This is a genomic window from Phaeobacter sp. PT47_59 (genome assembly GCF_028890025.1).
Classification (GTDB): domain Bacteria; phylum Pseudomonadota; class Alphaproteobacteria; order Rhodobacterales; family Rhodobacteraceae; genus Phycobacter.
The window spans coordinates 1-212,404 of sequence record NZ_JARCJL010000006.1; the positions used below are offsets into that span (position 1 = coordinate 1).

Below are 212,404 nucleotides of genomic sequence, written 5' to 3' on the forward strand. Positions count from 1 at the left end.
GGCGATTCGAACGCCCGACCCTAACCTTGGCAAGGTTATGCTCTACCCCTGAGCTACGCCCGCGCTGCCATTCGGTGAGCGGTGAGATATTCATTCTGCCGCAGCGCTGCAAGTGAAAAAATACCCGGCAATGGATTTTTCCATAGATTTCTGCGACGGAACCTCGGCCCTCCTGCGTTCATTCAGCAAAGACGAACAAGACCGGGAGGCACGTCCCCGTATGAAACCCCGCAGGAAACCACTCGACTATGCCCGTATCGGCGCCTTGATCGCGGCGATTGTTCTGGCCAAGGCTCTGATGCCCGATGCCACTGGTGACGCGCCCAGCAGGCAGGCCGGACCGCTCCTGTCGCAGCCTGCGCCGGTCTATGTGAAGACCATCCGCGACGTCCTCACTGACCCGCTGTCCGAAGCCGCTCCGTGGTCTGACGTCTGACGCCCAGGCGGCGCATCACAGCAACGCATGTGCCAGAAGGCCAAGGCCCGCCGCCAGCACCATCACCAGGTTCAGCACGATGCCCAGCTGCCGCAGGATCAGGATCTGCGGGCGTCGGGTGAAACCGATCGCATGCATCAGGCGCCCGCCAATCAGCATCGCCCCAAGGGCATGCAGGGCCAGCGTCGGCGCCCCCTGATTTTCCACCGCGGCCATCAGGATCAGCCCGATCGGAACGTATTCGACAAAGTTCCCCTGCGCGCGGATGGCGACCAGAACGGCACGATTGTCGCCATCCCCGATCGAGACCTTGTGCTTGATCCGCTGCCTGCTGACCCCCAGCGTCAGGTAGACAAACATCAGCGCCGCAGCGCCCGCATAAAGAGACGTGATTGCAAACATCGGCATTTCCTCCCGGTTTTCCCGCCAAATCCAATAAGTTCGTTTTTGGAACTTAATGGATAGCAAGCTTTCGACGCATTGAAACCCGCAACGGGTGCAAGTTCCTGCAACGTCATGCGGGATTGGAGAAGGCAAAAAAGGGCGCCGCTCTGGTTTGGAGGGCGCCCTTTCATGGTGGTTTTGGGGTTGGAGCTTATTCCAGCTCGATCAAGAGATCCTTGGCATCGATCTGGCCACCGGCGTGCACATGCAGGGCCTTCACCACCGCGTCGCGTTCGGCGTGGAGGCCGGTTTCCATCTTCATCGCCTCGATGGTCAGCAGCAGATCGCCTTCGTGCACTTGCTGGCCCACCTGCACCGCGACCGAGGCGACGACGCCCGGCATCGGCGCGCCGATGTGGTCGGGGTTTCCGACCTCGGCCTTGGGGCGCGCGGCGGTGGTGGATTTCACCAGCCGGTTCGGCACCCGGATCACCCGGGGCTGGCCGTTCAGTTCGAAGAAGACCTTCACCTCGCCGTTTTCATCCGTCTCGCCGATGGCCTGCAGGCGGATCTCCAGCGTCTTGCCGGGGTCGATCTCGGCCGAGATCTCCTCGCCCGGTTCCATCCCGTAGAAGAAGGTCCGCGTCGGCAGGGTGCGTACCGGGCCGTATTCGCGGTGACGGCCCATGTAATCGAGGAAGACCTTGGGATACATCAGGTAGCCGTTCAGATCCTCGTCATCGACCGTCTTGCCTTCCAGCTGCTGCGACAGCTCGGTGCGGGTCGCTTCCAGGTCCACCGGCTCCAGATGCTTGCCGGGGCGTTCCAGGTTGGGTTTCTCGCCCTTCAGAACCTTGTCCACGATACCAGCGGGGAAGCCGCCCGGGGGCTGGCCCAGATTGCCGCGCATCATGTCCACGACAGAATCCGGGAAGGAGACCTCGGTTGCGGGGTCCTCCACCTCGGCGCGGGTCAGGCCCTGGCTGACCATCATCAGCGCCATGTCGCCAACCACCTTGGAGGAGGGCGTCACCTTCACGATGTCACCGAACATCTGGTTCACATCGGCATAGGTATGGGCGACCTCGTGCCAGCGCTCCTCCAGCCCCAGAGAGCGCGCCTGCGCCTTGAGGTTGGTGAACTGGCCGCCCGGCATCTCGTGCAGGTAGACCTCGGATGCGGGGGCCTGCAGGCCGGCCTCGAAGGCGGCGTATTGCGCGCGCACCTGTTCCCAGTAATCGCTGATCTCGCGGATCGAGGCGATGTCGAGCCCGGTGTCGCGGTCGGTATTGCGCAGCCCTTCGACGATCGAGCCGAGGCAGGGCTGCGAGGTGCCGCCCGAGAAGGCGTCCATCGCCGCATCCACCGCATCGACGCCCGCATCGGCCGCGGCCAGGATGGTGGCGCCGGCGATGCCGCTGGTGTCATGAGTGTGGAAGTGGACCGGCAGGCCGACCTCTTCCTTCAGCGCCTTCACCAGTTGGCGCGCGGCGGCGGGTTTCAGAAGACCGGCCATGTCCTTCAGGCCCAGGATATGGGCGCCTGCGGCCTCCAGGTCCTTGGCCATGCCGACATAGTACTTGAGGTCATACTTGGCGCGGTTCGGGTCCAGGATGTCGCCGGTGTAGCAGATGGTGCCTTCGCAGATCTTGCCGCTCTCGACCACCGCATCCATGGCGACGCGCATGTTCTCGACCCAGTTCAGGCTGTCAAAGACGCGGAACACATCGACGCCGGTGGTGGCGGCCTGTTTCACGAAGGACTGCACCACATTGTCGGGGTAGTTGGTATAGCCGACCCCGTTGGAGGCGCGCAGCAGCATCTGGGTCATCAGGTTCGGCATCGCCACGCGCAGGTCGCGCAGGCGCTGCCAGGGGCATTCCTGCAGGAAGCGATAGGCCACGTCAAAAGTGGCACCGCCCCAGCATTCGACCGAGAACAGCTGGCTGAGGTTCTGCGCATAGGCGGGCGCCACCTTGATCATGTCGAGGCTGCGCATGCGGGTCGCCAAGAGCGACTGGTGCCCGTCGCGCATGGTGGTGTCGGTCAGCAAGAGCTGGCGCTGCGCCTTCATCCAGTCGGCCACCGCCTGCGCGCCCTTCTGCTCCAGAAGGTTGCGGGTGCCATAGGGCAGGGTGCCCGGCTCCACCCTGGGGGCGCGCGGATCCTTCAGGTCGGCTTTCGGCTCCGGGCGGCCTTCGGTCTCGGGGTGCCCGTTGACGCTGATATCGGCGATATAGGTCAGTACCTTGGTGCCGCGGTCCTGGCGCTTGGCGAACTGGAACAGCTCGGGCGTCTCGTCGATGAACTTGGTGGTGTATTCATTGCTGAGAAAGGTCGGGTGCTTCAGCAGGTTCTCGACAAAGGCGATATTGGTGGAGACGCCGCGCACCCGGAATTCGCGCAGGGCGCGGTCCATGCGGGCAATCGCCTTTTCCGGGGTCGGCGCCCAGGCGGTGACCTTGGTCAAGAGGCTGTCGTAATAGCGGGTGATCACCCCGCCCGCATAGGCCGTGCCGCCATCCAGGCGAATGCCCATGCCGGTGGCCGAGCGGTAGGCGGTGATACGGCCATAGTCGGGGATGAAGTTGTTGAGCGGATCCTCGGTGGTGACCCGGGTCTGCAGCGCATGACCGTTGAGACGGATCTCGGATTGATCCGCCTTGCCGGTCGCCTCGGCCAGGGTCTTGCCCTCGGCGATCAGGATCTGCGCCTGAACGATGTCGATGCCGGTGACTTCCTCGGTGACGGTGTGCTCCACCTGCACGCGGGGGTTCACCTCGATGAAGTAGAAGTTGCCAGTCTCCATATCCATCAGGAATTCGACGGTGCCCGCGCATTCGTAGTTCACATGCTGGCAGATCCGGCGACCCAGGTCGCAGAGCTCCTCGCGCTGCGCGTCACTGAGGTAGGGGGCAGGGGCGCGTTCCACCACTTTCTGGTTGCGCCGCTGCACCGAACAATCCCGCTCCCACAGGTGGTAGATCTGCCCGTGCTTGTCGCCGAGGATCTGCACCTCCACGTGACGGGCGCGGGTGATCATCTTTTCGAGATACCCTTCGCCATTGCCGAATGCGGCTTCGGCCTCGCGGCGGCCCTCAAGCACCTTCTCTTCCAGCTCATCCTCGGACAGGATCGGACGCATGCCGCGCCCGCCACCGCCCCAGGAGGCCTTCAGCATCAACGGGTATCCGACCTCGGCCGCCTCGGTCTTGATGGCGGCCATGTCATCGCCCAGCACCTCGGTCGCGGGGATGACCGGCACGCCCGCCTCGACCGCCACGCGCCGCGCCGAGGCCTTGTCCCCCAGCGCGCGCATGGTCTCGGCCTTGGGACCGATGAAGGTGATGCCGTTGCGGGCGCAGGCATCGACGAAATCGGGGTTTTCCGACAACAGGCCATAGCCCGGATGGATCGCATCGGCGCCGCTCTCCTTGGCGACGCGGATGATCTCGTCGATCGAGAGATAGGCCGCCACCGGCCCAAGACCCTCGCCGATGCGGTAGGCCTCATCCGCCTTGAAGCGGTGCAGCCCCAGCTTGTCCTCCTCGGCATAGACCGCAACGGTCCTCTTGCCCATTTCATTCGCAGCCCGCATCACACGGATCGCAATCTCGCCGCGGTTGGCTATCAGGATCTTCTTGAAGTCGGTCATATCTTCCCCCGAGGTCAGTCTGTCTGGCGATGTGTTAGGCGCATCTTGGCGTCGGGTATACCCGTAGTTCTGGGTATTCGGCAGCATGATTGCGCTCTCATTTTGCATGATAGCGCCCTCATTTTCCAAAAGGCGCCGTCGGCGGCAAAAACTCGGCACCGCAAATTCCTGTACACGGTCGGGTTGCCGGAGATTCGCGCGGTGCTCCTCACATGTGGCCAAACCCCAGGGCCGAAGATCCGCGCCTTTGGTCTGAGACGCGGTGCCGGAGGTATGCTGAAACCACCGCCCGGATAGGGAGGTATCCTTTTGAACCCTCGGTCCGGTCGGCTCATATCCCGAAGCGCAAATCCGAAGGGGGAGATGCCCTGTATACCTTTGCATGCCGCCTGGCGGGCGCAACTCACGGCAGAGCGGCGGGTTGGGAGAGGCCTTTTATCGGAAAGGAGCCAAGATGCACAGGATCGTCTATTTCAGCCATATGGCCCGGAAAATGACCGCAAGAGAGGTTGCGGGGATCGTCGGTTTGTCCCGCACCAACAACGCCCGCGACGGGTTGACCGGTCTTTTGCTGTATCACGGGTCCTGCTTCTTCCAGGTGCTGGAAGGTGGCGCGGACAAGCTGGCGCTGCGCTATCAGAAAATCGCCGAGGATCCGCGCCATGCGAACCTGCGGGTGGTGCAGAGCGAGGCGGCCGAATTTCGGGCCTTTCCCGATTGGCGCATGGGGTTGCTGACGCCCGAGCAACTGCCGGTCCTGGCGCGCGACAGCGTCTTTTCGCTGCGCGAGCTGTTCCCGATGAACAGCGAGGCCCGCGGCGACGATGTCACGGTCCGCCGGTTGGTGCGGGATTTCCTCGCCAGCTTTCAGTCAATCCAGGCGGCCTGAGCCATTTACGCCAGCCATCGTCATGTCAGATGGTGTCGGGGTAGATCCCTGATCTGAGCCAATGTGCTCAGCCCCATCTGCCCCATGTTCGCCTCAAGATCCTTGCGCAGGATATCGATCAGATGATCGGGACCCTTCGTGCCCAGTGCTGCCAGCGCATAGTGGAAGGCACGGCCGAACATCACGAAATCAGCGCCAAGCGCCAGGGCGCGCAGGATATCCAGCCCGCCTTCGACGCCGCTGTCAAAGATCAGCGGCAGGTCGGTTACGGCGCGGATTTCCGGCAGAACCTCGATGGCGGCGGGGCAGCCGTCGAACTGGCGTCCGGCGTGGTTTGAGACCCACAGCGCATCGACGCCGATCTGCTGCAGCGGTTCCGCGTCCTCGGGGCGCATCACGCCCTTGATGACGAAGGGCCCATCCCAATTGTCCCGTAGCCAGCGCGCGTAGTCCCAATCCGGAGAGGTCCGCAAAAGATAGCCGATATGGGCGGTGGACGACAGGCCCTGACCGGTAGTCTCGGCCGTGTATTTGTCGAGCGTGCGCATATGGGGCATGCCGCCCTCGTGCCGGTGTTGGCGCGCCATGCCCATGGCCCAGGCCGGGCGCATCGCCACCTGCGCCAACAGGCGCGGCGTCAGCCGTGGCGGCTGGGTCAGGCCCGATCGCGTCTGTCGTTCCCGGCGCGAGGCGACGGGCACATCCACCGTCAGAACCAGCACCTTGAAGCCCGCATCCCGCGCCCGCGCCAGCATGTCCCTGCGGATGCCTTCGTCCTTGGGCGGGTACAGCTGGTACCAGGCCTGCGGTCCGAGGTGCGGCGCCAGATCTTCGGGCGCCTGGCTGGCCACGGTCGACAGGCTGTAGGGAATGCCATTGCGCGCGCCGCAGCGGGCCAGGTGGCCTTCGGCATCGGGCCAGATCAGCCCCGACATGCCCACCGGCGCAATGCCAAAGGGCAGGGGCAGTCTCTCTCCGAACAGCTCAGTCGACAGATCTATGTCCAGCGGTCCATGCAGGATCGAGGGCAGAAAGCCGATCCGATCAAGGGCCGCGCGGTTGCGCGCCTTGGTGGCCTCAACCCCGGTGGCGCTGTCCAGGTACTCCCAGACGAACCGCGGCAGGCGCCGCTCGGCCCGGCTGCGCAGGTCGGACAGGCCGGGATAATGCGAGTGCAGATCTTGATGCGATGTCATGGGCGCATCATTGCCGCTTTGCCGTTGGAGTCTAGCGGAAACGTTGCGCTACTGGGGGCCGTCGTTGGGATGGGCAGCGGCGTTCAGCGTCGTGACACCTGGGTGCGGGGCAAAAAGATGATGCGAACAGAGTGTGAACGTCCTCTTTCCTGCAGGGGTGAATCACGCTAGGATCACGCCCATGAGCAGTTTCGATGAAATGGACGCCTTCGAGGGCGCCTCCCTCTCCGCCCGCGCCATGGCTGCGCGCCCGAAACCCTATCTGGAGGGGCTGAACCCGGCCCAGCGGGAGGCGGTGGAATGTCTGGATGGTCCGGTGCTGATGTTGGCGGGGGCCGGCACCGGCAAGACCAAGGCGCTGACCACACGGATCGTGCACCTTCTGACGCTGGGCCAGGCGCGCCCGAACGAAATCCTGGCGGTGACCTTCACCAACAAGGCCGCGCGCGAGATGAAGGAACGGGTGGGGCGGATGCTGGGCCAGCCCGCCGAGGGCATGCCCTGGCTCGGGACCTTTCATTCGATCTGCGTCAAGCTGCTGCGCCGCCATGCGGAACTGGCGGGGCTGAAGTCGAATTTCACCATTTTGGACACAGATGATCAGATCCGCCTGTTGAAGCAACTGATCCAGGCGGCGGGGATCGACGACAAACGCTGGCCCGCGCGAATGCTGGCGGGGATCATCGACGACTGGAAGAACCGCGCGCTGACGCCGGAAAAGGTGCCTGCCGCAGATGCCAGCGCCTATAACCATCGCGGCACCGAGTTCTACGCCCAGTACCAGACCCGCCTGAAGGAACTGAACGCCGTCGATTTCGGCGATCTGCTGCTGCATATGGTGACGATCTTCCAGAACCATCCGGACGTTCTGGCCCAATACCAGCGCTGGTTCCGTTACATCATGGTGGACGAATATCAGGATACCAACGTGGCGCAGTATATGTGGCTGCGGCTCTTGGCGGCGGGGCACAAGAATATCTGCTGTGTGGGCGATGACGACCAGTCGATCTACGGCTGGCGCGGCGCCGAGGTGGGGAACATCCTGCGGTTTGAAAAGGATTTTCCCGGCGCCAAGGTGGTGCGGCTGGAGCAGAACTACCGCTCGACCGAACATATCCTTGCCGCAGCCTCTGGCGTGATCCGGGGCAACGCGGGGCGTCTGGGCAAGGAGCTGTGGACCGATGCGACGGGCGGCGAGAAGGTGCGCCTGATCGGTCATTGGGATGGCGAGGAAGAAGCGCGCTGGATCGGCGAAGAGATCGAATCCATGCAGCGTGGCACCCGCGGTCAGGCACCTGTGGATCTGAACAATATGGCGATTCTGGTTCGCGCCTCCCACCAGATGCGTGCCTTCGAGGACCGCTTTCTGACCATTGGTCTGCCCTACCGGGTGATCGGCGGTCCGCGATTCTACGAGCGACTCGAGATTCGCGATGCCATGGCCTATTTCCGCCTGGTGGTCTCGCCTGAGGATGATCTGGCCTTTGAACGCATCGTCAACACGCCGAAACGCGGCCTGGGCGACAAGGCGCAGCAGAAGATCCAGGTGATCGCCCGTGAGAATGGCGTATCCCTGCTGGAAGGCGCCCGTCTGGCCGTCGAAAGCGGTGAGATCAAGGGCAAGGGCGGTGCGGCGCTGCGCCAACTGGTCGAGGATCTGCGCCGTTGGAGCCGGATGACGGGTGATGCCGACATCAGCCATATGGAACTGGCCGAGATCGTGCTTGATGAGAGCGGCTACACCACCATGTGGCAGATGGACAAGAACCCGGACAGCCCGGGTCGCCTTGAAAACCTCAAGGAACTGGTGAAGGCGCTGGAGAATTTCGAGAACCTGCAGGGTTTCCTGGAACATGTCAGCCTGGTGATGGACAATGACAAGCAGGATGCCGAGCAGAAGGTCAGTATCATGACCCTGCATGCGGCCAAGGGGCTGGAGTTCCCTGCGGTTTTCCTGCCCGGCTGGGAGGATGGTCTCTTTCCCTCGCAGCGGTCGATGGATGAAAGCGGTCTCAAGGGGCTCGAAGAGGAGCGCCGCCTTGCCTATGTGGGCATCACCCGCGCCGAGGAGATCTGCACGATCTCCTTTGCGGGCAACCGGCGGGTGTTCGGGCAATGGCAATCGCAGCTACCCTCGCGCTTTATCGATGAGTTGCCCGAGGAGCATGTGGAGGTGCTGACGCCGCCGGGGCTGTATGGTGGTGGTTACGGTGCCGCTGCCGGTGGCACCCAGGTGAAATCCCGCATCGATGACCGCGTGGCCCAGGCCGATGGCTATAATTCCCCGGGCTGGAAGCGCATGCAGGCGCGGGCAGGCGAACGCGGCCTGTCGCAGCCGCGCGAAAGTCGAACTCAGGTGATCGATCTGACCGCAAGCTCCAGCCATACTGTGGGAGAGCGGGTCTTTCACCAGAAGTTCGGCTATGGCGCCATCACCGGGATCGAGGGCGACAAGCTGGAAGTCGATTTTGACAAGGCGGGGATGAAGAAGGTGATTGCCAAATTCGTCACGGCCCATGACGACGTACCGTTCTGAGATAGTGATCTGAGGCAGAGGCGGTCGGATCGCTTTGCGATCCGATCCGGGCGCGGGGGCGCTGGCAGCTTTGCTGCCAGCGCCCCCGCGCCATTCCCCTGACGAGAACGACACGCGCAAAATCCACGCCTGCGGCAGAAGCGCTGGCGCGGAAATCTCTGTTCATGTCTCTGGAAAAGAAAACGGCGGTGCCAGGGAGGAGGAGAGGCACCGCCGTTCTTTGCAACATCCGGCCAAATGGGAGGAGGAGGCCCGATGTATCAACGTCCGGGTTTGATCCCGGTATGAGGTGCGACGACACCAGGGAGGAGGAGAGGTGTCGCCGCTCTGAACAACATCCGGCCAAATGGGAGGAGGAGACCGGATGTATCAGATCCCGGGTTTGATCCCGGTATGAGGTGCGGCGACACCAGGGAGGAGGAGAGGTGCCGCCGCTCTGAACAACATCCGGCCAAATGGGAGGAGGAGACCGGATGTATCAGATCCCGGGTTTGATCCCGGTATGGGGTGCGGTGACATCAGGGAGGAGGAAGATGTCACCGCGATTTACAGGTCCTTAAGGGAGGAGGAGAAAAGGACCTGATCTCGGTTATGCGTTTTCGTAGGCGGCCTGGAGGGCCAGGCGCTTGATCATCGAGCGGTTCAAGCCCAGGTCTGCCAGTTCACGGTTGGTCAGGGCAGACAGCTCGTTGATGGTTGCGCGATAGACGCGGTAGCGTGCGAATTTCACTTTCAACGCGTCCAGGAAGGCCAGACCGGTGTCTGCCAGGGTGCCCTTGTGGGCGGTGATGTGGTTTACTGCGGCCATCGGGCAGGTCCTCAGCTCTTGCTAGTTAGGTCAGTAGTTCTGTCGTTGCCTGTAAAGGCGTTTCTTGAACACCAATTTAAGGAAATGCTGCAGGTGCACAATCCCCAGACTCGGCATTTCTGCTATGCAGCATTTGCATGGGTCTTTTCCTGACGTGCTGGAATATGGCTGCAAAAATGGCCTATTTCCTTGGTGTTGCTTGAAAAATGGGCGCCTTGTGTCCGGCTGCGGCAGGGTGCCGTCACGGCAATTTCGCTTGGGCTGGGTGGGCGGAGCCTATATGCAGTGGAGGCTTCGGCCGGGGCAGGAAACAGAGGGAAGACTATAATGCCGGTGACACGTGATCAGATTCTTGCAGCACTTGAGCGTCTGGCCTTGCCGGATGGCGGAACGCTGGTGTCGCGGGACATGCTGCGAGCGCTCAGCATTGACGGTGCTCAGGTTCGGTTTGTGATCGAAGCGCCAAGCCCGGCCATCGCCCAGCATATGGAACCCCTGCGCCGCGCGGCCGAAGCTGCGGTTCTGGCGTTGGAGGGCGTGGATACCGTCAGTGCGGCCTTGACAGCCCATGGGCCAGCCCAGGCCGGTCAGTCGGCACCAAGTCTTAAACTTGGGGGGCACCCAAAGCCGCAACAGGGGCCGATCAAGCCTGAGGGCGTGGCGCGCATTCTCGCGGTGGCCTCGGGCAAGGGCGGCGTCGGGAAATCTACAGTCAGTGCCAATCTCGCGGTGGCGCTGGCCCGGCAGGGCCGCAAGGTTGGCCTGCTGGATGCAGATATATATGGACCCAGCCAGCCGCGTATGATGGGGGTGAGTGGGAAGCCCTCCAGCCCGGATGGCAAGCGGATCACCCCGCTTCAGGCCCATGGGGTCACGGTGATGTCCATCGGCCTGATGGTGGAAGAGGAAAAGGCGGTGATCTGGCGCGGTCCCATGTTGATGGGCGCGTTGCAGCAGATGCTGGGGCAGGTGGACTGGGGAGAGCTGGACGTTCTCATCGTGGATCTGCCGCCGGGCACCGGGGATGTGCAGCTGACGCTGTGCACCAAGGCAGAGCTCAGCGGGGCCATCGTGGTCAGCACGCCCCAGGATGTGGCGCTGCTGGATGCCCGCAAGGCGCTGAACATGTTCGAACAGCTGAAGATCCCGGTTCTGGGGTTGATCGAGAACATGTCCTTTTTCACCTGTCCCGACTGCGGTGGAGAGCATCATATCTTCGGTCACGGCGGTGCCGCCGCCGAGGCCAAGCGCTTGGGCCTGCCGCTCTTGGGTATGCTGCCGATCGATCTGGAAACGCGGCTGGCTGCGGATGGCGGCACCCCGGTGGCGGCCGGTGAGGGTGCCATGGCACAGGCCTATGGCCAGATCGCCGAGGGGCTGGTGCGCGGCGGCATGGCCTGAGCCGCGCCGTACCGTCCCATACCGTACCGTCCCGCTATTGATCCAGATATTGCGACCGGCCTGACCGTCTGCGTCCAGTGCGCGCGGTGCAGGCTGCGTGTCCCATGGGGCAGGCGCGTCTTTGTGCGGGGCGCCGCCTTCTGGCGTGGTCTCGTTGCATGGCCTCGCCAGAGCGGTTTGCAGGGGCTTTGGGATAGCGTGGGATATCTCGGCCCATCACATTTGATCGCTCCGAGATCGCTCCATGGGAAAGCATGGGCGGCGCTGTCTTGATACTTGGCGATTCCGAATCACGGAGGCTCATCTGCGCGTGAATTCAGGTGTGGACTGACAGGATTCCGGCGTTCACCGGCGCCGAGCCTCGGAACATATCGTGAATATTATGTGGCAAAAAAAAGATGCTGAATTTTTTCTGGGAAACTATGGGTGCTCTAGGGGGAGATCGCGGACCACTAGATGTAGTCATAATCTGAAAAATACCCGCAATTTAAGCTGCATCATTTATAGAGGTTAATAGAGTCTTAACAAGAATTGCCCGTGTTAACCCGGATTCTCCCATGGTCTCGTGAAGAAACCTATTGCCGTACCCTGATTTCCCATAGTATCCCTTTTGTCATCGAACGAGAGCAAGGACGGGGCGCCAAACGACCCCAGGCAAAACAAGACAAGCAGGTTTCATACAGGCCTTCGCTTTCCTCGAACAAAGAGATCCGGCGCGCGGGCGAGCAGACATCCCCCCAGGTGGCGCGCGCAGTCGGACACCCCGCACGGCGGGACAAGGCGGCGGGTTGATCAGTGGCAGCAGATCAACCCGCCCCTTTTACTTTCGGGGGTCGGCACACCGCGAGGGGCGCGAAAAAGGGACGATAATTTGGGCCGCAGGTTCAGAGGCGAAAGCCACCACAAGGTGGACAGCAAGGGGCGGGTGTCGATACCGGCCTCCTTTCGCCGTGTTCTGGAGGCAAGCGATCCCAACTGGCAGCAGACCGGAGACAACCCCGAATTGGTGATCGTTTACGGTGATGATCGCCGCAAGTTCCTTGAATGCTATACAATGGAAGCAATCGACGAGGTCGACGCCAAGATCGCGGCCCTGCCGCGCGGCTCGCGGGAGCGCAAGATCCTGGAGCGCATGTTCAACGGCCAATCCCTGCCCACCACGGTGGATGAGACCGGCCGCCTGGTCCTGCCCGCCAAGCTGCGGGGCAAGATCGGGCTGGAGGGCGAGGCCTTTTTCATCGCCTCGGGCGATACGTTTCAGATCTGGAAGCCGCAGACCTACGAAGAGGTGGAGATGGCTGAAGCAGAGAAGCTGATGGCGGATCTGCCGGATGACTTCGATCCGCTGCAATTCCTTGATGGCGCCGGGGGGCACTAAGGTATGACGACGGAGCAGCCCAATGTTTCCGGTCCCCATATTCCTGTTCTCCTGCGTCCGCTCTTGAAGGCGGTGGCCCCGGTCTCCGGGCGTTGGCTGGATGGCACTTTCGGTGCGGGTGGCTATACGCGGGCGCTGCTGGATGCAGGCGCCGATCAGGTGATCGCGGTGGATCGCGATCCGCTGGCCTTTGAATTGGCGAAATCCTGGGCCGATGATTACGGCGACCGGTTGGTGCAGCAGCAGGGTGTGTTCTCCCGCATGGACGAATATGCGGAAGGCCTTGATGGCGTGGTGCTGGATCTCGGGGTGTCCTCGATGCAGCTGGACCTGGCCGAACGTGGCTTTTCCTTCATGAAGGACGGCCCGCTTGATATGCGGATGTCGCAGGATGGTCCATCGGCGGCCGATCTGGTCGCGGAGCTGAGCGAGGAAGAGCTGGCCGATATCCTGTTTCATTATGGCGAGGAACGCGCCAGCCGCCGCATTGCCCGGGCCATCGTCAAGGCGCGGGCTGTTGAGCCGATCACCACCACGCTGCAACTGGCCGGGATCGTGGAATCCTGCCTGCCGCGCCCCAAGCCGGGGCAATCCCATCCCGCCACCCGCAGCTTTCAGGCGCTGCGTATCGCGGTGAATGCCGAATATGATGAGCTGTTCCAGGGGCTTCTGGCCGCCGAACGGGCGCTGAAACCCGGCGGTCTATTGGCTGTCGTGACCTTTCATTCGGTCGAGGATCGCATGGTCAAACGCTTTTTCCAGCACCGCGCGGGCAAGACCGGGCGCGCCAATCGCTATGCGCCCGAGATCGAAGAAGCCCCGGCGCAGTTCGAGATCGTCACCCGAAAGGCGGTGGGGCCGGATGAGCAGGAGCTTGCAGAGAATCCCCGCTCCCGCTCGGCCCGGCTCAGGGTGGGGCGGCGCACCGATGCGGCGCCGGTCGCGATCACGGCGCGGGAATTGGGCATGCCGCAGCTGAAGGAGGCGCGCAGATGAAAACGCTTTTGTACGCCGTCACCGCCCTGGCGGTCTTTGGCCTGGCCTTCTGGGCCTACCGCGAGAATTACGCCACCCAGCAGGTGCTGAAGGAAACCCGCGAGCTGCAGGGCCAGATCGGCGCCGCGCAGGTGCGTCTGGGGGTTCTGCGCGCCGAATGGGCCTATCTCAACCGTCCCGACCGGCTGATCGATCTGGCCGAGCTGAACTTTGCCAGCCTCGGTCTGTTGCCGTTGCGCCCGGACCAATTCGGTCGCGTGGACGAGGTGGCCTATCCGCGCGTCCCCGAGCTTGAAATCACCGATGGCGTCGATGTCTCGGGTCTCAATGCCACCTCCGGCGGGGGGACGCAGCCATGATCCGCACGCCGCTGCGCCCTCTGGCCCGCATTCTGAACGCCCGTGCCAAGGGGCAGAACCCGGATGCGATCGAGCAGGAGAATATCCGCCTGCGCCACGAAGACATGCAGGCCAAGGCCCGTCAGCGCGCCGAAGGGCGCCTGCTGGTGCTGGGGATCTTCTTCCTTTGTGCTTATACGGCGGTGATCGGACGCATGGGGCTGCTTGCGACCTCGGAGCCAAGCGAACCTGTCGCCTCGGTCGCGGGCAGTGCCATCGCGGCGCAGCGTGCCGATATCGTGGACCGGAAGGGCCGGATCCTGGCGACCAATTTCGAAACCCATTCTCTTTATGCGCAGCCGCCGCAGATGATCGATCCGGAAGGCGCTGCCACGCGCCTGGCCGAGATATTCCCGGACCTGGATCGGGAACAATTGATCGAGGACTTCACCGGAAAGCGGAAGTTCCTGTGGATCAAGAAGAAAATCAGCCCCGAGCAGAAACAGGCGGTGCATGACATCGGTGATCCGGGGCTGTTGTTCGGCCCGCGCGAGATGCGTCTATATCCCAATGGCAGCGTGGCCGCCCATGTGCTGGGCGGCGCCGGTTTCGGCAAGGAAGGCGTTTCGGCGGCCGAGGTGATCGGCGTCGCTGGCGTGGAAAAGCACTATGATGCCTACCTGCGCGACCCCGGCAATGGGCACAGGCCCTTGCAGCTGTCGCTGGATCTGACCGTACAGGCCGCCGCCGAGCGGGTGCTGGATGGCGGCATGCAGCTGATGAATGCCAAGGGCGCCACCTCGATTCTGATGGATGTGCATACGGGCGAGGTGATCTCGGTGGTTTCGCTGCCGGATTTCGACCCCAACGAACGCCCGCGCCCGCCCACCACTGGCTTTGATCCCTCGGTCAGCCCGCTGTTCAACCGGGCGGTGCAGGGGGTCTATGAATTGGGCTCTACCTTCAAGATCTTCACCGCAGCCCAGGCGATGGATCTGGGGCTGGTGACGCCTGATACGGTGATCGACACCCGTGGCCCGCTGCGCTGGGGGAAGTTCTCGATCAAGGATTTCCGCAACTACGGCAACGAAATGACGGTGAGCGAGATCATCGAGAAATCCTCGAACATCGGCACCGCGCGGCTGGCGCAGCAGATCGGGGTGGCGCGGCAAAAGGACTTCCTGGCGCGCCTGGGCATGCTTGAACCGACCCCCTTCGAGATCGTCGAGGCCCGTGGCGGTCAGCCGCTCACGCCGAAGAACTGGTCCGAGCTGTCGGCCATGACGATTTCCTATGGTCACGGCATCTCCACCACGCCGATGCATCTTGCGGCAGGCTATGCGGCCATCGCAAATGGCGGCTTTCAGGTGAACCCCACGGTGCTGAAACAGCAGGGGCCGCAACATGGCGAGCGGGTGCTGTCGGATGAGGCTGCCAGGGCTGCGCGCACCATGCTGCGCCGAGTGGTGACCGAAGGCACCGCCAGCTTTGCCCGCGTTCCCGGCTACCAGGTGGGCGGCAAGACCGGCACCGCCGACAAGCCGAAGCCGCGCGGTGGCTATTACGAGGACAAGGTGATCGCCACCTTTGCCTCGATCTTCCCCTCGGATGATCCGAAATACGTGCTGGTTGTGACCCTGGATGAACCCTCGGTCATTGCATACGACGAAGAGCGCCGCACCGCAGGCTGGACGGCGGTGCCTGTGGCGGCCGAGATGGTGAAACGCATCGCGCCGCTGCTGGGGCTGCGACCGCACATTGAACCCGCACCGCTGACTGATATAACCCTCACCTCGAACTGACCTGAGGCGAGGTGCCCCCATGAGCCGCAATTCCGAACAGCACAGACCCAACCCGCGGCCATTGAGCCAACTGGGGCTGACCGCGCGGGGCGGCGCCGATCCGGTGATCTCGGACCTGGTGGTGGACAGCCGTAGGGTTGTCGAGGGAGCCCTGTTCGCAGCCCTTCCCGGCTCCACGGTTCATGGCGCCAATTTCATCACGGCCGCATTGGAACAGGGTGCGGCGGCTGTCTTGACCGATGCGGCCGGTGCCGGTCTGGCGCAGGGGGCGTTGGCGAAAAGCCATGCCGCGCTGATCGTGGTGGAGGATCCGCGTCAGGTGCTGGCCTATACGGCGGCGCTCTGGTTCGGGGCCCAGCCGCAAACCATGGTCGCGGTCACCGGCACAAATGGCAAGACTTCGGTTGCGACCTTCGTGCGCCAGATCTGGATGGCGCTGGGGCACGCGGCGGTAAACCTCGGCACCACCGGGGTCGAGGGCGCCTGGAGCTTTCCTCTGGCCCATACCACGCCGGAACCGATCACCCTGCACCGCGCATTGGCGGCAGCCGCCTCTGCCGGTGTGACCCATGCCGCGATGGAGGCTTCCTCGCATGGGCTCGATCAGCGCCGCCTTGATGGCGTTGACCTGGCGGCGGCGGGGTTCACCAATTTCACCCAGGATCACCTGGATTATCACCACACCTTCGAGGAGTATTTCGCCGCCAAGGCCGGGCTGTTCCGCCGGGTGCTGCCGGAAGAGGGCGTTGCGGTGATCAACATGGATGATCCCCGCGGCGCCGAGATGCGCGCCATTGCCGCCGCGCGCGGCCAAGAGGTGATCACCGTGGGTCGCGATCTTGGCGATTTTTCCCTTGTCGGGCAGCGCTATGATGGCACCGGCCAGGATATCCGGTTTTCCTGGCACGACCGCCCCTTCATGGCGCGGCTGAACCTGATAGGCGGCTTTCAGGCCGAGAACGTTCTGATGGCCTGCGGTCTGGTGATCGCCAGCGGCGAACAGCCGGAGCGCGTCTTTGAAACCCTCCATGAACTGACCACTGTGCGCGGGCGCATGCAACTGGCGGCGACGCGGGACAATGGCGCCTCGGTCTTTGTGGATTATGCCCATACGCCGGATGCGGTGGCCACCGCGATCAAGGCGCTGCGCCCGCATGTGCTGGGGCGCCTGATCGCCATTGTCGGTGCGGGCGGCGATCGCGATGCCGGTAAGCGCCCGCTGATGGGCAAGGCGGCGCATGACAATGCCGATATGGTCATCGTGACCGATGACAACCCGCGCAGCGAGGACCCGGCGGTGATCCGCGCCGCCGTCAAGGGCGGCGCGCCGGAGGCTCTTGAGGTCGGCGACCGCGCCGAGGCGATCCTGCGCGGCGTCGCTGCGCTGGAACCGGGCGATGCCTTGCTGGTCTGCGGTAAGGGGCATGAGACCGGGCAGGTCGTCGGCAGCGATATTCTGCCCTTCGATGATGTGGAACAGGCCAGTATGGCGGTCGCGGCACTGGATGGGAAAATCGTATGAACACTCTGCTCTGGACCTCTGCCGAAGCTGCCGCCGCCACCGGCGGACAGGCGATTGGTGACTGGAGCGTTTCCGGCGTGTCCATCGACACCCGCAGCCTGCAGCCGGGCGATCTCTTCGTGGCCTTGAAGGCCGCACGGGATGGCCATGATTTCGTGGCGCAGGCGCTGCAGGCCGGGGCAGGGGCGGCACTGGTGTCGCGCGTTCCCGACGATTTGCCCAAGGGCGCACCGCTGTTGCTGGTCGAAGACGTGCAGGCGGGGCTGGAGGCTTTGGGCCGTGCCGCCCGCGCCCGCACAGAGGCCCGTGTGATTGCCGTGACCGGCTCGGTTGGGAAAACCTCGACCAAGGAAATGCTGGCGCGCATCCTCAGCGATCAGGGCCGCACCCATGCTGCCGTGGCCAGTTACAACAATCATTGGGGCGTGCCGCTGACCCTGGCGCGGATGCCGCGCGACACCGAATTCGCCGTGATCGAGATCGGCATGAACCACCCCGGTGAGATCGCTCCGCTGGCGCGCCAGGCCCGCCCGCATGTGGCAATGGTCACCACCGTGGCTGCCGTACATTTGGAGGCCTTCGAGGATGTCGCCGGAATCGCCCGCGAAAAAGCCTCGATCCTGGAGGGGCTGGAGCCGGGCGGCGTGGCAGTCCTCAATGCCGATATCGACGAGGCTTCGATCCTGCGGCAGGTTGCAGAAGAATGCGGCGCTGCGATACGCTGGTTCGGCCATGCGGGCGCAGACGCGCGCCTGCTGGACGTGCGCCTGAGCGGCGAGGAAACCGTTGCCGAGGCCGAGATCCTGGGGCAGGAGGCCGAGTTGCATATCCAGTCTCTGGGCGCGCATTTTGCCATGAACGCGCTGGGGGCGCTCTTGTGTGCCGAGGCGCTGGGCGCGGATCTGGATCGTGCCATTGCCAGCCTTGCGCTGTGGTCGCCGGTCACCGGGCGCGGTGCGCGAGAGAGCGTTGTGCTGTCCGGCGGGCGGGTGCTGCTGCTGGATGACAGCTACAATGCCAATCCGACCTCGGTCAGGGCGGCGCTGGATGTGCTGGCGGCGACCCCGGTGGAGGCAGGCGGGCGACGCATCGCCTATCTGGGCGACATGAAGGAATTGGGGCCGCAGGAAACGGAGCTGCATGGCGCGCTGGCGCAGCATCCGGCCCTGGACACCGTCGATCAGATCCATTGCATCGGGCCGCTGATGCGCAGCCTGTTCGATGCGCTGCCCGAGGGAAAACGGGGCAGCTGGCACGCGACAAGCGCCGAGGCGCGCGCTAACCTGCCCCGGCAGATCGGGGCTGGCGATGTGGTGCTGGTCAAGGGATCGCTCAGCATGAAACTGGCATCCATCGTTGACGGCATCCGCGATTTGGGCCATGGCAGCCAGAACTCTGATGTGAAAATTAGCAAGTGAGGACCGGCTGAGATGCTCTATTGGCTGACGGCGCTGTCGGATGGCGGTGATTTCTACAACCTTTTCCGCTATATCACCTTCCGTGCGGGCGGTGCTTTCATGACGGCGCTGGTCTTTGGCTTCCTGTTCGGCCAGCCGCTGATCAATGTGCTGCGCAAGCGCCAGGGCAAGGGGCAGCCGATCCGCGATGACGGTCCCGAAGGGCATCTGTCCAAGGCGGGCACGCCGACCATGGGCGGGTTGCTGATCGTGGGCGCGCTGATCACCTCGACGCTCTTGTGGGCGCGCTGGGACAATCCTTTCGTCTGGCTGGTGCTGTTTGTGACCCTGGCCTTCGCGCTCATCGGGTTTGCCGATGATTACGCCAAGGTCTCCAAGCAGAATACCGCTGGGGTGCCGGGCAAGGTGCGCCTGGCGCTTGGTATTCTGATTGCCATCATCGCGGCGCTGTGGGCGGCGGCCTATCACCCGGCGGGGCTTCAGAACCAGCTGGCGCTGCCGGTGTTCAAGGACACGTTGATCAACCTGGGTCTGTTCTATGTGCCGTTTTCGATTTGTGTGATCGTGGGGGCGGCCAATGCGGTGAACCTGACCGACGGGCTGGACGGTCTGGCGATCATGCCGGTGATGATCGCGGGCGGCACCCTTGGTGTCATTGCCTATGCGGTGGGGCGGGTCGATTTCACCGAATACCTGGACGTGCATTATGTGCCGGGCACCGGTGAGATCTTGATATTCGCCGCAGCTCTGTTCGGTGCGGGACTTGGGTTCCTGTGGTACAATGCGCCGCCTGCAGCGGTCTTCATGGGCGATACAGGCTCGCTGGCTCTGGGCGGCGCCCTGGGCGCCGTTGCGGTCGCGACCAAGCACGAGCTGGTTCTGGCCATCGTCGGCGGTTTGTTCGTGGTCGAGGCGCTTTCGGTCATTATCCAGGTGCTCTACTTCAAGCGCACCGGCAAGCGCGTCTTCCTGATGGCGCCGATCCATCACCACTATGAGAAGAAGGGCTGGGCAGAACCCACCATCGTGATCCGCTTCTGGATCATCTCGCTGATCCTGGCGATGATCGGACTTGCCACGCTGAAAGTGCGCTGAGCACCTGAAAAAGCGGTCTGAGGAAGGGGGCTTCGGCCTCCTTCTGCGTTTCTGAAAAGGGAACGCTCCCGCCCCCTGTCACGCGGCCAAACCCGCCTGCCAGGGGTTGGGCATGGCACGCACCTTGCGGCGCGTGCGGGCGCCTCGTGTGATGTCTTGCAAAGCCGTTTTCGCCGGTGCACTCTGCGCCGAAATTTGATCAAAGAGTGAGGCTGGGCATGATCCCTGTGAGAGGCTGTGAAGGGGCAAAGGTCGCCGTTCTGGGATTGGGCCGGTCCGGCCTTGCCACGGCGCGCGCCCTGCGCGAGGGCGGCGCGGTTCCGGTCTGCTGGGACGACAACCCGAGCGCGCGGGAGCGGGCAGAGGCCGAGGGATTCCTCTGCGCCGATCTGACCCGCGCGGGCGCTTTTGAGGAGGTGGCGACGCTGATCGTCTCGCCCGGTATTCCGCATCTTTATCCCAGGCCCAATCCGGTGGTGCGTGCGGCCCTTCTGGCGGGGGTGCCGGTGGACAATGACATCGGGTTGTTCTTCCGCTCGGTTGCGACATCCGAGTGGGACGAGTTCGATCAGCCGCCCAAGGTGGTGGCGGTGACCGGATCGAACGGCAAGTCCACGACGGTGGCCCTGTTGCAGCACATTCTCGAGGAAGCGGGCCGGGACAGCCAGATGGCGGGCAATATCGGACGCGGGGTGCTGGATATCGACCCGCCGGGCAATGGCGGCGTTGTGGTGCTGGAGCTGTCGAGCTATCAGACCGAACTGGCGCGCGCACTGACACCGGATGTGGCGGTCTTCACCAACCTCAGTCCCGACCATCTGGACCGGCATGGCGGCATGGGTGGTTATTTCGCGGCCAAGCGGCGCCTGTTTGCCGAAGGCGGACCGGATCGCGCCATCATTGGCGTCGATGAGGCGGAGGGGCTGTTCCTGGCCGGGCAACTCTCGGAGGCGGCAAGCGATGACCGGGTGATCCGCATTTCGGCGGCGCAGAAGCTGACCGGGCCGGGCTGGCAGGTCTTTGCCCGCAAGGGGTTTCTCAGCGAATACCGCAAGGGGCGCCAGGTGGCCTCGATTGACCTGCGCGCGATGCAGGGGCTGCCGGGGGCGCATAACCATCAGAATGCCTGTGCGGCCTATGCGGCGGCGCGGGCGCTGGGGCTGGCGCCGCGTATGATCGAAGGCGGGCTTGCCAGCTATCCGGGTCTGCCCCATCGCAGCCAGACTATCGCTGACGCAAATGGAGTGCGCTACGTCAATGACAGCAAGGCCACCAATGTGGACAGTGCGGTCAAGGCGCTGAGTGCCTTCAAGAATATTCGCTGGATCTGCGGTGGCCTGGAAAAGGATGGCGGGCTTGAGGCCTTGAAAGGGCAGACCGGTGCGGTGCGCAAGGCCTATGTGATTGGCCGGGAGGCAGCAGGCTTTGCACTGCAGTTGGATGTGGAGGCCGAGGTCTGCACGACCATGGCAGAGGCGGTGGCCCGCGCGATGCGGGATGCCGAGGAAGGCGATACCGTTCTGCTGGCCCCGGCGGCGGCGAGTTTCGATCAATACGACAATTTTGAACAGCGCGGGGATGACTTCATCGCGGAAGTGACACGCAGGTTGGAAAACCTGTAGGGGCTTCGGGCTCACCCAAGCGGATCGGAATTCCACAGCGGGGAGACTGTGCGGGAAGCCTGTGACGGGGATCAGCGTTTGGCGGCGATGGCTGTACCTGCGGCATGCCCCGAGGCCCAGGCCCATTGGAAGTTGTAGCCGCCGAGCCAGCCGGTCACATCCACCGCTTCGCCGATGGCGTAAAGGCCGGGGCGTGATTTTGCCTCCATCGTCTTGGAGGAGAGTGCATCGGTAACGATGCCCCCCAGGGTCACTTCGGCGGTGCGGTAGCCTTCGGTGCCGCCCGGGGTCAGCTGCCAGTCGCAAAGCTGGTCGCAGAGGGCCTGCAGGGCGGCATCCGATTGGTCGGCGAGGCGCGCGGACAGGTCATGCGCCGGGGCCAGTGCCTCTTTCAGATAGTCCACCAGCCGCGCGGGCAGGTGGCGGGCGAGTTCGGTTGCGATGGCGCGTTTGCCAGCCAATTGCCGCTGGCTGCGCAGGAGAGAAAAGAGGTCAATCTGCGGCGCAAGGTTTGCCGAGATCTCCTCGCCCTCGCGCCAGTAGGAGGAGAGCTGCAGCACCGCAGGGCCAGACAGGCCGCGATGGGTGAACAGAAGCGCCTCGTCAAAGCTGGCGCGCCCATTGGACAGGCGTGCGGGCAGGGAGACACCGGCCAGGGCGGAAAACCGCCCCTCAGGGAAGGTGAAGGGCACTAGGCCGGGGCGGACCTCGGTCACGGGCAGGCCGAACTGGTGCGCGATGTCATAGGCCAGGCCGGTGGCGCCCATCTTGGGGATCGATTTGCCGCCGGTGGCGAGCACTAGGTTGCGGCAGGTGACGGTTTGCGCTTTCCCATCCTTGAGCAACGACAGGGTGAAGGCTTCGCCCGCATGCGTGACGTCTTCGATCTCGGTCTGCAGCCACAGATCGGCGCCCGCTCGCGCCATTTCGGACGCCAGCATCGAGACGATCTGCTTGGCGGAGCCGTCGCAGAACAGCTGGCCCAGGGTCTTTTCGTACCAGGCGATGCCGTGGCGCTCTACCAGTGCGATGAAATCCCATTGGCTGTAGCGGGCCATGGCCGATTTGCAGAAATGGGGATTGGCGGAGATGTAGTTGGCGGGCTCGGCGTAGAGATTGGTGAAATTGCAGCGCCCGCCGCCGGAGATGCGGATCTTCTCGCCGGGTGCCTTGGCGTGATCCACCACAAGCGTGTCGCCGCCCGTATGGGCTGCACACATCATCCCGGCCGCACCGGCCCCCAGAATCACGGTATTGAACTGCATGAGGGCATCGACCACGGAACGCGCGATGGCGCAAGAGCGGGTGTTCTGCGGCCTGAGGGTGCAAAAACCTGCCGCTGGCGAATCATCACACTGGCCTGAGCGGTGTTTTCAGGCTACTGTTCCCCCATAGACCCCGAAAACGGGGCGGATCACGAGGCAGACAGTAGCGGTGTTTCCATGACTGAGATGGTCTATGGTGCGGTTCCCGTGCAATCGGGCGAACCCATCCTTCCCAAATGGTGGCGGACATTGGACAAGTGGACCATGTCCTCGGTTCTGATGCTTTTCGTGCTGGGACTCTTGCTGGGGCTTGCGGCCTCGGTGCCCCTGGCCGAGCGCAACGGTTTTGACAATTTCCACTATGTGCAGCGTCAGGCGGTCTTTGGGGGCGTTGCCCTGGTGGCCATGGTGCTGACCTCGATGATGTCTCCGACGCTGGTGCGGCGCCTTGCGATCATCGGTTTTGCCTTTGCCTTTGTGGCGCTGGCCTTTTTGCCGATCTTTGGTACCGATTTCGGCAAGGGGGCTGTGCGCTGGTATTCGCTGGGCTTTGCCTCTTTGCAGCCGTCCGAGTTCCTGAAGCCCGGTTTCGTGGTGGTTGCCGCCTGGATGATCGCCTCCAGCCAGCAGATCAACGGGCCGCCGGGGACGCTGATTTCCTTTGGCCTGTGCCTGAGCGTGGTCCTTATGCTGGTAATGCAGCCCGATTTTGGGCAGGCGTCGCTGACGCTGTTCGGTTGGGGCGTGATGTATTTCGTGGCAGGGGCGCCGATGCTGCTGTTGGTGGGGATGGCAGGCGCGGTGGTGCTGGGCGGAATTCTGGCCTATTCCAATTCCGAGCATTTTGCCCGCCGCATCGATGGCTTCCTCAGCCCCGATGTCGACCCTACCACGCAGCTGGGCTATGCCACCAATGCGATCCGCGAGGGCGGGCTCTTTGGTGTTGGTGTCGGCGAAGGGCAGGTGAAATGGTCGCTTCCTGACGCGCATACCGATTTCATCGTGGCCGTTGCCGCCGAGGAATATGGCCTGGTTCTGGTCATGGTGCTGATCGGCCTTTATGCCACCGTGGTGGTGCGCTCCCTGTTCCGACTGATGCGGGAGCGCGATACCTTCGTGCGCCTTGCGGGCACCGGCCTTGTGTGCATCTTTGGCGTTCAGGCGATGATCAACATGGGGGTTGCCGTGCGGCTGTTGCCGGCCAAGGGCATGACCCTGCCCTTCGTCAGCTACGGCGGCTCTTCCCTGATCGCGACGGGCATTGCCATGGGGATGCTCTTGGCCTTTACCCGGGCGCGGCCACAGGGTGAGATCGCGGACTACCTGCGCGGAAGCGGGCGCGGCTGAGGCAGCAGGGACGACAGGCGGGGGTGGAATGACTGAAAGATTGCTCTTGATGGCGGCAGGCGGCACGGGCGGGCATATGTTCCCGGCCCAGGCCCTGGCCGAGGCGATGCTGGCAAAGGGCTGGCGGGTGAAACTGTCGACCGATGCGCGCGGTGCCCGCTATACCGGCGCCTTCCCGGATGGTGTGGAGATCACCGAGGTCTCCTCGGCGACCTTTGCCCGTGGCGGGCTTCTGGCCAAGGCCATGGTCGGGCCGAAGATTGCCGGCGGCATCGCCAGCATGGCTTTGCAGATGCGCCGGGATCGGCCCGATGCGGTGATCGGCTTTGGTGGTTATCCGTCCATTCCGGCGCTGGGCGCGGCAACGCTTTTGGGGCTGCCGCGGATGATCCATGAACAGAACGGTATTCTGGGGCGGGTGAACCAGCTCTTTGCCAAACGCGTGGCCGAGGTGGCCTGTGGTGTCTGGCCGACCGCCCTGCCGGAAGGTGCAAACGGCGTTCATGTGGGCAACCCGGTCCGTGGCGCCGTGCTGGAGCGCGCAGGTGCCGCCTATATCCCGCCCGGCGATTATCCGATGTCGGTGCTGGTGATGGGCGGCAGCCAGGGTGCGCGCATCCTGTCCGACGTGGTGCCCGGCGCCATTGCGGCCCTGCCGGGAGGCCTCCGCCAGCATCTGCGCGTCTCCCATCAGGCGCGCGATGAAGATGGCGAACGGGTCAGCGCATTCTATGCCGAGCACGGCATCCAGGCGGATGTTCAGCCGTTCTTCCATGATGTGCCAGCCCGGATGAGCGAGGCGCAGCTGGTGATCTCGCGCTCGGGGGCCTCTTCCGTTGCGGATATCTCGGTCATCGGGCGCCCCTCGATCCTCATTCCCTTTGCCGCGGCTGCCGGAGATCATCAGACCGCCAACGCGCGCGGTCTGGTCGATGCAGGCGGAGCCATTCTCATTCCGGAAAGCGCTCTTGACGTTTCGGCCCTGTCAGAGCAGATCTCGGCCGTTCTGAGCAACCCGGATGCGGCCACTCAGATGGCAAATGCAGCACTTAGCACCGGCGTTCCCGATGCCACCGACCGTCTGGTGGCCGAGGTCGAGCAGCTGGCCGAAAAAGGATAACAGAGATCATGACACCAGCCACCAAACTGCCCGGAGACGTCGGCCCGATCCATTTCGTCGGCATCGGCGGTATCGGCATGTCGGGCATTGCCGAGGTCCTGTTGAACCTTGGCTATGTGGTGCAGGGATCGGACCTGAAATCCTCCAAGATCACCCAGCGGCTGGAAACCCTGGGCGCGCTGGTCTTCGAAGGCCAGCGGGCCGAGAACCTTGAGGACGCCGAGGTGGTGGTGATCTCTTCTGCGATCAAACCCGGCAATCCCGAACTGGACGAGGCACGCCGCCGTGGCCTGCCCATCGTGCGCCGGGCCGAGATGCTGGCCGAGCTGATGCGGCTCAAATCCAACATCGCCATTGCCGGAACCCACGGCAAGACGACGACCACCACCATGATGGCAGAGCTGATGGTGGCGGGGCATTTCGATCCCACCGTGGTCAATGGCGGCATCATCCACGCCTATGGGTCGAACGCGCGCATGGGGCAGGGCGAATGGATGGTGGTCGAAGCGGATGAAAGCGACGGCACCTTCAACCGTCTGCCCGCGACCATCGCCGTGGTCACCAATATCGACCCCGAGCATATGGAGCATTGGGGTGACTTCGATACCCTGCGCGACGGGTTCTACAACTTCGTCTCCAACATTCCCTTCTACGGTGTTGCCGTCTGCTGCACCGACCACCCCGAGGTGCAGGCCCTGGTGGGGCGCATCACCGACCGCCGTGTCGTCACCTATGGCTTCAACGCCCAGGCCGATGTGCGCGCGGTGAACCTGACCTATAAGGCCGGCGTTGCCCATTTCGACATTCTGCTTCAATCCGAAGGTAAAAAGATCGAAGGCTGCACCCTGCCGATGCCCGGCGATCACAACGTCTCCAACGCGCTGTCGGCGGTGGCCGTTGCGCGCCATCTGGGCATGAACGGGGATGAGATCCGCACGGCCCTTGCGGCCTTTGGCGGGGTCAACCGCCGCTTCACCAAGGTGGGGGAGGTGGATGGCGTCACCATCATCGACGACTACGGTCATCACCCGGTGGAGATCGCCGCCGTGCTGAAGGCGGCGCGCCAGGCGATTGGCGCTGACAGCGATGCCCGCGTCATCGCCGTGCATCAGCCGCACCGCTATTCGCGGCTGTCGTCGCTGTTCGATGATTTCTGCTCCTGTTTCAACGATGCTGATGTGGTCGCCATTGCCGAGGTCTTTGCCGCCGGAGAGGACCCGATCGAGGGCGCCAGCCGCGATGATCTGGTGGCGGGGCTCATTCGCCATGGTCATCGTCATGCCCGTGCCATCTTGAGCGAAGATGATCTGGAGCGATTGGTGCGCGAACAGGCGCGGCCGGGCGACATGGTGGTCTGCCTTGGGGCGGGGACGATCAGCGCCTGGGCCAACGGATTGCCCGCGCGCCTCAACAAGAGCCAAACCTGATACCGAACAAGGGAGTACCCCATGGCAGAGCCGTTGAAACGCCGGATCGGACTGGGACTTCTGACCGCCTACGGTGTCGGTGTCATGGTGGGGGCGGGGATCTATGTGCTGGTCGGCGCCGTTGTCGCGGATGCCGGGATCTGGGCGCCGCTGTCCTTTGTCCTGGCCGGGCTGATCGCAGCCCCGACCGCGCTGAGCTATGCCGAGTTTTCCACCCGCTTGCCCGAAGCCGCCGGAGAGGCCGCCTTTGTCGGGCAGGGGTTTTCCTCGCAAGCCATGGCGCTGTTCGTGGGGCTTGCGGTGGTGGTCGCGGGAACCGTTTCGGCCGGAGCCGTCTTACGCGGTGGTGCCGGATATCTGACCGCTGCGACAGGTGTGGACAGCGCCCTGGTAATCGTGGTCATGGGGCTGATGCTCGTGGGGGTGGCTGTGATCGGCGTGCTGGAAAGCCTGTCGCTGGCAGCGGTTTTTACCGCCATCGAACTGGGGGGCCTTGCCCTGGTGATCTGGGCTGGTGGCACCGCCGAGCCTTCCACCGATTGGGCCGTACCCGCCGCCCTGCCGAATATGTCGATCATGGCGGGGCTTGGCCTTGGTGCGGTTCTGGCCTTCTTTGCCTTCATCGGTTTCGAGGATATCGTCAACATGGCCGAGGAGGTGTCAGAGCCGACCCGCAGCCTGCCACGGGCGATCCTGTTGTCGCTGGCGATCACATCGGTGATTTACGCGCTGGTCTGCTGGGCGGCGGTGCGCACGGTTTCGGTGAACGCACTGTCGCAATCCACCAGCCCGCTGGCGCTGGTCTGGCAGGTGGCGCGCGGCACGAGCCCCGATTTCCTCTCCTATATCGCGGTCTTTGCCGCGCTCAACGGGGTTCTGGCGCAGATCGTCATGGCCTCGCGGGTGCTGTTCGGCTTGGGTAAACGTACGCCCGGTTTGGCAGTCTTTCGCCATGCGAACCCCCGGTTTGGCACACCGGTTCTGGCCACCATCGTGCTGGGTGCTGCCGTGATCCTGACGGGGCTGTTCTTTTCTGTGGACCGCCTGGCCGAGGTGACATCTTCGGTGCTGCTGTCGGTCTTCGTCCTGGTGAACCTCGCCCTGATCCTGCAGAAACGCCGCGCCCCGGCTGCGCCCTTCGAGGTGCCGATGGCGGTGCCGGTCGTCGGTCTTGTCCTCTCTGCCATCGCGCTGATCACGGCGCTGGGGGGCATGCTGTGACCCTGTCCCTGACCCTGGCGGCGCTTTGGGCCTTCGCGGCGAACCTTCTGGCGATGTTGCCCAGCCGCGACAACCACTGGCGCCGCGCCTATGGGCTGATCGCTGTCGGGATCCCGCTCCTTGGCTATGTGACCTATGAGAACGGCCCCTGGTGGGGGTTGGCGGTGCTGATCGCGGGCATGAGCGTGTTGCGTTGGCCGGTGATCTATTTCGGCCGCTGGCTGCGCCGGATCCTGTTGCAAAGCTGAGTTCAGAGCCATCTGCCGCTCCGTTGCGACCCTTTTCTCCTCTTCGGGTTTGCCGTACACCCTGCATGAAAGCGAACGAGCGACCTGACATGACCGATATCTCCAATTCCCTCCCCCAAGTGCGCGGACGCCTGACCGAGGGGCGCAGCCTCGCGGACCTCACCTGGCTGCGCGTGGGCGGCCCTGCGGATGTGCTGTTCCAACCTGCCGACCTTGCGGATCTTCAGGACTTCCTGCGGGTCCTGCCTGCGGAGGTAGAGGTCTTTCCCATGGGCGTGGGGTCGAACTTGATCGTGCGTGATGGTGGCATCCGGGCGGTGGTGATCCGGCTGGGGCGCGGCTTCAACCAGATCGAGGTCGAGGGCGATACCGTCACCGTCGGCGCTGCGGCGCTGGATGCCCATGTGGCGCGCAAGGCCGCCGATGCGGGGTTGGACCTGACCTTTTTGCGGACCATTCCCGGTTCCATCGGCGGCGCGGTGCGGATGAATGCGGGCTGTTATGGCTCTTACACGGCGGATGTCTTCCAGTCGGCCACCGTGGTCACCCGCGCGGGCGAGGTAAAGGAGGTGCACGCAGAGGATCTGCAGTTCGCCTATCGTCAGACGCAGTTTCCCGACGGCGCGGTTCTGGTCTCGGCCCGGTTCAAGGCGCCGCAGGGGGAGCCCGGTGCCTTGCATGCCCGCATGGAAGAGCAGCTGAGAAAGCGCGACGAGACCCAGCCGGTCAAGGACCGCTCGGCCGGCTCCACCTTCCGCAACCCGGCGGGTTATTCCTCGACCGGGCAGGCGGGGGACGTGCATGATCTGAAGGCCTGGAAGGTCATCGATGATGCGGGGCTGCGCGGCGCACGCCTGGGCGGGGCGCAGATGAGCGAGAAACACCCGAACTTCCTGATCAACGCGGACAATGCCAGCGCGGCGGATCTGGAAGGGCTGGGTGAAACGGTGCGCCAAAAGGTCTTTGAAAACTCCGGGATAACCCTGCAGTGGGAGATCATGCGCATTGGTGAACCGCTGCCCGATCCGGCCTCAAAGTGACCGCAAGGATGCAGCGATTGGCAAATACCGCTCAATGCGCGGGTCGCCGTTGATTTGGCTGGATCGCCATGGCTTAATCGGTTTAATAAAAATGCGAATCCATTAAGCATGGTAAAGAGGGCGTTAATACCCCGGTAACTGTTCCGGCGTAATAATGGCCGAAGGGGGATCATCTTATGATCCATCCTCGGCGGTATTGCCTCCGATAAGAATTACAGGGTTGTCGTGGCTGCTGCCGCAGGTGACCTAGGCAAAAAGCGGACCAAAACCGGTCCCAAGAAACAGGGGCGCAAAGCCCGATAACATTGAGGCGCTTGTGGTGAGTGAGTCGAGCAGGACACTCCCGAAAGTGGCGGTATTGATGGGCGGCCCCTCGGCTGAGCGCGAGGTGTCCCTGTCTTCCGGGCGTGAATGCGCCGCCGCGCTGAGGGGCGAAGGCTACCAGGTGATCGAAGTGGACGCAGGTTCCGACCTCTGCGCCCGGCTTGAGGCCGCAGGGCCCGATGTGGTGTTCAATGCCCTGCATGGCCGCTGGGGCGAGGATGGCTGCGTTCAGGGCCTGCTGGAATGGATGGGGCTGCCCTATACCCATTCCGGCGTTCTGGCCTCGGCCCTGGCGATGGACAAGGAAAAGGCCAAACAGGTCTATGCGCAGGCGGGCCTTCCTGTGGCGCCCGGTGGATTGTTCGAAAAATCCGCTGTTGCGGCGTCGCATGTCATGGAGCCGCCATATGTGGTCAAGCCCTACAACGAAGGCTCCAGCGTCGGGATCTACCTGGTGCATGAAGCCGCCAATGGCCCTCCGGTGCTTGCGGATGAGATGCCCGATCAGCTCATGGTCGAAGCCTATGTGCCGGGGCGCGAGCTGACCGCGACGGTGATGGGGGATCGTGCCCTCAGCGTGACCGAGATCCTGACCGATGGCTGGTATGACTACGATGCAAAATACGCCCCGGGTGGGTCACGTCATGAAATGCCCGCCAATATCCCCGCTGATATCTTCGATATGTGCCTCGATTATGCGCTTCGCGCCCATCAGGCGCTGGGCTGCCGTGGTGTCAGCCGCACCGACTTTCGCTGGGACGACAGCAAGGGCGCGGCGGGGCTGGTCCTGCTTGAGACCAACACCCAGCCCGGAATGACGCCGACCTCCCTGACGCCGGAACAGGCCTCTGTGGTTGGCATGAGTTTTGGCCAGATGTGCGCCTGGATGGTGGAGGATGCCTCATGCGGTCGCTGATCCGGCGCAAGATCACAGGCAAGATCACGGGGCAGGGCGCTGCCGCGGCAGATCCGGCGCCATCGCGACTGAAATACCGTTTGCAGCGCTGGATGCTGACACCCGGCATCCGGTTCGGACTGCGCTTTGGCGTGCCCTTCTGCCTGGTTTTCGCAGCGGCAAGCGCCTTCCTGGCCGATGAAGGACGGCGCGATGCGGTTCTGGGCACGGTGCATTCCATCCGTGCCTCGATCGAGGATCGTCCGGAATTCCGCGTCAACGTGATGGCCATCGATGGGGCGGGCAGCAGCGTCTCGGAGGACATCCGCGAGGTGGTCTCGCTTGATTTCCCGCTCAGTTCTTTTGACCTGGATCTGGCGCAGATCCGGGATGTGATCGAGGGCCTGGACCCGGTGAAGACCGCCAGCGTGCGCATTCGCCCGGGTGGTATCCTGCAGGTCGATGTGGAAGAGCGTCAGCCGGCCCTGATCTGGCGCAGCCGTGACGGGCTGGCGCTTCTGGACGAGACCGGCGCCCATGTGGCCGAATTGGGTCGGCGCAGCCTGCATCCCGGCCTGCCGCTGATTGCCGGGCGCGGCGCAGATGCCAAGGCGGCCGAGGCGCTGAAGCTCTTTGCCGCGGCCGCCCCGCTGGGCGCGCGGATGCGCGGTTTGGTGCGGGTCGGCGAACGGCGCTGGGACGTGGTTCTGGACCGTGGACAGCGCATTCTTCTGCCCGAGGTAAACCCGGTGCAGGCACTGGAGCGGGTAATTGTGGTCAGCGAAGTGAAGGATCTGCTTGAACGCGACGTGGCGGCGGTGGATATGCGTATTGCAGAACGTCCGACGGTGCGGATGTCGCAAAACGCGGTGGAAGACTGGTGGCGGATCAGGGAAATGAACGGCGGGGGGCTGTAGGATGACGGATCTATATCAATCGCAGCGTGCCATGCGGCAGATGCGGCGCCAGGCTTTGCAGCGTGGCGTTGTTGCCATTCTCGATGTGGGCAGTTCCAAGATCGCCTGCCTGGTGCTGCGCTTTGATGGCGCCAGCGGGGTGAGCGAGGACGGCTCGATCGGGTCGCTTGCAGGGCAATCGGGGTTCCGGGTGATCGGTGCCGCCACCACGCGGTCGCGCGGGGTGCAATTCGGCGAAATTGCCGCCATGCAGGAAACCGAACGGGCAATCCGCACCGCCGTACAGGCGGCGCAAAAGATGGCGGGCGTGCGCGTCGATCACGTGATTGCCTGTTTTTCCGGAGCCAACCCACGGTCCTACGGGCTGGATGCCAAGGTGGAATTGCAGGACCAGGAGGTCTCGGAGAACGAGGTGGCCCGGGTTCTGGCCGCCTGCGAGGTGCCGGACTATGGCGCTGGGCGCGAGGTGGTGCATGCACAGCCGGTGAACTTCGCGCTGGACAACCGCTCGGGCCTGTCCGATCCGCGCGGCCAGATGGGGCAGACCCTGTCGGTGGACATGCATATGCTGACGGTGGATTCCTCTACCGTGCAAAACCTGATGCGCTGCATTCAGCGTTGCGATCTGGAACTGGCGGGCATCGCTTCGTCGGCCTACGCCTCGGGCTATGCGGCGCTGGTCGAGGACGAGCAGGAGCTGGGCGCGGCCTGTATCGACATGGGCGGCGGATCGACCTCCATTTCGGTCTTCATGAAGAAACACATGATCTATGCCGATGCGGTGCGCATGGGCGGCGACCACATCACCAGCGACATCTCCATGGGGCTGGGCGTTCCCATGGCCAATGCCGAGCGGATCAAGACCTTCTGCGGTGGCGTCCACGCCACGGGAGCCGATGACCGGGACATGATCGATATCGGCGGGGATACCGGCGATTGGGAGCACGACCGGCGCACGGTCAGCCGCGCCGAGCTGATCGGCATCATGCGCCCCCGCGTCGAGGAAATCCTGGAAGAGGTGCGCGTGCGCCTGGATGCAGCCGGTTTCGAATACCTGCCAAGCCAGCAGATCGTTCTGACCGGTGGCTCCAGCCAGATCATGGGGCTGGATGCGCTGGCCAGCCGGATCCTGGGGCAGCAGGTGCGCCTGGGACGTCCCTTGCGGGTGCATGGCCTACCGCAGTCGGCCACCGGGCCAGGCTTTGCCTCGGCGGTGGGGTTGAGCCTGTTTGCGGCGCATCCGCAGGATGAATGGTGGGATTTCGAAATGCCGGTGGACCGCTATCCGGCCCGCTCCTTGCGCCGTGCGGTCAAGTGGTTCAAGGACAACTGGTAGGATCTCGATCGGTTTTCGGGCCTTTCAAGGGCAAAAAACATCTGTTCAGTGCCTTCGCCCCCGTGACAGCGGCGAAAAGAGGCGTTAGATTCTTCTTAACGAACGCATCAAGCGTCGGAACAGCTGGCCGGGCAGTGGCCACAGCGCGATACCAGAGGATCTAATCCGGCCACCAGAAGGGGCCGGGACTGCTTAGGTAATAGTATGGCGACTGTCATTGGCCGCTATATCTGTCTCCCTCGGCGAAATACCGCGAATATTTTTGGGTGGAACCCCATATTTTGTGGCTGATTTCGCTTTTTGGGATGACGCGACTCCGAGGCTGCGGTACTGTTTGTGCAGAAAAGTCAGGAAAAGGCCCTTGCGGGAGGGCTGCAAACACAGGCGGAAAGAGCATGACATTGAACCTCTCGTTGCCCGGACAGGAAGAGTTGAAGCCCAAGATCACCGTCTTTGGTGTTGGAGGTGCCGGTGGTAACGCGGTCAACAATATGATCGCAAAGGCGCTGGAGGGGGTCGATTTCGTCGTCGCCAACACAGATGCCCAGGCGCTGCAGCAAAGCGCCGCCAAAAGCCGTATCCAGCTGGGGATCAAGGTCACCGAGGGCTTGGGCGCGGGCGCCCGTCCGCAGGTCGGCTCTGCCGCAGCCGAAGAGAGCATCGAACAGATCGTCGATCACCTGGCGGGCGCGCATATGTGCTTCATCACCGCCGGTATGGGCGGTGGCACCGGCACCGGCGCGGCCCCGATCATCGCTCAGGCCGCCCGTGAGCTTGGCGTGCTGACCGTCGGCGTCGTCACCAAACCCTTCCAGTTCGAAGGCGGCAAGCGCATGCGCCAGGCCGAAGAGGGTGTCGAGGCGCTGCAGAAGGTGGTCGATACGCTGATCATCATCCCGAACCAGAACCTGTTCCGCCTCGCCAATGAGAAGACCACCTTCACCGAGGCCTTCTCGATGGCGGATGATGTGCTCTATCAGGGCGTGAAGGGTGTCACCGATCTGATGGTGCGCCCAGGCCTGATCAACCTCGACTTTGCCGACGTGCGCGCCGTGATGGACGAGATGGGCAAGGCGATGATGGGCACCGGCGAGGCCGAGGGCGAAGATCGCGCGATCCAGGCCGCCGAAAAGGCGATCGCCAACCCGCTGTTGGACGAGATCTCCCTGCGCGGTGCGCGCGGCGTGCTGATCAACATCACCGGTGCGCATGATCTGACCCTGTTCGAACTGGACGAAGCTGCCAACCGGATCCGCGAAGAGGTGGACCCGGACGCCAACATCATCGTCGGCTCTACGCTCGACACCGATATGGAAGGCAAGATGCGGGTGTCCGTGGTTGCGACCGGGATTGATGCCTCCGAGGTGAACACCGACATGCCGGTGCCGCGCCGACCCATGGCCGCACCGCTGAAGAAGACCGTCAGCGTCGAAGAGACCCGCGCCGCGCCGCTGGAGCTGGATGCCCCGGTCGAGCAGCCCGTCGCCGCGTCTGCCGAAACCACCGAAGCGCCTGAGCCGAGCCTGTTCGAAGGCTTGGAAGCGGCACCCGCCACCGAGCAAGCAGCCCAACCCGCTGCAGCCGAGGAAGTCTATGATGACGACGGCCTGCCGCCGCCGGCCTACCAGCCGCAGGTGCCCGAGTTCCAGCCCCAGGCGGATGCCGCCGATGTTGCGGCCGAGGCCTTTGTGGCGCCCAAGCCCCCCGCACCCGGCACCCCGTCGCCCGAGGCGATCATGCGTCTGCAGGCCGCCGCTCAAAAGGCACAGCCACAGCAGCCGCAGGCGCCTCAGCAGCCGCAACGACCCGTCGCCGCACAGGCACCGAACCCGCAGCAGGAACAGCGCCGTTTCGGTTTGAACTCGCTGATCCACCGGATGACCGGCAGCGCCGCTGAAGGGGGCGAGAGCAAGCCTCAACAGGTGCGCCAACAGCCGCAAGCGCCGCAGCATGCCGCGGCACCGCAGGCTGCGCCGCAGCCCGCACAGCAGGCGGATCCGGACCAGGAACGCATCGAAATTCCCGCTTTCCTGCGGCGTCAAGCCAACTGATAGCGCGAAACATTGACAGTAAAGGGCCGCCTCAGGGCGGCCTTTTTCTATTTTAATAGAAGGGTTTACGGGTGTTTCGGCAGGGTTTTGCCTAAACGTTACAGCGATGTTTCAATCCGTTACAAAGATTGAATTGAGGCTTGCGCCCGGACTCCTTACCTATCATCGGCAAGACAGTCCCAGCAGACTGGACGCAGAGCGAAGAGGCACAACGTGCAAAATACCCTGAAGGCAGCGGTGACATTTGAAGGCGCAGGCCTGCATTCCGGCCAGCCCGCACGAATGGTGCTGAAGCCCGCTGCCGCAGGTCATGGCATTCGTTTCAAACGTACTGATATCGCCCTGGGCGACAGTGTGATCCCTGCACGCTGGGACTATGTGGAACGCACCGCACTGTGCACCCGTCTGGTCAATGCGGCGGGCGTCTCTGTTTCCACCGTGGAACATGTGATGGCGGCTCTGGCGGGCTGTGGTGTCCACAACGCCCTGGTCGAGATTGACGGACCGGAAGTTCCGATCCTCGATGGGTCGTCGGCCCCGTTTGTGCGCGGTATCATGCGGGATGGCGTACGCCGCCTGAATGCTCCGGTGCAGGCGCTGCAGGTCTTGAAGGAAGTGACGGTCGAAAAGGATGGCGCCAAGGCGACCCTCCTGCCCAGCGACCGACTGGTCATCGAATTCCATATCGATTTCGCCGAAAAGGCGATTGGCCGCCAAAGCAAGACCCTGGACCTGCGCAACGGTGCCTTTGCCCGCGAGCTGTGCGACAGCCGCACCTTCTGCCGCCGCGCCGATGTTGAGGCCATGCAGGCCAACGGCCTGGCCCTGGGTGGGGTGCCGGGTGAAAACGCGGTCGTGTTCGATGGCGATCGGGTCGAAAGCGGCGAAGGGCTGCGTCATTCGGACGAGCCGGTGCGCCACAAGATGCTGGACGCGCTGGGAGACCTGGCGCTGGCCGGTGCGCCGCTGATCGGCCATTATATCGGTGAGCGCGCGGGACATGCTCTGACCAACACTCTGTTGCGGGCGCTCTTTGCGACGCCTGGCGCCGTGCGTCTGGTGGATTGTGACCCGGCCATGGTGGCGCGCCTGCCCGGTCAGGGCCTGGTTTGGGGGGAAATTCCCGTCGCCAGCCGCCGCGTGGCCTGATCTTTACCCTGCTGGACGGCAGCTCGGGGCGCTTCGGCGCCCTTTTTCCTGCCTGCACCGTCCGGCTGATCTCCTGCCGCGCGGCATGGCTCCGCCGGATGGCAGGCTTGACCCGGGCGCGCATTCTCTGCCAAGTGGTGATCAAGGTGGGTTAAAGGCGTTTTGCACGTCAAATGAATGTGCTAGACCGGGCATAACCGGGGGCGGAGACCCGCGAGTCACATGCGGTAAGGTGAGGCGAATATGATCGGCATCAGGGCAGGAGCCAAATGGATCGGCGCGGTTCTTCTGATGGCTGCATTGTCGGGCTGTGGCGGCGATGGCGGCGCGTCGGAAAGCGCTGGCTCTCTGGAGGGCTACACTCCCGATCAGATCTTCGAACGTGGCGAGTTCGAGCTGGAGCGCAACCGGTCCAAGGATGCGGCCTTTTATTTCTCCGAGATCGAACGGCTTTATCCCTATTCCGAATGGGCAAAGCAGGCGCTGATCATGCAGGCCTTTGCCTATCACCAGTCCAAGGACTACGAGAACAGCCGGGCGGCGGCGCAGCGGTTCATCGATTTCTACCCGACCGAGGAAGACGCCGCCTATGCGCAGTATCTTCTGGCGCTCAGCTACTACGACCAGATCGATGAAGTGGGCCGGGATCAGGGGCTGACCTTCCAGGCGCTGCAGGCGCTGCGCACGGTCATCGAGGTGTATCCGGATAGCGAATACGCCAATTCGGCCATCCTGAAATTCGATCTGGCCTTTGATCACCTGGCCGCCAAGGAAATGGAAATCGGTCGCTATTACCTGCGCCACAAGCATTATACCTCGGCGATCAACCGGTTCCGCGTCGTGGTGGAGGATTTTCAGACCACCAGCCACACGCCCGAAGCCCTGCACCGGCTGGTCGAAGCCTACCTGTCGCTTGGCCTGACCGAAGAGGCGCAGACGGCGGGCGCGATCCTAGGTCATAACTACCAGTCGACCGAATGGTACGAGGACAGCTACAAGCTGCTGACCAGCCAGGGGCTGAAACTGCGGGACCGTGGCAACAACTGGCTCAGCCAGATCTATCGTCAGTCGATCAAGGGCCAGTGGCTGTAACAGCGCTGGTCACGGGGCAAGGTGATGCTGCGCGCTCTTGATATTCGCGACATTCTGATCATCGATCACCTGGAGCTGAACTTTCAGCCCGGGCTTAATGTGCTGACCGGTGAAACCGGTGCGGGCAAGTCGATCCTGTTGGATTCGCTTGGCTTTGTGCTGGGCTGGCGGGGCCGGGCCGAATTGGTGCGCCAGGGGGCCTCTCAGGGGGAGGTGGTCGCGGAGTTCGATCTGAGCGAGGATCACCCGGCGCATCGCGTCCTCGAAGAGGCAGGATTGCCTGACGGATCGGAGCTGATCCTGCGCCGGGTCAACACGGCTGAGGGGCGCAAGACCGCCTGGGTCAATGACCGGCGCTGCTCGGGGGATGTGCTACGCGCCCTGTCTGAAACGCTGGTGGAACTTCACGGTCAGCATGATGATCGCGGGCTGCTCAATCCCAAGGGCCATCGGGCGCTTCTGGATGCTTTTGCCGGGGCAGGGGCGGCGCTGGCGGCCACCCGCAGCGCCTGGAGCGAAGCTGCCAAGGCACGCAAGACGGTCGAGGCCACCCGGGCCGCGCTGCAGGCCGTGCGCGCCGAAGAGGAATTCCTGCGCCACGCTGTGGCGGAACTGGACAAGCTTGATCCCCAGCCGGGCGAGGATGAGGCGCTTGATGCGCGCCGCCGCCAGATGCAGGGGGCCGAACGCATTCGAGGCGATATCGCTCGCGCCCATGCCCTGCTTAGCGAAGGCGCGGATCCTGCCATGGGCGAGGCGCAGCGCTGGCTGGAAGGCGTTGATGGGGCCGAAGAGGCTGGTCTTGATGCGCCGCTTGCAGCGCTAAGCCGTGCCATGATCGAACTGGCAGAAGCGCAGGACGGTGTCGAACGGGTGCTGGAGGCGCTGGAGTTCAACCCCGGCGAATTGGAAGATTGCGAAGAGCGCCTGTTCGCCATCCGGGCGCTGGCCCGCAAGCATGACGTGCTGCCCGATGATCTGGCCGCCCATGCGGATGTGTTGCGCGCCAAGCTGGCAGCCCTGGATGCGGGCGATCAGGATCTGGCCGATCAGGAAGCTGCTTTGGCCCGGGCCGACAAGCTCTACAAGGATGCGGCGGCCGCGCTGAGTGACCTGCGGCGGGCACGTGCTGCAGAGCTGGATCAGGCGGTGATGGCAGAGCTGGCGCCGCTCAAGATGGAGCGCGCGGTGTTCGAGACCCGCATCAGCGAAGGTCAACCCGGTCCCGAGGGGCATGACGATGTGGCCTTTACCGTGGCAACCAACCCCGGTGCCCCGGCCGGGCCGTTGAACAAGATCGCCTCGGGCGGCGAACTCAGCCGGTTCCTCCTGGCGCTGAAGGTCTGCCTGCGCGGCGAGGAAAGCGCCAAGACGCTGATCTTTGACGAGATCGACCGTGGGGTCGGGGGCGCGACCGCCGATGCGGTGGGGCGGCGCCTGAAATCCCTGGCCGCGGGCGGTCAGGTCTTGGTGGTCACCCATTCGCCCCAGGTTGCCGCCCAGGGCGCGCATCATTGGCGGGTGCAAAAACGGGTTCAGGACGGCATGACGCTGTCGGAAGTCGTACCGCTGAGCGCGGCCGAACGGGTGGATGAAATCGCCCGGATGGTCTCGGGCGATACCATCACGCAGGAGGCCCGCGCCGCCGCGGGTGCCTTGCTCACCGGATAGGGATTTCGTTGCTCGATTGCGCTTCCGGATTTGTAGTTTGGCAACTTTGTTCTGGTTACTAGGGGGCAGGAAATTGAAGGCGACCCATGGCACCTAACTCCCAGATCGGACCCAAAGCCCTGGCCCTGCAGGGGCTGGCATGGCTGCGTGATATCTGGCGGATTCTGCTGCACCGTGGGCCCAGTCAGTTTCAGTTCTGGCTCATCGCCCTGCTGATCGGCATCGCGGCGGGGTTTGCCGCGCTGTTTTTCCGCAAGGGGATCACCGCCTTGCAGGGCTGGGTTTACGGGGCCGAGGATGTTGACTACCTGCACAGCTTTGCTCAGGACCTGCCGTGGTATCTGCTGTTGGCGATCCCGACGGTGGGCGGGCTGATCGTGGGGTTGATCCTGCACTATTTCACCCCCGACGGCCGGGTACGCTCGGTCGCTGATGTGATCGAGGGGGCGGCGATGCGCAATGGTCGCGTCGAGCTCCGCGAGGGGCTTGGCTCTGCCATGGCCTCTTTCCTGACACTCTCCACCGGCGGATCGACCGGGCGCGAGGGGCCGGTGGTGCATTTGGCGGGGGTGATCTCCAGCTGGGTCAGCGATCGGATCAAGGCCGATGGCATCACCGGGCGAGACCTGCTGGGCTGTGCCGTGGCAGCGGCTGTCTCGGCCAGTTTCAACGCCCCCATTGCAGGCGCATTGTTTGCGCTTGAGGTGGTGCTGCGCCATTTCGCGGTGCATGCCTTTGCGCCAATCGTGATTGCCGCGGTGGCGGGCACCGTGATCAACCGGCTGGAATATGGCGATGTCACCGAGTTCACCCTGAACACGCCCGGCGCCTTGCAGTTTTACGTGGAGCTTCCTGCCTTTCTGGTGCTGGGCCTGGTCTGCGGCCTGGTGGCGGTGATCTTGATGCGCTCGATCTTCTGGGCCGACAATCTGGGAAATGAGGTGCAATCTGCCCTGTCGATCCCACGCTGGCTGCGTCCAGCGATCTCGGGCGCTATGCTCGGAGGGATTGCGATCTGGTTTCCCCATATCATCGGGGTCGGCTATGAGACCACGGTCCTGGCGCTGACCGGCGGGCTGGTACTGTCGCAGGCGATCCTGTTCACCATGGTCAAGACCGCGGCCGTCGCCATCACCATGGGCGGGCGCATGGGCGGTGGCGTCTTCTCACCTTCGCTGATGATCGGTGCGATGACAGGGCTTGCCTTTGGTCTGATTGCCACCTCGATCCTGCCCGAGGTCTCTGGCACCCATACGCTTTATGCCTTTGCCGGCATGGGGGCGGTGGCGGCGGCGGTTCTGGGGGCGCCGATTTCCACCACGCTAATCGTGTTTGAACTGACCGGGGACTGGCAGATCGGTCTGGCGGTGATGGTGGCCGTGTCGCTGTCCACCGCGCTGGCCTCGCGGCTGGTGGACCGGTCCTTCTTCCTCACCCAGCTGGAAAAGCGCAACCTGCATTGCGCTGCCGGGCCTCAGGCCTATCTGATGGCCCTGCTGAGCGTCGGTGGCCTGATGCGCCCGATCAACGATCCGCGCGGCGCTGCGCAGGACGAGTGCAAAGCGCTGATCGAACAGGGCCTGTACCTGCGCCCCGAGCAATCGCTGGAGGCCGCCTTGCCGGTGTTTGATCGGGCCGATGTGCCATTCTTGCCCGTGGTGGCCCAGGTGCCCCAGGGTTCGCCTGCCGTCTCACAGGGGGCCGGGGAGCAGGCCGCAGATGGCCTCCTTGGGGCGCTGTATCATGTGGATGCGCTCAAGGCTTACAACCGGGCGCTGGTGGCGACGGCTGCCGAGGAACACAGCTGACCGGCGGAGCCGCGCCGCTGTCAGCCACCGGTTTCCGCCAGCAGCGAGATCAGCTTGTCGCGGAGCCAGTGCAGGCGGGAGGAATCGTCAAACCGCTTGTGCCAGACAAGATCGAAATTCGCAGCAGGGATATTCAGCGGCAGGTCGCAATGTGCCAGTCCACGAAAGGCAGAAGCCTTCAGTATCGCGGGCAGGGTGGCAATCATATCGGATCCGCGAATGACCTCGGCAAGGGCCCAGACATTGGGAACGCTGACAGTCACTGTGCGCGACAGGTCCTGGTCGTCCAGGGCGCATTGGACAATGCTTTTGGCGGTGCCCCCGAAATCCAGGGTCGCATGATGGGCGCCGCTGTATTCAAGGACATTGCGGATGGGGCGGCGGATCTGAGGATCGTAGAAGACCCGGAACGCGTCAGAGAACAGATAGGCATGGCGCAGCGAGGCAGGATAGCTTGCGGGCCGGGGGGTGATCACGAAATCGGCTTCGCCGCTGTCCAGCAGGTGTTCGGCATTGCCGCGTGATCCCAATTCGCGAAACACCATGCGCTTGGCCGGGAGGTCCTGCCAAATGGCGTTGCAGATCTTGTCCACCTGCGGCACCAGGATGCCGCCGTTGGTTGCGATGACAAAGGGTTCGGGATCCTCCAGCGGCGCGTAATCCCCGGTGTCCAGCAGCGCATCCATCTGGGCCAAGAGGCGCCTGACCTTGGGGGCCAGCCGTTCGGCGCGGGCACTGGGAACGATGCCGCGCCCCGAGGGCAGGAACAGCTTGTCCCCGATGATGCTGCGCAGTTTCTCCAGAGTGTGGCTGACGGTGGACTGGCTGGTTTCCAGCCGTTCGGCCGCCTTGCTCACCGACATCTCATCGTAAACGGTGATGAAGACCCTCAGAAGTCTGCCGCTGATCTGCGATGCATCTACGTCACGCATGTATTAATCTTTTTCTTTCGCTTGATTTGAGTAACCCGCTTGTGAACTATGGAAGACAGTAACGGGGGTTACTTAGGTGCGGAAGGGAAAATATGCGTACTTATGAATTCGACCCGCAAGAGGTTGAAGCACAAAACAAATTGAGCGAGCAGGACAAGGAACAGGCAGCCCTACAGGCTTTGGTCAACTATGCGATAGACTGCGCCAAGGAGGCAAACGATCTTGTCTCTGGTGAGGGGTTGGAACAGGCAAGACGGCATCTGAGCCGATCTGTTCTTCTGTAGACCACGCTCTGATTATGTAAAAAGGCGCGCGGGCTGCGCTTTCTTTCGCTGTGCCTGTTTGGTTGCTGCGGGCTGAGCTCTGCCAGGCTTGGGGCGGGTGAGCACGCGCAATTGGCCAGCCACTTCACCACGCGCCTGACCACGATGACCCTGATCACGACGCGCCTGATTTGGGCGCCTTGACGGAACAGACAGAACCGGTCAGCGCCGGTTGACTGCCCCTCCCGTCGGCTTTTCCCCTCAGATCTGTTCGATCTTGACCGTCTCGCTGGGGTAGAAGGCCAGATAGCCCTTGATCGCCGCCACCGCCTCGTTGGGGGCTTCATAGCTCCAGGCGGCGTTTTCGGTGACCGAGGATTTATTGACGATGGAGTAATAGGAGGCATCGCCCTTGTGGGGGCAATGGCTTGTCTTGCTGCCCGGGTCGAGGAAGGCCATGGCGATGTCTTCGCGCGGGAAGTAGATCACCGGAGGGTATCCCTCTTCGCTCAGTTCCAGGGCGCGGCTGGTTTCCCCCAGAACGGCCCCGCCCGAGCGCACCACCCAGGTTCCTTCTGCATTGCGAATTCGGATATTGCTCATAGTGTCCCCCATCTCGTCATTTCTGCGCATGTCTTGCCCGGGCTTTGTAACAATCAGGTATCAGATTGTCGCCGTCGCATCCTCCAGCCAGGCCTGAGCGGCCGGGCTGATCAGAGGGCGGATTTTCCGGGTAACCTCGTCATGATAGGCGTTCAGCCAATCACGTTCCTCACCCGATAGCATATCTGCGTCAATCAGCCGCCGGTCAATAGGCACAAAGGTTAACGTGCGCCAGATCAGCATTTCCCGCTCTGCATCGGCGCCTGGCAGGTCGGGGGCCTTCTGTGCAACGATCAGGTTCTCGATGCGGATGCCAAAGGCACCCTCGCGGTAGTAGCCCGGTTCATTCGACAGGATCATGCCCTCCTGCAAGGGCACCGAAGACACCCGGCTGAGCCGTTGCGGCCCCTCGTGGACGCTCAGATAGGCGCCAACCCCATGACCCAGACCGTGGTTGAAATCCTGCCCGGCCAGCCACAGGGGCATCCGGCCGATGGCCTCGATATCGCGGCCCGCAAGGCCTTTGGGCCAGCGCAGCCGCGAGATGGCGATCATGCCCTGCAACACGCGGGTAAAGGCAGCGCGCTCGTCCTCTCCGGGCGTGCCGATGGCGATGGTTCGGGTGATGTCGGTGGTGCCGTCCAGATATTGCCCGCCGCTGTCCAGCACCAGAAGATCGCCGTCCTGCAAGAGCGTGTCGGTCTCCTCCGTGACCCGGTAGTGGATCACCGCGCCATTGGCCCCGGTGCCCGCGATGGTATCGAAGCTGATGTCGCGCAGGCGGTCGTCGCGACGGCGCAGCTCTTCCAGCTGTTTGACCACATCGATTTCGGTAACGGTGCCAGGGTCTTGCGCATCCAGCCAGGCCAGCAGCTCCACCACGGCGGCGCCATCACGCAGATGGGCGGCGGCGCTGCCTTCGATCTCGGCTTTGGTCTTTCTGGCCTTTGGCAGAACACAAGGATCGCCCGTCGGGCTGAGACGCTCGCCCAGTTGGTCGGCCACGATCTGGGGCAGCGTGTCCGGATCCGCCGCCACCGTGCCATTGAGGGCCGCGACCGCCTCCAGAAAACGCTCAGGCGCGTGGACCGTCACCCTGTCTCCCAGATGCTCCGGCAGGTGCTGCAGCTTGCCCTCTGCCATGAAGAGATCGACGCGGGCGTCGTTGTGCAGGATGGCAAACCCATGGGCGACGGGGTTGCGGGGGATGTCGGAACCGCGAATGTTCAGCAGCCACATGATGCTGTCTGGCAGGGTGATCAGGGCAGCTTCCTGGTCCGCATTGCGCAAATCCGCCGCCAGGCGCGCACATTTATCGGCCGCGCTTTCGCCTGCGTAGATCTCGGGGTGGGCGGTGACCGGGTTCATCGGGGCCGCAGGCTGATCCTCCCAGATGCGGTCCACCAGATTATCGCAGGGCTCTAGGCTGATACCGGTGCCGTCCAACCTGTGGCGCAGGGTGGTGATCTGACCGGCCGCGTGCAGCCAGGGATCAAACCCGACCTTCCCCCCATCGGGGAGCTGCTCCTTCAGCCAGTCATGCAGCTGTACCTCGGGCCAGGGCACGGGCGTGAAGGCGTCCAGGGCGACCTGATGCTTGACCTGCGTCCGGTAGCGTCCGTCGATGAAAACACCAGCGATTTGGCCCAGCACGGCACAGAAGCCGGCCGAGCCGGTGAAGCCGGTCAGCCAGGACAGCCGTTCATCCCGCGCGGCCACATATTCGCCCTGATGGGCATCGGCGCGGGGGATCAGAAAACCGTCCAGCCCGGCCTGTTGCATCTCGCCGCGCAGCGCCGCCAGTCGCGGGGGGCCTTGATCCGGGCGAGCCGTCACATCGAAAGACTGGTACATGCTGAAATCTCCTTCTGTCGGCAGGCCCGTGAACTGGCGCAAGAGACAATGCTGCGGCGGATGTCCTTGGCGATGTTGTTTCAAATCCCGGGCGCCCAGGCAAGCCCGCCGTCCTTGATGGGAAAGGGGAGGCTCCCGCCCGGCATCAAGGCATCAGGAGATACCTTTCTGCCCGTTGGGCCGGGCGCCGCGCCAGAGGCGCGGCGGGCGCGATACGGAGGCCGCATTCATGGCCGCGCCGAAGGCGCGCTATGCCCAAGGCTGTTGGCGGCATCTATTGATGCAGCCGAAAGGCGCGGGAGCACCCCGCCATCGGGTCAGGAATCAGGAGTTTCCTGCACGGATCAACTGGCGCGCTTGATCCCCATCACACGGGCGCGGGCGCGCGGGTCGCTGTCAAACAGTGCGGCCAGCTGTTCGGTCATCGCGCCGGCCAGCTGCTCCACATCCGTAATGGTCACCGCCCGGTCATAGTAGCGCGTCACATCATGGCCGATACCGATGGCCAGAAGCTCCACCTGCTTGCGTTTCTCCACCATGGCGATCACGTCGCGTAGGTGTTTCTCGAGGTAGTTCGCCGGGTTCACCGACAGGGTCGAGTCATCCACCGGCGCCCCGTCCGAGATCACCATCAGGATCTTGCGCGCCTCGGGGCGGCTCACCATGCGACGGTGCGCCCACTCCAGCGCCTCGCCGTCGATGTTTTCCTTCAAGAGCCCCTCTTTCATCATCAGGCCAAGGTTCGGACGCACCCGGCGCCAGGGCGCATCGGCGCCCTTGTAGATGATGTGGCGCAGGTCGTTCAGGCGCCCGGGCTGCTGCGGGCGGCCCTCGTTCAGCCAGGCCTCGCGCGCCTGACCGCCCTTCCAGGCGCGGGTGGTGAAGCCGAGGATTTCCACCTTCACGTTGCAGCGTTCCAGGGTGCGCGCCAGAACATCGGCGCAGATCGCCGCGATCGAGATCGGACGCCCGCGCATCGAGCCGGAGTTGTCCAAGAGCAGCGTTACCACGGTGTCGCGGAACTCGGTGTCCTTCTCGCGCTTGAACGACAGGGGGGTCGTCGGGTTGGCGACAACCCGCGCCAGGCGGCCTGCATCCAGGATGCCCTCTTCAAGGTCGAACTCCCAGGAGCGGTTCTGCTGCGCCTGCAGGCGGCGCTGCAGCTTGTTCGCCAGGCGCGATACGGCGCCTTTCAGCGGTTCCAGCTGCTGATCGAGATAGGCGCGCAGGCGCTCCAGCTCGGCGGGCTCGGCCAGATCCTCGGCCGCGATCTCCTCGTCATGGGTGTCAAGGAACACCTTGTAGTCGGGGTCGGCCTCGGAAACGGGCGGCGGCGGGGGCGGATCCAACGGCGCCTCGCCATCGGGCATCTCGGTCTCTTCGGTCAGCTCATCCTCGGCCATCTCGTCCATCGAGACCTGGGCCTGGCTTTCGTCCTGCTGCTGTTCCTGGGCCTGTTCCGCATCGGCATCGGCCTGCTCGTCATCCGAGTCATCCTCGCCGGTGCTGTCGGGGTCGGGCTGCTCTTCGGCGTTATCCTCGGCCTGGTCGTCCTGATCGTCATCCAGCTGATCGGGGTCGTCGCCCAGCTGATCGCCATAGCCAAGGTCGGTGATGATCTGGCGGGCAAAACGGGCGAATTCCGCCTGGTCGGCGATCTTCTCGTCGAGGTTTTCCAGCGTCTCTCCCGCCTCGGCCTCGATGAAGCCGCGCCACAGCTCGGCCACGTTGGAGGCGCCTTCGGGCAGGGGGCGGCCGGTGGCCATCTGGCGCACCAGGTAACCGGCCGCAGCGGCCAACGGCGCCTCGGAGGAGGATTTCATCTGGTCATAGCCGCGCCGGATTGCCTCATTGCGGATCTTCACGTCGATGTTGGAGGCGGTGCCGGGCATGTGGCGCGCGCCCATTGCCTCGCAGCGGGCGGTTTCCATCGCCTCGTAGATGTCGCGGGCCATCTCGCCCTGCGGCGCGTATTTCGCGTGCACGCCAGTGTCGTGGAACTTGTGCCGCAGCGCCAATGCGTCCGCCGTGCCACGCGCCAAGAGCACTTCCTCGCGGGTCATCCGGCGCGACACCTGCGGCAGGCGCATGGAATCGCCCGACAACCCGGCGGGGTCAACCGAATAGCTGACCGACAGTTCTGCGTCGTCGGCCATCACCTTGGTCGCTTCGGCCAGGGCTTTCTTGAACGGATCGGCGGGGTTGTCGTTTTGTTTGGTCATGGCGCAGGCGGTCCTTGGTCCGATCATTTCGCCAGGCGCCACCGATGTCCAGTCTTCACTTCTGGTGCAAAGGGCGGTGCCTGACCGCGGGCGGAAACGAAGTGCCCGCCCATGGGGGCGGTCGGGCACGGCCCGGCCTTGCGACCAGGCGGGTCTTTTCGCGTTAGCCGAGGCTCACGTTCGCGGCGCTTTCCGGCAGTTCCTCGTCAAAGCAACGCTGGTAGAACTCGGCCACGGTCTGGCGCTCCAACTCGTCGCATTTGTTGAGGAACGACAGACGGAAGGCATAGCCCACATCGCGGAAGATCTCGGCGTTCTGGGCCCAGTTGATCACGGTCCGGGGGCTCATCACGGTGGAGAGATCGCCGTTCATGAAGGCGGTGCGGGTCAGATCCGCGACGGTGACCATCTGGCTGACCTGTTTGCGGCCCTTGTCGGTGTTGTAATGGGGCGCCTTGGACAGCACGATGGCGGTTTCCGCATCGTGGCTGAGGTAGTTCAGCGTGGCGACCAGCGACCAGCGGTCCATCTGGGCCTGGTTGATCTGCTGGGTGCCGTGGTAGAGGCCGGTGGTGTCGCCCAGACCCACGGTGTTTGCGGTGGCAAACAGGCGGAAGAAGGGGTTCGGGGTGATGATCTCGTTCTGATCCAGCAGGGTCAGCTTGCCGTCATGCTCCAGCACTCGCTGGATCACGAACATCACGTCAGCGCGGCCGGCATCGTATTCGTCAAAGACGATGGCAACCGGGTTGCGCAGCGCCCAGGGCAGGATGCCTTCGTGGAATTCGGTGACCTGCTTGCCGTCGCGCAGCTTGATCGCGTCCTTGCCGATCAGGTCGATCCTCGAGATGTGGCTGTCGAGGTTTACCCGCACCGACGGCCAGTTCAGACGTGCGGCGACCTGTTCGATATGGGTGGATTTCCCGGTGCCGTGATAACCTTGGATCATCACGCGGCGGTTGTGGCTGAAGCCTGCCAGGATGGCCAGCGTGGTGTCGGGGTCGAACTTGTAGGTGGGATCCAGCGCGGGCACCCGGTCAGAGCCGTCGACAAAGCCCTTTACGGTCATGTCGGTGTCGATCCCGAAAACATCGCGGACCGAAAGAGTATCGGTCGGTTTCGCATTCATATCCAACATGCCGTCGCTCATCGCAGTCGATCCTTATCTCTGTGCCCCCGGCATCGATGGGGGGCGTAATCCGGGGGATTGGTGCCTTATCTGACGGGTGAGGGCAAGCGAAAGGTGGCCGTGAAACCATATGACGCGGTGTTTGGTCTGAAAGTGATCTGAAACTGGCCTCATTGCGCGGGAAAAGGAAAAGGCGCCCCATGGGAAAGGGACGCCCGGCGCAAGGTCAGCTGTTGTCTTCAGCGGGCGTTACTTGAAGCTGCGGCTGTCCTTGATCTGATCCCAGGCCCAGACCACCTCTTGCAGCTGTTCCTCCTGGCTGCGGTCGCCGCCGTTCATATCGGGGTGTAGCACCTTGATCAGCTTCTTGTAGGCCTTGCGGATTTCGGCCTTGGACCAATCGTCCTTGGCCTCCAGGATTTCGATCGCGCGGCGTTCGGTGGCGGGCAGGCGGCGGCCCGCCTTGGCGTTCTTGCCGGGGTTGCGCGTCGCATTGGCGCCGAGCACCTGATGCGGATCCTCGATGCCCAAACGGGCCCAGGCGCGCGCCTCGGGATCGCCCATGGGACGGGTCTGGCGTTCCCAGACCTTATCCTTGGAGGCCTGGGCGTTCAGCTCGGCCTCTGTGGTGCCCTGGAAGAAGTTCCATTTCTGATTGTATTCGCGCACGTGCTCCTGGCAGAACCAGACATAGTCGTCCAGCACGTCGGGGGCTTTGGGTGCGCGGAACTTGCCCGGCTCCTCGCAGCCTTCCTTGGCGCAGGTGCGCACCGATGTTTCCTGGGCTCCCGATACGGCCCGACGCCCGCGTGGGTTCTTCTTTTTCGCGGAGCGGACGGACATATCGAAACCAAAGGGATCTGATTTGCTCATGGGCGCACCTTCTAATTCGGTTCTGCTCGACTCGGAGCAAGCAGTTTAGTCTAAGGGGCGGAAGATAGAAGGGGGGAGGGGAAAAAATTATGAGAGTGAGCGGAAAATGAGCATCAGACGTGAAATGGAAATCCGGCTGCAAGAGGCCTTCAACCCCAGCCGCCTGGAGGTGGTGGACGACAGCGACAGCCACATCGGCCATGCAGGCCATGACGGGCAGGGGGAGAGTCACTTTAACGTGATGATCCGGGCCGAGGTGTTTGCGGGGATGAACCGGGTGGCGCAGCACCGCGCGGTGCACAAGGCGCTTGGCGATATCGTGCCCCGTATCCACGCGCTGGCGCTGGATATCGGCAGTTAGGCGGGCATTTCGCCCGCGTTTAGTCCCGCTCGTCTTCGGGTAGGTCCCGCGTTGCAGTCAGGCTGGCTCGGGTCTTGAGCGCGGTTGTTACGCCTGCGACGGGGCTGGTTTCCTCCACCCCGTCATCGGCCTGCATCTGCGTGGCCCCCGGGCCGGGCACCGGCGTTGGGCCTTCGGGCGCATGTGGATCGCCCGCCGTTGCGGTCAGGGGCGGTGTGGGCTCTTCAACGGCCTGCTCCGGCAGTTCCTCTGCCTCGGGGGGCTCAGCGGTCAGGGCGCGGCGAAAGATCAACAGGTTGCGCCAGTTGGTGGTCGATCCGGTGAGACCCGTCCGTTCATCAGACGGCAGCAATTCGGCGCGCTGATATTCCCAGCCTTCGGCAGCCATCTGGTTCAGCACGGTTTCAATCGAATAGGCAAAGCGATCCTCCGGCGTCTTCACGCCCTTGGCCTTGGTACCCTTGTGGGGGGCGGGGACGACTTTGTATTCGAACTCTTGCATCGTGATCTCCTGGGCGATCGCCGGACTGGCCCCCGAGGTTTAGCTGAAGGATGTGCCGGGTCAAGATGCGCCGCCGGGCCGGAGGCGGCCCGTGACATTCTCTCTACAGCCGGGTGCCTTATTTCCGGGCTGCCAGCTGCGCCAGGGTCAGGCAGACATTGGTGGCCGCTGCCATATCCTGCACCGAGACCCACTCCAGCGGGCCATGCACGCATTGCATGCCGCAGAATATGTTCGGCGTCGGCACGCCCAGTTCCGTCAGGCGCGAGCCATCGGTGCCGCCGCGGATCGGCACGGAAATCGGTTCGATCCCGTTGGCGCGGCAGGCCTCAAGCGCCAGATCCACCGGGGTCATGTCCTCTTCCAGCCAATAGCGCATGTTGCGGTACTGCGGGTAGATCTCACAGGTGATTTCGGCGCGTGGCTCGCTTGCCTGCACCGCGTCGCAGACCTTGCGCAGCAATTCGCCCTTGGCGGCCAGCCCGTCACGTTCGAAATCGCGCAGGATCAGCTTGATCTCCATCTCGGAGGAGCCGCCACTCATGTCGGTCACATGCAGGAAGCCTTCGCGCTCATCCGTGGTTTCCGGCGTCATCGTGGCCTGGGGCAGGGTCTGCACGATCTTCGCGGCCAGATGCGCGGCATTGACCAGTTTCTCCTTTGCCCAGCCGGGATGGATCGACACGCCCTTGATCGTCACCACCGCGCGGTCGGCCGAGAAGCTCTCATAGATGATCTCGCCCACGTCGCTGCCATCCAGAGTATAGGCAAAATCGACGCCCAGATCCTGCGGCAGGCGCGGATCAACGCCGCGGCCGATTTCCTCGTCCGGGGTGAAGGCGATGCGGATGGGCCCGTGCGGGATCTCCGGGTTGTCGATCAGATGCTGCGCCAGGGTCATCACCACGGCGATGCCCGCCTTGTCATCGGCCCCCAAAAGGGTGGTGCCCGAGGCGGTGATCAGATCGTGGCCTTCCTTGCCCGCCAGATAGGGGTGTTCCTTGGGAGAGAGCACCAGATCGGGATTGTCGGGGAAGGTGATGTCGCCGCCATTGTAGCCCTGGATCAGGCGCGGTTTCACGCCTGCCGCATTGAACTGCGGCGCGGTATCCACATGGGCAAGGAAGCCCACCGTCGGCCCCTCCGCCGTGCCCGGAACGGTGGCGAGCACGGTGCCATAGTCAGTCAGCTCCACATCGCTCGCGCCGATCTCCTTCAGCTCTTCCACCATCAGGTTCAGCATGTCGAACTGGATCGCGGTGCTGGGGGAGGAGGGCGAAGTCTCATCGCTTTGACTGTCGATGGCGGCATAGCGGATGAGCCGGTCCTGAAGGGCCTGATCGAATTGGGTTTTCATGGCGTGCTCCGTAGAGGGTATGCGTTCGCCGCCACGCTGGGCCAGAGCGCGAGGGGCGTCAAGGGCAGGCTTGCACCCGAATGGAGCGAGCGGCAGTGCCGCGCGGCGGGCGGGGGCTGCCCGGCCTATCGTCCGGGCGTAAGTGTGCAAACAAAAAAAGGCGCCCCGGTTGGAGCGCCTTTCGTAATCGATTTGCTTGGGCCTAGCCCAGTTTCTTGGCGACCAACTCGTTCACCGCCTTGGGGTTGGCCTTGCCGCCGGTGGCTTTCATCACCTGACCGACGAACCAGCCCGCGAGCTTGGGGTTCACCTTGGCCTTTTCCACCTGCGCGGGGTTGGCGGCGATGATCTCGTCAAGCGCGGCCTCAATGGCGCCGGTGTCGGTCACCTGCTTCATGCCGCGCGCCTCGACGATCTCGGCCGGGTCGCCGCCTTCGGTGTAGACGATCTCGAACAGGTCCTTGGCGATCTTGCCCGAGATGGCATCCGAGGAAATAAGATCGATGATGCCACCCAGCTGCGCCGGGGAGACCGGGCTGTCGGTGATCTCGTGATCTTCTTTCTTCAGGCGGCCGAACAGCTCGTTGATCACCCAGTTGGCGGCCAGCTTGCCGTTGCGACCCTTGGCGACCTCGTCGAAATAGGCGGCCGATTCCACATCTGCCGTCAGCACCGAGGCGTCGTAGTCGGTGAGGCCGAATTCCTCGATAAATCGGGCTTTCTTTTCGTCCGGCAGCTCGGGCAGGTTGGCCTTGATGTTGTCCACCCAACCCTGTTCGATCTCCAGTGGCAGGAGGTCGGGATCGGGGAAATAGCGGTAGTCATGCGCTTCTTCTTTGGAGCGCATCGACCGCGTCTCGCCCTTGTCCGGATCGTACAGCCGGGTTTCCTGCTCGACCTTGCCGCCCGCTTCGACGATGGCGATCTGGCGACGGGCCTCGACCTCGATCGCTTGCTGGATGAAGCGCATCGAGTTCATGTTCTTGATCTCGCAGCGGGTGCCGAGATGCGAGAAATCCTGGGTCTCCTGGTATTTCTCATAGGCGCCGGGCAGGCAGATCGAGACGTTCACATCGGCGCGCAGGTTGCCGTTCTGCATGTTGCCGTCGCAGGTCCCGAGATACCGCATGATCTGGCGCAGCTTGGCGATATAGGCGGCGGCCTCTTCGGGGCCACGGATATCGGGGCGGGAGACGATCTCCATCAGGCAGACGCCGGTGCGGTTGAGGTCCACGAAGGACATGTTCGGGTCCATGTCGTGGATGGATTTGCCCGCGTCCTGCTCCATGTGGATGCGCTCGATCCGCACCATGCGCGCGGTGCCGTCGCCCAGTTCCACCAGCACTTCGCCTTCGCCCACGATGGGGTGGTAGAGCTGGGAGATCTGATAGCCCTGCGGCAGGTCAGGATAGAAGTAGTTCTTGCGGTCGAAGGCGGACCAGAGGTTGATATCGGCCTTGAGACCCAGACCGGTGCGCACCGCCTGTTCGACGCAGTATTCGTTGATCACAGGCAGCATGCCGGGCATCGCCGCATCCACGAAGGAGACGTTCGAGTTCGGCTCGGCGCCGAACTGGGTGGAGGCGCCGGAGAACAGTTTCGCATTGGAGCTGACCTGGGCATGCACCTCCATGCCGATGACCAGTTCCCAGTCATGCTTGGCGCCCGAGATCACCTTGGGCTTGGGGAGTTCATATGTCAGGTCGAGCATGTTTTTCCGCCGTATGAAATGTCCATGTTTGGCAGGTGTTCTAGGCTCCCGCCGCGCGCGGGGCAAGGGGCAATGCATGCCGGGGCGGGTACAGTCCCGGGGGATCGGCAAAACATGCTCTTGGCGATGCATGCGCGGGCAGCTAAGACGGATCTCCGACACGACAAAGGAGCAGCCCCCGTGGATACATCCCCTGAGATCAGCGCCCGCATCGCCCAGACCATCGCGACCGAGATCGGTGCCGGGGCCAAACAGGTGAGCGCCGCCGTCGCGCTGTTGGATGAAGGGGCGACCGTGCCCTTTGTCGCGCGCTACCGGAAAGAGGCGACCGGGGGCCTTGATGACACCCAGCTGCGCACCCTGGACGAGCGCCTGTCTTACCTGCGTGAACTCGAAGCGCGCCGGGGCAGCATCCTTGAGTCGATCAAAAGCCAGGACAAGCTGACCGATGATCTGGCAGCCAAGATCGCCAAGGCCGAGACCAAGGCGCAGCTGGAAGACATCTATCTGCCCTATAAACCCAAGCGCCGCACCAAGGCGATGATCGCGCGCGAAAACGGGCTTGAACCACTGGCGGAGGCCATCCTTGCCGACCGCCGCCTTGAGCCCGAGGCGCTGGCCGAAACCTATGTGACCGAGGCGGTGCCGACGGTGAAGGATGCCCTCAACGGCGCGCGCGACATTCTGACGGAACGGCTGACCGAGGACGCCGATCTTCTGGGCCGTTTGCGGGACTTCCTGCAGCGTGAGGCCTATCTCACCGCAAAGGTGGTCGAGGGCAAGGAGCAGGAGGGCGCCAAGTTCTCGGACTACTTCGACCACAGGGAGCGTTGGGCCGATGTGCGCTCGCACCGGGCGCTGGCGATGCTGCGGGGATCGAACGAGGGCGTGCTGACGCTGGATATCGGTCCCGACCCGGAAGAGGGAGTGGCGCGGGCCGAGGCCATGGTGGCAGCGGTGCTTGGGGCCAGCGGCGAAGGGCCGGGTGACACATGGCTGCGCAAGGTAGCAGGCTGGACGTGGCGGGTGAAACTGTCGCTTTCCATGATGCTGGAGCTGATGGGCGATCTGCGGGGGCGGGCACAGGAGGATGCGATCCAGGTCTTTGCCCGCAATCTCAAGGACCTGCTCTTTGCAGCGCCAGCCGGTGCGCGACCGACCCTCGGGCTGGATCCGGGCATTCGCACCGGCGTCAAGGCGGCAGTGGTGGATGCAACCGGGAAATTGGTGGCCACCGAGACCTTGTATCCGTTTCAGCCCAAGAACGATCTGCGCGGCGCGCAGGTGTCGATCGTGAAGCTGATCGCCGAACATGGCGTGGAACTCATTGCCATCGGCAATGGCACCGCCAGCCGCGAGACGGAGCGGATGGTGGCCGAGGTGTTGAAACACCTGCCCGCCAAGATCAAGGCGCCGACCAAGGTGGTGGTCTCCGAAGCCGGCGCCTCGGTCTATTCCGCCTCCGAACTGGCGGCGCGGGAGTTTCCGGATCTTGACGTGTCCTTGCGCGGTGCGGTCTCCATCGCGCGGCGTCTGCAGGATCCGCTGGCGGAACTGGTGAAGATCGAACCCAAAAGCATCGGCGTTGGCCAGTACCAGCACGATGTGGACCAGCACAGACTGTCGAAATCGCTGGAGGCGGTGATCGAGGATGTGGTGAACGCTGTTGGGGTCGATCTCAACATGGCCTCGGCGCCGCTGCTTTCGCATGTATCGGGGCTTGGCCCCGGTCTGGCCGAGGCGATCGTTGCGCATCGGGACATGAATGGCGCCTTCACGACCCGCAAGGAGCTGTTGAAAGTCGCGCGCCTGGGGCCGAAGGCGTTTGAACAATGCGCGGGCTTCCTGCGCATCCGGGACGGCAAGGAGCCGCTCGATGCCTCCTCGGTGCACCCCGAAAGCTACGATGTGGCGCGCAAGATCGTTTCGGCCTGCGGCCGCGACATTCGCCAGATCATGGGCGATGGCCAGGCGCTGAAGCGGCTGCGGGCCGAAGACTTCGTCGGCGGCGACGTCGGATTGCCCACGGTGCGCGATATCTTCTCTGAACTGGAAAAACCCGGCCGTGATCCGCGCCCGAGCTTTGTCACCGCCTCTTTCACCGATGGGGTGGAGGAGATCACCGATCTGAAACCGGGCATGGTGCTGGAGGGAACCGTGACCAATGTGGCGGCCTTTGGCGCCTTCGTGGACATTGGCGTCCATCAGGACGGGCTGGTGCATGTGAGCCAGCTGGCGGACCGTTTCGTGAAGGATCCGCATGAGGTGGTGAAGACGGGGCAGGTGGTCAAGGTCACCGTGACCGAGGTGGATGTGCCGCGCAAGCGCATCGGTCTGACCATGAAGAAGGACGGCGGTGCCTCGGCGCGGGACAGTAAAAACGAACGCGGTGATCGCGGCAATGGGCGCGGACAGGGGGCAGGGCGCGGTGGCAAGCCGCCCACACGGGGCAAGATGTCGGCCTCCCCCAAGGGGAAAAATGGCGGCCGTTCCGATGGCGGTAGCCCCGGCGCACTGGGCGCGGCGCTGATGGATGCCTTCAAGAAGTCCTGAGGTGGAGCGCTGAGACACAAAAGGCCGGGCATGTCCCGGCCTTTTCATTTTTCGGATGTCTGCTGTGTTATCCGGTGGTCATCTGCAGCCCCTCGGGCGTGATGGCGATCTTCTGGCCGCGGGCAATCTCTTCCCTGAAGATCTCGGCGATGAAGTTCATCGCCTGAGCCTGCCCCAGGGCCGAGAACCGCTTGAGCGATGAAATGCGGGCGTTGTTGTCGAACCCCTGTCCGGCATGAGCCCAGACCAGCGGGTGCAGCTCGCGCAGGTGGTCGCGGATCAGCCATTCCGCGGATTTGGCGATCTCTTCACGCGGCGTTCGCGGAGTAGCGCCATTCAGATGCGCACCGCCCATCGCCACCGCGCAATAGGCGCTCAGCAGATTGGCCATGTCCTGAGAGGGGCAGGCCTGCAGAATGTCGCGAAGCCCATCGATGAAGAACCGAGGATCGACAGCCTCACCCGCAGCCGGATCGGTGGCCAGGGCATCGAAATAGACCCAGGCGTAGCCCCCGGCGCCCCAGATCTCTTCGGTGCGCGCAGCGGTGCGGCGGGCCTCCAGCTCCAGCGCCTCATAGGAACCAGAACAGCGCGGCAGCATCTGCAGGCCAAGGGCGCGCATCGGGCGGTGATTCCTGGGCGCAAGGTCGATCAGCCGTGCATAGGCATCGGCCACATGCAGCGCATCCTCGCGACGGGCGGCAAATAGCGCACAATCGGCGGCGGCGATGAAGGCGCTGCTGCGGCGATCATCCGGGATCATCGAAAGCAGTGCGGCGGCCCGTTCGAAATGCGCCGCACATCGGCGCAGGTGGGCCTTGGATGCGGCGTCTTCCAGCCCCGGACCGCGCCAGAGCCAGCCGATATCGATATGGGCAAGGGCGATCAACGCGGTCAGATAGGGATCGTCCCGGTGGTCCTTGCGGATCGTCTCCAGTGCCATGATGCCATCGACAAGCTGGCGCTGGTCATGCGGTTTCTCCTCGCTGAGCGCATGTTCCACAGCATTGAGCACATCGGCACGGGCGCCATAGGCCAGAAGCTCGCTTTCGGGCATGCCGCCGGGGGTGGTGCGGTGGGTCGCATCCGCCGTCGCTATCCGCTCCGACAGCTCTTCCCAGCGCTCCTGACGGGCCAGGAACTGACCCTCCTGTTGCAGGGTAGAACAGAGCGCATCCTCTTGGCTTTCGCGACATACCGGTATCGACAGGAAATCCTCGGGCCTGCTCCAGCCGGGCGTGGGTTCTGCGGTCTGGAGAGGGTGCAATCCGGCGGGATCCTGCCGCTGCTTTCCCGGTCTGGCAAAGACGGCCGAGAGGCGGGACAGGACATCCGCAAGCGGAAAGGAGGGTCGTGGCATTCTTAGTATCCTGCGAGTTTGGCTGCGCATCGTGTCGGTACAACCTGATGCTGATTTGCGGCGCAAACATGGCGTCTCTGAGGAATGGGAGGTGCCAATTTGGGGAATTGGGAGTAGGCGCAGCAAAAAAGGTTAGTTCGCGGACTGATCCTGTAAAATGCTATTAAAAAAGCGAAAAATGATACCTCTCGTGGGGGATTTTGCGCAGGTCGCAGGCCGCAGTCAGGCCCTCGATCGGTGGGGTGGCGGGATGGGGCAGGCGCAGTTTCTCACCTGTCGTCAGCACCAGGGTGACGCGCACCGAAAAATCCAGCCGCGTATCAAGGCGCAGGCGGGCGATACGCTCCAGCGGCACCGCCCCGCGTGAGGATCCGGTGAACCAGCTGATTTGATCCTCTGTCAGGTCCAGCCCGGATTGCGGGTTCTTTGCCAACTCATAAAGGCCGGGCAGGGTGGGCAGGCCGAGCAGCGCGACCAGCCAGGGGCTGGCCTGCACAAGGACTGCAAGGGCGGTCAGGCCCAGGAGCCAGGCCATGAGGGCAAGCGCCAGCGCTAGGGAGCGCCCCTGCCTGCGAAAGCGGTAGGGAGGGGCGGCTGCCTCGCTGTGCTGTCCCGCGCGATCAGGCATCCAGAATGCGCGTGACCATCTCGGTGGTGTCGCGGCTCAGCCCGTCTGTACCAGCGATCCGCTGCAGTTGCTCCCGGATCAGGGCCTGCCGGTCCGCATCGTAGCGCCGCCAGGTCTGGAAGGCGGCACACATGCGGGCGGTGGTCTGCGGGTTCAGCTTGTCCAGCGCAATGAGGTTCTCTGCCAGAAGGCGGTAGCCCGCGCCGGATGCATGGTGGAAGCCCGCGTGATTGCCCGCCATCGCCCCCATCACCGCGCGGAACCGGTTGGGGTTCTTCAGGGTGAACAGGGCGTGTCCGGTCAGATCCTGTGCGATCTGGGCCGCAGCTTCGGGGGCGGCGGTCGCGATCTGCAGGGCAAACCATTTGTCCATCACCAGCCGGTCGCCCTTCCACTGGTCATAGAAGGCCTGCGATTGCGCCGCGCCCTTTTCGGCCTTCAGAAGGCAGGATAGCGCTGCGTATTGCTGGGTCATGTTGTCTGCGGCCTCATATTGGCGCGCGGCCTGTTGCCCGCCGTCGAGCCGCGTCAGCAGGGACAGGATCCGGGCGTTCAGATCCCGCTTGCCGGTGCTGACCGCGTCTGGGCTGTAGGGGCCATCGACGGTGGTTGCGGCATAAAGCCGGGGCAGGCTGTCGGCCAGCTGTTCGGCCAGGGTCTGGGCAAAGGTCTCTGCCGCGTCATGGATCTGTTGCGGATCGGGGGTGTGACCGTGTTCATGCAGGGCCTGGGCGATGTTGGACTGGCTGGGCGGCGACAGCACCAAGGCGCGGAAGGCCGGATCCAGATCATCGTCGCGCAACATCTTCTGCAGCGCGTCAAGGTAGTCCGCATCCGGCGCTGCCCCGTCCAGGATCATGGCGATGCGCGCCTCGCGGGCCAGGGCATTGCCCGCCTCCCAGCGGTTGAAGGGATCGGTGTCATGGGCCAAGAGGAAGGCGCGTTCACTGTTCGTGGTCTCGCGCTCCAGGATCACCGGCGCCGAGAACTCCCTCAGGATCGAGGGCACCGGCTTTGCCGCCAGCCCTTCGAAGGTGAAGCTCTGCTTGCCTTCCGTCATTTCCAGGACCTGCGTGGGCAGAACCTCGTCCCCGTTTGGGCCAAGAAGACCAACGGCGATGGGGATCACGCGGGGCGCCTTGTCCGGCTGGCCGGGCGTCGGGGCGGTCTTCTGTTCAAAGGTCAGCGTATAGGTGCCGTCCTGGTAGCTTTCTTCGACGCTCAGGCGCGGGGTGCCCGCCTGGCTGTACCAGAGCTTGAACTGTGTGAGATCCCGGCCCGTTGCATCCTCGAACACCTTGAGCCAGTCCTCGATGGTGCAGGCCTGCCCGTCATGGCGGTCAAAATAGAGATCCAGAGCCTTTGAATAGCCGTCATCCCCCACCAGCCGCTTCAGCATGCCGATCACCTCGGCGCCTTTTTCATAGACGGTGGCGGTGTAGAAGTTGTTGATCTCCTGGAACTGTTCCGGGCGTGGCGGATGGGCCAGCGGGCCGCCATCCTCGGGGAACTGGCGCGCGCGCAGATCGATCACATCCGAGATGCGCTTCACCGGAGCCGAGCGCATGTCAGCGGTGAACTGCGCGTCGCGGAAGACGGTCAGTCCTTCTTTCAGACACAGCTGGAACCAATCGCGGCAGGTGATGCGGTTGCCGGTCCAGTTGTGGAAATACTCATGCGCGATGATCGCCTCGATCCGTTCGTAATTGGCATCGGTGGAGGTATCGGGCGAGGCCAGTACGCAGGAGGAGTTGAAGATATTGAGACCCTTGTTCTCCATCGCGCCCATGTTGAAGTCGTCGACGGCGACGATATTGAAGATATCGAGGTCGTATTCGCGCCCGTAGACCTCTTCGTCCCAGGTCATGGATTTCTTCAGCGCCTCCATGCCGAAGGCGCATTTACCCTCGTCGCCGGGGCGCACCCAGATGTTCAGCTCCACCTCTTTGCCGGATCTGGTGGTGAAACTGTCAGGATGGTTCACAAGATCCCCGGCCACCAGCGCGAACAGGTAGGCGGGCTTGGGCCAGGGGTCGTGCCATTCGGCCCAGCCCGCGCCGTTGCCGGTAGGGTTGCCGTTCGAGAGTTTCACCTTCTCGTCGCCTTCGATGCGCACCTTGAAGGTGGACATCACGTCGGGGCGGTCCGGGTAATAGGTGATCTTGCGGAAACCCTCGGCCTCGCATTGGGTGCAATACATGCCGTTCGACATGTAAAGCCCTTCGAGCGCGGTATTGCCTTCGGGGTCGATCTCGACCTCTGCCTCCCAGGTGAAGGGGGTATCCGGCACATCGCAGGTGAGGCCCGTATCGGTCAGGGTTGGCGTCACCTCGGTGCCGTCGATTGCCGCGCGGATCAGGGTCAGCTCTTCGCCATGCAGAAAGAAGGTCGGGTCCGCCGCGCCGGGTTTGGGGGAAAACCGGATCTTGCTGATCACCCGCGTGGCATTGGGGGCCAGCCTGAAGGTCAGTTCGACGCTCACCACTTCGAACCCGAAGGGGGTGTAGTCCTTGAGGTAAAAGGTTTCCGGGGCAGAGGCGGGGGCGGCGTCTTTCATGGCTCTCTCCTGTGGATGCGTGGCGCGCGGAAAATGAACCGCTGCGGGCCTGCGCGCGTATCTTTCCCATAGTCGTATGCAATGCAGCCCAGAGCAGCAAGCCATCAGCATCAATGGCAAGGACGGAGTTACCGCGAAGATGTCGACACTCCTGTGGTTCAAGCGCGATCTGCGGTTGGAGGACCATCCGGCGCTGGCGCGTGCCGTGGCGCTGGGAGATCCGATCCTCTGTCTTTTCATTATCGAGCCCGAGTTCTGGCAGCAGCCGGATGCCTCCCGCCGACAGTATGATTTCCTTCTCAAGTGCCTGAAGGATCTGCGCATGGCGTTGCGGCAGCGGGGCGCCGATCTGGTGATGCGGGTGGGGGATGCGGTTGCGGTGCTGGATGATCTGGCAGGGCAGTATGGGGTCCGGCGCCTCGTCAGCCACGAGGAAACCGGCAACGGCTGGACCTATGACCGTGACCGGCGGGTTGCAGCCTGGGCGCGTGGGCGTGGCTTGGCTTGGATCGAAATCCCCCAATGCGGGGTTGTGCGCCGCCTTTCCGGGCGCGACGGCTGGCAGGGTGCCCGCGATGCCCATATGCGGCAAACGCGCATTGCAGCACCGGAGCGGCTCATGGGGATCTGCAGCGCGGGCGATCCTTTGCCAACTGCTGCTGATCTGGGGCTGGCGCCTTATGGGATCTGCGGTGCTCAGGCCGGTGGGCGGACTGCGGGCCTGGAGCGCCTATCCAGCTTTCTGTCACATCGCGGCCAGCACTACCGGCGCGAAATGTCATCGCCGCTGGAGGGGGCAGCGGCCTGTTCACGCCTGTCGCCGCATCTGGCCTTTGGCACCCTTTCTGTGCGCGAGGCGGTGCAGGCGACGCTCGATCAGCAATCACAAGGGCGCAACGGGGGCTGGGCCGGATCGCTCAAGTCCTTTCAGGCGCGGCTCGCCTGGCGGGATCACTTCATGCAGAAACTGGAGGATCAGCCTGATATCGAGCGCCATTGCCTGCATCCGGCCTATGAGGGGCTGCGCCCCGTGCAGCCGGATGCCGCGCGTCTGCAGGCATGGCAGGCGGGCGAGACCGGGCTGCCCCTTGTGGATGCCTGTATGCGATCCCTGACAGCGACGGGCTGGCTCAACTTTCGCATGCGGGCCATGGTGATGTCGGTGGCCTCCTATCACCTGTGGCTGGATTGGCGCGCCACCGGGCAGCATCTGGCGCGCATGTTCACGGATTACGAGCCCGGCATCCATTGGAGCCAGGTGCAGATGCAGTCGGGTACAACTGGCATGAACACCATCCGCATCTACAATCCGGTGAAACAGGGGCTGGACCAGGATCCGACCGGAGCCTTTACCCGCGCCTGGCTGCCGGAGTTGGCCGGGGTTCCAGACCGGTTCCTGCAAGAGCCCTGGAAGTGGGAGAGGGCGGGGCGGATCCTCGGGTGCAGATATCCGGAGCCTGTAGTCGATGTGAAAGAGGCGGGGCGTGCCGCCCGCGATGCGGTCTGGTCCGTGCGCAAGGCCGAGGGGTTTCGCACCGTTGCACATCGTATCGTTCAGAAACACGCCAGCCGCAAATCCCCAAGTCGGCGCAGCGGGCGGGGGGCTTCCCGACAAAAGCCCTCTGATCAGTTGAGCTTTGATTTCTGATGCCCCGCATGCGCAAGAAATCGGAGCTGCCCAGCAAGATCTGCCCCGCCTGCACCCGGCCCTTCGCCTGGCGTCGCAAGTGGGCGCGGGATTGGGAGCAGGTGGTCTATTGCTCGGCGCGTTGCCGCAGCGTGGCCAAGGCGGGATCTGCAAAGAAGATTTGAAACAGCCTCTGCCAAATTGGTCAGAAAAATTTACCACCCTTGTTGCCGATAGGAAACTTTTCCTGTATCGGGGAAACAATCGCGGATGACCTTGGAGGAGAAAGCGCTCATGGCTGACAGGAAAGACATTCACGGGATGCAGGTTGCATCCGAGCTGGCTGACTTTATCGAAACCAAGGCTTTGCCGGGAACCGGGGTCAGCGCAGATGCCTTCTGGTCCGGTCTTTCGGGCCTTGTGAATGGCATGGGTGACGAGAACCGCGCCCTGCTGGCCACGCGCGAAGAGATCCAGAGCCGCATCGACGCCTGGCATCTGGAGCGGCGCGGTCAGCCGCATGATGCTGCAGCCTATACCGCCTTCCTGAAGGAGATCGGCTACCTGGTGCCCGAGGGCGATGATTTCGAGGTGGAGACCGTGAATGTCGACCCCGAGATCGCCCTGACACCCGGCCCGCAGCTGGTGGTGCCGATCACCAACGCGCGTTTTGCCCTGAATGCGGCCAACGCCCGCTGGGGCTCCCTGTATGATGCGCTGTATGGCACCGATGCCATGGGCGATCTGCCTGCTGCTGGTGGCTATGACGCCGCGCGCGGCGCGCGGGTGATCGCCTGGGGCCGGGCCTTCCTGGATGAGACCTTCCCGCTGGCCTCTGGCTCCTGGGCCGATGTCGATGCGCTGTCGGTTGCAGACGGCGCGTTGGTTCCCGCGCTGAAAGAGGAAGGTCAATTCGCAGGCTATGCCGGCGACGCCTCGACCCCGTCGCGTGTCTTCCTCAAGAACAACGGGTTGCATGCCATCGTCGAGATCGACGCCAGCGGCAATATCGGCAAGGACGACCGCGCAGGCATCAATGACATCACGCTGGAATCCGCCCTCTCCACCATCATGGACTGCGAAGACTCGGTCGCCTGCGTGGATGCCGCGGACAAGGTGCAGGCCTATTCCAACTGGCTGGGTCTGATGAAGCGCGACCTGGCCGAGGAAGTCAGCAAGGGCGGCGCAACCTTCACCCGCGTTTTGAATGATGACGTGACCATGACCACGCCCGCTGGTGAGGCCGCGACCCTGAAAGGCCGCTCGCTTTTGCTGGTGCGCAACGTCGGTCACCTGATGACCAACCCGGCGGTGCTGGACAGCGAGGGCCGCGAGGCGGGTGAGGGCTTCCTTGATGCGATGATCACGGTGCTGATTGCCATGCATGACCTCAAATCCGAGGGCGGCAACTCCACCCATGGGTCGGTCTATGTGGTGAAACCCAAGATGCACGGCCCCGAAGAGGTCGCCTTTGCCGTGCGCATCTTCGATCACGTCGAAGACGCGCTGGGCCTGCCGCGCAACACCGTCAAGATCGGCATCATGGACGAGGAACGCCGCACCTCGGTAAACCTCAAGGAATGTATCCGCGCCGCCAAATCCCGCGTGGCCTTCATCAACACCGGCTTCCTGGATCGCACCGGCGACGAGATCCATACCTCGATGGAAGCGGGGCCGATGCTGCGCAAGGGCGAGATGAAATCGACCCCCTGGATTGCGTCCTACGAGGATCGCAACGTGGATATCGGCCTAGCCTGCGGCCTCAAGGGGCGCGCGCAGATCGGCAAGGGCATGTGGGCCATGCCCGATCGCATGGGCGAGATGCTGGAGGCCAAGATCGGCCATCCCCAGTCCGGCGCGACCTGTGCCTGGGTGCCTTCGCCCACCGCTGCGACCCTGCACGCGACCCATTATCACAAGATCGACGTGCTGGCGCGCCAGGATGAACTCAAGGCAGGCGGTGCCCGCGGCAGCCTTGCGGACCTGCTGACCATCCCGGTGATGGAGGGGCAGAACCTGTCGGATGACGAAATCGCCAATGAGATCGAGAACAACGCCCAGGGCATCCTTGGCTATGTGGTGCGCTGGGTCGATCAGGGCGTTGGCTGTTCCAAGGTGCCAGACATCAACGATGTGGGCCTGATGGAAGACCGCGCCACCTGCCGGATCTCCTCCCAGGCGCTGGCCAACTGGCTGCACCATGGCGTTGTCTCCGAAGAGCAGGTGATGGCCGCGATGCAGAAGATGGCCGCCGTGGTGGATGGGCAGAACGCGGGCGATCCCGCCTACCGCCCGATGGCGCCCGGCTTTGACGGCATCGCCTTCCAGGCCGCCTGCGATCTGGTCTTCAAGGGCCGTATCCAGCCCTCCGGCTATACCGAGCCGGTGCTGCATGCCCGCCGCCTGGAACTGAAGGCCGCCGGGTAACACCACAGCAACGGACCGCAGCCTGCCTGCGGTCCTTTTCTTTGATCGACCTCGACAGACACACTTCAACGGAAGGACACCGGAGATGACCATCTCACTTCGACGCGCACGTACCATTATTCGCAAGGCCCTGGAGAAGGGCCGCGAGCTGGAGCTGAAACCCCTGTCGGTGGTGGTGCTGGATGCGGGCGGCCATGTGCAGTCCTTTGAACGCGAAGACGGCGCCGCACCGGGCCGTTTCGCCATCGCCCACGGCAAGGCTTATGGCGCGGTGATGCTGGGCATGGCCGGTAGCGCCCAGATGGCGCGGGCCGAGCAGCAGGCCTATTTCATGGCTGCCGTGAATGGCGTCTATGGCGGCCAGGTCGTACCGGTTCCGGGCGGCGTTCTTCTGCGCGACAAGAAGGGCACCGTGCTGGGCGCCGTTGGCGTCACGGGCGACACCTCGGATAATGACGCGGCGGCAGCGCTGGCCGGGATCGAGGCCGTTGGGCTGGTGGGCGAGGCCTGATCGGCCTTCACCCTTCGCGACAACAGGATGAACAAGGCCCGCGCCAGGCTGTGGCGCGGGTCTTTTTGTGCCGGGTTCGTGTCAGGTTCGCGCCGGGGCATAGCACGAATGCATTAAGAATGACCGCTCTGTCCCCTGTGCGGGGCTGAACAAGCGCCTGCGCCAAGCTACCGAGTTGATTGCCGCGCGGCGCGCGGCTAGGGTCACGGAACTTCAACAAGACGCGAGCGGATCATGGCCCGGCCCAAAGTAGGCATTATCGGCAACTCCTATCTGATCAACGATCAATACCCGACCCATGCGGGCGGCACGATGAACTCCGAAGCAGTGGCCGATGTGTCGGGCTGCATGCCCTTGGTCATCCCCACGGATCCGCGATATGTGTCGGTGGAGGAACTGCTTGAAACCTTTGACGGCTTCCTGCTGACCGGCGGGCGCCCGAACGTGCACCCCAACGAATATGGCGAGGAAGAGACCGAGGCCCATGGCGCCTTTGACCGCGCCCGCGATGCCATCGCCCTGCCGCTGGTTCGGGCCTGCGTCGAGCGGGGCCAGCCCTTCCTTGGCATCTGCCGCGGCTTTCAGGAGGTCAATGTCGCCATGGGCGGAAGCCTTTACCCCGAGATCCGCGATCTGCCGGGCCGGATGAACCACCGCATGCCCCCCGATGGCACCCTGGAAGAGAAATTCGCTCTGCGCCACTCAGTGAAGCTGACCACCGGCGGCGTGTTCCACCGCCTCTTTGGCGCCGATGAGGTGATGACCAACACGCTGCATGGGCAGGGCATCAAACACCCCGGTGCGCGCATAGTCATCGACGGCCATGCCCCGGACGGCACGCCCGAGGCGATTTACGTCAAGGATGCCCCTGGCTTTACCATGGCGGTGCAATGGCACCCGGAATGGGATGCCGCCAACGATCCCGTCTCACGCCCGCTGTTCCAGGCCTTCGGCGAAGCCGTGCGCGACTGGGCGGACGGCGCGCGCCCCAAGCCGTTGCAGAAGTCGGCCTAATCGTGCGTTCGTCTTAGAGGTACGAGGGTGAGAGGGAAAAACAAAAATCGCCTCCCAATCGCGTTGGTCCGCTTTGAGCCCTCTTTGAATACTGCTGCGCCATGCGCGAGTGTCGGCTTACAACCGATACCGAAAAGCAGCTAAATTGGAACAATCAGGCAGGCATTCCATCTGCCTTCGGGAGATTGGGGTCCATTTGATCCCAAGGCTGAGCGCTCTTCACGTAGATGTCACGGCTTGGCGCGTACCAGCTCGGATCATCCAAACTACCCGCAAACAGGATCATCGCTCCCTCACTTGCCTTGTTGATCAGAAACAGGGGTGACCCACATGCAGAGCAGAAGCCACGAAGCATAGCATGGCCGCGATCAGCTTGGCGCTCGAACCATTTTGGCTCCCCTTTTTCGAGCTTGAAATCCTCCTGTTTAACCAGGACTGCTGGAAAATAAGCGCTTCCAGTAGCCTGCTGGCAATCACGGCAATGGCAATTCCCCATGTAGCGGGCAACACCTTCGGACCTGTATCGGATTGCTCCACACGCGCATCCACCGGTGAATTGTTCTGGCAACATAAGCATTCCTCCCGAATTCATTTTAGGTAGGAGAACCAATTTCGCAACAACCCTGCGTTCTTGCGAGGCTATGTTGGCAGAGCGGTCATTGGGGCACTGGCAGCAAGGGCAGGTTTGTCCGCATTGTCGACCATCAAGGCTAGCACGCAGAAAAAGCCCGCCGGATCAGCGGCGGGCTCTTCTTATTCATATTCTCGCCACGCCGGTTCAAACCAGCAGGTCGAACTCATGCATCAGGGGGAGGCTGCGGGCGCGTTTGCCGGTGAGGTCGAATAGCGCATTGGCCAGTGCCGGGGCTGCCGGGGGTGTGCCGGGCTCGCCCGCGCCGCCCATGTGGGTCTGGTTTTGCAGTACCGCGACCTCGACCGTCGGCATGGTATGCATGCGCATCGCCTCGTAATCGGGGAAATTCTGCTGCTCCACCGCGCCGCCCGCAAAGGTGATCTCACCGAAACAGGCCGCTGACAGGCCGTAGGCCAGGCCGCTGAACAGCTGTGCCTCGACGTTGCGGGGATCCACGGCCAAGCCGATGTCGGCGGCGATCCAGGCCTTGTTGATGCGGATCTGACCGTCTTCGTCCACCACCTCGATCACCTCGGCCACGGGGGTGCCGAAACTATAGGCCAGTGCGACGCCGCGCCCCACGCCCTCGGGCGTCTTTCCGGTCCAGCCGGACATATCGCGGACCTTTTCCAGCACCTGTGCCGAAGGCTCCCATTCGGCGCGGGCCAGTTCCAGCCGGAACTCCAGCGGGTCGCGGCCTGCGATATGGGCCATCTCGTCAAGGATGGTGTCCGAGAAGAAGCCGTTGAAGGAGGCCGCGACCGAGCGCCAGAAGCCGACCGGCACCATCGGCTTCACCAGATAGCCTTCAACGCGGAAATTCGGGATTGCCAGCGGCTGGTTGAAGGCCGCATCCACATGACCCTTGTCCGGCCCCGACATGGGCAGGCCCAGCATGCGGCCCGCGCCCTCCACCGTGGTGGATTGGGCGGCGATCTTGCCGTGCACCATCACTGCCTTGCCGTCCTTCACCGCCGCGCGATAGCGGGCAATGGCGCCGGGGCGGTAGAAGTCATGGGTCATGTCCTCTTCGCGGCTCCAGGTGAGCTGGACGGGCGTGCCGCGCATCTGCATCGCGACCTCTACCGCGCGATTGGCATAGTCGATCTCGATCCTGCGACCAAAGCCACCGCCCAGATAGGTTGTGTGCACCTCGACCGCCTCTTTCGGCAGGCCCGCGATCTTGGCCGCCGATTTCTGCACCACCGTCGGCCCCTGGTTGGGCGCCCAGATCTGCAAGGCATCGCCGGTGTAAAGCGCGGTGGCATTCATCGGCTCCATGGTGGCATGGGCGAGGTAGGGCAGGCGGTATTCGGCCTCGATCACCTTGGCACCCTCGGGCAGGCTGTCCACATCGCCATCGTCGCGCAGGGTCGAATTGGGGCTTTCGTCAAAGGCCTTTTCGATCTCGGCAAAGATCGCATCGGTGGTTTCGGGATAGGGGGCGGGCTCCCAGGCGATGTCGATTGCGTCCACCGCCTGTTGCGCGAGCCAGGTGTTGGTCGCAACCACGGCAACCGCATCCCCGAGATCCAGCACCTTTTCCACGCCCGGCATGGTTTCGGCGGCGCTGGCATCAAAGGAGGTTTTGCTGGCGCCAAAATGCGGGCTTTGCCGGATGGCGGCGAACTTCATGCCTTCAAGGCGCACATCGACACCGAAACCTGCCGTACCAGTGACCTTGGCCACCATATCAAGCCGCGGCATGTCCTTGCCGACGTATTTCCACTGGGAGGCGGGGCGCAGCTCGGCATCTTGCGGTTCAACCCCGGCGGCCTCCTCGGCCAGCTGCGTATAGGCGATCCGGCTGCCGTCCGGGGCGATCACATGGCCGTCCTCGGTGCTGAGCAGCGCGCGGGAGGTGCCAAGGCGCTGGGCCGCGGCCTCCTTCAGGGTTTCGCGCGCGGTGGCCCCGGCCATCCGCATCCGCTCGAACCCGTCCTTCATGGACGACGACCCACCGGTCACCTGCAGGTCGAGGAATTTCGACATATGCCCGACGATCTGCCCCAGCGAGTGCTGGAAGTTGCTGGCGTTATAGCCACGACCGGGCAGGGCCTCGGCCATCATGGCGCTGTTGTAATAGGCCTTGGCGGCGGGGCCATGGATCACCTTGACCGTCTCCGGGCGCACATCCAGTTCTTCGGCGATCAGCGCGACCCAGGAGGTTTCCACACCCTGACCCATCTCGGCGCGCGGGGCCACCAGGGTCACGCCGGATTGGTCCACCATGACAAAGGGGTTGAGCGCGGCCTGTCCCTCTTTCGGGGAAAGCGGGTTGGGCGCGGGCTGGTGGTATTTGTAGGTGCCAAAGGCCACCCCGCCCAGGATGGCGGCAGAGCCGATCAGGAAGCTGCGGCGGGCGATTTTCTTGATGCTGGCCATGGTTCAAGCCTCCTGCATCATCTTGGCGGCGGCATTGATGGCAGCACGCATGCGCGGGTAGGTGCCGCAGCGGCAGAGGTTGCCCTGCATGGCCTCGTCGATCTCGCTGTCGCTGGGGGAGGGGTTGTCCTTCAGGAGACTGGCGGCCTGCATGATCTGGCCGGACTGGCAATAGCCGCATTGCGCTACCTGGTGGTCGACCCAGGCCTGCTGGATCGCCGCCATGGCATCGGGAGTGCCGACGCCTTCGATGGTGGTGATTTCGCCCCAGACATCGCCAAGCGCAACCTGGCAAGAGCGCACCGCCTCGCCATCGATATGCACGGTGCAGGCGCCACAGGCGGCAACGCCGCAGCCGAACTTGGTGCCGGTGAGACCGATCTCGTCCCGCAGAACCCACAGGAGGGGCACATCCTGCGGCAGGTCGAGCTCATGGTCGGTTCCGTTGATTCTCAGCGTGGTTGGCATGGGGCTGACCTCCGTATCCGGTTTCTGACAAAATGTCCGCAATGTGTCAGGATGTCAATTGACAAATTTCCGCAGCAATGTCAGTAGCCATTGGCATGAACCAATTGTCGCCCGATCCCAAAGCTGAGACCATTCTGCACTCTGCCTGGCAGGCCTTTTCGGCCTATGGGTTTCGCAAGACCTCGATGGATGACATAGCGCGCGGCGCGGGAATGTCCCGCCCGGCGGTCTATCTGCACTTTCGCAACAAGGAAGCGATTTTCACCGCCCTGGTAGAGGCCTATTACACCCAGGCGCTGCACGACGTGCAGGCGGCGCTGGACCAGCGCGGCACCCTGGCAGAGCGCCTGTCGCTTGCCTTTGAGGCCCACGGTGGCCCGACGATGGAGGCGATGATGTCTTCGGCCCATGGGTTGGAGCTGTTCGAGGCCAGCATGAGCGTGGCGCCGGAGGCGATCCAGGCTGGTGAGGCGGCTCTGGCGGGCCTCTATGCGGCTTGGCTGGCGCAAAGAGAGTTGCCCGCGACCGTGGGACCGGCCGAGGAGGTCGCGCAGGTCTTTTGCTCCGCACTCAAGGGTATCAAGCATACCTCGGCGGATTATGCGGGTTATCGCCAGCGGGTATTGCAATTGGCCGCATTGATGGCGCGGGCGTTGCAGGGGACGTGATTGTCTTTCAGGGATGGGCCAGGTTGGCGGGGAGGCTCCCGCGCCTGAAGCCTGCCCTGCCTGTAGCAGAGCCTGCTTGCAGCCTTGGGCCCGGCGCCGCGCCAAAGGCGCGGCGCCGGGCCCAACGAGGCGATGGGGTCGCAAGACCCCAGAGGCCGGGCGGGAGGGCCTCCGGTGCGACGCTGTTATTATAGTTCGGTACGCAGGTGCCAAAGTTCCGGGAACAGCTCCACATCGAGCATCCGTTTGAGATAGCTGACGCCGCCGGTGCCGCCGGTGCCGCGCTTAAAGCCGATCACTCGTTCCACGGTGGTGACGTGGTTGAAGCGCCAGCGACGGAAGTAATCCTCGAAATCCACCAGCTTTTCAGCCAGTTCATAAAGTTCCCAATGGGTTTCTGGCGCTTGGTAGACCTTGGTCCAGGCATCCATCACCGCATCGCGGGGCTGATAGGGCTCAGACACATCGCGGCTGATCACCTCATCCGGCAGCGGCACCACGTTGGCCAGCAGGCGCAGGGCCACATCATAGAGCGAAGGCTGCGTCAGTTCCGCCTCCAACTGTGCGGTAACCGCCGGATCATGGGCGTGGGGGCGCATCATGGCCTTGTTCCGGTTGCCCAGGATGAATTCGATCAGCCGGTACTGATGTGACTGAAAGCCCGAGCTTTGCCCCAGCGAGTCCCGGAAGTGCGTGTAATCGGACGGGGTCATCGTGCGCAGCACGTCCCAGGCGGAGTTGAGCTGCTCGAAGATCCGCGCCACGCGGGCCAGCATCTTGAAGGCGGGGCGGGAGTCGCCCGCCAAGAGGCAATCGCGCGCGGCATTGAGTTCGTGCACGGCCAGGCGCATCCACAATTCGCTGGTCTGGTGCTGGATGATGAAGAGCATCTCGTCATGGGCATCGCTCAGCGGCTTCTGCGCGTTCAGGATGCTGTCGAGCTTCAGGTAGTCGCCATAGGACATACGCCCGTCAAAGGACATTTCGGCGCCGTCCTCGGCCGGGTCAAAGGGGGTGGAGATGGGGCATTTGGTCATCGGATCTTTCCTGTTCCTAGGGGTATCATATATCAGGGAAGGGAAAGCGTCCTCCGGTTTAGACAGCCGCATTGTGCCAGGCGGCGCCACAGCGCCACCCAGCCCGCGGGGCTGCACAGGGGGATATGACGGGCGTGATGGCACATCTCAGGTGACAGCGGCGCGCTGCTTGTATTCGGGGCGGTCCCAAAGGGCATTGTCCATCACGTCTTTCAGGATGGCGACCGCGCCGCGCACGTCGTCTTCGTCGATGAACAGCGGCGTGAAGCCAAAGCGCATGATGTCGGGGGCGCGGAAATCGCCGATCACGCCGCGCGCGATCAGCGCCTGCATCGCGGCATAGCCTTCGTGGAAGCGGAAGGAGACCTGGCTGCCGCGCTGGCTGCCATCGCGGGGCGAGGCCAGTTCCAGCGCCGGGCAGGCGGCTTCGACCTCCGAAATGAAGAGATCACACAGTGCGATGGACTTGGTGCGCAGGGCTTGCATGTCGACCCCGTCCCAGATGTCCATCGAGGCTTCGAGCGACGTGAGCTGGATCACCGGCGGGGTGCCGACACGCATCCGCTCGATCCCGCGACCAGGGCGATAATCCAGATCAAAGGCAAAGGGCGCCTCGTGCCCCAGCCAGCCGGACAGGGCGGGGCGGGCGACTTCGGCGTGACGCGGCGCGACATAGATGAAGGCCGGGCCGCCGGGGCCGCTGTTGAGATACTTGTAGGTGCAGCCCACGGCGAAATCCGCCTTGCAGCCTGCCAGATCCACCGGCAGGGCGCCGGCCGAATGGGCCAGATCCCAGACCGTGAGTGCGCCCATGTCATGGGCCTTGGCGGTGAGCGCCTTCATGTCGTGCTTGCGTCCGGTGCGGTAATCCACCTCGGTCAGCATCAGCACCGCGATCTCCTCGGTGATATTGTCTTCCACCGCCTCGGGGTCCACGACGCGCAGCTCATAGTCTTCGCCAAGGGATTTCAGCAGCCCTTGCACGATGTACAGGTCCGAGGGGAAGTTGCCATTGTCCGACAGCACCACCTTGCGGCCCTTGTTCATCTCCAGCGCCGAGGCGACCGCCTGATAGACCTTGATCGACAGGGTGTCGCCCATGATCACATGGTCCGCTTCAGCACCGATCAGCCGCGCGATGCGATTGCCGACAGCGGTGGATTTCTGCATCCATCCGGCCTTGTTCCAGCCGGTGATCAGCATCTTGCCCCATTCCTCGGTCATCATGGTCGATACGCGCGCCGTGGCGGATTTGGGCAGCGGGCCCAGCGAGTTACCATCGAGATAGATCACCCCTTCGGGCAGGTCGAACAGGGCCTTGGTGGCGGCAAAATCGGTCATCGGAGCCTCATGAGCGGGAGCAGGATGGATGTCGCGGATCATCCGGTTTCGTAGATTTCGCATTTTGTATCCAATATTCAAAATCCTGTCCAGACTTGTTTCGGGGCGCGCGCGGCATGGAAACGAAAACGCCGCCAGATCCTGGCGGCGTTCGCTGGAAACCAAAGTGGGACGGTTCAGATCTGTCCGCCGGCAATCTGGATGGTCTGGCCATTGATCGATTGGGATCCGGGGCCCACCAGCCACAGGGTGGCAGCCGAGACCTCATCGGGTTCGATCAGGCGCTGGTGGCGGTTGGCATGGGTCATCATCTTCAACGCCTCGTCCTCGCTGACGCCGGCGCGCTCCGAGATCGAGGTGATGTTGCGCTCCACGATCGGCGTGTCCACATAGCCGGGGCAGATCGCGTTGAAGGTGAAGGGCGTGCCCATGTAATCCTCGCTCAGCGCGCGGGTCAGGCCGATCATCCCGTGTTTGCTGGCCGAATAGCAGGCGCCGCCCTTGAGACCGCGCAGCCCCGCGATAGAGGAGACGGTGATCACCCGGCCCCAATCGGTGGTGCGCATGGATTTCAGGCTTTCGCGGATTGTCAGGAAGGCGCCGTCCAGATTGGTGGCCATCATGTTGCGCCAGAAGTCGAGCGTGGTCTTGTGCAGCGACTTGCCTTCGGCAATGCCGGCATTGGCGACGCAGATCTGTATCGGGCCGCGGGCATCGACGGCGGCCTGGATCTTGGTCACGATGTCATCCTCATCGCGCACATCCATGGCCATCGGGTGCAACCCCTTGGTGGCGACCTCTTCCAGAACCTCCTGGCGGCGCCCGGTGATGGTCACTTCGGCGCCCTGCGCGGCCAGGGCGCGGGCGATGGCCAGGCCAATGCCGGTGCCGCCGCCGGTGACCAGCGCGTGTTTACCTTTCAGCGTTTCAGAACTTTGCGATGTCATGTCTCGTTTCCTCCCTGATTTGCCGCCAGCCTACCGACCGGCCGGGGCAGGGCAAGAAGGCCGTTCCGTCACATCGGGCGTCAGATGGTGTTTGACGCAGCTTTTTCCGGCTGCCCATTTACAATCATATTCAAAGGTGTGAATTATTGCGCAGCTTTTTCGGGAGGACACCATGAAGCCATTGTTCACCAGCCTGCTGGCCGCCACCTTTGCTGCGGGCGCCGCATTTGCCAGCGAAGACATCGCCGACCAATACCCGCAGTCCGAGCTTTATTCCAAGCCGGTCGAAGTGATCCCGCATGTGTTTTCGGCGATCGGGGCCACCGCGCCGCCGACCTATGAAAACTCGGGCCACAACAACAACCTGTCCTTTGTGGTCACGGACGAGGGTGTCGTGGTGGTCAATGGCGGGGCTTCGGCGCGGCTGGCGGCTGCCTTGCATGATGAGATCAAGGCCGTCACCGATCAGCCGGTGGTGCTGGTGATCAATGAGAACGGCCAGGGCCATGCCATGCTCGGCAATTCCTACTGGGTGGACCAGGGGGTTGATATCCTTGCCCATGTGGACGCGATCGAGGCCTTCACGGAAGAGGCCGATTTCATCCTGCAGGGCATGCAGCGCTATAATCGCGACAAGGCGGAAGGCACCCGAGTCGTGACCCCGAACCTGACATTCGAGGACAGCTACAGCCTGACCCTCGGCGGGGTCGAGTTCGAGGTGATGCACATGGGACCGGCCCATGATCCGGGCGACACCCAGGTCTGGCTGCCGCAGTGGAACCTGCTGATCGCCGGCGATATCGCCTTTCATGAACGGATGCTGCCGATCTTCGAAGGCATCTGCACCTCTTGCTGGCTGGAAACCTGGGAGGAAAAGATGGAGCCCTTGAACCCGACCTATGTGATTCCGGGCCATGGCCATCCCACCAATCTCGCCCAGGTTCGGCGTTACACCTACGACTACCTCAGCGATCTGCGTGAAAAGATCGGCGCCCATATCGAGGAGGGCGGTGACTTGGCGGGCGCCTATTACGTGGATCAGGAGCGTTGGAAGGGGCTGGACACCTTCGAAGAACTGGCGACCAAGAATGCGGGCCGTGTCTTTGAGGAAATGGAGTGGGAATAGGACCCGCAGGGATGGCATGCCAAAGTATACGTAGAAGAATCCGTAGATTCGTGCAGGATCGTGCCGCATCCCGGAACGGATTCGCCGTTTCGGGGCCATTCGGGACATTCTGTCCTTTTCTTCAGGCGTGCCTGCATGGGGGGCTGGACCCCGTGGCCGGATAAGGGGACTTTGCGCTGGATGACCTTGTACTCAATTCTGGAACTCGCGAGGGTACGCGCCTGATGCGTTGGATTGATCTGCCCCCCGTCTGGCTTGTTGCCTGTCTTGTCCTGGCCTGGCTCCAGGCGAGCCATCTGTCCTATGGGCTGACCTTTGGCGGGCCCTGGGCGGATTTCCTGGGCGGGCTGCTGGTTGGCGGCGGCATCCTGTTGATGTTGCTGGCGGTGGTCGAAATGCGGCGCCAGCGCACCACGATCATTCCGCATCAGACGCCCAGCCGCCTGGTACAATCGGGGATCTTCAGCCGCAGCCGCAATCCGATCTACCTGGGCGATGTTCTGGTCCTGGCGGGGCTGATCCTCCGGTTTGACGCAGTGTTGTCCTTGCCGCTGATCCCGATCTTCGTCTGGATCCTGGAACGACGATTCATCGAACCGGAGGAAAACCGGATGCGCCGGACCTTCCGACAGGACTGGGCACGCTACGAAGGAAAGGTGCGCCGCTGGGTGTGACAATCATGCGGCGGCGCGGCAAAGTGATGCGGCGACGCGGCGAAACGCTTGCGCAAAAATGTTGCGCAATATAATCAAAATATTTGCGATCCGTACCCGGTGCTTTGCTGGCACGGGCAAGACGAGGGGGACCGACAAGGTGAAGATAGGTACACCAAAAGAAGTAATGAAGGGCGAAGCGCGCGTCGCGATGACGCCGGATTCGGCCAGGCAGCTGCAAAAGCTGGGCTATGACTGCGCGATCGAGACTGGCGCGGGTCAATTGGCCGGTTTCAGCGATGCCGCCTATGAAGAGGCAGGCGTCGAGATCATCAAGACCGCTGCGGCTCTGTGGAAGGCCTGCGACATCGTCGCCAAGGTCCGCATTCCGACCGAGGCAGAGTTGAAGCGGATGACAGCGGGCAAGACGCTGATCTCCTTCTTCAATCCCGGTGCCAACGAAGAGGGGCTGGAACTGGCCCGCTCCAAGGGCGCCAATGTCATCGCCATGGAAATGGTGCCGCGCATCAGCCGCGCGCAGAAGATGGACGCGCTGTCCTCGATGGCGAACATTGCGGGCTACCGTGCCGTGATCGAGGCGGGCAACAACTTTGGCCGCTTCTTCACCGGTCAGATCACCGCTGCGGGCAAGGTGCCCCCGGCGAAGGTTCTGGTCGTGGGCGCGGGCGTTGCCGGTCTGGCCGCCATTGGTGCCTCCACCAGCCTTGGCGCCGTGACCTACGCCTTCGACGTACGTCCCGAAGTGGCCGAGCAGGTCGAATCCATGGGCGCCGAGTTCGTCTACCTCGACTTCGAGGAAGAACAGCAGGACGGTGCGGCGACCGGCGGTTACGCTTCTGTTTCCAGCCCTGAGTTCCGCGAAGCCCAGCTGGCGAAGTTCCGTGAACTGGCGCCGGAAGTGGACATCGTCATCACCACCGCGCTGATCCCGAACCGCGAAGCGCCCAAGCTGTGGCTTGAGGACATGGTTGCGGCGATGAAGCCGGGCTCGGTGATCGTCGACCTTGCGGCCGAAAAGGGCGGCAACGTCGAAGGCACCGTGATGGACGAGAAGGTCGTGACCGACAACGGGGTCACCATCATCGGCTACACCGACTTCCCCAGCCGGATGGCGGCGCAGTCCTCGACCCTTTATGCCACCAACATCCGTCACATGATGACCGACCTGACCCCGGAAAAGGACGGTCAGATCGTGCACAACATGGAAGACGACGTGATCCGCGGTGCAACGGTCACCTTCGAGAAGGAAATCACCTTCCCGCCGCCGCCGCCAAAGATCCAGGCCATTGCCGCGCAGAAGAAACCCGATGCGCCGAAAGAGCTGACCCCGGAAGAGAAGCGCGCGCAGGAAATCGCCGCCTTCAAGGCGCAGACCAAGAGCCAGGTCACCCTGCTGGTGATCGGTGCCGCGCTTCTGCTGGGCGTCGGCCTGGTCGCACCGGCCAGCTTCATGCAGCATTTCATCGTCTTCGTGCTGGCGGTCTTTGTTGGCTTCCAGGTCATCTGGGGCGTGGCGCACAGCCTGCACACCCCGCTGATGGCGGTGACCAATGCGATCTCCTCGATCATCATCCTGGGCGCGCTGATGCAGATCGGCTCTGGCTCCTTCCTGGTGATCGTCTTGGCGGCGCTGTCGGTCTTCATGGCCGGGATCAATATTTTCGGCGGCTTCCTCGTGACACGGCGCATGCTCGCCATGTTCCAGAAATCCTAAGGAGTACAGGTAGATGGAATACGGATTCACCACGGCGGCCTATGTGGTCGCGGCTGTGCTCTTCATCCTCTCGCTGGGTGGCCTTTCGGGGCAGGAAAGCGCAAAACGCGCGGTCTGGTACGGCATTGTCGGCATGGCCATCGCGGTCTTTGCAACCCTGATCGGACCGGGTTCGGGCTTCTGGATCTTGTCGCTGGTGCTGATCGCGGCCGGTGGCCTGATCGGCTATCAGCTGGCCAGCAAGGTCGAAATGACCCAGATGCCGGAGCTTGTGGCCGGCATGCACGCGCTGGTCGGTCTGGCGGCGGTCTTCGTGGGCTACAACGCCCATTTCGAACTGGGCAATGTCATGGCCATGGACGAGGCCGCGAAAAAGTCGCTTGAAGGCTTTGCCGCGCTTCTGGCCAAGAAAGACGCGGTCGAGATCAATATCCTGCGCGTCGAAGCCTCGCTGGGTATCTGGATCGGTGCCGTGACCTTCACCGGCTCGGTCATCGCCTATGGCAAGCTGTCGGGTCGTGTGACCTCGGCTGCCACCAAACTGCCGGGCGGTCATCTGCTCAATGCAGGGGCGGCCGGCCTCTCGGTGCTCTGCCTGATCTGGTACCTCAGCTCCGGCGCCTTGCTGCCGCTGTTGATCCTGACCATTGCAGCGCTGTTCATCGGCTATCACCTGATCATGGGTATCGGCGGCGCCGACATGCCGGTGGTTGTCTCGATGCTGAACAGCTACTCAGGCTGGGCGGCTGCGGCGATCGGCTTCTCCCTTGGCAACGACCTTCTGATCGTTGTGGGTGCGCTTGTGGGCTCCTCGGGTGCGATCCTGTCGTACATCATGTGTAAGGCGATGAACCGCTCCTTCGTCTCGGTGATCCTGGGCGGCTTTGGTGGCGCCACGGGTCCTGCGATGGAGGTCGAGGGCGAACAGGTCGCGATCGATGCGGATGGCGTTGCCACCGCGCTGGACGAGGCCGACAGCATCATCATCATCCCCGGCTACGGCATGGCGGTTGCACAGGCACAGGCCAATGTGGCCGAACTGACCCGCCGTCTGCGCGCCAAGGGCAAGAACGTGCGTTTCGCGATCCACCCGGTTGCGGGTCGTCTGCCGGGCCACATGAACGTGCTGCTGGCCGAAGCCAAGGTGCCTTACGATATCGTTCTGGAAATGGACGAGATCAACGAGGACTTCCCGGACACAGATGTGGCCATCGTCATTGGCTCCAACGACATCGTGAACCCGGCGGCGCAGGAAGACCCCAACAGCCCCATCGCCGGCATGCCGGTTCTGGAATGCTGGAAGGCCAAGCAGGTCTTCGTCTCCAAGCGCGGCCAGGGCACCGGCTACTCGGGCATCGAGAACCCGCTGTTCTACAAAGAGAACACCCGCATGTTCTATGGCGACGCCAAGAAGTCGCTGGACGATCTGCTGACCAAGATCAGCTGATCTGCGTCAGGCGCAAACCACGGCAAAGGCGCTCCCTCGGGGGCGCCTTTTTCAATCCGGGGTCTGTCTCAGCCGTATTGTATGCCGTTGTATTCACGTAAGTATCTGAATTAATGGAGTTCTTTACAGGTTCCGTGACCTCGTCTATGGTCGGATCACCCCAATGGAGCCACGCAATGCCGCAGATCCAGGATCACCCGTTGCGCTATCAGCTTGCCAATGAGCTGCATGCCCGCCCGTTCCCGACCATGACATGCCCCAGCACCGTGGTGTATCTGGCGGTGAAACAGCCCGAAGAAGCGGTGCACCGGGACCGCAGCCTGGATATCGCCCATCTGGTCGATCTTCTGGATCGCCACGGCGCGGCCCATCCCAAACCCGGCGCCACCCATCACGCGGCCAAGCTGGGCCGCCATGTGCTGAAATGGGAGCAACACACCGAATTCGTGAGCTACACGCTTTACAGCGACGGGGTCAGCGAACGGCCCTTCGATCCGGTGGATTTCGAGGTCTTCCCCGCAGACTGGCTGGAGCAGGCACCGGGGCAGCGGATCACCTCGCTGATGGTGCGGGTGTTGCCCCGCCCTGAGACGGGCGAGATCCAGTCCCTGTTGCAGGACTGGCTGGTGCCGGAGAGCATGGCCATGTCACGGGTGCTGGACGACAATGCGGTAGTGGCCGGGGATTTCCGGATCGATCCGGCGGGGCACATGCGGTTTGCCGCCTTCGTGAGCCCGGGCACCGGCAGCCGCCGCATTGGCCGCATCGTGCAGCGTCTCTGCGAGATTGAAACCTACCGCGCCATGTCGATGCTCGGGTTTTCCCGCGCCCGCAGCCTGTCGCCCAGCATCGGGGATCTGGACACCCACCTGAGCGAAATCATGGTGGAGATGACCGGCAGCAGCGCAGCCGCAGAGCAGACCCTGTCGCATCTTCTGACTGTCTCGGCCGAGCTGGAGGCGATGGCGGCCCGCGCGGCCTTTCGCTTTGGTGCAACTGGCGCCTATGAGGCGCTTGTGAACCAGCGGATCAAACTGCTGCGCGAGGAGCGGCTTGAAGGCTATCAGACCTTCTCGGAATTCATGCTGCGTCGCTATGAGCCTGCGATGCGTACGGTGAAATCGACGGAGAAACGGCTGGCGACCCTCGCCGATCGGGCGCGCAGGGCAGGGGAGCTGCTCAGGACACGTGTGGATGTGGAACGCAGCGCCCAGAACCAGGAGCTGCTGGCCAGCATGGATCGCCGCGCCGATACGGCGCTGCGTCTGCAGCATACGGTGGAGGGGCTGTCGGTGGTGGCGATCAGCTACTACGCCGTCTCGCTTGCCGCTTATGCGCTTTATCCCCTTGCCGGGCCGCTGGGCCTCAGCAAGGGGATGATGACGGCGCTGATCACTCTGCCGGTTGTGGCGCTGGTGTGGCTTGCCGTGCGGCGGATCCGGAAGAAGCTGCATTAAGGGCAGCATGCATGGCAATGCCGCCTGCGATGATCGAGGCAAAGGCCAGAATGGCAGCGACACCCAGGGTCGGAATGCCGGCAAGGCCCGCGCCCACGGTGCAGCCTCCGGCCAGCACCCCGCCGACACCCATCAGAACCGCACCCAGCAGGTAGCGTCCGGTCTGGGCGGGGCTTTCAAAGCTCTGCCACTGGAAGCGACCGGTGACCAGGGCCGCAATCAAGGCGCCCGCCAGCACACCGCCCACAAGGCCAGTGCCAAAGCTGCCCGACACCGCGCTGGAAGCCACCAGGTAGAACAGCGAATCGGCAGAGGGTGCGGTGAAGGACAGGCTCTCCATCGCGATGGGATCGAAGTCGTCATAGAGCACGAAACCGGTGCCAACCCAGGCCAGCGGCACCAGCAGACCGATGACAGCGGCGCCGATCAGCGCAGGCAGGCGGTTGCCAGAGCGCAAGGCAATCACCAGCGCTGCAAGGCTGATCAACACGGCCCAGACCATCCCGCCGCCACTCAAGGAAGCCAGCGAGACCGCATCGCCCAGGGGCAGGGTCACCGAACCGAGGCTGGTGCGCAGCGGTGCCAGAACGCCTTTGAGCGTGGCATGGGCGGTGATCGCAAAGACGCCGATCACCAGGAGTGCGCGCAGGTTGCCGGTGCCGCTCAGCACCATCAGGCGGGAGACGCAGCCGCGGGTCAGGATCATGCCTGCCCCGAACATCAGGCCCCCGGCGACAACCGCAAGAATGGGCAGGTCAGCCGCCAGCAGGCGGTGCTCTTCAAAGCTGATCCAGCCTTGCGAGACCGCGCCTTGAGTGCCAAGCACGGCAACCGCCAGCGCCAGGGCCCAGACACCCGCCGCCTGACGGCGATCGCTGCCGGTGATGGTACGGCGCAGGCAGAAGCTGGTGAGCTGAGCCAGCACACCAAAGACAAGGCCCAGGGCAAGGGCCAGGAGAACAGAAGCCTCTCGGGCGGTGGTCTCTTCAAAACCAAGTGTTTCGAACATGATGGTCTCCATCGGAAAATCGGAACATTTTCCCGAAATGAAGAGAAAAACCCGCTCCGGCAAGGGGAAGCGCCGCAGGGCGCGCGGTGTTGGCTGGAACAAAGTTCCGTGATGGGGTCGTGATCGGGAAGTCCGTTTTGCCGTGGGGTGCGCCTGAAAACAAACTGGCCGCCCAATGTGGGGCGGCCAGTGGCTATGTTCTTATTTGAATATGTGCGGGTGTTACCCGATCAGCGGCCCCGGATACGGGGATCCAATGCATCGCGGAGACCATCGCCCAGATAGTTCACGCTCAGCACGGTCAGCGAGATCAGGATACCGGGCCAGAGCACACGCTCGGGGAAGAGCGTCATCCGGTCCACCGCGTCATTGAGCAGCCGTCCCCAGGTCGGGAAATCCGGCGGGAAGCCGAAGCCCAGGAAGGACAGCGCCGATTCCGTGATGATCGCGGTTGCAATCCCCAGCGTGGCCGAGACCATGATGGGCGACAGCACGTTGGGCAGGATGTGTCGCGAGATGATGCTGCGCGGCTTGGTGCCGATGGAGCGGGCCGCCAGCACGAACTCGCGTTCCTTGATCGCCAGCACATCGCCGCGCACGATCCGCGCCGTGTGCATCCAGGAGGTGATCCCAATGAGGCAGACGATCAGCACGAAGACACCGCCTTCGGGGCCGATGCTCTTGGACAGGGATTCGCGGAACAGCACCGCAGCCACCAGGATCATCGGCAACAGCGGCAGCGCCAGGAACAGGTCGGTGAGGCGCATCAAGAGCCCGTCGAGCTTCTTGAAATAGCCCGCGATCACGCCCACGAAGGAGCCCAGCAAGAGCGCCAGGATCATCGCGGCCATGCCAACCGCCAGCGACACACGACCACCGAACATTAGGCGGGCCAGGGTGTCACGGCCCAGGTTGTCGGTGCCCAGGGGGTAGGCCCAGTCCATCTTGGCGGACGGGTCCCACAGCATGTGGTAGATCGGCCGCATGTCGCGCAGCTTGATGAAGTCGCGGCCCGTCGGTACGAATTGCGCGTCATTCCAGTACACATAGGGCCCAACGATCACGCCAAGGCAGATCAACAGGAACAGGCAGCCGCCGAACAGGGCGCCGCGGTGGGACTTGAACTGGTCCCAGATGTCGCGCCATTGGCTGCGGGCGGGCTTTCCGGCTTCCTGCTGAACGCTGGAGTGCTGCAGGGTCTTGTCTTTGGCAGCATCAGTCATAGCGGATCCTCGGGTCAAGAATGCCGTAAAGCACGTCGGCGATCAGGTTGAACAGCACGATCAACACGGCAAAGATGAAGGTCAGGGTCTGCACCATCGGCAGGTCGTTGGCCTGGATGGCGCCGATCAGCAACTGGCCGATGCCATTCACCTTGAACACCTGTTCGGTGATGATGGCGCCGCCAAAGATCGACGGGATCCCCAGCGCGATCACGGTGACCACCGGGATCATCGAGTTGCGCAGCACGTGGACCATGACAACCACATATTCGCTCAGACCCTTGGCGCGGGCGGTGCGCACGTAGTCCTGATTGAGGTTGTCCAGCATCGAGGCGCGCATGAAGCGGCTCAGCTGCGCGGTGATCTGCAGCGCCAGCACCATTACCGGCATGATCATCTGTTGCAGCTGTTTGACAAAGCTGTCCCAGCTGTCGACCACCAGGGTGGTGTCATAGATCGAGGGGAACCAGCCCAACTGCACCGAGAAGATCACGATGACCAGCACGCCCGAGAAGAACGGCGGCACCGAGAAGCCGACCATGGACACGAAGGTCCCCATCTGGTCGAACCAGCTGTACTGGCGATAGGCGGAGTAGATGCCGATCGGCAGGGCGATCAGGATTGCAACCACATAGGCGGTGCCCACGACCCACAGGGTCTGCGGCATACGCTGGATCACGATGTCCATCACCGGCGAACGGGTCTGCCAGGAGATCACGCGCAGATCGCCTGCGGAGAAGGTTGTGCCGAAGTAGTGGTCGATCAGAACCTGCGGTTCGATCCAGAAGAACTGCACCAGCCATTTCCAGAACCGGATATGGGCCGGTTGGCCAAGGCCCAGGGCCTCGCGCATCTTTTCTTTCACTTCGGGGGGGACGGTCAGCGGGACCTGTGCCATCGGATCGCCAGGGGCGAGTTCCAGCAGCATGAAGATCACCAGGCTGATAAATAGCAACGTCGGGACTGATAGGATCAGTCGCCTGATTGTAAAGGTCAGCATCAGGGAGGCGCCTTTGGATGTTCGTTTGTGTCAGGATGGAGCGACGGTTGTCCGCCTATGCTCCAAATTCGTCCGGCGCCCTAAAGCGGAACGGGACGGAAATGGCAAGAGGCCCCGGTGTTGAACCGGGGCCTCGAGGGGCCTAGAGCCGCTTACTTGATGCGGTGCCAGTCGGCTGCATCCCACAGTTCGCTGTCCCAGACGTTCAGGACGTGACCACCAAGGGACAGGGCCTGACCGGACAGACGACCGCGGTGAACCAGCGGGATCATGCCGCCTTTTTCCACGATCATCGCGTTCAGCTGCTGACCGATCTCGGCGCGCTTGGCGGCGTCGGCGGTCTTGGTCAGCTCTGCGTGCAGCGCGTCGAACTCTTCATCGCAGAAGCGGGAGATGTTCTCACCCTGCCACTGGGACGCCGGGCTCGGTGCCTTGTCGCACAGGCCGTTGCCGAAGTAGGACTGCGGGTCGGTGCCGTTGAAGGTGTTGGCGTACATTTCAACGTCGGCATAGAACTTCTGGAAGGTATCCGGGGAGCCCGGGTCACCACCGAAGAAGACCGATGCGTTGATGTTGCGCAGTTCGGTTTCGATACCGATCTCGCTCCACCACTGCTTGATCAGGGCCTGGAAGTCCTGACGCACGGCGTTGGTCGAGGTCTGGTACAGGATCTTCATCGGCTTGCCGTCCGGGGTCTCGCGCACGCCGTCACCGTTGGTGTCCTTGTAGCCTGCATCATCCAGCATCTTGTTGGCGCCGGCGATGTCCTGCACGTCACAGCCTGCGATGTCGGCAGCATAAACGGCAGGTGCGGGAACCCAGTTACAGGTCACTTTACCAGCCTTGCCGTAGCCGATTTCGACCAGCAGCGGGCGGTCGATGGCCATGGACATGGCTTTGTAGACAGCCGGATCGCTCAGGAAGGGGTGCGGGCGCACAACCGAACGCTCGTCCGGGCCAAGCGCCGGATCGGGGTTGGTGTTGTTCAGCATCAGGCGCTCGACCAGCGGGCCGAAGCCTGCGATCGCCTTGCCTTTGCCGCCTGCTTCCATCTGCGCGATGACGTCGGGCGCCAGCTGCAGGTTCCAGGCGTAGTCGAATTCACCGGTTTCCATCACGGCACGGCCGGCTGCGGTTGCGTCACCGCCACCTTTGAACAGGACCTTGCCGAAGGCGGGCTTGGCCGGGTCACGGTAGTTCGGGTTGGCCGAGAAGGTGATCACGTCGTTCGGCTTGAACTCGTCGACCACGAAGGGGCCGGTGCCGATCGGGTTGAAGTTGGCCTCGGTGCACTCGGGCGCCTTGGCACCCAGGCAGTCGGCAAATTGAGCGGCCTGGATGATCGGGCTTTCACCGCCCACGAAGGGACCATAGGGGAAGGGGGTCGGGCCGCCGAAGGTGACCTTGACGGTCAGATCGTCCGGGGTTTCAACCGAAGTTACGCCTTCGAATTTGGTCACCTGCGCACAGCCACCTTCGGGGTGAGTGCAGTAATCATAGGTGAACTTCACGTCCTTGGAGGTGAAGGGGCTGCCATCGGACCAGGTCAGACCGGATTTGATCTTCCAGGTGATGGAGGTCAGGTCTTCGCTGACGCCGCCATTGGCAACGGTCGGGATATCTTCGGCCAGGAAGGGCACCATCTGACCATTGGGGTCGTAGCGTGCCAGGGGTTCGATGACCAGCGAGGAGGCCTCGACGTCCTTGGTGCCGCCGGACAGGAACGGGTTCAGAATCGATGGGGCCTGCCAGTAGATGATGCTCACCTGGCCGTCGGCGCCGCGCTCAGCAAAAGCTGCCGGAGCAAGCGCTGCCGATGCAATGGCCCCCATCAAAAGGGTTTTGATCTTCATTTCACACTCTCCTTGTCGAACACAGAAACAGTGCTCTTCGTGTTTATTGCGGCCGGGCATTGTCTACCCAGCCTGTTGCCGCAGGGTTGCGGATGGTTTGTCGCACCACCAAGAGGGAGATAAGTGCTTGATAATTATAGCACCATATCGGGCTGCAAGTGACCTTGCGTCGCCCCAATCCCCCTGGCGGACACTGAGGGTATCGAAACAGAGTTTGCGGAAATTGCAAGCCTTTGGATCCAAAATTTCCCCTATCCCCCTTGCATAGGTTTGACGAAGGTTCTTCGATCAGCTTACATCACGGCCTTGAAACCCTGCCATTGACGCAGTGGATAAGAATAAAGCCATAAGGGGACGACTGGGGTGCTGGACCAACCGATTGCACAAATAAAAGGCTTGCGGGTCGAATTTCAGACCAAGGATGGACCCGTCGTGGGGGTGGAGGACGTCTCGTTCGACGTCAACCCGGGCGAAACCGTCTGTATCGTGGGCGAATCCGGTTCCGGAAAATCCGTCTCCTCCCTGTCCCTGATGCGGCTGGTGGAATTTGGCGGCGGCGAAATTGCCGGTGGCGAGCTTCTGTTCAATGGGCGCGGTGGCGAAAGCACCGATCTGGCCAAGGCCGAACAGGAGATGATGAAGCAGATTCGCGGCAATGAGATCGGCATGATCTTCCAGGAGCCGATGACCGCTTTGAACCCGGTGTTCACCGTGGGCCGCCAGTTGACCGAAGGTCTGCGTATCCACAAGAACATGACCAAGAAGCAGGCCGAGGACCGCGCGCTGGAGCTGCTGCGCCAGGTCCGAATCCCGGAACCGGAACGACGCCTGAAGCAATATCCGCACGAACTCTCGGGTGGGATGCGCCAGCGGGTGGTGATCGCCATGGCCATGGCCTGCGAGCCGCGCCTCTTGATCGCGGACGAACCCACCACCGCGCTGGATGTGACCATCCAGGCCGAGATCCTTGCGCTGATGGATCGCCTCAAGCGCGAGACCGGCACGGCGGTGATGTTCATCACCCACGACATGGCCGTGGTGGCGCAGATGGCCGACCGGGTCGTGGTCATGTTCCGCGGCAACAAGGTCGAAGAGGGCACCGTCACCGAGATCTTCGAGAACCCGCAGCATGATTACACCAAGGCCCTGCTGGCCGCTGTGCCCAAGCTGGGCGAGATGGTCGGCAAGGACTACCCCGAGCCGATGAAGCTGATGGGCGTCGCGGATCAGAAGATCGAGCCGATCAAGGGCACTGACGAGGTGCTGCTCGAAGTGAAGCACCTGACCACCCGTTTCCCGGTCAAGGGCGGGTTGCTGCGCCGCACCGTTGCCAATGTGCACGCGGTCGAAGATGTCTCCTTCAAGGTCTTCAAGGGCCAGACCCTGTCCCTGGTGGGCGAATCCGGCTGTGGCAAGTCCAGCGCCGGCCGTTCGATCCTGCGCCTGGTGGAGCCGATGTCGGGAGAGGTGAACTTCGAAGGCCGCGATATTCTGAAGCTGAACCAGTCTCAGCTGCACGAGGCGCGGCTCGATATGCAGATGATCTTCCAGGATCCATTTGCTTCGCTGAACCCGCAGATGCAGCTGATGGATCAGGTGGCCGAACCGATGCGCAACTACGGGTTGGCCTCGGGGTCGGAATTGCAGGATCGGGTGGCCTCGCTGTTTGACCGGGTGCACCTGCCGCGCAGCTTCATGCGCCGCTTCCCGCATGAAATGTCCGGCGGTCAGCGTCAGCGGATCGCCATTGCCCGCGCCCTGGCGCTGAACCCCAAGCTGATCGTCGCGGACGAGGCCGTGTCGGCACTGGATGTGTCGGTGCAGGCGCAGGTGCTGAACCTGATGATGGAGCTGCAGTCCGAACTGGGTCTTTCCTTTCTGTTCATCAGCCATGACATGGCGGTGGTGGAGCGCGTCAGCCACCAGGTCGGCGTGATGTACCTGGGCCGCATCGTCGAGATCGGCCCGCGCGACCGCGTTTTTGCCAACCCGCTCCATGCCTATACCCAGGCCTTGATGAAGGCGGTTCCGATCGCCGATCCGCGCCAGCGCAAGAGCGAGAAGGATCTGAACTTCAAACCGATTCCCTCTCCGATTCACCCGGTCGGCTACAAGCCGGAGCCGTCGGAATACCTTGAGCTGGAGCCGGGTCACTTTGTTCTGACCACCGACAGCGGGTATTGATCCCGTGGCTGAAGTGCTCTCGCCGCTCCAGCTGATGGAGAAACTGGTGTCTTTTCCGACGGTCAGCCGGGACACCAACCTGCCGCTGGTGGAATGGGTGGAGGCGTACCTCTCGGCCCATGGCATCACCCCGCACCGCTGGACCGACCCGGATCAGCCGCACAAGGCGGCTGTCTTTGCCCATGTGGGGCCGATGGTCGAAGGCGCCGTGGTCCTGTCGGGCCATACCGATGTGGTGCCCGTGGATGGCCAGCCCTGGGACAGCGATCCCTTCACCGTGGTGGAACGGGACGGCAAATACTACGGGCGTGGCTGCTGCGACATGAAGGGCTTTGATGCCCTCGCCATCTGGGCGCTGGTCGAGGCGCACCGGCGTGGTGTCACGCGCCCGCTGCAACTGGCACTCTCCTTTGACGAGGAAATCGGCTGCACCGGCGCGCCGCCGATGATCGAGGCCATGCAGCCCGTCCTGCCCAAGGGCAGCGCGGTGATCGTGGGCGAGCCTTCGATGATGAAGGCGGTGACCGGACACAAGGGCGGTATCGGCTATGACACCCATCTGGTGGGCTTCGAGGTGCACAGCTCCTTGATGCACACAGGGGTCAGCGCCATCATGCAGGGCGCGCGGCTGATCGACTGGGCCAACCACCGCAATGCCGAGAATATGGCAGCGGAGCCGGGCGAGATCCCGGCGATGTTCACGCCGCCCTATACCACCTGCCACGTCGGCATGATCGAGGGCGGGACCGCCCATAATATCACCGCCAAGGATTGCCGCTTCGTGATGGATTTCCGGGTGGTGCCCGGAGAGCAGGCCTCTGACTGGGAAGCAGCCTATCTGGCCGAGGTGGCTCGGATCGAGGCAGAGATGCAGGCGATCCATCCCGACACCCGCATCGAGATCAACAAGAAGTTCAACGTGCCGGGCCTTGTCCCCGAACAGGTTGGCGCGGCGGAAACGCTGGTGCGCGCGATCACGGGTGACAACGGCACCCATGTGGTCAGCTACGGCACCGAGGCCGGGCAGTTCCAGGAGGCGGGATATTCGGCGGTGATCTGCGGTCCCGGCGATATCGCCCAGGCGCATCAGCCCAATGAATTCATCACCGTGGCGCAGTTCAATGCCGGTCATGACTTCATGCGCCAGCTGGTGGATCGGCTGGCGGCCTGATCACTGTGTTTGCCCCTGCCGGGGCAGCCTGACACAGGCTGCTCCGGCAGGGGCCGAGGTCAATATCTGTGCACATGGAAATATTTTTCTGAGACTTCCTGAGCGCGGATATTGAAACTCGATTGGATCGGTGCTCCGTAAGTACTTGAAACAAATAGCCTGTTCAGGTTGCGCGCGACCCTGTTCACGGAAATGCGATCCGGGAGATGTCTTGGCTGCTCGCAGATACTTGCTAAGGCAAGTGAATTGTCTGAGAGTGCCCGTGAACAAATGACGCAGCACTGCAAACCATGAGGTGAAGGATGCCAGTCAAGAATCGTTTTGCCGAGATGCAGACGGAAATCACCAAGTGGCGCCGCCACCTGCATGAGAATCCCGAACTGCTTTATGAGGTGCACAAGACCGCGGCCTTTGTGGTGGATCGGTTGAAGGAGATCGGCCTCGAAGACAGTGCCATCACCACCGGCATCGGCCGCACCGGCGTGGTTGCGGTGATCGAGGGCAAGACCAATACCTCGGGGCGGGTGATTGGCCTGCGCGCCGATATGGATGCCTTGCCCATTCATGAGGCGTCCGGTGTAGACTATGCCTCCAAGACGCCCGGTGTCATGCATGCCTGCGGCCATGACGGCCATACCGCCATCCTGCTGGGCGCTGCGAAATACCTCTCCGAGACGCGCAATTTCGACGGCACCGTGGTGCTGATCTTCCAACCTGCCGAAGAGGGTGGTGCCGGTGGCAAGGCCATGTGCGACGATGGATTGATGGAGCGCTGGGGCATCCAGGAGGTCTATGGGCTGCACAACATGCCGGGCCTGCCGGTCGGTCAGTTCGCCACCCGCCCCGGTGGGCTTCTGGCCTCTGCCGATGAGTTCGAAATCACGGTCACCGGCAAGGGCGGTCATGCCGCAGCACCCCATGATGCGATCGACACCACGCTGGTGGCCTCGCAGATCGTGGTCTCGCTGCATGCGATCGTGTCGCGCAACGTCAATCCGATCAAACGGGTGGTGCTGACCGTGGGTACCTTTGAAACCGACAGTGCGGCCTCGAATGTCATTGCCCATACGGTGCGGCTGAAGGGCACCGTGCGCACGCTGGATACCGAGTATCGGGAACAGGCCGAAACCTGGGTGCGCCGGGTCGTGGAAAACACCGCCGCCGCCTTTGGGGCCACGGCAGAGGTCGACTGGTCTCCGGGCTATCCGGTGACGATCAACACGCCCGATGAAACCCAATATGCGGTCGAGGCCGCGCGGGCGGTGTCGCCGGACGTGGATGACAACACCGATCCCATCATGCCCTCGGAAGATTTCGCCTATATGCTGGAAGAACGCCCCGGCGCCTATATCTTCCTTGGCAATGGCGACACGGCCATGTGCCACCATCCGGCCTATGTGTTCGATGACGAGGCGATCCCCTTGGGATGCAGCTGGTTTGCCGAACTGGTCGAACGACGAATGCCCGCCGCCTGAGGAGACAAGAATGCCCGTCAAGAACCGCGCCGCAGAGTTCCAGGAAGAGGTCGCCGCCTGGCGCCGCGATATCCACGAACACCCCGAGATCCTCTATGATACGCACCGGACCTCGGCCCTGGTGGCGGAAAAGCTGCAAAGCTTTGGCTGCGACGAGGTGGTGACGGGCATCGGGCGCACGGGCGTTGTCGCCGTGATACGGGGACGCACCGATACCAAGGGCCGCGCCATTGGCCTGCGGGCCGATATGGACGCGCTGCCGATGCAGGAACAGACCGGCCTGCCGCATGCCTCCAAGATCCCGCAAGCCATGCATGCCTGCGGCCATGACGGGCACACGGCGATGCTCTTGGGGGCCGCGAAATACCTGGCCGAGACCCGCAACTTCGATGGCACCGCCGTGGTGATCTTCCAGCCTGCCGAAGAGGGCGGCAATGGCGGCGAGGCCATGTGCAAGGACGGCATGATGGACCGCTTCGGCATCGATGAGGTCTACGCCATCCACAACAGCCCCGGCATCGAGGCGGGCAAGTTCGCGATCCGCCCCGGGCCGATCCTTGCGTCGGTGGACGAATTCTCCCTCCTGCTGCAGGGCAAGGGCGGGCATGCGGCTCACCCGGAGGATGTGGTCGATACCACGGTGATGATGTGCCATATGATCGCCGCCCTGCAGAGCATCGTGTCGCGCAACATGGATCCGATCGAGAAGGCGGTGATGACGCTGACCAGTGCGGAGACCTCCTCCAAGGCCTTCAACGTGATCCCCGACAAGGCAGAGGTGCGCGGCACCATCCGCACCCATTCCGAAGAGGTGCGCGCGATGATCCCGCAGCGCATCAAGGAGATCGCCGAAGGCGTGGCCGAAACATTCGGCGGCTCGGTCGAGGTCAAGATGCGCATCGGCGTGCCCGTCACCATCAACGATGACGCCGCCACCGAATACGCGCGCGAGGCTGCAGAGGCTGTCACCACCTGCGGGGATGTGCCGATCCTGATGGGCGGAGAGGATTTCTCCTTCATGCTGATGGAGCGCCCCGGCGCCATGATCCGCCTCGGCAATGGCGACAGCGCGGGCCTCCACCATCCCGAATACGATTTCAACGACGAGATCATCCCGGCCGGTATCAGTTGGTTCGCGGAGCTCGTTGAACGAAGAATGCCTGTGGCCTGAACAGGCCCCGGGTCCCACCGGCGCAGGCAGCGTCGGACCGATATAACAAAAGGAGTGAATGAAATGCCGGTCAAGAACCGTTTTGCCGAGCTTCAGGAGGAAATCACCGCCTGGCGCCGTGATATCCACGAAAACCCCGAGATCCTGTTCGAAACCCACCGCACCTCGGCGCTGGTGGCGGAAAAGCTGAAGGAATTCGGCTGCGACGAGATCGTCACCGGCATTGGCCGCACCGGCGTTGTCGGCGTGATCAAGGGTAAGGCTGACACCTCGGGCAAGGTCATCGGGTTGCGTGCGGACATGGACGCGCTGCCGATCCACGAGCAGACCGGGCTGGAGTATGCCTCGAAAACTGCCAACGCCATGCATGCCTGCGGCCATGACGGCCACACCGCGATGCTGCTGGGTGCTGCCAAATACCTGTCGGAGACGCGCAACTTCGATGGCACCGTCGTGGTGATCTTCCAGCCTGCTGAAGAAGGCGGCGGCGGCGGCAAGGAAATGTGCGACGATGGCATGATGGACCGCTGGAACATTCAGGAGGTCTACGGCATGCACAACTGGCCGGGTAAACCGATCGGCAGCTTTGCGATCCGCCCCGGTGCCTTCTTTGCGGCGACCGATACCTTTGACATCACCTTTGAAGGGCGCGGCGGCCATGCGGCGAAACCGCATGAGACCATCGACACCACCGTGATGACCGCCCAGGCGGTACTGGCGCTGCAGACCATCGCCTCGCGCAATGCCGATCCCGTGGATCGTATCGTGGTCTCGGTGACCTCCTTCGAGACCTCCTCGAAGGCGTTCAACGTGATCCCGCAGCGGGTGCAGATCAAGGGCACTGTGCGCACCATGTCCAAGGAAATGCGCGATCTGGCCGAAAAGCGGATCAAGGAGATCTGCGCCGGTGTGGCGGCGACCTATGGCGGCACCGCGGATGTCACCTACAACCGCGGCTACCCGGTAATGGTGAACCACGAGGAGCAGACCGAATTCGCGGCCAAGGTTGCCAGCGACATTTCCGGCAATTGCGAAGAGGCGCCGCTGGTCATGGGCGGTGAGGATTTCGCCTATATGCTGGAAGAGCGCCCTGGCGCCTATATCCTGGTCGGCAATGGCGACAGCGCCGATGTGCACCACCCGGAATACAACTTCAACGACGAGGCCATCCCCGCGGGCTGCAGCTGGTGGGCGGGTATCGTCGAGCAGCGTATGCCTGCCGCGTAAGGCGATCTTGATGTGAAATGAAAAGGCCCGGTTCTCCGCCGGGCCTTTTTTGATGCTCAGCCCTCGGACCAGAGAGCCTGATAGACGGCTTCGATCCCCTCGGCCTCGGACCTTGCGCTGAAACTGTGCAGGGCGATCTCGCGGGCGTCTTGGGCCATCTGCGCGTGGCGCCCCGGATCGCTCAGGATGCTTTGGGCGGCCTGCGCCGCAGCTGGTCCGGCCTCCAGCGGGACAATCAGCCCGCTTTTGCCCTGGGCGGAAAAGGCCCGGTAGTACCCTGCTTCGGAGCCGACAAAGGGCGCGCCGCTGGCCATGCCCTCCAGCGGTGCCATACCGTAGCCCTCGTAGCGGGGCAGCTGCATCACCAGCGACAGGGCGCGCATGACCTGGGGCAGGTCGGCGGCTGGGATTTCACCGGGAAACAGGATCCGATCTGTCAGGCCCGCCGCAGCAATGCGGGATTTCAGATCCTTCAGGAAGCCTTGATGTTCGCGCGCGGCCCGGCCAATGACCAAAGCCACGGCGCCGGGCAGGGAGGGCAGCAGATCGATCATGGCATCGACAAAGACATCGGTGCCCTTTTCGGGGCGGATACGCCCAACCGTGGCGATCCCGAGGCTGCCGCCATAGCCCAGAGCGGCCCAGGCCGTTTCGCGACTCTCGGCTGGCTGAAACAGATCGGTATCCACGCCATGGGGCACCACGGCACGCACATGGGGGACGAACTCGGCGGCCTTTTCGGTGGTGGCCACAACCGCATCCATGCGGCTGATCAGCCAGCGCGGCAAGGCCGAGTGCCGCCGCTGTGCCGCCGAGGTGAAGACAATGCCGATCGGCAGGCGCAGCACGTCCCGCGCCCAGATCGCCGCGCGCATTTCCGTGTTGCGACGCACATGCCAGATCGCAAAGGGCTTGCCGTCCGGGGCCTGTTTGCATAGGCGCCGTGCCTCGGATGTGGTGATGGGGGCAGGGCAGCCGGGCAGGGGCTGACCCACCAGGCGCAGATCATGGGTCCGGGCCTGCTGGCGGATCACATTGGCGGCCGTGGCGGAAACGCCGGTGAAATTGCGGTTGAAGTTGGTGACAAAAAGATCAGGCATCGCGGCTCGCATCCGCAGCTGTCAGGCCCAGCCGGTCAATCAGCATGTCCGTCACCCCATCCAACTGCCGCGCCTGGTCCGCAGCAAACTGCCTTGCCGCCACGCGGGTTTGTTCCAGGGCACTTTTGTCCTCCAGCCAATGGGTCACGGTCTGCGCCAGATCGTTTGCATCGCTCACCTCCACCGCGCCACCGGCAGTGATCAGGGGCGGAAAGGTCTCGGAGAAATTGCTGGTGCCGGGGCCGGTGATCACGGCGGCGCCTGCACTGGCGACCTCGAAGGGATTATGCCCGCCGATGGGCCGCAGCGAGCCGCCCAGGAACACGATCGGGGAGAGCGCATAAAAGGTGCCGAGCTCTCCCAGTGTGTCAGCAAGATAGACTTGGGCCTGCGGGGTAAGTGCCTCGCCCGTGCTGCGGCGCGCAGATGTCAGACCCGCGGCATCGATCAGCCCGAGGATCTCATCCGCACGCTCAGGGTGGCGCGGGATCAGTACCAGGCAGAGGTCAGGGTGCTGCTTCAAAAGGGCGTTATGGGCAGAGAGGATCGTCTCTTCTTCGCCCTCGTGGGTCGAGGAGGCAATCCAGACCGGGCGATCTCTCAGAGCGCCGCGCAGAGCTGTTAGGGCAGTTTCGTCCACCGGCAGGGGCGGTGCGCCGGCCTTGAGGTTGCCGCCAGGCAGAACCCGTGCCGGATCAGCGCCCAATGCAATCAGGGTCTGGGCCATCTGGTCATTCTGGCTCAGCAGCAGATCAAATCGGGACAGGATGAAACGGGCCGTGGCGGCGCGTTTCTGCCAGCCCTTGACCGAACGCGCGGAGATGCGGGCATTGACCAGAGCCAGCCGCGTACCGGTCTTCTGGGCTGCTGCCAGCGTCACCGGCCACAGCTCACTTTCCACAAAGATCCCCGCATCCGGGCGCCAATGCGCAAGGAAGCGGCGCACCGGCGCTGCGGCGTCCAGGGGCGCGAATTGGTGCATGGCATTGCCCGGCAGGCGTTTTGCGGCCAGCGCGGCAGAGGTCGCCGTGCCCGAGGTCAGCAGGAACCGCGCCTGTGGCAGGCGTTCGGACAGACGGTTGATCAGGGTCATGGCAGCCTGGCTTTCCCCGACCGAGGCGCCGTGAAACCAGATCAAGGGTGCGTCGGGGGGCAGTACCGGGCGCGGCAGGCTGGCATGCCCCAGGCGTTCACGCTGGCGCGCCTCGGCAACACCTTGCGCGGCCAGTTTTGCAGCCACCTTGCGATAGGCCAAGGGCGCAATCAGCGCGGTAATGGCGCGATAGGCGTAAAACAGGGGCGTAGCCGCGCCGCCCGAGGTCCGGCTGGTCATCTCAGCCGCCGGTATGGCTCATGTGGCGGGACATCTGCCCGCCGGGCTTCTGCCGGGAGTAATCGAAATCATGGCCCTTGGGCTTGAGGTTGATGGCGGCGCGGATCGCCTCTTCCAGCGGGGCCTCGGTACCGGGGTGATCGCGTAGCGGCGCGCGCAGATCGGCCATGTCTTCCTGCCCGAGGCACATGTAAAGTTCGCCCGTGCAGGTGAGGCGCACCCGGTTGCAGCTTTCGCAGAAATTATGGCTGAGCGGGGTGATGAAGCCGATCTTCTGGCCCGTCTCCTCCAGACGCACATAGCGGGCCGGGCCGCCGGTGCGTTCGGCCAGATCGGTGACGGTGTAGTGGTTCTCGTACTCGCGGCGCACGTCCTTCAGCGACCAATACTGATCCAGCCGGTCCTCGTTGCCGATATCGCCCATGGGCATGACCTCGATCCAGGTGAGGTCGATGTCGCGCTCGGCACACCAGCGGGTGATCTGGGGAAGTTCGGGTTCGTTGAAGCCTTTCAGCGCCACCGCGTTGATCTTGATCCTGAGACCTGCTTTCTGGGCGGCATCGATGCCGCGCAGCACCTGCGGCAGGCGGCCCCAGCGCGTCACATCCGCGAATTTCTGCTCGTCCAGCGTATCCAGCGAGACATTGACCCGGCGCACGCCCGCTTCGAACAGCTCCTGGGCGTATTTCTCCAGCTGCGAACCATTGGTGGTGAGCGTCAGCTCTTTCAATGCGCCGCTGTCCAGGTGCCGCGTCATCGCACGGAAGAAGGTCATGATATCGCGCCGCACCAGGGGTTCGCCGCCGGTGATACGCAGCTTTTCCACGCCCATGCCGACAAAGGTGGAGCAGAGACGGTCCAGCTCTTCCAGCGTCAGGAGTTCCTTCTTGGGCAGAAAGGTCATGTTTTCCGACATGCAATAGACGCAGCGGAAATCGCAGCGGTCGGTCACCGAGACGCGCAGGTAGGTGATGGCGCGGGCGAAAGGATCAATCAGCGGAGCAGTCATGGCAGAATAGGTAAAGCGCGCTTTGCGCTCCGGCAAGGGGAGAGTGTGTTTTCCTTAACCGAAGGCCGATTTTGCGTCTGGTCACGGGGCGGATGGGGACGTAGGTTTGCCCCATGCGTATGACATTTTTCACATCTTCTGTCCTGTCTGTGCTGTTGCTTGGCGGCTGCGGAGACATTGCCTTTCCAACATTGCCGAGCCTCAAGAAAGAGCCGCCCGCACCCGTGGCGGCACCGGCAACACCGGCGGGGCCACAGGCGCCACTGGATGCAACCGGCGGCGCCCTGGATGTTCCCGACCTTGTCGAGGAAACGCCCGAACAGGAGATTGCCCCGGAAACGGTCTTTACCGGCTCCAAGCAGGTGGTTGCCTCGCTGGGGGATCCGGCAGTGCCGGGCCTTTGGATGGAGACATCCCTTGTCAGCAATGAACAAAAGGCCCTGTTGCGCAGCGCCAGTGGTGCCGAGGTTGTCGTGACCCTGAAGCCCTCGCCAAGCGCAGGCAGCGCGCGGGTCTCCATCGCGGCAATGCGGGCGCTTGGCGTGCCCCTGACCGAACTGGTGGAGCTGCAGGTGCGCCCGGCGAACTAGCCTAGTCTGCCTCTGGCACAGAGTTCTGCAGGTATTTCCCGGCTTCCTTGCGCGCGAAGGGCTTCATATCCTTTCCATGGGCGGCAAGAAAGGCGCGGGTGGCTTCGGCCTCGTGTTTGCTGAGGTCGCGCAGCCACCAGGCAATGGCTTTCTGCATGAACCAGTCCCGGTCGGGCACATAGGACGCGGCCCAGTTCAGGATGCGGGTTCTTCGCGCCTGATCTTCGGGTTTGATATTGTTCAGCTTGGCCCAGGGCAGGGTCGCGACCAGGGCGGCGCGGCGGGTCCACATGTGATCGGACTGCGTCCAGCTTTCGACCTCGTCAAGCCGGGAGGGGTCGGCGACCAACCGTTTCTGGGCCGTCATGCAGACATGATCGGCAATCGCCCAGCTGTCAAACTGGGGCACCCAGGAGGCGATCAGCTGCCACGCGGCCGCGTCCCCCTTGATACGCGCCTGGGTCAGCAGCTTGGCCGCCGCAATGCGGGCTTCGAATATGTCGGTGTCCCAGAGCGCGCCAGCCAGGGTGACGCGCTCTTCGACCGACAAGGACTGCCGCCAGCGCTTGGTGAGATCGTTGAGGGCCGGGTTGGGAATGCCAAGAACACTGCGGGCCTGTTTGTGATAGGCGGCCATCTGGTCCGCGCGGCCCGGCTCTATCAGGGCCTCCATCTGCTCCAGCGCCTCTGCCAGGGTCATGAGTTATTCCACCGTCACGGATTTTGCCAGGTTGCGCGGCTGGTCCACATCGGTGCCCTTGGCCACGGCGGTGTGATAGGCCAGCATCTGGGCGGGCAGGGCGTAAAGGATCGGCGACAGGCTGTCGTGGACCTGTGGCATGCGGATCGCCTGCCAGACCTCGTCACCGGCTTCGGCCAGGCCCTCGGCGTCCGAGACCAGCATCACTTTGCCCTTGCGCGCCATGACCTCCTGCATGTTGGACACGGATTTGTCGAACAGGTCGTCACGCGGCGCCAGCACCACCACCGGCATATTGGCGTCGATCAGGGCGATCGGCCCGTGTTTCAACTCGCCCGAGGCATAGGCCTCGGCGTGGATATAGCTGATCTCCTTCAGCTTCAACGCCCCTTCCAGCGCCAGCGGGAACATCAACCCGCGGCCCAGGAACAGCACATCGCGGGCTTCGCTGAGTTTCAGCGAGGCTTGCCGGATCGCCTCGTTTTGCTCCAGCGCCGAAGACAGCACATTGGGCAGACCGCGCAGGGCGGAGATATGCGCCTGCAGGTCCTCGTCGCTGATCTCGCCCCGGTCGGTCGCGGCCTTCAGCGCCAGCATCAGAAGGACGCTCAGCTGGCAGGTGAACGCCTTGGTCGAGGCAACGCCGATTTCGACGCCCGCGTGGATCGGCAGCGCCAGGTCGCTTTCGCGCGCGATGGAGCTTTCGGGGACATTGACCACCGACAGGATGCGGTCTGCCTTGCCCTGGCAATAGCGCAGCGCGGCCAGTGTGTCGGCGGTCTCGCCCGATTGGGAGACGAACAGCGCTGCCGTGCGCGCCGGGATCGGCGGTTCGCGATAGCGGAATTCAGATGCGATATCGACCTCGACCGGAATGCGCGCCAGTTTTTCAAACCAGTATTTCGCTGTGAGACAGGCATAGAAGGCGGTGCCGCAGGCCACCAGAGTCAGCCGGTCGATCTGGGTGAAGTCGATGCCTTCGCCGGGGAGATGCACCGCGTCTTCTCCCACCGGTAGGTAGTGGCGAATGGCTTCGGCAATGACGGTGGGCTGCTCGGCGATTTCCTTGGCCATGAAATGCTTGTGGCCGCCCTTGTCCACCAGCGTGGCGTCGATCTGGATGGTCTTTATGGCGCGGTTGGCCAGTTTGCCGTTTGCGTCGCGGATTTCCAGGCTGGTGCGGGTCAGCACGGCGCAATCGCCTTCTTCCAGATAGGTGATCCGGTCGGTCAGCGGGGCCAGCGCGATGGCGTCAGAGCCCACGAACATCTCGCCCGTCCCGTGGCCGATTGCCAGCGGAGAACCCTTGCGGGCGGCGATCATCAGGTCTTCTTCGCCGTCGAACAGGAAGGCGAGGGCAAAGGCCCCCTCCAGACGTGACAGGGTTTTCTGCGCCGCCTCGGCCGGGGCAAGCCCGCCCTGCATGTAGTGTTCGGTCATCAGGGCGACGGTTTCGGTATCGGTTTCGGTCTGGAACTTGATCCCCGCCTGGGCCAGTTCGGCGCGCAGATCGCGGTAATTCTCGATGATGCCATTGTGCACCACGGCGACGGCGCCGGCGCGATGGGGATGGGCATTGCCCACCGAAGGCGCGCCATGGGTGGCCCAGCGGGTGTGACCGATGCCGGATTTTCCGGGCAGGGGGTCATGCACCAGCAGATCGCTGAGGTTCACCAGCTTGCCCACGGCGCGGCGCCGCCCCAGCTTGCCCTCGTTGATGGTGGCAATCCCGGCGCTGTCATAGCCGCGATATTCCAGCCGCTTCAGCGCCTCCACCAGCAGCGGGGCTGCCTCATGATTACCAAGAACTCCGACGATACCGCACATTACTCGGCTCCTTTTGCCTTGCGGGCCTTCTTGGCGCGCAGCATGTCCATCAGTTTGCGCGCCCGCCCCGGCTTGTTTTCCTGGGCGCTGCGCGAGATCGCCAGATCTCCGTCATCGACGTTCTTGGTGACCACGGTACCGCTGGCGGTCATCGCCTCATCGCCGACACGCACCGGGGCGACCAGGAGGGTGTTCGATCCGATGAAGGCGCGCGCGCCGATCTCGGTGCGGTGCTTCATCACGCCGTCGTAGTTGCAGGTGATCGTGCCCGCTCCGATATTGGTGGCTTCGCCGACCGAGGCATCGCCGACGTAAGACAGGTGATTGACCTTGGCGCCCGCCTTGATTTCGGCGTTCTTGATCTCGACGAAGTTGCCGATATGGGTGTCCTCGGCCAGCTCGGCGCCGGGGCGCAGGCGGGCGTAGGGGCCGACCTTGGCGCCACGGCTGACATGGCAGCCCTCCAGATGCGAAAAGGCGCGGATCAGGGCGCCGCTTTCCACCGTCACACCGGGGCCGAAGACCACGTTGGGTTCGATCACCGTGTCACGACCCACCACCGTGTCAAAGGCGAAATAGATGGTTTCGGGGGCCATCAGTGTTACACCGTTCTCCAGCGCCTCGGCACGGGCGCGGGTCTGGAACAGCGCATCGGCACGAGCCAGTTCGGCGCGCGAATTGATGCCGAGCGTTTCGCTCTCGTCGCAGGCCACGGCAGTGACGCGCAGGCCCTTGGCGCGGGCCAATGCCACCAGATCCGTGAGGTAGTATTCGCCCGAGGCGTTTTCGTTGCCCACCTGCGTGATCAGCTCGAACATAACGGGCGAGGCGCAGGCCATCAGGCCGGAATTGCAGAAGGTGATCGCGCGCTCGGCTTCGCTGGCGTCCTTGAACTCCACGATGCGCTCCAGGCTGTCGCCTTCCATCACCAGCCGCCCATAGCGGCCGGGATCGGCGGCCTCGAACCCCAGAACCACCAGATCGGCCTCTGCGCGCGCCTCGATCATGCGCGCGATGGTGTCGCCGCTGACAAAAGGCGTGTCGCCGTAAAGAACCACCACATCGCCGCCGAACCCCGCCAGCGCACCCCGCGCCTGATCCACCGCATGGGCGGTGCCAAGCTGTTCGTCCTGCAGCACGACTTCGGCGCTCTCGTTGAACTCGGCCACTGCGGCGCGCACGTCCTCGGCGCCATGTCCCGCGACGACCACGATCCGCTCGGGCTCCAAAGCGCGGCCCGCCGCCATGGCATGTTCCAGCATCGGCGCCTGCGCGATGGGGTGGAGAACCTTGGGCAGGTCCGAATTCATCCGCGTGCCTTTGCCTGCGGCCAGGATGACGAGGGCTGTGCTCATGTGATGTTTCTCTTTGTCTTTTCAGCGCCCCCGTTTTATCCGCTAACAAAAGGCGCGCAAGCCATTCGGCCATCAAACTAGGTTGCGGCTTGCAACATCATGCGGCGGAAATGCGCCGAAAGGGGGCAATATGCGAACGGTGATCTTCGATCTGGACGGAACTCTGGCCGATACCTCGGGGGATCTTCTGGCGGCGGCCAATGCCTGTTTCCGCCAGATGGGGCATGGTGATGTGCTGACCCAGCCCGGTGATGCGGGCATCGCCCTGCGTGGCGGCAAGCGGATGCTGACCGAGGGGTTGAAACGCGTCGGCGCATATCAGGAGACCATGGTCGAAGATTATTACCCCGTCCTGCTGGAGGCCTACCGCGAGGCGATCGACCTGCATACCTTCCTCTATCCCGGCGCGATGGACGCGGTCGAGGCGCTGAAAACCGCAGGCTATGGCGTCGGCATCTGCACCAACAAGCCCGAGGCGCTGGCCGAGCAGCTGATGCGGTCCTTGGGCGTGCGCGATGCCTTTGCCTCGCTCGTGGGGGCGGATACGCTGCCCGTGCGCAAACCCGATCCTGCCCCCCTGTTCGAGGCGGCGCGGCGGGCAGGCGGTGACCCTGCGCGCACCATCCTGATCGGTGACAGCGACACCGACCGCAATACCTCGGCGGCGGCGGGGGTGCCCTCGGTACTGGTCACATTCGGCCCCTCGGGCGAGGATATGGCGGCGCTGAAACCCGAAGCGCTGTTGCATCGTTATGAGGATCTGCCGGGGCTGGTTGCCGACCTGCTGCCCTGACGGGCGCAGCTGGACGTGGCTTCCCCCTTGACCATGGGGCGGGGCAGGCTCACAAACACAGCATGAGCGAGATTTTCACCGGCAGTTTCACCCAGCAGGAACCCATCCCCGACGAGGCGATTGCCGCGGCGGTGGAGGTGATGCGCCACGGGCGCCTGCACCGCTATAATGTGGCGGAAGGCGAAGTGGGCGAGACCGCGTTGCTGGAACGTGAATTCGCCGATCAGATGGGGGCGAAATACTGCCTGGCGGTGGCCTCGGGCGGCTATGCGCTGGCAACGGCGCTGCGGGCTGTCGGCGTGGGGCATGGCGATCGGGTGCTGACCAATGCCTTTACCCTGGCACCGGTGCCGGGCTCCATCGCCGCCGTAGGGGCAACGCCCGTCTATGTGGATGTGAGTGAAGACCTTACCATCGATTTGGAGGATCTTGCGGCCAAGGCGGATCAGGCGCGTGTCCTGATGCTGAGCCATATGCGTGGCCATCTGTGCGACATGGACCGGCTGATGGAGATCTGCAACGCAGCCGGGATCACCGTGATCGAGGATTGCGCCCATACCATGGGGGCGGCCTGGAACGGTGTGCCTTCAGGGCGGCACGGGGCGGTGGGCTGCTACTCCTGCCAGACCTACAAGCATGTGAATTCGGGCGAGGGCGGCTTGCTGATCACAGACGATGCTGAGCTTGCCGCGCGAGCGATCATGCTGTCGGGCTCCTATATGCTTTATGGGCGGCATCTGGCGGCGCCGGATCCCGAAGTTTTCGAGCAGGTGAAATACGAGACCCCCAATATCTCGGGGCGGATGGACAATCTGCGCGCGGCCATCCTGCGGCCGCAGCTGCGCGATCTGCAGGCGCAGGTGGCGCGCTGGAACGAGCGCTACCGCACGGTCGAGGCGGGTCTGCGTGGCACGCCCGGTCTGACCGTGGTGGAACGCCCGGAAGCGGAGGTTTACGTCGGTTCCTCGATCCAGTTCCTGCTGCTCGACTGGGCGGCGGAGCGGGTGCAGGAGGTGCTGCGGCGTTGCGCGGATCGTGGGGTGGAGCTGAAGTGGTTCGGCACCCCGGAACCGGTTGCTTTTACCTCGCGCTATGACAGCTGGCGCTACGCCGAGGCCCCCGCGCTGCCCAACAGCGACCGAATTCTGGCCGGGATCATCGATATGCGGGTGCCTCTGACCTTTTCTCTGGAAGACTGCGCCCAGATTGCCCGCATCATCCGCGCCGAGGTCGGCGCGGTTTTTCAGGGCAAAGCTGTCACATAAAGCGGGATTGCGGAAAGCCCGCATCGGAGAAGATCTGCCAGATCCGCTGTTCCAGGCGGGCACTGTTGAGCGGCAGGCACCTCTTGAGGAAATACCAGGCCAGGAATTGCTCATAGCCTTCGTCGCGCTCACGTTCCCGACCAAACACGGTGGCAAACTCCTGCGGGTCGTGCACCTGGCCTGCCAGGTGGTGAAAGTCCGAGCGGCCAAACAGGATCGCGGGCTTTCGGTGCAGGAAGCCTTCAAGGGCGACGGTCGAGTTGATCGAAACCGTGACGCAGCAGGCGCTGAGGATGTCATGCACATTGGCGTCGGTCACAGTGATCCGGCTGTCTGTCTCGGCCAGGGACAGGGTTTCGGCGATATCCGGGATGCGGCTGGCCAGCGGGTGTGGCTTGACGAGGATGGGTCGGTCCCCGGCACCGGCCTGAACCGCCTTCAGCATCTCGATATCCGTGGTCGATGTGGCGCCGGAGGTGACGGGATAATCGCCCTGGTAGAAGACGGAGATCGCATCCTTTGGAAACCGCTGCGGGGCGTCAGGCTGGGCATATTTCGATTTGCGGGACTGCACATAGCGTTTGAGCATATTGTCAAAGAAGCTCTGCGCCCGGCGCAGCGGCATCTCGGCAGGGTCATAGGACGCGGTGCCGGTTGAACTGAAGGCCTTCACGCCTTGGGGATCCAGCTGCCAGAACCGCCAGAAATAGGCCGCGCCTGCATTGAGCACATTGGGCGCCCTCAGCGAGCGATCATCAATGATGTGCAGGTTGCCGTCGTCAAAGCGGTCGTCCGGACATTCCCGCGTGCCGATGCGGATATCGCCGTCGCGTTGGCGGCTTTCGACCTGAATGCCATGGGCCGCCATCAGGTCGTTCAGGATGCGATAAAACTCAAGGTGACGACCGCGAAAGCCATTTTGCAGGTCGCTCGCTTTGAGATGAAGGACGATCTTGCTCATCGGGCGGGGCTTGGTTTTTTTCGCGATCATAATGGGTTGCGCCCAAGGATAGGGGCGCGATGGGCGCCTGTCCATCGCTTGCTGCGGGTATTTCACCAAGGGTGCAGGCGGGGCAGAGGATCCCTGTGATACCATCGGTGGGTCGGCGCCAAGCTGCCGGAAATGCGCTTTTGGATGATCAGGTGCTTGACGGAGAAGGGGGTGATGGTGATAAATGAACGCATGTTCAAATAATTCGCGATGACTCGGGAGGAGACGCGGGATGTTCAACGCAAGCATGACCTTTGATCTGGGTGAAGATGTGAATGCGCTGCGCGATATGGTGCACCGCTGGGCGCAGGAGCGCGTCAAGCCCATGGCGCAGGAGATCGACCAGAAGAACGAATTCCCCGCCGAGCTGTGGAAAGAGATGGGCGATCTCGGCCTGCTTGGCATCACGGTTCCCGAAGAGTTCGGCGGCGCGGGCATGTCCTACCTGGCCCATACCATCGCGGTCGAGGAAATCGCCCGCGCCAGCGCATCCGTTTCGCTGTCCTATGGCGCGCATTCCAACCTCTGCGTCAACCAGATCAAGCTGAACGCCAATGAGGAGCAGAAGCAGAAATACCTGCCGCGCCTGATTTCCGGCGAACATGTGGGCGCCCTGGCCATGTCCGAAGCGGGCGCCGGTTCCGATGTGGTCTCGATGTCCCTGCGCGCCGAAAAGCGCAACGATCATTACCGTCTCAATGGCAACAAGTACTGGATCACCAACGGCCCCGACGCCGACACCCTGGTGGTTTATGCCAAGACCGACCCCGAAGCGGGCTCCAAGGGCATCACCGCCTTCCTGATCGAAAAGGAATTCAAGGGGTTCTCGACCTCGGTGCACTTCGACAAGCTGGGCATGCGTGGCTCCAACACCGCCGAGCTGATCTTTGAAGACTGCGAAGTGCCGTTTGAAAACGTGCTGGGTGAAGAGGGCAAGGGCGTCAAGGTTCTGATGTCCGGCCTCGACTACGAGCGCGTTGTTCTGGCCGGGATCGGCACCGGTATCATGGCGGCCTGCATGGACGAGATGATGCCCTACATGAAAGAGCGCAAGCAGTTCGGCCAGCCGATCGGGAACTTCCAGCTGATGCAGGGCAAGATCGCCGATATGTACACGGCGATGAACTCGGCGCGGGCCTATATCTACGAGGTGGCCAAGGCCTGCGATGCCGGCACGGTGACGCGCCAGGATGCGGCGGCCTGCTGCCTATATGCCTCTGAGCAGGCGATGGTGCAGGCGCATCAGGCGGTGCAGGCCTTTGGTGGTGCCGGTTACCTCAGCGATAACCCTGTTGGCCGGATCTTCCGCGATGCCAAGCTGATGGAGATCGGCGCGGGCACCTCGGAAATCCGCCGGATGCTGATCGGCCGCGAGCTGATGGGCACCATGTAAAAACAGAACGCCCGCGCGACCGAGGGAAGGCGCGCGGGCTTCTTTGTGGTTCGGGCAGGCTTGGCGGCCCGCCCGAAAACCGGATCAGGGGATCAGAAGCGGTGGACGTAGGCTACACCCACAATCAGCGGATCAATCTCGGCGGTGCCGATCGAGGCGCCGTTCAGGAAGGCTTCGCTGTCGATATCGATGTAGCGCACATTGAGGCGCAGCGCTCCGTTGTCCGACACCTGCCAGTCCGCACCGGCGTTCAGCGCCAGACCCCAGCTGTCATCCAGGGAGAGCGTGCCCAGGGGCGAGCTTTCCTCAAAGAAGGTGGTGTAGTTCAGGCCGACCCCCAAGAAGGGCTTGATCTTGCCCTTGGTGGGGAAGTGGTAGTTCAGCGACAGGGTGGGCGGCAGTTGCTTGGTGGTGCCCGCATAGGCGCCCGCGAGCGCGATATCATGCTCGAACGGGGTTGCGGCCAGCAGTTCGATGCCAAGGTTGTCGCGGATGAAGTATTCGACCGTGAGCGAGATCTGCGTGTCGTCGTTGAGCGTTGCGGCAGCGCCCGCAAGGGTGCCGTTGTCGGATTTGGGGTTCACGTTGATGATACCGGCGCCAAAGGTCCAATCGCCCTGCGACTGTGCAAAGGCAGGCGCGGCAAGCGCGGTGGACAGGGCAAGAGCGGTTGCGATGCGTTTCATCATGGGGGGCGTCCCTTCTTTGTAGTGATTGACGCCCTTATGCGCCCGGGCTGCGGCGGAGTCTCTGATCTGAGTCAACTTGCCTCCGGCTTTGTCGCTGAAATGACTGAAAAAAACCGCATAGCAGCTATGCGTTTTGGGAAGGGCTGAGCATGGGGAAGATGGACCATTCGCCTGGATTGACGCCTGAGGGGCGCTGGGATGTGCCGCAGGGGCTGAACATAGCGGCGCAGGCCCTGGATCACGATCCCGAAGCCTGCGCGCTGATTGATCTGACCGGGCCTGAACGGCGAGACATCTCATATGCTGAACTGTCGGAAATGGTCGACGGGCTGGCGCGCTATCTCCTGTCGCGGATCAAGCCGGGCGACCGCGTCGGGGTTCTCCTGAGCCAATCGCCCTGGTGCGCTGCGGCCCATCTGGCGATCTGGAAGGTCGGCGCCATATCGGTGCCGCTGTTCAAGCTGTTCAAACACGATGCGCTGGCTTCGCGCGCGGGCGATGCGGGGGTGCGTTTCGTGCTGACCGACCCCGAGGGCGCGCTGCTGCTGGGTGATCTGGCCGAGGCGGTGATGGTGCAGGAGGCAGGCGTCGCGGGCGCTCCGGTCCCCTTTGCCGAGACCACCTCGGAAACGCCCGCTGTCCTTATATATACCTCCGGCACCACCGGCAGCCCCAAGGGCGCGCTGCATGCCCATCGGGTGCTGACCGGTCACCTGCCAGGTGTTGCCATCAGCCACGATCATCTGGGCCAGCCGAGTGATTGCATCTGGACCCCGGCGGATTGGGCCTGGATCGGTGGCTTGTTCGACGTCCTGATGCCCGGTCTGGCGCTGGGCGTGCCGGTGGTTGCCGCGCGGCTCGACAAATTCACGCCTGAGGCCTGCGTCGATCTGATCGCGCGTGGCGGCGTGCGCAATATCTTCTTCCCGCCGACGGCACTGCGCATGCTGAAGGCCGCTGGCAAGGCCGTTCCCGGCCTGCGCTCGGTCGCCTCGGGCGGTGAGCCCTTGGGGGCCGAGATGCTCGCCTGGGGGCAGGAGGCATTCGGCCTTACGATCAACGAATTCTACGGGCAGACGGAATGCAACATGGTTGCCTCCTCCTGCGGCGTGGATTTTGCACCGCGTCCGGGCTGCATCGGCAAGGCGGTGCCGGGGCATCAGGTCGCCGTGATCGACGCGGATGGCAACCCCACCGATCAGGAGGGCGATGTGGCCATCCGGCGCGGCTCTGCCTCGATGATGCTGGAATACTGGAACCGCCCCAAGGAGACGGCGGAGAAATTCCACGGCGACTGGCTGGTGACCGGCGATCGCGGCATCTGGGAGGGCGATTACCTGCGCTTCGTGGGCCGCGAGGATGATGTGATCACCTCCTCCGGCTATCGCATCGGCCCGGCCGAGATTGAGGATTGCCTGCTGACCCATCCAAGCGTCGCCACGGTCGGCGTCGTCGGCAAGCCCGACCCGATGCGCACCGAGATCGTCAAGGCCTATGTGGTGCTGAAAGAGGGCGCTACAGCGACGGAGAAAGAGCTGCAGGACTACGTCAAGGACCGTCTGGCCCATTATTCCTACCCCCGCGAAATCGCATTTCTGGACGCTCTGCCGATGACCGTGACCGGCAAGGTGATCCGCAAAGAGTTGAAGGCCCGCGCGGCCGCTGAACAGGAGTCTTCCGAATGAAACTTCAATCCAAGGCAATGCCCTCTTCCGAAGGGTTCAAGGCCAATAAGGCCGCGCATCTTGAGGCGCTGGCGCAGATCGATGCGGCGGCAGAGGCGGCGCGCATGGGCGGCGGCGAGAAATCCCGCGCCCGCCACGAAAGCCGGGGCAAGATGCTGCCGCGTCGGCGGGTGGCGAACCTCTTGGATCCGGGCTCTCCCTTCCTTGAGGTCGGCGCGACGGCGGCCCACAACATGTATGACGGTGCCGCCCCTGCGGCGGGCGTCATTGCGGGCATTGGCCGGGTGCACGGGCAAGAGGTGATGGTGGTCTGCAACGACGCCACCGTGAAGGGCGGCACCTATTATCCGATGACTGTGAAGAAACACCTGCGCGCGCAGGAGATCGCCGAGGAAAACCGCCTGCCGTGCATCTATCTGGTGGACTCTGGCGGGGCCAACCTGCCCAACCAGGACGAGGTCTTCCCGGACCGCGACCACTTTGGCCGGATCTTCTACAATCAGGCGCGCATGTCGGCCAAGGGCATCCCGCAGATCGCCGTGGTCATGGGCTCCTGTACGGCGGGCGGCGCCTATGTGCCCGCGATGTCGGATGTCACCATCATCGTCAAGGAACAGGGCACCATCTTCCTGGCCGGCCCGCCGCTGGTGAAGGCGGCCACCGGAGAGGTGGTCAGCGCCGAGGATCTGGGCGGTGGCGATGTGCATACGCGCCTCTCTGGCGTGGCCGACTATCTGGCCGAGGATGACGCCCATGCGCTGGCGCTGGCGCGCCGCGCGGTGCAGTCGCTCAACATCACCAAGCCCCTCACGGTGAACTGGGCCTCCCCGGAAGAACCCGCCTATGACCCCGAGGAGATCCTCGGCGTGGTGCCCGGCGATCTGCGCACGCCCTATGACATCCGCGAGGTGATCGCGCGTCTGGTGGATGGCTCGCGCTTTGACGAGTTCAAGCCGCGCTTTGGTGAGACCTTGGTGACCGGCTTTGCCCATGTGAAGGGCTGCCCGGTGGGGATCATCGCCAACAACGGTGTGCTGTTCTCAGAGGCCGCGCAGAAAGGCGCGCATTTCGTCGAACTCTGCTCCCAGCGCAAGATCCCGCTGGTCTTCCTGCAGAACATCACCGGCTTCATGGTGGGCCGCAAGTACGAGAACGAAGGCATCGCCCGCCACGGCGCCAAGATGGTGACGGCGGTGGCGACGACCAATGTACCCAAGGTGACGATGCTGGTCGGCGGCTCCTTTGGCGCGGGCAACTACGGCATGTCGGGGCGCGCCTATCAGCCGCGCTTCCTGTGGACCTGGCCGAACAGCCGCATTTCGGTGATGGGCGGCGAACAGGCGGCAGGCGTTCTGGCAACGGTGAAACGCGACGCCATCGAACGCCAGGGCGGGGCATGGTCGGCCGAGGAAGAGGCCGAATTCAAGCGCCCCACCATCGAGATGTTCGAGGAACAGAGCCATCCGCTCTATGCCTCGGCGCGGCTTTGGGACGATGGCATCATCGACCCGCGCAAATCCCGCGAGGTGCTGGCCCTGTCGCTGAGCGCCGCTTTGAATGCCCCGATTGAAGACACGCGCTTTGGCGTGTTCCGGATGTGAGGACGAACCATGTTTGACAAAATTCTGATCGCAAACCGGGGCGAGATCGCCTGCCGCGTCATGGAAACCGCTCGCGCCATGGGCGTGAAGACCGTGGCCATCTACTCAGACGCCGACCGCGCGTCGAAACATGTGGCGATGGCGGATGAGGCCTGCCACATCGGCACCGGTTCGGCGCCCGCCGACAGCTACCTTCTGGGGGATGAGATCATCGCCATCGCTAAGGCGACCGGCGCCCAGGCAATCCATCCCGGCTATGGCTTCCTGTCGGAAAACCCCGAGTTCGTGGACGCGGTCGAGGCGGCTGGCCTCACCTTCATCGGCCCCTCGGCGGATGCGATCCGCAAGATGGGCCTGAAAGACGCCGCCAAGGCGCTGATGGAGGAGGCGGGCGTGCCCGTCGTGCCCGGCTATCACGGCAAGAACCAGGATCCCGAGCATCTGTCAGGTGCGGCCGATGCCATCGGCTACCCTGTGCTGATCAAGGCGGTCGCCGGTGGCGGCGGCAAGGGCATGCGCCTGGTGGAGCGTGCCGGGGACTTCATGGAAGCGCTTAAAAGCGCACAAGGCGAAGCCACCACGGCCTTTGGCAACCCGGATGTGCTGATCGAGAAATACATCCAGCAGCCCCGCCATATCGAGGTGCAGGTCTTTGGCGATGGCACCACGGCGGTGCACCTGTTCGAGCGCGACTGCTCGCTGCAGCGTCGTCACCAGAAGGTCATCGAGGAGGCGCCCGCGCCCGGCATGACCGAAGAGATGCGCGAGGCCATGGGCCGCGCCGGTGTGCGCGCCGCCGAGGCGATTGGCTACAAGGGCGCCGGTACGGTGGAATTCATCGTCGATGGGTCGAATGGTCTGCGCCCCGACGGGTTCTGGTTCATGGAGATGAACACCCGCCTGCAGGTGGAGCACCCGGTCACCGAACTGATCACCGGCGTCGATCTGGTGGAATGGCAGCTGCGCGTGGCGTCGGGTGAAAGCCTGCCGAAACAGCAGGGTGAACTGACCATCACCGGCCATGCCTTCGAAGCGCGCCTTTATGCCGAGGACGTACCGAAGGGCTTCCTGCCCGCGACCGGCACGCTGACGCATCTGCAATTCCCGGCCAGCTGCCGCGCCGACAGCGGCGTGCGGGCAGGGGACACGATCAGCCCCTGGTATGATCCGATGATCTCAAAGGTGATCGTGCATGGTCCCACCCGCGCGGTCGCCCTGTCGCGCCTGTCACAGGCGCTGGCGGAAACGCAGGTGGGTGGCACCGTGACCAACCTTGCCTTCCTCGGCGCGCTGGCCGCGCATGACGGGTTCTCGGCAGGGGAGGTGGACACCGGCCTGATTGCACGGGACCTCGACCAGCTGGTGCAGGCGCCAGAGGTGACACCCGCGCATAAGGCCGCCGCAGCCATGCAGGCGCTTGGCCTGATCGACACCGCTTGGGACACAGGGTTTACGCTGTGGTCCGACCTGCATCGCTCGGTTCACCTCAGCTACGAGGGCGAGGCGTTTGAAGCCATGGTCGAAGCGGACGGGCCGGATCGCCAGGTCTGGGTCATCGGCGAGGATCAGGTCATGGCAAACCGCATCGGTGGTGCTTGGGTTCTGGGGGGTGACCGACTGCCGCCGACCTCCCAGGCGGAGAACACAATCACTGTCTTCGATGGCTACGGCATTCAGTTCGATGTCATCGATCCGCTGGATCGGGCCTCTGTCGCTGGCGGGGACATGAACGTGATCGAAGCGCCGATGCCGGGTCTTGTGAAGGCCGTCTTTGCCGAAGCAGGCCAAGAGGTGAAAGAGGGCGACCGTCTTGCCATTCTCGAAGCCATGAAGATGGAGCATTCGCTCTTGGCTGCGCGTGATGGCACCGTCGCCGAGGTTCTGGCCGCCGCTGGCGATCAGGTGGAGGCCGGCGCGGCGCTGGTGCGCCTCGACGCAGCGGAAGACTGATCTTCAGTAGAAAAGCAAAAGCCTTGGCGGCAGTCTGTCGCCAGGGCGGGTGAGTTGGCCGGATCGCCAAGGGAGGGCGCGCCATGACGCACAGCGTTGAAATTTTCGAGATGGGTCCGCGCGACGGGCTGCAGAATGAAAAACGGGCGATTCCCGTCGCCGAGAAGATCGCGCTGGTGGATTGCCTGTCGCGCGCGGGCTTCCGCCGGATCGAGGTGGCGAGCTTTGTCTCTCCCAAATGGGTGCCGCAGATGGCGGGCAGTGGCGAGGTGCTGGCCGGTATCACCCGCGCGCCGGGCGTCTCCTATGCGGCGCTGACCCCGAACATGCGCGGCTACGAGGACGCGGTGGCCGCCAAGGCGGACGAGATCGCGGTCTTTGCTGCGGCCTCCGAAGGGTTCTCCAAGGCCAATATCAACGCCACCATCGCCGAAAGCATCGAACGCTTCGTGCCGATCCTTGAGGCGGCGAAGGCAATCGACCTGCCGGTGCGCGGCTATGTCTCCTGCGTGACGGATTGCCCCTATGATGGCGCGACCCCGCCCGAAAAGGTGGCCGAGGTGGCGGAGCGGCTGTTTGACCTCGGCTGCTATGAAATCTCGCTGGGGGATACCATCGGCCAGGGCAGGCCCGAGACGATCACGAAAATGCTGGAGGCGGTGAAATCCCGCGTGCCGGTTGAAAAACTGGCCGGCCATTATCACGACACCGCCGGGCGGGCGATTGCCAATATTGATGCCTCGCTGGCCCAGGGCGTGCGGGTGTTCGACGCTGCCGTCGGCGGGCTGGGCGGTTGCCCATACGCGCCGGGGGCAGCAGGCAATGTGGCGACCGAGGCGGTGCACGCCCATCTGACGGCGCTTGGCCATGACACCGGGCTTGATGCGGATGTGCTGGCAGAGGCCGCCGGGATTGCCCGTGCCATGCGCGGCACGGCGGACTGACAGGATTAGGAAAGAGAGCGAAACCATGTTCAACACGATTACCCTGGAAACGGACGACCGCGGCGTCGCAACCCTGACCCTGAACCGGCCCGAGAAACACAATGCCATGTCGGGCGAGATGCTGCTGGAGCTGAAACAGGCCGCACAGGATCTGGCCGCCGACGATACTGTGCGCGTGGTGGTGCTGACCGGAGCGGGCAAGAGTTTCTGCGCGGGCGGCGATCTGGGCTGGATGCAGGCGCAGATGACCGCCGATGCCGAGACCCGCGCCAAGGAGGCCCGCGTTCTGGCCGAGATGCTGATGCTGCTGAACACCCTGCCCAAGCCCCTGATCGGCGCGATCCAGGGCAATGCCTTTGGCGGTGGTGTCGGCATGGCCTCGGTCTGCGACGTGGCGATCGGTGTCGATAGCCTGAAAATGGGCCTCACCGAGACCAAGCTGGGCCTGATCCCGGCCACCATCGGCCCCTATGTGATTGCCCGCATGGGCGAAGCGCGCGCCCGCCGCGTCTTCATGTCGGCGCGTCTGTTCGGCGCGGCCGAAGCGGTGGATCTGGGCCTCCTGGCGAGAATCGTTCCCTCCGACCAACTGGCCGACGCGGTCGAGGCGGAAGTGGCGCCCTACATGGCCTGCGCGCCGGGGGCGGTTGCCGCGGCCAAGAAACTGACCCGCGACCTGGGGCCGCGCCTGGATGACGCCACCATCGATCACACCATCGAGGCGCTGGTGGCGCGCTGGGAAGGTGGCGAGGCCTCGGAAGGGATCGCGGCGTTCTTCGAGAAACGCAAGCCCAGCTGGCAGTCCTGAGAAACCGTTTTCGGAGCCGCAGTGACAGGCTCCGAAGGCCCGTTTTGCGGGGGATTTGCGCGGGCTCTGCACGGCCTCGAAAAGTTGAGCATTTTGATCAGGCGCGTCCGAAATTCGGGCGCGCTTATCTTTTGAAATATATAGACAAATACGCATATGTTGATGCGTTTGCGCGGCAATGTGATGTGCCTGCGCCGCGCTGTTAAAGTAAGGGTAATCCAAACCAAATGCCTGTGTTGACGGTAGGGGGGCAGGGGAGTAGACACGGCCCAAGTCAACACGCCAATTGACGACGCGCGAGAATTCGCGCGCGCGGAAAGGAGCCACTCGTGGAAGAGATGTTGCGGGAATACCTACCGATCCTCGTGTTTCTGGCTGTCGCCATCGGTCTTGGAATTGTTTTGATTCTGGCGGCCGTTGTGCTGGCGGTGCGCAACCCCGACCCGGAAAAAGTCAGCGCTTACGAATGTGGTTTCAACGCTTTCGATGACGCCCGTATGAAATTCGATGTGCGGTTTTACCTGGTGTCGATTCTGTTCATCATTTTCGATCTGGAAATCGCCTTCCTGTTCCCCTGGGCCGTGGGCTTTGCGGATCTCAGCGATGTGGCCTTCTGGTCGATGATGGTGTTCCTGGGCGTGCTCACAGCCGGCTTTGCCTATGAATGGAAGAAGGGGGCCCTGGAATGGGAGTGATGACCGGAGCCAACACGGCGGGCATCGACAAGGAAGTCGTGACCCAGGCCCTGAACGCTGAACTGCAGGACAAGGGGTTTCTGCTGACCTCGGCCGAGGACATCATCAACTGGGCCCGCACTGGCTCCCTGCACTGGATGACCTTTGGTCTGGCCTGCTGCGCGGTTGAGATGATGCACACCTCGATGCCCCGCTATGACGCCGAACGGTTTGGCATCGCGCCGCGCGCCTCTCCGCGCCAGTCGGACGTGATGATCGTGGCCGGGACGCTGACCAACAAGATGGCGCCCGCGCTGCGCAAGGTCTACGACCAGATGCCCGAGCCGCGCTACGTGATCTCGATGGGCTCCTGCGCCAATGGCGGTGGCTACTATCACTACAGCTATTCGGTTGTGCGCGGCTGTGACCGCATCGTTCCGGTGGATGTCTATGTGCCCGGCTGCCCGCCGACGGCAGAGGCGCTGCTTTATGGTCTGATGCAGCTGCAACGCAAGATCCGCCGCACCGGCACCCTGGTCCGCTGATCGGCTTTGGTTGGAGAATGGATGATGACTGAAGCACTGAACGAACTCGGATCGCAGATCGCCGCCAAGCGCACCGAATGCGTGCTGTCCTGGGATGTCACCCACGATGAGCTGAACGTGGATGTGGCGCCCGCCAATATCGCCGAGCTGGTCGAGTTCCTGAAGACCGATCCGACCTGCAAGTTTTCCACCCTGGTGGACATCACCGCGGTCGACTACCCCGAACGGGCCAAGCGGTTCGACGTGGTCTATCACTTCCTGTCGATGTACCAGAACCAGCGCATCCGCCTGCGGGTCTCTGTGCGCGAGGACGAAATGGTGCCCTCGATCGTCGATGTGCACCCCTCGGCCAACTGGTTCGAGCGCGAGGTCTTCGACATGTTCGGGATCCTCTTCACCGGCCACCCGGACCTGCGCCGCATCCTGACCGACTATGGTTTCCGTGGCCACCCGCTACGCAAGGACTTCCCGACCACCGGCTATACCGAGGTCCGCTATGATGAGGCGCAAAAGCGCGTGGTCTATGAGCCCGTGAGCCTGGTGCAGGAATACCGCCAGTTTGACTTCATGTCTCCGTGGGAGGGTGCCGAATACATCCTGCCCGGCGATGAAAAAGAGGGGGCGAAATGATGGACGGCTCCAAAGGTTTCGATGACGCTCTGACGGGCGAACAGAAGATCCGCAACTTCAACATCAACTTCGGCCCGCAGCACCCGGCGGCGCACGGCGTGCTGCGTCTGGTGCTGGAACTGGACGGTGAGATCGTCGAACGCTGCGATCCGCACATCGGCCTGCTTCATCGCGGCACCGAAAAGCTGATGGAAAGCCGCACCTACCTGCAGAACCTGCCGTACTTCGACCGCCTCGACTATGTGGCGCCGATGAACCAGGAACATGCATGGTGTCTGGCCATCGAAAAGCTCTGCGGTGTCGAAGTGCCCCGCCGGGCCTCGCTGATCCGGGTCTTGTACTCGGAAATCGGCCGTATCCTGAACCACCTTCTGAACGTCACCACGCAGGCGATGGACGTTGGCGCGCTGACCCCGCCTCTGTGGGGTTTTGAAGAGCGCGAGAAGCTGATGATCTTCTACGAGCGCGCCTGTGGTGCCCGCCTTCACGCGGCCTACTTCCGCCCCGGCGGCGTGCATCAGGATCTGCCGGACGAGCTGATCGACGATATCGAGGAATGGGCGATCGAATTCCCCAATGTCCTCTCTGATATCGACGGGCTGCTGACCGAGAACCGGATCTTCAAGCAGCGTAACTGCGATATCGGCGTCGTCAGCGAGGAAGAGATCCAGGACTATGGGTTCTCTGGCGTGATGGTACGTGGATCGGGCCTCGCATGGGACCTGCGCCGCGCGCAGCCCTATGAGTGTTACGACGAATTCGACTTCCAGATCCCGGTCGGCAAGAACGGCGACTGCTATGACCGCTACCTTGTCCGCATGGAAGAGATGCGCCAGTCTCTGTCGATCATCCGTCAGGCCATCCACAAGCTGCGCGAAGCCACCGGCGACGTGCTGGCCCGAGGCAAGCTGACCCCGCCGAAACGCGGCGACATGAAGACCTCGATGGAAAGCCTGATCCACCACTTCAAGCTTTACACCGAAGGCTTCCACGTGCCTGCAGGCGAAGTCTACGCCGCCGTCGAGGCGCCCAAGGGCGAATTCGGCGTCTACCTTGTGGCGGACGGGAGCAACAAACCCTACCGCGCCAAGCTGCGCGCGCCGGGCTTCCTGCACCTGCAAGCCATGGACCATGTGGCCAAGGGTCACCAACTTGCCGACGTGGCTGCCATCATCGGCACCATGGACGTCGTATTTGGAGAGATTGACCGCTAATGCTCCGTCGTCTGCATTCCGAACAGCCCGATAGCTTTGCCTTCACGCCCGACAACCAGAAATGGGCCGAAGCGCAAGTGACCAAATACCCCGAAGGGCGCCAGGCCTCTGCCGTGATCCCGCTTCTGTGGCGTGCGCAGGAACAGGAAGGCTGGGTCAGCAAGCCCGCGATCGAATATATCGCCGACATGCTGGGCATGGCCTATATCCGCGTTCTGGAAGTGGCCTCCTTCTATTTCATGTTCCAGCTGCAGCCCACCGGGTCTGTGGCGCATGTGCAGATCTGCGGCACCACTTCCTGCATGATCTGCGGCGCCGAGGACCTGATCGCGGTCTGCAAGGAAAAGATCGCCGAGAAGCCTTTTACCCTGTCGGCGGATGGCAAATACACTTGGGAAGAGGTCGAATGCCTCGGTTCCTGCACCAACGCCCCCATGGCGCAGATTGGCAAGGATTATTTCGAAGACCTGACCACCGAAAGCTTTACCAAGATCCTCGACGATCTGGCCGCGGGCAAGCCGGTTGTACCGGGGCCGCAGAATGGCCGTTACGCGGCAGAGCCGAAATCGGGCCTGACCTCTCTCACCGAATATGACAGCGGTAAGACGCAGTATAACGCCTCTGCGCAGCTTGCCGTGGATCTGGGCGACAGCGTCAAGCGCATCCAGGGCGACGAGGTGCCGATCCTGACGCCGTGGATCGGCAAGGACGGTGTGGTTGCAGGCCGCGCCGCCGAGGGCCAGCCGCCCAAAGCACCTGAGGCTGCGAAACCCGCTGCCAAACAGGCTGCCGAAGCCAAGCCCGCGCCGAAGAAGGCACCGGCTAAGAAGGCGCCCGCCAAGAAAGCCGAAGCCGCAGAACCCGTGGCAGAGGCCGCACCCGAGACGCTGAAAGCGGCGCGCGGTGGCCAGGCGGATGATCTGAAACTGCTGAAGGGCGTCGGCCCCAAGCTGGAGCAGACCCTGAACGAGCTGGGCTTCTTCCACTTTGACCAGATCGCCAAATGGACCGAGGCCGAAGTCGCATGGGTCGATAGCCGCCTGAAGTTCAAGGGCCGCATCGAACGCGATGGCTGGATCGCCCAGGCCGCACAGCTGGCCTCCGGGGAAGAGACCGAATTCGCCAAGAAGGCCAAGGAAGACGGCCGCTACGAAGATTAATACGCCATCTGCCCCGGATAGCCGGGGCGGGGCACTGAGATTGGGACCCAATGAGCGCCGAACAGAACAAAGCCATTGCCGCCAAGGGACGCCATATTTCCCTTGTGATTGCCGGGACCATGCTGGCCTGGCTCGCTTTGACCCTGTTCATTGGTCCGGCCATCGGATTGCCGGGCCGCTATGCGCTTCTGTTCGATTTCCTCGCACTGGCGGGGATGATCTATGCAGGGGTCAACATCGTTCAACTCTGGCGCATGCGCCAGGACAACCAAAGGTAGGCAGACATGCTGAAGGACCAGGACCGGATCTTTACCAACCTGTACGGTATGCATGAGCGGACGCTCAAAGGCGCTCAGGCGCGCGGCCATTGGGATGGCACCGCCGGTCTGATCGAAAAGGGGCGGGACTGGATCATCCAGACCATGAAGGATTCCGGTCTGCGCGGCCGTGGCGGTGCGGGCTTCCCCACCGGCCTGAAATGGTCCTTCATGCCCAAGGAAAGCGACGGTCGCCCGGCCTATCTGGTGATCAACGCCGATGAATCCGAACCCGGTACCTGCAAGGACCGCGAAATCATGCGTCACGATCCGCACACGCTGATCGAAGGCGCGCTGATCGCGTCTTTCGCGATGAATGCCCACACCTGCTATATTTATCTTCGCGGCGAATATATCCGCGAGCGCGAGGCGCTGCAGGCGGCCATCGACGAATGCTATGACAAGGGCCTTCTGGGCAAGAACGCTGCTGGTTCCGGTTGGGACTTTGACGTCTTCCTGCACCACGGTGCCGGCGCCTATATCTGCGGCGAGGAGACCGCGCTGATCGAAAGCCTCGAAGGCAAGAAGGGCATGCCCCGCATGAAGCCGCCGTTCCCGGCGGGTGCGGGGCTTTATGGCTGCCCGACCACGGTGAACAATGTTGAATCCATCGCCGTGGTGCCGACCATCCTGCGCCGCGGCGCCGAATGGTTTGCAGGCTTTGGTCGCCCCAACAACGCGGGCACCAAGCTGTTTGCGATCTCGGGCCATGTGAACAACCCCTGCGTCGTCGAAGAGGCGATGTCGATCTCCTTTGAAGAGCTGATCGAAAAGCATTGCGGCGGTATCCGTGGCGGCTGGGACAACCTTTTGGCGGTGATCCCCGGCGGCTCGTCCGTGCCTTGCGTGCGCGGTGAGAACATGCGCGACGCGATCATGGATTTCGACTACCTGCGCGGCGAGCTGGGCTCTGGCCTTGGTACCGCGGCGGTGATCGTCATGGACAAGCAGACCGATATCATCAAGGCGATCTGGCGCCTGTCGAAGTTCTACAAGCACGAAAGCTGCGGCCAGTGCACCCCCTGCCGTGAAGGCACCGGCTGGATGATGCGCGTCATGGACCGCCTGGTCAAAGGTGAGGCCGAGCTGGAAGAGATCGACATGCTGTGGGATGTGACCAAACAGGTCGAAGGCCACACCATCTGCGCCCTTGGCGACGCGGCGGCCTGGCCGATCCAGGGCCTGATCAAGAACTTCCGCGAAGAGATCGAAGATCGCATCAAGGCGCAGAAATCGGGCCGCATCGGCGCGATGGCGGCCGAGTAGCGGTAGAGATAGGCAGATCGTTAGGCTCATGGTTTACTTCCCCATCCACAGCGACAGGCAAGATCGGACCGCAGCGGGCGCAACCGCTGGCATCGGTCGCGGGCGCTTGGGCCATCTGCGTCAACCGGGGCAGGGATCCTGCGCCCCGTTTCGCCTTTGGGGAGAGGATCTGTGATGATGACTAAATTGAAGCTCGTACCTGTTCTTGTACTGATCGCTGCCAGCGTTGCTGGCTGTGGCCGTGGGTCAAGCGATCGCGTGCTCTACGATGGCGTGCCCTTCAAGGCGAAGGCCAAAGCCGTGGACAAGAAAGTCACGCGGGCGGACTTCCGTGTGGAAGTCTCCAAAGCGTCGCAGTCCTACAAGGGTGCGCGGCTGGCCGCCCATCACGCAGGCGTCACCTATTGCCTGACCGAGGCTGGCTACGGCACCTCCGAAATCATCTGGGACGTGGATCCCTATGATCCCGAGGCGGAACTGCGCCTTGAGGGGGATACCGCCGTTTTCCACGGGACCTGTGACTCGTGAGTGCAACAGTGTCATATCCCGGCTCCGGCGCACCGTTATTGCATAGCGGATGCTTCGGTCTGTTCACTGCACACTCCTTTTCTGGAGAGAGATGCATGAAACAGATTGTCCTGTCGCTGTTGTCCGCTGCCGTCGTGGCACTGACCCCGTCGGCGCTGCTGGCAAAACCGCCCCTGCGCAGCGTGGCCGAGATTGAAGAACCGCTCTTTGCCGTGGCCGTTGCCAAGGAGGTCGCCGATCATTGCGACAGCCTTGCCGCCCGGTTCTGGAAGGGGGTGGCAGAGTTGCGCCGCCTGCGCGCGCGGGCCAACGAGCTTGGCTATTCCGACCAGGAAATCCGTGCCTACATCGGCTCGGACAGTGAAAAGGCCCGGATGCGGGCAAAGGGTGAGGCGCTTTTTAACAGTCGTGGCGTCTCTTACGACAAACCGGAAACGTTCTGTGCGTTTGGTCGCGCGGAAATCAAGAAAAACAGCGCGATCGGCGTGTTACTGAGGGCGAAATAGACCATGTCTGACCTCCGCAAGATCAACATTGACGGAACCGAGATCGAGGTGGACGGGGCGATGACCCTGATCCAGGCCTGTGAAGTCGCCGGGGTAGAGATCCCGCGGTTCTGCTACCACGAGCGCCTGTCCATTGCCGGCAACTGCCGTATGTGTCTGGTCGAAGTCGTCGGTGGCCCGCCGAAACCCGCAGCCTCCTGTGCCATGCAGGTGCGCGACCTGCGCCCCGGTCCCGAAGGTCAGGCGCCGGTGGTGAAGACCAATTCACCGATGGTGAAGAAGGCCCGCGAAGGCGTGATGGAGTTCCTGCTGATCAACCACCCGCTGGATTGCCCGATCTGCGATCAGGGCGGCGAGTGCGACCTGCAGGATCAGGCGATGGCCTATGGTGTTGATTTCAGCCGCTTCCGTGAAGCCAAGCGCGCGGTGGATGATCTTGACCTCGGCCCGCTGGTGGGCACCGCCATGACCCGCTGCATCAGCTGCACCCGCTGCGTGCGTTTCACCACCGAGGTGGCGGGCATCACCCAGATGGGCCAGACCGGTCGCGGCGAAGATGCAGAAATCACCAGTTACCTGAACGAGACACTGGATTCGAACCTGCAGGGCAATATCATCGACCTGTGCCCGGTCGGGGCGCTGACCTCGAAACCCTATGCGTTTACGGCCCGCCCCTGGGAACTGACCAAGACCGAGACCATCGACGTGATGGATGCGCTTGGCTCCAACATCCGCGTCGACACCAAGGGCCGCGAAGTGATGCGCATCCTGCCGCGCAACAACGACGGTGTGAATGAAGAGTGGATTTCGGACAAGACCCGTTTCGTCTGGGACGGCCTGCGCCGCCAGCGTCTGGATCGTCCTTACGTGCGCGTCGACGGCAAGCTGAAGCCCGCCACCTGGCCCGAGGCTCTGGCCGCGGTTGCCTCTGCGATGAAGGGCAAGAAGGTTGCCGGTCTGATCGGCGATCTGGTTCCGGTTGAAGCCGCATTCGCGTTGAAACAGCTGATCGAAGGGCAGGGGGGCGCCGTGGAGTGCCGCACCGACAATGCCCGTCTCGCCATCGGCAACCGCTCTGCCTATGTGGGCACCGCCGCGATCGAGGATATCGATGCGGCACAGGCGATCCTGCTGGTCGGCACCAACCCGCGCGACGAGGCGCCGGTGCTGAACGCCCGGATCCGCAAGGCCTGGCTGAATGGGGCCAACGTTGGTCTGATCGGCGTCGCTGCGGATCTGACCTATGACTACGAGCATATCGGCACCGATCGTGCCGCGTTGGAAGCTGCGGCCCAGAACGCCCATGACATCGCGGATAAGGCGCCGGTGATCATCGTTGGCCAGGGCGCTCTGCGCGAGGCGGACGGTCTGGCCGTGATGGCCAAGGTTCAGGAGCTGGCCGCAAAGTCCGGCGCCAAGGTGCTGGTGCTACATTCCGCAGCAGCCCGAGTGGGCGCCATGGATATTGGGGCCGTGACCGAGGGCGGCATGGCTGCGGCCATCGACGGGGCAGAGGTGATCTACAACCTCGGCGCCGATGAGGTCGAGATCGATCCGGGTGCCTTCGTGATCTATCAGGGCAGCCATGGTGACCGCGGCGCGCACCGCGCCGATGTGATCCTGCCGGGCGCCGCCTATACCGAGGAAAACGGTCTCTTCGTCAATACCGAAGGCCGCCCGCAGCTCGCGTTCCGCGCCGGCTTTGCTCCGGGTGACGCGAAAGAGAACTGGGCCATCCTGCGCGCGCTCAGCGCCGAACTCGGAGCGACACTGCCCTATGACTCGCTGGCGCAGCTGCGCAAGGCGCTGGTCGCAGAGGTGCCGCATCTGGCGAAAGTGGGCGAGGTTGCCGAGAACGAAGTCGTGGCACTGGAGAGCGAACCGCTGGGCAAGGCGGACTTCCTGCCTGCGGTGAAGGATTTCTACCTGACCAACCCGATTGCGCGTGCGTCGCAGCTGATGGCCGAACTTTCGGCCAATGCGAAGGCCCGCAACACAGACAAGATCGCGGCAGAGTGATCCGCGCGGCACTCATATCGTCCCTGATGCTGGGGGCCTGTGCGCAGGCGCCCGGCACCGGTGAGACTTCTCCCCAATACAAAGGGGTGAAGACCAGCCTGCTGGGCGGCGATCTGGTGCAGTTCAACGTCACGATGTCCGGCGCCCGCGCCAAGGCGGAGCTGGATGACTATGCCGAATGTGCCGCCGCGCAATATGCGCTGATCCGGGGTTACGGGTTTGCGCGTCACGTGCGTACAAAAATGAAACAAGAGGGTGGCAATCAGACTGCAGATGCTGTCTACACCATCTCGCCTGCCCTCCCGCGCGGTCTGCGCACCATCGACGCCGAAGTCGTGGTGGCGGACTGCAAGGCAAACGGAATACCCACGGTGTGAGGACCTATGGCTGACTTCTTTAACACCCCAGGCGGCATCGCCGTTCTGATATTGGCGCAAGTTCTTGCAGTTGTTGCCTTTGTCATGATTTCGCTTCTGTTCCTCGTCTACGGGGACCGCAAGATCTGGGCGGCGGTGCAGATGCGCCGGGGCCCCAACGTGGTGGGCGTCTATGGCCTGCTGCAATCGGTGGCCGATGCGTTGAAATACGTGGTGAAAGAGGTCGTGATCCCCGCCGGTGCGGACCGCGCCGTCTTCATCCTGGCGCCGCTCACCTCATTCGTGCTGGCGATGATCGCCTGGGCGGTGATCCCCTTCAACGATGGCTGGGTGCTGAGCGATATCAACGTCGCGATCCTCTACGTCTTTGCGGTGTCCAGCCTCGAGGTCTACGGCGTCATCATGGGCGGCTGGGCGTCGAACTCGAAATATCCCTTCCTTGGCTCCTTGCGCTCTGCCGCGCAGATGATTTCCTACGAGGTCTCCATCGGGTTGATCATCATCGGTGTGATCCTGTCGACCGGTTCGATGAACTTCGGTGACATCGTGCGCGCGCAGGATGGCAATGCGGGCCTGTTCAACTGGTACTGGCTGCCGCATTTCCCGATGGTCTTCCTGTTCTTCATCTCGGCGCTTGCGGAAACCAACCGCCCGCCGTTTGACCTGCCCGAAGCGGAATCGGAACTGGTGGCTGGCTATCAGGTGGAATATTCGGCCACGCCCTTCCTTCTGTTCATGGCCGGTGAATATATCGCCATCTTCCTGATGTGCGCCCTGACCACGCTGCTGTTCTTTGGCGGCTGGCTTTCCCCGATCCCCGGCCTGCCGGACGGTGTTCTGTGGATGGTGGGCAAGATGGCCTTCTTCTTCTTCCTCTTCGCAATGGTGAAGGCGATCACCCCGCGCTATCGCTATGATCAGCTGATGCGCCTTGGCTGGAAGGTCTTCCTGCCCTTCAGCCTCGTCTGGGTGGTCTTCGTCTCCTTCGCTGCAAAATTCGACTGGTTCTGGGGTGCTTTCGCACGCTGGACAACAGGGGGCTGATCATGACGCAGATCGATTACACCCGCGCCGCCAAATACTTCCTGCTGCAGGATTTCTGGGTCGGCTTCAAACTGGGGCTGAAGTATTTCTTCGCCCCCAAGGCCACCCTGAACTACCCGCACGAAAAGGGTCCGCTGTCCCCGCGCTTTCGTGGTGAGCACGCCCTGCGCCGTTACCCCAACGGCGAGGAACGCTGCATTGCCTGCAAACTGTGTGAGGCCGTGTGTCCCGCGCAGGCGATCACCATCGATGCCGAACCGCGCGAGGATGGCTCCCGCCGCACCACGCGCTATGACATCGACATGACCAAATGCATCTACTGCGGTTTCTGCCAGGAAGCCTGCCCGGTGGATGCCATCGTGGAAGGGCCGAACTTCGAATTCGCCACCGAAACCCGCGAAGAGCTGTTCTACGACAAGGAAAAGCTGCTTTCGAACGGGGAACGCTGGGAAGCCGAAATCGCCCGCAACCTGGAAATCGACGCACCCTACCGGTGATAGGACCATGACCGAGACGCCAAAGAACCCCTTCGAGGCCATGATGGCCCAGGCCCATGAGATGGCAAAAGCGTTCAATCCGGCGCTTGAGCATTTCTCGCCTGCCGAGGCCATGAAAGGGTTCGAGGCGCTGTGGCCGACCATGCCGAAAGAGGCCATGGAGCTGATGTTCGGCAAGACCGTCAACAAGGACGGTCTGGATGCCAAGACCCGCCTGCTTTTGACGCTGGCGGGGCTGACCATGCAGGGCGCACAGGCGGACACCGCCCTGCGCCAGACCGTGCGCCACGCACTCGAGGCGGGCGCGAAGAAACAAGAGATCGTTGAAACGATCGGACAGATGTCGGTCTTTGCCGGCATCCCGGCCATGACCCGGGCGCTGGAGCTGGCGCAAGAGGTCCTGGACGACAAAAGGGACGATGAGACATGAGCGTTTTTGCCTTCTACCTCTTCGCCATCAGCGCCATCACCGGCGGGCTGTTCACCGTGATCAGCCGTCAGCCGGTGCATTCTGTGCTGTGGCTGATCCTGGCCTTCATTTCCTCGGCCGGGCTGTTCGTGCTTCTGGGGGCGGAATTCGTCGCCATGCTGCTGGTCATCGTCTACGTGGGGGCGGTCGCGGTTCTGTTCCTCTTCGTGGTGATGATGCTGGATGTGGACTTTGCCGAGCTGAAGGCCGAGATGGCCCGCTACATGCCGGTCGCCTTGCTGATCGGGCTTGTGATCCTGATGCAGCTGGTCATGGCCTATGGCACCTGGGTCAGCGCGCCGCTGGCATCCGACCTGATCGCGCAGCCGGTCCCGGCAGACAAGCACAACACCGAGGCGCTTGGCCTCATCATCTATGACCAATACTTCCTTCTGTTCCAGCTGGCGGGTCTGATCCTGCTGGTCGCCATGATCGGCGCCATCGTGCTGACCCTGCGCCACCGCAAGGACGTCAAGCGCCAGGACATCGTCGCCCAGATGATGCGCGACCCGGCCAAGGCGATGGAACTCAAGGACGTAAAACCGGGGCAGGGGCTGTGACCAGACTTGCTTTGATACTGGCAACGTTTGCCTTGTTCCCTTTGGGGGCGGCCGAAGCCTGTACACCAGGTTTCAAATCTCCGCTGTCCTTCATGAAGAATGATGATGCTTGTTCCCGCTACGGTCACGGTCGCGGAGACTATCGTTCCGATTACTTACGCCTGTCTGATGCCATCGACCTTGGCAATGGACGAACACGGCAGACTCTGTCCATGTCAGCGTGCACATCCTTCAAAAGCGTTGTTACGACGGATTGCGCGTCGGGACGGACCTCGGTGATCGGCACCTTCGTTTACGCTGGTTCAGATATGTACAACGCCGAAACACTGACCGAGGAAATCGCTGAGGATCCGCTGAAGTTTGATCCGGACACATTCTTTGAACAGCAGGAACGACAAATCGGGCCAACAGCTACGCTGGAAGAAATGATGAAACACGCGTCCAAATACGCGTTTGTCAACGAAAACATCGTGGTCGACACGCCGCGGCGGCATAAGTTCGGCGGTCGTACATTCGATCTGACCTGTGCATGTCGCCTCTACTATCCCGACTCGCGAGGAGCGAACTCATGATCGGACTTGAACACTATCTCACCGTTGCGGCGACGCTGTTCGTCATTGGCATCTTTGGCCTGTTCCTGAACCGCAAGAATGTGATCATCCTCTTGATGAGCATCGAGTTGATGCTCCTGGCGGTGAACATCAACCTTGTGGCCTTCTCCAGCTTCCTGGGCGATCTGGTGGGGCAGGTCTTTACCCTGTTCGTGCTGACCGTGGCCGCCGCCGAGGCCGCCATCGGCCTGGCGATCCTGGTTTGCTTCTTCCGTAACCGCGGCACCATCGCCGTCGAAGATATCAACGTGATGAAGGGCTAAAGCGTCATGGAAACCATCCTTCTCTTTGCCCCTCTGGTCGGGGCGGTGATCTGCGGCTTTGGCTGGAAGTTCATCGGCGAAAAGGCGGCGATGATCACGGCCACGGGCCTGTTGTTCCTCTCTGCCGTGCTGTCCTGGACCGTCTTCCTGACCTTTGATGGCGTCACCCAGAACATCGAGATCCTGCGCTGGATCGAAAGCGGCTCGCTCTCGACCTCCTGGGGCATCCGTCTGGACCGGCTGACCGCGATCATGCTGATTGTTGTCACCACGGTCTCGAGCCTCGTGCATCTCTACTCCTTCGGCTACATGGCGCATGACCCGCAGTGGAAAGACGGCGAAAGCTACAAGCCGCGCTTCTTTGCCTACCTGTCATTCTTCACCTTTGCGATGTTGATGCTGGTGACCTCGGACAACCTGGTGCAGATGTTCTTTGGCTGGGAAGGCGTGGGCGTTGCCTCCTACCTTCTGATCGGGTTCTACTACCGCAAGCCCTCGGCCAATGCTGCGGCGATGAAGGCCTTTATCGTCAACCGTGTCGGTGACTTCGGCTTTGCGCTGGGGATCTTTGGCCTGTTCCTCTTGACCGATAGCATCAGCTTCAACGACATCTTCGCGGCCACGCCCGAGATTGCCGAAACCCAGCTGAGCTTCCTCTGGGGCGAATGGAATGCGGCGAACCTTCTGGCGGTGTTGCTGTTCATCGGCGCCATGGGTAAATCGGCGCAGCTGATCCTGCACACCTGGCTGCCGGACGCGATGGAAGGCCCGACCCCTGTGTCGGCGCTGATCCACGCCGCAACCATGGTGACCGCCGGTGTCTTCCTGGTGTGCCGCATGTCGCCGCTGATGGAGGTTGCACCGCAAGCGACCATGTTCATCACGGTGCTGGGCGCAACGACAGCCTTCTTTGCCGCGACCGTGGGCCTGGTTCAGACCGACATCAAGCGCGTCATCGCTTATTCGACCTGTTCGCAGCTGGGCTATATGTTCGTGGCTGCTGGTGTAGGCATGTATTCGGCGGCAATGTTCCACCTGTTCACCCACGCCTTCTTCAAGGCGATGCTGTTCCTTGGCGCGGGTTCCGTGATCCACGCGATGCACCACGAGCAGGACATGATGAACTACGGTGGTCTGCGCAAGAAGATCCCCTATACCTTTGCGGCGATGATGATCGGTACGCTGGCCATCACCGGTGTTGGTGTCCCGCTCACCCACTTCGGCTTTGCCGGTTTCCTCTCCAAGGACGCAATCATCGAAAGCGCCTATGCGGGCGGCTCGTCCTATGGCTTCTGGCTCTTGGTCGTGGCTGCCGCGATGACCTCGTTCTACTCGTGGCGCCTGATCTTCCTGACCTTCTACGGCAAGCCGCGCGGCGATAAGCATACGCATGATCACGCGCATGAAAGCCCGATGGTCATGCTGATCCCGCTGGGCGTCCTGGCGCTGGGTGCGGTCTTCTCCGGCATGATCTGGTACAACAGCTTCTTTGGTCACACCGATACGGTGGGCAAGTTCTACGGTATTCCCTACGCCGAGGCTTCGGCTGAAGGCCATGGCGATGCCCATGGCGAAGAAGCGGCCCATGGCGAGGCAAAAGACGATCACAGTGAAGCCGCAAAGGGTGAACATCACTACGTGTTCACCGGCAAGCCGGGTGAGGGCGCGCTTTACATCGCGCCGGACAACACCGTGCTGGACGATGCCCATGCCGCCCCGAAATGGGTGAAGGTGTCGCCGTTCATCGCCATGCTGGGCGGTCTGATCATGGCGCTGTGGTTCTACATCTGGAACCCCACGCTGCCGGCACGCCTGGCAGAGAACCAGCGCCCCTTGTATCTGTTCCTCAAGAACAAGTGGTACTTTGACGAGCTCTATGACGCGATCTTTGTCAAACCGGCCATTGCGATCGGTCGTTTCTTCTGGCGCAAGGGCGACGGCAAGACGATCGACGGTTTCCTGAACGGTGTGGCCATGGGCATCGTGCCCTTCTTCACCCGTCTCGCTGGCCGGGCCCAGTCCGGCTTCATCTTTACCTATGCCTTCTGGATGGTGCTGGGCATTGCCGCCCTTGTCACCTGGATGTCGATCGGCGGAGGAGCGCACTGATGGACAACATCCTTTCTATTGTCACCTTTATCCCGGCCTTTGCGGCGGGCCTGATGGCCCTGCTGCTCCGGGGAGAGGATGCTGCGGCACAACGCAACGCCAAATGGATCGCGCTCCTGGCGACCTCGATCACCTTCCTGGTGTCGCTGGCGATCTACCTGGACTTCGACCCTGCCAATACGGGCTTTCAGTTCGTGGAAGAGGCCGAGTGGATCTTTGGCCTGAAGTACAAGATGGGCGTCGATGGCATTTCGGTGCTGTTCGTGATGCTGACCACCTTCGTGATGCCGCTGACCATCCTGGCCAGCTGGAACGTGACCACCCGCGTCAAGGAATACATGGTCGCCTTCCTGCTGCTTGAGACCCTGATGCTGGGTGTCTTCATGGCGCTGGATCTGGTGCTCTTCTACCTGTTCTTCGAGGCGGGCCTCATTCCGATGTTCCTGATCATCGGCATCTGGGGCGGCAAGGAGCGGATCTACGCCTCCTTCAAGTTCTTCCTCTATACCTTCTTCGGATCGGTGCTGATGCTGGTGGCCATGGTGGCGATGTACGCCGATGCGGGCACCACCGATATCGAGACCCTGCTGACGCACAGCTTCTCGGCTGCAAGCTTTGATGTTCTGGGCATCCATATCGTCGGCGGCATGCAGACGCTGATGTTCCTGGCGTTCTTCGCGTCCTTTGCGGTGAAGATGCCGATGTGGCCTGTGCACACCTGGCTGCCCGACGCGCACGTGCAGGCGCCGACGGCTGGGTCTGTCGTGCTGGCGGCGATCCTCCTGAAGATGGGCGGTTACGGCTTCCTGCGCTTCTCCTTGCCGATGTTCCCGGTGGGTGCGGATGTGATGACTGACCTGATCCTCTGGATGTCGGCCATCGCGGTTGTCTACACCTCGCTGGTGGCGATGGTGCAGGAGGACATGAAGAAGCTGATCGCCTATTCGTCCGTCGCGCATATGGGCTTTGTCACCATGGGCATCTTTGCGGCCAACCAGCAGGGCGTTGACGGGGCGATCTTCCAGATGCTGAGCCACGGCTTCATCTCGGCCGCATTGTTCCTGTGCGTGGGCGTCATCTATGACCGCATGCACACCCGCGACATCGACGCCTATGGCGGCCTTGTGATCCGCATGCCGGCTTACGCGCTGGTCTTCATGTTCTTCACCATGGGCAACGTGGGCCTGCCGGGCACCTCGGGCTTTGTCGGTGAATTCCTGACCCTGATGGGCACCTTCCAGAAGAACACCTGGGTGGCGGCTGTTGCGGCAACCGGGGTGATCTTCTCGGCTGGTTATGCGCTGTGGCTTTATCGCCGCGTGGTCTTTGGTGATCTGATCAAGGAAAGCCTCAAGACCATCAAGGACATGGACGCCCGCGAGCGGTTCATCTTTGCGCCGCTGGTGGTGATGACCATTCTGCTGGGCGTCTACCCGTCGCTTGTCACCGATATCATCGGCCCGTCCACCGAGGCGCTGATCTCGAACTTCAACCAATCTCTGGCCGCCGCTGACACCGCGTCTGCGACCCAGATTGCTTCGCACTAAGGGAGCCAAGGCAGATGATCCAAGCTGATCTCTCCATCGTCCTGCCAGAGATTGTTCTGGCGCTTTACGCAATGGTTGCGCTGCTGGCCGCGGTCTATACCGGCAAGGACAAGCTGGCTTCGACGCTGGTCTGGGTCACCGCCGGTCTGATGGTCGCGCTGGCGGTCTGGATCGCCACCGGCGGTAACGGCAGCCAAGAGGCATTCGGCGGCATGTTCGTCGACGACGGTTTCTCGCGCTTTGCCAAGGTGGTGATCCTGGTGGCCGCCGCTGCCGTGATGATCATGGGGCAGGACTACATGTCGCGCCGCGGCATGCTGCCCTTCGAATACCCCATCCTGATTGCGCTTTCCGCGGTCGGCATGATGGTCATGGTCTCCGCTGGCGATCTGATGGCGCTCTACATGGGGCTCGAGCTACAGTCGCTGGCGCTTTATGTGGTTGCCTCCCTGCGTCGTGACAGCGTGAAATCCACCGAAGCGGGCCTCAAGTATTTCGTGCTCGGCGCGCTCTCCTCGGGTCTGCTCTTGTATGGTGCATCGCTGGTCTATGGCTTTGCAGGCACCACCAAGTTCGCGGGCATCATCCAGGTCGCGGAACATGGCCATATGTCGCTGGGCATGCTCTTTGGCCTCGTCTTCCTGATCTCGGGCATGGCCTTCAAGGTCTCTGCCGTGCCCTTTCATATGTGGACGCCGGATGTCTACGAAGGCTCCCCCACGCCGGTCACCGCCTTCTTTGCCACCGCACCGAAAGTGGCTGCTATGGGGCTGTTTGCCCGCGTGCTGCATGACGCCTTTGGCGGCGCCATTGTTGACTGGCAGCAGGTCATCGTCGTGTTGTCCGTGCTGTCGATGTTCCTGGGCGCGGTTGCGGCCATCGGTCAGCGTGACATCAAGCGCCTGATGGCTTTCTCGTCCATCGCGCATATGGGCTATGCGTTGATCGGCCTGGCCGCGGGCACCGAAGCGGGTGTTTCGGCGATGCTTGTGTACCTTGCGATCTACGTCACCATGAATGTCGGCACCTTCTCTTTCATCCTGATGCTGGAAAAGGACGGCAAGCCGGTTACCGACATCAACGCCCTGAACCAGTTTGCATCGCGTGAGCCGGGCAAGGCGCTGGCGGTTCTGGTCCTGATGTTCTCGCTGGCTGGCGTGCCGCCGATGTTGGGCTTCTTTGCCAAGCTGGGTGTCTGGCAGGCGGGTGTGGATGCGGGCCTGATGGGGCTGGTCATTGCCTCCGCCGTGGCCTCGGTCATTGGTGCCTTCTACTACCTGCGGATTGTCTTCTACATGTACTTCGGCGCCTCCGAGGGAGAGGTCGAGGCCAAGGGGTCGCCGGTTCTGACCCTGGGGCTGATGGCGTCGGCTGCGCTGATGCTGATCGGGGTCGTCTATCAATTTGGCATCGACGGGGCTGCTGCTGCGGCGGCTGCAACTCTTGTCAATTGATCAAGCAAAGTGACAAACACAAAAGGCCCGGTCGCAGGACCGGGCCTTTTGCGCATTTGGACAAAGGGTGACAGCGATGACCTGGCCAGTGGGATATGGCAAACGCGTGCTGGCCGAGGTGGACAGCACCCTGGACGAAGCCGCCCGGATTGCAGGCGAGTTGTCGGGCCCCGAGTGGATCCTGGCCCTGCGTCAGACCAAGGGGCGCGGGCGCCGGGGGCGGGACTGGAAGGATCCGAAAGGCAACTTTGCCGCCACGCTGGTGATGCGTCCCGAAGGCGCCGCCGATCAGGTGGCCCTGCGCAGTTTCGTGGCCTCTCTGGCGTTGTTCGATGCATGCGTCGCCTTGACGGGCCGCACCGATGGCTTGGCCCTGAAATGGCCCAACGATGTGCTGCTGAACGGTGGCAAGCTGGCTGGGATCCTCTTGGAAAGCGCAGGCCAGGGTAGCGGGGTCACCTATCTGTCGATCGGGATCGGGGTCAACCTGATGGAAACCCCGATGAAGGAATGGCTGGAGCCGGGTGCCGTCTGGCCGGTGTCGCTGCTCTCGGAAACCGGGATGCAGGTCGGCCCCGAGGATTTCCTCGAGGCCCTGGCAGAGGCCTATGCCCGCTATGAGCAGCAGTTCGTGACCTATGGGTTCGAGCCGATCCGCACCGCCTGGCTGGCCCGCGCGGCCAAGCTGGGGGAGGTCATCACCGCCCGCACCGCAACGTCGGAAACCGAGGGCACCTTTGAAACGGTGGACGCCCAGGGCAACCTTGTCCTAAACAGCGCCAAAGGCCGCGTCACCATTCCCGCCGCGGATGTCTATTTCTAGGAAAGGCGTGCCCATGCTTCTGGCCGTTGATTGTGGCAATACCAATACTGTCTTCTCGATCTGGGATGGGGAGCAGTTCATCGGCACCTGGCGCACGGCGACCGACTGGCGGCGCACGGCGGATCAGTATTTCGTCTGGCTCAACACGCTGATGCGGTTGCAGGGCATCGAGGCGGATATCACCGATATGATCGTTTCCTCGACCGTGCCGCGGGTGGTCTTCAACCTGCGTGTGCTGGGCGATCGCTATTTCAACACAAGGCCGCTGGTGGTCGGGAAACCCGATTGCCTCTTGCCGGTGGAAGTGCGGGTCGATGAAGGCACCGCTGTCGGCCCCGACCGGTTGGTCAACACGGTGTCGGGCTTTGACCTATATGGCGGCAATCTGGTGATGGTGGATTTTGGCACCGCGACCACCTTCGATGTGGTGGCCGAGGATGGCGCCTATGTGGGGGGGGTGATTGCACCGGGTGTCAACCTCAGCCTCGAAGCGCTGCACCAGGCGGCCGCGGCCTTGCCCCATGTGGACATCTCGAAACCGCAGAGGGTCATCGGCACCAATACCGTCGCCTGCATGCAATCCGGCGTCTTCTGGGGCTATGTCGGCCTTGTCCGTGAAATCTGCACCCGCATCAAGGACGAGCGCGGCGTGCCCATGAAAGTGATATCAACAGGCGGGCTGGCGCCTTTGTTCCAGCAAACGGCTGATCTGTTCGACGCATATGAGGATGATCTCACCATGCATGGTCTGCAGGTCATCCATCAATATAACAAGGATAACGGTACTCCGAATGAGCACTGAGAGATTGATCTATCTGCCCCTTGGCGGGGCAGGTGAAATTGGCATGAACGCCTATGTCTATGGCTACGGCAAACCGGGCAAGGAACGGCTGATCCTGGTGGATCTGGGCGTGGCCTTCCCGGATATGGATACCAGCCCGGGCGTGGATCTGATCATGCCCGACATCACCTGGCTGAAACAGCGGGTGGACCAGCTGGAGGCGGTGTTCATCACCCACGGTCACGAAGACCACATCGGCGCGGTGGCCCACCTTTACGGTGATCTACGGGTGCCGGTCTATGCCCGCGCCTTTACCGCCAATCTGGCGCGCCGCAAGATGGAAGAGCGGGGCCATGATCCCAAGATGGTGCAGACCGTCTCGGCCTGGCCCGAGGTGACCAAGCTTGGCCCCTTTACGGTGGGCGTTGCCCCCATGTCCCACTCCATCCCCGAAAGCGGGGCACTGGTGATCGACACGCCCGCCGGGCGGGTGGTGCATACCGGCGACTTCAAGCTGGATCCGAACCCACTGGTGGGCGAACCCTTTGATCCGGACATGTGGAAAGAGATCGCCAAGGATGGCGTGCAGGCGATGATCTGCGACTCCACCAATGTGTTTTCCGCCCATCCGGGCCGCTCGGAAGCGGAACTTGCGCCCGAGATCACCCGGCTGATCGGCGAGGCAAAGGGTCTGGTCGCGGCGACCACCTTTGCCTCCAACGTCGCCCGGGTCAAAACCCTTGCTGAAGCGGGCGAGCGGGCCGGGCGGTCTATTGTGCTCTTGGGCCGCGCGATGCTGCGCATGGTCGAGGCGGCGGTGGAAACCGGCGTGCTGACCGATTTTCCGAAGGTGATCCAGCCCGAGGAAGCGCAGGATGTGCCGCGCGAAAATCTGATGCTGATCACCACCGGCAGCCAGGGCGAACGCCGCGCGGCCACCGCGCAGATGGCACGTGGCAAGTATCGCGGGCTGGAGCTGAAAGAGGGCGATCTGTTCCTCTTCTCCTCCAAGACCATTCCCGGCAACGAGAAGGGCGTGATCCGGATCATGAACCAGTTCTCGGAGCGGGGCGTCGATGTGGTCGATGACAGTTCCGGCCTGTATCACGTGTCGGGCCATGCCAATCGGCCCGATCTAGAGCAGCTGCACGCGCTGGTAAAACCGAAGATGCTGGTGCCGATGCACGGTGAACACCGCCACCTGCGCCAGCATGCGCGCATCGCCGAGGAAGCCGGTATCGCCAGCGTCGTGGCGGTGAATGGCACCATGCTGGATCTCGCGGGCGATGGGCCGCGGGTGGTGGACTTTGTGGAAACCGGACGGGTCTATCTGGATGGGACCGTGAAGATCGGCGCGCTGGATGGCATCGTGCGCGATCGTATCCGCATGGCGCTGAACGGCCATCTGGTCGTGACCGTGATCCTGGATGAAGAAGATGAGCCGCTGGGCGAGCCCTGGTGCGATATCAAGGGGCTGGCGGAAACCGGCACATCCGACGCCGCCCTCGCTGAGGTGATCGAGGAAGATCTCAACCAGTTCCTGATGCGGGCAGGAGCCAAGACCCTGCGTGACGACGACAAGCTGGAGGGCGAACTGCGCCGCATCGCGCGCCAGACCGCCAACAATGAGATCGGCAAGAAGCCCGAGGTGACGGTGGTGATCAGCCGCATGCGCTAAGTCGCAGACGAAAAGACAAAAAGCGCCCTGACCAATCCGGCCAGGGCGCTTTTTCGTGAGTGGTGGTCTTCGAAATGAAATCAGGCGTGGCGCGGGCGCAGGACCAGGGCCGCAAGCTTCTGTGCAGCGGTCACGATGGCAGCAGAGCCTGCGCGCAGGAAGGTGGCCATGGCTTGGCTGCGCATGGCCTGCGCCCGGCGTTCGATGGCCTGGATGTCTTCAGCGGACAGGGAGGGGATGTCGGAATGTGTCATAATGCGTCTCAGCGGCTAGGGCGTGTCAGTGTCTGACGCCCAATTAGGCGCAAAGAGCGCATTTGACATCCGGCAAAATTGTCATTGCCGCCATGCTGCAGGTGCAAAGCAACCCTTGCGCGTATCCCTGGCCTGGCTGCGGGGGCAGAAATGAAAACGACCGCACCCGGCAGGGGCACGGTCGCAAAACCAGCAGCCTCAAACGGAGCTGTCAGCTGGCGCGGCGTTCGTCAAAGGACATGGCGATGAAGCTGGGCATGTGATCGCCCATGCCGACCACCACCTTGCGGTCGTCGCGACGATCCTTGTTGCTGCTGCGTCCGCCGCGCGATTTCTTGCTCTCCGAGGATTTCTTGGTCTCGGCGCTTTCGGTCACTGCGGGGGGCTGCGCCTCCTGCTCCGGGGCCTGGGACTGGACCTTCTCCTTGGACTTGCTGCGGGAACGGCTGCGGCTCGTCTTCGCTTCCGTTGCTTTTTCTTTCCCTTCGCCATCGTTGGGCGCGGCCTTGCGCGCGGGGGCTTTCTTCACCGGGTTTTCCATCCGGTTGATTGTCTTCTGAACAAGGCTTTCGACCGCATCCAGCGCCTTTTCATCCCGCGGCACGCAGATGGTGATCGCCTTGCCCTCGCGGCCGGCACGGCCGGTGCGGCCAATGCGGTGCACATAGTCTTCGGCATGGCCGGGGACATCGTAGTTGAACACATGGCTGACGCTGGGCACATCAAGGCCACGGGCGGCCACATCCGAGGCCACGAGGATGCGCAGCTTGCCTTCCCGGAAGCCATCAAGGGTCTTGGTGCGCTGGCTCTGGTCTAGGTCGCCGTGAATCGGCGAGGCATCATAGCCGTATTTGCGCAGCGATTTTGCAACGATATCCACATCCGTCTTACGGTTGCAGAAGATGATCGCATTGGTCAGCTTGTCGCCTTCCTGATCAATCAGCGCGCGCAGCACCTTGCGTTTCTCGCTGCCTTCGCGGTCCTTGCGGGAGGCTTTGAATTCCACCACCGCCTGTTCGATGGTCTCCGAGGTGGTCGCCTGACGGGCGATCTCGATCCGCTCCGGGTTCGAGAGGAAGGTATTGGTGATCCGCTCGATCTCGGGCGCCATCGTGGCCGAGAAGAACAGCGTCTGGCGGGTAAAGGGCGTCAGGCCGAAGATGCGTTCGATATCGGGGATGAAGCCCATATCCAGCATCCGGTCGGCTTCGTCGATCACCATGACCTTGACGTCTGAAAGGATCAGCTTGCCGCGTTCAAAATGGTCCAGAAGGCGGCCGGGGGTTGCGATTAGCACATCGACACCCTTGTCGATCAGCTGGTCCTGTTCCTTGAAGCTGACACCGCCGATCAACAGCGCCTTCGTCAGTTTCATGTGTTTGGTGTAGGTGTCGAAGTTTTCCGCCACCTGGGCGGCCAGTTCCCGCGTCGGGCAGAGCACCAGGCTGCGCGGCATGCGGGCTCGGGCGCGGCCACGGGCCAGAAGCGTGATCATCGGCAGGGTAAAGGAAGCGGTCTTCCCGGTGCCGGTTTGGGCGATCCCCAGAACATCGCGCCCTTCCAGCGCGGGCGGGATGGCGCCGGCCTGGATGGGGGTAGGGGTTTCATAGCCGGCTTCCTCAATTGCCTTGAGGACCTTGGGATTCAAGTTCAGATCGGAGAATTTTGTCATTTGCGTCCGTTATTGCGGACACTGACCAGGCCCGCGCGTGTGTGTACCAGCCGATCTCGCAAGGTCATGCGGTTTGGCAGCTTTCGGCTTGGGGCGCGGTCTATCAAAATAAGGTGAGATCGTCAATTGTAGCCTGATTTTCCCGACACCCTGTTGCAGGAGAGATCAGAACAGGCGTTGGCCGAATTCTGGAAACTGTTTCTGTCGCTTGTCCTCAAGCTGCAGGTCGCGCAGGCAGAGCAGCCCTTCCGCCTGCAGCCGCGCCCGCAGCGCAGGGGTATCGGCGCAGACTTCCTCGAAAAACGCCTTTAGCCCTGCTGTTCCCGGATCTTCTTCGATCGCCGACAGCAGGTCATGCAGGGTCACGCCGCCTTGGTGGCGCGGCCGGATCGGTTTCAGCTCGGATCGGTAGGCGCCTTTTTCCAGGCGGTATCGGTAATGGGCGATCCAGGCGTCCCAATCGGCGGCATGCAGGTGGCACAGGTCGACCCCGTTCAGGATAGCCTGGCCTGGGTTTTCACCCTGTTCGGTGTAGATGTTATGGATGCGGAACTGAGCCTGCTCCAATCCCGGGCGCACGAACAGCTTGCCCTGGCTGTGGCTGAGAAATCCGCCGGACAGGTATTCGCCGTAGGTCGGGTAAACCCGCTCGGCGATAGAGAGCTGGTTCGCGCCCGCTGCGATATGGCTCTTGAAGGCGGTGCCATCGCCCCCGGCCAGGGCTTCAATCGGATAGGCGCGGGCACAATGCGCGGTTTCGGGCAAAGCGCCCAGAACCTCGCCCAGATCGGTCTCAGACCACAGGAATTCGTCCACATCCATGTGGATCAACCAGTCCAGCCCCTTTGTCTGCCGACGATACGCGCGGGTTGCATTCATTGTCTGGCGGACCTGGTGTTTCTCGGGCTTGCCGCCCTTGCGGCGTTGCGCCCAATAGGCCTCGTCGCAGTCGAAGATGCGGATCTTCGGGTGCCGGGCAAGGAGATCGCGGGCCTCGGGGCAGGGGGCATCAAGGTAGATGAACAGCCGGTGCGCGCCCGCTTCGATATGGTAGGCGGCCCAGTTCAAGATGTCGGCGGCGGGGGCCTTTACCGTGGCGACAATTCCCCATCTGTCCGCCGAAGTCCTCATATCTTGTTCACATCGGACTTGCGCTTGTAGTGCCTGAGCCGTGCAAAAATGCTGCGGTTGTCGGTCATCACCATGCGCAGCATCTGGGCGCCCAGCGGTCGAAAGACCGGGTCTTCCTCGACGCAGTGCCACAGACGCGCCAGCATATTCATGTCAAGGTCTCCCGTTTGCAGGGAGTAGGGGGTCATGTCAAAGGCCAGTGGATGATCCGAGTTGCGCCGCTTCAGCCTGGGAAAGGCGAAATGTCCGGGACGCCCCGACAGCCTGCGCTCGCTGTCGTGCAGTTTGATCAGGTCAAAGAGCATCGACAGGCCTTGCCCGCCCCGCCGCTGCGCTTCTGTCTCGCCATGGTCGCCAAAGGTGGTTGCCGAAGAGATCAGCCAGCGCGTGTCCAATGTGTCGGCGAAATACCTGCCGCGTTCGCGCCAGATCTGCAGGAACAGATCCCGTGCCTGCGCGGGCGGGTTTTCCCGCCGCAGGATGGCGATGCACAGGGCATGGGTCGCTTCCAGCTCGCTGCGCCCCTCGAACTCGCCCCGGATCTCGAACCACTTGGTTTCGATATGCTGTTTGATCTTTGGCCGGTCTTCCGGGTTTTGCGCCGGAACCACACGGGCCTGCAGATCATCAAGGTTCGTGCCGATCTTTTCCAGCAGTTCGGCCGAGCCGGTATAGGGGCGCGACTTGCGATCATGGCGCCGCATCAAGCGATGGAAACCGCCGGGGTAGATCTCGTTGGCAATGTCCATGCGTGATTTGGTTCCGTCTCGGTGGTCTGAGGTGGTCTAGACCATCATTTCCTTGGTCGCAGTCAGTTTCAAGTCCGGATAATCCCGCTCGACCCGGTCGATGTCCCATTGCAGGCGCGTCAGGTAGACGGTGTCGCCGTCGTGGTCGGTCGCGATATGCTGCTTGTTGGCGTTGATGAACTTTTCCACCGCGGGCTTGTCACCGCTGACCCAGCGGGCCGAGGTGAACTGCGATGCCTCGAACCGCACCGGCAGCCCGTATTCCATCTCGATCCGGCTGGCGAGCACCTCGAACTGAAGCGCGCCGACAACGCCGACGATGAAGCCCGAACCAAAGGAGGGTTTGAAGACCTTGGCGGCCCCTTCTTCGGCAAATTGCATCAGGGCTTTTTCCAGATGTTTCGCCTTCATCGGGTCGCCCGCGCGCACGGTCTGCAGCAATTCCGGCGCAAAGGAGGGGATGCCGGTCGCCCGCAGGGCTTCGCCTTCGGTGAGCGTATCACCGATGCGCAGCTGGCCGTGGTTGGGGATACCGATGATATCGCCTGCCCAGGCCTCTTCCGCCAGCTCCCGGTCGGAGGCGAGGAACAGCACCGGGTTGGAGATCGCCATCGGCTTTTTCGTGCGCACATGGGTCAGCTTCATGCCGCGTTTGAAATGGCCCGAGGCCAGGCGCAGGAAGGCGACGCGGTCGCGGTGCTTGGGATCCATATTGGCCTGCACCTTGAACACGAAACCGGCGACCTTCTTTTCCTCGGGGCAGATCTGGCGGGGGCTGGCCTGCTGAGGCTGCGGTTCCGGCCCGTAGGTGCCGATCCCGTCCATCAGTTCCTTCACCCCGAAGGAGTTGATCGCCGAGCCGAACCAGATCGGGGTCATATGCCCTTCCAGAACCGATTGCGGATCCAGGGCTGGCAAAAGTTCCTTTGCCATTTCAACCTCTTCCAGGAACTTCTCCAGAAGATGCGCGGGCACGTGTTCGGCCAGTCTGGGATCGTCCAGCCCCTCGATCGAGATGCTCTCGGCCACCTTGTTGCGGTCGGCGCGGTCCATCAGCTCCAGCCGGTCGCGCAGCAGGTCATAGCAGCCGATGAAATCGCGGCCCACCCCGATGGGCCAGCTGGCGGGCGTCACGTCAATCGCCAGCATTTCCTGGATTTCATCAATGATCTCAAAGGTATCTCGGCTCTCCCGGTCCATCTTGTTACAGAAGGTCAGGATCGGCAGATCGCGCAGGCGGCAGACCTCGAACAGCTTCTGGGTCTGGCTTTCCACCCCCTTGGCGCCGTCGATCACCATCACCGCCGCATCCACCGCCGTCAGCGTGCGATAGGTGTCCTCGGAAAAGTCCGAGTGGCCGGGTGTGTCCACCAGGTTGAAGCGGAACTCCTTGAAGTCAAACGACATTGCCGAGGCTGAGACCGAGATGCCCCGGTCCTTTTCCATCTGCATGAAGTCCGACCGCGTGCGCCGTGCCTCGCCCTTGGCGCGCACCTGACCGGCCATCTGGATGGCGCCACCATAAAGGAGAAATTTCTCGGTCAGGGTGGTCTTGCCCGCATCCGGGTGCGAGATGATCGCAAAGGTGCGGCGGCGCGCGATTTCGGGCGGCAATTCGGGGCGGTTTGTGACGGAATCCAGCATGAGCGCGCGTATATCAGGATTGCGCCCCGAGGCAAGAAAAACAGGCGTCACCCCCCGTGCACCACCTGTGCACCCCCCGTACACCGCCTGTACACCGGGCATTCACCGCCCGTTGCCGCCCCTGCGACCGGAGGCATGAGCCGCCCTTAAGGTGGATGGCCCATGCTGATCTCGAACGCAGATAGCCAGACCGCCCCCATCCGATGCCCAGCCGCAAACATTATGACGCCGAAATGCAGCAAGAGCTGGAAGAGCTGCAATCCGCCCTGCGGCGCGAATGGCTGGGCAACAGCCTGCCGGTGGATTGGCACGGCATGGACAGCTGGCAGCGCATTGACCGGCCCAAGACGCGGGTGACGATCCGGCTGGACGCGGACATGGTGCGCTGGTTCCGCAAGCTGGGCCCCAACTACAGCCGCCGCATCAACGCGGTTCTGCGCATCTACTGGATGGCGCTGCTGTCGGGCCACATCCAGGCTCATGAGAATGACAACACCATCCTGCGTATCGAACTGAATGCGAGGCGGAGGCTGGAGGAGCGGGGCGAGTGAGGGGTGTGTCGGCCCGGTGGCGGGCATTTGATCAAGTCAGTATGATCCCGTTGAAAATGCAAGCTTCCAAGCATCAACGTGTTTGATAGCTAGCATGGCTCGCTCTAACTGAAACCCTGGAAAATCCATTATGCTTTAAGGCAAATTCCAAAACGTGTCGCGGGGTCTGATTGGTCGGGCCAAGAGTCACTTGTGATACGGCTTCTTCAGGGATGGTTATGGGGATGTATGGAGATACTGCCTTGCCCGTCCCCCTAAGCTTCACTCCGCCAATTGACGAGAGGTTTCCATAGGTGAATAGCCGCCATTCTTTTTCTTCGCGGAAAGCGCCGTTTTTGACTGTAAAGAGGGATCTGGCAGCTTTTTCATATTTCGCGTGCTTTTCACCATTTGGGCCAAAGTCCAACGTGAGGTTCCCGCTGCCGCGAGACTCACTATAAAGTTTGGCATCTTCACCGAAGGCATCGTGAAGCAAGCGCACAATGGCATGGATTTCGTTGTGATCTTGGTCGCCGTAAGCAATCTTGGTCAACTCCAGATTGCTATCGGGATGGTCTTTGGGGATGTGCTCCAAAGCTTCTCGATAGAACGTGATCGAAAAACCGGCCCCATCCGCAGCGTATCCGCGCCATTGGCTTAGAAGGTCCCGTTCTTCTGAAAAACAGACGCCTAGTGCCAAACAATCGTGGCTAGCAGTGTCTATACAAAGCGCCGCGCCCCGTCGCTCTAGTCTTTTTGTCTCGGAACGTTCCTGTAGGAAGAGGTTCAGCCAGTAGTCCCGCATCCAGCGTCCCTCAGCGGAGTCGTTTGACTGTGAAAGGGACGTAAGCCATAGCTTTTTGCTCTCCAAGAAAGACAAAAATACATGTTCGCTACAATAATAGGTTAGTTCTTCAGCCACAAACGTCACGCCCCATTCAATTGATCCCAAGTGGCACTCACGCAAGCCAGAAATAGCTGAGCCTGTCAAACAAAGCGAGTTCTTGAAAAACAATTTGGGCAGGCCGTGGATGTTCAAAGCCCGCTTTCTGCGCCAGCGGACCTATCGCTCACGCTCCCAACGCACCTTCCCCAGCCCTTGTACGGCCGGGGAGGGCGAGAGCCACGCTTTTGATATGCCGGTCCGTTCCCGCCGATCAGGGGCGGGCAAGACCTGCCCCCGAGGGATCAGATCCGCATGCGCGGGACGTCGTTGGGGTCCAGCATCAGTTCGATCAACAGGGGCTTGTCCCGGGTCTCGATCGCCTTGAGCGCCTGTTCCAGGGTTTCAACCGAATTCACCAGGATACCCTGACCGCCCAGGGCAGTGCCCACCTGCGCGAAGGAAGGCCAGTCGAACATCGAAAGGCCGGGATCCATCTTGCGGTCCAGGAACTGGATATGCTCGGCGCCATAGGCGGAATCATTGGCCACGATCACGATCAGATCCTGTTTCATGCGCACGGCGGTGTTGAACTCGTTGATCCCGCCCATCATGAAGCCGCCATCGCCGGTGAACAGCGCAACGGGGCGGTTTGGCGTCGCGAAGCCCGCGCCGATCGCGACCTGCAGGCCAAGACCGATGGAGCCGAAATTGGTGGTGGCGATGAAGCTTTCGGCATTGGGGCAGGAGACGCGGCACCAGACCTCGGTCATGAACCGGCCGCCATCGGTGGTCAGGAAACGGTCCTTGGGCAGGGCCTCCTCCAGCCGGTCAAGCGCATATTCGAAGTTCACGTAACCGGGCTTGGCCTTGTCGGGATCGCCCTTGGGGTGGGCGGTCAGCACCTCCATGTCCAGTTCGGCGGTGAAGCCGGTGCCGGGGATTTCGGCCTCATCCAGCCACCAGACGATATTATCCGCCGTCAGCCCCGCATCGGCCACCAGGGCCGCATCCGGGTGGTAGTTCTTGGCGACCTCGGTGACGGTGTCGTTGATCTGCACCACCCGCTTGCCCTTCATCAGCGCCCCCTTGTCGGTGGTGAAATGGTGCAGCGAGGTGCCAAAGGCGACGACGCAATCGGCCTTGGCGATGGCATCATAGGCGGCGGGCGTCGACAGGGTTCCGAAGATGTCGATGTTGTAGGGGTGGTCGTTGAACATGCCCTTGGCCTTGAGCGTGGTGGCCAGGGGTGCCTGCAGGCGATCCGCCAGTTTCTTGATCTGCTCGACCGCGTCCTTGGCGCCGATCCCGGCCAGGATGATCGGGCGCTTGGCGCTGGCGATCATGCCCACGGCCTCGTCCAGGTCGTCACCCTCGGGCACATAGGCGGGGGCGTTGAAGGCCGGGAAGACATGGCGGCTGTGCTCCACCTCCTGCCACATGAAATCGGCGGGCATGTTCAGCACGATGGGACGTTTTTCCACCTGCGCCCGGTAGATCGCATGGGCCACGTCATAGGAAGCGGTTTCCGGCGATCGCATCTGTTCGAAGCCGGCCCCGGTGACCTTGACCGCTTCGCGCTGATCGATGTTCTGCAGGTTATGCGGGTTCGAGACGGCGGTATCCCCGGCCAGCAGCACCATCGGCACATGGCCGCGCGCGCCCTCGGTCAGGGCGGTGATGCAATTGGTCAGGGCCGGGCCATGGGTGACGGTGGCGATGCCCACCTTGCCGGCGACCCGACCATAGGCCAGGGCCATCAGCACCGCGCTGCCCTCATAGGCCACGGGCACGAAGGTCGCGCCGCCGTCGCGCACGAAGTGGTCGACCATGAACAGGTTGGCGTCTCCCATCAGGCCAAACATCATGTCATGGCCATGGTCGGCAAGGGATTGGGCAATGGATTGGTACACGTACATGGTGCGGCTCATTTTCTGTCTGTCCGGGTTTTCGATGTCATATCGGTATTCCGATGCGCAGATTACGCAAAACACCTTCATGGCGCGGGTATTTTGCGGAGTATACGCGTAGACTCATCAATAGATGCGCATTTTTCGCACTGGGTGGCTTTTCGGACTGAGGGCCCGTCTTCACAGCCTGGCGGCCTATGGGGGGTATTCGTCACTGGCGACCTGCTGGATGGCTGTCTGTTCCGGCAATTCGCAGGTCCTTTTGCACCGCATCCCTGGCCGGGCTGAGGCCAGCATCGCCCAAATTCGGCTGCCTTTATGCCATGCTCCGCTCTTACTTTGCGTTCATAGACGGTCACTAGGTTTAAGAACGTGACGCAATGTCGGCGGTCCGGTTTCAGGGTCGGTGCCGTCACTGCCCATTAGAAAGACACCCGCCTCGTGCCCACGGTTGATATCATCCGCCTTGCAGAAGATCCGCGCGAAACCGCCTATGGCGTGCGTGCGGATACCTCTTCGCGCGGGGTGGATCTGGAGGGGGCGCAGATCACCGCGACCTATGCCGATGGCACCAGCGAGGTTCTGACCTGGAAGGCGCTGGACCCCTATACCAATGGTGGCGCGACGGGCGAGAACATCGATATGTTCTTCGACTACGATTGGCACGAGCTGACCACGACCAAGCCGCTGGCCTCGTTGCAGATCGACCTTGTTCCGGCCCATTCGGTCTTCGATACGACCTTCGCCATGGATGACGATCCGAGCGGGGGATCGACGCCCAGCTCCCTGAACGGGTTTCCCTTCAAGCTGGCTCCCGAATATGAGAGCCTATCGGGCAATATCACCGCGACCTACACCGGTATCGTGAACCTCTCCGGAGCGGAGGCGGTTGGCGATCTCTATACCACCATGACGCTTGATTTCACCGGGCTGCCCGGTGGCGGGCTTCTGGGGGATCTGGTCTGGAACACGGATATCGACACGCTGGAAGGGCCGTTTGATCCCACCCTGGTGGCCACGGATGATCTGTTCCAGATCTCCGGCGACGGCTCCGAGGTGCTGAACGTCCTGGAAAACGATAGCCACGGCGCGGGCAGCAGCCTGGCCATCACCCATATTGCCGGGCAGCCGGTTGCCGCTGGCGGATCGGTCACCCTGCCGTCGGGCGAGGTGGTGACCCTCAATGGCGATGGGACGCTGTCGATCACCAATGACAGCAGCGTCAATGAGATCAACAGTTTCACCTACACGGTGAAGGACGATCTGGGGAACAGCGACACCGGGACAGTTCAGGTCAAGACCGTGGTGGGACCGCCGCCCTGTTTCGTGGCAGGAACCTGGATCGAGACCGAGCTTGGCCCCGTACCCGTCGAGGAGCTGGAGGTCGGCATGCGAGTTCAGACCCGCGATCACGGCCTGCAACCGCTGCGCTGGATCGGCCGCAGTCGGCGGCGGGCGACGGGGCGCTCTGCGCCGGTTGTCATCGCCGCCAATGCGCTGGGTCGGCATGACGCCATCGCCCTGTCGCCCAATCACCGGGTGTTGATCTCGTCCGAACTGGCCGAGCTGCTGTTTGGCCAGTCCGAGGTCCTGGTCAAGGCAAAGCACCTGGTGAACGACCGGACGATCCGTCTGCGGGCAGATGGTCGCCCCGTGACCTATGTGCATCTGCTGTTTGATCAGCATGAAATCATCTGTGGCAACGGATTGGATAGCGAAAGCTATCATCCGGGGGCGGAAACCCTTGATGCCTTTGACGCCGATACCCGTGCCGAGGTGCTGGAGCTGATGGCGCAGATCGCGGATTATGGCCCGACCGCGCGCTATGCGCTGAAGGCCCATGAAAGCCGGTTGATGCGCGGCACCTGACGGCTGTTCAGGCTCGAATATCCCATAGGGTCTGCCCCAGGCGGTCTACCGCAGTGAGGCCCGCTTCAGCAGCTCCACCAGGTCAGGTCTGTCCAGAAGCGGGCGTGGCACATCCAGTCCATGGCTGTCGCGGCGCTGGTGGGGGAGCGATGCTTCTGCAAGACGCTCCAACAGCTCGGGCGGCAGGGCTGGTTCGGTCACCGGATCCAGGAACAGGCTTTCGGCGGCAATGCCTTCCGCATAGACGATGTGATGACGGTCGAACAGCAGCTGGAAGTAATCGACAAAGCCGCCGTCCTGCACCACCACGCTGTCGCCGTTCACCAGGTGGCGGGCGGGGATCAGCAGCTCGGGCGTGCCCGCCCCCAGCGCGTCATGGCGCTGGTAGAGCATCAGCCGGTGGTCGGGGCTGACCAGCAGATCGCGCGCATTGTTGAGCGTGCCCTTGCGGATCAGGATCGGGGCCATGGCGCCTGTTGCGCGGCTGGTGGTCTGGCCGATCCAGCGCAGCTCTTGCACGCCATCGTCGCGGGTGAGGATGCGATCGCCGGGGTGCAGGTCTTCGATTGGTCTTTGGGCGCCGGTGGCCAGGGTGATATGGGTGCCGCGCGTGAAAGAGACAGCGGCCATCTGTGCCAGCCGCGCACGGGCGCCGCTGCGCTCGGCGCTCAACAGCGTATAGCCGGTCTCGGGCGTCAGCGGGGCAAGCGGCAACAGGGTGATGCCCGCGATCATGCCGTCGCCGTCTACCTCGACCATCACCAGCGCATCCACATTGGGGCCTGCTTCGGGCATCAGGGTGAGCGCGCAATCCAGATGCAGGGCTGCGCCGGGGCGGCCCAGCTCGGTGTCGGATCCAACGGAAAACCTGCCGTCCGCGTGGCTGACCAGGGACAGGCGGCGGGCCGGGGTCTTGCCTGCCAGCGCATAGACATCGTCCAGCACCAGATCTTCCAGCACGCCCAAGGCATCACCGGCATTGGCGCCGGTCTCCACCCGGAAGGCCTCGGCCGGGTAGGCGGGGATAGAGCGGGTGGCGGTGCGCGCCTCTGTCACGTGGGGCCTCCTGTCCTGATCTGGGCCTTGTTTCGGAATACAGTTCAATTGTGGCATGAAACAGGCCGGATGGGGCAGAAATTCCGACCGGCGACAGGGCAGGCCGCACGGGCTGGTCATTCCGATGCGGAACGTGCAATCTCCGCCCGGAAACGCAAAATCCCGATGGAGGACGAACATGGATCTTGGAATTGCAGGCAAGCGCGCATTGGTCTGTGCCAGCAGCAAGGGCTTGGGTCTTGGCTGTGCCGAGGCGCTGGCCGAAGCCGGTGTGAACCTGGTGATGAACGCCCGCGGTGAAGAGGCGCTGCTGGCGGCGGCACAGGGCATCCGCGACGCCTATGGCGTTGAGGTCGAAACCGTCGTGGCGGATGTCACAACGCCAGAGGGGCAGAAGGCGGTGCTGGATGCTGCAGGTACTGTCGATATCCTGGTCACCAACGCGGGCGGCCCGCCCCCCGGCATGTGGTCCGACTGGGAGCGCGAGGATTTCATCAAGGCGCTGGACGCCAACATGCTGGCACCGATTGCCCTGATGAAGGCGCTTCTGCCCGGCATGATGGAGCGGGGCTGGGGCCGGGTGGTCAATATCACCTCGCAATCGGTGAAGGCGCCGATCGCGGTGCTGGGGCTGTCGAACTCGGCGCGTGCGGGTCTGACGGGATATGTGGCGGGCACCTCGCGGCAGGTTGCGGGCAAGGGGGTCACCATCAATAACCTTCTGCCCGGCATCCATGCCACCGACCGCGCCGTGTCGCTGGACACCGGGGTTGCCAGCCAGCAGGGCATCTCGATTGAAGAGGCCAAGACACAGCGCGCCGCCACCATTCCCGCAGGCCGCTATGGCACGCGGCAGGAATTCGGCGCCACATGTGCCTTCCTGTGTTCCCAGCACGCGGGCTTTATCGTGGGTCAGAACGTGCTGTTGGATGGCGGCGCCACCAATATGACCCTGTAATCACATGGCCAGCGGGTTTTCCCTGAAGGACCAGCTGTTCAACCTGGAAAAGACCCGCTACCTGGCGGGTCTTTTTGCAGCTGCCGATCCGGGGTTTGATGCAGACGGGTTCGAGGCGCAGGTGATGGCGCGTTTCCCTGAGCTGGAGTTGAAACAGCGCATCCATTGGATTGCCGAGGTGCTGGCAGGCCACTACAGCGGCCCGCTGCCCGAGGTCGCTCCGGTTCTGCTGTCGGCGCTGCCGCCGCCGCTGGATCCGGGCAAGAGCGATGATGATTTTGGCGATTTCATCTTTGCCCCCTTGGGGGAATTCGTCATCGCCAAGGGGATTGAGGATCATCCCGATCTGACGCTGGATCTCTTGGAGGCGCTGACCCAGCGGTTTTCCATGGAATACGCGATCCGGCCCATGCTGAACCGCTGGCCGGATCTGACCCTCACGCGGATGCAGGACTGGGCGCGCCACGAAAATTACCACGTGCGTCGTCTGGTCAGCGAAGGCACCCGGCCACGCCTGCCCTGGGGCCTGGGAATTGGGCTGGACCTGCGCGCGCCCTTGCCGCTGCTCGACCATCTTCATGGGGACAGCACCCGGTTTGTCACCCGCTCGGTCGCCAATCATCTGAATGACATTGCCAGGAAGGATCCGGATCTGGTGGTCGACACCCTGCGGCGCTGGGGCGATGCAGGTCTACAGACCGGGAAAGAGATGGACTGGATGACACGCCACGCCTGCCGGGGATTGGTCAAGGCGGGTCATCCGGGCGCGCTGGGCCTCTTGGGCTATGACCCGGAGGCACCGGTCACGGCTCAGATCACGCTGGAGGCCACATCTGTGCCCATTGGCGAGGCGCTGTGCTTCTCGGTCGATCTGGCGGGGCCAGAGGATCAGCCGGTTCTGGTGGACTACCGCCTGCATTTCCAGCGCCCCGGCGGCAAGACCTCGGCCAAGGTGTTCAAGCTGAAACAGGCGCATCTGAAGAAAGGGCAGCTGACCCTTTCAAAACGCCATCGCATGAAGGGGGATGCCACCACCTTTACCCTTGTTCCGGGCGCGCACCGGATCGAGATCCTGGTCAACGGCACCGAGCGGGCCGAGGCGGCGTTCGAGCTGACGGGCTAGGGGCTTCACGCTTGCGTCACTGCGGCGCTCTGCCGCTTGTCCGGGGCAGGCGCGCGCGATACCCATGAGCCGGAAAACACCGTGAAAGGGCCGGACATGAACCATGAAAGCGTGCAGAATTACTATGGCGAGGTCCTGCAGGGCAGCGAGGATCTGCAAACCAATGCCTGCTGCACGCCGGACGATATGCCGGATCACGTGAAGGCGATCCTGTCACAGATCCATGACGAGGTGCTGACGCGCTATTACGGCTGCGGGTTGATTGCGCCGGAAGCCTTGGAAGGCGCCTCGGTTCTGGATCTGGGCTGCGGTGCCGGGCGCGATGTCTATGCGCTTTCGGCCATGGTCGGGGACAAGGGCCGCGTCGTCGGCGTCGATATGACCCCGGCCCAGCTGGAGGTGGCGACGCGCCACCGCGACTATCACGCGGCGGCCTTTGGCCATGGCGCCAGCAATGTGGAATTCCACCACGGCTATATCGAACAGCTGGATGAGCTGGATCTTGAGCCGGGCTCCTTTGACGTCATCGTCTCCAACTGCGTGATCAACCTGGCGACCGACAAGGGCGCGGTGCTGCGCGGGGCGCATCGGCTCTTGAAGGAGGGCGGCGAGATGTATTTCTCGGACGTCTACGCCGACCGTCGCGTGCCCGAAGCCATGGCGCGGGACGAGGTCCTGTACGGTGAATGCCTGTCCGGCGCGCTGTACTGGAATGATTTCCTGCGCCTTGCGCGGGAGGCCGGGTTCAACGATCCGCGCATGGTGACAGCCCGCCCCCTGACCATCGAAAACCCAAAGCTGGAAGCGCGGGTAGCACCGCTCAAGTTCCTCTCGGCCACCTATCGGCTGTTCAAACTGCCCCAGCTGGAACCCGATTGCGAGGATTATGGCCAGGCGGTGATCTACAAGGGCACCATTCCGCATGCCCCCCACGCGCTGACGCTGGACGATCACCACGTGATCGAGACCGGCAAGGTCTTCCCGGTCTGTGGCAACACCTGGATGATGCTGCAGGACACGCGGCTTGCGCCGCATTTCGACTTCATCGGTGATTTCTCCACCCATTACGGGATCTTTGCAGGCTGCGGCGGCGCCTCGCCCTTCAATGGTTTCGACGAAGGGGGAGCTGCGGCCTCCTGCTGCTAGGGCGGCAGGGGACGGCACTCTTGCGTGCGACCCATGGGGTTGCTATCTGCGGGTAATTCCGATTGTTTTGATCGGCTTGAACAAGAGAGCCCATGAGCGCCGCATCTGTCCCTCCCTCCCGCCCGGTTCCCCGTCTCGAAATCCGCAATATCCGGCGGTTCTTTGACGGGCGCGCGGTGGTGGATGATGTCTCGCTCACCATCCAGGCGGGGCAGGTGACCTGCCTTTTGGGTCCTTCGGGTTGCGGCAAGTCCACCACCCTGCGCATGATCGCCGGCGTCGAGATGCAGGACGAGGGCGAGATCTATGTGGATGGCAAGCTGATCTGCGACACCATCTTTCGAGTGCCGCCCGAGCGGCGCGAGATCGGGTTGATGTTCCAGGACTTCGCGCTGTTTCCGCATCTGAGCGTCGCCGACAACGTGGCCTTCGGCCTGAAGGGCGCCAAGGATCAGAAACGTGCGCGGGTAGAAGAGCTGCTCGCCAAGGTGTCGCTGTCGAAATACATCGACGATTTCCCGCACCAGCTGTCAGGCGGGGAGCAGCAGCGCGTCGCACTGGCCCGCGCCCTGGCGCCGCGCCCACGTATCATGCTGATGGACGAGCCGTTCTCGGGCCTTGATAACCGGCTGCGCGATGGCATCCGCGATGAAACCCTGACGCTGTTGCGCGAAGAGGACACGGCGGTCTTGCTGGTGACCCATGAACCCGAGGAAGCCATGCGCATGGCCGATGAAATCGCCCTGATGCGGGGCGGGCGGATCGTGCAGCAGGGCGCGCCCTACAATGTCTATACCCGCCCGGTGGACAAGGCAGCGGTGGCCTTTTTCAGCGACGTCAATGTGTTGAACGCGCAGGTGAACGGTGCCCTGGCCGAAACCCCCTTTGGGCAGTTCCTGGCACCCGGCGTGCCCGATGGCACCGATGTGGAGATCGTCTTTCGCCCCCAGCACGTGCGCATCGATTTCGACCGTGCGGGCAAGGGGCCGCTGCCCACTCCAAGCGATGGCGTCCCGGCCCGTGGCGTGGTGGAGCGCGCGCGTTTCTTGGGTCACGAAAGCCTGGTGGAATTCCGCATGGATTTTGACGGATCACTCCTGAAGGTGACGGTGCCCAACGTGTTTCTGCCCGAAGTGGGCCGCGTCCTCTGGCTGACCGTGCCGCGCAACCGGTGCTTTGTCTTCCCCAAGGGCTAGAGAGGCTAGAGAGGGTGAGGCGAGAGCATTGCCATGTCTCCCCACCTTTTGTCAGAGGCGCTGAGCGGTCAATCCACGAAGGGGGTGGAGCCATCCCAGGTGGCATTGTTTGCAACCGGTGTCGTGACCGCCGTTGCGGGCGCCGTTGCGACATGGTTCTGTCCCACGCCGACTGTGGATAGGCTGCCTGTGCCGGAGGCACAGCGGCCTGAAATGATCGTGTAATCCGGTGCCGTAGCCAGGACCGTGACACGGAACTCGGCCACAGGCGCGTTGCCACATATCTGTGCGGACACTTGGGTTCGAATCTCTTCCGGCGTCCATCCGGCCCCCGCAGTGCCACTGAAACGGCCATTTCCGTCACTGTCTAAACGCATCTCGTTGCTGGCAGGAGTCCCGCCGCAGGCGGCCAGCAGGGCGCAGCAGGTCAGCGGTAGAATGGGTTTGGCGAATTTGGTGATCATGAATTGCTCTTCTTCTTTGGGCCGGGAAAGACCTGTACAAAATGCACTGCACCGCAGCATTCCGGTGCGCGCCGATTTTCGGGTGTTGGGCCGTTCAGGTTCTTACAGGCGGCGATGCCCCCATTGGTTTGGCCCATTGAATATATCTGTTGAATTCGCGCTGGCTGGCCTGTCCATCACCGCAGTTCTTCTCCAATTGCTGTGCGATCAATTACAAAGGTTGCCCAGGACCAACGCGGCGGAAATGCCGACCCGCCCTGAATTTATAGGGCGTGTCAGAGTTTTCAAAGTCTGAATGCTGGTCATTCTCTGCCGTTTCCCGTGCCGGGGGCTGCTCAATGCCCTATTAACCGCCATCAGATAAGCTGCTCAGCGAGCGCGCGCTGTCTGGCACCCTGGACCTGCGCGGCATGGGGTTAAACGCGTGGACTTCCGAAGTATGGACAGACGTAGAGACAAGACGGAAATAACACCGCTGATCGAGGACGCGGGCCTGTTCAAGCGCGAGCTGCGGGACGTGCCGGTGGAACTCATCCCCACCCTGCAGCGCAACGGCCGGGGCGACCTGTTGATCAAGGGCGTCGTTCAGCCCGATGCAGAGATCGAGGTGCTGTTTGCCGGTCGCCGCCTGCAGGATGTCGGCGGGCTGCTTGAGCGGATCAAGGCGCTGCGCACCGAAGGTCTGCGGACGGCGATGAATGGACATGATGCCATGCTGCGGATCCGCCGGTTGCGGCTGCCAATCCGGGTGCGCGGGAACTGGCGCATGCGGTTTGAAACCGATGAATCGGGCTGGGATCTCAAGAGCTATCAACTCATCGCTGCCCAATGGATCTTTACCGATCTGAAGGGCTTCACCGTGCGCTGCGGCGCTCTTCCCGAAGTGTCCGAGGACAGGTTGCAAGACCGGGCCCGGGCGGCCCGGGCGCAGCTTGCCGCATCGCGGGCACGGGTGGCCGAGCGGGCGCGCCCAACGCCCTAGGTGCAGGCGCCCCGGTGACTTGCTCCCGGTGATCAGGCCCCGGTGATCAGGCCCCGGTGATCCTGTGCCGTTGGTCTGAGGGAGCCTAACCCGAGGACATCGGATCGTAATCCGCCAATCTCTTGCCCGGTTCATCGACGAACAATTCGGGCAGGGCGGTGGCCTCCTCAATCAGATCGACGCGGAAGACGCGGAAATCCTCGCGGGCCTCACACCAGGCGGTGAGGGTCCAGACGCGGCCCCAATACTCCATGTGCAACGGGCGGATCTTGCGCGCGCTCACTTCGCCATTGATGCGGCGGTAGGTGATCTGCAATTTCTGACGCGCCTTGATGGCGGCGCGTAAGGTCGGCATCTGGGCAAAGCCCCGCGCCGCATCGGCAAAGGGGTAGACGGCGAATTTCCAGGCCTCTGCCTCGGCAATGGTTTCCGTCGGCAGCACCGCATCGACCTTGGCCGCCAGCGATTGTGCGGCGGCCTTGAGATCGGCATCGGCGGCCTCGGCGACGATCGCCATGCCAAGGTTCAGCGCTTCCAGTTCTTCCGGGGTCAATGTCAGGGGGGGCAGGGTGATCGCCTCGCGCACCATATAGCCGACGCCGCGCTCCCCTTCGACCGGTATGCCCGAGGCCACCAGCGTGTCCATGTCGCGATAGATGGTGCGGGTGGAGACCTCCAGCCGCGCGGCAATGTCCTGCGCGCGGTGCAGTTTCCCATCGCGCAGGATCTGGATGATTTCAAAAAGACGGTCGGTGCGGCGCATGCCCTAGCCTTGGCCTGCGCCGCACCGGTTGGTCAAGCCGCCATCTGCCACAGGATGTCTTCGTGGCGCATATCGATGCTGCCGGGCTCAATCGCCTGCATCAGCGCAGCGGCAAAGGGCTGCTTGGGAAACGCCTCGGCTGCGGCCTTGGCTGAGGTCATGTCGCGCCAGACCACCTGATCGCTCCAGCGGCCATCGGCGCCGCAGCTGAGGCGGCGGACCATGAAGCCCGGCTGGGCACGCACGAAGGCCTCGCTGTCCTGGCTGAGGGCCACAAAGGCGTCCGGGGTGACACCCTGTGCCAGGGTGAAGGTGACGATTTCGGCCACGGGGTTGGGGGAATGGATGGTCATATCTTCTCTGTCTCCTTGCTGATGTGACAGGCTGGTGCTAGCACTGTCCAACTGACATAAACCTGTCAGTTGGTTTTCGTGTTGCCCCTATGGAGGCGATTTTCGCCCCGCTGGGCACCGGCAGTGCGCTTCGGCATCTTTGCGACGCGGGGATGCGCCCGTAAAACCAAGGATGAAAGAGACATGAACCGGTGCGGATGGACGCCGGACAAGAAGGAGACACTCACATGCTCAACAATATTGGCCTTCCCGGCATTCTGCTGATCGCCGTCGTGGTTCTGGTCCTGTTTGGCCGCGGCAAGATTTCCTCGCTGATGGGCGAAGTCGGCAAGGGCATCACCGCCTTCAAGAAGGGCGTGAAGGACAGCACCGAAGAGATCGAGCAGGACGCCGCCGTGGAGGCGAAGGACATCACGCCCGAGACCGAAAAAGACAAGGCCTAAGCCGCCATGTTCGATCTTGGGTGGACCGAACTTATGGTGGTCGGGGTGGTCGCGCTGATCGTGGTCGGCCCCAAGGACCTGCCGGTGCTGTTCCGCAACGTGGGCCGCTTCGTGGGCAAAGCCAAGGGCATGGCCCGCGAATTCAGCCGAGCGATGAACGATGCCGCCGACGAGGCGGGCGTCAAGGACGTGGCCAAGGGGCTGAAGGCCGCCACCAATCCGGTCGGCACCGCCATGGACGGGGTGAAGGAGGCGGCGCAGGACATGGCCAAATCCATCGATCCGACCAAGTTTGACGCAGACAGCGAAACCGGCAAGCTGGCCGCAGAACGTGCCGCTGACGCCAAGAAGATCCAGGCGGCCACGGCCCGCGCTGCTGCTGAACGCAAGGCCAAGGAGGCGCAGGAGGCGCTGGCCTATGCCGAGGCGGCCGAAAAGGAGCTGGAGGCAGGCGCTGCCCCCGCTGCTGAGGATAAAGAGACCAAATCATGAGCCAATCCGAAGAGATCGAGGATTCCTCCGCGCCGCTGATCGAGCATCTGGCCGAGCTGCGCACCCGCCTGATCCGGGCGGTCGGGGCCTTTATCGTCGGGATCGTGCTGGCCTTCACCGTGGCCGAGCCGATCCTGCAGTTCCTCCTGGCGCCAATCGAGGCGACCCTGCGCGAACTGGGCGATCCCTCGCCCACCTTGCAGTACACCAGCCCGCAGGAATACCTGTTCACGCTGTTCCGCATCTCCATGGTCTTCGGCTTTGCGCTGTCTTTCCCGGTGATCGGCTTCCAGCTGTGGCGCTTCGTGGCGCCGGGCCTCTACAAGAGCGAGAAGAACGCCTTTCTGCCCTTCCTGATCGCGGCGCCGGTGATGTTCCTCCTGGGGGCGTCCTTTGCGCATTTCGTCGTCACCCCGCTGGCGATGGCCTTTTTCCTGGGCTTTGCGGATGTCTCGTCGATCTTTGCCAACCTGCTGTCGGGGGCGGTGGATGACCTGCCGGCCGATGCTGCCGTGGTGCCGGAAACCGCCGAGGGCGTGCGTATCACCTTCTTTGGCAAGGTGAACGAGTCGCTGGATATCACGCTGAAGTTCATCATGGCCTTTGGCCTATGCTTCCAGCTGCCGGTGCTGCTGACCTTGATGGGCAAGGCCGGTCTGGTCAGCGCCGAAGGCTTGGGCTCGGTGCGCAAATATGCGGTTGTGGCCATCCTGGTGCTGGCCGCCCTGGTGACGCCGCCGGATGTGATCACCCAGTTGATCCTCTTCACCGTGGTCTATGGCCTTTACGAGATTTCGATCTTCCTGGTCGGCCGGGTCGAGAAGAAGCGCGAAGAAAAGCTGCGCGAGGAAGGCTATTATGATGACGAGGATGAAGAGGATCCTCTGATGGCCGAATTCGACGCGGAGGATGACGACAGGTAATCCGTCGATCAGAAAACCAAGGGGGCGCAACCGAACCGGCTGCGCCCCCTGTTGTTTCAAGCGAAAATTGGATGGTGACGGGGTTTCAACTATAGGTCTATGCTATGGGCGCGCGGCCCGGTCTTGGCCGGACAGGCGCGGCTTGCAGCTATAGGAGCTCAATGGGAAGGGAGGCCCTTTTGCTCGACTACAGCCACAACTACCTGTTTGTCCTGGCATCTTTGACCATTGCCTTGATTGCGGGCTTTTCCGGCCTGTCACTGACCCAGGGGGCCTCGCAGATGTCGCCGCCGGTGCGCAAGATCGTGGTCTCGGTGGCCTCGGTGATCCTGGGCAGCGGCATCTGGTCGATGCATTTCGTGGCGATGCTGGGGCTGGAGCTGCCGGTTGCCTATTACTTTGATCCGCTGGTCACCCTGATTTCGGCGCTGACGGCGATCCTCTTCATGGGGCTGGCGCTGCTCATCGTGCATTTTGGAACCCGCACCCGGGCCAAGATCATGCTGGCGGGCGTCATCATGGGCAGCGGCATCGCAGCCATGCATTACATCGGCATGTCGGGCATGGAGCTCTGCGTGCCGAGCTATACCGTGCCGCAGGTGGCGATGGCCTTTGCCGCTTCCATCGCGCTGAGCATGGCGTCGTTCCAGGTGTCCTACGGCCGACGCAGTGCCCGCAATATCGTGATGGGCACCTTCGGGTTCGGCATTGCCGTCTTTGCGGTGCATTTCATTGCCATGGCCGGGACCGGTTTTTCCCTGGCCGAGGAACAGACCACCTTCGTCCCCCCGATGAGCCGGGGCGTGCTGGCCTTTGGGGTGACGCTTTCGGCCTTTGTGCTGTCGGGCAGTTTCCTGTTGTCCGGGGCCACATTCGCCACCCGCCTGGGCGGGCAGGGCGGCGGGGCAGCAAAGGCGCCGGAGGATCAGGCAGAGGCGCCCTCTGCCGCAGCGCTCAATGGCCGACAGTCCAGCGAAGCCAGTGCCGAACAGGCCAGTAGTGGCGTCGCGACGCCCAAACCTGATGCGCAGGCAGAGCGCCGCATTCCCTATGAATCGGATGCCCGCACCCATTTCATCAGCCCCGACAATGTCTCGGCGATCCGGGCCGAGGGGCATTACACCGTGCTTTACAGTGGCAATGCCAAGCTGTTCTGCCCCTGGTCGATTTCCGAGGCGGAGGCCCGCACCGGCGCCGATATCTTCATCCGCACCCATCGCAGTTATCTGGTCAACCTGGATCACGTCACCAGTTTCGAGCGCAAGAAGGACAACGGCGTCTGCTATTTCGACGATACGCCGGCGCTGCCCAAGGTGCCGGTCAGCCGGTCCCGCCTGGCAGAGGTCCGCGCCCGTCTGGGCATGTAAGCCCGGCGTCTATCCTCGCGCATCCAGACCCTGAACATCTTTTCAATGCCTCAAAGGCGTGCACCGCGCGCTGGGCCAGGTCTGATGGTGCCTTTCGGTCCAGGCCCCCTCGTGATGCTGATACGTCAGGGCGAATTTCCCCGGATTGCGGTGAGTGGGATCTGTGAGGATCAAGGGGCAGGGTCTACCTGGTTTGGATCTCGATATGTGGTGCGCATCCGGTATGCGATTGTCGACTCACGCTGGAATGCAATCAGGAAATGTATTCATTAAGGTGAATTCGTCCGGAGGGCATGTTTTCGCAACTCGTGCAGCTCATTCGCATTTCGTGAACCCGGCTTCGGCGGTCGTTTCCCGCTTCTCGCTCAGGCGCATGCAGCGCCCTTTACTGTGGCCAATCCGGAATTCAGGGAGGAAACGGATGATACCCTCAGAGTTTGAATACCACCGACCCGGCAGTATTGCGGCGGCCCTGGCGGTACTGGAAGAGCACGGCGACGATGCCCGCGTCATGGCAGGCGGGCACAGCCTGATCCCGATGATGAAACTGCGCATGGCCGATGTACCGCATCTGATCGACCTGCAGGCGATTGCCGAGCTGAAGGGCATCGCTGTCGATGGTGGCACCATCACCATCGGCGCGATGACCACCCAGCACGAGCTGATCACCAGCGATGAACTGGCGGCGGCTGCTCCGATCATGCGCGAGGCGGCACTGCTGATCGCCGATCCGCAGGTGCGCTATGTGGGCACCATTGGCGGCAATGTGGCCAATGGCGATCCGGGCAACGATATGCCCGGGCTGATGCAGTGCCTGGATGCCACCTTCACCCTGCAGGGGCCGGATGGCACCCGCGAGGTTCAGGCGCGCGACTTCTACGAGGCGGCCTATATGACCGACCGCGAGGATGACGAGATCCTGACCAAGATCTCCTTTGCCGCGCCGAAGGGCGGGCAGGCCTATGAAAAGCAAAAACGCAAGATCGGCGATTACGCCACGGCGGCGGCGGCTGTGATCCTGGAAAAGGTGGACGGCAAGGTCGCCTCGGCCTCGATCGCGATGACCAACCTCAGCGACACGCCGGTGTTTTCCGCCGATGCAGGCGCGGCCTTGGTCGGCAGTGACTGCGGCGCCGATGCCGTCTCGGATGCGGTCAGTGCCATGCTGGGCGACATCGACCCGACCGAGGACAACCGCGGACCGGTTGAATTCAAGAAACACGTGGCTGGCGTCATCCTGCGCCGGGCCATCGAACGCGCCTGGTCGCGGGCCTGAGGGAGGAGACCATGGGAAAACAAATCATCACCCTGACGGTGAACGGCGAGAAGCACGAAGTCGCCGCCGAACCGCGCGAACTCTTGGTGCATACCCTGCGCGAGACGCTGAAGCTGACCGGCCCGCATGTGGGCTGTGAAACCTCGCATTGCGGCGCCTGCACCGTGGATATCAACGGCAAGTCGGTGAAATCCTGCACCATGTTTGCTGCGCAAGCGGATGGCGCCGAGATCACCACCATCGAAGGCATCGCAACGCCTGACGGCATGCACGTGCTGCAGGAAATGTTCCGCGAACATCACGGGCTTCAGTGCGGCTTCTGCACCCCCGGCATGATCACGCGGGCCTATCGCCTGCTGCAGGAAAACCCCAACCCGACCGAGGAAGAGGTCCGTTTCGGCATCGCCGGCAACCTCTGCCGCTGCACCGGCTATCAGAATATCGTCAAGGCGATCCTCGCCGCCGCGGCTGAACTCAACGCATCCAAGGAGGCAGCACAATGAAGGATCTGGAGGATCGTCAGGAACGGATCGACAACCTCAAGGGCATGGGCTGCTCGCGCAAGCGGGTCGAGGATGCGCGTTTCACCCAGGGCAAGGGCAATTACGTCGATGACGTCAATCTGCCGGGCATGCTGCACGGGGATTTCGTGCGCTCGCCCTATGCCCATGCGCGGGTGAAGTCAATCAATATCGATGCCGCCATGGCGCTGGATGGTGTCGTCGCGGTGCTGACCGCCAAGGATCTGGAGCCGCTGGCGCTGCACTGGATGCCGACCCTTGCCGGTGACAAGCAGATGGTGCTGGCAGATGGCAAGGTGCTGTTCCAGGGCCAGGAGGTCGCCTTCGTCGTCGCCAAGGACCGCTATATCGCCGCCGACGCGGTGGAGCTGGTCGAGGTGGAATACGAGGAACTTCCGGTTCTGGTCGACCCCTTCGAGGCGCTGCAGTCCGACATCGTCCTGCGTGAAGACATCAAGGACGAGAAAGAGGGCGCCCACGGCCCCCGTCGCCATCACAACCACATCTTCCTCTGGGAAGAGGGCAACAAGGAAGCCACCGAGCAGGTGCTGGACGAGGCTGAAGTTGTGGCCGAGGAGATGGTCTATTACCACCGCACCCACCCGTGCCCGCTGGAGCCCTGCGGCTCTGTCGCCAGCATGGACAAGATCAATGGCAAGCTGACCCTTTGGGGCACCTTCCAGGCGCCGCATGTGGTGCGCACCGTGGCCAGCCTTCTGTCGGGGATCGAAGAGCACAACATCCGCGTGATCTCCCCCGATATCGGTGGCGGTTTCGGCAACAAGGTGGGCGTCTATCCGGGCTATGTCTGCTCCATCGTGGCGACCATCGTCACCGGCCAGCCGGTGAAGTGGATCGAGGACCGGATGGAAAACCTGATGGCCACCGCCTTTGCCCGTGACTACTGGATGAAGGGCAAGATCAGCGCCACCAAGGAGGGCAAGATCACCGGGCTGCACTGCCATGTGACCGCCGACCACGGCGCCTTCGATGCCTGCGCCGACCCGACCAAGTTCCCGGCCGGTTTCTTCCACATCTGCACCGGATCCTATGACATCCCGGTCGCCTATGTGGGCGTTGACGGCGTCTATACCAACAAGGCGCCGGGCGGCGTGGCCTATCGCTGCTCCTTCCGGGTGACGGAGGCCGCCTATTTCATCGAACGCATGATCGAGGTGCTGGCGATGGAGCTGAACATGGACGCAGCCGAGCTGCGCCGGATCAACTTTATCCGCGAAGACCAGTTCCCCTATCAGTCGGCACTGGGCTGGGAATATGACTCGGGCGATTATCACTCCGCCTGGGACAAGGCACTGGCGGCGGTCAAATACGATGAGCTGCGCGCCGAGCAGGCGCAGCGGGTGGAGGACTTCAAGGCCGGAAAGACGCGAAAGCTTCTGGGCATTGGCCTCACGCATTTCACCGAGATCGTCGGCGCCGGCCCGGTGAAGAACTGCGATATCCTCGGCATGGGGATGTTCGACAGCTGCGAGATCCGCATCCACCCCACCGGATCGGCCATTGCACGCCTTGGTACCATCAGCCAGGGGCAGGGGCACGCGACCACCTTCGCGCAGATCCTGGCGTCTGAAATCGGTCTCTCGGCTGACTCGATCACCATCGAGGAAGGCGACACCGACACCGCGCCTTACGGTCTGGGCACCTATGGCTCACGCTCGACCCCCGTTGCAGGCGCTGCCACTGCCATGGCGGGCCGCAAGATCCGCGCCAAGGCGCAGATGATCGCGGCTTACTTGCTGGAAGTGCACGACAACGACCTGGAATGGGACGTGGACCGGTTCGTGGTCAAGGGCGCGCCCGAGCGCTTCAAGACCATGAAGGACATTGCCTATGCGGCCTATAATCAGGCCATTCCGGGCGTCGAGCCGGGGCTTGAGGCCGTGAGCTACTATGACCCGCCCAACATGACCTATCCCTTTGGAGCCTATATCTGCGTCATGGAGATCGACGTCGACACCGGTGAGCATGAAATCCGCCAGTTCTACGCGTTGGACGATTGCGGCACCCGGATCAACCCGATGGTCATCGAAGGTCAGGTGCACGGTGGTTTGACCGAGGCGCTCGCCATCGCCATGGGGCAGGAGATTGCCTATGACGATATGGGCAACTGCAAGACCGGCACGCTGATGGACTTCTTCATCCCGACCGCCGTTGAGACGCCGCATTACACCACCGACCACACCGAAACCCCCAGCCCGCATCACCCGATCGGCGCCAAGGGTGTGGGTGAAAGCCCCAATGTGGGCGGTGTTCCGGCCTTCTCCAACGCGGTGCATGATGCCTTCCGTGCCTTTGGCCTGCGCCAAAGCCACATGCCCCACGATCACTGGCGGATCTGGAAGACCGCCAACGATCTGGGCCTGCACGGCTAAGGCTTAAGTCGTACTAAAAAGAGGGAGGCCGCCGCGTGCGGCCTCCCATCTCCGCCCCAACCCGGCCCCGCGATGGGGCCGTGCGCAGCGACCTGTCGGATCTGACCCATGACCTATCTCGACCTTCAGAAAGACTTGGCCGAACAGGGCTATGTCGCCACCGATGATCTGGCGATGGCGCTGCATCTCGCGGTGACTCTGGGCCGTCCGCTGCTCCTGGAAGGAGCTGCCGGTGTCGGCAAGACCGAGATCGCCCGCGCCCTGGCTGCCGCCCGCGACACCCGGCTGATTCGGCTGCAATGCTATGAAGGGCTGGACGCGGCACAGGCGATCTATGAATGGAACTACCAGCGCCAGTTATTGGCCATTCAGGCCTCCGGAAAGACCGGGAAAGAGGCTGAGGCGCAGATATTCTCAGAGGACTACCTGTTGGAGCGACCGCTGTTGCAGGCGATCCGGCAGGACATTCCCCCGGTGCTGCTGATCGATGAGATCGACCGCGCCGATGAAGAATTCGAGGCCTACCTTCTGGAGGTGCTCGCCGATTTCCAGATCACCGTGCCGGAGCTTGGCACCATAACGGCCAAAAGCCGCCCGCTGGTGATCCTGACCGCCAATGGCACCCGTGATCTGTCGGACGCGCTGCGCCGCCGCTGCCTTTACGCCCATGTGGATTACCCCGACCGCAAGACGGAGCTTGCCATTCTGGATGCGCGCTGTCCGGGGCTGAGTGCTCAGCTCGCCGGGCAGATCGTCGGCTTCGTGCAGGACCTGCGCAAGGAGGATCTGGTCAAGACACCCGGCGTGGCCGAGATGCTGGATTTTGCCGCCGCGCTCTCTGGCCTCGGCGTTGCGGATCTCACCGAAGATCCCGCTGCCCTGATGGCGGCCATGGCAACCTTGCTGAAGACCGAGGCCGACCGCGGTGCGGTTCCGGCAGAGGTCGCGCAGCGGCTGGCGGGGCGCGCCGCATGAGCCGGGTTACCAAATTCGCAGGCCGTGACCCCGGTCCCGGTGCGCGCGTTGCGGGCTTCATGGCGCATCTGCGCGCCCATGGCTTTGCACTGGGCGTGGCGGAAACCGGCACCGCGCTGGCGGCGCTTGGGGCGGTGGAGGCGAGCGATCCGTCAGAGGCGCGTGCTGCATTGCGGGCCGTCTGCGCAGGCCGCGCCGAGGATGTGGAGCGGTTTGATGCGCTCTTTGACAGTTTCTGGATGGATGCAGGACGGGTGCGGCAGAAGACCGTGCCCAGCGACAAGACCAACAAGAACGACGACATGCGCTCCTCCCGCAAGGACGCGAGCGAGACAGAGGCAGAGGGTACAGGCACAATTCAGGCCCCCGGCGGCAGCGGCGGCGGCGAGGCGGAAAACGACGGCGTGGGGCGACTGGTGGCTTCGGATGTGAAGAACCTGTTGAAGAAGGATCTGCGCGATCTGGTGGACCCGGAAGATATCCGTCAGGCTGAAGCGGTTGCCGTGCGGCTGGGGGAGGCCCTTCGCGACAGGCGCTCGCGCAGGCGCAAGGCGGCGCGGCGGGGCAGGGCGGTGGATTTCCGCCGCACCATCCGCAAGGCGGTGGCCACCGGCGGCGTGCCCCTCAGGCTGGCGCGCCGGACCCGTCCTGACCGGCCTGTGAAGATCGTTGCCCTGTGTGATGTCTCGGGCTCCATGCTGGTCTACGCGCGCCCCTTCCTGGCGTTTCTGGCGGGGCTGATGCGGGCGGATGCGAATTCTGACGCTTACCTCTTTCACACCCGTCTGGTGCGGATTGCCGATGCCCTGCGTGAAGAGGACCCGATGCGCGCCCTCAACCGCGTCACCCTGATGGCCGAAGGTATCGGCGGCGGCAGCTGCATCGGCGGCGCACTCACGCATTTTGCCACCACCTATGCGCGCCGATTCGTCGATGGGCGCTCGGTGGTGATTATCCTGTCGGATGGCTACGACAGCGACCCGCCGGACCATATGGCAGCAGGCTTGCAGGCGCTGAAGCGGCGCGGTTGCCGGATCGTCTGGCTCAATCCGCTGAAGGGCTGGCAGGGTTACGAGCCGATTGCACGCGGCATGGCGGCGGCCCTGCCGTATTTGGATCTGTTCGAGGCGGCCAACACGCTGGAGGCGCTGGCCAGCCTCGATCAAAAACTGGGGGCGATATGAGTTTCATCATGGCAGGACATTCCGCACTTGGACCACGGCTGGAACAGGATCTGGCCCGCGAAACAGAGGCCCGGCGCAGCGCTGGCGAACCCTTTGCCATGGCGACCGTGGTGCGCACCGTGGCGGCGACCTCGGCCAAGCCGGGATCAAAGGCGCTGATCGACGCGAAGGGCGAGATCGTCGTGGGCTTCCTGGGCGGCGGCTGCGTGCGCGGCGCCGTGGGGCGCGCGGCCCGCGAGGCGATCGAAACAGGCGCGCCGCAGCTTCTGTCGATTGGGCCGGAAGAATTGCTCGCAGAGGCGGGCGTCAGCGCGGGCGAGGAACGCGACGGCATCAAATATGCGCGCAACGGCTGCCCCAGCAAGGGCGTCCTGGATATCTTCGTGGAACCGGTTTTGCCGCTGCCTGCCCTGGTGGTCTGTGGCTCCGGCCCGGTGGCGCAGGCGCTGGTGGAATTGTCTGCGCGGTTCGAGTTCGACCGCACATTGTGCCTGCCGGGGCCGCAGGAGACAGACTTGCCGATGCCCGACCGGGTGGTGGAGCATTTCGACGCGCATCCGATCTGGGACAGCGCGCCCTTCGTGGTGGTCGCCACGCAAGGACGCGGCGACGAGGCTGCGCTCAGCCGGGCGCTCATGCAGAAGGCGCGTTATATCGGCTTTGTCGGCAGCCGCCGGAAATTCGCGACCCTGTCGCAGCGATTGAAGGACAAGGGCGTGTCCGAAGCGGCGCTTGCCACGGTGAAGGCGCCTGCGGGCATCGATATCCACGCCATCACCCCGGATGAGATCGCCCTGTCGATCCTTGCCGAGCTGGTGCAGCGCCGCCGGGCGCTTCAGCGCCGGGAGGTGGTAGATGGCTGATCTTACCCTGCGCCTGACCCGCAGCCTGTGGCGGCGCCTGTTTCCCGAATTGAGTGACGAGCAGGCCAAGGTTCTGGCCACCGTCAAATTTCCCTGTTGCTAGAAGGACAACCCACATGGAACTGAACGACGAAATCTTCATCAATGCCCCGCGTGACGAGGTCTATGCGGCTCTCAATGACCCGGAGGTGCTGCAAAAGGCGATCCCCGGCTGCGAGGAGCTGATCAAACATTCCGACACCGAGCTGGAGGCCAAGGTAGTGCTGAAGATCGGCCCGGTGAAGGCGAAATTCTCGGGCCAGGTGACCCTGTCGCCCGATGCCCCGCCGGAACGCTTCTCGCTGACCGGGCAGGGCAATGGCGGTGCCGCGGGCTTTGCCAAGGGCGGTGCCGAGGTGGTGCTGACAGAACAGGATGGCGGCACGCTGCTGTCCTACACGGCCAAGGCCGATATCGGCGGCAAGCTGGCGCAGCTGGGCAGCCGCCTGATCCAGAGCACGGCCAAGAAACTGGCCGCCAAGTTTTTCAAGAGCTTTTCCGAGGAGATGGAAAAAGCCCAGGCCGCCTAAAGGACCATTCTGTCCCCATAGGGCGGCACACACTCACTGAACCGAGAGAAGACAAGGGGCGGCACGCAGGTGTCGCCCCTTTTGCACGCATCTGGGTGGCAAAGCGGCTTGTTGCCCGGCTCCGAACATGCTTTGTCACCTCCGCAAGCAAGGACGGAGGACCCCATGACAGTACCGATGACTGAGGACGCATTGAACCGCATTGCCGAGGCCCTGGAGCGGATGTCGCCCGCGCCCCTGGAAGCGCCCGATTTCGATGCGGCGCCCGCCTTCGTCTGGCATGTCTCCCCGGATCGGCTGGCCCCGGTAGAGGCGGTGAACCGGGTCGATCTGGAGCTGCTGGTGGGCATCGACCGCTCGCGCGATACGCTCTTGGAGAATACCCGCCGGTTTGCCGAAGGGTCCGCCGCCAACAATGCCCTACTGTGGGGCGCGCGCGGCATGGGGAAATCGAGCTTGGTAAAGGCGGTGCATGGCGCGCTGATCGCCGATCATCCCGATCTGAAACTGGTGGAGCTGCAGCGCGAGGACCTGCCCTCGGTGGCGCGGCTTCTGAACCATCTGCGCGCCTCTTCCAAGCGGTTCATCCTGTTCTGCGATGACCTCTCGTTCAGCCATGACGATCAGCACTACAAGAGCCTGAAGGCGGTGCTGGATGGCGGTATCGAGGGGCGGCCCGAAAACGTGGTCTTCTATGCCACCTCGAACCGGCGCCACCTGATGCCGCGCGACATGATCGAAAACGAACGCTCCAGCGCCATCAATCCCTCAGAGGCGGTGGAGGAGAAGGTTTCACTCTCCGATCGCTTTGGTCTGTGGCTGGGCTTCCACCCCTGCGATCAGGACGAATTCCTGTCTATGATCGCGGGCTATTGCACCGCCTATGGCGTCACGGTCGACCCGGAGGTGCTGCGCGCCGAAGCGGTGGAGTGGCAGGCGACGCGCGGTGCGCGTTCGGGCCGGGTGGCCTGGCAGTATTTCACCGATCTGGCCGGGCGACACGGTGTTTCGCTCAGCTGAGGCATGGACCCGTCGCAGCAGACATATACCGCCGGATGCCTCTGCGGCGCGCTGCGAGTTGTCGCGCAAGGGGCGCCCTTGCGCGTGGGGATCTGCCATTGCCTGGATTGCCGCAAACATCATGGCGCGCTGTTCTATGCGGCGGCGGTGTTTCGCGGCGACATGGTCACGATCACGGGGGAAAGCCGGGCCTATCAGGGGCGCCATTTCTGTCCCCGCTGCGGCTCGTCTGTTTTTGCCTGCAGCGATGATGAGATTGAAGTGCACCTGGGGGCGATGGATGCGCAGGACCAGCTGGTGCCGAGCTACGAGCTCTGGACCCGGCGCCGCGAAAACTGGCTGCCCGCATTCCCCGACATGATCCGGTTCCCCGGAAATCGCACCGATCCGGAGAGCTAGACGGCTCGGTCAGCGCTCCCGTTCGGCCTAGGGTCTGGTCAGTTCAGATAGGGGAGTGGGTCGAGGCTTTCATAGCCGTTGCGGACCTCGAAGTGCAAAAAGGCATCCTTGCCATCGCGCAGCTTGGCAATGGGCTGGCCGCGCTTCACGGTCTCGCCCTTCTTCACCGAGATATCCGTCACATTGACGTAAAGCGTCAGCAGCTTGTTGGAGTGGCGGATCACCACGATCGGGATGTTCTTGGAATCCTTGGTGATGGCGGCCACTGTGCCCGCCTCGGCGGATTTCACCACCTGGCCGGGCGTGCCCGCGATATCGATGCCTTCGTTCTTGCCCTTGGAATAGGTGGAGATGATCTTGCCCTGCAACGGATAGGCCAGGGCGGCGTCGCTTTGGCGGGTGGGTTCGGGCACCTTCACAGTGGGCACCGCTGCCACGGCCTCGGAGGCCGGAGCGACCTCTTCGGTGGGCAGGGGTTTGGTGGCACTGGGCGGCGTAGGCGTTGCGCTGCCCGCGCCCGGCGGGGTCACCTCGGCGGTGCGGGTAGGGGCAGGCTGGTCCTTCAGCGGGATCAGCAGGTACTGGCCCTCGCGGATGGCAAAATCGCTGCCCAGCCCGTTCCACTCGGCCAGGGATTTCACCGGCACCTGGTAGAGGCGCGAGATGGTATAGGCGGTTTCGCCGCGCACCACCTTGTGGCGGATGGGTTCGGGGCCCTCCTGGACCTCGACCGGCGCTGGCCGCGGTGTGGGCTGCAGGGTCGTGGTGGTCACCGACCCGGGGTTGGGAGAGGTTTGCGGCGCGGCCTCGATGGCTTGCCCCGCAAGCGAGGCGATATCGACGCCGCCCGGCTGGGTCGATCCGGGCGCGATGCTGGTGGGCGCGCGTCGGGGCATCGCCAGAATCTCGTCCTTGCGCAGGGGATCAGACGGCTCCATGCCGTTGAACCGGGCCAGTTCGGTCGGGGTCAAGCCCACCCGGGTGGCCACATCCGCGACGGTGTCACCGCGCTGCGCCACCACCACCTGGTAGGAGGGGTAGGTGATCAGGCCGCGCTCATCGGCAGCAGGCCGGTCGGTGGTGGCGTTCTGGGCGGCGGCGGCGGTGCTGAAACCGCCGAATTGTCCGCGCAGGTCATAGTCGAGTGGGCCTTCGCAGCCAGCCAGCACGGCGAGGGTCGGAAGAAGGAGCAAAAGCCGTTCCGGGCGGCGCGGCTGGATGGGGGCAGTCTCGGTCATCTCGCTCTCCTCAAAATACCAATTCAATAATCGCCGGTCTCGTTCGGGCTCCATTTAGGTCTCTTTGCCGAGACCCTCAAGCAGGGGAACAAAACGAACCGGGCGCAATTCGTCATAATCAAGGCCCGTTTCCGTCTTGCGCACCCGGATCAGCGTCTGCACCGTGTCGGATTGCCCCACAGGCACCACCATGATGCCGCCGGTCTTCAACTGCGCCAGGAGCGGCCCGGGCGGGTCTTCGGCGGCGGCAGTGACGATGATGCGGTCAAAGGGCGCCTGATCCGGCAGGCCAAAGCTGCCATCGCCCACCAGCGAGGTCACATTGGGCAGGTGGAGCGCCTCAAACAGCGCCCGTGCCTCGCGCACCAGCCGGGCGTGGCGGTCGATGGTATAGACCCGCCGCGCCAGTTTCGACAGGATCGCCGCCTGGTAGCCGGATCCGGTGCCCACCTCCAGCACCGTATCACGGGGCGAGACCTGCAGGGCCTGGGTCATTAGCCCCACCACCGAGGGCTGCGAGATGGTCTGGCCGCAGGCAATCGGCAGAGGCGTGTCCTCATAGGCGCGCTGCGCAAAGATGCCGCGCACGAAGGGGCCGCGGTCGATCTCCTCCATCGCCTCCAGCACCAGCGGATCCGTCACCCCGCGCGAGCGCAGGGCGAACAGAAACTGCATCTTGGTCTCGGGATCGGGGCCTGTCATTCCAGAACCTTGAGGGCGTGCAGCGCATCATGGGCGGTCAGATCCGCGCGCATCGGGGTGACCGAGATATAGCCTTCGAGGTTGACCGAGGCATCGGTATCGGGCGCCGTGTGCACGTGTTGGTCACCGCCCTTGATCCAGACATAGCGCCGCCCATTGGGAGAGAGCTGTTCCTCGGCGGAAAACCGGGGTCCTGCGCGCAGCCCCTGCGCCACGGCGCGGGCGCCCTTGACGGCGGCGGCGGGGACGGGCGGGAAGTTGATGTTGTAGAACAGGCGGTAATCGCCATGGGCGTCCTGCGGGCTGGCCTTCAGGATGTCGCGGATCAGTGCGGCACCATGTTCCGCGGCCGCTTCAAACGGGTTGTCGAGCTTGGCATTATGGGGGCCGAAATACTGCGACAGGGCGAGGGCGGGAATGCCCTGCAGGGCGGCTTCCATGGCGCCGCCAAGGGTGCCGGAATAAAGCGCGTTCTCGGCCGAATTGTTGCCCCGGTTGATGCCCGAAAGGACCAGATCCGGCACCACATCCTGCATCGCCACATGCACACCTGCCAGCACGCAGTCCGCAGGCGAGCCTTCGGTGGCAAAGCGGCGCTCGCCCAGCTGGCTCAGCATCGAGGGGCGGGTGTAGCTGATGCAATGGCCGACGCCCGATTGTTCAAAGGCGGGCGCCACGGTCCAGACCTCGCCCTCGGGGCCGGCAACCTCATGGGCGATGGCTTCCAGAACCGTCAGGCCCGGTGCATTGATACCGTCGTCATTGGTTACGAGAATGCGCATAGAGCCCCCTGCCGCCGCCTGAATGGTGTTTGGATCTGAATAGGACGTTGAAAATACTGGGGCAAGCCTTTCGCAGGGGTGGGGGACGCTATCTTTCCAGCGGGGCATAGGCGCCACAGGTTTTTCCGGACCGCTGGCTGTTCAGCGCAACCGGGACGCTCCCGCCTGCTTTGGCTGCATTCTGCGAATGCCGCCGCGCAGTTGGGCCCGGCAGGCTGACGCCTGCGGGGCGAAAAGAGTGGCATCTGTCGTGCGCAACAGCGCCGCGCCATAGGCGCGGCGCCCGGCCCAACGCCGATCCTCATAACTACGATATGAGAGAGCGGGGGCGGGAGCGCAGCCTTGTTCTGGTCAGCCTTCGTCCTGAAGGATCAGAGGCAACAGGCGCGCGGCTTCGTCCTGCACTGGGGTGAGAGCGTCGCGGTCTTCCCCCGGGAAGAAGCGGGCGCGTAGGGCGGTGGGCATGGGCTGAGGTTCAACAATCTGAACAAATGGGCCGGTCTTGGCGCTTTCGGCCTGCCAGCTACGGGCCAGCGACATTTGCGCCGCCTTGGTGGCCCCATAGGCGCCGAAGAATTTTTCGCCCGCGCGCGGATCGTCAAAGAACACGGCACGTCCGCTCTGGCCGAGCAGGGGTGCTACATAGGGGATCAGCACCGAGGTGGCCGTGGCGTTCACCGCCACGGATTTCTCCCAGTCCTTGGGCGCGACAAAGGGCGCAGGGGACAGCGGTGCGGCGTGGATTGCCGTGTGCAGCCACAGGTCAAGCGATCCCCAGCGGTCATGGATGCCCCGGCAGAGCGTCGCCATCGCCTCGGGCACGGTCACGTCCATCGGCGCCAGGGTGGCGCTGCCGCCCTTGGCCTTGATGCGGTCATCCAGCTCTTCCAGGGCGCCGGTGGTGCGGGCCACGGCCACGATGTGATGGGTCGGGGCAAGCGCCTCTGCCAGGGCGGCGCCCAGGCCGCGCGAGGCGCCGGTGATAAGAGCGAGTTTCTGTGTCATGGCTGCCTTTTGGGCCTGTTGGGCTGGTGCGTCAAGGGGGCAGGGGGCTGCTGCAATCTGGCGCCTTTACGCGTCATAGATCAGCGAAGGGATATCGTGCCCGTAGGCATGCAGCATTTCCAACACTTCTTCCAGCTGCAGCCCCTCTTGCTGCAGGCGGGCAAGCAGGTGGCTGGGTTCCGAAACCTGCAATTCCGGGTATTCGCCTTCGGGCCGCATATGCAGCATGCAGGCCACCGGGCCGCCGTCATCGGGCGGGATGGCATTGGCAAGCCAGGCCGGGCGGCTGCCCAGGCTTTCCACCTCGCGCAGTTCGAACAGGTCGAGATAGGCTTCGAAATCATCCTGACCCAGGCTCGCCCAGGTGCCCAGGATGAACTCGGCACCACAGCCGCCTTGCACCGGCAGCGCCAGCACCGCGCGTACAAAGCGCAGATCGCCAAGGCGGCAGAAATCCTCGGCGAGCACATCGCCGCGCAGGCTCATCACCGCGGAATTGTCCTGCACCACCAAGTCTTCGGGGCAGGCATCCGGCCGGTCGCAGCTGAGGCTGAGCAGCTGCGCAAAGGTGGCGCCGCAGCAGCGGCATTTGCGCGTCGAGGTCAGCAATCGGGCAAGGTGGGCGTCCAAGGAAGGGCCTTTCATTGAGGTGCGGTCTGAAAAACGGACCATAGGAAAGGGCGCCGACCCCATGGGATCAGCGCCCTCCCTGATTGTGTTTGGCGACCTCTTACTCTGCGGCAGTCTTCATTTCAAACCCCCGTTCGATCATATCGGAGGGGGTCACGGGATATTCACCCGAGAAGCAGGCGTCGCAGTATTGCGGGCAGCCCTTGTCGCGGCCCGAGGGCTCGCCCACAGCGCGGTAAAGCCCGTCCAGCGAGATGAACTTGAGACTGTCGACCGCTAGATGTTCGGCCATCTGATCCTCGGTCATGGTGGCGGCCAGCAGCTTGTCGCGATCCGGCGTGTCGACGCCATAGAAACAGGGCCAGGCGGTGGGCGGAGAGGCAATGCGGAAATGCACCTCCTTGGCGCCCGCATCCAGGATCATCTCCTTGATCTTGCGGGATGTTGTGCCACGCACCACGGAATCATCCACCAGGATCACCCGCTTGCCCTGGATCAGGGCGCGGTTGACGTTCAGCTTCAGGCGCACACCCATGTTGCGGATCTGCTCGGTCGGCTCGATGAAGGTGCGGCCCATATACTGGTTGCGGATGATCCCCATGGCATAGGGGATGCCCGATTCCAGCGAATAGCCGATCGCCGCCGGGGTGCCGCTGTCGGGCACCGGGCAGACCAGATCCGCCTCGATCGGGTTTTCCTTGGCCAGTTCCCGCCCGATGGCTTCGCGGGTTTCATAGACCGAGCGACCGCCCAGGATCGAATCGGGGCGCGAGAAATATACATGTTCGAAGATGCAGAACTTCGAGGGCTGGCGACGGAAGGGGAAATGGCTTTCGACGCCCTTGTCGTTGATCACCACCATTTCGCCGGGTTCAATCTCGCGGATGAATTCGGCGCCGATGATATCCAGCGCACAGGTTTCCGAGCTGAGCGCATAGCCATCGCCGATCTTGCCGAGCACCAGCGGGCGCACGCCTAAGGGGTCGCGCACGCCGATCAGCTTGGTGCGGGTCATGGCGACGACGGAAAAGGCGCCTTCGACCTTGCGCAGCGCCTCTTCCATGCGGTCGGGGATCGACCGGCCCATGGAGCGCGCCATCAGGTGGATGATGCATTCGCTGTCGGATGAGCTTTGGAAGATCGAGCCGCGCTCGATCAGCTCGCGGCGCAGGGCGTTGGCATTGGTGATATTGCCGTTGTGGGCAATGGCAGCCCCGCCCATGGCGAATTCGCCAAAGAAGGGCTGCACGTCGCGGATCGCGGTCTGGCCTTTCGATCCGGCGGTGGAATAGCGCACGTGGCCGATGGCCAGCGGCCCGGGCACCGTGGCCATCACATCCTGCGAGGTGAAGTTGTCGCGCACATAGCCAAAGCGGCGCACGCTGTTGAACCCCTCGACAGGATCATGGGAGACGATACCGCCTGCCTCCTGTCCGCGGTGCTGCAGCGCATGCAGGCCAAGGGCTACGAAATTGGCGGCGTCCTGGACGCCGACGACGCCAAACACGCCGCATTCTTCGCGTAGTTTATCGTCGTCAAAGGGATGGGCGGGGGGCATCTGCGGCATCGGCAAGGCGTGTGGCTCCGAATCCGGGAATGAGTGATGGCCCTCACATAGAGCCTTCCTCCACGGATGTCACCAAAGGATCACAATTCCTTTGTGACCGGCGGATTTGTCGCGGAAGAAAAAGGGGGGCTGTTTCCACAGGCCCCCGGTCAGTTCTGCTCGTCTATTTGGTCTTGCCGGTGGTTTCGGTCGTCTCACGCGGCCAGAGCGGGCATGAAGACGGCGTCAAAGGGATCGGGGTAACGGGCATCTTCTGCCCCCATGCCGGTCTGCGACAGGGCGCGGCCTTCGTCGCTGGCCAGAACCTGGCGTACCTCGGTCAGGGAGAGTTCGCAGAAGGCGCCATCGGGGCCGCCTTCACCGGCCAGAACCAGCATGCCGCTTTCGGCCCAGATCAACTCTTCCTCGGTGCAGGTGATATGAATGCGGCCGATGCTTTCGGGGGCGGCTGCCTTGATGCCCTTGTGACCGGCCAGGTGGATCAGCTTGGCGGTGACCAGCGGCAGGCCAAACAGGCGCTCTGCGGCGTCCAGTTCCAGCGCCACGGTCTGATCGGCGGGCAGCAGCAGGTCGGTGTCATTGCCAAGGGCGCCAGCCGGCACATGCATCAGCGTTGTCAGGCGCGGCACCGCGTGGCGCACCGCCTGCACTTCCTGGGCGCCACCGTCGAAGGTGTAGATCATGTCACCTGGCTTCACGTCGCGGGCCTGGATGAAGCCACGGTCGGTTTCCACCAGGGTGGAGGGCAGGAAACCACCTTCGCGAGGGCGCAGCGGCGTGGTGTCGATGGGGGTCTCCAGCAGGGACGCGCAGTTGAAAACGGAAAAATCCAACAGCATGTCCACCGGCTGGTAGTCAGCGAAAGAGTTGAAATGATCCAGCAACATTTTCGTGTCCCTTCTGAGATCGAGTGGCTTTCTGCCTGTCGTGGATCCTAATTGGCCCCCGAATTGGGCCGAAAATGGGGCAAGGGTGCGGCCAATTTAGAATTTGACCCATTTTTCGGGGACAAAATTGGAATTTTTGCCCGGATTGTTAACCAATTGACCGCTGTGGATCAGATTTTGTTAAGAATTACCCCTTGCCAAGACTGGAAAGGCGGCAGCGGCAGGGCGCGGTGATTCTGAAGGTGCCCACAGAGGGCGAATCTGCCTGATCAAGAGCTTGCATGGCCGGGAGCGCTGAGGTGGATTCTGGCTATGCTTATGTTTTGAATGAAAAAAGAGCGCCTCAAGGGGCGCTCTCATTGTTTTGGGCATGGAGTGAGGGCGGGCTGATCAGTCCTCGCAGGCGCCGATCAGGGCCTCGTACTGTTGGGTGACCCAGCCAAGCGCCTGCTCGGGATTGCGGTCCTCGATCTTGCCGATCATGCGTTCGAACACCACGGCAGAGCGGCTTTCGTCAACGATTGTAAAGCTCTGCCCGGTCATCACCACATTATAGAGGAAGAAGGCAATCGCCACCAAAAGGATGCCGCGCAAGACGCCGAAGAAGAAGCCCGCGCCCTGATCCAGCCCGCCCAGGGCTGAGCGCTGCACCAAGGAGGAAAACAGCGGGGTGAAGAAGGAGGCGACAATCAGGGCCAGGGCAAAGACGGCCGCAAAGGCGGCGATGATCGACAATTCGCAGCTGTCGGCGATGAAGTCCCCGACCACCGGGATCTCTGCCATCAGCGGCTCGACTTGTGGGGCGAACATGAAGGCAAGGACACCGGCGGCGATCCAGCCTGCGATGGCCATTGCCTCGCGCACCAGACCGCGCGAATAGGCCAGCAATGCCGATACAACTATGACCAGGGCCACGACCCCGTCGATAATGGTGAAACCTTCCATGTCCCTCGCCCGTTAGCGCACAGTAAAATTCTTTCGGCGACTTTAGCCGGCCCCGAAGAATTCGCCAACAAAACCGGTGAGGTCGTCAACCTTGCGCTGAGCCAGGCCTTTGACCGATACGGATTTGCCGCCGCCGGGGGCAATGGCTGAGGTGAAACCAAGTTTTTGCGCCTCTTTCAACCTGTTTTCTGTCTGAGGCGCGGGTCTGAGGGCACCAGATAGCGAGATTTCTCCGAATATTGCGGTATCGGCGGGAAGGGCGGTGTCCTCGCGGGCGCTCAGCAGTGCGGCGGCGACCGCCAGATCGGCGGCGGGTTCAGAGATCTTCATGCCGCCCGCCACATTGAGATAGACATCAAGACCGGCGAAAGGAATGCCGCAACGCGCCTCCAGCACCGCAAGGATCATGGCCAGGCGCGATGAGTCCCAGCCCACCACCGCACGGCGCGGCTGGGAGTGGGGGGAGGGGGCGACCAGCGCCTGAAGTTCCACCAGCACGGGGCGGGTGCCTTCGATGCCGGCAAAGACCACCGATCCGGGCGAGGGCTGGCCACGTTCGGAGAGGAACAGGGCAGAGGGGTTCACCACTTCGGCCAGGCCACCGCCGGTCATCTCGAAGACGCCGATCTCATCCGCCGGGCCAAAGCGGTTCTTCACGGCGCGCAGGATGCGGAACTGGTGGCCGCGCTCGCCCTCGAAATAGAGGACGGTGTCGACCATATGCTCCACCACGCGGGGGCCTGCGATCTGGCCCTCCTTGGTGACATGGCCGACCATGATGATGGAGATGCCGTTGGTCTTGGCAAAGGTTGTGAGTTCGTGCGCGGCGGCGCGGACCTGGCTGACCGACCCCGGCGCGCTGTCCACGTGATCGGCCCACATGGTCTGGATCGAATCGATGATGGCAAGCTGGGGTTTTTCCGCCTCCAGCGTGGTCAGGATGTCCCGCAGGTTGGTTTCCGCGGCGAGTTTCACCGGCGCCTGTGCCAGGCCAAGGCGTTGCGCCCGCATGCGGACCTGGGCACTGGCCTCTTCACCGCTGACATAGACGGTCTTGAGGCCTGCCCTGGCAAAGCGGGCGGCGGCCTGCAACAGGAGCGTCGATTTGCCGATACCGGGATCGCCCCCCACCAGGATGGCCGAAGCGGGCACCAAGCCACCGCCCAGGACCCGGTCAAGCTCGCCGACACCGGACTGGCTGCGCGGCGGCGGTGTTTCCTCGACCGCAAGATCGGAAAGCGGAATGGTGCGCCCACGCCGCATGCCGAGGCTTTTCTTGGCAGGGCCGCCAGAGGAGAGGCCCTTGTCCTCGGCTATGGTGTTCCACTCGCCACAGCCTTCGCAGCGGCCGGACCATTTGGAGAAGCTGGCGCCACAGGCCGAGCAGGAGAAGGAAGATGATTTTGCCATGGGGCTGTTTTGCCCGATGTTCAGGGTTTGTTCAAGGCGTAAGGTAGGTCTCCCGCCCGTCGCTGGATCCCGAGCGGGATCCGCTCCCGTTTGGCCCGGCACCGCTGCCGCGGTGCGGCCAGATCAGGAAAGCACCGCTGCCGCGGTGCCGCCGCTGGCGCGGCGTAAAGGATTTGCTGAGAGGCGATTCAGGGGCAGGTCTGCCCTGAATGCGCGATTTCGAGTCTATGTGGATCAAAGCCGCGTCAATGATCTGCGACCTTGCTGCGCAAGGCGGCGCCTGCGCGCCGTCATTGACCCGGATTTGATCGCAGGCTGCGCTCGGTCATGAGGCCGAGCGCGATGGAGGCGAGGATGCAGGCGGAGAAGAGATAAAGGCCCCAGCCGGTCTCGATCGTGACGTAGCCGATGCCCTTGGCAATGGTGATGTAGAGCGCGATGAGGAAGATGTCGGCCATGGCGAGCTTGCCCAGCAGATGCAGCACCGGTTGGGCACGGGGATCCAGCAGGCCCCATTGCACCAGCGCAAGGCCGATGGTCTTGAGGTAGGGGGCGAAGATGGCAAAGAAAGTCACCAGCAGCGCCAGTACCACATCGCTGCCCCAGAGCGATTGCAACCCGGTGATGACGCTGATCTCGGAGAGGCCGAACAGAGGCAGTAGCCCCGCGCGCAGCAAAGGCGCGAACCAGGCGATGGGGTAGAGGATCAAGAGCGACAGGGTGGCGAGGCGGAGGATCATGTGGGTTCGATGTTGTGGGTCTGCCTAGATGTGTGCCTTCTGCTGCTGATTTTTAAGGGGAAAGTTGCACGGCAGTCATCGGCCGGGGCAGGCCGTGAACTCTTCCCAGTCATTTGCAGTGAGACCCGCAAGGAAATCTTGAGCTGTCGTTTACCGCACCGCCTCGATCGGACCCTCCGCGCGGCCGTGGATGAACTGGTCGAGGTAGGGATCGCCCGAATTGTCCATCTGGGCAACCGGGCCGGTCCATTTGATCACCCCGTCATGCAGCATGGCGATATTGTCGGCGATGGCGCGCACCGAGGTCATGTCGTGGGTGATGGTCATGGCGGTGGCGCCCATCTCGACCACGATTTCGCGGATCAGATCGTTGATCACCCCCGCCATGATCGGGTCCAGGCCGGTGGTGGGCTCATCAAAGAAGATGATCTCCGGCTCGGCGGCGATGGCGCGGGCAAGGCCGACGCGTTTCTGCATGCCGCCCGAGAGTTCGGCGGGCAAACGATCCGCGACATCGGCTTTCAGGCCGACGCGGCGCAGTTTCTCGATGGCGATTTCGCGGGCCTCTTCGGCGGGGCGTTTCAGCGTGCCGCGCATCAGGCGGAAGGCGACGTTCTGCCAGACGGGCAGGGAGTCAAACAGCGCCCCGCCCTGAAACAGCATGCCGAACCGCGCCAGAAAGGCATCGCGGTCGCCTGCATCCGCCGGTTTGCCATCCACCAGAATGCTGCCGCTGTCGGGTTTGATGAGGCCCAGGACGCATTTCAGCGCCACCGATTTGCCGGTGCCGGAGCCGCCGATGATCACCATCGAGGTGCCCTTGGGGACCTCCAGCGTCATGCCGCGCAGAACCTGGTTGGAGCCAAAGGCCTTATGTACGTTTTCGAGCTTGATCATACCGAGAAGAACACCCCCGTCAGCAGGAAGTTGGCGGCCAGGATCAGGATGGCGGCGGCCTCGACCGATCCTTTGGTGGCGCGGCCCACGCCCTGCGCACCGCGGCCCGATTGCATGCCGTAGTAGCAGCCCATCAGGGCGGCGATGGTGCCAAAGGCGGCGCCTTTCACCAGCGAGGAGATCACATCGAGCGGTTCAAGGAAATCTACGGTGTTCTTGAGATAGGCAGCGGCGTTGAAATCGAGGTTATGCACCGCAACCGCATAGCCGCCGGCGATGCCGATGATATCGCCGATCCCGACCAGGAGCGGCACGGTCAGGAAGGCTGCCAGCACGCGGGGGGCGACGAGGTATTGCATCGGGTTGGTCGATAGCGTCACCAGGGCGTCGATCTGCTCGGTCACCTTCATGGTGGCGATCTCGGCCGCGATGGAGGAGGTGACGCGGGCGGCGATCATCAGGCCAACTAGAACCGGGCCAAGTTCGCGCACCATGCCGATGGCGACGATTTGCGGCACCACGGCTTCGGCGTTGAAACGGGCGCCGCCGGCGTAGATCTGCAGGGCCAGCGCACCGCCGGTGAAGATTGCGGTCAGCCCCACCACCGGCAGCGACAGCCAGCCAACATGCAACAGGGCGGTCAGCGTCTCGCGGCCATAGAACGGCGGGCGGATCATGTAGGACAGCGTGGAGAGCGCAAACAGGGCGACACGACCGATGGCGGACAGCATATCGAGCGCCAGGCGGCCGATGCGGGCAAGAAGGGCGAGCGGGTTCATCCCTTGTAGCTCCTTGCGTAGCGCGCGCCCATCGAGGTCAGGATCTCGTAGCCGATGCTGCCCGCCGCATCGGCGAGGCTGTCTACGGTCTGCACCTCATTGAGCAGGGTCAGCGCGGCGGGGTCGCTGTCGAGGTCGGTCACGTCGATGGTGATCAGATCCATCGAGATCCGCCCCACCACCGGGCAGGCCGTGTCACCGGCATAGGCCTGAATGCCGCCACCGCCCATGGCGCGCAGCAACCCGTCGGCATAGCCAGCGGCCACGGTTGCGATGCGGCTGGGGCGCTGGGCGGTCCAGGTGTTGCCATAGCCGACGGTCTCGCCGGGCATCAGGTCGCGGATCTGGATCACCGGCAGGTCGAGCTGCACCACCGGCAGGGCATCGCCGTAGGGGGCGCCGCCATAAAGACCGATGCCCGGACGGCAGAGGTCGAAATGATAGTCGGGGCCAAGCAGGATGCCTCCGGTGGCCGAGAGCGAGCGCGGCACCTCGATCCCGTCGGTCATCTCGTGGAAGGTCTTGAGCTGCTGTGCATTCATCGGATGCGCGGGTTCATCAGCGCAGGCCAGGTGCGACATCAGCAGGACCGGGCCTTGTCCCAGCGCGATATCGCGTACAGCCGCCCATTCGCCGGGCTCCATCCCCAAACGGTTCATGCCGCTGTCCAGCTGCACGCCAAAGGGGTGGCCGGGCAGGCTTTCGAAATGGCGCAGCATCTGGTCGAGCGAGTTGAGCATCGGGGCCAGTTGGAAATCGCGCAGCAGGCCGGTGTCGCCCTCCATATGGCCGGAGAAGACGGAAATGCCGGGACCAGGCCCCAGGGCGCGGCGCAGGGCGACGCCTTCCTCGGCGGCCGCCACAAAGAAATTGCGCGCACCGGCCTTGGCCAGGGCGGTTGCCACGCGGCCTGAATCCAGGCCGTATCCATTTGCCTTGACCACCGCGGCGGTTTCGCAGTTGGTCTTTGCATCAAGATTGCGCCAGTTGGTCACCAGCGCATCAAGGTTGATTGTCAGTCGTGCCGTGCTCATGCGCTGTTCATGACATGCGCGCAGCAGGGGTCAAGTGGAATTCGGTGCTGCAGGGCTGTGTTGCGCCTTCGATGGCGCTGTCTTGCCGGTGGCGGGTGCCTACGTCGGCATGGTGGCGTTGGAGTGCCAGAAGATCCGCACGCAGGTGGCAAGGCCCTGATCGTTCAGCTCTGCCACCAGGGTGCCGTCCAGCTCCATCCGGGGCAGGGGATCGCCGGGCTGGCGATCGGGCAGGCCGGTGCCGGTGGATTTCGCCCAGATCTGGAACAGTTCCTCGCTGGCGACCTGATAGGTGACGTTCCAATGGCCGACGCCGCCCTTTGGGGTTTCGGCCAACACGCTGGGGGTCAGGCAAATGTCCTGTTGCAGCTTGATCCGATCCCAGTAGCGGGCCAGTTCTTCGGGGCCGGTCTGCACCTGAAAGGGCGTGTTCCAATATTGCCCATCGGGGGTAAAGAGCGCGGCAAAGCCTTCGGAATCCTGCGCCTCCCACACCCGTTTGTAGGCCTGCATGAAATCGTGAATGCTCATTGGAAATCCTCTGCCTGGGAAGAGTTATTCGTAGCCGTCCGGCTGCTGCTGCCAGGATTTGGCGAGGTTGCCAAAGCGGGTGAATTGCGCCTCGAACGACAGTTCCACCGTGCCGATGGGACCGTGACGCTGCTTGCCGACGATGACCTCGGCCTTGGCATGCAACCGCTCCATCGCGGCCTTCCATTCTTCCATCTTGTCCAGTTCGTGATCGCCGGGCTTTTCACGCTCTTTATAGTATTCCTCGCGGAACACGAACATCACCACGTCGGCGTCCTGTTCGATCGAGCCGGATTCCCGAAGATCCGACAGCTGCGGGCGTTTGTCATCGCGGCTTTCCACCTGACGCGACAGCTGCGACAGCGCAATCACCGGGATGTTCAACTCCTTGGCGATGGCCTTCATCCCCATCGAGATCTCGGCGATCTCATTGACCCGGTTGTCGGACATGCCGCGGCAAAGCTGCAGGTAGTCGATCACCAGAAGATCCAGGCCATGGGTCCGTTTCAGGCGGCGGGCGCGGGCGGCCAGCTGCGAGATCGGCAGGGCGGGCGTGTCGTCGATGAACAAGGGGCAGCTTTCCAGATCCTTGGCGGCCTGCACGAAGCGGCGGAATTCGCTTTCGCTCATGTCGCCCTGGCGGATCTTGTGGCTGGAAATCTCGGACGCCTCGGCCAGGATCCGCCCGGCCAGCTGTTCGGCGCTCATCTCGAGCGAAAAGAAGCCCACCACGCCGCCATCCACGGCACCCTCGGTCCCGTCAGGCTTCACACCCTTCTTGTAGGCCTTGGCCACGTTGAAGGCGACGTTGGTCGCAAGCGAGGTCTTCCCCATCGAAGGGCGCCCCGCGAGGATCAGAAGGTCCGACGGGTGAAGGCCGCCTAGCTGCTTGTCGAGATCGGTCAGCCCGGTGGAAATCCCCGCCATGCCGCCGCCGCGCTGATAGGCCTCGTTGGTGACATTGACCGCCTCGGTGACGGCCTTGAGGAAGGATTTGAAGCCGCTTTCGGTCTGGCCCTGTTCGGCCAGCTGATAGAGCGACTGTTCCGCCTCGACGATCTGCTCTTTCGGTTCCGAGGACACATCCACCCGCCGCGCCTTGTCGGCGATGGACTGGCCAAGGGCGATCAGCTCGCGCCGGATCGCCAGATCGTAGATCATCTGCGCATAGTCGCGCACCGCAAAGACCGAGATCGACGCACCGGCGAGTTTCGCCAGATAGGCGGGGCCGCCAAGCTCCTTCAGACCCTCGTCATCCTCCATGAAGGCCTTCAGCGTCACCGGCGAGGCCAGCGCGTTCTTGGAAATCCGCGCGGCGGCGATTTCGTAGATGCGGGTGTGGACCGGATCGTAGAAATGCGAGGAGTCGATGATCGAGGCGACCCGGTCATAGACGTCATTGTTGGTCAGGATCGCGCCCAGAAGTTGCTGTTCGGCCTCTACCGAATGGGGCAGCTCGTTCGCCTCCATGCCACTGGCCTGCTGCGGAGCATCCGGTTCCGGCATCGGGGCGGGGGGCTGGTCTCCGTCGAATGGGGTCAATTCGTTCATCGCGGCTCTCTTCAGTCGGTCCGGATAGATAGGGCAATTCAGGCGCTCAAATCCATCTGGAAATCACCGTGGACAAGCTGTGGGCAGGCTGTGGAGAACTCTCCGCCGCCTGTTGATGATTTCCCATTTGGACCCAAAAGCGCCTGTGGCGCGCAATATCCGGTAGGATGGCATGGGTGGGCCGCAAAATAAAGGGGGCGGCGCCCCTGCGGCCTGTACATGCAAGAACCGGGGCCTGATCCGGCCCCGGTTATCTAGCTGACAGCGGTGCCGTCTTTAGGCGGATTTATGCGCATCCTGCCAGGCGCGGGGGTCTTTCAGGAAGGTTTCCACCTCATCCAGCGTTGCGGTGCTGAAGGCGCCTTGCGCGCGGGCCTCGGCCAGGACATCCCACCAGGTGCAGAGGTAATGCAGCTCCACCCCGTGGTCGCCCAGCGTCTTGGTCGTTTCTGGGAAGATGTCGTAGTAGAAGATCACCGCCGTGTGCCCGCAGGTGGCCCCGGTTTCCCGGATCGCATCCACGAAGGACAGCTTCGAGCCGCCATCGGTGGTCAGATCCTCGACCAAGAGCACCCGCTCGCCCTCGCTCATGGCGCCTTCGATGCGGGCGTTGCGGCCGTATCCTTTGGGTTTCTTGCGCACATAGGTCATCGGCAGCGCCATGCGCTCGGCGACCAGGGCGGCAAAGGGGATGCCGGCGGTCTCACCACCTGCGATATTATCAAAGGCCTCGAACCCTGCGTTGCGCATCACGGTGACGGTCATGAAATCCATCAGCGTCGAGCGGATACGCGGGAAGGAGATCAGCTTGCGGCAGTCGATATAGCTGGGCGAGGGCAGGCCGGAGGCCAGCGTATAGGGCGTTTCCGTGTTGAAATTCACCGCGCCGATTTCCAGCAGCATCCGGGCAGACAGGCGGGCGATTTCTTCGGCGGTGGGGTAGGAGGAGGGGATCATGGGCAGGTCCTTTGCTTCGGGTCGGGGCTGGCCCGGTGTCGGGCGCTGGCATACCCCGGCGGTGGCCCCTTGTTCAAGTCGGCTTTGACACTTCGGTCCGGCTCTCAGGGGCGTTTCAAGGGCAGGGTGAGGCGGAATCGGCTGCCCTGGTCGCGCCCTTCGCTTTCGGCCGAGACGGTGCCGTTATGCGCATCCATGATCTGGCGCACGTTCGCCAGCCCGAGGCCGGTTGCGGTTTCTCCGCCGGTCGGGGTGGCCGAGAGGGTCCGGAAACGGCCAAAGACATGTTCAAGATCGTCTTTGGTAAGGCCCTGCCCATTGTCGGTGACATCGATCACGAGAGTATCTGCAGCCTGCTCCATGGTGACATGGACGGCGCCGCCACAAGGGGTGTATTTGACCGCGTTGCAGATCAGGTTGTCTATGGCGGACACCAGCAGGGTGTCGTCGGCCTCAACCCGGATCGTACTGTCCCCGGAACTGTCGAACGTGAGCGTTATGTCCTTGCGGCTGGCCTCGTCGCGATTGGCGGCGACGGCGATATCGACCAACCGAGCCGGATCGACGGGGTGGGTGGACAGCCACAGGGCATCCCCTTCGGCCCGCACCCGTTCAAGGGTGGCGGAAATCAGGTCGGACATCCGTTCGGCGCCGGTGAGGATCTTGTCGAAACCGGCACTGATACGCGTAAGATCAGGCGCCGTTGCTGCCCCTCGGGCCTGACCGAGTTCGGCCTGGGAAATGATCGCGGCAAGCGGGTTGCGCAGGTCGTGCGCGATCAACCCCATCAGATGGGTTTTTTGTGAATTCTCCTGTCGCAGGCGGTCGAAACCGCGCTGCAGGCGGGCGTTGAGATCGGACAGCTCGGCGATCATCGCCCGCCTTTCGGCTTCGAAGGCCAACCGGCGCAACTCTGCTTCGGCGCGCTGGGCGAATATGCCGGCAATTGCAGTGGCCAATTCGGTTTCGACGATTGTATCGTGGGAGAAGACGGCGAGATGCCCGGCCACCTGTCCTTCGGTGTCCCGCAACGGGATGCCGATATAGCCTTCGACAGCGCCTTCGCGCGGGTATAGCTCAGCGACGCCGCAGGGAATGGTGACGGTTTCACCCAGGTAGACCCTTGCGCAGGGGGTTTCATCGAGCTGAAAGCGCAGATCCTGTACGATTTCTTGATCTTGCAGCGCATAGAGCGCGCGGGCATGTGTGGCAGGGACACCCTCGCCATAGGTCACGGCGACAAATGCGGTGTCGAGATAGGCGCTCAGCGCCTCGACCAGGCGGCGCAGCATGTCGTGTCCGACCTGACCGGCGATGCTCTGTGCGATTTGGAAAATCTGCTGGGTCTCGGGGGAAGGCATGATGCAAAAATGGGCCTTTGGTTTGAAAACGCCGATATGTTAGCGCCGCCCTGCCCGCGGCGCTAAACCTTCCCCTTTTGACCTCATCCAGGCGGAAGCGAAGGTGCGCCGCGGAAGCCGGGATCAAACACCGTTATCGGGCCTGCGCCGCTCTGGATCTTCTCGGGGAAGGCGACGGGGGTGTCCTGTTCCACTCGGGTGATCGTCTCGGTGTTTTCCGTCTGCGCAAGGCTCAGAACAGGAAGTCGTCGGCAGACAGATCGGCCAGCGACACGCCCTGCAGGGTGATGGTGTTGCCGCGGCCATCGTCGATCACAAGGTCCCGCCCGTCCCGGGAGATATGCGATTCCATCAAGTCGTCGAAGTCGGCAATCTGCCTGACCTTGCGCAGGTCGATCTTCTCGCGGCTGCTGTCGACATCAAAGTCGGTGATGACATCGTCACCGAAGCTGCTGCGAAAGACAAAGCGGTCTGCGCCTTCACCGCCGGTCAGCAGGTCGTTCCCCTTGCCGCCGAACAGCCAATCCTTGCCGCTTCCGCCGTACAGCTTGTCACGGCCGTCATCCCCGTAAAGACGATCGCGCCCGCCCTGCCCAAACAGCTCATCCTGCCCGGTTCCGCCATTGAGCCGGTCATTGCCTCTGCTCCCGGACAATACGTCGTTGCCATCACCGCCGTTCAGGGTGTCATTGCCCCCGCCTGCCGAAAAGCTGTCGCTATCTTGGGTGCCGTCGAAACGGTCGTTCTGGCTGATGCGGTCGGGCTGAAACGCATCCCAGTCAAGGGTCTGGTCCGGGGCAAAAGCTCCGGTTAGGGCCTCATAGCCGGTGATCGAGTCGTAGAACGCCTGGTAGTCCTCGAAGTCCTGGAACTCGGGGAGCGGATCACCTCCCAGAACGATATAGTAGTTCAAACTCGCCGAGGCGCTTGCGCCAGTGCGAATCTCGATGACCTCGGTCCGGTTTCCATCCCAATTGATGGCTCCGATCCGGTAGCTGGTCAGCAACAGGTTGGCATCGACATCATTGACCCGAATGTTGAAACTGCTGCCCTCCAGGCTGACACGCGGCAGAGTGAATTGGGAAATGGCATCAATCCCGTAAGACAGTTCGGAGCCGGAACCGAAAACGAGGCTCACGGTTTGGTCAGGGGAAAACTCGGTTGGCCGAAAGTTGGAGGTTTGCACCGAAAAAGTGTTGAAAATCAAGGTTGTCATGGTCTGAAAACTGCTCCGTCAAAAAATAGAGAAGGACCGCCCGGTTCTCTGGCGGTCCCAAAAATAGTTTTTCAAAAACCAAAATCCGCCTGCTTCAGGAAAATACCGGAAACAAGCATTTGGCTTGCAGGTTCAACCTAAGATTTAATCACCCTGGGTCAAGTCTGCTCTTGCGGTGCCACGGTCCAGTAGACCGGGAAGCCGGGATCAAACACCGTCACCGGGCCTTCGCCGCTTTGGATCTTCTCGGGGAAGGCGACGGGAGTGTCCTGTTTCACAAGGGTGATCGTCTCGGCGTTTTCCGGCTTGCGGTAGAAGGCCGGGCCATTCTTCGAGGCAAAGCCTTCCAGCTTGTCCAGGGCGCCGTCTTCCTCGAACACATGCGCCAGAAGGGCCATGGTGTTGGTGGCGGTGAAACAGCCGGCACAGCCGCAGCCGCTTTCCTTGTTGGGATCCGTATGAGGTGCGGAATCGGTGCCCAGGAAAAATCGCGCATCGCCTGATGTGGCGGCAGCGCGCAAGGCAAGGCGGTGCTCTTCCCGCTTGGCCACCGGCAGGCAGTAGTAATGCGGCTTGATGCCGCCCACCAGGATGTGGTTGCGGTTGATGATCAGGTGGTGGGTGGTGATCGTCGCGCCGAGGTCCGTATCGTTGGATTTCACATAGTCCACACCGTCGCGGGTGGTGATATGTTCCATCACCACGCGCAGGCCCGGCGTTGCGCGGCGGATCGGGTCCAGCACACGGTCGATGAACACGGCTTCGCGGTCGAAGATGTCGATGTCATTGTCGGTGACCTCGCCATGCACGCAGAGCGGCATGCCGATCTCGGCCATCTTCTCCAGCACCGGGCGCACCTTGTCGAAATCGCGCACGCCCGAGGCCGAGTTGGTGGTGGCCCCGGCAGGGTACAGCTTCACCGCCGTTACCAGCCCCGAGGCATGCGCCGCCGCCACATCCGCAGGATCGGTGTCCTCGGTGAGGTAGAGCGTCATCAGGGGCTCGAAGGTCATATCGCCGGGCAGGGCCGCCATGATGCGGTCGCGGTAGGCTGCGGCCTGCGCTCCGGTGACCACGGGCGGCACCAGGTTGGGCATGATGATCGCCCGGGCGAAATGGCGGGCGGTTTCGGGCAGCACGGCCTGCAGCATGGCGCCATCGCGCAGATGCAGGTGCCAGTCATCGGGGCGGGTGAGGGTCAGCTCTTTGGTCATGCCGCCGCGTTAGCACAGGGCGCTGCAAAGGGAAAGCGTCAAGCCCTGCGGCACGTGGCGCAGGGGCGGTGTATCAGAGCTCGGGCGGCAGGGTGAAATCGCCCTCGGCGGCGCGCTGGCGCAGGTTCTGCAACCGCTGCCGGAATCGGGGGGCGCGCAGCCGCGCCGAGACGTTTCGGCATAGCAGCGTCATCAGATAGGGGCGGTCGCTCTTGTCGAGGCTGGCCATCACGTTGCGCAGGTAGGCCGGGTTGTTGCGCCGCGCGCGCAAGAGGCGCGACAGGACCTGGCCGTTCAACTTGCCCGATCCGGCCATGGAGAGGATCTGATACAGGATCTCCATCTCGATCAGCCGGGTCTGCACCGCCCCGCCAAAGTTGGGCAGGCGCCAACGGGTGACATTGCTGCGCGCAAAGAGCGCCGCATGCATGGCATCCAGGCGTTCGTAGGGGTCAAACAGGACAAAGGCCTGATCGGCCGCATCCAGCATGTCCGGCGCATAGCCGTAGCGATCCGAAAAGGAGGTGCGGCGCATCTCGACAAAGCGGTCGTCCCAGTCGGCCATGCGCGGATCGAGCGTGGCCTGCGGCTGGATGGCCACCACCGTGGCGCCCGGAGCGGCCACCGAATAGGCACAGGCCGCATAGCCGCAGGGACCGGCGCCGTAGAATACCACCCTGTCGAATTCCTCGAAGAACCCGTCGTCGATCAACTGGTCGAAGAACCCATAGACCTGTTCGTCGCGAAACCAGGTGTCGCCTTCCGAGATCACGCAGAGATGCGACCAGCCCAGGTTGCGCACCAGATCAAAGCCCAGCGGCTGGGCCAGGTCCGACAGGCTCTGGATGCCTTGCAGGGTTTCGAAACTCACCAGCAGGGTATTGCCCTGATCGATGAAGGCGGCGCAGTGGCGCTCCCCAAGCGGCTGGAACTGACCCAGTTCCTCGCTGAGGGTTGCAAGCCGTTCCTTCCATTCGGCTGCCTTCAGCCCGGAAAGATCTGTTTCTAGCGTGTCTGCGCCGTCCTGCATGCCGATATCCTCTGTCTCCGCCTTTCGTGTCGGACGGATTGTTTGGGACTGGAGTAGCGGGGAATTGGGGCGAAAGTGAGAAAGATTCGTGCCAGTTTCCGGGATCGGGGCCGGGATCGGGACTGGGATCAGGACTGGGATCAGGATCCGGGTGCGGTCACTCGGGGGGCTCTGGCGCGCTCTCCCCGCTGCGCAGGGCATCCGCCTTGCGGCCCAGCAGGGCGAAGCCGGTGAGCGTCTGGGCGGTCACCGCATTGATGGGCCGTGACGGCGGCGTCATCAAAAGCCGTGAAAACAGGGCGCGAAAGGGGTCTTCCAGCATCAACTCCCGGAAACGTTGATGACGCCAGGCGACGGCCTCTTCATGCAGACGTGCCAGCTTTTGATCCTCCTGCAGCATGGCGCGGATGGCGTCGCGCGCGCCTGCGTAGCGGGCGATGGAGGTATCCTCGTCGGTGTTGAAATTGCGCTCCACCCAGTAATCCACACCCAGCATCTGGTCCGAATGGACCGCGCGGCCCCGGTCGGCCTTGACGATATAGCTTTCCATCGCGCCTAAGGGATAATGGTTCAGCTGCGCCAGCCGGTGATTGGGCTGGCCGTAGTCGGAGTAAAGCCGCTGCGTCTTGAACTGCTCTCCGAGTTCGCGCCCTTCGCAATCGAACCAGCGAAAGCGCGCCAGGTCGGCGTCGCTCTGCACCCCGCGCGGACGATGCACCCCGGTTTTGCGATAGGTGCCATCGTTGCGATAGAGCGTCTTGAACATGGCGGCGCGCCAGGGCCAGTGGATCACATTGGGCGCGCAGCGGGTGAAACTGTCCGTCACCGGGCGATCCTCATAGCGCAGGGTCTCGCCATTGCCGAACAGCCGCCAGGTCAGCGTGATGGCATCGGCCTCTGGCAGCGCCTGCAACAGGTCGGGCAGGGTGCCGCGGCCTGCGTGGATATTGACGAACTCATCGACGTCCAGCGCCATGATCCAGTCGGCGCGCCTCACCAGCCGGTGCTTGTCGGCCAGTTTCATGGCGTTGAACTGGATGCCGCCCTTGCCGTAGGGTCCCTCGTTGCGCAGGTGGGTCAGATGGCCCAGCCGGTCCAGCCGGTCCAGCATCCGGTCGGTGCCATCCTGGCAGTCGTTGGAGAAGACCAGGAAATCGGTGAACCCCACGGCGCGGTGATGGGCCAGCCATTCCAGCAGGAAGGCCGCCTCGTTGCGCACGGAGAGGATCGCCAGGAACCGCATCACGCTACCAGTCAGAGCGGAACACGGCGACCTTGCCGTGCGACCAGCGCGGGAAGAAGACCAGACCGGCGGCATCCAGGCAGTGGAACACCTTGCGAATGCCCTCCTTGCCGATCCACTGGGGGTGGGTCTCTATCAGCACGGCGCGCAGGGAGGAGAGATCCAGCTTTGGCAGCACGTCCACCTCGGCGCCTTCGATGTCGCAGATCAGAACCGTGGGCTTCAGATCCGCCATCACCTGGTTCATGTCGCGCATCGGCACGTCAAGTTTCTGCACCTCCGGCCCGTCCTCGGCCATGGGGGTGAGGGACGAGGCGAGGAAGTTGGGCCGCACGTAAAAGGGCGCTGTTCCGTCGCCGTCGCTGAGCACCGCATGGGTGACCTGCGCCGTCTTGGCGCCATTCAGGGCATGGACCCGGCGGATATAGGGAATCAGCGCCGGGTTTGCCTCGAAGGCATGCACCGCGCGGGCCGGGGTTTTGGTCGCAACCAGCGTGGACATGAAGCCGATGCCGCCGCCCAGCTCCATCACCACATCGCCCTTGCGGATCAGCTTTTGCGCCGCTTCGGCCTCCTTTGCCTCATAGGCGCCGGTGCGCAAGAGCTTGCGGACGCGCGGCGGCAGCACCGCCTTATCCAGCGGAAACTGCATGTCCAGGCAGGTTAGAACAGGGGTGTCACTTGCGTCCGTCATCGCATCAGCTCTCCATATCCAGCGCCAGCGCATAGGCGACGCGTTCGGTGGCGCTCAGCTTGACCTCCAGCGCCTGCCGGTAGAGGGTCTCGAATTCCTCCATCCCGTGCAGTTCGGCCGCCTTGGCCCGGTGCCACTCCAGGCCCTTTTCATGCCAGTCGCTTAGGGTCTCATCCGCCATCAGCCGATCATATTCGGCCTTGAGGCGCGGCAGATTGCGCTGGATGGTGGTATCCTTGTGGTCGTTCCAGTCCATCCGGATCCAGTAGTTGAGCCCGATCGAGCGATCCACATGCAGCGCCCGCCCGCGCTGGCGTTTCACCAGGAAGCTTTCGGCCGAGCGCAGGGCGTAGTGGTTCAGCTGCAGAAGATCATAGCCCACTGACCCGCGCGAGGAGCGCCACCCGTTGTCGATCGCCTCCCGGGTCATGTCGCGGCCCGAGCCATTCACCCAGGCCACCTGATCGCGCTTGCCCTCTTGCAGCTTGTTGGGGCGGTGGCAGCTGAACTTCTGATAGGCGCCGGTGTTTTTGAACATGGTCTTGAAGCCCCAGACGGTATGCGGCTTGGGGCAGTATTTCGGCGCGCAGGCATCGAACTGGCCGATCACGAAGTCATCATTCAGGCCCGTGACGCCATTGTGGCCGAACAGGCGCCAGGTCATCGCCACATTGGTGGCCTCCGGCACGCGGTCCAAGAAATCCTGCAGGGTGCCATTGCCGCAGCGCACGTTGATGAATTCGTCCACGTCGATATGGATGATCCATTCGGCGTTTTGGATCACGGGTTCCTTCAGCGCGCGGTTCAGGGCGAATTGCTGCGGAGAATTGCCGCGCCAGTCATCGTTGTTGCGGTGCTGCAGCACGCCCATCTCCTGCAGCCGGTCCAGGATCTCGGCGGTGCCATCCTCGCAGCCATTGGTGTAGATCAGGAAATTATCCACCCCGATGGCGCGGTGATAGGCGACCCATTCGACGATATAGGGCGCCTCGTTCTTCATGCAGCCGACGATCACCGTACCACTGCTGCCCTCGGGCAGGGGGCGGCGGGGCGCTTCGCTGTAGGGGGCGTGCTGAGCGGTCTCGTCCAGCGCGCCAATCCGATTGTGTGGCTGAAAGGGAGAGCCTTGCAGCATCTCGAAATTCTTCAGCGCCAGAGGAGACATCAGCTTTTTGGCGCTGTCGCTGGGGCTGGCGGCCTTGGCTGGGGCCTGTGCGGGCGGCCCGGCTTTGCCCAGGGCCTCGATCTGGGGCAGGAAGCTGGCCAGATACTGCGAGGCGCGATACCCCATCTGCGGGTCGGCCTCTTGCCATTCGGATGAAACGGCGGCTGCGCCGGGAAAACTCTCGGCGCGCAGGTCCGCATGCTGGTCCACAAGGGACGTGTTCGCCTCGGCAAAGCGGCTGCGAATGGCGCCAAGGCTCTCTGGGGTGATCGGATCACCGCCGATATGGATCTCATTGAGGAAGGCCTGCCGCATCTTCAGCGGCACTTTGCTGCCCATTTGCAGGATCAATCGCTGCAAGAGCGCGTTGAGCTGCCGGGCGCGGGTGATCCAGGCGGCAGAGGGCACGGGCGCCAGCTTGCCCGGCTTGGCGCGTCCGATCCGGGGGGCAATTTCGAACATCGCGCGCAGTTCTTCGGTTGCCTCCGGCCCGTAGATGCGGTCTGCGTCGTAGGAGCGAAAACTCAGCGATCCCGCGCCGAACACGGCCTCCCAGCGGGCCTGCAACCCGGTGAAATCCAGCCAGAAGGGCGCGCCTTCGGTCTCTTCGAAGATGCCCGCCTGCGGGTCGATCTCGGGCCGTGTGCCTTGGCAGGCAAGCCACCAGTCAGGCGCCTGTACCAGATCCAGATCCCGCGGCAGGGGGGCTGCGCGGCCATTGAGGACCTGCGCGCCATAGGTCCGCGCCAACAGGCGGGCGGGATCGTCCAGATGGGCCACGATGCGGATGTCATCCGAGAGGGGCAAAAGCATGTTCCGCAGACGCGCCAGCTCGCTGCGGCGCGAGAGCCGCGTCCCCAGTTGCGAGGCGGAAAGGATCAGGCTGTCCGGCCGTGCCTCTGCCACCTCGCGGCTCAGGTCCTCGACCAGTTTCTCCTGCAAAAGCTCCTGTTTCTCGGCATCACCAAAGCCGCGCGCCAGGCGCAGAAGGTCGACGTGATCGGGATCGGTGGCGGCCATGAACAGCCGGGTGTGGTTGCTGCCGCCGGGGGCGGTGGGAAACAGCACGCCCTTGCCGCGCAGCTGGTCGCGCTTGTGCGCCAGCACCTTCTGCAGACGGTCCGCGCCCACATGTTCAAGGCCGATATGAAGATGGATCCGCATCGTCTAGGTCCCGGCCTTCTTGTTCACATTCGCCTTGCCCCACCAGGGCAGGTCGCGCCCCAGAAAGGTGCTGATCCGCTCTTTTGCATCGGCATCGGCGACATTCACCTCCAGGTAGTCGGGATCCTCCCGGAACCAGTGTTTCAGCGCCTCGTAGTGGCCGTCGATCCAGATCATCTGCTGTTCCGGCGTCTTGCCATATCCGATCGGCAGGCCCGGCACGGTGCTGGCGGGCAGGCGGGCTTTGCCAAGATTGTTCCAGGCCATGATCGAGTGGGAATGGCTGTCCGCGTCGCGCCGGGTGGCGATGAACTTCAGATCCGGGTTGAGCTCCTTCAGCATCTTCAGAAGCGCAAAGTCGAACTGCGGCCAGACCGAGAATTTGCCGTGGATGAAGCTGATCTCGGACAGGGCATCATAGTCCTGCAAATGGGCCATCGGATCGCCGCGCTCGTATAGCCCCTTGTAGAGAAGGCTGCCCACGAAGATGCGCCGCTTGCCGGGCTTGTCTTCCTCGCGGTCCCGCAGGCGATGGTCGGCGACGCTATAGCCTGCCTGCGCCAGCGCCCTGCCGAGGGTGGTGGTGCCGGATTTCGGCAGGCCGAGGTTGATGACCTTGAGGCTCATGCTGTGCCCTCCGTTTCCCAGAGGCCCAAGTCACGCAGCAGCGCCTCTTCCTGCGGCGGCAGGGTGGGGGCGGCGCGCAATTGATCGCGCATCGCTAGATAGCTGGGCTGAGCCAGCAGCGCGTCCCGCCTTTCCCGGTGCAGACGCACAGAGTCCTGATGCAACGCTGCGATCTCCGGATCTGATTTCAACGCGCCCAATGCGTCATTCAGAGCGGGCAGGTAGCGCTGGATCGACAGATCCTCAAAGGCCGCATCGTTGCGCTCGCGCCAGTAGGTGTCGTCGAAGGCGCGGTTTTCGCGGTTCACATCACCGCGGTCGTTCTTGACCAAGTAGCTGTCGAGCGAGCGCAAGGCGTAGTGGTTGAGCGTGGCATGCAGGCGCGCGCCCTTGGCCGGGAACTTGCGGATGCGGTCGCGCGTGGCGGCGACAAGATACTTGAACGGAACCTGCCGCCCGGCGCCATCGGTCCAGGCCGGGCGCTGATCCTTGCCAAGCGACTTGCGAAAGAACGGGCGGTGCGCGCCGTAGTACTGCAGCGGGAAGTCCTGGCGCACCAGGGTCTTTACCTCGATGGCCGGATCGGCGCAGCAGATGTCAGGGGTGTGCGAACGGGTGAACTGACTGATGACAGGCTTGTCTTGATAGGCCTCCACCCCACCATTGGCAAAGAACTGGAAACTGACCGAGATCGCCTGCGGATCACCACAGGCGTCAATCAGCGCCGGGATCGTGTGATCGCCCACGTGTATGTTCAGGAATTCGTCCACATCGGCCACCCAGACCCAATCGGCCTTAGTGACAACGTCGTGGCGGCGGGAATCCTTCAGCGCCTCCATCTGGTAATTGCGCCCTTCGGCGGGGTTGGGCAGATGGTGAACAATCCCCCGCGCGGCCAGGGCATCCAGCAGGCGGTCGGTGCCATCGCTGCAATCGTTGGAATAGAACAGGAAATCGCTGACGCCGATCAGCCGGTTATAGGCGATCCATTCCAAGAGGAACGGCCCTTCGTTCTTCACACAGGTAACGGCAGTGATGCGCATCATGCATCTCCTGCTCTGCCCCGGCTATGCCTGCCGGGCTGAAGGGGTCCGTGGCGCATCATCCGATCTTTTGCCTTGTCGCCTGCATGTCGCCTCTTGTTTCCGCGCAGATCCCTGTCGCAGCTGAGGCTTTTCCTTGCGAAACTGCATGGCAGGGCGGGGATCCGAGGTCAATCATTGCCGCCTGTATAGGCGTTAACCCTTGTCGAAGTGTTGCCGATGGACCGAAAATCTAATGGCAGACCAGCCTTGACCGCGCGCTGGCCCCGTGGCCTGTTGGGGCGACCAAGCGGGGAGGCAAGGCATGACAGAGGCGCAATCCATCGATCAGGTGCAAGAGATGCTGGCGGATCAGGGCTATGTCTGCGGGCGGGCGCTGGCCACCGTGGTCTTCCTGTCGCTGCGCCTGGGGCGGCCCCTGTTCCTGGAAGGAGAGGCGGGGGTGGGCAAGACCGAGATTGCCAAGGCCCTGTCGGCAGCGCTGGGCCGCCGCCTGATCCGGTTGCAGTGTTACGAGGGGCTGGATGCTGCCAGCGCGGTCTATGAATGGAACTTTGCCGCGCAGATGGTGGCGATCCGCACCGCCGAGGCTGCCGGGGGCGCTGACCGCAGCGCCCTGCAGAGCGAACTCTTTTCCGATGAATACCTGATCGAACGGCCCCTGCTGGAGGCGATGCGCCCCGATGAAAACGGCGCGCCGGTGCTGCTGATCGACGAACTCGACCGCACGGATGAACCCTTCGAGGCGTTTCTCCTGGAGGCGCTCAGCGATTTTCAGGTGACCATTCCCGAACTTGGCACCATCAAGGCGCCCGAGCCGCCCATCGTGATCCTGACCTCCAACCGCACCCGCGAGGTGCATGACGCGCTGAAACGGCGCTGCCTTTACCACTGGGTGGATTACCCCGATTTCACCCGCGAGGTGGAGATCCTGCGCGCCCGCGTGCCGGAGGCGGCAGAGCAGCTCAGCCGCGAGGTGGTCGCCTTTGTGCAGACCCTGCGCACCGAGGATCTGTTCAAGAAACCGGGCGTGGCCGAAACCATCGACTGGGCCAACTGCCTGCTGGCGCTTGATGTGATCGACCTTTCCCCCGAGGTGATCGCCGACACATTGGGCGCGATCCTGAAATACCAGGACGATATCGCGCAATTGCAGGGTTCCGAGGCGAAACGCATCCTTGATAAGGCGAAGCAGAGCCTGGAGGAGACGCCGTGACCTTGGCGTTGATCTGATGGTGGAACTGCCCGAACTGTCGCTGCCGGACGATCCGAAACTCGTCCAGAACATCACCCATTTCGCCCGTGCCCTGCGCAAGGCGGGGCTGCCCATCGGCCCCGGAAGGGTGATCGACGCTGTGCAGGCGGTGGCGGCGGCGGGCTTTACCAGCAGGCAGGATTTCTATTGGGCGCTGCATGCCTGTTTCGTCACGCGCCCCGAACATCGCACGGTCTTTGCGCAGGTCTTCCGCCTCTACTGGCGCGACCCGAGGTTCCTGGAACATATGATGGCGGCGATGCTGCCGGCCATTCGCGGCGTGCAGGAAGAACGCGCCGCCAAGCCGGCGGAGAAACGCGCCGCCGAGGCATTGCTGGATGGGGCAAACGAGCAGCTTGACCTCCCCGAAGGGCAAGAGGAGGAGGGCACCGAATTCGAGATCGACGCATCCCTCACCATGTCCTCCGAAGAGCGCCTGCGCAGCCTTGATTTCGAACAGATGAGCACCGAGGAGGTCGCCCGCGCCAAGCGTATCCTGGCGCAGATGCGCCTGCCGGTGCAGCCGATCCAGTCGCGCCGCCTGATGGCGGCCCCGCGCGGAGAGCGGGCCGATTGGCGGCGCACCTTGCGCAACGCGGCACGCCGGGGCGGCGACCTGCAGGAGATCGCCCGCGCCAAGCGGCGCATTCGCTGGCCCAATCTGGTGGTGATCTGCGATATTTCCGGCTCCATGAGCCAGTATAGCCGTATCGTGCTGCATTTCCTGCATTCCGTGGCCAATCAAAAGGGCGCGGGCTGGGCGCGGGTGCATGGCTTCACCTTTGGCACGCGCCTCACCAATATCACCCGCCATCTGGCCACGCGCGACGTGGATGCGGCATTGGCGGCCGCAGGCGCCGAGGCGCAGGACTGGGAGGGCGGCACCCGCATCGGATCCTGCCTGCATGAGTTCAACCGCGATTGGTCGCGGCGTGTGATGGGGCAGGGGGCGGTGGTGCTCTTGATCACCGACGGGCTGGACCGGGATGACCCGAACCAACTGGCCAAGGAAATGCAGCGCCTGCACCTGTCCGCGCGGCGGCTGATCTGGCTCAATCCGCTCTTGCGCTGGGACGGCTTTGCCCCCAAGGCGCAAGGCATCCGCGCCATGCTGCCCCATGTGGACAGCTTCCGCGCAGGCCATTCCATCGCCTCGCTCGAGGATCTGGCGCGGGTGATCTCCAGCCCTCAGGATCAGGGCGAAAAGGCGCGCCTGATGGCGCTGCTCTGATGGTTCTTTATTAATTCCGAAAATTGAATGTATTTGATCTGGGTCAAGCGAGACCCCGTCGTAGCCTGCTATATTCCGCCGATGGAATGTGAAAAAGGAGGCTGAAGATGGCCATGAACTGGAAAATCGGAGGGCTCCTGTTGGGGGGTGTCTTCTTTCTGGCGGTACTGCTGGTCAAGCCGATTGGTGTGTCCACGCAATTCGTGATCCTGGACGGGATCATCGGGGATGCGGTGAACAGCGAATTGGTGACCAAGACCGAGGAAGGCTATACCTCGACCAATGCCTATCTGGCGAAATCGAATGGCAAATACGCCAAGTCGGTGATGAACCCGCTCAATTACAGCTTTATCTTCGTGCTGGCGATGGCAGTGGGGGGCTTCCTGTCGGTGCTGACGCGTGGGGGTATTTCCGCACGTGAGCGCAGCATCCCGGAGCTGTGGCGCGCCAACATGGGTGACGGTGTCGCCCTACGATACGGGGCGGCCTTTGTCGGTGGCTTCATCGTTCTATACGGGGCGCGCCTCGCTGGGGGCTGTACCTCGGGGCATATGATGTCGGGCATGATGCAGACCTCGCTCTCGGGGTATATCTTTGCCGCCGGTGCCTTTGCCGCCGCGATCCCCGTGTCCCTGATGCTGTTCAAGAAGGAGGCCTGAGCCATGACGTCTATCATTCTCGCAATCGTTATCGGTGTCGCCTTTGGCGCGGTTCTGGACCGGATCGGTGCCTCCAATCCGAACATGATCGGTAAGATGCTGAACCTCACGAACCTCAACCTGGCCAAGACCATCCTTCTGGCCATCGGCACCGGATCGGTGCTGATGTTCGCAGGGCAGATGCTGGGCCTTGTCGATGTGGGCCATATGTCGGTGAAGGCTGCCTATGTGGGCGTCTTCATCGGTGGCTTGATGCTGGGCGCGGGCTGGGCGCTGGCGGGCTATTGCCCCGGTACCGGCGTGGTCGCGGCGGCCTCGGGGCGCAAGGATGCGCTGTTCTTCATCGCGGGCGGCCTTCTGGGCGCCGCGGCCTATATGGTCACCTATCCGATGTGGAAATCGAGCGGCCTGCTGGACAGTATCGCGGGCGGCAAGGTCACCCTGGGCACCGTGCCGGGATCCAAGTTCGAAGGCATCACCGCGCTGTCGGGCGATATCCTCGGCATCGTCCTGGGCCTTGGTTTCATCGTGCTGGCTTTTGCCCTGCCAGAGCGTCTGACGCCCTCGAAATCGGAGCTGCAACCGGCTGAATAAGCGCCCTCCCGCGCTTGTGACAGGCCAAGGCGCCCGCCGGTCCCGGCGGGCGTTCGTCGTTTTGCGATGCGTTTTCGGCTTGAAACCCGCCCGGTTCACGTCAACCTTGGGGGTAACAGGGGCGGAAGACAGGCCGGGAGGATGGCATGACAGGGGAAACCGCGCGGTTTGAGAACGCGCCGGAGGTGGCGCTTGCGTGGCATGGGGATGGTACGGGGGCTGCCTTGGCGACGGTGGTGCAGACCTGGGGCTCGGCGCCGCGCCGGGCTGGCTCGCAGCTGGTGGTGGGCGGAGATGGCCGCATCGAAGGCTCGGTCTCGGGGGGCTGCGTCGAAAGCGCCGTGGTCTTCGAGGCGCTGGAGGCGATCCAGGACGGGCAGCACCGGCTCTTGGAATTCGGGGTCAGCGACGATGATGCCTTTGCCGTGGGCCTGGCCTGCGGTGGCACCATCAAGGTGCTGGTGGAACCCGTGGGCGGCGCCCTGCCGGTGGATCTGCTGGAGGAGCTGGTCGCGGCCCGCAAGGCGCGCCAGGCGCTGGCCTATGAGGTCAACCTGGAAACGGGCGCGCGGCGTCTGGTGCGCGATGGTTACGGCGACCGGCTGCGCATGGATCGCTCGGGGCTTGAGGAAGACGGCAAGACCTTTGTCGCCATTCACAACCCGCCGCTGCGGCTGATCGTGGTGGGGGCGGTGCATATCGCCCAGGCCCTGGTGCCCATGGCGCGGATCGCGGGCTATGATCCGGTGGTGATCGACCCGCGCGAAGCCTTTGCCGCCGCCGCACGCTTCCCGGGTGAGCGGCTGATGGATGACTGGCCGGATGAGGCGGTGGAAAAGCTGGGCCTAGATGCGCGCACCGCGCTGGTTCTTTTGACCCATGATCCGAAGCTCGACGATCCCGCACTTGAGGCGGCGCTGGGTGCCGACTGTTTCTACATCGGCGCGCTGGGTTCGACCCGCACCCATGCCAAGCGGGTGGAGCGGCTGACGGCAGCGGGCTTCACGGCAGAGCAGATCGGGCAGATCCACGGGCCCATCGGCCTCGATATCGGCGCGGCGGGACCGTCGGAAATCGCCGTGTCGATCCTGGCCGAGATGACCGCGGTTCTGCGCGGCAAACGCCCATGAGGTTCGGCCCTGTTCCGCTGGATCAGGCCGAGGGCGCGATCCTGGCGCACTCCCTGCAACTGAAGGCGCGCAAGATTGCCAAGGGGACCGAACTGAGCGCCGCAGATCTGCGTGATCTCGCAGCGGAAGACCGGACAGAGGTGATCGTTGCCCGCCTTGAGCCGGGTGACCTGCATGAGGATGCCGCCGCAGAGGCCCTGGCGCGGGCGATTGTCCCGGATGAGGTGGCGCAGGGTCTGCGCATTTCCGGCGCCGGGGCAGGGCGCGTGAACCTTTACGCCCGGACCTGCGGCGTGGTGCAGCTGGACCGGGCGCGGCTGGAGGCGGTGAACGCGGTGGATCCGATGATTTCCATCGCGACGGTGCCCGAGTATCACCGGGTCGATGTGGACGGCATGGTGGCCACCATCAAGATCATTGCCTACGGGGTGCCGGAGGCGGATCTGACACAGGCGGCCAAGGACGCGAGCGGTGCAATGCGGGTGCTGGCGCCGGTCTACAGGACCGCGACCCTGATCGAAACGCGGGTGAGCGACGAGACCCCTTCGGACAAGGGGCGCGCGGCCATGGCTGGGCGGCTGGACCGGATGGGGATGGACCTGACCGATCGCGTGGTGGTGCCGCACCGCGAGGCGGAGCTGTCAACGGCCATCGCCGCAGCACCCGGCGAGGTGATCCTGGTGCTGACCGGCTCTGCCACCTCCGATCCCATGGATGTGGCGCCGCAGGCGCTGCGCCGCGCTGGGGGGCAGGTGACGCGGTTTGGCATGCCGGTGGATCCGGGCAACCTGTTGTTTTTGGGAAGCTTTGGCGACCGGCCCGTGATCGGCCTGCCGGGCTGCGCACGTTCGCCCGCGCTCAATGGCGCCGATTGGGTGCTGGAGCGGGTGATCTCAGGCGTCGATGTGACCTCCGAGGATATTGCCGCCATGGGAGTCGGCGGATTGCTGAAGGAGATTCCCACCCGTCCCATGCCGCGCCGCGCTGCACCGGGCGGTTCCGGGACAGGATGACATCCACGGCCTTTGCTAGTGACGTCTTTGTGCGCAAAATGTCCCATGTCTTCAGGTCGTTAGTCCCGCGATTTGACCATTTGACAAAAATGTTGGGGGCGAATGCATTTCAGGGGGTTCGCGCAAGGGGAATCCCGTGCTTAACTCGCTCTCAGCCAACAAAAGTAGCGAATGGGAGGAATTCATGACGAAGGTCTCAATGACCGTGAACGGCAAGCCCGCCAGCGGTGAGGTGGAGGGACGCACGCTTCTGTCGTCGTTTCTGCGCGAAGATCTGGGTCTCACGGGAACGCATGTCGGGTGTGACACCAGCCAATGCGGCGCCTGCGTGGTGCATGTGAACGGCAAGGCGGTCAAATCCTGCACCATGCTGGCGGCCGAGGCCGATGGCGCCGAGGTCTCGACCATCGAAGGTCAGGCGGCCCCGGATGGCACGCTCAACGCGATCCAGCAGGCGTTCCAGGATCATCACGGGCTGCAGTGCGGTTTCTGCACGCCGGGCATGGTGATGTCGGCAGCGGCTCTGCTGAAAGACAACCCCAAACCGACCGAAGCCGAGGTGCGCGCCTATCTGGAAGGCAATATCTGCCGCTGCACCGGCTACCACAATATCGTGAAGGCGATCATGGCCGCATCCGGTCAGGACGTCTCGGCCATCGCCGCCGAATAAAGCCATACCACCCAGGGCCGCGCAGGGAGGCGTTGCCCCGGCAAAAGCATTTGCATGACCAAGAGATGCGCAACAGACGCATCATCCAGGGAGGAGAATTGGACTATGCCAAAGGATAGTGGCATCGGCGCCAGCCCGAAGCGGCGCGAAGACCTGCGGTTCCTGACGGGAACCGGCAATTACACCGACGATATCAACCTTAGCGGCCAGGCCTATGTGCATTTCCTGCGCTCGGACGTGGCCCATGGCAAGATCAACGGGATCGATACGGCGGCGGCAGCAGCCATGCCCGGCGTCATCCGCATCTTCACCGGCGCCGATTTCGAAGGGGTGGGATCCATCCCCTGCGGCTGGCAGGTGACCGACCGCCACGGGCAACCGATGCAGGAACCAGCCCACCCGGTGCTGGCCCAGGGCAAGGTCCGCTATGTGGGCGATGCCATCGCCGCCGTTGTCGCCGAAAGCCGCGAACAGGCCCGCGATGCCGCCGAGGCGATTGAGCTGGACATCGAGGAGCTGCCCGCCGTCATCGACATGAAGGAGGCCGTCAAGGAGGGCGCCCCCAAGGTGCATGACGATCTCACCTCGAACCTCTGCTATGACTGGGGCTTCGTGGAAGAAAACAAACCGGCGGTCGAGGAAGCCTTTGCCAATGCGGCCCATGTGACCACGCTGGAGCTGGTCAACAACCGCCTGGTCGCCAACCCGATGGAGCCGCGCGTGGCGGTGGGCGATTTCAACCGGGCAACAGGGGAATCGACGCTCTACACCACCTCGCAGAACCCGCATGTGATCCGCCTTCTGATGGGGGCCTTCGTCTTGGGCATCCCCGAGCACAAGCTGCGCGTCATCGCCCCGGATGTGGGTGGCGGTTTCGGTACCAAGATCTTCCACTATGCCGAGGAAGCCTTCTGTACCTTTGCGGCCAAGGCATTGAACCGGGCGGTCAAATGGACCTCCACCCGCTCCGAGGCCTTCATGACGGATGCGCACGGGCGCGACCATGTGACCAAGATCGAACTGGCGCTGGATGCGGAGAACAACTTTACCGCCATTCGCACCGATACCTACGCCAACATGGGTGCCTATCTCAGCACCTTTGCGCCTTCGGTTCCGACCTGGTTGCATGGCACGCTGATGGCGGGCAACTACAAGACGCCGCTAATCTATGTGAACGTGAAGGCCGTCTTCACCAACACGGTGCCGGTGGATGCCTATCGTGGTGCCGGCCGCCCCGAGGCGACATTCCAGCTGGAGCGGGTGATCGACAAGGCCGCGCGCGAGCTGGGCGTCGATCCCATCGCGCTGCGCCGTCAGAACTTCATCACCGAGTTCCCCTATGCCACCCCGGTGGCGGTGGAATATGACACCGGTGACTATCACGCGACCATGGACAAGCTGATCGATGTTGCCGATTTCGCAGGCTTCAAGGCGCGCCGCGCCGAGAGCGAGAAGAACGGCAAGCTGCGTGGCCTTGGCGTCAACTGCTATATCGAGGCCTGCGGCATCGCGCCCAGTAACCTTGTGGGGCAGCTTGGTGCGCGTGCGGGTCTCTATGAAAGCGCCACGGTGCGGGTCAATGCGACCGGCGGCCTGGTGGTGATGACCGGCAGCCACAGCCACGGGCAGGGGCATGAAACCTCCTTCCCGCAGGTGATCGCAGATATGATCGGCATTGACGAAAGCATGGTCGAGATCGTGCATGGCGACACCGCCAACACGCCGATGGGCATGGGCACCTATGGCTCGCGCTCCCTCGCCGTGGGTGGCTCTGCCATGGTGCGGGCGACGGAAAAGATCATCGCCAAGGCCAAGAAGATCGCCGCCCATATCCTGGAAGCCTCCGACGCGGATATCGAGTTGAAGGACGGTCAGTTCTCGGTTGCGGGCACGGACAAGTCCTTGGCCTGGGGTGATGTCACGCTGGCGGCCTATGTGCCGCACAACTACCCGCTGGAGGATATGGAGCCGGGGCTGGAGGAGACCGCCTTCTACGATCCGGCGAACTTCACCTATCCCTCGGGCGCCTATGCCTGCGAGGTGGAGGTCGATCCCGAGACCGGCAAGGTCACCATCGAACGCTTTGCGGCTGCCGATGACTTTGGCAATATCGTCAACCCGATGATCGTGGACGGTCAGGTGCATGGCGGTATCGGTCAGGGCATCGGCCAGGCGCTGCTTGAAGGCTGTGTCTATGATGAGAACGGCCAGCTTCTGTCCGCCTCCTACATGGATTACGCCATGCCGCGCGCCGATGATCTGCCCTTCTACCAGGTGGATCATTCCTGCCAGACACCCTGTACCCACAACCCCTTGGGCGTGAAGGGCTGCGGTGAGGCCGGCGCCATCGGATCGCCCCCGGCGGTGGTCAACGCGGTGGTCGATGCGCTGCAATCGGCAGGCAAGGACGTGACACATATCGACATGCCGCTGACCCCGAACCGGGTCTGGTCGGCGATGAACAGCTGAACCGGGGCAGGGGCGCGGGCTGCGCCCCTCCATCCCGATAGTTTTGGACAAAAGAACAAGGGGCCAGGCCCCGGAATTCTTTGGGAAGGAAAACGGAATGTATAATTTCGAGTTTGAAAAACCGGCCACCATCGCCGATGCGGTTGCCGCGCTCGGCGCGGAGGACGCGCAGGCGCTGGGCGGCGGTCAGACGCTGCTGCCGACGATGAAGCAGCGCCTTGCGATGCCCACGAAACTGGTCTCGCTGAGTGGAATTGGTGAAATGCAGGGCGTCTGCAGCAACAATGACGACGGCCTTTCGATCGGCGGCGCCACCACCCATGCCACCGTCGCGGCCGAGGCCGCAGCGCAGTATCCGGCGCTGGCGGATCTGGCCAGCCACATCGGCGATCCTGCGGTGCGCAACCGGGGCACCATTGGTGGTTCGCTGGCCAATAACGACCCGGCGGCCTGCTACCCGGCGGCGGCGCTGGGATCGGGGGCGACCATCGTGACCAATGCCCGTGAAATCGCGGCGGATGACTACTTCCAGGGGCTGTTCACCACGGCGCTGGAGGAAGGCGAGATCATCACCGGCGTGCGCTTCCCGGTGCCGGAGGCCGCGAATTATCAGAAGTTCCTGCAGCCCGCCTCGCGCTTTGCGCTGGTGGGGGTTTTTGTGGCCAAGTTCGCCGATGGCGTGCGTGTCGCGGTGACCGGTGCCTCCGAGGACGGTGTGTTCCGCTGGAGCGAGGCCGAACAGGCGCTCAGTGCCTCGTTCAGCCCGGAGGCGGTCAATGGCCTGCAGGTCGACCCGGCCAACATGATGGGCGATATCCACGGCACCAAGGAGTACCGCGCGCATCTGATCGGGGTTCTGACCAAACGCGCCGTGGCAGCTGCAAGCTAAATCCGTCACCCGGAACGGAAAAGGGCCTCGCATCGCGGGGCCCTTTGTCATCTAGGCTGTCATGTGGGATCAGCCGGGCTTGCGCGCCACGAAATCAATGAGGGCAGACATGCCGACATGGCCGCGCCCCTCTTGGACCTCGCGTTCATAGGCGCGGTTTTCCAGGATCTCCCAGCCTGCAAAATCCGTCGCCAACTGGTCCTCGGTATACATGTTCTCGGCAAAGGGCGGCCCGCCGGTGCCGTGCTCCAGCTGTTCGGGCGTGTAGCCATGCAACAGAAGCACCCCGCCGGGTTTCAGGCTGCGTTTCATGCCCTCGAACTGCACCCGCCGGGCGTCGGGGCCGACGAACTGGATGAAGATGCCCGCCACCAGATCAAAGGCATCCTCGGGCCAGTCGTGGTTCAGGATATCCACCTCGCGAAAATCCACCGAAACGCCGTGCTCTGCCGCCAGATCGCGGGCGCGGGCAATGGCGGTGGGCGCGAACTCATAGGCGGTGACCTCCATGCCCTTTGCCGCCATATAGACCGAGTTGCGCCCCTCGCCATCGGCCACCGACAGGGCGGTCTGACCGGGGCTGAGATAGGCACTGTGCTCGACCAGGAACCGGGCCGGATCCTTGCCAAAGACGTAGTCCCCCGATTTCGAATACCGCTCTTCCCACATGGTCGATGCTCCGCTGCCCGTCTGCGATGATGGGCGGCACAATGACAAAGCCCCCGGCGCAGTCAAGCACCGGGGGCAAAACACTGCCTAGTCTGCGCCGCAGCTTTACTTCTGCGGCAGCGGGCCGATCATCATGATCATCTGACGGCCTTCCATCTTGGGCATGTTCTCGATCTTGCCGATTTCCTTCACGTCCTCGGCAACGCGCTCCAGCAACTCGCGGCCCAGGTTCTGGTGGGCCATTTCGCGGCCACGGAAACGCAGGGTGACCTTCACCTTGTCGCCGTTTTCCAGGAACTTGAACACATTGCGCATCTTCACATCATAGTCATGCGTGTCCGTGTTGGGGCGGAACTTGACCTCTTTGACCTCGATGATCTTCTGCTTCTTGCGGGCTTCGCTTTCGCGCTTCTGCTGTTCGTACTTGAACTTGCCGAAGTCCATGATCTTACACACGGGCGGGTTCGCGTTGGGCGAGATCTCCACAAGGTCCAGACCTGCTTCCGCTGCCATCTCCATCGCCTTGGCGGGGTGGACAACGCCAACATTTTCCCCTTCGGCGCCGATCAGGCGGATTTCGGGTGCACGGATCTTTTCGTTTGTGCGCGGGCCGGTATCACGTTGCGGCGGCGCATTATGAGGTCTGCGGGCTATGGGTTCAATCCTTTGATGGTTGCCATTTTTCGAGCACGAAACGTAAACCGGGCGGCGGCGTCTTTCAAGCGGGAACCGCTAAGGGCAGGGGGGAAAATGGATAATGTTGCGGGGGAATCCCGCAAGGAGGCACCGACCATGCGCCGCCTGTCGTCCCGAAGCCTGCCACCCGCGGCGACGGCCCCGCAGTTTAGCCTGGGCGGGGCTGGCGGAGAGATCGACCGGGATACGATTCGTCCGCCGAGCCAAGCCTGGAAGCCTTAGTCGAGGAAGGCCTTTTCCACCACATATTGCGCAGGTTTCGAATTGGCGCCTTCTTCAAGGCCCGCGGCTTCGAGCATGTCCTTCAGTTCCAGGTTGAAGGCGAGGTTGCCGCAGATCATGGCGCGGTCGCTCTCGGGGTTGAGCGGCTCCACGCCCAGATCCTTATAGGCTTCGCCCGAGTTGATGAGGTCGGTGATCCGGCCCATCTTGGCGCTCTCTTCGCGGGTGGTGGTGGGATAGTATTTGATCTTCTTCCAGAAGCCCTCGCCGATCAGCTCGTTGAGCAGCTCGTCCTCTTTCAGGCTTTCAATCAATTCCCGACCATAGGTCAGCTCACCCGCGGTGCGGCAGGTGTGGGTGATGATGACCTCGTCGTAATCCTCGTAGGTTTGCGGTTCGCGCAGAAGCGAGGCAAAGGGCGCAAAGCCAGTGCCGGTGGCAAAGAACCAGATCCGCTTGCCGGGCAGAAGGGCATCATGCACCAGGGTGCCCACCGGTTTGGGGCGCAGGATGATCTCGTCACCAACCTTGATGTGCTGCAGCTTCGAGGTGAGCGGGCCGTCCTGAACCTTGATCGAGTAGAATTCCAACTCCTCGTCCCAGGAGGGCGAGGCGATGGAATACGCGCGCAACAGCGGCTTCTGCTTGCCTGTCTTGGGATCGGGATCGCCCATCAACCCGATCATCACGAATTCGCCTGAGCGGAACCGCAGTGACGCGGGCCGTGTCACCCGGAAGGAAAACAGGCGGTCCGTCCAATGTTTCACCTCTGTCACGGTCTGGGCATCGGGCAGGGTCGGGGTCGCCTTTGCGGGCTTGGCGTCGGAAGCAGTGTCGGTCACGGGGGTCATCTCGTTCATCGGTTTCACTGCCGGTCTGGTAAACCGGCACCCTTGATTAATCTTTGATACAGGTCAGGAAAAGCGTTGATTTTGCATGTCGGCCAGCCACGGGACGACAGACCGCATGTTTTTTCAGCTGACAGAGGGCAGGTGCTGCAGAGGTTCAGCGCGCGGCGCGGCCACGCCCCAAGCGGGCCTGATAGTCATGTGCTTGCCAGTTTGCACGGGCGAGCCACTGTGCCTCGGGCTGGCGGGCGGCGAGATCGTCATCGATTTCCACCTCGTCAAAGCCGCTGCGCCGCGCCATGGCATATTGGTCCGCCAGAACGTGGCCATAGGCGCGCAACCGTCCGGCATAGCCCATGTGGCGCAATTGGCGTGCCAGGGTAAAGCCACGCCCATCGGCAAAGCTGGGGAAGTGGATGCGGATCATCTCAAAACCCGGAATGCGGTTCGAGAGCAGGGCGAGATCTGTATCCGGGGCAAGATCTAGGGCGGTCTCGGTTTCAAATCCGGCGGTCCAGTCCTCGGCGCCAAATCCGCTGTCGGTCACGATTACACTCATGTCTCTTTTGCTCCTGTGCGGGTGAGTTTGCCATCCACGATATGGATGCCGCATTCTTCCTTGTTCTGATCGCGCCAGCGTCCGGCGCGGGGATCTTCACCTTCCGCCACTTTCGATGTGCAGGGCGCGCATCCGATCGAGGGATACCCCTGCGCCACCAGCGGGTGACGCGGCAGGCGGTTTTCCTCCATATAGGCGCGCACGTCTTCCGGCGCCCAATGGGCCAAGGGGTTCACCTTGATGCGTCCGGTGCCCTCTTCCACCTCGAAGAATTCGAGCGCGGCGCGGCTACCGGCCTGGAACCGCTTGCGCCCGGTGATCCAGCCGTCGAAGCCTGCCAGCGCCTGCTGCAGTGGTACGGTCTTGCGCAGGTGGCAGCAGGCGTCGGTGTCCGAGAACCGCAGGGCCCCATAGGGGTCCTTTTCGGCGATATCCCCGGCGCGGATGACCTGCACGTTGCGCAGGCCAAGGCGCTCGCTCACCTCCTGCTGGTAGACCAGCGTTTCGGTGAACAGCAGCTCGGTATCCACGAATAGAACCGGCGTGGTGGGGTCCAGGATGGCCGCCATATGCAAGAGCACCACGGATTCCGCGCCAAAGCTGGAGACCAGCGCGATCCGCCCGGCATCCCGCAAGGCGCCCTCCATCACGGCTGTGGCCGAATGGTGCCGGTAGCGCGCGTTGAGCGCCTCCACCTTCTGCGCCAGGGCCGCGGCCTCTGCAGCCCCGTCGGGGCTGCCTTGGGCAAGGTTCAGCATTGGCTCAGGCCACCTTCTTGCGGGCTTCGGGGTAAAGCGCCGTCTTGAAGGGCTCCATGCCGAGGCGGCGGTAGGCGTCGATGAAGGTTTCCTCTTCTCCGCTGCGCAGCTCCAGATAGGCCTCGATCAGGCGCTCGATCGCGGGCACGATCTCGTCATAGGCAAATCCCGGTCCGGTGCGGGTGCCGATGGCCGCGGTTTCGGTGGCATCGCCGCCCAGGGTGATCTGGTAATTCTCCACCCCCGCGCGATCGAGGCCCAAGATGCCGATATGGCCCACATGGTGATGGCCGCAGGCATTGATGCAGCCCGAGATCTTGATCTGCAGATGGCCGATGTCATGCTCCAGCTTCAGTTCCTCGAACCGCGTCGCGATGTCCTGCGCCACTGGGATCGAGCGGGCCGTGGCCAGCGCGCAGTAATCCATGCCGGGGCAGGCGATGATATCCGAGATCAGCCCGATGTTCGCCGTTGCCAGCCCCGCTGCCTTCAGGCGGGCATGGATCGCGGGCAGGTCCGATTTCAGGACATGCGGCAGGATCACGTTCTGCTCATGGCTGATGCGCAGCTCGTCATAGCCGTATTGCTCGGCCAGGTCCGCCATCACGCGCATCTGCTCGGCGGTGGCATCGCCCGGGGTTGCCCCATGCGCCTTGATCGAGATGGTGACAATGGCGTGATCCGCCTTGCGGTGTTCGGCCAGGTTGGTGTCGGCCCAGGCGCGGAACACCGGATCGCTGTCATAGGCGGAAGTGTAGGGGGCAGTGTCGCCGCTGCGCAGGGCGGGGGGCGTGAAATGGGTCTTGATCTCTGCCAGCAGCGCACGGTCGGCACCGTTGAACTCGGCACGCCGCTCGATGAAGCGCGCCTCGACCAGCTCGCGGATCTTGTCGATACCGTTTTCCTGCACGGTGATCTTGATGCGCGCCTTGTACTTGTTGTCGCGCCGACCCAAGAGGTTGTAGACGCTGAGCACCGCCTCCAGATAGGGCAGAAGGTCCTCTTTCGGCAGGAACTCCCGCAGCACCTTGCCGATCATCGGGGTTCGGCCCAGGCCGCCGCCCACGATCACCTCGAAGCCGTTTTCACCGTCCTTTTCCACCATGCGCAGCCCGATGTCATGGGCGCGGGTCACGGCACGGTCTTGTTCTGCGCCAGTCACGGCGATCTTGAACTTGCGGCCGAGGAACTGGAACTCCGGGTGGTCGGTGGACCATTGCCGGATCAGCTCGGCATAGGGGCGGGGGTCTTCCAACTCTTCCTTGGCGGCGGCGGCAAAGTGGTCCGAGGTCACGTTGCGCACCGTGTTGCCCGAAGTCTGGATCGCGTGCAGGCCCACTTCGGCCAGCGCATCCAGCATATCCGGCACATCGCGCAGCTTTGGCCAGTTGTACTGGATGTTCTGGCGGGTGGTGAAATGGCCGTATCCCTTGTCCCACTTTTCGGCCAGAAGGGCGAGCTGGCGCATCTGGGCGCTGTTCAGCGTGCCATAGGGGATCGCAACCCGCAGCATATAGGCATGCAGCTGCAGATAGAGCCCGTTCATCAGGCGCAGCGGCTTGAACTCATCCTCGGTCAGGCTGCCGTCGATGCGGCGCTCTACCTGGGCGCGGAACTGGGCGTTGCGTTCGGCCAGAAAGGCGGCGTCAAAGTCGTTGTACTTATACATGTGCGGTGGCCTCCAGCTTGGCTTCCTGCTTGCCATGAGCGTAGTTCGAGGGACCGGTGCGGCGGAAATCCTCGCGGAAATGCACAGGTTCGGGACCGTTCGGGCCGTCCTTCGCATCGGTGAGGTAGATGCCGACCACGCTCAGGGCGTCGCGCTCGGCCTCCAGGAGGCGCAGCTGCGCTTCGGCCTCGTCGGTGATCAGCTCGGCCTGCGCCAGATCGCGGCTCCAGGCGCCGTCTGCGGTGAAGTAGATCACATCGCCTTCCAGAAGATCGTTGGCGGTGATGATTTTGGGGCTAAAGGGGCGCGGCATCAGGCAAGCTCCACTTTCAATGTGTCGGTGAGGTCATTCAGCGCGGCGATGCTTTGGCGCGGCGCCAGGCCAAGGAATGTCAGGGCAGGGCCATCAAACCCGGCAGCGATCAGATCGCCGGGCAGGCGGTCCAGCGTGGTTTCCAGCACCCGCTGATCGGCGCGCGAGGCGTTCTCGACGATGGTCACCGGGGTGTCGCGATCGGCGCCATGCATCAACAGGCGCCCTTGCACGAAGCGCGCCGATTTCTTGCCCATATAGATGGCGGCAACCTCGCCGGGACGGGCAAGCGCGGCCCAGTCGTGATCGGCAAAGCCGCGCATGTCATGGCCGGTGAGGAAGCGTACCGAGGAATTGCGTCCTCGCTGGGTCAGGCTTTGGCCGATGGCGGCGACGGCGGCTGATGCGGCGGTGATCCCCGGCAGGATCTTGTAGCCGATCCCGGCGGCGTCGCAGGCGGTCAGTTCCTCATCCAGGCGGCCAAAGACGGTGGGATCACCGGATTTTAGGCGCAGAACCTTCTTGCCTGCCTTGGCGTGGGTCACGATGCGGGCGCAGATCTCCTCCTGCGACATGGAGGGGCCGAAGCCTTCCTTGCCGACATCCTCAAGCGTCACACCGGGGCCCGCAAGGGCGAGGATCTCATCGCTGACGAGGCGGTCAAAGAGGATAACGTCCGCGTGCTGCATCGCCCGCAGGACCTTCAGGGTCAGCAGATCCGGATCGCCGGGGCCAGAGCCTGCAAAGGCCACTTCACCCGGGGCGGGGCAGCACATGCCGCCCGCATGCCGCGTGCTGGCAGGGGGGGTAATCGGGGCAAAGCTGGACATATGGCGCCTCATTCGTGCTGTTTGACTTGACCCTCAATATAGGAAATATTCCCGGATAACCGCTATATGCTCGCCCAAATAAGGACGCTTGTTTTGCTCTGGCGCGGGTTCGATAGATCGGGTTTCGATGAGAAAGGAAATACGGAATGACAGTGCGGATTGATGCGACGGATCGGAAAATCCTGGCCGAACTGCAGCGCGATGCCAGCCAGTCGCTGGATGAAATCGCCAAACAGGTGGGCAGTTCCAAGACCCCGGTGTGGAATCGTATCCGCAAGCTGCGCGAGGCCGGGGTGATCGGGCGGCAGACCGTGATCCTCGATGCCGAGGCGCTGGGGTTCGAGGCCTGTTTCTTCGTGCTGATCCGCACCTCGGAACACGAGGCCGAGTGGCAGGCAGCCTTCCTCAAGGCGCTGCAGGACCGCCCCGAAGTACAAGAGGCGCACAGGTTGGCGGGCGATATCGATTACATCCTGAAGGTGCGGGTGCAGAACGCGCGGGCCTATGACAAGTTCTACCAGGCGCTGATTTCAGAGGTGCGCGTGCATAATGTGACCGCGCTTTTGTCGATGGAGGAGATCAAGTCGACAACCCTGCTGCCGCTGGAGAGCGGCGGCAAAGCCTGAAGCCCGCCTCCACCGGTGAAGCCTGTCTCAGCTCTTCACCATCAATCGGGTCAGCCCGTGGAAATGGTAACTGTTGGAGTATTCCGGCGGCTCGGCAAGGTGCAGGTTGGGGCAGCGTTCAAACAGGATCGGCAGAGCAATCTGCATTTCCAGCCGCGCCAAGGGCGCACCGACGCAGAAATGGATGCCGCCCCCGAAGGAGGTGTTCAGGCTCGCGGGGCGGCTGGGGTCAAAGACCTCCGGATCGTCCAGCACCGCCTCGTCCCGGTTGGCTGATCCGAGCAAAAGCGCCACTCGATCCCCGCGCTGGAAGGTGTGGCCGAAGACTTCGGCCTCTTCATAGGCGTAGCGGGTGAACATATGCAGCGGCGGATCATAGCGCAGGATCTCCTCCACCAGCCGTTCGATCCCGTCGGGGGCCAGCCAGGCCGGATCCCAGCCCTGTTGCAGCATGGTTTTCACACCATTGCCAAGGGCGTGCACCGTGGCCTCGTGCCCGGCATTCAAAAGAAGGATGCAGGTGCCGATCAATTCGTCCGGCGAAAGGCTTTCGCCCTCTTCCTCGGCCTCGATCAGCCGGGTCAGCAGATCGTCCTGCGGATCGCTCCGGCGCTGGTCGATGTAGCCCTTCAGATAGTCCGAGAACTCTTGCGCCGCGCGGGCGGCGGCATGTTCGGTCTCCACCCCGCGCCCGGCCTGATACATCGCCACCATGCGGTGCGACCAGTCGAGCAGCTGCTCGGCCATCGTTTCCGGCACTCCCAGCAGACGGCAGATGGTTATGATCGGCACCTGGGTGCAATAGGCGGGCAGCAGGTCAAAGGGCCGGTCCGGGAAGGCGTCGATCAGATCGTGGCACAGTTGGGTGATGCCCTCTTCCATGTCGGCGATCGCGCGAGAGGTGAAGGCGCGCGTCACCAGCCTGCGCAGCCGGGTGTGGCGAGGCGGTTCGGCGTCCAGCATGGAATGGGCTTCGGTGTGAAGGAAGGGCGCCAGATGCGCCGGGCCTTCGGTCGCCATTTCCGGCGGGATCTCGCGGCCAAATCGCCGGTCCCGCAAGAGCATATGCACAGCGGATTTGCGAAAGGCCGCGACCATGCCGTAGTCCTGCCAGTAGTGCAGGGAGCCCGCCGCCCGCGCCTGAGCGTAAAACGGATAGGGATCCTGCACGAAGGCGGGGTCGGTCGGGGATTGCTGCAGGGTCTTCATCACTGTCCGCTCTGTGGTCTTCGGGGTACGACTTTTGCCTTGGTGGCTGGTCATTGCAAGGCGGCTTTTCTACTGTGCCGGTCATGAAGCAAGGCAAAGGGCATCATATCTGGCATCGCTGGCGGATTCCGCTGGGGTTTGCCCTGGCAGTGGCCGGGCTGGCCATGGTGGTCTGGTCCTATGGCTACCGCCAGGCGCTGGACTCGCTGGCGGAGCGCAGCCTTGCGGATCTGGCGCTCGCCTCGGACCGGGTCAGCACCCAGTTGCAGATCTACCAGGAACTGGCGGTGCTGACGGCGGATCATCCGGTGCTGGAGCAGCTGGACACTCCGGAAGACCGGCAGCGGGCCGCCAAGCGCCTGCGCGAGGTGGCGGACAAGACGGCGGCGCTGGATGTCTTCTATGCGGATCCGACGGGGCAGGTACTGGCCTCTGCCGAGGGGGTCGTGGGGCCTTCGGTTGCGGGCCAGGACTATTTCGAACGGGCCATGCAGGGGGCGCTGGGCACCGGTCAGGCGGTGCTTCTGCCCGAGGGACGGCGCGCCTATTTCTATGCAGCCCCCAGTTTTGCCCCGGGCGGCGGCGTGCTGGGGGCGCTTGTGGTCGTGGCCGATGTGCAGGATGTGGAGCAGACCTGGCGCGGCTCGCTTCCGGCGGTGTTTTTCACGAACCTCAGCGGCGAGGTGTTCATCTCCAATCGTCCCGAGTTGTTGTTCTGGCGCCGCGGGGATGTGCTGCCTGGCGGCACCGGCGATCCGGTCTCCTATCAGGAACGCAGGATCGGTGCCCATGAGATCTGGCAGATCTCGGGCAGTGCCTATCTGCCGCGCCAGGCGCTGCATCTCGCGGTGGACCTGCCTGTCATCGCCATGGTGGGGGAAATCCTGGTGGATGTGGCCCCGGCCCGGCGGATAGCGGCGCTGCAGGCGGCGGCGCTGGCGGGGCTATGCCTGGCCTTTGGCACCTTGCTGTTCCTGGCCACCGAGCGCCGCCGCACCCTGGCGCGGGCCAATGCGGTGCTGGAAAGCCGGGTGGAGGCGCGCACCCAGGCCCTGCAGGTGACCAATAGTCAGCTGCGCCGCGAGGTGCGCGAGCGCCAAGAGGCCGAGGCCGCCTTGAAACGGGCGCAGGAGGATCTGGTGCAGGCGGGCAAGCTGTCGGCGCTTGGACAGATGTCGGCGGGGATCAGTCACGAGTTGAACCAGCCCCTGATGGCGATCCAGCAATATGCCGAAAACGGAGCCGCCTTTCTTGCCCGCCAGAACCCCGAGCGCGCGGGCGACAACCTGAACCGCATTGCCCGCATGGCCGACCGCATGGCGCGGATCATCAAGAACCTGCGCGCCTTTGCCCGCAATGAAAGCGAACCGATGGGGCGGGTCGATCTGGCGCAGGTGATCGAGGCCGCCGTGGAATTGACCGCCGCGCGGCTGGAGGCGGATCACGTCACGCTCGACTGGACGCCGCCTGCCGCCGGTGCGCCCGTCTTTGCCTGGGGCGGAGAGGTGCGGCTCACCCAGGTCTTTGTGAACCTGATCAACAATGCCGCCGATGCCATGCTGGAACAGCCGGAGCGGGCCATCACCATCACGCTTACGACCGGAGCCCGCCTGCGGGTGCAGGTGCAGGATATTGGCCCCGGCATCAAGGAGCCGGAGAAGATGTTCGACCCCTTCTATTCGACCAAGGCGGTGGGCAGTGCAGAGGGGCTTGGCCTTGGGCTGTCGATCTCCTATGGGCTGGTGCAGAGTTTCGGCGGCCATATCCGCGGCAGCAACACGGATGCGGGCGCGGTCTTTACCGTCGAACTGGACCCCTGGAGCGAGGAAGGTGCCGCATGACCCGGCGGGTGCTGTTTGTGGATGACGATGCCGCCGTGCGCGAGGCGCTGGCGCAGACGCTGGAACTCAATGACCTAGAGGCGGTGACGGCGGGATCCTTCGTGGCGGCCAAGGATCTGATCCGGCCCGATTTCGATGGGGTGATCCTGTCGGACATGCGGATGCCGGGGCGCGATGGCTTTCACCTGCTGAAATACGCCCATGAGGTGGATCCCGAGCTGCCGGTGATCCTGCTGACGGGCGAGGGCGATATTCCGATGGCGGTGCGGGCGATGTCCGAAGGGGCCTTTGATTTCCTGGAAAAACCCTGCGCCCCCGCGGATCTGATGCCGGTGCTGGAACGTGCCTTGAAGACCCGCGCACTGGTGCTGGAAAACCGCCGCCTGAAGCAGCAGTTGGAACTGGGGGATCCTGCGGCGCGGATGCTGTTTGGCACCTCGCCCCAGTCCGAAGGCCTGCGTCAGCGGGTGCGTGCGGTGGCCTCGACCGGGGCCGAGGTGCTGGTCAGCGGCCCGGCCGGCAGCGGCATCTCCAAGGTGGCGGAGGTCATTCACCTGATGTCGCCGCGCGCCCAGGGTGCCTTTATCAAACGCCCGGCGGCGGGCATGACGGCTGAAGGCTTTGAGGCGCTCTGCCAGGAGGCGGCAGGGGGCTCGCTGTTCCTGGACGAGGTTTCGGCCCTGCCCGAAGCGGTGCAATATGCTGTGCTTGAGGGGTTGGAGCAGGGCACGGACACGCGCGTCATCGCGGGCAGCACCAGCGATCTGGCCGATTTGGTGGCGCAGGGCGCCTTTCACGGCGACCTGTTTTACAAGCTCGACGTCATGCGCGTGCGCATCCCCTCGCTGGCGGAACGGCCCGGCGATATCCCGGTGCTGTTTCGCCACTATGTCGCCCAGGCCGCCGAACAGGCGGGGATCGAGGCCCCGGAAGTGAGCCAGGATCATCTGGCCATGCTGATGGCGCAGGACTGGCCCGGCAATGCGCGCTCCTTGATGTCGGCGGCGATGCGGTTTGTGCTGGGCATGCCCGAAGAGGTCTCGGCCGGGGCGGACCTGGGGCTGGCGGAACAGTTGGCGCAGGTGGAGCGATCCCTGCTGATCGCGGCCCTCGGGCGCCAGAACGGGCGCGCTGCCGCGGCGGCTGAGGCGCTGAAACTGCCGCGCAAGACCTTCTACGACAAGCTGGCGCGCTATGGCATCCGCCCCGAGGATTACCGGCGCTGATCCGGGCGATTCCCCTGGTTTGAAATTCACACGCGCGGCCGGAGGGGATTTGTGCGGATTTCCGCACAAAGGCCGGTGCCCCTGTGCGGGTTTTCGCACAGCGTGCAAATGCAGCATGGCTGCCTAATCCGTGGGCGCTTTTTATCTCTATGAAAAATTTATGAAAATCTCGAATCGGAGCGAGTTCCGACTCAGCTCTTGAGAGGAGCAGGGCGATTCGTGATCCTTCCGGCGGGGCCTTGGCGCAGGACGCCGAGGCTGTGGAGATAAATTTGGAATGGAACCTGGGAGGACCACCATGAAATTCCTGACTGCGACCGCCGCCGCTCTGGCGATGACCGTATCCGCTGGTGCCGTGAGCGCGGCTTGTGACGATGGCGAAATCGTCGTCAAGTTCAGCCATGTGACCAACACGGACAAACACCCCAAAGGGATCGCCGCCAGCCTGCTGGAAAAGCGCATCAACGAAGAGATGAACGGCACCATGTGCCTGGAGGTCTACCCGAACTCCACGCTCTATAACGACAACAAGGTGCTGGAAGCGATGCTGCAGGGCGACGTGCAGCTGGCCGCGCCCTCGCTCTCGAAGTTCGAAAAATTCACCAAGCAGTTCCGCCTGTTCGACCTGCCCTTCATGTTCAAGAACATCGATGCGGTTGACGCCTTCCAGGCCTCGGACGACGGTCAGGCGCTTCTGGACTCCATGCAGCGCCGCGGCCTGCAGGGTCTGGCCTATTGGCACAACGGCATGAAGCAGATGTCGGCGAACAAGCCGCTGATCGCACCCACCGATGCGAACGGTCTGAAGTTCCGCGTGCAGTCCTCGGACGTGCTGGTCGCTCAGATGGAAGCCATCGGCGGCAGCCCGCAGAAAATGGCCTTCTCCGAAGTCTATGGCGCGCTGCAGCAGGGTGTTGTGGACGGTCAGGAAAACACCTGGTCCAACATCTACGGCAAGAAGTTCTTCGAGGTGCAGGACGGTATCACCGAAACCAACCACGGCATCATCGACTATCTGGTGGTGACCTCGGTCGATTGGCTCGACAGCCTGGATCCGGCGGTGCGCGATCAGTTCCTGACCATCCTGTCCGAAGTGACCGAGGCGCGGAACTCTGAATCCACCAAGGTGAACAATGAGGCCAAGGAAGCCATCATCGCCGCAGGTGGCACCGTGCGTCAGCTGAGCGCCGAGCAGCGCCAGTCCTGGGTCGATACCATGAAGCCGGTCTGGGCTCAGTTCGCAGGTGACGTGGGTCAGGACAAGATCGACGCCGCTCAGGCGATCAACGCGGGCTTCTAATAGCCCCACCCCGGAACGCGC

190 protein-coding genes and 1 tRNA gene are annotated in these 212,404 nt (G+C 63.2%); 111 read left to right on the top strand and 80 right to left on the bottom strand.

Translation table 11 applies throughout. From position 1 onward, the window contains the following. Nucleotides 1-220 precede the first annotated feature (220 nt). Entirely contained in the window at nucleotides 221-436 is a 216-nt protein-coding gene (locus PXK01_RS07105) for a hypothetical protein (RefSeq protein ID WP_274859453.1), read from the top strand. Nucleotides 437-451: 15 nt separating this feature from the next. Here the strand turns inward: PXK01_RS07105 and PXK01_RS07110 are convergent, their stop codons facing one another. Continuing rightward, complete coding sequence (locus PXK01_RS07110; protein ID WP_274849195.1) at nucleotides 452-838, bottom strand: MAPEG family protein; 387 nt, start codon at nucleotides 836-838, stop codon at nucleotides 452-454. Nucleotides 839-1,031: 193 nt separating this feature from the next. Next, a complete protein-coding gene (locus tag PXK01_RS07115) occupies nucleotides 1,032-4,475 on the bottom strand; it encodes a pyruvate carboxylase (RefSeq protein WP_274859454.1) in 3,444 nt (1,147 codons plus the stop codon). A gap of 454 nt (nucleotides 4,476-4,929) precedes the next feature. Between PXK01_RS07115 and PXK01_RS07120 the strand changes: the two genes are divergently transcribed. Then, a complete protein-coding gene (locus tag PXK01_RS07120; RefSeq protein ID WP_274859455.1) occupies nucleotides 4,930-5,364 on the top strand; it encodes a BLUF domain-containing protein in 435 nt (144 codons plus the stop codon). Between the two features lie 20 nt (nucleotides 5,365-5,384). Here the strand turns inward: PXK01_RS07120 and PXK01_RS07125 are convergent, their stop codons facing one another. Continuing rightward, complete coding sequence (locus tag PXK01_RS07125; RefSeq protein ID WP_274849192.1) at nucleotides 5,385-6,560, bottom strand: alpha-hydroxy acid oxidase; 1,176 nt, start codon at nucleotides 6,558-6,560, stop codon at nucleotides 5,385-5,387. A 181-nt stretch (nucleotides 6,561-6,741) separates the two neighbouring features. Between PXK01_RS07125 and PXK01_RS07130 the strand changes: the two genes are divergently transcribed. Beyond that, nucleotides 6,742-9,096 carry an ATP-dependent helicase gene (locus tag PXK01_RS07130; protein ID WP_274849191.1) on the top strand — a complete coding sequence of 785 codons (2,355 nt, stop codon included), beginning with the start codon at nucleotides 6,742-6,744 and terminating at the stop codon, nucleotides 9,094-9,096. A 589-nt stretch (nucleotides 9,097-9,685) separates the two neighbouring features. On the opposite strand, the gene PXK01_RS07135 is transcribed toward PXK01_RS07130, so the two are convergent. Next, nucleotides 9,686-9,904 (bottom strand): DUF1127 domain-containing protein, encoded by a 219-nt coding sequence (locus PXK01_RS07135; RefSeq protein ID WP_274849190.1) that lies wholly within the window; start codon nucleotides 9,902-9,904, stop codon nucleotides 9,686-9,688. A gap of 327 nt (nucleotides 9,905-10,231) precedes the next feature. Between PXK01_RS07135 and PXK01_RS07140 the strand changes: the two genes are divergently transcribed. From PXK01_RS07140 to murD, 9 genes are all read left to right on the top strand, one after another. Continuing rightward, complete coding sequence (locus PXK01_RS07140) at nucleotides 10,232-11,305, top strand: Mrp/NBP35 family ATP-binding protein (protein ID WP_274859456.1); 1,074 nt, start codon at nucleotides 10,232-10,234, stop codon at nucleotides 11,303-11,305. Between the two features lie 871 nt (nucleotides 11,306-12,176). After that, entirely contained in the window at nucleotides 12,177-12,683 is a 507-nt protein-coding gene (gene mraZ, locus PXK01_RS07145; RefSeq protein ID WP_274859457.1) for a division/cell wall cluster transcriptional repressor MraZ, read from the top strand. 3 nt (nucleotides 12,684-12,686) lie between these two features. After that, entirely contained in the window at nucleotides 12,687-13,679 is a 993-nt protein-coding gene (rsmH, locus tag PXK01_RS07150; protein ID WP_274849184.1) for a 16S rRNA (cytosine(1402)-N(4))-methyltransferase RsmH, read from the top strand. Continuing rightward, a complete protein-coding gene (ftsL, locus tag PXK01_RS07155; RefSeq protein ID WP_274859458.1) occupies nucleotides 13,676-14,038 on the top strand; it encodes a cell division protein FtsL in 363 nt (120 codons plus the stop codon). The genes rsmH and ftsL overlap by 4 nt, the downstream gene beginning before the upstream one ends. After that, a complete protein-coding gene (locus PXK01_RS07160) occupies nucleotides 14,035-15,819 on the top strand; it encodes a peptidoglycan D,D-transpeptidase FtsI family protein (RefSeq protein ID WP_274859459.1) in 1,785 nt (594 codons plus the stop codon). Before ftsL ends, PXK01_RS07160 begins: the two co-directional genes overlap by 4 nt. A gap of 19 nt (nucleotides 15,820-15,838) precedes the next feature. Further along, on the top strand, nucleotides 15,839-17,341 hold the full coding sequence (locus tag PXK01_RS07165) for a UDP-N-acetylmuramoyl-L-alanyl-D-glutamate--2,6-diaminopimelate ligase (protein ID WP_274859460.1): 1,503 nt from the start codon (nucleotides 15,839-15,841) through the stop codon (nucleotides 17,339-17,341). Beyond that, nucleotides 17,338-18,759, top strand: a complete 1,422-nt coding sequence (locus PXK01_RS07170) for a UDP-N-acetylmuramoyl-tripeptide--D-alanyl-D-alanine ligase (RefSeq protein WP_274859461.1) — start codon at nucleotides 17,338-17,340, stop codon at nucleotides 18,757-18,759. The genes PXK01_RS07165 and PXK01_RS07170 overlap by 4 nt, the downstream gene beginning before the upstream one ends. Before the next feature lie 12 nt (nucleotides 18,760-18,771). Then, a complete protein-coding gene (mraY, locus tag PXK01_RS07175; RefSeq protein ID WP_274859462.1) occupies nucleotides 18,772-19,854 on the top strand; it encodes a phospho-N-acetylmuramoyl-pentapeptide-transferase in 1,083 nt (360 codons plus the stop codon). A gap of 218 nt (nucleotides 19,855-20,072) precedes the next feature. After that, nucleotides 20,073-21,476 (top strand): UDP-N-acetylmuramoyl-L-alanine--D-glutamate ligase, encoded by a 1,404-nt coding sequence (murD, locus tag PXK01_RS07180; RefSeq protein ID WP_274859463.1) that lies wholly within the window; start codon nucleotides 20,073-20,075, stop codon nucleotides 21,474-21,476. Between the two features lie 71 nt (nucleotides 21,477-21,547). On the opposite strand, the gene PXK01_RS07185 is transcribed toward murD, so the two are convergent. Continuing rightward, nucleotides 21,548-22,741, bottom strand: a complete 1,194-nt coding sequence (locus tag PXK01_RS07185; RefSeq protein WP_274859464.1) for an NAD(P)/FAD-dependent oxidoreductase — start codon at nucleotides 22,739-22,741, stop codon at nucleotides 21,548-21,550. A gap of 177 nt (nucleotides 22,742-22,918) precedes the next feature. On the opposite strand from PXK01_RS07185, the gene ftsW reads away from it, so the two are divergent. From ftsW to PXK01_RS07255, 14 genes are all read left to right on the top strand, one after another. After that, nucleotides 22,919-24,088, top strand: a complete 1,170-nt coding sequence (gene ftsW, locus PXK01_RS07190; RefSeq protein ID WP_274849177.1) for a putative lipid II flippase FtsW — start codon at nucleotides 22,919-22,921, stop codon at nucleotides 24,086-24,088. A 28-nt stretch (nucleotides 24,089-24,116) separates the two neighbouring features. Continuing rightward, complete coding sequence (locus tag PXK01_RS07195; protein WP_274859465.1) at nucleotides 24,117-25,208, top strand: UDP-N-acetylglucosamine--N-acetylmuramyl-(pentapeptide) pyrophosphoryl-undecaprenol N-acetylglucosamine transferase; 1,092 nt, start codon at nucleotides 24,117-24,119, stop codon at nucleotides 25,206-25,208. An 8-nt stretch (nucleotides 25,209-25,216) separates the two neighbouring features. Next, complete coding sequence (murC, locus tag PXK01_RS07200; protein WP_274849175.1) at nucleotides 25,217-26,635, top strand: UDP-N-acetylmuramate--L-alanine ligase; 1,419 nt, start codon at nucleotides 25,217-25,219, stop codon at nucleotides 26,633-26,635. Between the two features lie 21 nt (nucleotides 26,636-26,656). Beyond that, nucleotides 26,657-27,856, top strand: a complete 1,200-nt coding sequence (locus PXK01_RS07205) for an APC family permease (RefSeq protein ID WP_274859466.1) — start codon at nucleotides 26,657-26,659, stop codon at nucleotides 27,854-27,856. Beyond that, nucleotides 27,853-28,104: a DUF2484 family protein gene (locus PXK01_RS07210; RefSeq protein ID WP_274849173.1), complete on the top strand. Its 252-nt coding sequence runs from the start codon at nucleotides 27,853-27,855 to the stop codon at nucleotides 28,102-28,104. The genes PXK01_RS07205 and PXK01_RS07210 overlap by 4 nt, the downstream gene beginning before the upstream one ends. Nucleotides 28,105-28,193: 89 nt before the next feature. Next, a complete protein-coding gene (gene murB, locus PXK01_RS07215) occupies nucleotides 28,194-29,144 on the top strand; it encodes a UDP-N-acetylmuramate dehydrogenase (protein ID WP_274849172.1) in 951 nt (316 codons plus the stop codon). Between the two features lie 319 nt (nucleotides 29,145-29,463). Then, complete coding sequence (locus tag PXK01_RS07220) at nucleotides 29,464-30,384, top strand: D-alanine--D-alanine ligase (RefSeq protein WP_274849171.1); 921 nt, start codon at nucleotides 29,464-29,466, stop codon at nucleotides 30,382-30,384. Next, nucleotides 30,372-31,280 (top strand): cell division protein FtsQ/DivIB, encoded by a 909-nt coding sequence (locus tag PXK01_RS07225; protein ID WP_274849170.1) that lies wholly within the window; start codon nucleotides 30,372-30,374, stop codon nucleotides 31,278-31,280. Before PXK01_RS07220 ends, PXK01_RS07225 begins: the two co-directional genes overlap by 13 nt. Nucleotide 31,281: 1 nt before the next feature. Beyond that, the gene (gene ftsA / locus PXK01_RS07230) at nucleotides 31,282-32,616 is read left to right on the top strand and encodes a cell division protein FtsA (RefSeq protein WP_274859467.1); all 1,335 of its coding nucleotides are present in this window, start codon (nucleotides 31,282-31,284) and stop codon (nucleotides 32,614-32,616) included. A gap of 395 nt (nucleotides 32,617-33,011) precedes the next feature. Beyond that, nucleotides 33,012-34,667 carry a cell division protein FtsZ gene (ftsZ, locus tag PXK01_RS07235; protein ID WP_274859468.1) on the top strand — a complete coding sequence of 552 codons (1,656 nt, stop codon included), beginning with the start codon at nucleotides 33,012-33,014 and terminating at the stop codon, nucleotides 34,665-34,667. A 213-nt stretch (nucleotides 34,668-34,880) separates the two neighbouring features. Further along, nucleotides 34,881-35,816, top strand: coding sequence for a UDP-3-O-acyl-N-acetylglucosamine deacetylase (gene lpxC, locus PXK01_RS07240; RefSeq protein ID WP_274859469.1), 936 nt, complete (start codon nucleotides 34,881-34,883; stop codon nucleotides 35,814-35,816). Between the two features lie 243 nt (nucleotides 35,817-36,059). Next, nucleotides 36,060-36,908 (top strand): outer membrane protein assembly factor BamD, encoded by an 849-nt coding sequence (locus PXK01_RS07245; protein ID WP_274859470.1) that lies wholly within the window; start codon nucleotides 36,060-36,062, stop codon nucleotides 36,906-36,908. Between the two features lie 24 nt (nucleotides 36,909-36,932). Next, complete coding sequence (gene recN / locus PXK01_RS07250) at nucleotides 36,933-38,579, top strand: DNA repair protein RecN (protein ID WP_274859471.1); 1,647 nt, start codon at nucleotides 36,933-36,935, stop codon at nucleotides 38,577-38,579. An 86-nt stretch (nucleotides 38,580-38,665) separates the two neighbouring features. After that, a complete protein-coding gene (locus PXK01_RS07255) occupies nucleotides 38,666-40,387 on the top strand; it encodes a chloride channel protein (RefSeq protein WP_274859472.1) in 1,722 nt (573 codons plus the stop codon). A 20-nt stretch (nucleotides 40,388-40,407) separates the two neighbouring features. On the opposite strand, the gene PXK01_RS07260 is transcribed toward PXK01_RS07255, so the two are convergent. After that, complete coding sequence (locus PXK01_RS07260; protein WP_274849163.1) at nucleotides 40,408-41,319, bottom strand: LysR family transcriptional regulator; 912 nt, start codon at nucleotides 41,317-41,319, stop codon at nucleotides 40,408-40,410. 92 nt (nucleotides 41,320-41,411) lie between these two features. On the opposite strand from PXK01_RS07260, the gene PXK01_RS07265 reads away from it, so the two are divergent. Continuing rightward, on the top strand, nucleotides 41,412-41,603 hold the full coding sequence (locus PXK01_RS07265) for a hypothetical protein (protein WP_274849162.1): 192 nt from the start codon (nucleotides 41,412-41,414) through the stop codon (nucleotides 41,601-41,603). Nucleotides 41,604-41,843: 240 nt separating this feature from the next. Here PXK01_RS07265 and PXK01_RS07270 read toward each other — a convergent pair whose 3' ends face one another. The 5 genes from PXK01_RS07270 to PXK01_RS07290 all read right to left on the bottom strand — a co-directional run bounded on the left by PXK01_RS07270 (nucleotide 41,844) and on the right by PXK01_RS07290 (nucleotide 48,263). Then, complete coding sequence (locus PXK01_RS07270; RefSeq protein ID WP_274849161.1) at nucleotides 41,844-42,185, bottom strand: DUF427 domain-containing protein; 342 nt, start codon at nucleotides 42,183-42,185, stop codon at nucleotides 41,844-41,846. A 60-nt stretch (nucleotides 42,186-42,245) separates the two neighbouring features. After that, a complete protein-coding gene (locus PXK01_RS07275) occupies nucleotides 42,246-44,039 on the bottom strand; it encodes an aminopeptidase P family protein (protein WP_274859473.1) in 1,794 nt (597 codons plus the stop codon). Nucleotides 44,040-44,383: 344 nt separating this feature from the next. After that, nucleotides 44,384-46,261, bottom strand: a complete 1,878-nt coding sequence (gene cobT, locus PXK01_RS07280) for a cobaltochelatase subunit CobT (protein ID WP_274849159.1) — start codon at nucleotides 46,259-46,261, stop codon at nucleotides 44,384-44,386. A 163-nt stretch (nucleotides 46,262-46,424) separates the two neighbouring features. Next, nucleotides 46,425-47,411 carry a cobaltochelatase subunit CobS gene (gene cobS, locus PXK01_RS07285; protein ID WP_274849158.1) on the bottom strand — a complete coding sequence of 329 codons (987 nt, stop codon included), beginning with the start codon at nucleotides 47,409-47,411 and terminating at the stop codon, nucleotides 46,425-46,427. A gap of 228 nt (nucleotides 47,412-47,639) precedes the next feature. Then, on the bottom strand, nucleotides 47,640-48,263 hold the full coding sequence (locus PXK01_RS07290; protein WP_274849157.1) for a DnaJ domain-containing protein: 624 nt from the start codon (nucleotides 48,261-48,263) through the stop codon (nucleotides 47,640-47,642). Nucleotides 48,264-48,369: 106 nt separating this feature from the next. Here PXK01_RS07290 and PXK01_RS07295 point away from each other — a divergent pair, with 106 nt between their 5' ends. Next, on the top strand, nucleotides 48,370-48,624 hold the full coding sequence (locus tag PXK01_RS07295; protein WP_274849156.1) for a BolA family protein: 255 nt from the start codon (nucleotides 48,370-48,372) through the stop codon (nucleotides 48,622-48,624). A 19-nt stretch (nucleotides 48,625-48,643) separates the two neighbouring features. Here PXK01_RS07295 and PXK01_RS07300 read toward each other — a convergent pair whose 3' ends face one another. The 3 genes from PXK01_RS07300 to gatB all read right to left on the bottom strand — a co-directional run bounded on the left by PXK01_RS07300 (nucleotide 48,644) and on the right by gatB (nucleotide 52,194). Further along, nucleotides 48,644-49,126, bottom strand: coding sequence for a DUF4177 domain-containing protein (locus PXK01_RS07300; protein ID WP_274859475.1), 483 nt, complete (start codon nucleotides 49,124-49,126; stop codon nucleotides 48,644-48,646). 118 nt (nucleotides 49,127-49,244) lie between these two features. After that, on the bottom strand, nucleotides 49,245-50,483 hold the full coding sequence (pepT, locus tag PXK01_RS07305) for a peptidase T (protein ID WP_274859476.1): 1,239 nt from the start codon (nucleotides 50,481-50,483) through the stop codon (nucleotides 49,245-49,247). A 202-nt stretch (nucleotides 50,484-50,685) separates the two neighbouring features. Continuing rightward, nucleotides 50,686-52,194 (bottom strand): Asp-tRNA(Asn)/Glu-tRNA(Gln) amidotransferase subunit GatB, encoded by a 1,509-nt coding sequence (gatB, locus tag PXK01_RS07310; protein ID WP_274849153.1) that lies wholly within the window; start codon nucleotides 52,192-52,194, stop codon nucleotides 50,686-50,688. Between the two features lie 180 nt (nucleotides 52,195-52,374). Here gatB and PXK01_RS07315 point away from each other — a divergent pair, with 180 nt between their 5' ends. Further along, nucleotides 52,375-54,747 (top strand): Tex family protein, encoded by a 2,373-nt coding sequence (locus PXK01_RS07315; RefSeq protein ID WP_274859477.1) that lies wholly within the window; start codon nucleotides 52,375-52,377, stop codon nucleotides 54,745-54,747. A 67-nt stretch (nucleotides 54,748-54,814) separates the two neighbouring features. On the opposite strand, the gene PXK01_RS07320 is transcribed toward PXK01_RS07315, so the two are convergent. The 3 genes from PXK01_RS07320 to pepN all read right to left on the bottom strand — a co-directional run bounded on the left by PXK01_RS07320 (nucleotide 54,815) and on the right by pepN (nucleotide 59,292). Beyond that, a complete protein-coding gene (locus PXK01_RS07320; protein WP_274859478.1) occupies nucleotides 54,815-56,107 on the bottom strand; it encodes a hypothetical protein in 1,293 nt (430 codons plus the stop codon). Between the two features lie 163 nt (nucleotides 56,108-56,270). Further along, nucleotides 56,271-56,735, bottom strand: a complete 465-nt coding sequence (locus PXK01_RS07325) for a hypothetical protein (protein WP_274859479.1) — start codon at nucleotides 56,733-56,735, stop codon at nucleotides 56,271-56,273. After that, nucleotides 56,728-59,292, bottom strand: a complete 2,565-nt coding sequence (gene pepN, locus PXK01_RS07330; RefSeq protein ID WP_274859480.1) for an aminopeptidase N — start codon at nucleotides 59,290-59,292, stop codon at nucleotides 56,728-56,730. Before pepN ends, PXK01_RS07325 begins: the two co-directional genes overlap by 8 nt. A gap of 139 nt (nucleotides 59,293-59,431) precedes the next feature. On the opposite strand from pepN, the gene PXK01_RS07335 reads away from it, so the two are divergent. From PXK01_RS07335 to PXK01_RS07355, 5 genes are all read left to right on the top strand, one after another. Then, entirely contained in the window at nucleotides 59,432-60,940 is a 1,509-nt protein-coding gene (locus PXK01_RS07335) for an FAD-binding domain-containing protein (RefSeq protein WP_274859481.1), read from the top strand. An 8-nt stretch (nucleotides 60,941-60,948) separates the two neighbouring features. Then, entirely contained in the window at nucleotides 60,949-61,104 is a 156-nt protein-coding gene (locus PXK01_RS07340) for a DUF2256 domain-containing protein (RefSeq protein ID WP_446728425.1), read from the top strand. Nucleotides 61,105-61,213: 109 nt separating this feature from the next. Continuing rightward, on the top strand, nucleotides 61,214-63,346 hold the full coding sequence (locus tag PXK01_RS07345) for a malate synthase G (RefSeq protein WP_274859483.1): 2,133 nt from the start codon (nucleotides 61,214-61,216) through the stop codon (nucleotides 63,344-63,346). Between the two features lie 85 nt (nucleotides 63,347-63,431). Further along, nucleotides 63,432-63,857, top strand: coding sequence for a GlcG/HbpS family heme-binding protein (locus PXK01_RS07350; protein ID WP_274859484.1), 426 nt, complete (start codon nucleotides 63,432-63,434; stop codon nucleotides 63,855-63,857). A 234-nt stretch (nucleotides 63,858-64,091) separates the two neighbouring features. After that, on the top strand, nucleotides 64,092-64,871 hold the full coding sequence (locus tag PXK01_RS07355; protein ID WP_274859485.1) for a gamma-glutamyl-gamma-aminobutyrate hydrolase family protein: 780 nt from the start codon (nucleotides 64,092-64,094) through the stop codon (nucleotides 64,869-64,871). Between the two features lie 154 nt (nucleotides 64,872-65,025). Here the strand turns inward: PXK01_RS07355 and PXK01_RS07360 are convergent, their stop codons facing one another. The 3 genes from PXK01_RS07360 to PXK01_RS07370 form a co-directional block, all read right to left on the bottom strand. Next, entirely contained in the window at nucleotides 65,026-65,442 is a 417-nt protein-coding gene (locus PXK01_RS07360) for a GFA family protein (RefSeq protein ID WP_274859486.1), read from the bottom strand. 207 nt (nucleotides 65,443-65,649) lie between these two features. Beyond that, nucleotides 65,650-67,890: a xanthine dehydrogenase family protein molybdopterin-binding subunit gene (locus PXK01_RS07365; protein ID WP_274859487.1), complete on the bottom strand. Its 2,241-nt coding sequence runs from the start codon at nucleotides 67,888-67,890 to the stop codon at nucleotides 65,650-65,652. Nucleotides 67,891-67,893: 3 nt separating this feature from the next. Beyond that, entirely contained in the window at nucleotides 67,894-68,358 is a 465-nt protein-coding gene (locus PXK01_RS07370; protein WP_274859489.1) for a (2Fe-2S)-binding protein, read from the bottom strand. A gap of 95 nt (nucleotides 68,359-68,453) precedes the next feature. Between PXK01_RS07370 and PXK01_RS07375 the strand changes: the two genes are divergently transcribed. Beyond that, on the top strand, nucleotides 68,454-69,026 hold the full coding sequence (locus PXK01_RS07375) for a TetR/AcrR family transcriptional regulator (protein WP_274859490.1): 573 nt from the start codon (nucleotides 68,454-68,456) through the stop codon (nucleotides 69,024-69,026). Between the two features lie 188 nt (nucleotides 69,027-69,214). Here PXK01_RS07375 and kynA read toward each other — a convergent pair whose 3' ends face one another. From kynA to PXK01_RS07390, 3 genes are all read right to left on the bottom strand, one after another. Then, complete coding sequence (gene kynA / locus PXK01_RS07380) at nucleotides 69,215-70,048, bottom strand: tryptophan 2,3-dioxygenase (RefSeq protein ID WP_274859581.1); 834 nt, start codon at nucleotides 70,046-70,048, stop codon at nucleotides 69,215-69,217. Between the two features lie 162 nt (nucleotides 70,049-70,210). Continuing rightward, nucleotides 70,211-71,404 (bottom strand): kynureninase, encoded by a 1,194-nt coding sequence (gene kynU, locus PXK01_RS07385; RefSeq protein WP_274859491.1) that lies wholly within the window; start codon nucleotides 71,402-71,404, stop codon nucleotides 70,211-70,213. A gap of 176 nt (nucleotides 71,405-71,580) precedes the next feature. Further along, a complete protein-coding gene (locus tag PXK01_RS07390; RefSeq protein ID WP_274859492.1) occupies nucleotides 71,581-72,351 on the bottom strand; it encodes an SDR family NAD(P)-dependent oxidoreductase in 771 nt (256 codons plus the stop codon). A 172-nt stretch (nucleotides 72,352-72,523) separates the two neighbouring features. Here PXK01_RS07390 and PXK01_RS07395 point away from each other — a divergent pair, with 172 nt between their 5' ends. From PXK01_RS07395 to PXK01_RS07415, 5 genes are all read left to right on the top strand, one after another. Beyond that, nucleotides 72,524-73,477, top strand: a complete 954-nt coding sequence (locus tag PXK01_RS07395; protein WP_274859493.1) for an MBL fold metallo-hydrolase — start codon at nucleotides 72,524-72,526, stop codon at nucleotides 73,475-73,477. A gap of 224 nt (nucleotides 73,478-73,701) precedes the next feature. Then, complete coding sequence (locus PXK01_RS07400) at nucleotides 73,702-74,151, top strand: methyltransferase family protein (protein ID WP_274848156.1); 450 nt, start codon at nucleotides 73,702-73,704, stop codon at nucleotides 74,149-74,151. Between the two features lie 139 nt (nucleotides 74,152-74,290). Then, on the top strand, nucleotides 74,291-75,865 hold the full coding sequence (locus PXK01_RS07405; protein ID WP_274848157.1) for a Re/Si-specific NAD(P)(+) transhydrogenase subunit alpha: 1,575 nt from the start codon (nucleotides 74,291-74,293) through the stop codon (nucleotides 75,863-75,865). Between the two features lie 13 nt (nucleotides 75,866-75,878). Beyond that, nucleotides 75,879-77,312 carry an NAD(P)(+) transhydrogenase (Re/Si-specific) subunit beta gene (locus PXK01_RS07410; protein ID WP_274848158.1) on the top strand — a complete coding sequence of 478 codons (1,434 nt, stop codon included), beginning with the start codon at nucleotides 75,879-75,881 and terminating at the stop codon, nucleotides 77,310-77,312. A gap of 176 nt (nucleotides 77,313-77,488) precedes the next feature. Then, nucleotides 77,489-78,769, top strand: a complete 1,281-nt coding sequence (locus PXK01_RS07415) for a DUF3422 family protein (protein ID WP_274848159.1) — start codon at nucleotides 77,489-77,491, stop codon at nucleotides 78,767-78,769. On the opposite strand, the gene PXK01_RS07420 is transcribed toward PXK01_RS07415, so the two are convergent. The 4 genes from PXK01_RS07420 to PXK01_RS07435 form a co-directional block, all read right to left on the bottom strand. After that, nucleotides 78,705-79,778, bottom strand: coding sequence for a YeeE/YedE family protein (locus tag PXK01_RS07420; protein ID WP_274848160.1), 1,074 nt, complete (start codon nucleotides 79,776-79,778; stop codon nucleotides 78,705-78,707). The genes PXK01_RS07415 and PXK01_RS07420 overlap by 65 nt on opposite strands. Before the next feature lie 230 nt (nucleotides 79,779-80,008). After that, complete coding sequence (locus tag PXK01_RS07425) at nucleotides 80,009-81,001, bottom strand: ABC transporter permease (RefSeq protein WP_274859495.1); 993 nt, start codon at nucleotides 80,999-81,001, stop codon at nucleotides 80,009-80,011. Next, nucleotides 80,994-82,001, bottom strand: coding sequence for an ABC transporter permease (locus tag PXK01_RS07430; RefSeq protein ID WP_274848162.1), 1,008 nt, complete (start codon nucleotides 81,999-82,001; stop codon nucleotides 80,994-80,996). Before PXK01_RS07430 ends, PXK01_RS07425 begins: the two co-directional genes overlap by 8 nt. 152 nt (nucleotides 82,002-82,153) lie before the next feature. Next, the gene (locus PXK01_RS07435; protein ID WP_274859496.1) at nucleotides 82,154-83,854 is read right to left on the bottom strand and encodes a peptide ABC transporter substrate-binding protein; all 1,701 of its coding nucleotides are present in this window, start codon (nucleotides 83,852-83,854) and stop codon (nucleotides 82,154-82,156) included. A 363-nt stretch (nucleotides 83,855-84,217) separates the two neighbouring features. Between PXK01_RS07435 and PXK01_RS07440 the strand changes: the two genes are divergently transcribed. From PXK01_RS07440 to PXK01_RS07460, 5 genes are all read left to right on the top strand, one after another. Next, the gene (locus tag PXK01_RS07440; RefSeq protein ID WP_274859497.1) at nucleotides 84,218-86,038 is read left to right on the top strand and encodes an ABC transporter ATP-binding protein; all 1,821 of its coding nucleotides are present in this window, start codon (nucleotides 84,218-84,220) and stop codon (nucleotides 86,036-86,038) included. A gap of 4 nt (nucleotides 86,039-86,042) precedes the next feature. Beyond that, on the top strand, nucleotides 86,043-87,209 hold the full coding sequence (gene argE / locus PXK01_RS07445; protein WP_274859498.1) for an acetylornithine deacetylase: 1,167 nt from the start codon (nucleotides 86,043-86,045) through the stop codon (nucleotides 87,207-87,209). 302 nt (nucleotides 87,210-87,511) lie between these two features. Further along, nucleotides 87,512-88,684, top strand: coding sequence for a M20 aminoacylase family protein (locus tag PXK01_RS07450; RefSeq protein WP_274859500.1), 1,173 nt, complete (start codon nucleotides 87,512-87,514; stop codon nucleotides 88,682-88,684). 10 nt (nucleotides 88,685-88,694) lie between these two features. Then, a complete protein-coding gene (locus PXK01_RS07455) occupies nucleotides 88,695-89,855 on the top strand; it encodes a M20 aminoacylase family protein (protein WP_274859501.1) in 1,161 nt (386 codons plus the stop codon). A gap of 63 nt (nucleotides 89,856-89,918) precedes the next feature. Continuing rightward, entirely contained in the window at nucleotides 89,919-91,082 is a 1,164-nt protein-coding gene (locus tag PXK01_RS07460) for a M20 aminoacylase family protein (RefSeq protein WP_274859503.1), read from the top strand. Nucleotides 91,083-91,138: 56 nt separating this feature from the next. Here PXK01_RS07460 and PXK01_RS07465 read toward each other — a convergent pair whose 3' ends face one another. Genes PXK01_RS07465 through moaA form a run of 3 tightly spaced genes read right to left on the bottom strand, consistent with a single transcriptional unit; the run spans nucleotide 91,139 to nucleotide 94,524 of the window. Continuing rightward, on the bottom strand, nucleotides 91,139-92,182 hold the full coding sequence (locus tag PXK01_RS07465; RefSeq protein ID WP_274859504.1) for a glycosyltransferase family 4 protein: 1,044 nt from the start codon (nucleotides 92,180-92,182) through the stop codon (nucleotides 91,139-91,141). Next, on the bottom strand, nucleotides 92,175-93,515 hold the full coding sequence (locus tag PXK01_RS07470) for a 3-deoxy-D-manno-octulosonic acid transferase (RefSeq protein ID WP_274859506.1): 1,341 nt from the start codon (nucleotides 93,513-93,515) through the stop codon (nucleotides 92,175-92,177). The genes PXK01_RS07465 and PXK01_RS07470 overlap by 8 nt, the downstream gene beginning before the upstream one ends. Nucleotide 93,516: 1 nt before the next feature. Further along, nucleotides 93,517-94,524 (bottom strand): GTP 3',8-cyclase MoaA, encoded by a 1,008-nt coding sequence (gene moaA, locus PXK01_RS07475; RefSeq protein WP_274848297.1) that lies wholly within the window; start codon nucleotides 94,522-94,524, stop codon nucleotides 93,517-93,519. Nucleotides 94,525-94,637: 113 nt separating this feature from the next. Between moaA and PXK01_RS07480 the strand changes: the two genes are divergently transcribed. Beyond that, the gene (locus PXK01_RS07480) at nucleotides 94,638-95,114 is read left to right on the top strand and encodes a hypothetical protein (RefSeq protein ID WP_274859507.1); all 477 of its coding nucleotides are present in this window, start codon (nucleotides 94,638-94,640) and stop codon (nucleotides 95,112-95,114) included. 1 nt (nucleotide 95,115) lies between these two features. On the opposite strand, the gene PXK01_RS07485 is transcribed toward PXK01_RS07480, so the two are convergent. From PXK01_RS07485 to glmU, 3 genes are read right to left on the bottom strand one after another with little or no spacing between them, the layout of a single operon-like run. Then, nucleotides 95,116-95,814, bottom strand: a complete 699-nt coding sequence (locus PXK01_RS07485; protein ID WP_274859508.1) for a DNA alkylation repair protein — start codon at nucleotides 95,812-95,814, stop codon at nucleotides 95,116-95,118. 3 nt (nucleotides 95,815-95,817) lie between these two features. Next, nucleotides 95,818-97,641, bottom strand: coding sequence for a glutamine--fructose-6-phosphate transaminase (isomerizing) (glmS, locus tag PXK01_RS07490; protein ID WP_274859509.1), 1,824 nt, complete (start codon nucleotides 97,639-97,641; stop codon nucleotides 95,818-95,820). Beyond that, nucleotides 97,641-98,996: a bifunctional UDP-N-acetylglucosamine diphosphorylase/glucosamine-1-phosphate N-acetyltransferase GlmU gene (gene glmU, locus PXK01_RS07495; protein WP_274859511.1), complete on the bottom strand. Its 1,356-nt coding sequence runs from the start codon at nucleotides 98,994-98,996 to the stop codon at nucleotides 97,641-97,643. Before glmU ends, glmS begins: the two co-directional genes overlap by 1 nt. A 130-nt stretch (nucleotides 98,997-99,126) precedes the next feature. On the opposite strand from glmU, the gene PXK01_RS07500 reads away from it, so the two are divergent. Both PXK01_RS07500 and PXK01_RS07505 read left to right on the top strand, forming a co-directional pair. Next, nucleotides 99,127-99,789 carry an HAD-IA family hydrolase gene (locus PXK01_RS07500; RefSeq protein WP_274859513.1) on the top strand — a complete coding sequence of 221 codons (663 nt, stop codon included), beginning with the start codon at nucleotides 99,127-99,129 and terminating at the stop codon, nucleotides 99,787-99,789. A gap of 62 nt (nucleotides 99,790-99,851) precedes the next feature. Continuing rightward, on the top strand, nucleotides 99,852-101,054 hold the full coding sequence (locus PXK01_RS07505; protein ID WP_274859514.1) for a DegT/DnrJ/EryC1/StrS family aminotransferase: 1,203 nt from the start codon (nucleotides 99,852-99,854) through the stop codon (nucleotides 101,052-101,054). Here the strand turns inward: PXK01_RS07505 and PXK01_RS07510 are convergent. Then, the gene (locus PXK01_RS07510) at nucleotides 101,047-102,015 is read right to left on the bottom strand and encodes a capsular polysaccharide export protein, LipB/KpsS family (protein ID WP_274859516.1); all 969 of its coding nucleotides are present in this window, start codon (nucleotides 102,013-102,015) and stop codon (nucleotides 101,047-101,049) included. The genes PXK01_RS07505 and PXK01_RS07510 overlap by 8 nt on opposite strands. Nucleotides 102,016-102,277: 262 nt before the next feature. On the opposite strand from PXK01_RS07510, the gene PXK01_RS07515 reads away from it, so the two are divergent. Beyond that, nucleotides 102,278-103,438 carry an isovaleryl-CoA dehydrogenase gene (locus tag PXK01_RS07515; RefSeq protein ID WP_274848178.1) on the top strand — a complete coding sequence of 387 codons (1,161 nt, stop codon included), beginning with the start codon at nucleotides 102,278-102,280 and terminating at the stop codon, nucleotides 103,436-103,438. A 92-nt stretch (nucleotides 103,439-103,530) separates the two neighbouring features. Here PXK01_RS07515 and PXK01_RS07520 read toward each other — a convergent pair whose 3' ends face one another. Continuing rightward, nucleotides 103,531-104,124 (bottom strand): OmpW/AlkL family protein, encoded by a 594-nt coding sequence (locus PXK01_RS07520; protein WP_274859582.1) that lies wholly within the window; start codon nucleotides 104,122-104,124, stop codon nucleotides 103,531-103,533. 161 nt (nucleotides 104,125-104,285) lie between these two features. On the opposite strand from PXK01_RS07520, the gene PXK01_RS07525 reads away from it, so the two are divergent. The 28 genes from PXK01_RS07525 to PXK01_RS07660 all read left to right on the top strand — a co-directional run bounded on the left by PXK01_RS07525 (nucleotide 104,286) and on the right by PXK01_RS07660 (nucleotide 132,187). Further along, nucleotides 104,286-105,812 (top strand): AMP-binding protein, encoded by a 1,527-nt coding sequence (locus PXK01_RS07525; RefSeq protein ID WP_446728426.1) that lies wholly within the window; start codon nucleotides 104,286-104,288, stop codon nucleotides 105,810-105,812. Next, nucleotides 105,809-107,413 (top strand): carboxyl transferase domain-containing protein, encoded by a 1,605-nt coding sequence (locus PXK01_RS07530; protein WP_274859519.1) that lies wholly within the window; start codon nucleotides 105,809-105,811, stop codon nucleotides 107,411-107,413. The genes PXK01_RS07525 and PXK01_RS07530 overlap by 4 nt, the downstream gene beginning before the upstream one ends. Before the next feature lie 9 nt (nucleotides 107,414-107,422). Beyond that, nucleotides 107,423-109,363, top strand: coding sequence for an acetyl/propionyl/methylcrotonyl-CoA carboxylase subunit alpha (locus PXK01_RS07535; protein ID WP_274859520.1), 1,941 nt, complete (start codon nucleotides 107,423-107,425; stop codon nucleotides 109,361-109,363). A gap of 83 nt (nucleotides 109,364-109,446) precedes the next feature. Then, nucleotides 109,447-110,307 carry a hydroxymethylglutaryl-CoA lyase gene (locus PXK01_RS07540; RefSeq protein WP_274859521.1) on the top strand — a complete coding sequence of 287 codons (861 nt, stop codon included), beginning with the start codon at nucleotides 109,447-109,449 and terminating at the stop codon, nucleotides 110,305-110,307. 25 nt (nucleotides 110,308-110,332) lie between these two features. After that, entirely contained in the window at nucleotides 110,333-111,115 is a 783-nt protein-coding gene (locus PXK01_RS07545; RefSeq protein WP_274859522.1) for a crotonase/enoyl-CoA hydratase family protein, read from the top strand. A gap of 329 nt (nucleotides 111,116-111,444) precedes the next feature. Then, nucleotides 111,445-111,810 carry an NADH-quinone oxidoreductase subunit A gene (locus tag PXK01_RS07550; protein ID WP_274848184.1) on the top strand — a complete coding sequence of 122 codons (366 nt, stop codon included), beginning with the start codon at nucleotides 111,445-111,447 and terminating at the stop codon, nucleotides 111,808-111,810. Next, on the top strand, nucleotides 111,801-112,334 hold the full coding sequence (locus tag PXK01_RS07555) for a NuoB/complex I 20 kDa subunit family protein (RefSeq protein WP_274848185.1): 534 nt from the start codon (nucleotides 111,801-111,803) through the stop codon (nucleotides 112,332-112,334). Before PXK01_RS07550 ends, PXK01_RS07555 begins: the two co-directional genes overlap by 10 nt. A 24-nt stretch (nucleotides 112,335-112,358) precedes the next feature. Continuing rightward, complete coding sequence (locus PXK01_RS07560; protein ID WP_274848300.1) at nucleotides 112,359-112,964, top strand: NADH-quinone oxidoreductase subunit C; 606 nt, start codon at nucleotides 112,359-112,361, stop codon at nucleotides 112,962-112,964. Then, entirely contained in the window at nucleotides 112,964-114,178 is a 1,215-nt protein-coding gene (locus tag PXK01_RS07565) for an NADH-quinone oxidoreductase subunit D (protein WP_274859584.1), read from the top strand. The genes PXK01_RS07560 and PXK01_RS07565 overlap by 1 nt, the downstream gene beginning before the upstream one ends. Then, nucleotides 114,178-115,338, top strand: a complete 1,161-nt coding sequence (locus tag PXK01_RS07570) for an NADH-quinone oxidoreductase subunit E (protein ID WP_274848186.1) — start codon at nucleotides 114,178-114,180, stop codon at nucleotides 115,336-115,338. Before PXK01_RS07565 ends, PXK01_RS07570 begins: the two co-directional genes overlap by 1 nt. A 50-nt stretch (nucleotides 115,339-115,388) precedes the next feature. After that, the gene (locus PXK01_RS07575) at nucleotides 115,389-115,616 is read left to right on the top strand and encodes a DUF5337 domain-containing protein (RefSeq protein WP_274848187.1); all 228 of its coding nucleotides are present in this window, start codon (nucleotides 115,389-115,391) and stop codon (nucleotides 115,614-115,616) included. A gap of 6 nt (nucleotides 115,617-115,622) precedes the next feature. Continuing rightward, complete coding sequence (nuoF, locus tag PXK01_RS07580) at nucleotides 115,623-116,921, top strand: NADH-quinone oxidoreductase subunit NuoF (protein ID WP_274859523.1); 1,299 nt, start codon at nucleotides 115,623-115,625, stop codon at nucleotides 116,919-116,921. Nucleotides 116,922-117,098: 177 nt separating this feature from the next. Beyond that, nucleotides 117,099-117,449, top strand: a complete 351-nt coding sequence (locus PXK01_RS07585; RefSeq protein ID WP_274859524.1) for a hypothetical protein — start codon at nucleotides 117,099-117,101, stop codon at nucleotides 117,447-117,449. Between the two features lie 95 nt (nucleotides 117,450-117,544). After that, nucleotides 117,545-117,955 carry a DUF5333 domain-containing protein gene (locus PXK01_RS07590; RefSeq protein WP_274848190.1) on the top strand — a complete coding sequence of 137 codons (411 nt, stop codon included), beginning with the start codon at nucleotides 117,545-117,547 and terminating at the stop codon, nucleotides 117,953-117,955. Between the two features lie 3 nt (nucleotides 117,956-117,958). Continuing rightward, nucleotides 117,959-119,974, top strand: coding sequence for an NADH-quinone oxidoreductase subunit NuoG (nuoG, locus tag PXK01_RS07595; RefSeq protein WP_274848191.1), 2,016 nt, complete (start codon nucleotides 117,959-117,961; stop codon nucleotides 119,972-119,974). Then, on the top strand, nucleotides 119,971-120,351 hold the full coding sequence (locus tag PXK01_RS07600) for a hypothetical protein (protein ID WP_274848192.1): 381 nt from the start codon (nucleotides 119,971-119,973) through the stop codon (nucleotides 120,349-120,351). Before nuoG ends, PXK01_RS07600 begins: the two co-directional genes overlap by 4 nt. A gap of 6 nt (nucleotides 120,352-120,357) precedes the next feature. After that, nucleotides 120,358-121,395: an NADH-quinone oxidoreductase subunit NuoH gene (gene nuoH, locus PXK01_RS07605; protein WP_274848193.1), complete on the top strand. Its 1,038-nt coding sequence runs from the start codon at nucleotides 120,358-120,360 to the stop codon at nucleotides 121,393-121,395. 2 nt (nucleotides 121,396-121,397) lie between these two features. Next, nucleotides 121,398-121,892, top strand: coding sequence for an NADH-quinone oxidoreductase subunit NuoI (gene nuoI / locus PXK01_RS07610; protein WP_065267094.1), 495 nt, complete (start codon nucleotides 121,398-121,400; stop codon nucleotides 121,890-121,892). Between the two features lie 7 nt (nucleotides 121,893-121,899). Further along, on the top strand, nucleotides 121,900-122,322 hold the full coding sequence (locus tag PXK01_RS07615; protein ID WP_274848194.1) for a carboxymuconolactone decarboxylase family protein: 423 nt from the start codon (nucleotides 121,900-121,902) through the stop codon (nucleotides 122,320-122,322). Continuing rightward, entirely contained in the window at nucleotides 122,319-122,921 is a 603-nt protein-coding gene (locus PXK01_RS07620) for an NADH-quinone oxidoreductase subunit J (protein WP_274848195.1), read from the top strand. The genes PXK01_RS07615 and PXK01_RS07620 overlap by 4 nt, the downstream gene beginning before the upstream one ends. After that, nucleotides 122,918-123,493: a hypothetical protein gene (locus tag PXK01_RS07625; protein ID WP_274859526.1), complete on the top strand. Its 576-nt coding sequence runs from the start codon at nucleotides 122,918-122,920 to the stop codon at nucleotides 123,491-123,493. The genes PXK01_RS07620 and PXK01_RS07625 overlap by 4 nt, the downstream gene beginning before the upstream one ends. Next, on the top strand, nucleotides 123,490-123,795 hold the full coding sequence (gene nuoK / locus PXK01_RS07630; RefSeq protein WP_005624625.1) for an NADH-quinone oxidoreductase subunit NuoK: 306 nt from the start codon (nucleotides 123,490-123,492) through the stop codon (nucleotides 123,793-123,795). Before PXK01_RS07625 ends, nuoK begins: the two co-directional genes overlap by 4 nt. Before the next feature lie 6 nt (nucleotides 123,796-123,801). After that, nucleotides 123,802-125,904 carry an NADH-quinone oxidoreductase subunit L gene (nuoL, locus tag PXK01_RS07635; protein ID WP_274859528.1) on the top strand — a complete coding sequence of 701 codons (2,103 nt, stop codon included), beginning with the start codon at nucleotides 123,802-123,804 and terminating at the stop codon, nucleotides 125,902-125,904. Further along, nucleotides 125,904-127,451 carry an NADH-quinone oxidoreductase subunit M gene (locus PXK01_RS07640; RefSeq protein ID WP_274859529.1) on the top strand — a complete coding sequence of 516 codons (1,548 nt, stop codon included), beginning with the start codon at nucleotides 125,904-125,906 and terminating at the stop codon, nucleotides 127,449-127,451. The genes nuoL and PXK01_RS07640 overlap by 1 nt, the downstream gene beginning before the upstream one ends. Before the next feature lie 14 nt (nucleotides 127,452-127,465). Further along, the gene (gene nuoN / locus PXK01_RS07645) at nucleotides 127,466-128,905 is read left to right on the top strand and encodes an NADH-quinone oxidoreductase subunit NuoN (protein ID WP_274859530.1); all 1,440 of its coding nucleotides are present in this window, start codon (nucleotides 127,466-127,468) and stop codon (nucleotides 128,903-128,905) included. A 76-nt stretch (nucleotides 128,906-128,981) separates the two neighbouring features. Then, on the top strand, nucleotides 128,982-129,728 hold the full coding sequence (locus tag PXK01_RS07650; RefSeq protein ID WP_274848199.1) for a biotin--[acetyl-CoA-carboxylase] ligase: 747 nt from the start codon (nucleotides 128,982-128,984) through the stop codon (nucleotides 129,726-129,728). Between the two features lie 13 nt (nucleotides 129,729-129,741). Continuing rightward, nucleotides 129,742-130,530 carry a type III pantothenate kinase gene (locus PXK01_RS07655; protein ID WP_274859532.1) on the top strand — a complete coding sequence of 263 codons (789 nt, stop codon included), beginning with the start codon at nucleotides 129,742-129,744 and terminating at the stop codon, nucleotides 130,528-130,530. Beyond that, the gene (locus tag PXK01_RS07660) at nucleotides 130,520-132,187 is read left to right on the top strand and encodes a ribonuclease J (protein ID WP_274848201.1); all 1,668 of its coding nucleotides are present in this window, start codon (nucleotides 130,520-130,522) and stop codon (nucleotides 132,185-132,187) included. Before PXK01_RS07655 ends, PXK01_RS07660 begins: the two co-directional genes overlap by 11 nt. Nucleotides 132,188-132,267: 80 nt before the next feature. Here the strand turns inward: PXK01_RS07660 and PXK01_RS07665 are convergent, their stop codons facing one another. The 5 genes from PXK01_RS07665 to PXK01_RS07685 all read right to left on the bottom strand — a co-directional run bounded on the left by PXK01_RS07665 (nucleotide 132,268) and on the right by PXK01_RS07685 (nucleotide 137,637). Next, nucleotides 132,268-132,441: an RSP_7527 family protein gene (locus PXK01_RS07665; protein ID WP_274848202.1), complete on the bottom strand. Its 174-nt coding sequence runs from the start codon at nucleotides 132,439-132,441 to the stop codon at nucleotides 132,268-132,270. Between the two features lie 211 nt (nucleotides 132,442-132,652). After that, nucleotides 132,653-134,113 carry a DEAD/DEAH box helicase gene (locus tag PXK01_RS07670; protein ID WP_274859533.1) on the bottom strand — a complete coding sequence of 487 codons (1,461 nt, stop codon included), beginning with the start codon at nucleotides 134,111-134,113 and terminating at the stop codon, nucleotides 132,653-132,655. Nucleotides 134,114-134,278: 165 nt separating this feature from the next. Beyond that, entirely contained in the window at nucleotides 134,279-135,244 is a 966-nt protein-coding gene (locus PXK01_RS07675; RefSeq protein WP_274848204.1) for a glycosyltransferase family 2 protein, read from the bottom strand. Further along, nucleotides 135,241-135,993, bottom strand: a complete 753-nt coding sequence (locus tag PXK01_RS07680; protein ID WP_274848205.1) for a hypothetical protein — start codon at nucleotides 135,991-135,993, stop codon at nucleotides 135,241-135,243. Before PXK01_RS07680 ends, PXK01_RS07675 begins: the two co-directional genes overlap by 4 nt. 36 nt (nucleotides 135,994-136,029) lie before the next feature. Beyond that, the gene (locus PXK01_RS07685) at nucleotides 136,030-137,637 is read right to left on the bottom strand and encodes a peptide chain release factor 3 (RefSeq protein ID WP_274848206.1); all 1,608 of its coding nucleotides are present in this window, start codon (nucleotides 137,635-137,637) and stop codon (nucleotides 136,030-136,032) included. A 203-nt stretch (nucleotides 137,638-137,840) separates the two neighbouring features. Here PXK01_RS07685 and PXK01_RS07690 point away from each other — a divergent pair, with 203 nt between their 5' ends. Continuing rightward, nucleotides 137,841-138,188 carry a BrnA antitoxin family protein gene (locus PXK01_RS07690; protein ID WP_274859534.1) on the top strand — a complete coding sequence of 116 codons (348 nt, stop codon included), beginning with the start codon at nucleotides 137,841-137,843 and terminating at the stop codon, nucleotides 138,186-138,188. A 73-nt stretch (nucleotides 138,189-138,261) separates the two neighbouring features. Here PXK01_RS07690 and PXK01_RS07695 read toward each other — a convergent pair whose 3' ends face one another. After that, nucleotides 138,262-138,972, bottom strand: a complete 711-nt coding sequence (locus PXK01_RS07695) for a DUF2971 domain-containing protein (protein ID WP_274859535.1) — start codon at nucleotides 138,970-138,972, stop codon at nucleotides 138,262-138,264. 162 nt (nucleotides 138,973-139,134) lie between these two features. On the opposite strand from PXK01_RS07695, the gene PXK01_RS07700 reads away from it, so the two are divergent. Further along, nucleotides 139,135-139,224: transfer RNA gene (locus tag PXK01_RS07700), tRNA-OTHER, on the top strand. A 131-nt stretch (nucleotides 139,225-139,355) separates the two neighbouring features. Here PXK01_RS07700 and PXK01_RS07705 read toward each other — a convergent pair. Next, nucleotides 139,356-140,981: a thiamine pyrophosphate-binding protein gene (locus tag PXK01_RS07705; RefSeq protein ID WP_274859536.1), complete on the bottom strand. Its 1,626-nt coding sequence runs from the start codon at nucleotides 140,979-140,981 to the stop codon at nucleotides 139,356-139,358. A gap of 420 nt (nucleotides 140,982-141,401) precedes the next feature. On the opposite strand from PXK01_RS07705, the gene PXK01_RS07710 reads away from it, so the two are divergent. Further along, nucleotides 141,402-142,829: a Hint domain-containing protein gene (locus PXK01_RS07710; RefSeq protein WP_274859537.1), complete on the top strand. Its 1,428-nt coding sequence runs from the start codon at nucleotides 141,402-141,404 to the stop codon at nucleotides 142,827-142,829. Between the two features lie 45 nt (nucleotides 142,830-142,874). Here PXK01_RS07710 and PXK01_RS07715 read toward each other — a convergent pair whose 3' ends face one another. Beyond that, nucleotides 142,875-143,885, bottom strand: a complete 1,011-nt coding sequence (locus PXK01_RS07715; RefSeq protein WP_274859538.1) for a Hint domain-containing protein — start codon at nucleotides 143,883-143,885, stop codon at nucleotides 142,875-142,877. Between the two features lie 178 nt (nucleotides 143,886-144,063). Between PXK01_RS07715 and PXK01_RS07720 the strand changes: the two genes are divergently transcribed. The 4 genes from PXK01_RS07720 to PXK01_RS07735 all read left to right on the top strand — a co-directional run bounded on the left by PXK01_RS07720 (nucleotide 144,064) and on the right by PXK01_RS07735 (nucleotide 148,308). Next, complete coding sequence (locus PXK01_RS07720) at nucleotides 144,064-144,843, top strand: SDR family oxidoreductase (protein ID WP_274859539.1); 780 nt, start codon at nucleotides 144,064-144,066, stop codon at nucleotides 144,841-144,843. A 4-nt stretch (nucleotides 144,844-144,847) separates the two neighbouring features. After that, a complete protein-coding gene (locus tag PXK01_RS07725) occupies nucleotides 144,848-145,966 on the top strand; it encodes a hypothetical protein (RefSeq protein WP_274859540.1) in 1,119 nt (372 codons plus the stop codon). Nucleotides 145,967-146,062: 96 nt separating this feature from the next. Next, nucleotides 146,063-147,112, top strand: a complete 1,050-nt coding sequence (locus PXK01_RS07730) for a methyltransferase domain-containing protein (protein ID WP_274859541.1) — start codon at nucleotides 146,063-146,065, stop codon at nucleotides 147,110-147,112. A 92-nt stretch (nucleotides 147,113-147,204) separates the two neighbouring features. Continuing rightward, entirely contained in the window at nucleotides 147,205-148,308 is a 1,104-nt protein-coding gene (locus tag PXK01_RS07735; RefSeq protein ID WP_274859542.1) for an ABC transporter ATP-binding protein, read from the top strand. A 68-nt stretch (nucleotides 148,309-148,376) separates the two neighbouring features. Here the strand turns inward: PXK01_RS07735 and PXK01_RS07740 are convergent, their stop codons facing one another. Further along, on the bottom strand, nucleotides 148,377-148,772 hold the full coding sequence (locus PXK01_RS07740; protein ID WP_274859543.1) for a hypothetical protein: 396 nt from the start codon (nucleotides 148,770-148,772) through the stop codon (nucleotides 148,377-148,379). Nucleotides 148,773-149,211: 439 nt separating this feature from the next. On the opposite strand from PXK01_RS07740, the gene PXK01_RS07745 reads away from it, so the two are divergent. Then, nucleotides 149,212-149,754, top strand: coding sequence for a hypothetical protein (locus PXK01_RS07745; protein ID WP_274859544.1), 543 nt, complete (start codon nucleotides 149,212-149,214; stop codon nucleotides 149,752-149,754). Between the two features lie 85 nt (nucleotides 149,755-149,839). Here PXK01_RS07745 and PXK01_RS07750 read toward each other — a convergent pair whose 3' ends face one another. Together PXK01_RS07750 and PXK01_RS07755 are read right to left on the bottom strand one after the other, a co-directional pair. Further along, nucleotides 149,840-150,517, bottom strand: a complete 678-nt coding sequence (locus PXK01_RS07750; protein ID WP_274848218.1) for a helix-turn-helix transcriptional regulator — start codon at nucleotides 150,515-150,517, stop codon at nucleotides 149,840-149,842. A gap of 32 nt (nucleotides 150,518-150,549) precedes the next feature. Next, nucleotides 150,550-150,870 (bottom strand): hypothetical protein, encoded by a 321-nt coding sequence (locus tag PXK01_RS07755; protein WP_274848220.1) that lies wholly within the window; start codon nucleotides 150,868-150,870, stop codon nucleotides 150,550-150,552. A 227-nt stretch (nucleotides 150,871-151,097) separates the two neighbouring features. On the opposite strand from PXK01_RS07755, the gene PXK01_RS07760 reads away from it, so the two are divergent. The 13 genes from PXK01_RS07760 to PXK01_RS07820 all read left to right on the top strand — a co-directional run bounded on the left by PXK01_RS07760 (nucleotide 151,098) and on the right by PXK01_RS07820 (nucleotide 163,295). Further along, entirely contained in the window at nucleotides 151,098-151,313 is a 216-nt protein-coding gene (locus tag PXK01_RS07760; RefSeq protein ID WP_274848221.1) for a twin-arginine translocase TatA/TatE family subunit, read from the top strand. Nucleotides 151,314-151,319: 6 nt separating this feature from the next. Beyond that, complete coding sequence (gene tatB / locus PXK01_RS07765; RefSeq protein WP_274848223.1) at nucleotides 151,320-151,805, top strand: Sec-independent protein translocase protein TatB; 486 nt, start codon at nucleotides 151,320-151,322, stop codon at nucleotides 151,803-151,805. Further along, the gene (tatC, locus tag PXK01_RS07770; RefSeq protein ID WP_274848225.1) at nucleotides 151,802-152,728 is read left to right on the top strand and encodes a twin-arginine translocase subunit TatC; all 927 of its coding nucleotides are present in this window, start codon (nucleotides 151,802-151,804) and stop codon (nucleotides 152,726-152,728) included. Before tatB ends, tatC begins: the two co-directional genes overlap by 4 nt. A 179-nt stretch (nucleotides 152,729-152,907) precedes the next feature. Next, nucleotides 152,908-154,095, top strand: coding sequence for an MHYT domain-containing protein (locus PXK01_RS07775; RefSeq protein WP_274859545.1), 1,188 nt, complete (start codon nucleotides 152,908-152,910; stop codon nucleotides 154,093-154,095). A 421-nt stretch (nucleotides 154,096-154,516) separates the two neighbouring features. After that, nucleotides 154,517-155,371: an FAD binding domain-containing protein gene (locus PXK01_RS07780; protein ID WP_274859546.1), complete on the top strand. Its 855-nt coding sequence runs from the start codon at nucleotides 154,517-154,519 to the stop codon at nucleotides 155,369-155,371. 11 nt (nucleotides 155,372-155,382) lie between these two features. Continuing rightward, nucleotides 155,383-155,874, top strand: a complete 492-nt coding sequence (locus PXK01_RS07785) for a (2Fe-2S)-binding protein (RefSeq protein WP_274859548.1) — start codon at nucleotides 155,383-155,385, stop codon at nucleotides 155,872-155,874. Then, a complete protein-coding gene (locus PXK01_RS07790; RefSeq protein ID WP_274859549.1) occupies nucleotides 155,871-158,285 on the top strand; it encodes an aerobic carbon-monoxide dehydrogenase large subunit in 2,415 nt (804 codons plus the stop codon). The genes PXK01_RS07785 and PXK01_RS07790 overlap by 4 nt, the downstream gene beginning before the upstream one ends. Before the next feature lie 108 nt (nucleotides 158,286-158,393). Continuing rightward, nucleotides 158,394-159,260: an AAA family ATPase gene (locus PXK01_RS07795; protein WP_274859550.1), complete on the top strand. Its 867-nt coding sequence runs from the start codon at nucleotides 158,394-158,396 to the stop codon at nucleotides 159,258-159,260. Continuing rightward, on the top strand, nucleotides 159,257-160,444 hold the full coding sequence (locus PXK01_RS07800) for a vWA domain-containing protein (protein WP_274859551.1): 1,188 nt from the start codon (nucleotides 159,257-159,259) through the stop codon (nucleotides 160,442-160,444). Before PXK01_RS07795 ends, PXK01_RS07800 begins: the two co-directional genes overlap by 4 nt. An 8-nt stretch (nucleotides 160,445-160,452) precedes the next feature. Further along, nucleotides 160,453-161,307 carry an XdhC family protein gene (locus PXK01_RS07805; protein ID WP_274859552.1) on the top strand — a complete coding sequence of 285 codons (855 nt, stop codon included), beginning with the start codon at nucleotides 160,453-160,455 and terminating at the stop codon, nucleotides 161,305-161,307. Nucleotides 161,308-161,423: 116 nt separating this feature from the next. Then, entirely contained in the window at nucleotides 161,424-161,876 is a 453-nt protein-coding gene (locus PXK01_RS07810) for an SRPBCC family protein (RefSeq protein WP_274848235.1), read from the top strand. A 177-nt stretch (nucleotides 161,877-162,053) separates the two neighbouring features. Continuing rightward, entirely contained in the window at nucleotides 162,054-162,896 is an 843-nt protein-coding gene (locus PXK01_RS07815) for an ATP-binding protein (RefSeq protein ID WP_274848303.1), read from the top strand. Nucleotides 162,897-162,899: 3 nt separating this feature from the next. After that, nucleotides 162,900-163,295: a GFA family protein gene (locus tag PXK01_RS07820; RefSeq protein WP_274859553.1), complete on the top strand. Its 396-nt coding sequence runs from the start codon at nucleotides 162,900-162,902 to the stop codon at nucleotides 163,293-163,295. 38 nt (nucleotides 163,296-163,333) lie between these two features. Here the strand turns inward: PXK01_RS07820 and PXK01_RS07825 are convergent, their stop codons facing one another. The 25 genes from PXK01_RS07825 to PXK01_RS07945 all read right to left on the bottom strand — a co-directional run bounded on the left by PXK01_RS07825 (nucleotide 163,334) and on the right by PXK01_RS07945 (nucleotide 189,707). After that, entirely contained in the window at nucleotides 163,334-164,533 is a 1,200-nt protein-coding gene (locus PXK01_RS07825; RefSeq protein WP_274859554.1) for a peptidoglycan DD-metalloendopeptidase family protein, read from the bottom strand. Between the two features lie 54 nt (nucleotides 164,534-164,587). Beyond that, nucleotides 164,588-165,235, bottom strand: a complete 648-nt coding sequence (locus PXK01_RS07830; protein ID WP_274848239.1) for a protein-L-isoaspartate(D-aspartate) O-methyltransferase — start codon at nucleotides 165,233-165,235, stop codon at nucleotides 164,588-164,590. Next, nucleotides 165,232-166,017 (bottom strand): 5'/3'-nucleotidase SurE, encoded by a 786-nt coding sequence (gene surE, locus PXK01_RS07835; protein WP_274859555.1) that lies wholly within the window; start codon nucleotides 166,015-166,017, stop codon nucleotides 165,232-165,234. The genes PXK01_RS07830 and surE overlap by 4 nt, the downstream gene beginning before the upstream one ends. A 351-nt stretch (nucleotides 166,018-166,368) precedes the next feature. After that, entirely contained in the window at nucleotides 166,369-167,022 is a 654-nt protein-coding gene (locus PXK01_RS07840; RefSeq protein WP_274859556.1) for an SDR family NAD(P)-dependent oxidoreductase, read from the bottom strand. Between the two features lie 66 nt (nucleotides 167,023-167,088). Continuing rightward, nucleotides 167,089-167,652 carry a DUF2199 domain-containing protein gene (locus tag PXK01_RS07845; protein WP_274859557.1) on the bottom strand — a complete coding sequence of 188 codons (564 nt, stop codon included), beginning with the start codon at nucleotides 167,650-167,652 and terminating at the stop codon, nucleotides 167,089-167,091. 100 nt (nucleotides 167,653-167,752) lie between these two features. Next, a complete protein-coding gene (gene purF, locus PXK01_RS07850) occupies nucleotides 167,753-169,210 on the bottom strand; it encodes an amidophosphoribosyltransferase (protein ID WP_446728429.1) in 1,458 nt (485 codons plus the stop codon). Between the two features lie 203 nt (nucleotides 169,211-169,413). Further along, nucleotides 169,414-170,106: a Hint domain-containing protein gene (locus PXK01_RS07855; RefSeq protein WP_274848246.1), complete on the bottom strand. Its 693-nt coding sequence runs from the start codon at nucleotides 170,104-170,106 to the stop codon at nucleotides 169,414-169,416. Between the two features lie 390 nt (nucleotides 170,107-170,496). Next, the gene (locus PXK01_RS07860; protein ID WP_274848248.1) at nucleotides 170,497-171,051 is read right to left on the bottom strand and encodes a CvpA family protein; all 555 of its coding nucleotides are present in this window, start codon (nucleotides 171,049-171,051) and stop codon (nucleotides 170,497-170,499) included. A gap of 42 nt (nucleotides 171,052-171,093) precedes the next feature. Then, complete coding sequence (radA, locus tag PXK01_RS07865) at nucleotides 171,094-172,461, bottom strand: DNA repair protein RadA (RefSeq protein ID WP_274848249.1); 1,368 nt, start codon at nucleotides 172,459-172,461, stop codon at nucleotides 171,094-171,096. A gap of 290 nt (nucleotides 172,462-172,751) precedes the next feature. Beyond that, the gene (locus tag PXK01_RS07870; RefSeq protein ID WP_274859559.1) at nucleotides 172,752-173,201 is read right to left on the bottom strand and encodes a paraquat-inducible protein A; all 450 of its coding nucleotides are present in this window, start codon (nucleotides 173,199-173,201) and stop codon (nucleotides 172,752-172,754) included. A gap of 150 nt (nucleotides 173,202-173,351) precedes the next feature. Continuing rightward, nucleotides 173,352-174,098 (bottom strand): ABC transporter ATP-binding protein, encoded by a 747-nt coding sequence (locus PXK01_RS07875; RefSeq protein ID WP_274848251.1) that lies wholly within the window; start codon nucleotides 174,096-174,098, stop codon nucleotides 173,352-173,354. Continuing rightward, entirely contained in the window at nucleotides 174,095-174,877 is a 783-nt protein-coding gene (locus tag PXK01_RS07880; protein WP_274848252.1) for an MlaE family ABC transporter permease, read from the bottom strand. Before PXK01_RS07880 ends, PXK01_RS07875 begins: the two co-directional genes overlap by 4 nt. Continuing rightward, entirely contained in the window at nucleotides 174,874-175,911 is a 1,038-nt protein-coding gene (gene alr / locus PXK01_RS07885) for an alanine racemase (RefSeq protein ID WP_274859560.1), read from the bottom strand. The genes PXK01_RS07880 and alr overlap by 4 nt, the downstream gene beginning before the upstream one ends. A gap of 99 nt (nucleotides 175,912-176,010) precedes the next feature. Beyond that, the gene (locus PXK01_RS07890) at nucleotides 176,011-176,442 is read right to left on the bottom strand and encodes a YybH family protein (protein WP_274859561.1); all 432 of its coding nucleotides are present in this window, start codon (nucleotides 176,440-176,442) and stop codon (nucleotides 176,011-176,013) included. A 24-nt stretch (nucleotides 176,443-176,466) separates the two neighbouring features. Beyond that, nucleotides 176,467-177,993: a replicative DNA helicase gene (locus PXK01_RS07895; protein WP_274848257.1), complete on the bottom strand. Its 1,527-nt coding sequence runs from the start codon at nucleotides 177,991-177,993 to the stop codon at nucleotides 176,467-176,469. Nucleotides 177,994-178,269: 276 nt separating this feature from the next. Next, nucleotides 178,270-178,950 carry an orotate phosphoribosyltransferase gene (locus tag PXK01_RS07900; protein ID WP_274848258.1) on the bottom strand — a complete coding sequence of 227 codons (681 nt, stop codon included), beginning with the start codon at nucleotides 178,948-178,950 and terminating at the stop codon, nucleotides 178,270-178,272. Nucleotides 178,951-179,054: 104 nt separating this feature from the next. Further along, nucleotides 179,055-180,311, bottom strand: coding sequence for a sensor histidine kinase (locus PXK01_RS07905; protein WP_274859562.1), 1,257 nt, complete (start codon nucleotides 180,309-180,311; stop codon nucleotides 179,055-179,057). 232 nt (nucleotides 180,312-180,543) lie between these two features. After that, nucleotides 180,544-181,449 carry a calcium-binding protein gene (locus tag PXK01_RS07910; RefSeq protein WP_274859563.1) on the bottom strand — a complete coding sequence of 302 codons (906 nt, stop codon included), beginning with the start codon at nucleotides 181,447-181,449 and terminating at the stop codon, nucleotides 180,544-180,546. Nucleotides 181,450-181,685: 236 nt separating this feature from the next. After that, nucleotides 181,686-182,741, bottom strand: coding sequence for a dihydroorotase (gene pyrC / locus PXK01_RS07915; protein ID WP_274859564.1), 1,056 nt, complete (start codon nucleotides 182,739-182,741; stop codon nucleotides 181,686-181,688). 73 nt (nucleotides 182,742-182,814) lie between these two features. Further along, nucleotides 182,815-183,771, bottom strand: coding sequence for a phosphoadenosine phosphosulfate reductase (locus tag PXK01_RS07920; RefSeq protein ID WP_274859565.1), 957 nt, complete (start codon nucleotides 183,769-183,771; stop codon nucleotides 182,815-182,817). A 157-nt stretch (nucleotides 183,772-183,928) separates the two neighbouring features. Beyond that, the gene (locus PXK01_RS07925) at nucleotides 183,929-185,014 is read right to left on the bottom strand and encodes a glycosyltransferase family 2 protein (RefSeq protein WP_274859566.1); all 1,086 of its coding nucleotides are present in this window, start codon (nucleotides 185,012-185,014) and stop codon (nucleotides 183,929-183,931) included. Nucleotides 185,015-185,018: 4 nt separating this feature from the next. Beyond that, nucleotides 185,019-185,708, bottom strand: coding sequence for an FkbM family methyltransferase (locus PXK01_RS07930; RefSeq protein WP_274859567.1), 690 nt, complete (start codon nucleotides 185,706-185,708; stop codon nucleotides 185,019-185,021). Nucleotides 185,709-185,712: 4 nt separating this feature from the next. Beyond that, complete coding sequence (locus tag PXK01_RS07935; protein WP_274859568.1) at nucleotides 185,713-188,037, bottom strand: glycosyltransferase family 2 protein; 2,325 nt, start codon at nucleotides 188,035-188,037, stop codon at nucleotides 185,713-185,715. A gap of 3 nt (nucleotides 188,038-188,040) precedes the next feature. Beyond that, nucleotides 188,041-188,664, bottom strand: coding sequence for a sulfotransferase (locus tag PXK01_RS07940; RefSeq protein WP_274859569.1), 624 nt, complete (start codon nucleotides 188,662-188,664; stop codon nucleotides 188,041-188,043). Further along, nucleotides 188,661-189,707 (bottom strand): glycosyltransferase family 2 protein, encoded by a 1,047-nt coding sequence (locus PXK01_RS07945; protein ID WP_274859586.1) that lies wholly within the window; start codon nucleotides 189,705-189,707, stop codon nucleotides 188,661-188,663. Before PXK01_RS07945 ends, PXK01_RS07940 begins: the two co-directional genes overlap by 4 nt. Before the next feature lie 304 nt (nucleotides 189,708-190,011). Here PXK01_RS07945 and PXK01_RS07950 point away from each other — a divergent pair, with 304 nt between their 5' ends. From PXK01_RS07950 to PXK01_RS07990, 9 genes are all read left to right on the top strand, one after another. Continuing rightward, on the top strand, nucleotides 190,012-190,923 hold the full coding sequence (locus tag PXK01_RS07950; protein ID WP_274859570.1) for an AAA family ATPase: 912 nt from the start codon (nucleotides 190,012-190,014) through the stop codon (nucleotides 190,921-190,923). Between the two features lie 16 nt (nucleotides 190,924-190,939). Next, nucleotides 190,940-192,193, top strand: a complete 1,254-nt coding sequence (locus PXK01_RS07955; protein ID WP_274859571.1) for a vWA domain-containing protein — start codon at nucleotides 190,940-190,942, stop codon at nucleotides 192,191-192,193. A gap of 107 nt (nucleotides 192,194-192,300) precedes the next feature. Then, nucleotides 192,301-192,852 (top strand): YeeE/YedE thiosulfate transporter family protein, encoded by a 552-nt coding sequence (locus PXK01_RS07960; RefSeq protein WP_274859572.1) that lies wholly within the window; start codon nucleotides 192,301-192,303, stop codon nucleotides 192,850-192,852. A 3-nt stretch (nucleotides 192,853-192,855) separates the two neighbouring features. Then, entirely contained in the window at nucleotides 192,856-193,446 is a 591-nt protein-coding gene (locus PXK01_RS07965) for a DUF6691 family protein (RefSeq protein ID WP_274848272.1), read from the top strand. A 146-nt stretch (nucleotides 193,447-193,592) separates the two neighbouring features. After that, nucleotides 193,593-194,576, top strand: a complete 984-nt coding sequence (locus PXK01_RS07970; protein WP_274848273.1) for an XdhC family protein — start codon at nucleotides 193,593-193,595, stop codon at nucleotides 194,574-194,576. Continuing rightward, on the top strand, nucleotides 194,573-195,589 hold the full coding sequence (locus PXK01_RS07975; RefSeq protein ID WP_274848274.1) for a molybdopterin-binding protein: 1,017 nt from the start codon (nucleotides 194,573-194,575) through the stop codon (nucleotides 195,587-195,589). The genes PXK01_RS07970 and PXK01_RS07975 overlap by 4 nt, the downstream gene beginning before the upstream one ends. Before the next feature lie 184 nt (nucleotides 195,590-195,773). Continuing rightward, nucleotides 195,774-196,259 (top strand): (2Fe-2S)-binding protein, encoded by a 486-nt coding sequence (locus PXK01_RS07980; RefSeq protein ID WP_274848275.1) that lies wholly within the window; start codon nucleotides 195,774-195,776, stop codon nucleotides 196,257-196,259. A gap of 105 nt (nucleotides 196,260-196,364) precedes the next feature. Then, nucleotides 196,365-198,728 (top strand): xanthine dehydrogenase family protein molybdopterin-binding subunit, encoded by a 2,364-nt coding sequence (locus PXK01_RS07985; protein WP_274859573.1) that lies wholly within the window; start codon nucleotides 196,365-196,367, stop codon nucleotides 198,726-198,728. A gap of 97 nt (nucleotides 198,729-198,825) precedes the next feature. Continuing rightward, entirely contained in the window at nucleotides 198,826-199,617 is a 792-nt protein-coding gene (locus PXK01_RS07990; protein ID WP_274859574.1) for an FAD binding domain-containing protein, read from the top strand. Between the two features lie 69 nt (nucleotides 199,618-199,686). Here the strand turns inward: PXK01_RS07990 and PXK01_RS07995 are convergent, their stop codons facing one another. From PXK01_RS07995 to cobA, 8 genes are all read right to left on the bottom strand, one after another. Continuing rightward, on the bottom strand, nucleotides 199,687-200,286 hold the full coding sequence (locus PXK01_RS07995; protein WP_274859575.1) for an SAM-dependent methyltransferase: 600 nt from the start codon (nucleotides 200,284-200,286) through the stop codon (nucleotides 199,687-199,689). Nucleotides 200,287-200,391: 105 nt separating this feature from the next. Further along, nucleotides 200,392-200,949 (bottom strand): translation initiation factor IF-3, encoded by a 558-nt coding sequence (gene infC / locus PXK01_RS08000; RefSeq protein WP_342455868.1) that lies wholly within the window; start codon nucleotides 200,947-200,949, stop codon nucleotides 200,392-200,394. 251 nt (nucleotides 200,950-201,200) lie between these two features. Continuing rightward, complete coding sequence (locus PXK01_RS08005) at nucleotides 201,201-202,064, bottom strand: ferredoxin--NADP reductase (RefSeq protein WP_274859576.1); 864 nt, start codon at nucleotides 202,062-202,064, stop codon at nucleotides 201,201-201,203. A 145-nt stretch (nucleotides 202,065-202,209) separates the two neighbouring features. Next, entirely contained in the window at nucleotides 202,210-202,611 is a 402-nt protein-coding gene (locus PXK01_RS08010; RefSeq protein ID WP_274859577.1) for a DUF934 domain-containing protein, read from the bottom strand. Then, nucleotides 202,608-203,369 carry a phosphoadenylyl-sulfate reductase gene (locus tag PXK01_RS08015; RefSeq protein WP_274859578.1) on the bottom strand — a complete coding sequence of 254 codons (762 nt, stop codon included), beginning with the start codon at nucleotides 203,367-203,369 and terminating at the stop codon, nucleotides 202,608-202,610. The genes PXK01_RS08010 and PXK01_RS08015 overlap by 4 nt, the downstream gene beginning before the upstream one ends. Before the next feature lie 4 nt (nucleotides 203,370-203,373). Then, a complete protein-coding gene (locus PXK01_RS08020) occupies nucleotides 203,374-205,038 on the bottom strand; it encodes a nitrite/sulfite reductase (protein WP_274859579.1) in 1,665 nt (554 codons plus the stop codon). Beyond that, on the bottom strand, nucleotides 205,031-205,351 hold the full coding sequence (locus PXK01_RS08025) for a DUF2849 domain-containing protein (RefSeq protein WP_274848284.1): 321 nt from the start codon (nucleotides 205,349-205,351) through the stop codon (nucleotides 205,031-205,033). The genes PXK01_RS08020 and PXK01_RS08025 overlap by 8 nt, the downstream gene beginning before the upstream one ends. Further along, complete coding sequence (gene cobA / locus PXK01_RS08030) at nucleotides 205,351-206,181, bottom strand: uroporphyrinogen-III C-methyltransferase (RefSeq protein ID WP_446728427.1); 831 nt, start codon at nucleotides 206,179-206,181, stop codon at nucleotides 205,351-205,353. Before cobA ends, PXK01_RS08025 begins: the two co-directional genes overlap by 1 nt. A gap of 146 nt (nucleotides 206,182-206,327) precedes the next feature. Between cobA and PXK01_RS08035 the strand changes: the two genes are divergently transcribed. Continuing rightward, nucleotides 206,328-206,807, top strand: a complete 480-nt coding sequence (locus PXK01_RS08035) for an Lrp/AsnC family transcriptional regulator (RefSeq protein ID WP_274848285.1) — start codon at nucleotides 206,328-206,330, stop codon at nucleotides 206,805-206,807. 27 nt (nucleotides 206,808-206,834) lie between these two features. On the opposite strand, the gene PXK01_RS08040 is transcribed toward PXK01_RS08035, so the two are convergent. Further along, nucleotides 206,835-208,016 (bottom strand): cytochrome P450, encoded by a 1,182-nt coding sequence (locus PXK01_RS08040; RefSeq protein WP_274859580.1) that lies wholly within the window; start codon nucleotides 208,014-208,016, stop codon nucleotides 206,835-206,837. 83 nt (nucleotides 208,017-208,099) lie between these two features. Between PXK01_RS08040 and PXK01_RS08045 the strand changes: the two genes are divergently transcribed. From PXK01_RS08045 to PXK01_RS08055, 3 genes are all read left to right on the top strand, one after another. Continuing rightward, the gene (locus PXK01_RS08045) at nucleotides 208,100-209,857 is read left to right on the top strand and encodes a sensor histidine kinase (RefSeq protein WP_446728428.1); all 1,758 of its coding nucleotides are present in this window, start codon (nucleotides 208,100-208,102) and stop codon (nucleotides 209,855-209,857) included. Further along, the gene (locus tag PXK01_RS08050; RefSeq protein WP_274848288.1) at nucleotides 209,854-211,083 is read left to right on the top strand and encodes a sigma-54-dependent transcriptional regulator; all 1,230 of its coding nucleotides are present in this window, start codon (nucleotides 209,854-209,856) and stop codon (nucleotides 211,081-211,083) included. The genes PXK01_RS08045 and PXK01_RS08050 overlap by 4 nt, the downstream gene beginning before the upstream one ends. A 298-nt stretch (nucleotides 211,084-211,381) precedes the next feature. After that, entirely contained in the window at nucleotides 211,382-212,383 is a 1,002-nt protein-coding gene (locus PXK01_RS08055) for a DctP family TRAP transporter solute-binding subunit (protein WP_274848289.1), read from the top strand. Nucleotides 212,384-212,404: the final 21 nt, after the last annotated feature.

Bases quoted from the DNA above. Each gene is read 5' to 3' on its own strand.
- PXK01_RS07105 (WP_274859453.1), top strand. From the start codon at position 221: ATGAAACCCCGCAGGAAACCACTCGACTATGCCCGTATCGGCGCCTTG.
- PXK01_RS07110 (WP_274849195.1), bottom strand. From the start codon at position 838: ATGTTTGCAATCACGTCTCTTTATGCGGGCGCTGCGGCGCTGATGTTT.
- PXK01_RS07115 (WP_274859454.1), bottom strand. From the start codon at position 4,475: ATGACCGACTTCAAGAAGATCCTGATAGCCAACCGCGGCGAGATTGCG.
- PXK01_RS07120 (WP_274859455.1), top strand. From the start codon at position 4,930: ATGCACAGGATCGTCTATTTCAGCCATATGGCCCGGAAAATGACCGCA.
- PXK01_RS07125 (WP_274849192.1), bottom strand. From the start codon at position 6,560: ATGACATCGCATCAAGATCTGCACTCGCATTATCCCGGCCTGTCCGAC.
- PXK01_RS07130 (WP_274849191.1), top strand. From the start codon at position 6,742: ATGAGCAGTTTCGATGAAATGGACGCCTTCGAGGGCGCCTCCCTCTCC.
- PXK01_RS07135 (WP_274849190.1), bottom strand. From the start codon at position 9,904: ATGGCCGCAGTAAACCACATCACCGCCCACAAGGGCACCCTGGCAGAC.
- PXK01_RS07140 (WP_274859456.1), top strand. From the start codon at position 10,232: ATGCCGGTGACACGTGATCAGATTCTTGCAGCACTTGAGCGTCTGGCC.
- rsmH (WP_274849184.1), top strand. From the start codon at position 12,687: ATGACGACGGAGCAGCCCAATGTTTCCGGTCCCCATATTCCTGTTCTC.
- ftsL (WP_274859458.1), top strand. From the start codon at position 13,676: ATGAAAACGCTTTTGTACGCCGTCACCGCCCTGGCGGTCTTTGGCCTG.
- PXK01_RS07160 (WP_274859459.1), top strand. From the start codon at position 14,035: ATGATCCGCACGCCGCTGCGCCCTCTGGCCCGCATTCTGAACGCCCGT.
- PXK01_RS07165 (WP_274859460.1), top strand. From the start codon at position 15,839: ATGAGCCGCAATTCCGAACAGCACAGACCCAACCCGCGGCCATTGAGC.
- PXK01_RS07170 (WP_274859461.1), top strand. From the start codon at position 17,338: ATGAACACTCTGCTCTGGACCTCTGCCGAAGCTGCCGCCGCCACCGGC.
- mraY (WP_274859462.1), top strand. From the start codon at position 18,772: ATGCTCTATTGGCTGACGGCGCTGTCGGATGGCGGTGATTTCTACAAC.
- murD (WP_274859463.1), top strand. From the start codon at position 20,073: ATGATCCCTGTGAGAGGCTGTGAAGGGGCAAAGGTCGCCGTTCTGGGA.
- PXK01_RS07185 (WP_274859464.1), bottom strand. From the start codon at position 22,741: ATGCAGTTCAATACCGTGATTCTGGGGGCCGGTGCGGCCGGGATGATG.
- ftsW (WP_274849177.1), top strand. From the start codon at position 22,919: ATGACTGAGATGGTCTATGGTGCGGTTCCCGTGCAATCGGGCGAACCC.
- PXK01_RS07195 (WP_274859465.1), top strand. From the start codon at position 24,117: ATGACTGAAAGATTGCTCTTGATGGCGGCAGGCGGCACGGGCGGGCAT.
- murC (WP_274849175.1), top strand. From the start codon at position 25,217: ATGACACCAGCCACCAAACTGCCCGGAGACGTCGGCCCGATCCATTTC.
- PXK01_RS07205 (WP_274859466.1), top strand. From the start codon at position 26,657: ATGGCAGAGCCGTTGAAACGCCGGATCGGACTGGGACTTCTGACCGCC.
- murB (WP_274849172.1), top strand. From the start codon at position 28,194: ATGACCGATATCTCCAATTCCCTCCCCCAAGTGCGCGGACGCCTGACC.
- PXK01_RS07225 (WP_274849170.1), top strand. From the start codon at position 30,372: ATGCGGTCGCTGATCCGGCGCAAGATCACAGGCAAGATCACGGGGCAG.
- ftsA (WP_274859467.1), top strand. From the start codon at position 31,282: ATGACGGATCTATATCAATCGCAGCGTGCCATGCGGCAGATGCGGCGC.
- ftsZ (WP_274859468.1), top strand. From the start codon at position 33,012: ATGACATTGAACCTCTCGTTGCCCGGACAGGAAGAGTTGAAGCCCAAG.
- PXK01_RS07245 (WP_274859470.1), top strand. From the start codon at position 36,060: ATGATCGGCATCAGGGCAGGAGCCAAATGGATCGGCGCGGTTCTTCTG.
- recN (WP_274859471.1), top strand. From the start codon at position 36,933: ATGCTGCGCGCTCTTGATATTCGCGACATTCTGATCATCGATCACCTG.
- PXK01_RS07255 (WP_274859472.1), top strand. From the start codon at position 38,666: ATGGCACCTAACTCCCAGATCGGACCCAAAGCCCTGGCCCTGCAGGGG.
- PXK01_RS07260 (WP_274849163.1), bottom strand. From the start codon at position 41,319: ATGCGTGACGTAGATGCATCGCAGATCAGCGGCAGACTTCTGAGGGTC.
- PXK01_RS07265 (WP_274849162.1), top strand. From the start codon at position 41,412: ATGCGTACTTATGAATTCGACCCGCAAGAGGTTGAAGCACAAAACAAA.
- PXK01_RS07270 (WP_274849161.1), bottom strand. From the start codon at position 42,185: ATGAGCAATATCCGAATTCGCAATGCAGAAGGAACCTGGGTGGTGCGC.
- PXK01_RS07275 (WP_274859473.1), bottom strand. From the start codon at position 44,039: ATGTACCAGTCTTTCGATGTGACGGCTCGCCCGGATCAAGGCCCCCCG.
- cobT (WP_274849159.1), bottom strand. From the start codon at position 46,261: ATGACCAAACAAAACGACAACCCCGCCGATCCGTTCAAGAAAGCCCTG.
- cobS (WP_274849158.1), bottom strand. From the start codon at position 47,411: ATGAGCGACGGCATGTTGGATATGAATGCGAAACCGACCGATACTCTT.
- PXK01_RS07290 (WP_274849157.1), bottom strand. From the start codon at position 48,263: ATGAGCAAATCAGATCCCTTTGGTTTCGATATGTCCGTCCGCTCCGCG.
- PXK01_RS07295 (WP_274849156.1), top strand. From the start codon at position 48,370: ATGAGCATCAGACGTGAAATGGAAATCCGGCTGCAAGAGGCCTTCAAC.
- PXK01_RS07300 (WP_274859475.1), bottom strand. From the start codon at position 49,126: ATGCAAGAGTTCGAATACAAAGTCGTCCCCGCCCCCCACAAGGGTACC.
- pepT (WP_274859476.1), bottom strand. From the start codon at position 50,483: ATGAAAACCCAATTCGATCAGGCCCTTCAGGACCGGCTCATCCGCTAT.
- gatB (WP_274849153.1), bottom strand. From the start codon at position 52,194: ATGCTCGACCTGACATATGAACTCCCCAAGCCCAAGGTGATCTCGGGC.
- PXK01_RS07320 (WP_274859478.1), bottom strand. From the start codon at position 56,107: ATGCCACGACCCTCCTTTCCGCTTGCGGATGTCCTGTCCCGCCTCTCG.
- PXK01_RS07325 (WP_274859479.1), bottom strand. From the start codon at position 56,735: ATGCCTGATCGCGCGGGACAGCACAGCGAGGCAGCCGCCCCTCCCTAC.
- pepN (WP_274859480.1), bottom strand. From the start codon at position 59,292: ATGAAAGACGCCGCCCCCGCCTCTGCCCCGGAAACCTTTTACCTCAAG.
- PXK01_RS07335 (WP_274859481.1), top strand. From the start codon at position 59,432: ATGTCGACACTCCTGTGGTTCAAGCGCGATCTGCGGTTGGAGGACCAT.
- PXK01_RS07340 (WP_446728425.1), top strand. From the start codon at position 60,949: ATGCGCAAGAAATCGGAGCTGCCCAGCAAGATCTGCCCCGCCTGCACC.
- PXK01_RS07345 (WP_274859483.1), top strand. From the start codon at position 61,214: ATGGCTGACAGGAAAGACATTCACGGGATGCAGGTTGCATCCGAGCTG.
- PXK01_RS07350 (WP_274859484.1), top strand. From the start codon at position 63,432: ATGACCATCTCACTTCGACGCGCACGTACCATTATTCGCAAGGCCCTG.
- PXK01_RS07355 (WP_274859485.1), top strand. From the start codon at position 64,092: ATGGCCCGGCCCAAAGTAGGCATTATCGGCAACTCCTATCTGATCAAC.
- PXK01_RS07360 (WP_274859486.1), bottom strand. From the start codon at position 65,442: ATGTTGCCAGAACAATTCACCGGTGGATGCGCGTGTGGAGCAATCCGA.
- PXK01_RS07365 (WP_274859487.1), bottom strand. From the start codon at position 67,890: ATGGCCAGCATCAAGAAAATCGCCCGCCGCAGCTTCCTGATCGGCTCT.
- PXK01_RS07370 (WP_274859489.1), bottom strand. From the start codon at position 68,358: ATGCCAACCACGCTGAGAATCAACGGAACCGACCATGAGCTCGACCTG.
- PXK01_RS07375 (WP_274859490.1), top strand. From the start codon at position 68,454: ATGAACCAATTGTCGCCCGATCCCAAAGCTGAGACCATTCTGCACTCT.
- kynU (WP_274859491.1), bottom strand. From the start codon at position 71,404: ATGACCGATTTTGCCGCCACCAAGGCCCTGTTCGACCTGCCCGAAGGG.
- PXK01_RS07390 (WP_274859492.1), bottom strand. From the start codon at position 72,351: ATGACATCGCAAAGTTCTGAAACGCTGAAAGGTAAACACGCGCTGGTC.
- PXK01_RS07395 (WP_274859493.1), top strand. From the start codon at position 72,524: ATGAAGCCATTGTTCACCAGCCTGCTGGCCGCCACCTTTGCTGCGGGC.
- PXK01_RS07400 (WP_274848156.1), top strand. From the start codon at position 73,702: ATGCGTTGGATTGATCTGCCCCCCGTCTGGCTTGTTGCCTGTCTTGTC.
- PXK01_RS07410 (WP_274848158.1), top strand. From the start codon at position 75,879: ATGGAATACGGATTCACCACGGCGGCCTATGTGGTCGCGGCTGTGCTC.
- PXK01_RS07415 (WP_274848159.1), top strand. From the start codon at position 77,489: ATGCCGCAGATCCAGGATCACCCGTTGCGCTATCAGCTTGCCAATGAG.
- PXK01_RS07420 (WP_274848160.1), bottom strand. From the start codon at position 79,778: ATGTTCGAAACACTTGGTTTTGAAGAGACCACCGCCCGAGAGGCTTCT.
- PXK01_RS07425 (WP_274859495.1), bottom strand. From the start codon at position 81,001: ATGACTGATGCTGCCAAAGACAAGACCCTGCAGCACTCCAGCGTTCAG.
- PXK01_RS07430 (WP_274848162.1), bottom strand. From the start codon at position 82,001: ATGCTGACCTTTACAATCAGGCGACTGATCCTATCAGTCCCGACGTTG.
- PXK01_RS07435 (WP_274859496.1), bottom strand. From the start codon at position 83,854: ATGAAGATCAAAACCCTTTTGATGGGGGCCATTGCATCGGCAGCGCTT.
- PXK01_RS07450 (WP_274859500.1), top strand. From the start codon at position 87,512: ATGCCAGTCAAGAATCGTTTTGCCGAGATGCAGACGGAAATCACCAAG.
- PXK01_RS07455 (WP_274859501.1), top strand. From the start codon at position 88,695: ATGCCCGTCAAGAACCGCGCCGCAGAGTTCCAGGAAGAGGTCGCCGCC.
- PXK01_RS07460 (WP_274859503.1), top strand. From the start codon at position 89,919: ATGCCGGTCAAGAACCGTTTTGCCGAGCTTCAGGAGGAAATCACCGCC.
- PXK01_RS07465 (WP_274859504.1), bottom strand. From the start codon at position 92,182: ATGCCTGATCTTTTTGTCACCAACTTCAACCGCAATTTCACCGGCGTT.
- PXK01_RS07470 (WP_274859506.1), bottom strand. From the start codon at position 93,515: ATGACCAGCCGGACCTCGGGCGGCGCGGCTACGCCCCTGTTTTACGCC.
- moaA (WP_274848297.1), bottom strand. From the start codon at position 94,524: ATGACTGCTCCGCTGATTGATCCTTTCGCCCGCGCCATCACCTACCTG.
- PXK01_RS07480 (WP_274859507.1), top strand. From the start codon at position 94,638: ATGCGTATGACATTTTTCACATCTTCTGTCCTGTCTGTGCTGTTGCTT.
- PXK01_RS07485 (WP_274859508.1), bottom strand. From the start codon at position 95,814: ATGACCCTGGCAGAGGCGCTGGAGCAGATGGAGGCCCTGATAGAGCCG.
- glmS (WP_274859509.1), bottom strand. From the start codon at position 97,641: ATGTGCGGTATCGTCGGAGTTCTTGGTAATCATGAGGCAGCCCCGCTG.
- glmU (WP_274859511.1), bottom strand. From the start codon at position 98,996: ATGAGCACAGCCCTCGTCATCCTGGCCGCAGGCAAAGGCACGCGGATG.
- PXK01_RS07500 (WP_274859513.1), top strand. From the start codon at position 99,127: ATGCGAACGGTGATCTTCGATCTGGACGGAACTCTGGCCGATACCTCG.
- PXK01_RS07505 (WP_274859514.1), top strand. From the start codon at position 99,852: ATGAGCGAGATTTTCACCGGCAGTTTCACCCAGCAGGAACCCATCCCC.
- PXK01_RS07510 (WP_274859516.1), bottom strand. From the start codon at position 102,015: ATGAGCAAGATCGTCCTTCATCTCAAAGCGAGCGACCTGCAAAATGGC.
- PXK01_RS07515 (WP_274848178.1), top strand. From the start codon at position 102,278: ATGTTCAACGCAAGCATGACCTTTGATCTGGGTGAAGATGTGAATGCG.
- PXK01_RS07520 (WP_274859582.1), bottom strand. From the start codon at position 104,124: ATGAAACGCATCGCAACCGCTCTTGCCCTGTCCACCGCGCTTGCCGCG.
- PXK01_RS07525 (WP_446728426.1), top strand. From the start codon at position 104,286: ATGGACCATTCGCCTGGATTGACGCCTGAGGGGCGCTGGGATGTGCCG.
- PXK01_RS07530 (WP_274859519.1), top strand. From the start codon at position 105,809: ATGAAACTTCAATCCAAGGCAATGCCCTCTTCCGAAGGGTTCAAGGCC.
- PXK01_RS07535 (WP_274859520.1), top strand. From the start codon at position 107,423: ATGTTTGACAAAATTCTGATCGCAAACCGGGGCGAGATCGCCTGCCGC.
- PXK01_RS07540 (WP_274859521.1), top strand. From the start codon at position 109,447: ATGACGCACAGCGTTGAAATTTTCGAGATGGGTCCGCGCGACGGGCTG.
- PXK01_RS07545 (WP_274859522.1), top strand. From the start codon at position 110,333: ATGTTCAACACGATTACCCTGGAAACGGACGACCGCGGCGTCGCAACC.
- PXK01_RS07555 (WP_274848185.1), top strand. From the start codon at position 111,801: ATGGGAGTGATGACCGGAGCCAACACGGCGGGCATCGACAAGGAAGTC.
- PXK01_RS07560 (WP_274848300.1), top strand. From the start codon at position 112,359: ATGACTGAAGCACTGAACGAACTCGGATCGCAGATCGCCGCCAAGCGC.
- PXK01_RS07565 (WP_274859584.1), top strand. From the start codon at position 112,964: ATGGACGGCTCCAAAGGTTTCGATGACGCTCTGACGGGCGAACAGAAG.
- PXK01_RS07570 (WP_274848186.1), top strand. From the start codon at position 114,178: ATGCTCCGTCGTCTGCATTCCGAACAGCCCGATAGCTTTGCCTTCACG.
- PXK01_RS07575 (WP_274848187.1), top strand. From the start codon at position 115,389: ATGAGCGCCGAACAGAACAAAGCCATTGCCGCCAAGGGACGCCATATT.
- nuoF (WP_274859523.1), top strand. From the start codon at position 115,623: ATGCTGAAGGACCAGGACCGGATCTTTACCAACCTGTACGGTATGCAT.
- PXK01_RS07585 (WP_274859524.1), top strand. From the start codon at position 117,099: ATGACTAAATTGAAGCTCGTACCTGTTCTTGTACTGATCGCTGCCAGC.
- PXK01_RS07590 (WP_274848190.1), top strand. From the start codon at position 117,545: ATGAAACAGATTGTCCTGTCGCTGTTGTCCGCTGCCGTCGTGGCACTG.
- nuoG (WP_274848191.1), top strand. From the start codon at position 117,959: ATGTCTGACCTCCGCAAGATCAACATTGACGGAACCGAGATCGAGGTG.
- nuoH (WP_274848193.1), top strand. From the start codon at position 120,358: ATGGCTGACTTCTTTAACACCCCAGGCGGCATCGCCGTTCTGATATTG.
- nuoI (WP_065267094.1), top strand. From the start codon at position 121,398: ATGACGCAGATCGATTACACCCGCGCCGCCAAATACTTCCTGCTGCAG.
- PXK01_RS07615 (WP_274848194.1), top strand. From the start codon at position 121,900: ATGACCGAGACGCCAAAGAACCCCTTCGAGGCCATGATGGCCCAGGCC.
- PXK01_RS07620 (WP_274848195.1), top strand. From the start codon at position 122,319: ATGAGCGTTTTTGCCTTCTACCTCTTCGCCATCAGCGCCATCACCGGC.
- nuoK (WP_005624625.1), top strand. From the start codon at position 123,490: ATGATCGGACTTGAACACTATCTCACCGTTGCGGCGACGCTGTTCGTC.
- nuoL (WP_274859528.1), top strand. From the start codon at position 123,802: ATGGAAACCATCCTTCTCTTTGCCCCTCTGGTCGGGGCGGTGATCTGC.
- PXK01_RS07640 (WP_274859529.1), top strand. From the start codon at position 125,904: ATGGACAACATCCTTTCTATTGTCACCTTTATCCCGGCCTTTGCGGCG.
- nuoN (WP_274859530.1), top strand. From the start codon at position 127,466: ATGATCCAAGCTGATCTCTCCATCGTCCTGCCAGAGATTGTTCTGGCG.
- PXK01_RS07650 (WP_274848199.1), top strand. From the start codon at position 128,982: ATGACCTGGCCAGTGGGATATGGCAAACGCGTGCTGGCCGAGGTGGAC.
- PXK01_RS07655 (WP_274859532.1), top strand. From the start codon at position 129,742: ATGCTTCTGGCCGTTGATTGTGGCAATACCAATACTGTCTTCTCGATC.
- PXK01_RS07660 (WP_274848201.1), top strand. From the start codon at position 130,520: ATGAGCACTGAGAGATTGATCTATCTGCCCCTTGGCGGGGCAGGTGAA.
- PXK01_RS07665 (WP_274848202.1), bottom strand. From the start codon at position 132,441: ATGACACATTCCGACATCCCCTCCCTGTCCGCTGAAGACATCCAGGCC.
- PXK01_RS07670 (WP_274859533.1), bottom strand. From the start codon at position 134,113: ATGACAAAATTCTCCGATCTGAACTTGAATCCCAAGGTCCTCAAGGCA.
- PXK01_RS07675 (WP_274848204.1), bottom strand. From the start codon at position 135,244: ATGAGGACTTCGGCGGACAGATGGGGAATTGTCGCCACGGTAAAGGCC.
- PXK01_RS07680 (WP_274848205.1), bottom strand. From the start codon at position 135,993: ATGGACATTGCCAACGAGATCTACCCCGGCGGTTTCCATCGCTTGATG.
- PXK01_RS07685 (WP_274848206.1), bottom strand. From the start codon at position 137,637: ATGCTGGATTCCGTCACAAACCGCCCCGAATTGCCGCCCGAAATCGCG.
- PXK01_RS07690 (WP_274859534.1), top strand. From the start codon at position 137,841: ATGCCCAGCCGCAAACATTATGACGCCGAAATGCAGCAAGAGCTGGAA.
- PXK01_RS07695 (WP_274859535.1), bottom strand. From the start codon at position 138,972: ATGCGGGACTACTGGCTGAACCTCTTCCTACAGGAACGTTCCGAGACA.
- PXK01_RS07705 (WP_274859536.1), bottom strand. From the start codon at position 140,981: ATGAGCCGCACCATGTACGTGTACCAATCCATTGCCCAATCCCTTGCC.
- PXK01_RS07720 (WP_274859539.1), top strand. From the start codon at position 144,064: ATGGATCTTGGAATTGCAGGCAAGCGCGCATTGGTCTGTGCCAGCAGC.
- PXK01_RS07725 (WP_274859540.1), top strand. From the start codon at position 144,848: ATGGCCAGCGGGTTTTCCCTGAAGGACCAGCTGTTCAACCTGGAAAAG.
- PXK01_RS07730 (WP_274859541.1), top strand. From the start codon at position 146,063: ATGAACCATGAAAGCGTGCAGAATTACTATGGCGAGGTCCTGCAGGGC.
- PXK01_RS07735 (WP_274859542.1), top strand. From the start codon at position 147,205: ATGAGCGCCGCATCTGTCCCTCCCTCCCGCCCGGTTCCCCGTCTCGAA.
- PXK01_RS07740 (WP_274859543.1), bottom strand. From the start codon at position 148,772: ATGATCACCAAATTCGCCAAACCCATTCTACCGCTGACCTGCTGCGCC.
- PXK01_RS07745 (WP_274859544.1), top strand. From the start codon at position 149,212: ATGGACAGACGTAGAGACAAGACGGAAATAACACCGCTGATCGAGGAC.
- PXK01_RS07750 (WP_274848218.1), bottom strand. From the start codon at position 150,517: ATGCGCCGCACCGACCGTCTTTTTGAAATCATCCAGATCCTGCGCGAT.
- PXK01_RS07755 (WP_274848220.1), bottom strand. From the start codon at position 150,870: ATGACCATCCATTCCCCCAACCCCGTGGCCGAAATCGTCACCTTCACC.
- PXK01_RS07760 (WP_274848221.1), top strand. From the start codon at position 151,098: ATGCTCAACAATATTGGCCTTCCCGGCATTCTGCTGATCGCCGTCGTG.
- tatB (WP_274848223.1), top strand. From the start codon at position 151,320: ATGTTCGATCTTGGGTGGACCGAACTTATGGTGGTCGGGGTGGTCGCG.
- tatC (WP_274848225.1), top strand. From the start codon at position 151,802: ATGAGCCAATCCGAAGAGATCGAGGATTCCTCCGCGCCGCTGATCGAG.
- PXK01_RS07780 (WP_274859546.1), top strand. From the start codon at position 154,517: ATGATACCCTCAGAGTTTGAATACCACCGACCCGGCAGTATTGCGGCG.
- PXK01_RS07785 (WP_274859548.1), top strand. From the start codon at position 155,383: ATGGGAAAACAAATCATCACCCTGACGGTGAACGGCGAGAAGCACGAA.
- PXK01_RS07790 (WP_274859549.1), top strand. From the start codon at position 155,871: ATGAAGGATCTGGAGGATCGTCAGGAACGGATCGACAACCTCAAGGGC.
- PXK01_RS07795 (WP_274859550.1), top strand. From the start codon at position 158,394: ATGACCTATCTCGACCTTCAGAAAGACTTGGCCGAACAGGGCTATGTC.
- PXK01_RS07800 (WP_274859551.1), top strand. From the start codon at position 159,257: ATGAGCCGGGTTACCAAATTCGCAGGCCGTGACCCCGGTCCCGGTGCG.
- PXK01_RS07805 (WP_274859552.1), top strand. From the start codon at position 160,453: ATGGCAGGACATTCCGCACTTGGACCACGGCTGGAACAGGATCTGGCC.
- PXK01_RS07810 (WP_274848235.1), top strand. From the start codon at position 161,424: ATGGAACTGAACGACGAAATCTTCATCAATGCCCCGCGTGACGAGGTC.
- PXK01_RS07815 (WP_274848303.1), top strand. From the start codon at position 162,054: ATGACTGAGGACGCATTGAACCGCATTGCCGAGGCCCTGGAGCGGATG.
- PXK01_RS07820 (WP_274859553.1), top strand. From the start codon at position 162,900: ATGGACCCGTCGCAGCAGACATATACCGCCGGATGCCTCTGCGGCGCG.
- PXK01_RS07825 (WP_274859554.1), bottom strand. From the start codon at position 164,533: ATGACCGAGACTGCCCCCATCCAGCCGCGCCGCCCGGAACGGCTTTTG.
- PXK01_RS07830 (WP_274848239.1), bottom strand. From the start codon at position 165,235: ATGACAGGCCCCGATCCCGAGACCAAGATGCAGTTTCTGTTCGCCCTG.
- surE (WP_274859555.1), bottom strand. From the start codon at position 166,017: ATGCGCATTCTCGTAACCAATGACGACGGTATCAATGCACCGGGCCTG.
- PXK01_RS07840 (WP_274859556.1), bottom strand. From the start codon at position 167,022: ATGACACAGAAACTCGCTCTTATCACCGGCGCCTCGCGCGGCCTGGGC.
- purF (WP_446728429.1), bottom strand. From the start codon at position 169,210: ATGCCCCCCGCCCATCCCTTTGACGACGATAAACTACGCGAAGAATGC.
- PXK01_RS07855 (WP_274848246.1), bottom strand. From the start codon at position 170,106: ATGTTGCTGGATCATTTCAACTCTTTCGCTGACTACCAGCCGGTGGAC.
- PXK01_RS07860 (WP_274848248.1), bottom strand. From the start codon at position 171,051: ATGGAAGGTTTCACCATTATCGACGGGGTCGTGGCCCTGGTCATAGTT.
- radA (WP_274848249.1), bottom strand. From the start codon at position 172,461: ATGGCAAAATCATCTTCCTTCTCCTGCTCGGCCTGTGGCGCCAGCTTC.
- PXK01_RS07870 (WP_274859559.1), bottom strand. From the start codon at position 173,201: ATGATCCTCCGCCTCGCCACCCTGTCGCTCTTGATCCTCTACCCCATC.
- PXK01_RS07875 (WP_274848251.1), bottom strand. From the start codon at position 174,098: ATGATCAAGCTCGAAAACGTACATAAGGCCTTTGGCTCCAACCAGGTT.
- PXK01_RS07880 (WP_274848252.1), bottom strand. From the start codon at position 174,877: ATGAACCCGCTCGCCCTTCTTGCCCGCATCGGCCGCCTGGCGCTCGAT.
- alr (WP_274859560.1), bottom strand. From the start codon at position 175,911: ATGAGCACGGCACGACTGACAATCAACCTTGATGCGCTGGTGACCAAC.
- PXK01_RS07890 (WP_274859561.1), bottom strand. From the start codon at position 176,442: ATGAGCATTCACGATTTCATGCAGGCCTACAAACGGGTGTGGGAGGCG.
- PXK01_RS07895 (WP_274848257.1), bottom strand. From the start codon at position 177,993: ATGAACGAATTGACCCCATTCGACGGAGACCAGCCCCCCGCCCCGATG.
- PXK01_RS07900 (WP_274848258.1), bottom strand. From the start codon at position 178,950: ATGATCCCCTCCTCCTACCCCACCGCCGAAGAAATCGCCCGCCTGTCT.
- PXK01_RS07905 (WP_274859562.1), bottom strand. From the start codon at position 180,311: ATGCCTTCCCCCGAGACCCAGCAGATTTTCCAAATCGCACAGAGCATC.
- pyrC (WP_274859564.1), bottom strand. From the start codon at position 182,741: ATGACCAAAGAGCTGACCCTCACCCGCCCCGATGACTGGCACCTGCAT.
- PXK01_RS07920 (WP_274859565.1), bottom strand. From the start codon at position 183,771: ATGCAGGACGGCGCAGACACGCTAGAAACAGATCTTTCCGGGCTGAAG.
- PXK01_RS07925 (WP_274859566.1), bottom strand. From the start codon at position 185,014: ATGCGGTTCCTGGCGATCCTCTCCGTGCGCAACGAGGCGGCCTTCCTG.
- PXK01_RS07930 (WP_274859567.1), bottom strand. From the start codon at position 185,708: ATGACGGACGCAAGTGACACCCCTGTTCTAACCTGCCTGGACATGCAG.
- PXK01_RS07935 (WP_274859568.1), bottom strand. From the start codon at position 188,037: ATGCGGATCCATCTTCATATCGGCCTTGAACATGTGGGCGCGGACCGT.
- PXK01_RS07940 (WP_274859569.1), bottom strand. From the start codon at position 188,664: ATGAGCCTCAAGGTCATCAACCTCGGCCTGCCGAAATCCGGCACCACC.
- PXK01_RS07945 (WP_274859586.1), bottom strand. From the start codon at position 189,707: ATGCGCATCACTGCCGTTACCTGTGTGAAGAACGAAGGGCCGTTCCTC.
- PXK01_RS07950 (WP_274859570.1), top strand. From the start codon at position 190,012: ATGACAGAGGCGCAATCCATCGATCAGGTGCAAGAGATGCTGGCGGAT.
- PXK01_RS07955 (WP_274859571.1), top strand. From the start codon at position 190,940: ATGGTGGAACTGCCCGAACTGTCGCTGCCGGACGATCCGAAACTCGTC.
- PXK01_RS07960 (WP_274859572.1), top strand. From the start codon at position 192,301: ATGGCCATGAACTGGAAAATCGGAGGGCTCCTGTTGGGGGGTGTCTTC.
- PXK01_RS07965 (WP_274848272.1), top strand. From the start codon at position 192,856: ATGACGTCTATCATTCTCGCAATCGTTATCGGTGTCGCCTTTGGCGCG.
- PXK01_RS07970 (WP_274848273.1), top strand. From the start codon at position 193,593: ATGACAGGGGAAACCGCGCGGTTTGAGAACGCGCCGGAGGTGGCGCTT.
- PXK01_RS07975 (WP_274848274.1), top strand. From the start codon at position 194,573: ATGAGGTTCGGCCCTGTTCCGCTGGATCAGGCCGAGGGCGCGATCCTG.
- PXK01_RS07980 (WP_274848275.1), top strand. From the start codon at position 195,774: ATGACGAAGGTCTCAATGACCGTGAACGGCAAGCCCGCCAGCGGTGAG.
- PXK01_RS07985 (WP_274859573.1), top strand. From the start codon at position 196,365: ATGCCAAAGGATAGTGGCATCGGCGCCAGCCCGAAGCGGCGCGAAGAC.
- PXK01_RS07990 (WP_274859574.1), top strand. From the start codon at position 198,826: ATGTATAATTTCGAGTTTGAAAAACCGGCCACCATCGCCGATGCGGTT.
- PXK01_RS07995 (WP_274859575.1), bottom strand. From the start codon at position 200,286: ATGTGGGAAGAGCGGTATTCGAAATCGGGGGACTACGTCTTTGGCAAG.
- PXK01_RS08005 (WP_274859576.1), bottom strand. From the start codon at position 202,064: ATGAACGAGATGACCCCCGTGACCGACACTGCTTCCGACGCCAAGCCC.
- PXK01_RS08010 (WP_274859577.1), bottom strand. From the start codon at position 202,611: ATGAGTGTAATCGTGACCGACAGCGGATTTGGCGCCGAGGACTGGACC.
- PXK01_RS08015 (WP_274859578.1), bottom strand. From the start codon at position 203,369: ATGCTGAACCTTGCCCAAGGCAGCCCCGACGGGGCTGCAGAGGCCGCG.
- PXK01_RS08020 (WP_274859579.1), bottom strand. From the start codon at position 205,038: ATGTATAAGTACAACGACTTTGACGCCGCCTTTCTGGCCGAACGCAAC.
- PXK01_RS08025 (WP_274848284.1), bottom strand. From the start codon at position 205,351: ATGCCGCGCCCCTTTAGCCCCAAAATCATCACCGCCAACGATCTTCTG.
- cobA (WP_446728427.1), bottom strand. From the start codon at position 206,181: ATGTCCAGCTTTGCCCCGATTACCCCCCCTGCCAGCACGCGGCATGCG.
- PXK01_RS08035 (WP_274848285.1), top strand. From the start codon at position 206,328: ATGACAGTGCGGATTGATGCGACGGATCGGAAAATCCTGGCCGAACTG.
- PXK01_RS08040 (WP_274859580.1), bottom strand. From the start codon at position 208,016: ATGAAGACCCTGCAGCAATCCCCGACCGACCCCGCCTTCGTGCAGGAT.
- PXK01_RS08045 (WP_446728428.1), top strand. From the start codon at position 208,100: ATGAAGCAAGGCAAAGGGCATCATATCTGGCATCGCTGGCGGATTCCG.
- PXK01_RS08050 (WP_274848288.1), top strand. From the start codon at position 209,854: ATGACCCGGCGGGTGCTGTTTGTGGATGACGATGCCGCCGTGCGCGAG.
- PXK01_RS08055 (WP_274848289.1), top strand. From the start codon at position 211,382: ATGAAATTCCTGACTGCGACCGCCGCCGCTCTGGCGATGACCGTATCC.